Raw genomic sequence first — 229,902 nt, 5'->3', positions numbered from 1 at the left:
CGTCTTCAGAGCCGCCTTGCGCGCCGCCTCGGCCTCCTTGCGGGTCGGGGTCGGTCGACCCTTCCCGTCAGGCTTGGCCTCGGTCGCGGGCTGCGCGGCCGCGGGGGTCTCGGTCTGGTTCTTGCGTGTGAACACTGATGCCTCAGTCGTCAGGTGCGTGCCACGGGCGCAGGACGCGCACGAGCACGCCAGGTGCGGTCACGGGTGTAGTCGAGCCTACCTGCCTGCCGGCGGTGCCAGAAGACGGTGGCTGCCATAAGAACGTCGGTGCCCGTAAGGTGGTGGGAACAGCGATCTTGGTGAAGGGGACAGACTCCACGATGGGCATCATGAAGCGGATGGGCATGGTCTTCCGCAGCAAGGCCAATGCAGCGCTCGACAAGGCGGAGGATCCGCGCGAGACGCTCGACTACAGCTACCAGAAGCAGCTCGAGCTGCTTCAGAAGGTCCGCCGTGGGGTCGCCGACGTCGCGACCAGCCGCAAGCGGGTCGAGCTGCAGATCAACCAGCTGCAGCAGCAGTCGACCAAGCTGCAGGACCAGGCCAAGAAGGCACTTGCCGCGAACCGCGAGGACCTCGCCCGGGAGGCGCTGACGCGACGCTCGGGTCTCGATCAGCAGATCGCGGACCTCCAGTCGCAGCACGCGTCCCTGCAGGCCGAGGAGGAGAAGCTCACCCTCGCGTCCAAGCGGCTGCAGGCCAAGGTCGAGTCGTTCCGGACCCGCAAGGAGACGATCAAGGCGACCTACACGGCCGCCGAGGCCCAGACGCGCATCACCGAGGCGTTCTCGGGCATCTCCGAGGAGATGGGCGACGTCGGTCTCGCGGTGCAGCGTGCCGAGGACAAGACGGCGCAGATGCAGGCTCGTGCGGGAGCCGTCGACGAGCTGCTCGCCTCCGGCGCTCTCGACGACGTCACCGCCGGCCCGAACGACGACATCAGCCGCGAGCTCGACGCCCTCGCATCGGCGTCGACGGTCGACTCCGAGCTGGAGGCCATGAAGCGTTCGCTCGGCACGGGCGCCGACAAGCCGGCCCTCGGGGCGGGCGAGGCCGCGCCGGACGCCGTGGCCGAGGAGAAGCGAGAGGGGCAGGCGTGATCGTACGCATCATGGCCGAGGGCCAGTTCGAGGTCGCCGACGAGGCGCTCGACCAGCTCAACAGCCTCGATGACGCCGTCGAGAGCGCCGTCGCCAACCATGACGAGGAGGCGTTCGGCGATGCGCTGGCCAGCCTCCTCGACGCCGTGCGCCAGATCGGCAAGGAGGTGCCCGACGAGGAGCTCGTCGAGTCCGACCTCGTGCTGCCTCCCTCCGACGCGTCGCTCGCTGAGGTGGAGGACCTGCTCGGCGCCGACGGCTTCATCCCGGGCTGACACAGATCCACACCGTTCCCGCCGCCGGTCACCCGGCGGCGGGAACGTGCGAGCCCTCCCAGGCGTTGAACTCATTGGCGGCCGCCCACCTGCAGCTCGCGGCCGGAAAGAGGAAGCATGTCCAAGACCCGATTCCGCAGCGATGCGGGTCTGACGCGCCGGATCGGCGTGGTCAGCCTCGGTCTCGTGGCGCTCTACCTGGCGTTCGGCGCCGTGCTGATCACCGTGATGCCGAGCGCCCTGATGGCCGCCGTGGTGGTCGTGGCGCTGGCCTGGGGCCAGTGGTACTTCTCCGACAAGCTGGCGCTCGCGTCGATGCGAGCGCGGATCGTGACGCCGGAGCAGGCGCCGGAGCTGCACGCCATGATCGACCGGCTGTGCGCTCTCGCGGACATGCCCAAGCCGGCGGTGGCGATCGCCGACACCGACCTCCCCAACGCGTTCGCGACCGGGCGATCGCCGAGCCACTCGGCGGTCTGCGTCACGACGGGCATCCTCAAGCGGCTCGACGCCGAGGAGCTCGAGGGCGTCCTGAGCCACGAGCTCGCCCACGTCGCACACCGTGACGTCTCCGTCATGACGGTGGCGTCCTCCCTGGGCCTGCTGGCCGGCTTCCTGATCCGCTGGGCGCCGTTCCTGGGCAACAACCGCGACCGCAACAACAACGGCGCCCTGATGTTCCTCGTGGTGTGGATCGCCAGCATGGTCGCCTACTTCATCAGCTTCCTGCTGACCCGTGCGCTGTCGCGCTACCGCGAGCTCAGCGCCGACCGAGCCGGCGCCTACCTCACCGGCAAGCCGTCGGCGCTGGCGTCCGCCCTCATGAAGATCACCGGCGAGATGGGCCGCATCCCGAGCAAGGACCTGCGCGAGGTCGAAAACATGAGCGCGTTCTTCTTCGCCACGCCGGCCTTCTCCCGCGACTCCCTCGCCGGCCTGATGAGCTCTCACCCGCCGGTGGAGAAGCGCATCGACCAGCTCGCCCGGATCTCCGCCGATCTCGGCCGACCCCTCTGACCGCGATGGGATTCTGGGATGCCCTGATGGGCCGCTCGAAGCCGCCGCAGGCCGACCTCGACGCGTTGTTCGCACTGCCGTCGGCCGCGCTCACCCTGGAGGCCGCGGCGACGATCAAGCCGACCGGTGTCGGGGCCGTCTGCTACCGGCAGAGCGAGGGTGCGGCGTTCAGCACGATGCAGTCCGACGTCTCCGAGCTGCTCGACGCCGACGGCGGCCCGAAGGTCGAGCGCACCGTCGACCCGTACGGCTTCACGTGGCTGGTCGTCCAGCACGACCCCGAGGACGTCGGCGGGCTGGTGACCGACCTCCACGCCGTGAACAGCACGCTGGTCGACAACGGGTTCGGGCCTCACCTCCTCTGCTCCGTCGTGGACTTCGCGACCGCAGAGGGTCGTCCGCTCGGACTCGTCTACCTCTACAAGCGCGGCACCTTCTACCCGTTCGCCCCGGCCGGTGAGCCGCGACGCGACAACGGCCTCGAGCTCCAGGTGCGCGGCATCGTCGCCGACGAGCTGCCGATCGAGAAGGACCTGTCGCGCTGGCTCGCGATCTGGGGCGCTCCGGGGCTCGAGCGCGGCACTCGGTAGATTCGGCCATGGCGCCCGAGACGGCCCGGGCGCGTCGCCAGCCCCGCATCCCAAGGATCCCCATGAGCATCTCCACCCTGGATCGTGACGCCCTCGGTTCGCTGCTGTCGGAGCAGCGCGCCGCCTACGAGGACCTGCGTGCGCGCGGGCTGACGCTCGACCTGACGCGGGGCAAGCCGTCGCCCGAGCAGCTCGACCTCTCGCAGCGGCTCCTGGCGCTGCCGGGTGAGGGCGACTTCCGCGCCGCGGACGGCACCGACACACGCAACTACGGCGGGCTCGACGGCCTGGTCGAGCTCCGCGAGATCTTCTCCGAGCTGCTCGGCATCCCGGTGCCGCAGCTGCTCGCCCAGGGCAGCTCGAGCCTCACCCTCATGCACGAAACCCTGGTGTGGGCGATGCTGCACGGCTTCGCCTCGTCCCCGCGCCCGTGGGCCGCGGAGGAGACGGTGCGCTTCGTGTGCCCCGTCCCCGGGTACGACCGCCACTTCGCGCTGCTCGAGTCGCTCGGCATCGAGATGGTCCCCGTCGCGATGAACGCCGACGGCCCCGACGTCGAGGCGATCGCCGCGCTCGTCGCGGACGACCCGACGATCAAGGGCATGTGGCTGGTCCCGACCTACGCCAACCCGACCGGCGGCGTCACGTCGCCCGAGGTCGCCGCACGGCTGATGGCGATGCCGGCGGCCGCGCCGGACTTCCGGGTGTTCTGGGACAACGCGTACGCGGTGCACCACCTCACGACCGACGAGACGAAGAGCGCCGATGCGCTGTCGCTGGCGTCGGCCGGCGGCCACCCCGACCGGGTTCTGGTCTTCGCCTCGACCTCGAAGATCACCTTCGCGGGTGCGGGCGTCTCCTTCTTCGGCGGCTCGCCGGCCAACGTCGCGTGGTTCAAGGGCCACCTGAAGTTCGCGTCGATCGGCCCGGACAAGGTCAACCAGCTGCGCCACGTGCGCCTCTTCGGAGACGCGGACGGCGTGCGGTCGCTGATGCGCCAGCACCGGGAGCTCCTCGCGCCGAAGTTCGCGGTCGTCGAGGACGTGCTCGCCGCGAGGCTCGCCGCATTCGACGTGGCGACGTGGACGCAGCCCCAGGGCGGCTACTTCGTCAACCTCGACGTCGTCGACGGCACTGCCGCGCGCGTGGTCGAGCTGGCCAAGGCCGTCGGTGTCGCGCTCACCCCCGCCGGCTCCTCGTTCCCGTACGGGGCCGACCCGCGCGACCGCAACATCCGGATCGCGCCGTCGTTCCCGTCGCTGGACGATCTCAGGGCGGCCATGGACGCGCTGGCGACCTGCGTCCTGCTGGCAGCGGCCGAGAAGGCCCTGGCCTGACGATGCGGGTCCTCGTCGCGCCCGACAAGTTCGCGGGCACGTTGAGCGCGCCCGAGGCGGCCCGTGCCATCGCCGAGGGCTGGTCGCGTGTGGCTCCGGACGACACCACGGTGCTCGTCCCGATGTCGGACGGCGGTCCAGGCTTCGTGGACGGGCTGCACGCCAGCCTGGGCGGCGAGGTCCGGACTCTGCCCGGTGTGCGGGGCCCGCTCGGGGTGCCCGTCGACGCGCCCCTGCTGCTGGTCGACGGCCCCGGCGGCAGCCGTACGGCGTACGTCGAGTCCGCGACCGCCTGCGGGCTGCACGTGGAGCAGCGGCGCAGCCCCGAGGACGCCACGACCTACGGCGTCGGCGAGCTGGTCGCTGCGGCGCTGGACGCCGGAGCGACCTCGATCGTGGTCGGTCTCGGCGGCAGTGCCACCACCGACGGCGGCGCCGGCCTGCTTGCCGCCCTCGGCGCGCAGTCCGACGTCCCCCTCGACCGCGGGCCCGCCGGACTCGTCGGGGTCACCTCGGTCGACCTGTCGGCCGTCCGCGAGCGGCTGGGCAACGTGACCCTCGTGGCTGCCACCGACGTACGCAACCCGTTGCTCGGGCTCCTCGGGGCCGCGCGGACGTTCGGGCCGCAGAAGGGCCTCGACGACAGTGCCGTCCTCCGCGTCGACGGCATCCTGGACGCGTTCGTCGTCGCCGTGTGCGGGAGCGAGCCGGCCCGGCGCAAGGTTGCCGACCTGCCGGGCGCCGGCGCCGCCGGCGGGCTCGGGTTCGCCCTCCAGGTGCTCGGGGCGACCGTCCAGCCTGGGGTGTCGATGGTCGCCGACGCCGTCGGGCTCGGCGACCACGCACGCGCGTGCGACCTCGTGCTGACGGGGGAGGGGGCGTACGACGTGACCTCCCGCGAGGGAAAGGTCGTGTACGGCGTCGCCCAGGTCGCCGGAGCGGCGCTGCGGCCCTGCGTGGTGCTGGCCGGGAGGGTGCAGGTCGGGTCCCGCGAACGCCGTGCGATGGGCGTCGAAGCCGCGTACGCGATGGTCGACGTCGTCGGCGAGGACGTTTCGCTGGCCCGGCCGGAGGAGTCGCTGCGGCGCCTCGCCGAGAGGGTCGCTCGCACCTGGTCCGACCGGTGAGCGCCACGTAGGCTGTTCAGCGGGTACGGCAGTGCGCCACGGTCGGCGTATCGTGGTGCCGTACGGTGGAATGAGATCGCGAGACCGCGCGTTCGAGTTGTCAGTGCATGCCAACCGGGCGGCCCCGCACCAGAGAATTCGGGAGAACAGATGACCGTGCAGAGCACCGATGCCAACGAGACCCTCGCCGGTGTCAACCTCACCGACGGCGCTGCGGCCAAGGTGAAGAACCTCCTCGACCAGGAGGGCCGTGACGACCTCGCGCTCCGCATCGCCGTGCAGCCGGGCGGTTGTTCCGGGCTGCGCTACCAGCTCTTCTTCGACGAGCGCACGCTCGACGGCGACGAGACCCGCGAGTTCGACGGCGTCTCGCTGGTCGTGGACCGCATGAGCGTCCCTTACCTCCACGGCGCCACCATCGACTTCGTCGACTCGATCGAGAAGCAGGGCTTCACGATCGACAACCCCAACGCGACCGGTTCCTGCGCCTGCGGCGACTCGTTCCACTGAGCCCCACCAGGCGGCACCGCCGCTGACGTCACGACGGCCGTCCAGATCTCTGGACGGCCGTCGTCGTCCACCCCTAGGCTCTGCGCGTGCGTCCCCTCCGCTCCCGGGCACGCGGGCTGCAGCTCCTCACGGTTGCGCTCGGGCTCTCCCTCCTCGGCATCTTCGTCCCCGCCGACGCCGACGACCCCACTCCCGTCCCGCGGCGCCCTCCGGGGCCGACCCGCGTCATGCTCGCCGGCGACTCGATCACACAGGGCCGTGCCGGCGACTTCACCTACCGCTACTGGCTGTGGCGCGGGCTGCGCGACGCCGGTGCCGACATTGACCTGGTCGGTCCGCGCCAGGACCTGGCCCAGGGCAGCACGAGCTACCTCGACCCGGGGTTCGACCGGGACCATGCCGCGCTGTTCGGGTCGAAGACGGCATACCACCTCCTGCTGGTCACCGACGAGATCAGGACGTACCGCCCCGACGTCGTCGTCCTCATGATCGGCTTCAACGACCTCCGGGTCCGCTCGCCCGAGGAGACGGCGGCCAACGTCCGGACGTACGTCGAGCGCGTCCGCGCCGCCGACCCCGAGGTGGACCTCGTCATCGGCCAGGTCACCACCGGGATGTCGCTCAGCAGCGGCGTGGAGCTGCTCCCGAACGAGACCAGCACGCTCAACGCGCTGCTGGCCGAGGTCGTCGACGAGCTGACCACCTCGCGGTCGCAGGTCGTCCTCGCCCGGACCGCCGAAGGCTGGGAGCCGGGCATCCACACCTGGGACGGGGTCCACCCGACTCCCACCGGAGAGACGCGGATCGCGCAGCGCATGGGCGACGCCCTGGTGGACGTCGGAGCGGTCCCGGCGCACCCGGTGATCGACCGCGCCGTGCCCTGGCCAGCGACGTACGCGGTGAGCGGGGTCGGGCGCAACCGTCGGATCACGCTGTCGTGGGACGGGACGCTCGTCGACGGCTGGGCGGGCCGGGTCCGCTACCGCCTGGTCGCGCCGGAGGCGGGCCCCTGGAGGACGACGTCGTGGGCGGCTGGGAGCAGCCGCACGCTCCGGCACCTGCGGGCCGGGGGCACGTACGAGCTCCAGGTGCAGGCCCGTCGCCGCGCGATGATCGGAGGCTGGTCCGCGGCCGTCCGCGTGGAGGCCGAGGGCAGGGTGCCGCGCGCGGTCCGCCGTACGACGGTCGTCTGGCGGACGAAGCGGCTACGCGTCAGGTGGCGCGAAGCCGCCGCGGCGTCGACGTACACGGTCGCGTACCGGACCCGCACGCGCCGTGGGACGTGGACGGCCTGGCGGACCACCACCCGCGCGCGCAGCATCGCCCGGCTGGCGGTGCCGCGGCGGGCGGCACGCGTGCAGGTCCGGATCACCGGGCACAACGGCTACCTCGCCGGGAGGGCCCGCACCGTCCGTTCCGTGCGTCCACGCTGACGGCCTCTCTGGCCCGCACCCACCACCCCGACTATCGTGGGCGCGCACGCGTCCCCATTCGAGGAGCTCCGTTGAAGATCGCCGTTTCCGGTTCCATCGCGAACGACCACCTGATGACCTTCGCCGGGCGGTTCTCCGACTCGCTCGTCGTGGACCAGCTCGACAAGATCTCGCTGTCGTTCCTCGTCGAGGACCTCGAGGTGCGCCGCGGGGGCTGCGGCGCCAACATCGCGTTCGGCCTGGCAGCGCTCGGAGAGGAGCCGGTCCTGATCGGTGCGGTCGGCGAGGACTTCGACGACTACCGCTCGTGGCTGGAGCGCCACGGCGTCGACTGCTCCGGCGTGCACGTCTCCGAGAGCAAGCACACAGCCCGGTTCGTGTGCACGACCGACGCGTCACAGGCCCAGATCGCGACCTTCTACGCCGGCGCGATGGCCGAGGCCCGCGAGATCGAGCTCAAGCCGATCCACGACCGCGTGGGCGGCTGGGACATCGTCCTGATCGGCCCCGACGACCCCGAGGGCATGGTCCGGCACACCGAGGAGAGCCGCGCCCGCGGCTACCGGTTCGCCGCCGACCCCTCCCAGCAGCTGGCGTTCGCCGACGGTGCGCTGATCCGCAACCTCATCGACGGCGCCGCGTACCTCTTCAGCAACGAGTACGAAGCCGCCCTGACGGAGAAGAAGACCGGCTGGAGCGCCGCCGAGATCCAGGAGCGGGTGGGCACCCGCGTCGTCACGCGCGGCGCCGAGGGCGTGAGCATCTACGAGGCGGACGGCACCGTGGTCGACGTGCCCGCGCTCGCCGGCATCACCGCCGTCGACCCGACCGGCGTCGGAGACGCCTTCCGGGCAGGCTTCCTGGCCGGGCTCGGAGTCGACCTGCCGCACGAGCAGTGCGCCCAGCTGGGCTGCACGCTGGCCGCCAGCGTCGTGGAGACCACGGGGACCCAGGAGTACCGCCTGGACCGAGCCGGTCTTCTCGCTCGCCTCCGGGCCCAGTACGGCGATTCCGCGGCGAGCATCGTAGACGACCGCCTGCCGCGGTTCTGAGGGGACCTCCGCCGGTCCCGGCAGTCACTCTGGAGTAGGGTGCTTCTGTTCGCAGTGAGGACGCCTGCCGTCGCGTACGGCGACGCTCGCGCACTGCGGTTGAGTCGATTCGAGCCAGAAAGGCGCCTGGTGGGTCTGGAACTCTTCGCGCGCGGTGAGCGAGCACAAGACGAGCGTCGTCGACCGATTCGGTCGAAGGCGCTCGGGCTCGGATCCGCCGTCGCCGCGATCGTGCTGCTGAGTGGTTGTTCCGAGGATGCCGAGAGCCAGTGGGAGCGCCTTGCGCTCCCCATCGGCGCGAGCGACCGGACCGAGTCGATGTTCGTGCTCTGGGTCGCGGCCTGGATCGCGTGCGCCGTCGTCCTCGTGCTCGTCCTCGGACTCATGTTCTGGGCGATGGTGCGCTACCGCCGCCGGCCCGGCAACGAGGTGCCGACGCAGCTGCGCTACCACCTGCCGCTCGAGGTCCTGTACACGGTCGCTCCGGTCATCATCGTCGCGATCTTCTTCGCGCAGACCGTGATCGCCCAGAACGAGATGCTCGAGAAGGTCGACGACCCCGACCACACGATCACGGTCGTCGGCAGCAAGTGGCAGTTCACGTTCAACTACCTCGACGAGGAAGCCACCGGCGGCGAGGACGTCTTCGACTTCGGCGACACCTCCGACCCGACCGAGCTCTGGCTGCCGGTCGACGAGTCGGTCCGCTTCGACCTCGTCTCGCCCGACGTCATCCACTCGTTCTGGATCCCGGAGTTCTACTTCAAGCAGGACGTCATCCCCGGCAAGATCAACTCGTTCGACGTCACCCCGACGCGCGAGGGCGTGTTCACCGGGCGGTGCGCCGAGCTCTGCGGGCTCTACCACACGCGCATGATCTTCAAGGTGCACGTCGTCTCGCGTGACGAGTACGACGCCCACCTCCAGAAGCTGCAGGCCGCCGGACAGATCGGTCAGCCCGAGGGCGGCGCCGAGGCGTACCGCATCGCGGGTCTCGCCGAGGCGAAGAAGGCCGCAGCGCACGAAGAGAACGGAGAGGACGAGTGACCGCGGTCGCAGAGCCCCAGACCGGAGCGGCGCCGGAGACCCCGGCCCCGAAGCCCCTGGGCAAGCGCGTCGTCGCCCTGCTGACGACGACCGATCACAAGCAGATCGGCACGATGTACCTCGTGTCGTCGTTCGTGTTCTTCCTGATCGGCGGCATCCTCGCCCTGCTGATCCGCGGGGAGCTCGCGGCACCGGGCACGCAGATCGTCGACGAAGAGACCTACAACCAGCTCTTCACGATGCACGGCACGATCATGCTGCTGATGTTCGCGACACCGCTGTTCGTCGGGTTCGCCAACTGGATCATGCCTCTGCAGATCGGCTCGCCGGACGTCGCGTTCCCGCGACTCAACATGTTCAGCTTCTGGCTGTTCCTGTTCGGCAGCTCGATCGCCGTCGGCGGCTTCTTCGTCCCCGGCGGTGCCGCCAGCTTCGGCTGGTTCGCGTACGCCCCGCTGTCCGACGCCGTGAACTCTCCCGGCGTGGGCGGTGACATGTGGGTGCTCGGCCTCTACATGTCCGGTCTGGGCACCATCCTCGGTGCCGTGAACTTCGTGACCACGATCTTCACGATGCGCGCCCCGGGCATGACGATGTTCCGGATGCCGATCTTCACCTGGAACATCCTCGTCACGAGCCTCCTGGTGCTGATCGCCTTCCCGATCCTCGCCGCCGCGCTGCTTGCGCTCTTCGCCGACCGCCAGCTCGGTGCCCACGTCTTCGACGCGGCAACGGGAGGCCCGGTCCTCTGGCAGCACCTGTTCTGGTTCTTCGGGCATCCGGAGGTCTACATCATCGCCCTGCCATTCTTCGGCATCGTCAGCGAGATCCTGCCGGTCTTCAGCCGCAAGCCGATCTTCGGCTACATCGGCCTGGTCGCGGCGACCCTGACGATCGCGGCGCTGTCGGTGGCGGTGTGGGCGCACCACATGTTCGTGACCGGCTCGGTCGACCTCGCGTTCTTCTCCTTCATGACGTTCCTGATCGCCGTCCCGACCGGCGTGAAGTTCTTCAACTGGATCGGCACGCTGTGGGGCGGGTCCATCAGCTTCGACACGCCGCTGGTGTTCTCGTTGGGCTTCCTGACGACCTTCCTCTTCGGTGGTCTGACCGGCGTCATCCTGGCGTCGCCCGCGCTGGACTTCGCGCTCTCCGACTCCTACTTCGTCGTGGCTCACTTCCACTACGTGGTCTTCGGCACCGTCGTGTTCGCGATGTTCGCCGGTTTCTACTACTGGTGGCCGAAGTGGACCGGGCACATGCTCAACGAGCGTCTCGGCAAGATCCACTTCTGGCTGCTCTTCATCGGCTTCCACCTGACGTTCCTGGTCCAGCACTGGCTGGGCGTCGAGGGCATGCCGCGCCGCTACGCCGACTACTCGCCGGCCGACGGCTTCACGGTCCTCAACCAGGTGTCGACGATCGGCGCGATCGTGCTGGCCGTCTCGACGCTGCCGTTCTTCTACAACGTGTGGATCTCCCGGAACAACCCGCAGGTCGGCGTCGACGACCCGTGGGGCTGGGGACGCTCCCTCGAGTGGGCGACCTCCAGCCCGCCGCCGCGGCACAACTTCACGTCGCTGCCGCGCATCCGCTCCGAGAGCCCTGCGTTCGACCTCCACCACCCGGAGCTCTCGCTGCTGGAGCACGTCGACAACGACCTCGACTCCCCGCTGGCCGACGCCCCGAACCTGTCCGGTCACGAAGAGGCGCTGTCCGAGCAGATCACCAAGGATCAGGAAGGTGACAACCAGTGAAGGCAGAGGCGTGGATCATCGCGTCGGTCTCGGTCTTTCTCGTGATCGTGACGCCGATCTACTGGATCGCCTCCGGTGATCCGACCGGCACGACGGCACTGGTCATGGCGGCCCTCCTGGGTCTGCTTCTGACCTTCTTCCTCGCGGTGGTCGCGAAGCAGATCCCGGCTCGCCTCGAGGATCGCGACGACGCCGAGATCGCGGAGGGAGCCGGCGAGTATGGCTTCTACCCTCCGTGGAGCTGGTGGCCGCTGTGGGCGGCCCTGGCGTTCGGTGCGATGATCCTCGGTGCGATCTTCGGCTGGTGGCTCTTCGCCATCGCTACGCCGTTCGGCGCGATCGCGCTGTGCGGCTGGGTCTTCGAGTACTACCGCGGTCTCTACGCGCACTGATCCCCGGTACGACACGCCTACGGCCTCATTTGGGTGGCGATTGCTACCCTTTGAGGCCGTACGTGTGTTTCAAGGGGGATCATGAAGCTTCAGGGACGTCAGCTCGTGCTGCACGGAGGACGCCGGTGGGCCGGTGTCCTCGTCGTGGCCGCGCTCGTAGCGGGCTGCAGCGCCGCCGGCGCGGGCGGTTCGGATGACGACCCTTCCGGCTCCAACGACGGCGGAGGCTCGGCTGCCACGTCGGAGGCCCCGACTCCCAAGACCGTCGTCACGGTCAACGTCGACGACGGTGCGGTCGATGTCCCGGTCGACACCGCGGTGAGCGTTGGCGCGTCCGGCGGGACTATCACGGCGGTGAGCGCCCACTACGGCAAGAAGGCCACCCCCAAGAACGCCGTGAAGGGCGAGCTGGCGGCCGACGGCAACACCTGGGCAGCCACGGGACTCCTGGAGCCCGGCAAGCGCTACACGGTGGCTGTGAGCACGCGTGACGACGACGGCAGGACCCAGACCGTCACCCGGACCTTCCGCACGCAGGATCTGAGCCTGGACCAGCAGGCGTACGCCTCGATCGCTCCGACGGACGGCGCCACGGTCGGGGTCGCGATGCCGATCATCGTCCGGTTCGACATCCCGGTGACCCGCCGCGCGGACGTCGAGAGGCGCCTGACCGTCACCTCGACGCCCCAGGTCGAGGGCACGTGGAGCTGGGTCAGCGACTCGGAGGTCCACTACCGGCCCAAGAAGTACTGGCCCGCGGGGACGAAGGTGAAGGTCCACGCCGGCATCAACGGCGTACGCACCGCCAAGGGCACCTGGGGTCAGGAAGACCGGGATACGTCCTTCAAGGTCACCGATCGCGCCGTGACGACTGTCGTCGACGTCTCCCGGCACAAGGCGACCGTCCGGATCAACGGCAAGGTCGCGAGGGTGCTGCCGGCCACCACCGGCAAGTCCGGCTTCCAGACCCGCAACGGCACCAAGGTCATCATGGAGAAGTACCCGGTCAAGCGCATGGACGCTGCGACCACGGGGCTCTCCGAGGACGACCCCGAGTACTACAACATCGAGGACGTCCGCTGGGCGATGCGCGTCACGAACTCGGGCGAGTTCATCCACGCTGCTCCGTGGTCGGTCGGCTCCCAGGGGGCCGCCAACGTCAGCCACGGGTGCACCGGCCTGAGCACGAGCAACGCCGCGTGGCTCTACAGCGTCTCCCACATCGGCGATCCCGTGAAGTTCGTGAACTCCGCACGCAAGGTGCTCGAGCCCCAGAACGGCTGGACCGACTGGAACATCTCGTACGCCAAGTTCGCGAAGGGCTCCGCGCTCTCCTAACCGCGAGTCACCCTTCCCGGCTCGCGAGCCACCCTTTCCGGCTCGCGAGTCACCGATTCCGTGGCCGTGAACCACCGTTTGTGCGCGACGAGCCACCCTTTCCGTGACTCGCGGGCCCCAGACGGCGACTCGCGGGCCCCAGACGGTGACTCGCGGGCCCCAGACGGTGACTCGCGGGCCCCAGACGGTGGCTCGCGAGGGGGAGGCGGCGGCTCGCGGGCGAGGGGAGGGGACGGCGAAGGCCCCGCCCCCCGGTGGGGGAGCGGGGCCTTCGTGGAGCGTCGGCTCAGTGCTGCTTCGGGACGCCCGTCTCGCTGACGCCGGAGAAGTCGTCCGGGAAGTCGTGCGGCGGGTAGACGTCGTCGTGGAAGTGGTGAGCAGCGTCCTCCACCTCGAAGCGCGTCGGCTTGTCGACGTCGTGGGCGTAGAAGAACCGCTTCGCCCAGGCTCGCAGGCGTGCCTTGCGGCCGTCGGGGTTGGCGACCCCGTTCTCGTCCTCCGACACCGGTGCGGTGAGCTCGGGGACCCGCGGCCGTGCCGTGAGTGCGAAGGCCTTCTCCGGCGGCAGCGGCGCGTGCGCCTCTGCGTAGGAGCCCTCGGCAGAACGGACGATGATGCCGGTCTCGTAGCCGTGGAGGATCGCGTCGTTGTCCTTGCGCTGCAGGCTGATGCAGATGCGGCGCGTGACGATGAACGCGATCACCGGACCGACGAAGACCAGGACCCGTGCCATCCAGGTGATCGTGAAGATGTCCAGGTTGAACTTCAACGCGATGATGTCGTTTCCGCCGGCGATCCAGCAGACGCCGTAGAACGTCATGCCGGCGACGCCGAACGCCGTACGGGTCGGGGCGTTGCGCGGACGCTGGAGCAGGTGGTGCTCCTTCTTGTCGCCCGTCACCCACGACTCGAAGAACGGCCAGATCGCGAGCACCGTGAAGAGGATGCCCATCAGGAGAACAGCCGGGATGAAGACGTTCAGGGAGATCGTCTGTGGACCGATCGTGAACTCCCAGTTCGGCATGATGCGCACCGCACCCTCGACCCAGCCCATGTACCAGTCGGGCTGGGAGCCCGCCGTGACCTCAGAGGGGTTGTACGGGCCGTACGCCCAGATCGGGTTGATCTGGAGCGTCGCCGCCATCAGCGTCGTGAAGCCGAAGACGACGAAGAAGAAGCCGCCGGCCTTCGCCGCGTAGACGGGGAGCATCGGGTAGCCGACGACGTTCTTCTCGGTGCGTCCGGGCCCAGGCCACTGCGTGTGCTTGTGGTAGACGAGCAGCACCATGTGGGCAGCGATCAGCCCCAGGAGTAGGCCTGGCAGCAGGAAGATGTGCGCCATGTAGAGGCGCGCGATGATCAGCTCACCCGGGAACTCGCCGCCGAACACGAAGAACTCGATGTAGGTGCCGACGACCGGGATCGAGCGGATCAGGCCGTCGACGAAGCGAAGACCCGTGCCGGACAGGAGATCGTCCGGCAGCGAGTAGCCGGCGAAGCCCTCGATCAGACCGATCGCGAAGAGGCCGATGCCGATGAGCCAGTTGAGCTCGCGCGGCTTGCGGTATGCGCCGGTGAAGAACACGCGCAGCATGTGGGCGATGATCGCCGCCATGAAGAGCGCCGCGGCCCAGTGGTGGATCTGCCGGACCAGCAGGCCGCCCCGGATGTCGAACGAGATGTTGAGCGTCGATGCGTACGCCTGGGACATCTCGAGCCCGCGCAGCGGGTCGTACGACCCGTCGTAGGGCACCTCCGCCATGCTCGGCTGGAACCAGAACGTCAGGAACGTGCCGGTGAGCAGGAGCACGACGAAGCTCCAGAGGGCGATCTCGCCCAGCAGGAACGACCAGTGGTCGGGGAACACCTTGCGGATGTTCTTGCGCACCAGGCCGGCGAGGCCGATGCGGTCGTCGAGCCACTCGACGGGACCGGCGGCCTTCTTGCCGACGCCGGTGTCCTTGAGGGGCGTTGAGGTGGTGCTCATGGTGTCAGTCACGGTTCTGGTGCACCTCAGGGAAGCTCGGGCCGACCGGCTCACGGAAGTCACTGGTGGCGATCAGGTAACCATCCTCGTCCACCGCGAGCGGGAGCTGCGGCAGCGGACGGTGGCCGGGGCCGAAGATGACCTTGCCGCCGTCGGCGAGGTCGTACGTGGTCTGGTGGCACGGGCAGAGCAGGTGGTGGGTCTGCTGCTCCCAGAGGCTGATCGGGCAGCCGACGTGCGTGCAGATCTTGGAGTAGACCATGATCCCGTCGACATCCCAGTTGGACTGGCCCTTGCGGGGGGTGATGTCGTCGGGACGGATGCGGACCACGATGACCGAGGCCTTCGCCTTGGCCTGCAGGAGCTCGGTGCCGTGGAAGACCGCGTGGCCGTGGCTGTCGGTCTCGAAGAACACCGACGGCTGTGCGTTGACGAGCTGGCCGACCTCGATGTCACCGGGGCTCAGCGGCTCACCGGAGACGTCGTTGACGACACGCATCCCCTTGCGCCAGACCGTGTTGAACGGCTTGTCGCCGGGAAGCGGACCGAGGTCGCGCAGCATCACGATCGCCGGCAGACCCAGGAATGCGACGGCCCCGATGAGCGAGTTGCGGATCAGCGGGCGACGTCCGAAGCCGGACTCGTCGACACCCGCGTCGACGGCCTCGAGGGCGGCCTCGCGGTCCTCGTCGGACGAGCGCGCGGGGTGGCGCATCTCGATGACCTCGTGGTCGGCCATCAGCTTCTTGGCCCACTGGATGGCGCCGATGCCGATGAGGAACAGCGCGCCGCCGAGGGTGAGGCCGAGGGCGAGGTTCAGGGAGAACCAGCCGAAGATCTCGGCGTCCTTGGGGACGGTGAAGTAGGCGACGCAGAAGCCGACCGCCAGCACGATGGCGGCGGTGAACATGCCGGCGACCTGGCGCTCGGCGCGCTTCTCGAGCTTGGGATCCACGTCGGTCGGACGCGGAAGGTGCTCAGGCAGCCCCGGGTTGTCGATCGGCTCGGCCGGCTCGACGTCGTGACCCTCCCGCGCGACGATCTCGTCGTGCGTCGGGTGAGCGGCGTCGCGCGGCTGCTCGTCGTGGGATTCGGAGCTCATGACCTCTTCTTCTTCACCCGGGCGCCGTGCGCTGCAAGCCAGACGGCGACAGCGACGAGACCGCCGATTCCGATGATCCAGGCGAACATGCCGTCGACGACGGGGCCGAGGCCGCCGCCACCGAAGCCGGCCTGGGGCTGGTTCTGGACGTTCTTGATGTAGGCGATGATCGCCCGCTTGTCCTCGGGCGAGATGACGTCGTCGCTGAAGACGGGCATCTGCTGCGGACCGGTCAGCATGGCCTCGTAGAGGTGCTTCTCGCTCACGCCCTGCAGCGACGGCGCGAACCGGCCGCTCGGGAGGGCGCCACCGGCGCCGACCGAGTTGTGGCAGGCGGTGCAGTTCGTACGGAAGAACTCGCCGCCGCGGGTCAGCTCCTCCTGGGAGATCTCCGAGACGTCGGTGTACTCCTCGTCGGGGACCGCAGGACCGGGACCGAGGCTCGCGATGTACGCGGCGAGCGCGTCGGTCTCCTCGTCGGTGTAGACCGGCTCCTTGCGGATCGCCTGCGGCGCGGACTGCGCCATCGGCATGCGGCCGGTGCCGACCTGGAAGTCGACGGCAGCCGCGCCCACGCCGACGAGCGACGGACCGTAGTTGCCGCCCGCCACCGTCATGATGCCTTCGGCGTTCATGCCGTGGCAGCTCGCGCAGCCGACCAGGAAGAGCTCGCGGCCCTCCTCGATCTTGGCAGGATCGTTCGTCGCCGTGTCGGCGTCGGCCTTCCCCGGAGCGAAGGCGGCATACAGAGCGGCCGCCAGGAGCAGGCCGAAGAGCAGCACCGCGTAACCCGCGAGAGGGTGCCTTCGGTGGGTGGACAAGAACCGCACGGAGTGAACCTCGTTCCCCTTGCCAGCGACGCCCCAGCGGACGTCATCTCTCGATTAAAGCCTTGATTGCGATGTTCTGTTGGAAGCTCGTCGTCGCGCCGTCCCGGACGGGCGGTCGATCGAGCCCTACTGCAGGGCGTAGATCGTCAGGAACAGGCCGACCCAGACGATGTCGACGAAGTGCCAGTAGTACGACACCACGATCGCCGAGATGGCCTGCTCGTGCGTGAAGCGACGCGCCATGAAGGTGCGGCCGATCACGAGCAGGAAGGCGATCAGGCCTCCGATGACGTGGAGGCCGTGGAAGCCGGTCGCCAGGTAGAAGGTCGACCCGTAGCCGGAGGAGTCGAGCGTGATGCCGTGGTGGACCAGCTCGACGTACTCGAGGGCCTGGCCGGCGACGAAGATCGCGCCCATGACGTAGGTCAGGGCGAACCACTCGCGCAGGCCCCACTCGCGGAACTGCCAGATCTTGCCGCTGCGGCCGACCTTGCCCTTCTCGGCCGCGAACACGCCCCACTGGCACGTCACGGAGGAGAGCACGAGGATCGTGGTGTTGACCGTGGCGAAGGGGACGTTGAGCTTCGCGGTGTCCAGCGCCCACAGCTCGGGGCTGACCGCGCGGATGGTGAAGTACGCGGCGAAGAGGGCCGCGAAGAACATCAGCTCGCTCGACAGCCAGACAACGGTGCCGACCGTGACCTGAGAGGGTCGGTTCGGCTGCCCGTGCAGGCGGGATGCTGGGATCACAGATGTCGTCGCCACGGGTGTCATTATTAACCCCCGTCGCAGCCGGGGCATCCCCGACCCCTGCCTGTTGCACGATCGAGTCGCTACGATCACGCTGTGACCGATCCCAGCACCGCCGTCGCGCCCCTTGACCGTTCGCCGCTGCGCGTCCTCGTCTACTCCGACGATGCCGACACCCGCATGCAGGTGACGACCGCCCTCGGGCGCCGGATCCATCCGGACCTGCCGCCCGTGGAGTACGTCGAGTGTGCGACGTTCCCGGTCGTCCTGCAGCAGATGGACGCGGGCGGGATCGACCTGGCGATCCTCGACGGGGAGGCGACCCCGGCCGGCGGCATGGGCGTCGCACGCCAGCTCAAGGACGAGATCTTCCGCTGCCCGCCGCTGCTGGTCCTCACCGCCCGCGAGCAGGACGCCTGGCTCGCGACCTGGTCGAGGGCCGACGGGGTCTCGACCCACCCGATCGACCCGCTGAAGCTCGCCAACGCCGTCCTCGGCCTGCTGGCGCCCTCCTCCGCCGCCTCGGCATGACCGACGGGCCGCGCTGGCCCGAGATCCTCGGCCAGCTGATCGCGCACGAGGATCTCAGCAGCGAGCAGACCGCGTGGGCGATGGAGGAGATCCTCTCCGGCAACGCCACCTCGGCGCAGATCGCCGGGTTCGCGGTCGCGTTGCGCTCCAAGCGGGAGACCGTGGCGGAGGTCGAGGGACTGGCGTCCACGATGCTGGCACACGCCTCGCTGATCGAGGTGCCCGGCCGGACGGTCGACATCGTCGGCACCGGCGGTGACCGGGCGAAGACCGTGAACATCTCGACGATGTCCGCGGTCGCGATGCGCGGCGCGGGAGCACTGGTCGTCAAGCACGGCAACCGTGCCGCGTCGAGCGCGAGCGGCGCCGCCGACGTCCTCGAGAAGCTCGGCGTACGCCTCGACCTCACCCCGGCCCGCGTTGCCGCTCTGGCGAGCGAGGTCGGCATCACGTTCTGCTTCGCCCCCGTGTTCCACGCGTCGTTCCGGTTCACGGCCGCCCCCCGGCGCGAGCTCGGGATTCCCACGGCGTTCAACTTCCTGGGGCCGCTGACGAACCCGTCGAAGCCGGCGGCGATGGCAGTCGGCGTCGCGGATCCGCGGATGGCGGGCGTGGTTGCCGGCGTGTTCGCACGGCGGGGGCTCGACGCCCTGGTGTTCCGTGGTGACGACGGACTCGACGAGATCACGACCACCACGACCTCGACCGTCTGGGTCGTCGCCGGGCCGGAGGGTGAGAAGTCAGTCACAGAGCACACGTTCGACCCGCGCGCCCTGGGCATCGCCTACTCCCCGGCCGACGGTCTGCGCGGTGGCGACCCGGAGTTCAACGCCGACGTGTTCCTGCGGGTGCTGGAGGGTGAGCAGGGTCCGGTCCGTGACGCCGTGATCCTCAACACCGCTGCGGGCCTCTCCGCGTACGAGGGCGGCGAGGACGACCTGATGACGCGGATGGAGCGCAACGTCGCCAAGGCCGCACATGCGCTGGACTCCGGTGCGGCGCGTCAGGCGCTCGCCGACTGGGCCGAGGCTTCGCGCCGGGAGGTCTGAGCCGAGAGCGCTGCCCCGGCAGAGGTCGGACCTATTCGAAGTCGCCGCCGATGCTGAAGGCCGCCTCGAGGTCGTGCTGCGAGTAGGTGCGGAACGCGATGTGCGTCTCGGTCGACCGGACTCCGGGGACCTTGTTGACACGGTCGGCCACCACGTCGGCGATCTCGTCGGTACGGCGGACCCGCACGAGGGCGATCAGGTCGATGTGGCCGGTCACCGAGTAGACCTCGCTCACCCCGTCGAGCGCGGCGACCTCCTCGGCGACCTCGGGGATCCGGTCGACCTCGGCGTTGATGAACACGATCGCGGTGATCACAGGGCCTCCTGGCGGCAGCGGCGGGTACGGAGGGCAGCCTACTCGTCAGCGGCGTGGCCGGTGCTCGGTCCGCCAGCCCTCGCCCCGGGCCTCGTCGAAGGGCACAGCGACCTCTCGCGAGCGCTCGGCAGCCTCGATCAGCGGGAGGTGCCGGCGGGCGCCGCGAGAGGGGCTCGCCCACACCCCGGCGAGGTCGACGAGGCGGATGCCGTCGCTCTCCAGCCAGCGCAGGACGAGCTCCGACTCCGCCGCGGTCGCGGCGGGAGCGGTCTCGGGGACGACCGTCTCCGCGGTGGCGCGCAGCGCGTCGACCCAGGCGCCGGACGACGCGGACGACGGCATGACGCCCGACGCGACGAGACGCCCGTGACGGATCACGTGGACCTCCCACTCCTGCCACTGGACGTCGCAGGGGCGCGCCGCGACCACCTCGGCGCACGAGAGCAGCGCGGACAGGCGTTGGCTACGGTGGGTCGCCCGCAGCAGCGTGACCAGCCGGTCGCGCTCGCGTGCCGCGTCCTCGAAGCGTCCCTGGTCCGACAGGGTCCGCATGCGGTCGGTGGAGGCGTCGACGACGTCGACAGGGTCACGGACCAGGGCTTCGCGGACTCGGTCCACCTCAGCGGCGTACGCGTCGGGTGTCGCCGTGCCGTCGCACGGCGACAGGCAGCTGCCCATCTCGGCGAGCGCGCAGGCGCTGCGCGAGGGCCGACGGGGGAGCCGTCCGGAGCACTGGCGGATGCGGAAGGCCTCATACAGGGCAGCGGCGGCCGTCTCGGCGGTGGAGCGTCGCGTGAAGGGGCCGAGGTAGTCGGCGTCCTCGTCGGTGCTGCGGACGAACGACAGACGCGGCCACGGCTCGCGGGTGAGCTTGATCCAGGTGGCGCGCTCCGGGTGGCGCGAACGTCGGTTGTAGGGAGGTTTGTGGTGGGCGATGAGGCGCAGCTCGCGAACCTGCGCCTCGAGGGCCGTCGCGCACGTGATGCCCTCGACACGAGTCGCGAGCATCACCATCTCGCCCATCCGGGTGCGGGTCTCGCTCGAGGTGAAGTAGGACCGGACCCGCGCTCGGAGGTCCTTGGAGGTGCCGACGTACAGGATCTGGTCGTGGCGGTCGCGGAAGAGGTAGACGCCCGGGGCGTGCGGAAGGTGCTCGGCGAGGCGGCTCTTCTTGCGTTGGGCGGCGCTCACCCGGGAGCTGAAGGTCGCGAGCTCCTCCATCGTCGTGACGCCCATCGTGCCGAGGCGTTCGAGCAGCGCGTGCAGGACGTCGACGGTCGCGCGGGCGTCGGCCAGCGCGCGGTGGTTGGGGGTGGTGGTCGACCGGAAGTGGCGCGCGAGCGTGCCGAGCTTGCAGTTGGGGACCTCGTCGCGGAGCAGGACGCGACGTGCGATGCGGGCGGTGTCGAGGCTCTCGAACCCGGGCCAGGTGAGGTCGAGGTGCTGCGTGAAGTGCTTGAGGAACCCGACGTCGAAGGGCGCGTTGTGGGCGACGAGCACCGTGCCGCGGGCGAACTCGAGGAACGACGGCAGGGCCTCGCCGATGCGCGGGGCGGCCACGACCATGGCGTCGCTGATGCCGGTCAGGACGGTGATGAAGGTCGGGATGGGCCCCTCGGGGTCGACCAGGGTCTGGAACTCGCCGAGGATCTCTCCGCCGCGCACCTTGACCGCACCGATCTCCGTGATCATCGAGCCCGCGGCCGCCGAGCCGCCCGTCGTCTCGAGGTCCACGACGCAGAACGTGACGCCGGCCAGGTCGCGCCCCAGCTCGTCCAGCGTGCCCTGGACGCCCGTGATCGGACCGGACGACGGGGGAGCGGCGAGGGGGGCGGCGGTCATGACGACGACGTTAGGCGCGAGCGGTGACACGTCCGGTGCGCCCCGGCTCCCCGGCGTGTCGCGGCGAGGACAATCTGTCAGAGCGGCTGCGTAGCGTCGGTTGCATGAAGGAATCTCGTGTGCTCCAGCAGCAGCCGGGTCCGGCGACGGGTCACGGCGAGCTCTTGACGATCGACTGCAGCCGCTGCCTCGTACGCCCGGCTGCCTGCGCCGACTGCGTGGTGACCGCGCTCCTCGGTGCACCCGACGAGGGGGTCAGCCTGGATCCCGACGAGGGGGCGGCCCTCGAGGCGCTCAGCGCTGCCGGCCTCGTGCCGCCCTTGCGTCTCGTCACCCCGGTCGACGGGGAGGTCATCGAGGACGCCTGAGCGCCTTCGCCACCAGGATTTGTGCGAGCGTTCACACAATCTCCCGGGGCGCGTTGATTCCGCCCCCTGTTGGCGCATAAGGTGATGCTCGCGTGCCTGAGGAGTTCTCTACCCCGGAGAACGCAGGTGCGCCGCCTAGTTCGGCCGAGATCCCCCGATCGACGCTGGAGCCGGGGACCCAGGTTCCTGGGGTGAATCCGTCCACTTGGACGGTAGGGCACACGTTCTTGGCCCGAACCCGTCAGCTCACCCGGCAGGCGTCGAGAACGTGAGGAGTCCGTCCCTGTGCGGAATGGCCGAAAGCTGTCGATGAGGGCAGCCGTCGCCGCCGGATCCGGGTTGGTCCTCGCTGCCACGCTCACCGCGTCCCCGAGCGCAGCGGACCCCGAGACACCGAGCCTGTCCGAAGCCAAGCGTCAGGTCGAGAAGCTCAGCCACGAGGCGGAGCAGGCCAACGAGCGCTACCTCGACCTGCAGCACGAGGTCGACGGCGCCAGCAAGCAGATCAAGAAGCTCCGCGCCGACGTCCAGGCGCAGCAGGCGGAGGTCGACGAGGTGCGCAGCGCCTTCGCCAAGACCGTCACCGACCGCCTCGCGAGCTCGCCGATGGGCACGACCACGCAGCTCCTCGCGAGCGAGGACATCGACGACTTCCTCGAGGGCCTCACCGCGATCCAGTCGTACAACACGACGCAGGCCGACCGGCTCTCCGCGTACGAGGGCGAGGCCGCTGAGCTGAAGGTTCGCCGCAAGCAGCTCTCCGCGAAGCTCGAGCTCATCTCCGACGCCGAGAAGGCGATGAAGAAGGAGAAGGCCAAGCTCGACGAGAAGGTCAGCAAGGCCGAGGACCTCGTGGCCAGCCTCACGCCGGCCGAGCGCGAAGAGGTCTACAACAGCGACCACGGCGGCACCACCCGTGGAGACGACCGTCCGTCCACGAGCGCCCCGAAGGTCAACGCGTCGGGCCGCGCCAAGGTGGCCATCGACTTCGCGCTCGCGCAGCTCGGTGAGCCGTACTCGTACGGAGCAGCCGGCCCCGGCAGCTGGGACTGCTCCGGCCTCACGATGAAGGCGTTCGGTGCTGCCGGCGTCTCGCTTCCGCACTCCTCGTCCGCTCAGTCGGGCATGGGCTCGTCCGTGTCGCAGTCCTCGATGAGCCCGGGCGACCTGGTGTTCTACTACAGCCCGGTGAGCCACGTCGGCATCTACATCGGCAACGGCAAGCTCGTCCACGCCCCGCGTCCGGGTCGCAGCGTCGAGGTCGTGTCGGTCGACGTGATGCCGATCTCGGGGGTCCGTCGCGTCGGGTGACGCGCGTCGGGACAGCGTCGGGTGACGCGCGTCGGGACAGCGTCGGGTGACGCGCGTCGGGACAGCGTCGGGTGACGCGCGTCGGGACAGCGTCGGGTGACGCGCGTCGGGACAGCGTCGGGTGACGCCCCCGCACGAACGTCGAGAGCCCCGGTCCACCTCACGGTGGGCCGGGGCTCTTTCGCGTCTGCCGCCTGGAGCCGCTGACGGAGCGCGGGATACGAGGACGGAGCGACGGAGGGAACTGTCGCTGCGTCGTCCCGACCGGCGCTCGGTCGCGTCAGGCGGACGAATCAGACGCTCTCCGTCTGACCGTCCGCCCGGGCGTCAGAGGTAGAGCGCCTCGACGTCGTCGCGGTGCTCGCGCATCACGACGTTGCGCTTGAGCTTGAGGGTCGGCGTGACCTGGCCGCCCTCCTCCGTCCAGTCGATCGGGAGGATCCGGAACTTGCGGATCGACTCGGCGCGAGACACGTGCGAGTTGGCCTCGTCGATCGCCGCCTGGATGGCCGCGACCACGTCGTCGTCGTCGGCGAGCTGGGCGATGGGGGTGTCAGCCGCCTTGCCCCGCTGCTCGAGCCACGGCCCGATCGACTCCTGGTCCAGGGTGATGAGCGCTGCCACGAAGGGCTTGCCGTCGCCGACCACGACCGCCTGGCTGACCAGGACGTGCGCCCGGATGCTGTCCTCGAGGGCCGCGGGGACCACGTTCTTGCCACCGGCCGTGACGATGATCTCCTTCTTGCGGCCGGTGATCGTGATGAAGCCCTCGGCGTCGATCTCGCCGACGTCGCCGGTGTGGAACCAGCCGTCGGCGTCGAGCGCTGCGGCGGTGGCCTCCGGAGCGTTCCAGTAGCCGCGGAACACCTGGCCGCCGCGGAACAGGAGCTCGCCGTCGTCGGCGACACGGACCTCGGTGCCGGCGAACGGTCGCCCGACCGTGCCGATCTTGGAGTCTGCCGCGGTGTTGGCGGCGAGCGCCGCCGTCGTCTCGGTGAGCCCGTAGCCCTCGATGACCGGGATGCCGATCCCGGAGAAGAAGTGCGCGAGGCGCTCGCCGAGCGGCGCGCCGCCGGAGATGGCGTGCTCGACGCGGCCGCCCATCGCGGCGCGCAGCTTGGCGTAGACGAGCCTGTCGAAGAGGGCGTGCTTCGCCCTGAGCACGGGGCCGATGCGCTTGCCGGCCTCGCGGGCACGGCTGTACGCGATCGCGGTCGACGTCGCGACGTCGAAGATCTTGCCCTTGCCGGACGCGTGCGCGTTCTGGCTGGCGCCGTTGTAGACCTTCTCGAACACGCGCGGGACGGCGAGGATGAACGTCGGCTGGACCTCGGCGAGCTCCGGGAGCAGGTTCTTGACGTCGGGCGTGTGGGAGAGCGTGACACCGGCGCGGATCGAGCCGATCTCGATGATGCGGGCGAACACGTGCGCGAGCGGCAGGAAGAGCAGCGTCGCGGCGTCGTCGCGGTCGAAGAGCTCCGGCAGGAGGTCGATGGCGTCGCCCAGCTCGAACATGAAGTTGGAGTGGGTCAGCTCGGCGCCCTTGGGGCGGCCGGTCGTGCCGGAGGTGTAGATGATCGTGGCGAGGTCGTCGGGCGCGACAGCCTCGCGGCGGGCGTTCACGTCGTCGTCGCTCACGACCGCACCGGCCTCGACGAGCGCGTCGAGCCCGCCGTCGATGCACCAGACGTCCTTGAGGTGGGTCAGGTTCGGGCGGCACTCGTCGACGCGCCCGGCGTGGACGGTGCTCTCGACGACACAGCCGACGGCACCGGAGTCGGACAGGATCCAGGCGATCTGGTCGACCGCGGAGGACTCGTAGATCGGGACGGAGACGGCGCCGACCCACCACAGCGCGTAGTCGATCAGGGTCCACTCGTAGCGGGTCCGGGAGAGGATGCCCACCCGGTCGCCGGGCGTGACGCCTGCAGCCACGAAGCCCTTGGCCAGGGCGACGACCTCGTCACGGAACTGCGCGATGGTGACGTCGACCCACGCGTCGTCCACCTTGCGCTGGAATCCGATCCGATTGGGAACGGCGGCAGCACGGACGACGACGTCGTCAGTGATGCTGCCGGTGTCCGGAACCTGGTACCGAGCTGGAGTCGCGTAGGTTCGCACTCTGCCTCCGATCGAGCGATTGGTCTCGTCGCCATCGACGAAAACCCCCTGGGGCAGGCTACATTCATCGGTCGAGACACCTCGAAGGGAGACCACGATGCCGGTCGTCGATGTGATCGACCAGACGTACGTCGCGGTTCCTCCGCGTCAGCTGCTCGACGCGATGTGTGACGAGTCCGCCTGGTCCACCGTACTCCCGGGGGTCCGCCTGCGGTGTTTCGACGACCGCGGTGTCCTGGGGCGTCGGTGGCGCGTGAGCGGCGTGCTGGACGGTACGGCGGAGGTGTGGCTCGAGGAGATGGCCGAGGGCACGGTGGTGCACGTGTTCCTCCAGGCCGACCCCACCGACGGTTCGACGTCGGTGCGCGCGCGTCGTCGGGCGGGCCCGGCGTACCACGCGCGGCTGAAGCGGTGGGTCACGCACGTGCGTGACTCGCTCGACGTCGGACGTGCGGTCGGCGATCCGCCGGCAGGTGTCGGCGGACCTGACGCCGCGACGCCGGACGTCACCACGTCGCGGACTGCGCGATAGGGTCGGCGCAGCGGGCGCCAGCACGCAGAGCGAGGAGGCCTCGATGACCGACCAGACGACGAGCGACATCGTGGTCGACGCCGATCCGGGCGTGATCATGGCTGTCATCGCCGACTTCCCCTCGTACCCGTCGTGGGCCACGGGCGTCAAGGAGGCGAAGGTCGTCGAGCTCGACGAGTTCCGCGCACGTGCGGTGGAGGTGCAGTTCGTCCTCGACGCGTCCCCGATCCGGGACACCTACACCCTGGGCTACCGCTGGGACGGTGACCGAGCGGTCGAGTGGAACGTCACGCAGCCCGGTGCGATGGTCAAGGGCATCGACGGCGCGTACCTTCTCGAGCCGCTCGGCGACGGTCGTACGCGGGTGACCTACCGGCTCGCGGTGGACGTCTCGATCCCGCTTCTCGGCATGCTGCGCCGCAAGGCCGAGAAGGTCATCATCGAGACCGCCCTGAAGGGTCTGAAGAAGCGCGTCGAGTCGCCGTCCGCGTGAGCGGGGCCCGGCCCGCAGCCGGCGGACGCCGCTCTCGCTAGGATCGGACGACGCGCGTGCGCGGCCCCGAACGTTCCCGGTACGAGGAGAGGTATGGCGGTGCCACCCAGCGGTGATCCTGTCGGTTCCCTCGCGCAAGAGGCGATCAAGCTCGCACGCGCGCTCGCCGATCAGGCCGACGACGGCGCGCGTACGCACGGCGCTCACCCCGACCACGACGCACAGCGGCCGGAGTCGTGCGACTTCTGCCCGCTGTGCCAGCTCATCACCGTGGTGCGGAGCGCACGCCCGGAGGTCGCGGAGCACCTGACGGCCGCACTGGCGTCGCTCACCCTCGCCGCGCGTGGTGTGGTGGAGTCGTGGGGGCGCCAGGAGCCTCCGGACGGGCCTGGGCCGAGTGACGAGGGACTGCAGGACAACGACGTGAAGGATGGACCATGGGAGTGACGGTCGGGGTCGACATCGGCGGGACGAAGATCGCCGTCGCTGTCGTCGACGAGGTCGGCACGGTCATCGCCCAGGATCGGGTGAAGACGCCGGCGACGGACCCCACGCAGATCGGCGACGCGGTGGCCCGCTCGGTCAACGCGCTCAAGCAGGAGCACGACGTGGAGGCCGTCGGCGTCGGCGCTGCGGGCTTCGTCGACGCCGGTCGCAGGACGGTGCTGTTCGCCCCCAACATCAAGTGGGTCGACGAGCCGCTCGCGGACCGCATCGAGGCGCTCGTCGACCTTCCCGTCGTGATCGAGAACGACGCCAACGCCGCGGCGTGGGGCGAGTTCCGTTTCGGTGCGGGCGCCGACGTCGACGACATGCTGCTCGTCACGGTCGGTACGGGCATCGGTGGCGGCATCATCCAGGGTGGACGCCTCGACCGCGGAGCGTACGGCGTCGCCGGGGAGATCGGGCACCTGCGGATGGTGCCGGCGGGGATCCGCTGCGGGTGCGGTCAGTACGGCTGCTGGGAGCAGTACGCGTCGGGCCGGGCGCTCGTGCGGGAGACCCGCGACCGGATCGACGCGCAGATGGCACAGGCGGCACCGCTCGCGGCGCTGGTCGACGGCGACGTCTCCCAGATCACCGGGCAGATGGTGACCGAGCAGGCGCAGAAGGGCGACCCGCTGGCGATCGAGCTGATCGCCGACGTCGGCCGGTGGCTCGGTGAGGGCATCGCGACGCTCGCCTCGGTGATCGACCCGAGCGTCGTCGCGATCGGCGGAGGCGTGGCCAAGGCGGGCGACCTCCTCATGGCGCCGGCGAAGGCGGCGTTCGTCCGATCGCTGTCCGCGCCCATCTACCGTCCGCAGGCGATGCTGCGCGAAGCGAGCCTCGGCAACGACGCGGGCGTGATCGGCGCCGCGGACCTGGCCCGGACCCGCTGAGCAGGGGGAGCGATGGCTGAACGTCTCTCGATCGGGATCGACATCGGTGGCACCCGCGTCAAGGCGGGCGTCATCGACCTCGACGGACACGTCCTCGAGCGGCTCAGCCGGGACACGCCGACGACCAGCCCGGCTGCGGTCCTCGACGCCATCGCCGACATCGTCGCCACGCTCCGCAGGCACCACCTCGTCACGTCGGTCGGCATCGGCGCTGCAGGATTCGTCGACGCCACGCAGTCGACGGTCGTCTTCTCGCCGCACCTCGCCTGGCGCCACGAGCCGCTGCGTGACGCGGTGCGACGCCGTACGGGGTTGTCCGTCCTCGTCGACAACGACGCCAACGCCGCCGCGTGGGCGGAGTGGCGCTTCGGTGCCGCGCAGAACGAGGAGGACATGATCTGCCTGACCCTCGGCACCGGCATCGGTGGCGCGCTCGTGATCGACGGCCGGCCTCACCGGGGCAGGTTCGGGATCGCGGGCGAGTTCGGCCACATGATCGTGGTGCCGGACGGCCGGGCGTGCGAGTGCGGCAACAAGGGCTGTCTCGAGCAGTACGCCAGCGGCAACGCCCTCATCCGCGACGCGCGGGGAGCCGTCGAGCGCGGTGAGGACTACGGCAAGCGGCTCCTTGCCCGTGTCGACGGCGACATCGAGCAGGTCAACGGGATCGTCGTCTCCGAGCTCGCCCGCGAGGGTGACGAGGACGCGATCGCGTCCCTGCGCGACGTCGGCTCGTGGCTGGGGATCGGCATCGCCAACCTGGCGGCTGCGTTCGATCCGGGCCTGTTCGTGGTCGGCGGGGGAGTCTCGGACGCCGACGAGCTTCTCCTCGACCCTGCGCGCGACGCGTTCCGCCACACCCTGACCGGGCGCGGCTTCCGGCCGGAGGCGCTGATCGTCCGCGCGCACCTCGGCAACGACGCCGGCATGATCGGCGCCGCCGACATGGCCCGGACCCTACGGCGGCGCGCACGACGTGGCCGCAGCCGCGCCCGTCTGCCGCGTGCCGAGGGGTCGCTGGCACGCCTCAGCGGTCGACGAGGGTGAGCTCGAACGCGTAGCGGTCCGGCCGGTACGCGTGGACGCCGTACTCCACAGCACGCCCGGCGTCGTCGTACGCCGTGCGCTGCATCGTCAGCAGGGGAGCACCGCGTCGCTCGGCGAGCAGCCGTGCCTCGCGGGTGCCGACGCGTGAGGCGCCGATGCGTTGCTTGGCGACCCGCACCCAGATGCCCGCGCGGCGCATCGCCGCGTACAGGCCGATCTCCTCGAGGTCGATCGCCCCGAGGTCGATCAGGGCCGCCGGGATCACGTTGTGCATCAGAGCGAGCGGCTCGTCGCCGATGAAGCGGACCCGCTCGAGCGACCAGACGGGTGCACCGGGATCGAGCTGGAGCTCGCGAGCCTCGTCCTCGCCGGCCTCGATGCGCTCGAGGCTCAGGACCTCCGTCCGCGGGTCCTGGCCTGCGGCGGCGAGGTCGTCGTACAGGCTGGTGAGCTCGACGGACCGGCGGACCTTGCCGTGCACGACCTGGGTGCCCACGCCGCGCTTGCGGACGAGCATGCCCTTGTCGACCAGCACCTGGATGGCCTGGCGCACGGTGGGCCGGGACAGGCCGAGCTGGTCGGCGAGGGCGATCTCGTTGTCGATCTTGTCGCCCGGCGCGAGCGTGCCGTCGACGATCGCGGCCTCGAGCTGCTGGGCGATCTGGAAGTACAGCGGGACCGGCCCCGACCGGTCGAGCGTGATCCGTGCGCCTGCTTCCATGCGTCGCACGATAGACGGGGATACCTCATTACGTCTATATGTCCTGACATATGGTTGACATGCTGATGTGACGGCGGCCACACTGGCCGGGTCACGACGTTCAGCGACAAGGCAGGGGTGACATGGTGCGAAGCCGGATCGCTGGTGCTCCGATCTCGTGGGGAGTGTGCGAGGTCGCGGGATGGGGGTTCCAGATGGAGCGTGAGCGGGTGCTCGACGAGATGCGTGAGCTCGGCCTCGCGGCCACCGAGTTCGGCCCCGAGGGGTGGCTCCCCGAGGACCCGCAGGCCCGGGCGCAGGAGCTGCGCGCCCACGGGCTGCAGGCCGTCGGTGGATTCCTGCCGATCGTGCTGCACGACCCGACGAGCGACCCGACGCCGGACTTCGACGACTTCGCCGACGCGTGCGTCGCCGCAGGTGCGGAGGTGGTCGTGCTCGCCGCGGCGACCGGGGTGAACGGGTACGACGCCCGGCCCACCCTCAGCGAGTCCGAGTGGGCGACGCTGTGCGCGAACCTCGACGCGCTGCACGACCGTGCTCGCGCACGCGGCCTCCGCGCGGTGCTCCACCCGCACGTCGGCACGCTGGTCGAGGGCGCCGCGGACCTCGAGGTCGTGCTGACGCGATCACGCGTGGCGCTCTGCGTCGACACCGGGCACCTGATGGCCGCCGGCGTCGACCCCGTGCAGCTCACCAAGGACCACGTCGACCGTGTGGCGCACGTGCACCTCAAGGATGTCGACGCGGCGCTCGCGACCGAGGTCCACGCCGGGCGGGTCGCGTTCAGCGACGCCGTACGCGCCGGTCTGTTCCGTCCGTTGGGCACGGGTGACGTGGACGTCGCCGGGATGGTGACGCTGCTGGAGGGGCACGGCTACGACGGGTGGTACGTGCTCGAGCAGGACGTGATGCTCGACGGCGACCCGGCAGGACCGGGACCGGTCGGCGACGTGCGGGCCAGCCTCGCGTACCTCGAGGGCATCGCGTCGTGACAGCCTTCGACGTGCTGACGATGGGGCGTGTCGGCGTCGACGTCTACCCGGAGCAGGTGGGCGTCCCGCTCGACGAGGTGACGTCCTTCGGCAAGTTCCTCGGCGGCAGCCCGACGAACGTCGCGGTCGCGGCGGCGCGGCTGGGTCACCGCAGCGCGGTGATCACCCGGACGGGAGAGGACCCGTTCGGACGGTTCGTGCACCGTGCACTCACCGGACTCGGCGTCGACGACCGCTTCGTGAGCGCCGTCCCTGGGCTGCCGACACCGGTGACGTTCTGCGAGATCTTCCCGCCGGACGACTTTCCGCTGTACTTCTACCGCCTGCCGACCGCCCCGGACCTCCAGATCCGGGCCGACGAGCTCGACCTCGACGCCGTCCGCGACGCGGAGGTGTTCTGGGTGACGGTGACGGGGCTGTCCGAGGAGCCGAGCCGTGAGGCGACCCTCGCAGCGCTCGAGGCACGCGGAGGCCGGGGGAAGACCGTGCTCGACCTGGACTACCGGCCGATGTTCTGGTCCTCGCCCGAGGAGGCGACCGCGCAGGTGGCACGAGCGCTGCCGTACGTCACGGTGGCGGTCGGCAACCGCGAGGAGTGCGAGATCGCGGTCGGCGAGTCCGACCCCCACAGCGCCGCGAAGGCGCTGCGCGACGCCGGTGTCGGCCTCGCGGTCGTCAAGCAGGGGCCCGCAGGCGTCCTTGGCTCCGACGCGACGGGCGACGTCACCGTCTCGCCTGTCCCGGTCACCGTCGTCAACGGCCTTGGCGCGGGCGACGCGTTCGGTGGTGCACTGTGCCACGGGTTGCTGGCAGGTTGGGACCTGCGGCGCACGCTGTCTTTCGCCAACGCCGCAGGCGCGTACGTCGCGGGACAGCTCGCCTGCGCCGACGCGATGCCCGACGTGGACCAGGTGACCCGGATGCTCGGAGGTGGCGCATGAGCACGGGACTCAGCGGCTCGGCCGTGGCCGACCTCCTGCGGGTGCGCGTCGACGACCCGGAGCGCATCGGCCGGCTCGCGGCGGAGCGCCTGCAGCCCGCCGGGATGTCCGGCGCCACCGGGCGGCTGCTGCTGGTCGCGGCCGACCACCCCGCCCGTGGAGCGCTCCGAGCGGGCGACTCCGCACTGGCGATGGGGGACCGGGCAGCCCTCCTGGACCGCGTCGTCCGGGCGCTGGCCCGCCCGGGGGTCGACGGGTTCCTCGGGACGGCCGACCTCGTCGACGACCTCCTCCTGCTGGGGGCGCTCGAGGGCAAGGTGGTGTTCGGCTCGATGAACCGTGGCGGGCTGGCGGGCACGAGCTTCGAGATCGACGACCGCTTCACCGGGTACGACGCCGCGGCGATCAACCGGGCAGGGCTGCAGGGCGGCAAGATGCTCCTGCGCATCGACCCGTCCGACCCCGCGACCGTCCGGACGATGGAGTCGTGCGCGCGAGCGGTCGACGACCTCGCCGCGCACGGGCTGGCCGCGATGGTCGAGCCGTTCATCTCCCACCGTGACGAGCACGGCCGCGTACGCAACGACCTGACGCCGGCGGCCGTGGTGCGCTCGGCGACGGTGGCCGCTGGTCTCGGGGGCACGTCCGCGCGGACCTGGCTGAAGCTCCCGGTCGTCGACGACATGGAGACCGTCCTGGCCGCGACGACGCTGCCGGTCCTGCTGCTCGGGGGCGAAGTGTCCTCCGACCAGCGGGCACAGTTCGCGCAGTGGTCGCAGGCGCTGGCCAGTCCGAACGTCGCGGGCATGGTCGTGGGGCGCTCGCTGCTGTTCCCGCCCGACGGCGACGTGGAGTCCGCGGTCGACGCGACGGTGGAGATGGTCGCGCGATGAGCGGCGTGGTGAGGAGCGCGGCGGACGGCCAGGTCGCGGTCGACGTCACCCCGCAGAGCGCGGGCTGGGAGTTCAGCGGCCTGCAGGTCCTGCGTCTGGCCCCCGGCGAGTCGTACGCTCTCGCGACCGGCGGCACGGAAGCCCTGGTGCTCGCCCTCTCGGGGTCGTGCCGCGTTCGCTGCGGGTCCGAGGAGCTCGAGGTCGCCGGGCGCCCCGACGTCTTTGCGGGTCCGAGCGACTTCGTCTACGTGCCCCGCGACGCGCACGCCGAGGTGGTCAGCGACGACGGCGGACGCTTCGCGGTCGCGTCGGCCCGCTGCGGACGGACGCTGCCGTTCCGCCACCAGGCGGCGGTCGACGTCCCCGTCGAGCTGCGCGGAGCGGGCAGCGCGAGCCGGCAGGTGCACAACCTCTGCCTGCCGGGCACGTTCGAGGCCGACCGGCTCATCGTCTGCGAGGTCCTCACACCGGCCGGCAACTGGTCGTCGTACCCGCCGCACAAGCACGACGAGGAGCGCGAGGGCGAGTCCGTGCTGGAGGAGATCTACTACTTCGAGGTCGCTGACGGGCCCTCCGGCCCGGGCATCGGCTACCAGCGCGTGTACGGCCACGACGGGGCGGAGATCGACGAGCTCGCGGAGGTGCGTACGGGGGACGTCGTGCTGATCCCGCACGGCTGGCACGGACCGTCGATGGCTGCGCCCGGCTACGACCTCTACTACCTCAACGTGATGGCCGGGCCGGGCGCCGACCGGGCGTGGCTGATCAGCGACGACCCGCAGCACGCCTGGGTCCGCGACACGTGGGCGGCCCAGGCGGTCGACCCCCGGCTCCCGATGGGAGGATCCCGATGACCACGACACGACTGACCGTCGCCCAGGCCGTCGTCCGATTCCTGGAGGTGCAGCACGTCGAGCGGGACGGTGTCGAGAACGCCTTCTTCGCAGGGTGCTGGGGCATCTTCGGTCACGGCAACGTCGCGGGCGTCGGGCAGGCGCTGCTCGAGCGTGAGCATGCGGGTGACCCGTCGCACCTGCGCTACCTGCAGGGCCGCAACGAGCAGGCGATGGTCCACGCCGCCGTCGCCTACGCCCGTCAGCGCGACCGCCTGGCCGCGTTCGCTGTCACGGCCTCGGTCGGACCGGGCTCGACCAACATGGTCACCGGCGCCGCGCTCGCGACGATCAACCGCCTGCCCGTGCTGCTGCTTCCGGGCGACGTCTTCGCGACCCGCGTCGCGAACCCCGTGCTCCAGGAGCTCGAGGACCCGACCAGCATGAACGCGTCGGTCAACGACGCCTTCCGCCCGGTCTCGCGCTACTGGGACCGGGTCGAGCGACCGGAGCAGCTCCCGTCCGCGCTCCTCGCCGCGATGCGCGTGCTCACCGACCCCGCCGACACCGGCGCCGTCACGCTGTGCCTGCCGCAGGACGTGCAGGCCGAGGCGTACGACTGGCCGGACGCGCTGTTCGAGCGGCGCGTCTGGCACATCGCCCGTCCGGTGCCCGAGCCCGCACTCGTCGAGCGGGCCGCCGCGCTGGTCCGGTCAGCGCGTCGACCGCTGCTCGTCGCCGGCGGCGGCGTCATCTACTCCGGGGCCGACACGGCGCTGCGCGCGTTCGCCGAGCAGACCGGCATCCCGGTCGCGGAGACCCAGGCGGGCAAGGGCTCGCTCCCGTACGACCACCCGCAGGCCGTCGGCGCGATCGGGGCGACCGGGACGGCTGCGGCCGACGCGCTCGCGAACGAGGCCGACCTGGTGATCGGCGTCGGGACCCGCTGGAGCGACTTCACCACCGCCTCGCGCACCGTCTTCGCCGACCCCGGAGTCCGCTTCGTCAACCTCAACGTCGCCGCGGTCGACGTCCACAAGCAGTCCGGGCTCGCCCTGCTCGCCGACGCACGCAGCGGTCTCGAGGCGCTGACCGACGCGCTCGGCGGCTGGAGCGCACCCGCCGAGCACACCGCCGGCGCCACCGAGCGCGCCCGCGCCTGGGACGACGTCGTGTCCGCCGCGTACAGCGTCGAGCACGCGCCGCTGATGGCGCAGTCCGCCGTGATCGGTGTCGTCAACGAGAGCACCGACCCGCGCGACGTGGTCGTCTGCGCAGCGGGCTCGATGCCGGGAGACCTCCACAAGCTCTGGCGAACCCGCGACCGGAAGGGCTACCACGTCGAGTACGGCTACTCCTGCATGGGATACGAGATCGCCGGCGGGCTCGGCGTGAAGCTGGCCGCGCTCGACACCGACGACGACCGCGACGTCGTCGTCATGGTCGGCGACGGCTCGTACCTGATGATGGGGACCGAGCTCGTGACCGCGGTCGCCGAGCACGTCAAGATCATCGTCGTGCTCGTGCAGAACCACGGCTTCGCATCGATCGGCGCGCTGTCCGAGTCGCTCGGCTCGCAGCGCTTCGGGACCCGCTACCGTTACCGGACCGCCACCGGGCTCGACGGTGACCGGCTGCCGGTCGACCTGGCCGCCAACGCCGCCTCGCTCGGTGCCGACGTCATCTCTGCCAAGGGGATCGACGACCTGCGGGCCGCGCTCGTCAGCGCGAAGGCGTCCGACCGTACGACCGTCGTCCACGTGGAGACGGACCCCCTCGTACCCGCGCCGGACAGCCCCGCCTGGTGGGACGTCCCCGTGGCCGAGGTCTCAGAGCTCGCGTCGACGCGCGACGCCCGCGCGGCGTACGAGGGCCACAAGCTCAACCAGCGTCATCATCTCGATCACAACCGCACACAAGGAGATCGGCTGCCATGAAAACTCTCAGACTCGTCGGGGTCGTCGCGGCCTCGGCACTGGCCCTCACCGCATGCAGCGGGACGGGCCAGGACGACGACGGCGCGTCGGACAACAAAGAGGACTGGACCTACGCCGTGATCACGCACTCCAGCGCGGGCGACGCGTTCTGGGACCGGGTGAAGTCCGGTGCCGAGCAGGCGGGCGACGACTACGGGGTCACGGTGCAGTACGACAGCGACCCGGACCCGGCGGGCCAGTCGCAGAAGATCGACGGCGCGGTCGCCGACAAGGTCGACGGCATCGTCGTGTCGATGGCCAACCCCGACGGTCTCGAGACGAGCATCAAGGCCGCGGTCGCCGCGGGCATCCCCGTGGTGACGATCAACTCCGGCGTCGACCGCTTCAAGGAGTTCGGCGCGATCACGCACGTCGGGCAGAGCGAGACGATCGCCGGCGCGGCCGTCGGCGAGCGCCTGAAGGCCGAGGGGATGACGAACGTCGTCTGCGTCATCCAGGAGGCGGGCAACGTCGGCCTCGAGGAGCGCTGCAAGGCTGTCGGCGAGACCCTCGGCGGGACCGTCGAGAACCTCCAGGTCGACGGCACCGACGACGCCGCCGTCCAGGCGAGCATCACCTCGAAGCTGCAGGCCGACTCCTCGATCGACGGCGTCCTGACCCTCGGCGGACAGTACGCGATCGACGCCGTCGCGGCGGTCGAGCAGGCCGGCAGCGGGGCGAAGGTCGCCACGTTCGACCTCTCCGAGGACGTCATCACCAACATCCAGGACGGCAAGATCCTCTTCGCCGTCGACCAGCAGCCGTACGTCCAGGGATACCTCGGCGTCACGACGCTCTACCTGAAGGACCTCAACGGCAACGACGTGGGCGGCGGCCAGCCGGTCAACTCGGGCCCTGCGTTCGTCACGCAGGACAATGCCGACGACGTCCTCGAGTTCGCCAAGAACGGGACGCGCTGACGTACCCGGTGGGGCCTCGGTGACCGGGGCCCCACCACCACCCCCGAGCAGCCACCCCGACAGGAGATGACGATGGCAACGGCAACGGCACCACCAGACGAGCGCGTCGCGACGACGGGACCGGTCGCGCGGCTCCTGAAGCGCCCCGAGATCGGCGCGCTGATCGCCGCACTCGTGGTCTTCCTGTTCTTCGCGCTGACCACGGAGACGTTCGCCACGCCTGCCGGGGCGAGCACCTGGCTGCAGACGTCGTCGACGATCGGGATCATGGCGGTCGCCGTCGCGCTCCTGATGATCGGAGGAGAGTTCGACCTCTCGGCCGGCGTCATGACGGGATTTACGGGCCTGACCGTCGGCGTCCTCACCACGCACTGGGGGCTCAACATCTGGGTCGCGATCGTGGTGGCGCTGGCGCTGGCCCTCGCCGTCGGCGCTCTCAACGGCTTCATGGTGATGAAGACGGGTCTGCCGAGCTTCATCGTCACCCTCGGCACGTTCTTCGTGCTGCAGGGCATCGATCTCGCGCTGGTGAAGCTGATCATCGGCCAGGTCGCGATCCAGGGGATGTCGAACGTCCCGTACTACGACCAGCCGAAGAAGCTCTTCGGATCGACGTTCGAGGTCGGCGGCGCCACGATCCACGTGTCGGTGATCTGGTGGATCGCGGTCACGATCATCGCGTCGTGGATCCTCATGCGGACGCGCGCCGGCAACTGGATCTTCGCGGTCGGCGGCGCGCAGGGCGCGTCGCGCCAGGTCGGCGTACCCGTGTTCCGGACCAAGATCGGCCTGTTCATGACCACGGCCTTCGCGGGCTGGATCGTCGGCATGCTGGTGCTGTTCCGGACCTCGACGGTGCAGAGCAACACGGGCATCGGCCAGGAGTTCATCTACATCATCTGTGCGGTCGTCGGCGGGTGCCTGCTCACAGGCGGGTACGGCTCGGCCGTCGGCGCCGCGCTGGGTGCGCTGATCTACGGGATGGTCAACCAGGGCATCCCGTACTCCGGCTGGGACAGCAACTGGCTGAAGGCGGTCCTCGGCGTCATGCTCCTGGGGGCCTGCCTCATCAACAACTGGGTTCGCAAGAGGGCGGAGAACGCACGATGAGCGCTGCGCGCAAGGACGAGGCGGTCGAGGTCAGCACGAGCGCGCCGCCGCCTCCGGGGACGCCGATCATCGAGGTCCGCGACATCGGCAAGCGCTACGGCAACGTCATCGCGCTGAGCGACGTCACGACGACGGTGAAGGCCGGCGAGGTGACGTGCATCCTCGGCGACAACGGCGCCGGGAAGTCGACCTTCATCAAGATCCTCGCCGGGGCCCACGAGCACACCGACGGCACGCTGCTCATCGACGGCATCGCACGCCAGTTCTCGAGCCCGCGTGCCGCGCTCGGCCTGGGCATCGCGACGGTCTACCAGGACCTCGCGGTCGTGCCGTTGATGCCGGTGTGGCGCAACTTCTTCCTCGGGTCGGAGCCGACCAAGGGTGCGGGACCGCTGCGGCGGCTCGACATCGCGGCGATGAAGCGCATCACCAAGAGCGAGCTCGCCGACATGGGCATCGATCTTCGCGACGTCGACCAGCCGATCGGGACGCTGTCGGGCGGCGAGCGCCAGTGCGTCGCGATCGCCCGAGCGGTCTACTTCGGCGCGCGCGTGCTGATCCTCGACGAGCCCACCGCCGCGCTCGGGGTGAAGCAGTCCGGGGTGGTCCTCAAGTACATCGCGGCGGCGCGCGAGCGCGGCCTCGGCGTCGTCTTCATCACGCACAACCCGCACCACGCCTATCCCGTGGGCGACCGCTTCGTGCTGCTGCGCCGCGGTCGCAGCATGGGTGACTTCCCGAAGTCGGAGATGACCCTCGACGAGCTGACCGCGATGATGGCCGGCGGCGCCGAGCTGGAGGCACTGAGCCACGAGCTCAGCCGCGACCTCGGCGCCGACTCCGCGATCGCGCAGCAGATGGTCGCGGACGCGGCCGACGTCGAAGCTGCGATCGAGGCGACGCCACCCACGGACGGAGGGCCCCGCGGATGACGACCCGCACGCTCGGTGTCGGCGTGGTCGGCCTCGGGTGGATGGGGGAGGCCCACACCCGCGCGTACGCCCGCCTCCTCCACCACTACCCGGCCGCGCCGCTGCGCCCGGTCCTCGTCGCGGTCGCGGACCCGGCCGACGACGACCGGGTCGCCCGCGGTGCTGCCGCGTACGGGTTCGCCCACACCTACACCGACTGGCGCGACCTGCTGGCCCGTGACGACGTCGACGTCGTCTCGGTGACCGGCCCGAACTACGTCCACGCGGAGATCGGCACCGCGGTAGCCGAGGCCGGCAAGCACCTGTGGATCGAGAAGCCGGCCGGTCGCAGCGTGGCGGAGACCCGCGCCGTGGCCGCGGCGGTGGAGGCGGCCGGCGTGCAGTCGGCGGTCGGCTTCAACTATCGCAACGCGCCGGCCGTCGAGCGCGCCCGCGAGCTCGTCGGGAGCGGTCGGATCGGCACGGTCACGCACGTCGACGTCCGGTTCTGCTCCGACTACGCGGCCCACCCGCAGGGTGCGCTGTCGTGGCGGTTCCAGAACGCGTACGCCGGCTCGGGCGTGCTGGGCGACCTGGTCAGCCACGGGGTGGACCTCGCCCGGTACGTCGTCGGTGACATCGCCGAGCTGGTGGCCGACGACGCGCGGTTCGTGGCGCAGCGCCCTGCCGCCGTCGGCGCGGCGTCGCACTTCGCGCGCGGGGGCGACGGACCCCTGCTCGACGTGGAGAACGAGGACTACGTCGGTGCTCTGCTGCGCTTCGCCGGGGGAGCGCGAGGCACGTTGGTGTCCAGCCGCGCCTCGGTCGGGGAGCAGTGCACGTACGGCATCGAGGTGCACGGCACCACCGGCGCGCTGGCCTGGGACTTCCGCCGGATGGGGGAGCTGCGGGTCTGCCTGGACCAGGACTACCAGGACGCGTCGTACGCGACGTGGTTCGCGACCCCCCGCGACGGCGAGCTCGGCGCCTTCCAGCCGGGCACGGGCATCGCGATGGGATACGACGACCTCAAGGTGATCGAGGCCGAACGGCTCGTCCGCTCGATCGCCGAGGGCAAGCCGTACGGCGCGACCCTGCACGACGCGGTGGTGGCGGCGGAGGCCGTCGAGGCGCTCGCCCGATCTGTCGCCGAGCGCCGGTGGGTGAGCCTGTGAGCACCGTCCTGCGCGTCGGAGTCGTCGGCGCGGGCGCGATGGGCGCCGATCACGTCAGGACGCTCACGACCGCCGTCCCAGGCGTCGCCGTGACCGAGGTGTACGACCGCGACACCGAGCGGGCCACTCAGGTCGCTCAGGGGGCCGGTGGGTCCGTCGCGACGTCGGCGGAGGATCTGATCGGGTCCGACCAGGTCGATGCCGTGGTCATCGCGTCGCCGGACTCGACGCACGCCGACCTGGCGGTGGCCTGCATCGCCGCGGGCAAGCCGGCGCTGTGCGAGAAGCCGCTCGCGGTCACCGCGCAGGACGCGCTCCGGGTCGTGGAGGCCGAGGTCGCGCTCGGACGGAGGCTCGTCCAGGTCGGGTTCATGCGCCGGTACGACCCGGGCTACGCGCACCTCAAGGCAACCGTCGCCTCGGGTGCCCTGGGGGAGGTGCGCGTGGTGCACAACGTGCACCGCAACGCGTCGAGCACGACCAGCGCGACCGGGCCAGGCATCGTCACCGGATCGATGATCCACGAGCTGGACACGGTCGCGTGGCTGCTGGACGACGAGGTCGTCGGGATCAGGATCGAGTCGCCGGTGCGCGACGGGCTCCCCGACCCGCAGCTCGCGACGCTCGAGATGGCCGGGGGAGCGCTCGCGACGGTCGAGGTGTTCGTCAACGCCGGCTACGGGTACGACGTGCGCTGCGAGGTCGTCGGCACGGCCGGCACCGCCGCTCTCGCGCCCGCGCCCAGCGTCAGCACGAGGATCGCCGGCGTGGACGGCGTCGCGGTCGCGAGCGACTTCGTCGCCCACTTCGCCGACGCCTACCGGATCGAGCTCACGGCGTGGGCCAGGGCCGCGTCGGCCGGCGCGGTCGACGGACCGACCACCTGGGACGGCTACCGCGCGAACGTCGTCGCCGAAGCCGGGGTCGCCGCCCTCGTCGGCGGTGCCCGGCAACCGGTCCTCTCCGCGTCGCGCCCCGCCCTGTACGCCGTGGGTGCGCGATGAGCGCGGTGCGGATCGGTCTGGTCGGGGCAGGTCGCATCGGTGCCGCGCACGCACGGACCCTCGTCGAGCGGGTCCACGGCGCCGAGCTCGTCGCGGTCGCCGACCCGCGGCCGGGGGCGGCGGACGCGCTCGCCGTACCCCTCGGCGCTCGGGGCGAGACCTCGCCCGAGGCGATCCTGAGCGCGGACGACGTGGACGCGGTGGTCGTCGCGGCGTCGTCGACGTCGCACTCTGTGCTGGTGGTGGCCGCCGCCGAGGCGGGCAAGCACGTCTTCTGCGAGAAGCCGGCGGGCATGTCGCTGGCCGAGATCGACGCAGCACGCGATGCGACGTCCGCGGCGGGGGTCGTGTTCCAGGTCGGTTTCAACCGGCGGTTCGCCCGCGACTTCCGTGCCGCCAGGGACGCCATCGTGGACGGTGCGATCGGGTCCGTGCGCATGCTCCGCTCGCTCACCCGCGACCCCGGCGATGGTCCGGCCGATCCCGGGGCTGTACCGGAGTGGACGATCTTCACCCAGACCCTGATCCACGACTTCGACACCCTCAACTGGTTCAACCCCGGCGCCCGCGCCGTCGACGTCGTCGCGACCGCCGACGCGCTCGTGGCTCCCGACTTCAAGGCCGCCGGGCTGCTCGACTCGGCGGTCGTCGTGATCCGCTACGACAACGGGGCGATCGCGACCGCCGAGGCGAGCTTCGCCGCGGCGTACGGCTACGACGTACGCGGTGAGGTCCTGGGGTCCGCCGGCATGGTCACCGCCGGGGACGGTGCGAGCTCGTCGATGCGGCTCCACGACGCGTCGGGGCGGCTGGCGCGGACCAGCCACAGCGACGTCGCGCTGCTCGCCGACGCCTACGCCGCGGAGTTCCACGAGTTCGTCGACGCCGTGCGGGAGGGGCGTACGCCCGCCGTGACGGGCGACGACGCCCGCGCGGCGTTCGCGGTGGCGGAGGCCTGCATCGCGTCGGTGCAGAGCGGAGCGCGCGCTGCGGTCCACCCGTCGGACGCGGTGGTGTGACGCCGTGACCTTCACCCTCGCGGTGTGCTCCGAGATGGTCCACCTGGAGCTCCCGCACCTCGAGCGCGTCCGCCGGATCCACGAGGCAGGCTTCGCGGTCGAGATCTGGGACTGGACGGCCAAGGACGCCGACGCGCTGGCGGCGACCGGGGCGCGGTTCACGTCGATGACCGGCTACGTCACCGGCGACCTGATCACGCCCGACGGCGCGGACGACCTGCTGCGCACCGCTGCCGAGTCGATCGCCTTCGCCGCCCGGATCGCCTGCCCGTCGCTCAACGTCCACGGCACCGGGCTCGGCGAGGGCGGCATCCCGGTCCGACCGGTGGAGGTCGTGACGGGCGACATGTGGCTGGCGGCGGTGCGTACGCTCGAGCGCCTCGCTGCCCTGGCGGAGCAGGAGGGCGTGACCTACGTCCTCGAGAACCTCAACACCGCCGTCGACCACCCTGGCACGCCGTTCGGACGGGCCGCCGACACGCTCGCGCTCGTACGGGCGGTCGGCAGCCCGAACCTGCGGATGAACCTCGACCTGTACCACGCCCAGATCGGCGAGGGGAACCTCGCAGACCTGGTGCGGGACGCCGCGCCGTACCTCGGCGAGGTGCAGGTCGCCGACGTCCCCGGGAGGCGCGAGCCCGGCACGGGCGAGGTGCGCTGGCCGTACGTCGCCCGCGTCCTCGCCGATGTCGGCTATGCCGGGGTCGTGGCGATGGAGGCCTGGGCGTCCGGTGACTCCGACGTCGCGATGGAGCGGTTCCGGGAGGCGTTCACGCTCGACTAGCGTCCCCGGCCGACAGGACGTCGGTCGCTCGGTGAGGATGCGTCACGCCGTCGAACAACGCGATCGCTCCGGCGGAGTTGTTCGCACGGAGCGGCACGATCGCCTGGTACGCCTCGGACGCGTACCACTGCTCCGCGCCGCGCGGGTCGTCGAACTCGATGAGGATCAGCTGCCCGGGCCAGACGCCTTCGCGCTCGACAGGGGCAGCACCGTGGACGAGGAAACGTCCGCCGAACGGCTCGAGGGTCTGATCGATCCGTTCGAGGTACTCCTCGATCGCGGGGCCCAGGTCGACGTCGGTCAGCAGGGCGACGGCATAGCTCTTCGGCATCTCGAATCGCTCGGCGGGCTCAGGCATCGGCGGGCACATGTCACGCTCCTCGTCTCGCTCGGCGGCGGTTCCGCCGGCTGCTCGGTCGACCGTAGTCGAGTCGACGCGAGCTGACGATTACTTTCGAGGTCATGGCCCGTAGGTGGCCGGCACCGCCCTCAGAGCACCGCGCCGTGGTCCGGGTCCTCGCCCCGGTCGTGGTCGCCTCGGCGCACCAGCAGCACGACCAGGGCGACGACGAACCCGACGACCGCCAGCGCCGGCACGACCCCCGGGACAGGGGCGCCGCTGATCGCCAGCACGAACAGCAGCCCGGGCACGCCGAGCAGCGCTCCCCAGGCGAGACGGGTCAACCGGTCGCCGCGCGGGAGGGGACCAGGATCCGGTGGGACGAAGTCGTCGTCGCCCCACTCGTCCTCCTCCTCAGGCGGCACCGGGTCCGACCACCGGGGCTGGAACACGCCGTGCTGCGCGAGCAGGTCACCCGGGTCCGCAGCACCGGGTGTCTCGGCGGGCGGCTCACGGTCCGGAAGCGGCTCGGGCTCGGGGACCGACAGCTCCAGCCCGGCGACGATGCGCTCGAACTCCTCGTCGTCCGAGGACGATGTGCCACTCATCGGGCTGGATCGCCTTCCTTGCTCGAACCTGCGGTGTGCCGGGCGATGAACTCGGCCGACTCGGTCCAGATGCGCTCGGCGTCGTGGTCGATCGTCGCCACGTGGTAGCTGTCGTGCAGGATCGTCTCGATCGCGACCGCCGACGAGACCCCGGCCAGGATGATGCGCGCGGAGGACGGGTCGACCACGTGGTCGTCGGTCGACCGGAACAGCAGCAGCGGCTGCGAGACCCGGTGGAGGTTGGCGCGGACGTCGGCCCACAGACGCGTCTGCGACCACAGGGCGTGCAGCGGGGTCCGGTCGTACCCCGACTCCTCGACGCCCGGCTTCTTGATGTCGTTGCCGATGCCCGGCAGCGACGGCACGAGGTGGCGCAGCACAGGCAGGGCGGCGAGGCGGCGGTCGACCAGGTTCACGGCCGGGTTCACCAGAACCACGGCATCGACGTCGGCAGGGCGCTGCTCCGCGAGCCGCAACGTCAGCGCGCCACCCATCGACAGCCCGGCGACGGCGACGTGGTCGCAGCGCGACCGCAGCTCGGTCAGCGCACGGTCGGCCTCGGCGTACCAGTCCTCCCAGCGGGTGGCGTTCATCTCGCGCCAGGTCGTGCCGTGGCCGGGGAGACGGGGGACGCGGACGGTGTATCCCTGCTCGGCGAGGGCGGCGCCCCAGGGCGTCATCGAGGCCGGTGACCCGGTGAAGCCGTGGAGGAGCAAGACCCCTGTCGGTCCCCCGTCGGACGACATCGGGTGCGCGAGGGGGTGGATCTGGGCGGAGTCGGGCATGGCCCCATCTTCGCCCAGCGCGCGCCCGTCCGTACAGCACACGGCGCAAGGCGCTGTACGCTCATCCCTGATCGAGGAGGAGATCTCTTGCTCTACTGGCTGCTCAAGTTCGTGATCCTCGGCCCGGTGCTGAAGCTGATCTTCCGCCCCGAGGCCACGGGGACCGAGACCGTCCCCACCGACGGGCCGGTGATCCTCGCGAGCAACCACCTCTCGTACAGCGACTGGCTCTTCATGCCGCTGGTGGTCCCGAGGCGCGTCACCTTCGTCGCCAAGGCCGAGTACTTCACCACGCCCGGCATCAAGGGCTGGTTCCAGAAGAACTTCTTCTCCGGGACCGGCCAGGTGCCGATCGACCGGACCGGCGGGCGCGCCTCCGAGGGCGCGATCATGACCCAGCTCCGCCTGCTCAGGAAGGGCGAGGTCTGCGGGATCTACCCCGAGGGCACCCGCTCGCCGGACGGCCGCCTGTACCGAGGCCGTACGGGGGTGGCTCGGCTCGCGCTCGAGTCCGGCGTGACGGTGATCCCGGTCGCGGTGTCCGGGACCGACGTGGTCGCGCCGCCCGGGAAGATCTTCGGCCGGTTCACGCGGCCGTCGGTGCGCTTCGGCACGCCGCTCGACTTCAGCCGCTACGAGGGCATGGCCGACGACCGGTACGTCCTGCGGGCGATCACCGACGAGATCATGTACGAGATCATGCGCCTGTCAGGTCAGGAGTACGTCGACACGTACGCCTCGCGCTCCCGCAAGCCCGACCCCGAGAACCTGGCAGACCCTGAGGTCCGCGAGCTTCCCAAGGCCTCCTAGGACTCCGGACATGGACCGCGCCACGCGCGCCGCACAGCAGGTGGACGACCAGTTCTACCGTGTGCTGACGGTGCTGCGAGCCGTGACGCTGGTCTACGCCGTCGGCATCAACGCGGCTCGCTGGCGTGACTTCGAGCACCCGGGCGCGGCGTGGGTGCTGATCGGCGTCATGGTCGTCTGGTCGGGTGTCGTCACCTGGCTGTACGAGCCGCGCCACCGGGCGACGTGGGTGTTCATCGTCGACATGGCGATCACGCTGGCGCTGCTGCGATCGACCGAGTACACGCACACCGACGAGATGCTGGCCGCGCACACGTTCACCCTGACGACGTACTGGGTGACCACCGTGGTGCTCTGCTGGGCGGTGCGGTGGGGCGTCACCGGCGGCCTGCTCGCGACTGCGATCGTGCAGAGCGTCGACGTCACGATGCGTCCGTCGGTCAACTCGTCGACCGTCGGCAACATCTTCCTGATGGTGCTCGCCGCAATGCTCGTCGGCTACTGCGCGCACGCGCTGCGCGTCGCCGCCGTACGCCGGGTCGAGGCGGAGCGCCTCGCGGCGACCGCCGCCGAGCGTGAACGCCTCGCCCGTGCCGTCCACGACGGGGTTCTGCAGGTGCTGGCGCTCGTGCAGCGCCGCGGCGCCGAGATCGGGGGAGACGCCGCGGAGCTCGGCCGACTCGCAGGTGAGCAGGAGCTCGCGCTGCGGAGCCTCATCCAGTCGCGGGCACGCGGCGAGGTCGCCCTGGACGGCGAGCTCACCGACCTCGGGCAGGCGCTCGACCAGCTCGCGGGCCCGAAGGTCAGCGTCGCCACCCCGAGCCGTCCGCTGATGCTGCCGTCCGACGTCGCGGGGGAGATCGTGGACGCCGTGCGGGCGTGCCTGTCGAACTCGATCATCCACGGCGGCGTCGACACGTCGGCGTGGATCCTCCTCGAGACCGGCGACGGCCGGCTGGTCGTGAGCGTGCGCGACGACGGTCCGGGCATCCCGCCCGGGCGTCTCGAGCAGGCCGAGTCCGAGGGGCGGCTCGGCGTCGCCACGTCCATCAAGGGCCGTCTGCGGGACCTCGGGGGCACGGCCGAGCTGATCGACACGGCCGGCCAGGGCTGCGAGTGGGAGCTCTGCGTCCCGCTCGAGCAGATGCCTCCTGTCCCCCAGAAGCGATAGTGTTTCGCGCATGGTGCGCGTGATGGTCGTCGACGACCACCCGTTGTGGCGCGAAGGCGTCGCACGTGACTTGACCGAGGCCGGGCTCGAGGTCGTGGCGACCGCGGCCAACGGCACCGAGGCGATCAACCGGGTCCTCGCGACCCGGCCGGAGGTCCTTCTCCTGGACCTCAACATCCCGGCGCCCGACGGCGTCGAGGTGACGGCGACGCTCACCCAGCGCGGTCTCGACACGAAGGTCCTCGTCCTCAGCGCCTCCGGTGAGCAGCAGGACGTGCTCGACGCGGTGAAGGCCGGTGCCAGCGGCTACCTCGTCAAGAGCGCCTCCCGCGAGGCGCTGCTCGACGCCGTGCAGGCAGTGGCGCGCGGCGAGTCCGTCTTCACCCCGGGTCTCGCCGGTCTCGTCCTCGGCGAGTACCGCCGGCTCTCGGAGGCTCCGCCGACCGACGAGCCGGACGCCCCGCGGCTGACCGACCGCGAGACCGAGGTGCTGCGGCTGGTCGCCAAGGGCCTCACCTACAAGCAGATCGCCGAGCGGCTGGTGCTGAGCCACCGCACGGTCCAGAACCACGTCCAGAACACCCTGCGCAAGCTTCAGCTGCACAACCGGGTCGAGCTGGTGCGCTACGCCATCGAGCGCGGTCTCGACGACTAGCGTCCTCGATCGCCGGCCAGGGGTCAAAGCGAGCACGTCCCGCGCCACCGAGCGCCGGGGAGACGGAGGAACCCATGCGAGTCGGCGTCCTGACCGGCGGCGGTGACTGCCCCGGCCTCAATGCCGCGCTACGGGCCATCGTCCGCGCCGCAGCTCACGCCGAGCCCCTCGAGGTCATCGGCTTCCGCGACGGCTGGCGCGGCCCGCTCGACGGCGACACCCGGCCGCTCGGCGCGTCCGACGTGCTCGACGTGCTCGACCGTGGGGGCACCCTGCTCGGGTCCTCCCGCACGAACCCGATCAGCATGGACGACGGCATCGACCGGGTCCGGTCGGGGCTCGTCGCCGCCGGCTGCGACGCCCTGATCGCGATCGGCGGCGAGGACACCCTGGGTGTCGCCCACGCCCTCGCCGAGGCAGGTGTGGCTGTCGTCGGTGTCCCCAAGACCATCGACAACGACCTGTCGGCGACCGACGTGACGATCGGTCACGACACCGCCGTGGCGATCGCCACCGAGGCCGTCGACCGGGTCCGCACCACCGCCGAGTCTCACCACCGGGCGATCGTCGTCGAGGTGATGGGGCGCCACGCCGGCTGGATCGCGCTGCGCTCCGGCATCGCCGGGGGCGCCGACGCGATCTTGATCCCGGAGCAGCCGTTCGACATCGAGGAGGTCGTCGCCCGCTGTGCCCGCGTCACCGCCCGTGGCCGTGCACCCATCGTCGTGGTGGCGGAGGGAGCCGTCCCGCAGGGCGGTGAGGAGGTCCTCACGCGAGCCGGCACCGATGCGTTCGGGCACGTCCAGCTCGGCGGGGTCGGCGACCACGTCGCCGCAGAGATCGGCCGCGCGACCGGCGTGTCGACCCGCGCCGTCGTGCTCGGCCACCTGCAGCGCGGCGGCACGCCGACGGCGTACGACCGGGTGCTGGGGACGCGCTTCGGCCTGCACGCCGTCGACGCGGTCCGTGACGGCGCCTGGGGCTCGATGGTGGCGCTGCGGGGTGACGAGATCGTCCGCGCGCCGCTCGCCGACGGCGTGGGCAAGCTCAAGACGGTCCCGCCCGAGCAGTACGCCGAGGCACTGGCGCTGCTCGACTGAGCGGGCTGTCCGCCGAACGGGCACGGCGCGGGCGGCAGCAACCCCCGGCGTACCCTGGGACGGTGAGCATCCCGACCCTCGAGGAGCTGCGCGCGCTCGGTGCCGCGCAGCAGCCGACGTACACCAACCTTGCCGCGCGCGACGCCGCTGTGACGCGACTGCGCCAGATGCCGCCGCTCGTGTTCGCGGGGGAGGCCGACCAACTGCGCGAGAAGCTCGGCGCGGTGGCCCGGGGTGAGGCGTTCGTCCTCCAGGGCGGCGACTGCGCGGAGACGTTCGACGGCGTCAACGCCGACAACATCCGCAACAAGCTGCGCGTGCTGCTGTCGATGGCCGTCGTCCTGACCTACGCGGCCAGCGTGCCCGTCGTCAAGATCGGTCGCATCGCCGGCCAGTACGCGAAGCCGCGCTCCAGCGACACCGAGACGCGCGACGGCGTGACGCTCCCGGCGTACCGAGGCGACGCCGTCAACGGCTTCGACTTCACCCCTGAGTCCCGGGCGCACGACCCGCAGCGGCTGCTCGAGGTCTACCACGCGTCCGCGGCAACCCTGAACCTCGCGCGCGCCTTCACGCAGGGCGGCTACGCCGATCTCCGCAAGATGCACGCCTGGAACTCCGACTTCGTCCGCAACAGCCCGGTCGGCGCGCAGTACGAGTCGGTCGGCGCCGAGATCGACAAGGCGCTGGCGTTCATGGACGCGATCGGCATCGACCCCGACGAGTTCCACACCGTCGACTTCTACTCGTCGCACGAGGCACTGCTGCTCGAGTACGAGCAGGCGCTGACGCGCGTCGACTCGCGCACCGGCAGCCTGTACGACGTCTCCAGCCACTTCCTCTGGATCGGCGAGCGCACCCGGCAGCTCGGCGGCGCCCACGTGGAGCTGCTGAGCCGCATCGCGAACCCGGTCGGCATCAAGCTCGGTCCGACGACGACGCCCGACGACGCGCTGGCGTACGCCCGCAAGCTCAACCCGGACAACACCCCCGGCAAGCTGACGTTCGTGACGCGCTTCGGTGCTGACAAGATCCGCGACCTGCTGCCCGAGCTCGTCGAGAAGGTCACCGCGGCCGGCGTATCGGTCGCGTGGATCACCGATCCGATGCACGGCAACACGTTCGCGACCGACAACGGCTACAAGACGCGCGAGTTCGACGACGTCATCGACGAGGTTCGCGGCTTCTTCGAGGTGCACCGCTCGCTCGGCACGTGGCCGGGCGGCGTGCACGTCGAGCTGACCGGCGACGACGTCACCGAGTGCGTCGGCGGCGGCAGCAAGCTGTCGGCGGCGGACCTCGCGCACCGCTACGAGACGTTGTGCGACCCGCGCCTCAACCGCGCGCAGTCGCTGGAGCTCGCGTTCCTCGTCGCGGAGATGCTGCGCCAGCGCTAGTCGCCGGTCAGCCCGCGCGTCGAGCATTCAGCGCGGGCGGCGAGCGTTCAGCGCGGGCGGCGCAGGTCGACGCGGTGCTCGGGCCGGATCCCGAAGTACGCCGTCGGGCCGCCCCCGCGCAGCAGCGGTCGCGCCGCCGCGGTGTCGTACACGCCGTCGACCAGCAGGTCACGCGCGATGTGCACGCCGACGACCTCGCCGAGCGTGAGCCAGCTCTGTGCCGGCGTACCGTCGGCGGCGCTGAGGCGGATCACCTGCGACGTCCGGCACTCGAACGCGACCGGGCTCTCCGCGACGTACGGGACGTCCACGACGCGGCCCGGCACCGGCGTGAGGCCGCCGAGCTCGAACTCGTCGACGTCGGCGGGAACGACCGCGGAGGTGGCGTTCATGGCCTCGGCGAGGTCCTCGGTGACGAGGTTCCAGCAGAACGCGCCCGTCGACTCGGCGTTCGTGACGCTGTCCTTGGGGCTGGTGCTCGCGAACCCGATGATCGGCGGCGAGTAGGCGAAGGCGTTGAAGAAGCTGTACGGCGCCAGGTTCACGACCCCGTCGGCGCTGCGGGTCGAGACCCATCCGATCGGTCGGGGTGCGACGATCGCGTTGAACGGGTCGTGCGGCAGGTCGTGGCCCTCGCGGGGCTCGTAGAAGTGGCTGTCGGTGTCGGTCGGCACGTGGCGAACCTACGCGAGGTCGTACGCTGAGCAGCGTGCAGGTGCTCTCGATCCAGTCCTCCGTCGCGTACGGCCACGCCGGCAACAGCTCGGCCGTCTTCCCGCTCCAGCGCCTCGGCGTCGACACGTGGCCGGTGAACACGGTCGCGTTCTCGAACCACTCCGGGTACGGCGTGTGGCGCGGCACCGTCTTCGAGGCGGCGCAGGTGGCCGACGTCATCACGGGTGTGGGGGAGCGGGGCGTTTTCCCGAACCTCGACGCGGTGCTCTCCGGCTACCAGGGAGCGCCGGAGATCGCGGAGGTGATCCTGGACGCGGTCGCGAAGGTGAAGGCGTCGAACTCACGCGCGGTCTACTGCGCGGACCCGGTGATCGGCGACCGTGGCCGGGGTGTCTACGTGCGCCCCGGGATCGCGGAGCTCATGCGCGACCGCATCATCCCTGCCGCCGACATCACCACCCCCAACCAGTTCGAGCTCGAGCTGCTCACCGGATCGGCCGTCGGTTCGCTCGAGGAGCTGCTCGAGGCTGTCGACACGCTGCGGGCCCGCGGGCCGCGGATCGTCCTCGTGACGTCGGTCGAGGTGCTCGATCCGAGCGACGAGACCATCTCCATGGTCGCCGCCGACGACACCGGCGCGTACGTCGTGACGACACCGAAGCTCGAGATGAACGTGGTCGCCGGCTCCGGGGACGCGACCACCTCGATGTTCCTCGGCCGGCTGCTGCAGTCCGGGATGGACGTCCCCGATGCGCTGGCGAAGGTCGCGTCGTCGATCTTCGGGATCCTCGACCACACGCGCCGTACGGGTTCCGGCGAGATGGAGGTCGTCGCCGCGCAGGACGTCATCGCCAACCCTCCGCTCGAGTTCGCGGTCGACCGCCTCCGCTGATCCGGCGACCCAGGAGCCGGCCCGGCTACTGGGAGAGGTGCGGGACCTCGGCCTCGATGTGACGGCGCGGCGCCGCCTCGGCGAGGAGCATCGCGGCCAGCACCATCGTGCCGCCGACGAGCGTCCGCGTCGTCAGCGTCTCGTCGGTGAACCCGATCGCGAACGCGGCGGCGAACACCGGCTCCATCGACATGATGATCGCCGCTCGCGTCGCCGGCAGGTGCGCCTGCGCCCAGGTCTGGGCGAGCATCGCGAACGCGCCGGCGACGAGCGCCATGTAGATCATGCTGGTCCACTGCCCGCCGGTCTGCGGCAGCGTGAGCCCGTTCGGAGCGGTCAGCACGAGGCACATCAGCGAGATGACGGCCATCTGGACGACCGACAGCGCGTACGCCTCGCGGGCCGACGTCCACGCGCTGAGCATCACGATGTGCAGGGCGTAGAGGACCGCCGACAGCAGGGTGATGCCTTCGCCGAAGCCGATGGCGAGCCCGTCGAGCGACAGGAAGGCGAGGCCTACGGTCGCGACCGCCACCGCGATCCAGACCGGGGCTCCGATGCGTTGCCGGAGGACGAGCGCGGCGAGGATCGGGGTGAAGACGACGTACATCCCGGTGACGAACCCGGACACGCTCGCGTCGGTGTGGGCGAGGCCGACCGTCTGGAGGATCTGCGCTCCGCCGTACACGAGCCCGAGCACGGCTCCCCGGACGAGACTGGCCCTCGGGAGCGCGAGCACGGCCCGCGGGCGGATCAGGAACAGGGCCGCCGCCGCGATGGCGAACCGTACGGCGAGGAAGTCGAGCGGCGGCACGACGGCGACGAGGTCCTTGATGAGGAAGAACGTAGATCCCCAGGCCGCGGTGACGCTGAGGAGTGCCGCGGCGGCGAGCAGCCCGTACCGGCGGGTCGGGGCGGGCGTCTCGGTGCTCATGACACCGCCACGCGGTCCCGCAGGCTCGCCAGCAGCGTGATGTCCTCGGCCCACGCGTCGCTCGCGCCGGGTGTCTCGAGCACGAACGGCACCCCCACCGTCGCGGGATGCAGGAACATCGCCGCGAACGCCTCGACGCCGATGTGCCCGCGCCCGATCCGCTCGTGGCGGTCCTTGAAGCTGCCGCGCACGTCCTGGGAGTCGTTGGCGTGGACGAGCTGGAGCCGGTCCGGCCCGGCGACCTCGACGAGCCGGTCGAGGGTCGCGACGACGCCCTGCGGCTCGTCGAGCGGTTCGCCGGCGGCGAACGCGTGGCACGTGTCGAGGCAGATGCCGACCCGCGGGTGGTGGTCGAGCGCCTCGAGGTACGGGGCGAGGTCGTCGATGCGGGCGCACAGCGAGCGGCCCTGGCCTGCGGTCGGCTCGAGCAGGAGCGTCGGCGCGTCGTCGGGGAGCACGTCCAGCAGCGGGAGCAGCCCTTCGCGGACCTGCGCGAGCGCCTTGTCGTACGCGCCGTCGTCGACGCACGACCCGGTGTGCACCACGACGCCGCGGGCACCGATCGATGCGCCGCGGGCGAGGTTGTGGGCTACGGTCGCGACGGACTTCTCGTACGTCGTCGGGTTGGGGCTGCCGAGGTTCACGAGGTACGGCGTGTGGACGAACGCGGGGACCCCCTCGCTCTCGCACCGCTCACGGAACTGTGCGTCCTGGCGGGGGTCGCCGGCCGACGCCGCCCAGCCGCGAGGGTTTCCGACGAAGACCTGCAGGGTGTCGGCGCCGACGTGACGCATCGCCGGGAAGGCGCCGCGGGCGAGCCCGGGGCCGACCGGGACGTGCGACCCGATCGGGTTCCGGGCGTGCGTGACGGGAGCGGGCGCGGAGGGGGAGGGCACGACGCCATCCTACGGCGTACCGTCCGGACGGTATGAGGTCAGACGATGCGCAGCAGGATGGTGGTCCCCGGAGGAGCCTCGTCGCCCCCGCCGGGTGACTGGCGCGACACGAGGTTGCTGCCGAAGTGGATGCGTTCCTTCTCGACCTTGACCTTGAACCCGGCCGCCTCGAGGATCGCGCGCGCGTCATCGACGTTCTTGCCGACGACGCCGGGGACCTCGATCGGCTCCCGCCCGTCGGACACCGTGAGCGTGATGGTGTCGCCCTTGTACGCGGTGCCGCTCGCCGGGTCCTGCGCCATCACCTGGTCCTTGGGGACCTCGTCGTCGTACACCCGGTCGACCTCGACCTCGAAGCCGGCCTTGTCGAGCTTGGCCTGCGCCGTCTCGAGCGACTTGCCGGTGTAGTCCTTGACGGTCACGGGCTTGCGCCCCTTGCTGACGACCAGGTCCACCTCGGTGTCGGGCCTGATCATCCGGCCGACCGGCAGCGACGCCGAGATGACGTCGCCCGTGTCGACGGTGTCGCTGTACTCGCGCTCCACGTCGCCCACGATCGCCTTCACCTCGGCGAGAGCCGCCTCGGCCTCGTCCTCGGACATCCCCTCGACGTCCGGGGCGGCGTAGCGCTCCTTGCCCTTGGAGATCGTCAGGGCCATCGTGCCCTCGGGCAGGATCCGGCCTCCGGGCTCGGGTTCGGTCGACACGACCGAACCGCGTGGCACGGTCTCGCTGAACTCCTGGCCGGCGTCGTCGACGGAGTAGCCCGCGCGCTGACCCTCGGCACGGGCCTGGGCGACCGTCATCCCGAGCAGGTCGGGAGCGGAGTCGTAGCGGGCGACGCCGTACCACCAGCCGAAGGTCGCGGCGAGCACGGCGACGACGAGGACGGCGATCAGCATCCGCCGGCCCCGCCGGTGCTTGTCCTCGAACCGGGTGGACGCACGGTTGCCCGCGCGGGTGTGCTCGACCGGCGGGGCAGGGATGCCGGCCGCGTCACGGGTGACGGCGCGCGTCGCCTCGTAGCCGGTGGCGTACGCCTCGGGCGGGCCGGGGCGGTAGAGCGCGGTGGAGTCATCCGGGACCGTCTCGGTGTACGGGGCGGCCATCACGGCGGCCGCCGTGGGGGTGGCGTCGGCGTCGGGCCAGGACTCCGGCCAGCCCTCCGGCGCGGGCCAGCCGTCGGGCCCGGCCATCGACGCAGCGACGCGGTGAAGCTGCAGGTCCTGGGTGAGGTCGACGTCGTCGACGAGCTCAGCCTCGAGTGCGGACCGCACGCGGCGTACCTGGTGCAGGAGGACCCTGGCGTCGGCGGAGCGCTGGTCGCGGTCGCGGGCGGTCGCGCGGGCGACGAGCGCGTCGACGTAGGGCGGGATGCCGGTCACGAGCGTCGACGGCGCGGGCACGTCCGCGTGCACGTGCTGGTAGGCGACCTGGATCGGCGTCTCGCCCGTGTGGGGCTTCTGGCCGGTCAGCATCTCGAACATCACGGCACCGACCGCGTACACGTCGCAGCGCGCGTCCGCGCCCTCGTTGAGGACGAGCTCGGGCGCGAGGTACGAGACGGATCCGATGAGCACGCCGGTGGTGGCCTGGGTGTTCGGGGTGATCGCGCGGGCGAGACCGAAGTCGGCGACCTTCAGCTGGCCGCTCGGCGTGATGAGGACGTTCTCGGGCTTGATGTCGCGGTGGATGATCCGGGCGTCGTGCGCGGCGGAGAGGGCGACGAGCAGGGGGTCGATCAGCGACAGAACCCGGCGCGGCGGGAGAGGAGCCTCGCGGCTGATCACGTCGCGCAGGGTGTGGCCGGGGACGTACTCCATCACCAGGTAGAGGACCCCGGCGTCGTCACCCTGGTCGAACACCGCGACGACATTCGGGTGGCTGAGCCGTGCGGCGGCGCGTGCCTCGGAGCTCAGGCGCTCGCTGAAGTCGATGTCGGTGTCGCCGCCCTGCATGACCTTGACGGCGACCGTGCGATCGAGCCGGGTGTCGGTGGCGAGGAACACGGTGCCCATGCCGCCACGGGCCAGGATCTTGCGGAGGTAGTAGCGACCGTCGAGGACCCGCCCCACCAGATCGTCGTCGCGCGTCGTCACGGTCACCTCCTCGTACGTCGTCGGGGTCGGCGACCGTGCAGGCAGGCCAGCACGGGCGGAACGGCCCCGCATCAGTGTAGGTGAGCGTCCGTGCCGACCGAGGGAGGCGGAGCGGCGCGGCCGTGGGACTCTTGTCTCATGGCTGACGACACGGCACCGGCATCGACGACCCGAGCGCAGCTCGACGACCTCGTGGAGGAGTGGCTGTCGCTCGACGAGGCGGCGGAGCTGCTCGGCACGACCGTGAGCCGCGTGCGCCAGAAGGTGCGCGAGCGCGACCTGCTCGCCGTCAAGAGTGCGGCGTCATCGCAGCCTCGGGTGCCTGCGCTGCTGTTCGTCGACGGCCTGCCCGTCGACGGCCTGCGGGGGACGCTCGTCCTGCTGGGAGACGCGCGCTACACCGACGACGAGGCAGCCGTCTGGCTCTTCACCGCCGACGAGACGCTGCCGGGACGTCCCGTGGACGCGCTCCGCGAGGGGCGCGGGCGCGAGGTCCGGCGCCGCGCGCAGTCGCTGACGTTCTGACCCTCAGGCGTTGCGGCGTACAGCGCGGGCCGCGAGGTCGGAGAGCACCTCGACCCACGGGGCCAGCGGCGCGAGGGTGAGCGCGGCCGCGGCCTGGTCCTCCAGCGCCGCGATGTCGTCCTCGAGGTGCGCCAGGGCGCCAGTGTCACGGATCACGTCGCGGAGCCGGTCGACGGCCGCAGCCGTCAGGTCGGGGTCGCCGAGTCCGAGGTCGAGAGCAGCGCGCTGCTCGAGGTCGGCGCGTGAGTAGGCGTGCGCGACGAGGACGGTCCTCTTGCCCTCGCGCAGGTCGTCGCCGGCGGGCTTGCCGGTGACCGCCGGATCCCCGAAGACCCCCAGCACGTCGTCGCGCAGCTGGAACGCCTCGCCGACCGGGAGCGCGTACGCACTGAGTGCGTCGATGGTCTCCGGACCCGCGCCGGCGAGCGCAGCGCCGAGGTGGAGCGGGCGCTCGACGGTGTACTTCGCCGACTTGTAGCGGACGATCCGCATCGCCTCGTCGACGGAGGTCGCGCCGATCGCCTGGCCCACGAGGTCGAGGAACTGGCCGGAGACGACCTCGGTCTTGCAGGCGTCGAGGTAAGGGGTGGCACGCGCGACGACGTCAGGGGAGAAGCCCGACGTCCGGAACATCTCGTCCGACCACGACAGGAGCAGGTCGCCGAGGAGGATCGCCGCACCCACGCCGTACGCGTCGGGGTCACCCGACCAGCCCGCCTCCCGGTGGGCGATCGCGAACGCGGCGTGCGCGGCGGGCTTGCCGCGACGGGTCAGCGAGGCGTCGACCACGTCGTCGTGGACGAGCGCGCTCGCCTGCAGGAGCTCGAGTGCGGCGGACGCGCGGACCACGGCCGCGTCGTCTCCCGATCCGCCGCCGACGGTCCAGCCGGCGTGGCAGAACGCCGCGCGGAGCCGCTTGCCGCCGGTCGTCGCGGCCGTGGCGGCGTCCACGAACGGACCGAGACGGGGGCCGAGGGGAGCGAGTCGCTCGCGCTGCGCGGCCACGAATGCGTCGAGGTCGGCACCGACCCGGGTCGCGAAGTCCGAAGGGGCAGTCACGTCGTCACCCTACCGACGTCCCAGGAAGCGGCCGGCACCCCGGAGGGACCGCCCGGCATCGCTACAGTGGCCCCATGTCGACGCCACGCCGACTCAGCGAGGACATCGCCGCGCCTGCGCCGAGCTTCTCGTTCGAGTTCTTCCCCCCGAAGACCGATGCCGGTGAGCGCGCCCTCTGGACGGCGATCCGGCAGCTCGAGACCCTGCGTCCCACCTTCGTCTCGGTGACGTACGGCGCTGGTGGCTCGACGCGTGACCGGACGGTGCGCATCACCGAGCGGATCGCGACCGAGACCACACTGCGCCCGATGGGCCACCTCACGTGCGTCGGGCAGACCCGCGACGAGCTGCGGAACGTGCTCGGCCAGTACGCGGCCGCCGGTGTCCGCAACATCATGGCGCTGCGCGGCGACCCGGTCGGCGGGCCGGGCGCGCCCTGGACGCCCCACCCGGGTGGTCTCGACCACGGGGACGAGCTCGTCGCCCTGGTGTCGGGTCTCGGTTCCTTCTGCATCGGCGCGGCGGCCTACCCGAAGGGGCACCGCGAGGCACCCGACCTCGACGCCGATGCCGACGTGGTCGTGGCCAAGGCGAGAGCTGGCGCGGAGTTCGTCGTCACCGACTTCTTCTTCCTCGCCGAGGACTACTTCTCGCTCGTCGACCGGGTCCGTGCTCGTGGCTGCGACATCCCCGTCGTGCCCGGGATCATGCCGATCACCAACCTCGCTCAGATCAAGCGGATGGCCGAGCTGTCCGGCCACCCGGTCCCCGCGTCCGTGGTGTCGCGGCTCGAGCCGTGGGCCGACGACGCGGACGGCCTGCGCTCCGAGGGCACGCTGGTCGCGACCGAGCTGTGCGACGCGCTCCTCGAGGGCGGCGCGCCGGGCCTGCACTTCTACACGCTCAACCGGTCGAGCGCGACGCGCCACATCTACGAGAGCCTCGCTGTCGCCCGGGTGTGACGTACGACACGCCGGGTGAGACAACCTCCGGCGCATGACCCCGTCCGGTGCGATCCTGAAGAGGTGACTCGGGAGCAGCACCGCAAGCGGGGGATGCTGGTGCTCGGCGGACTGATCGGGGCCGCCGTGTTCGTCGGCTGCGCCTACCTGTACCTCACCGAGGGAGTCCGCGGGGACGCCCTCGTGGTCGTGTGGTGGGCGAGCGGCCTGGTCGCTGCGGCGTTCGGCGTGGCCGCGTGCACGGTCGAGGACGACGGCATCGAGCGCCCCCGCTACCTCCTGTCGATCCTGCGAGGGCTGCGGCAGGAGTGGTCCCACTCCGAGCCGCGACGTGGGAGCTCCGCCTCCCGCCCGCTGAACCACTGAGCCTGTCTCACGGACGCAAGGTCTCCGCGGCCGCAGCGGTTCCCATCGCCACCAGCTCCGTCGAGGGTCCCGGGTGGGCGTTGACGCCGACGCGCAGGAGCCCGGCCGGCCCTGTGCCGACGCCCGGCAGCGTGAACGCCGTGCGCCAGCCGGACCACTGCCAGCCGTCGCGCGCGCCGAACCGGCGCGCGGCGTCACCCGGCCCGAGGTCCTCGCGTCGCTCGACGTGGTCGCCGACGTCGATCCCGGCCCGCCGCATCGTCACGACCGGATCCTCTGCACCGGTGTGCTCGACGGTCCACGCCTGGCCCGGCCCGGTGTGCGTCGCGCTCGGCATGATGCGGACGGGAGTGCCGTGGACGACGGTCTGCTGCGCGAGCACCGGCGCGTACGGCCCGAGCCCGAGGTAGGTGCGCGCTGACGGGACACGGGGAAGCGCGTCGGTCTCCTCGTGCCCGCCGGGCCCGGTCGGTGCCGCCCACACGACGACGTCGGCAGGGACTGTCCCGGTGTCGGTCACCACGCCGGTGACGGCGCCGTCGGCGGCGACGACATCGCGTGCGCGGACGCCGAGCCGTACGTCGACACGGCGTTCGTCGAGCCTGCGCTCGAGCGCGGCGAGGAGCGCGGTCGTACCCCCTTCGATCCGCCAGCGGCCGAACGACCGCTCCACCAGGTCGTACGTGCCGAGGAACGCCGGCATCAGCCGCGGCTGCTGACCGTCGAGCAGGTGCCGGTCGAGCACCATGGAGCGAAGGTGGGGGTGGCGCAGCCCGCGGCGCGCTGACCGGTCGAGCGACGCGCGCGGCCGCAGCGTGCGCCACTGGTCGCGGTCGAAGGACGAGCGCCCGTCGAGACGACCGCCGAGCGCGGTACGACGCAGCACCTCCCACACGGGGTCGAACCCGTCGACCCACCGCGTCCAGCGCGCGCCGGTGCCGCTCCCGAGGACGGCGTCGATCGCGTCGGTCTGCGCGCCGCGGCTACCGGCCGGGAGGTCGAGGGCCAGGTCGCGGTCGAACACGTGACGGCGGGCGACGGGGAGCGAGGACAGCTCGAGCACGCGGTCGATCGGCCGGCCCGACTTCTTGAAGAGGTCGCGCACCGTCGCCGGCAGGGTCAGCTCGGACCAGCCGTGGTCGTACGACCAGCCGTCGACCTCGTACGGCCTGAGCTGGCCGCCGACGTGGTCGTCGGCCTCGAGCAGGACCACGCGGTGCCGCATCTTCGCGATCCGGACCGCCGCCGAGATGCCTGCGAAGCCGCCGCCGACCACCACCACATCGCTCACGCGGCCAGGCTAGCGACACCCCTGTCGGGAAGACGCAGGCGGCGGACGGCGTTGGCCCAGGTGTGAGCACCCCTGACCTGTCATCCCTGTCCGTCCTCGACCTGTCTCCGATCGGTTCCGGGCGCCCCGCGTCGTCCGCTCTCCACGAGTCCGTGGCGCTGGCGGTCGAGGCCGACCGGATCGGCTACCACCGGTACTGGCTGGCCGAGCACCACTCGATCCCGAGCGTCGCCAGCTCGGCGCCGCCGGTGATGATGGCCACGGTCGCGGCCGCCACCGAGCGGATCCGGGTCGGGTCCGGCGGCGTCATGCTGCCGAACTGGTCGCCGCTCGCGGTCGCGGAGTGGTTCCGCGTCCTGGAAGGCCTGCACCCCGGACGCATCGACCTGGGCCTCGGGCGCGCGCCCGGCACGGACCAGCTGACCGCGTACGCGTTGCGCCGCAGCGCCGAGGCAGTGACGTCCGACCAGTTCCCCGCGCTGTACGCCGAGCTCCGGGCGTACGCCGACGGCTTTCCCCCGGACCACCCGCTCGCGCCGGTGCACGCGATCCCGACCGACGTCGCCCTGCCGCCGGTGTGGATCCTCGGCTCGAGCCTGCACGGTGGTCCGGCGGCGGGGGCCCTCGGCACCGCGTACTCCTTCGCCGGGCACTTCGGCGCGGCCGACCCGGCCGAGGCCGTACGCCTCTACCGCGAGTCCTTCACGCCGTCCGCGCAGTGGCAGGAGCCGCGCGTGATGCTGGGCGTCGCCGCGATCGTCGCCGAGACCCGCGAACGTGCCGAGGCGCTCGCGCTGGCGGCGGAGCTCGTGATGGTGCGCCTCATGCAGAACCGGCCCGGGCCCGTCCCGACGCCGGAGGAGGCGGCGGCGTACCCGTGGACCGCTGCCGAGCGGCAGCTGGTCCAGCGGCGGCGTGCCATGACCAGCGTGGGGACGCCTGCGGAGGTGCGTGAGGACCTCGAGCGGCGCCGCAAGGAGGCCGACGCCGACGAGCTGATCGTGACCACGACCATCCACGACCCGGAGGAGCGGATCGCCTCCTACCGGCTCCTCGCCGACGCGTACGCCGGGGCGTGAGAGGCCGGTTCCGGTGGTCGGAACACTCAGCCAGAACTGAGTAGGAGCGCTCATGGCGCGTGCGCGCGCCGCAGGCCACACTGGAGGGGACGCTGCCCGTCCGGCTCGCGTCGGGGGTCGAGCCGGGCGGGCAGCCCTATGTCCTGGGTCAGGCGACCTCGGTCGGTGTGCCTCCCGTGAGGCTGACGAGCTGGGCGTACGACGTCGCGAAGACCGCGTGCGGGTGACCCGCGGCGGCCCACACCACCGCATGGGCGGCCAGGGCGACGTCGACGAACGTCCTCAAGGGTGTCGGATGGCCGACCGGAGCGACGCCGCCGATCACCTGACCGGTCGCCGCGCGCACCGTCTCGGGACGCGCACGCTCGAGCGGAGGCAACCCGTGCGCAGCAGCCAGTGCCTCGGTGTCCACGCGGTGCGCCCCGCTGGTCAGCACGAGCACCGGCTCGCCGCCGGCGTCGAAGACGAGGCTGTTGGCGATCGCGCCGACCTCGACACCGAGCGCGTCGGCAGCCTCACGAGCCGTCCGGGCGGAGTCCGGGAGGACACGGACGACCTCGTCGACGACCCCGTGCTCAGCGAGCGCGGAGACGACCTGCTGGATCCTCGGGTGGCTGGTGTCCACGTGCTGACCGTACTCGGCGGGGAGGTCAGTCCCAGGCGCCGTAGACCGTCACCTTGAGCGGCTTGCTCGCCGTGATCGCCCACAGCTGCTTGGCGTCGGGGATGTAGAAGTTCACGCACCCGTGGCTGTGGCCGACGAACGGGTCCATCATCAGGTACGAGGCGTGGAGCGCCTGGCCGCCGGAGAAGAACTGCGCGTACGGCATCTTCGCCTCGTAGATCGAGCTGACGTGGTTCTTGCTGCGGAAGAAGACCGAGAACTTGCCGGTGCGGGTCTTCGCGGAAGCGGCGCCACCGCGCACGAGCCACGTGTTCCAGAGGGTCCCGCTCTTGTAGAGGACCACCTGGTGGCGCGAGCGGTCGTAGCAGGCGTTCCAGCCCGAGGACTTGCAGCGCTTCGGCATCTTGGCCTTGCCGCGGACGGTCTTCGCGAGGAGGACCCTCCAGGTGGCCGAGGTCGCGACTCCGCTGCGCTTGAGGCCATGGCGCTTCTGGAACTTCTTGACGGCCTTCTTGGTCTGCGAGCCGTAGGTGCCGCTCACCGAACCCTTGAAGACGCCGGCCCACCGGAGGCGGTACTGGAGCTCGCGCACGTGCTTGATCGAGTGGACCGAGGTGTCGCGGTCGCCCGGTCGCGTCGGCGCCCGGTAGAGCCGCGAGGTCGTCTTCGCCGCAGCTGCCCGGGCGGAGTCGGCGGCTGCCGGGGCAGCGGCGACGGCCGTGGTCGGCACGGGCGCGGCCGATGCCGTCCCGCCCATCGCGACGACGCCAGCGAGGACGAGGCCTGCCGAGCTGGCGAGGGCAGTGAGGCGAAGCATCCGGGTCCTTCCGAGTAAGGAATCGGGGGCGTGCCGCCCCGTGCGGACAAACAATAGCCCGTGCTGTGGCGTACGCGAGTGCGCCTGCCTAGACTGGAGCCGAAGGTCCGGCACCAGCCGGTCGAGTTCAGGGAGGCCCGTCGTGCCGCTCTCAGAGGAAGAGCAGAGACTGCTTGAGCAGCTCGAGCAGGCTCTTGCTGCTGAAGACCCCCGTCTGGCATCGACCTTGCGGGGCTCCAAGCTCCGGGCTCGCGCCCGTCGCGTCATCGTCTTGGCCTGCGTCGGCTTCGTCGTCGGCCTGGCCATGCTCATGACCGGAGTGATCACTGCGACGACCCCGCTGGGCGTCGTCGGCTTCGCCTTCATGGTGGCCGGCACCTACTTCTTCCTCACCACGTGGCGCTCGCGCGACGCCGAGGGGCCCGCCGACCAGGCGCAGCGGCCACCGACGGCAGGTCCGCGACCGTCCAGCAGCCGCGGCGTCTCGTCCGACTCGTTCATGCACCGCATGGAAGAGCGCTGGAAGCGCCGTCGCGACTCAGGTTCCTGATCCGGCCTCTCCTCCGGGTCCGCCCCGCTCTGCGTGACATGACCGCGGGCCGGGCGGTCACTCCTGCAGCGTGAGGACCTGGTCCTCCTGCGCCGTCGTCCGGCGGTCGACGGGCACCAGCACCGATCGCGGCAGCGCCCACGCGGCGACTCGCCGGCGCCGTGAGGCCGTCGCGGCCATCGCGGTGCGAAGCCGGCCGACCACGGCCGACAGGTCCTCAGGCTCGTACGCCGGCGCGTAGCGGAGCAGCTCGACCGCGCTCACGAGGGTGTCGAGGTCGTCGACCGCGGACGCGTCGTCGGCGAGACGGGTCCGAAGCGGAGCGGTCGCCGACCGCGGCGATGCCCCTTCCGTCCAGCCGATCCCGAAGTCGGCGGCCGTGTCGCGGACCTCGGCCCACGCGTCCTCGACCGCGGCAGCGGGATCGTCGTGCCGCGCGGACCGCCCGCGCCGCCGCACGCCTCGGACCGTGCCCGGCACGACGAGGCCGATGAGCGTGAGGGCGGCGAGGACGAGAACGAGCGGGCGCCACGACCGCGTGCCGCCGGACTCGTCGGAGGCACTGGTGGAGTCCCCGCGCGCCTCGGAGCCCGCAGGGGACTCGGTCGCACGCGCGGTCGGCGCCGCCGTCGGGGACGGCACCGCTTCCTCCTCGGTGGTGCCTGCGGCGAACTGCGGGGGTGTGTACCCGTTCCCGCCGGGGGTGGGCTCGAAGCCGACCCATCCGATGCCGGCGAAGTAGATCTCGGGCCAGGCGTGCATGTCGGTCCCGCGGAACTGCCACGACCGGGGTGCTCGGCCGGGCTCGCCGGCCAGGAAGCCGATCGAGACGCGCGCCGGGATGCCGAGCGAGCGTGCCATCATGGCCATCGCGGTCGCGAACTGCTCGCAGTAGCCGACCCGGTCGTCGGTCAGGAAGCTCTCGATCGTCTCCATCCCCGAGCCGGAGCCCGCCTCGAGCGAGTACTCGAAGCCCCCGTCGCGCCGGAACCAGCGCTGGAGCGCCTCCACGCGGTCGAAGTCGTTCGTCGCTCCGGCCGTCACCTCCTCGGCACGCTCCTGCACCACGTCCGGCGTCGCCGCGGGAAGCTCGACGAACGCCGACATCGTCAGCGTCGACGCGGGGGCGATGCGCAGCTCGCTCTCGGTGGGCCTCACGATCTGTGCGTCGAACCCGTAGGTCTCGCCGGCGAACGAGCCGAGCCTCCCGGTCCGGGTGATGTCGAGCATGCTCCGGTTGATCTCGATGCCCTCGGGATCATCGACGCGGAGCGCTGTCGGTGCGTAGATGTGGGGGAGCCAGAACGAGTCGAAGCCGGGTGCGACCGCGGCCGCGTACCGGAGGGTGCTCGTCCGCACGCCCGGGTTCAGGCCGGGGATCGCCGGCAGGTCGTCGCCGAGCTGCTGGCCGGCGCCGACCCGGTCGCCGAGCGACCACCCGCGTTCTCCGACCGTCTGGAGCGTCGCCAGACGGAGGTAGCGCGGCGCCGGCGTCCCCGGCTCGGCCTGCACGGTCACCATCACGTCGTTGCTCTGCCCGCGGAGGTTGCGGCGCATGTCGAGGATCGGGTTGGCGAGACCGCTGCCGTTGCCGGACCCGCTGCCGTCGCCGCCACCGGAGAAGAGGTCCTGCGACGCCGCCGGCGCGAGCAGGGGGACCACCAGCGCGACCGCGATGGCGCCGAGCCCGATGCCGATCGCGGGGATCGCGCCACGGAGGTGGGCGACGGCCGTGTCGAGCGGGTCGGCGCTCCCGACGCCGACGCCGGGGACCTGTGGCCCCCACGAGCGCGCGTCGTCGTGCCGGGTGACGACGAGCAGCCCGGCGTACGCGGCGGCGCCGATGACGAAGACGCCCGGCCGTACGTCGCCGGCCAGCAACGTGGCCGGGATCATCATCACGGCCAGCACCACCAGGCCGAGCGAGGGTGTCCAGCGCAGCTCGACCGCCAGGACGTCGATCACGAGCGCCAGCACGACGACCAGGGTGGCGAGCGTCGCGGTCAGGGAGTCGAGGTCGGGCACCGGTGCCGCGTAGCGCTGCGCGTGCGTGTACGTCGCTGCGCCGATGGCCTGGGCGCGCTCGAGCGTCGCGGGCGTGGGGATCACCCCGGCGAGGCCGGTGCCGCCGCCGTAGGCGAAGGTCAGCCAGCAGACGGCGACGACGCCCTCGACGGTCGTCACGATCGTGCGCGACCCGCGGACGGCACGAGCGGACGCGCCGGCGGCCAGCACGACGGCGGCACCCAGGGCCCCCTCGGGCAGGAAGCCCGAGTCGACGGTCAGCGGGACGAACGTGGCGCCGACCGCGACGGCGAGCAGCCAGACCCAGGTGGCGACCCAGAAGGGATGGAGCATGCGGGCACTCATCCGACCGTGTCCTTCGTCGACTGCAGGGCCAGGGCCTGCCAGGCGCCGCTGACCGTCTCGCCGCCACCGACCGCGGTCGCCACCCACCCGCGTGCGCGTGCCGACGTGGCGAGTGCCAGAGCGCCGCCGGAGCCCGCGTGGTCGCCGTGCAGCCACCGGTCGTCGTCGAGCACGAGCGCGAGCCGCCGCCCCGCGGTCGTCGAGCACAGGTCGATCTGGTCGAGGCTCTCAGGGTCGGCGCCGGTCACGATGGCGACGACGATCCCGCGGGAGGTGAGGACGTCGGCAGGCACGTGCCCGCTGCTGCGGCGGATCGAGGGACCGACGGCGGCCAGCTCGTCGAGGATCAGGCCGAGCGAGTCCGGAGCCGAGTCGTGCGAGTCCGTCGCGTCGGTGACGAGACGGACGTCCCAGCCGTTGCCGGCGAAGTGTGCGGCGACCGAGGCTGCCGCCGACACCGCCCACTCGAACGTGCCGTCGAGGCCCCGGCGGTGGACGTCGCGCCGGGTGTCGAGGTAGACCGTCACGTCGGCGTGGCGGCCCTCCTCCTCGCGGCGCACCATCAGCTCGCCGGTGCGTGCCGTCGTACGCCAGTGGATCCGGCGGAGGTCGTCGCCGACGCGGTACTCGCGGACCGACGTGTCGTCGGCGCGGCCGGTGGACCCGAGGCGTACGAGGTGCTCGCCCGCCGTGCTGCCGACCCCGCCCGCCCACAGACGGCCGAGACGGTGGACGGTGGGCGTGACGACGAGCGGCGTCGTGCTGTGGAAGGTCTTGCGGACGGAGAGGAACCCGAACGGGTCCCCGATCCTGACCGAGAGCGGTCCGAGGGCGTAGATCCCGCGCCGGCGTGCGGTCAGCCGGTAGCGAGCCGAGCTGTGCCAACGGCGGCCCGTGGACTCGACGGCGAAGCGACGACCGCCGCCGAGGGCGTCCGGGAGCTGGTCCTCCAGCAGGAGCATGCCGCTGCCTCCGCGGCCGCTGCCGGTGACCTCGAGCGAGACCTCGGCCTCGCCGCCTGCGGACGTCCTCGACGGCGAGACGGTCCGGGTGGTGCTGACCTGGCTCCGGCCGTGCGCGACCACGAGGACGGCCAGCAGGGGGAGTGCGAGGGCGAACGCGCCCATCCGGACGAGGACGTCCAGGCCGAGGACCACGCCACCCAGCGTCACGGTCGCGCCCCCGGCGAGGAATCCCCGCCCTCGGGTGGTCAGGGAGCCCAGCGTGCCGCGCATGTCATCGTCCGGGCTCGGGCACGCGGACCTCGGCGAGGATCTCGCGTACGACGTCGTGCGCCTGCCACCCGGCGACGACGGCATCGGGCGACAGCAGCAGACGGTGGGTCAGCACGGACGGCGCGAGGGTGGCCACGTCGTCGGGCAGCACGTACGGCCGGCGTTCGAGCGCGGCACGGGCACGCGCCGCACGCACCAGGTGCAGGGTCGCGCGGGGCGAGGCGCCGAGGCGGACCCGCGCCGACGTCCGGGTCGCGGTCGCGATCGCCACGGCGTACTCCTCCACGGCCGGCGCCACGTAGATGGTGCGGACGGTGGCGACGAGGTCGGCGACCTGCTTCACGTCGGTGACCGGGAGGAGGTCGGCGAGCGGGTCGGAGCCGCCGTGCTCGCGCAGCATGGCCGCCTCGGCCTCGGCCGACGGGTAGCCCATCGCGACGCGTGCCATGAACCGGTCCCGCTGCGCCTCGGGCAGCGGGTAGGTGCCTTCCATCTCGAGCGGGTTCTGGGTGGCGACCACCATGAACGGGTCCTGCAGCGGGTACGAGGTGCCGTCGACGGTGACCTGACGCTCCTCCATGCACTCCAGGAGGGCGGACTGCGTCTTGGGCGAGGCTCGGTTGATCTCGTCTCCGACCACCACGTTGCCGAAGACGGCGCCCTCGCGGAACTCGAACGTGCGGGTCGCGGGATCCCACACCGAGGTGCCCGTGACGTCGCTCGGGAGCAGGTCCGGCGTGAACTGGATGCGGCGCATCGAGCCGTCGATCGAGCGGGCCAGGGCCTTGCTCAGCATGGTCTTGCCCACACCGGGGACGTCCTCGAGGAGGAGGTGGCCGCCTGCGAGGAGGACGACGACCGCCGTGCGTACGACGTCGGTCTTGCCGACGATCACCGTGCCGATGTTGTCGACGAGGCGCTGGGCCGCGACGACGAGCTCTTCGCTCTGGTCGGGCCCGGGCGGCGCCGCGGGCTCTCGGCGAGGTGTCGTCGTCACGGATACCTCCTGCAGTCTGCACGTCGGTGGGCGTCCGTCTCGCATGCCCCGTGGGTGCCGAGACTACCTGCGCGGTCCCAACGGGTGCGCCGGATCACGAGAGGGGTGCGCCGCTTCCCCCACCCACGCTCCACTCTTCACCATCTCGCGGTCGTGGGCGAGGCGAATGCCTCAGAACACAGGCATCGGCGCCTGGTGCGCCGGGAGCGGGATCGCCGGCGGTGGGGCGCGCAGGGGCGCGCGGTGGAGCGTTTCGGCTTGACGGTGGGGAGTCGTGGAGTAGAGTGGCGCAAAGTGGAGCAACCCACGGAAATCGTCGGCATCGGGGGCCGGCGGCGATGAGACGGGGGAGTTGACGTGCGATGTTCTTCGGCACCTACACCCCTCGCCTCGACGACAAGGGTCGGCTCTTCCTCCCCGCCAAGTTCCGCGACCGACTCACGGAGGGCCTCGTGCTGACGAAGGGGCAGGACCGCTGCATCTACGTCTGGCCGCAGGCGAGCTTCGCGGAGTTCAGCGACCGGATCAGCAAGACGCCGTTCACCAACAAGGCGACCCGTGACTTCGTCCGCGTGCTCTTCTCGGGCGCCTCGGACGAGGTCCCTGACAAGCAGGGACGCATCACGGTCCCCGCCCCGCTGCGCGAGTACGCCCGCCTCGACCGCGACTGCGTCGTAGTCGGAGCGATGGAGCGGGTCGAGATCTGGGACGCGACGCGCTGGTCGGAGTACTCCGACGCACAGGAAGAGAGCTTCGCCACCTTGTCGGAAGAGGTGATCGAAGGACTGCTCTGAGGCTCGTCCGTCGAGGCCTCTGGGCCGCTTGCTCCACCTCCTGGCTCCACTTCCCCGGTGCCAGAAGGTGACTTCCCAGGGCAAGCGGCCAGGGACCTGGCCGGACGAACCAGGCGATCGGTTCCCGCAACACGGGTAGCGGACCGAGGCGCAACACACGCTGAACCACACAGAACGAGGGGTCGAGATGGTGGTCGGACGTCCTGGGGGCAGGACGCATGAGTGAGTCCAAGCACGTTCCGGTGCTCCTGGAACGGACGGTCGAGCTCCTCGAGCCCGCCCTGGCCGGCAGCGACGCGATCCTGGTCGACGCGACGCTGGGCCTGGGCGGGCACACCGAGGCGGTGCTGAGCCGGTTCGAGGGCGTGCACGTCATCGGTATCGACCGTGACCCGGAGGCGCTGCGTCGCTCGCGTGAGCGACTGGCGCCGTTCGAAGGACGGGTCACGTTCTTCGAGGGCGTGTACGACCAGCTGGACGAGGCCATCGCCTCGGCCGGGCGGTCGCGGGTCGACGGCGTCCTGTTCGACCTCGGCGTCTCCTCCATGCAGCTCGACGTCGACGAGCGCGGCTTCTCGTACGCGCGACCCGCTCCGCTCGACATGCGGATGGGGCGCGAGGGACCGACGGCGGCGGAGATCCTGGCGACGTACGACCGGGACGAGCTGGTGCGGATCCTGCGGACCTACGGCGAGGAGAAGCACGCCAGCCGGATCGCCGACGCGGTCGTCCGCCGTCGCGCGACTGCGCCGCTGCGGACCAGCGACGAGCTGGTCGCCCTGGTGCGCGAGGCGCTGCCGGCGGCGGCGATGCGGACGGGCGGCAACCCGGCCAAGCGGACCTTCCAGGCCTTGCGCATCGAGGTCAACGACGAGCTCGGCGTGCTGCGCCGCGCGATCCCGGCGGCGCTCGAGGCCGTCGGGGTCGGTGGCCGGGTCGTGTCGATGGCCTACCACTCGCTGGAGGACCGGATCGTCAAGCAGGCCTTCGCCGGGGTGACCTCGACGGTCGACGTCCCGCCGGGGCTGCCCGTCGTCCCCGAGGAGATGCAGCCGCGGTTCCGGCTGGTGACCCGCGGCGCGGAGACCGCGTCGGATCAGGAGATCGAGGAGAACCCACGAGCGAAGCCGGTCCGGCTCCGCGTCGTCGAGCGAGTGAAGGCGCAGCGCATGAAGGAGGCCCGATGAGCATCGCCCACGGCACGCCCCGTCGCGCGACCGGACGTCCGCAGCCGTCCCCGCGGACTCCGCTGCGGGCCGTCCCCGCGCGCCGTCCGCGGACGCCGCGCGCCCCGTTCGTCCTGCTCGTCGTCACGGTTCTCGCCGGCGGGCTCGTCGGCCTGCTGCTGCTCAACACCTCGATGCAGAACGGCGCGTTCGAGCTGGCGGAGCTGGAGAAGAAGGCCCAGGAGCTGCAGAGCCGCCACGCCGAGCTGGCCCTCGAGGTCGAGCAGCGTTCGACCCCCGAGGCCGTCGCCGAGCGCGCCGCAGCGCTCGGGATGGTGCCGAACACCAACCCGGCGTTCCTGCGGCTGCCCGACGGCAAGATCGTCGGTGACCCCGAGCCCGCCACCCGCGACAGCGAGGCGGTCTCCGGTGTCGACGGACCGTCCCCGGTCACGGTGGGGGACCGCGGGTGAGCGCGCACCGCAACCGGGCGAGGTTCTGCTTCGTCGTGGTGGCGACGTTGCTGCTGGTCTTCGCGGGACGCCTGATCCAGATCCAGGGGGTCGACCCGAACGCGTACGCCGCCAAGGCGCTCGCGGCCTCGACCGAGCTCACGGTGCTCCACGCGGACCGCGGCCAGATCCTCGACCGCGACGGCGAGCCTCTCGCCACGTCGATGGACGCCCGCGCGATCATCGCCGACCCGAAGCAGACGGCCGAGAACGCGCCGGCGATCGCACGCATCCTCGCCTCCGAGCTGGACGTCGACTACTTCGACGCCGTGGACAAGCTGCGCCGTGAGGACTCGCGCTTCGTCTACGTCGCGCGCGAGGTGCCGTCGTACCAGGCGGACCGGGTCCTCGCGAAGCTCTCCGAGGCCGACATCCGGACCGGGGTGGACACCGAGCGCGACGCCGTACGCACCTACCCGGGCGGCACGCTCGGGGCGACGCTCATCGGCCTGGTCTCCGGCGAGACCGGCAAGGGCACCAGCGGCCTCGAGGGTGCCTTCGACGACGAGCTCAGCGGGGTCGACGGAGAGGCGTCGTACGGGGCGACGGTCAAGGGCGTGCGGATCCCGCTGGCGCGCCAGACGACCAAGGAGCCCGTCCCGGGCGCCGACGTCGTCACGACGATCGACCGCGACCTCCAGTGGTACGCCGACAAGCGGCTCGCCGCCGCGGTCCGCAAGAGCCGTTCCGACTGGGGGGTAGCGGTCACCGTGGACCTCCAGACGATGCAGGTGCTCCAGCTGTCGCAGCTGCCGACCTTCGACGCCCAGGACCGGTCGACGGTCACCCCGGCGGCGATGAACAACCGCGCCGTCCAGAACGTGTACGAGCCGGGGTCGGTGCAGAAGGTCGTCACGATGGCCGCTCTCGCCGACGCAGGTCTCGTGACGCCGACCACGCGGGTGAAGATCCCGAGCGAGCTCACGCTCGACGGGTTCACGATCAGCGACTGGTGGGACCACGGCCGGCTCCGGCTCACCGCGGCCGGCGTCATCGCCAAGTCGTCGAACCTCGGCACGATCGCGCTCGCCCAGCAGATGGACGATGACACCTTCCACGACTACCTGTCGAAGTTCGGGTTCGGGCAGCAGACCGGCGTGGGCCTGTCGTCGGAGTCACGCGGCATCCTGAGCCCGGCCGACCGTTGGTCGGCCGCCCAGAAGGCGACGATCTCCTTCGGGCAGGGCATCTCGGTCACCGCGCTGCAGGAGGTCGCGGCGGTCGCCGCGATCGCGAACGGCGGCCGGTACGAGGCGCCGCGCCTGGTGACCGAGGTCCGCCAGGCCGACGGTACGACCGAGCAGGTCGAGCCGGCGGCTACGCGCGAGGTCGTCTCACCCGAGGCGGCGAAGATGGTCACCACGATGATGGAGTCGGTCACGGACCCGGACGGCTCGGCGTACGGGGTGCGGATCCCGGGCTACCGCATCGCCGGCAAGACGGGCACGGCCTGGCGGGTGAACCCGGACACCGGACGCTACGTGCGGGGCGAGAACACCGTCTCGTTCATCGGCTTCGCGCCGGCGGAGAAGCCGCGGTTCCTGACGTACGTCGTGCTGGACAACCCGCGCGGCGGCGGCTCGGGCAGCGGGACTGCGGGGCCGGTGTTCCGCGACATCATGCAGCAGTCGCTGCAGCGCTACGGCATCGCACCGAGCGGGGCTCGCGCGCCCAGGACCCCGCTCGAGTGGTGAGTATCGATACGCTCGGCAGCGATGTCTTCTGAGCCCCAGCACCCGCTCGACACCCGGCCACCCTCGGTGGTCCCTGTCGCACTCGCCACCCTCGTCTCCACCGTCGGAGCGACGCTCGCTGCCGCTCCTGCCGGGGCGTCAGGGGCGTCGGTGACGGGGGTCACCCTCGCGTCGTCCGACGTGCGACCGGGCGACCTCTACGCCGCGCTGCCGGGGACACGGACCCACGGAGCGCGGTTCGCCGCCGACGCCGCACAGCGCGGCGCGGTGGCCGTCCTCACCGACGCCGCTGGCGCCGACCTGGTCGCCGAGGCTGGCGTGGAGCTGCCGGTCGTGGTGGTCGCCGACGCGCGCGCCGTGCTCGGGCAGGTGGCGTCCCAGGTGTACGCCGCGCCCTCCGAGGGACTCACGACGATCGGCATCACGGGCACGCAGGGCAAGACCACGAGCTCCTACCTCGCCGCGGCCGCTCTGCGCGCCTGCGGCGACCGGGTCGGCGCCATCGGCACGACCGGCGCGTTCCTCGACGGTCGCCCGCTCAGCTCCGCCCTGACGACGCCGGAAGCGCCGGCGCTGCACGCACTCTTCGGGGTGATGCGCGACCACGGCGCTGACGCCGTCGTCATGGAGGTCTCGAGCCACGCGCTCGCGCTGCACCGGGTCGACGGCGTCGTCTACGACGTGGCCGTGTTCCTCAACCTCGGGCGCGACCACCTCGACTTCCACCCCGACGTCGAGGACTACTTCGCCGCCAAGGCGTCCCTCTTCACGCCGGAGCGGGCGGGACACGCCGTCGTGGACATCGACGATCCGTACGGCCGCCGACTGGCGTCGTCGGTCACGATCCCGCTGACCACGGTCTCGCTCGAGGGCCGCGAGGAGGCCGACTGGCGCGTCGTCTCCGTCGAGTCCACCGCCACCGGATCGACCGCCCGCGTCGTCGGACCGGACGAGTCCGACCACACGCTGCTGGTCGGGCTCCCGGGCCGCTTCAACGTGGCGAACGCGCTGGCGGTACTGGCTGCCGTGACGGCGACGGGGCGCGCGGTCGAGGACGTGCTGGCCGGCATCGCCGGATGCACCGCGGTCCCGGGCCGGATGGAGTCCGTGGACGCGGGGCAGGACTTCACGGCGATCGTCGACTACGCGCACAAGCCTGACGCGCTGCGTGCCGTGCTGGCGTCGCTGCGTGGGCTCTCCGACGGGCGCCTGGTGGTGGTCGTCGGCGCCGGCGGGGACCGCGATCTCGGCAAGCGCCCGCTCATGGGCGCAGCGGCTGCGGAGCTGGCTGACGTCGTGGTGGTCACCGACGACAACCCCCGTACGGAGGATCCGGCGCAGGTCAGGGCAGCGATCATCGCCGGGGCGCGCTCGGCCCTGGTCCAAGGTGCGGCGGCGGAGCTGGTCGAGATCGGCGACCGCCGTGCCGCCATCGCGCACGCGGTCGGCGCCGCCCGTCCGGGCGACGTGGTCGTCGTCGCGGGCAAGGGGCACGAGCGGGGCCAGATCGTCGGTGACGTGGTTCACCCCTTCGACGACCGCGAGGTGCTCGTCGAGCTGCTGGGCGACGTACGGAGGGACCGGACGTGATCGCGACCTCGCTGTCCAGGATCGCCGAGGTCGTCGGTGGCACCCCGTACGCCGCCGGCGACGTGGTCGTCACCGCCCCCGCCACGCTGGACTCCCGGTCCGTCTCGACCGGCGGACTGTTCGTGGCCGTGCGCGGTGAGCACGTCGACGGTCACGACTACGTCGACGCGGCGATCCGGGCCGGTGCAGCGGGGGTTCTCGCCGAGCGTCGGGTCGACGCGCCCTGCGTGGTCGTCGACGACGTCGCGACGGCACTCGCACGCCTCGCCTCCGACGTCCGCTCGCGCCTCACGTGCACCGTCGTGGGCATCACCGGCTCCCAGGGCAAGACGAGCGTCAAGGACCTCGTGGCCCAGGTCCTGCTGAGAGCGGGGGAGACGGTCGCGACGGCGGGCAACTACAACAACGAGCTCGGTGTCCCGCTGACGGTCCTGCGCGCCGACGAGGACACGCGCCACCTGGTCGTCGAGATGGGGGCGCGCGCGCTCGGCAACATCGCCGAGCTGTGCGCCATCGCCCGGCCGCACATCGGGGCGGTGCTCAACGTCGGCACGGCCCACCTCGGCGAGTTCGGCTCCGTCGAGACGATCGAGCGGACCAAGGGTGAGCTCGTCGAGGCGCTCGGACCCGAGGGCGTCGCGATCCTCAACGCCGACGACCCCCGCACGGCGGCGATGCGCAGCCGCACGACGGCGCGCGTGGTGACGTACGGCGCCGCAGACGGAGCGGACGTCGGCGTGCGCAACCTCATGGTCGGGCGCGACGGCGAGCCGACGTTCACGCTCGTGAGCGGTCAGGAGCAGGTGGCGGTCCACGTGCCGTTGCTCGGTGCGCACCAGGCGTCCAACGCCGCCGCTGCCGCCGCCGTCGCGCTGGCGGTCGGCATCGACCTCCCCACGATCGCCGACGCGCTCGGATCGGTCGTCACGCGGTCGGCGTGGCGGATGGAGCGTCACGTCCGCGCCGACGGGCTCGTCGTGGTCAACGACGCGTACAACGCCAACCCGGAGTCGATGGCGGCCGCGCTGCGCGCGGTGACCGCGATGCGGGGAGACGGGCGCGTCATCGCGGTCGTCGGCGAGATGCTCGAGCTCGGCGGTGCGGCGCGACGCGCGCACTCCGACGTTGGTACTCTCGCCGCGGACCTCGGCGTCACCCAGGTGGTGGCCGTCGGACCCGGCTCACGCCCGGTCCACGACGCGGCAACCGCTGCCGGTGCGGCGTCCATCCACGTCGACGACGTGGAGGGCGCCGTGGCGTGGCTGCGGGACAACGCACGTCAGGGTGACATCGTGCTGGTGAAGGCATCTCGAGCGAGCGGCCTGGAACGGGTGGCGGCTGCGCTGCTGTCCGAGAGCGGCGCACGACGCGACGACGAAGGGAACGACGGTCGATGAGGGCCATTCTGATCGCCGGTGGTTTCGGTCTGATCGGCACGCTGCTCGGCACGCCGCTGGCGATCCGCCTGCTCGTCCGCAAGGGCTACGGGCAGCTGATCCGCGACGACGGCCCGACGTCGCACCACACCAAGCGCGGCACGCCGACGATGGGCGGCCTCGTCATCATCATCTCGGTCGTCGTCGCGTACGCGGCCGCCAAGCTCATCACCGGCAGCGCTCCGTCGGCGTCGGCGATGCTGCTTCTCTATCTCTTCGTCGGTCTGGGGCTCGTCGGCTTCCTCGACGACTACATCAAGGTCATCAAGCAGCGCAGCCTCGGCCTGCGCTCGAAGGCCAAGCTCGCGGGGCAGGCGATCGTGGCGCTCAGCTTCGCGCTCCTGGCCCTGCGGTTCCCCGACGACGACGGCCGCACGCCGATCTCCGAGGGCATCTCGTTCATCCGTGACATCCCCGGCTGGACCCTCCCGGCGGCGGTGATCGTCGTCTGGGTCCTCGTGATGATCTGGGGAACCAGCAACGCCGTGAACCTGACCGACGGCCTCGACGGCCTCGCGACCGGGGCGTCCGTGATGGTCTTCGGCGCCTACATGCTGATCAACCTCTGGCAGAGCAACCAGTCGTGCGCGATCAACCCGGGCGCCAAGTGCTACGACGTGCGCGACCCGCTGGACCTCGCCGTGGTCGCCGCCGCGCTGACCGGGGCGTGCTTCGGCTTCCTCTGGTGGAACGCGTCCCCCGCGAAGATCTTCATGGGCGACACCGGGTCCCTGTCCCTCGGCGGCGCGATGGCCGGGTTCGCGATCATGACGCGTACCGAGGTCCTCCTGCTGGTCCTCGGCGGGCTGTTCGTGATCATCACCTTGTCGGTGATCCTGCAGGTCGGCTGGTTCAAGATGTCCGGCGGCAAACGGCTCTTCAGGATGGCTCCGCTCCAGCACCACTTCGAGCTGATGGGGTGGGCGGAGATCACGATCGTCGTCCGCTTCTGGATCATCAGCGGCCTGTTCGTCGCCCTCGGCCTCGGCATCTTCTACTCCGAGTGGGTCAGCGGCCTGTGAGCGCTCCCGATCCCGGCACGCTGGGGCGGCTCGACTCGTGGGAGGGCGTGCACGCCGTCGTCGCCGGCCTCGGCGCGAGCGGGTACGCCGCCGCGGACGCGCTCATGCAGGTCGGCGCGCGGCTCACGATCCTCGACGACGGTGAAGGCGACCGCCTCCGTGAGCGGGCGGAGATCCTCGAGGTCCTCGGCGCCGACGTCCGGCTCGGCGCCGGAGCGACCGCTGCGCTGCCCGACGAGACGGCCGTCCTCGTCCCGTTCCCCGGGCTGCCTCCGACGACGCCGATCGTGGCCGAGGCACTGGCGCGCGACGTCCCCGTGTGGTCTGAGCCCGAGCTGGCCTGGCGGCTGCGGGCGCCCGGTGCGGCGCCGTGGATCGCGGTCACCGGCACGAACGGCAAGACGACGACGGTCGAGATGCTCGCCTCCATCCTGCGCGCGGCCGGGCTCCGTGCGCCCGCGGTCGGCAACATCGGCGTCCCCGTCACCGAGGCAGTGATGGACCCGACCGGCTACGACGTCCTGGCCGTGGAGCTGTCGAGCTTCCAGCTGCACTTCGCCGACCGGATCGCCTGCGAGGCGTCGGCCGTCCTCAACGTCGCTGCCGACCACCTCGACTGGCACGGCGGTGCCGCAGGCTACACCGCGGACAAGGGACGCATCTACGAGCACGTCGAGCGGGCCTGCGTCTACAACGTCGCCGACCCCGAGACCGAGCGCCTCGTCCGCGAGGCCGACGTGGCCGAGGGAGCCCGCGCGATCGGCTTCACGCTCGGCGTTCCGTCGATCGGCATGGTCGGCGTCGTCGACGACGTGCTCGCGGACCGTGCGTTCGTCCCCGAGCGGGCGACGAGCGCGGCCGAGCTGGCGACGCTCGGCGATCTCGCCGGACCCGCCGGCGAGCCGCCGGCACCGCACGTGGTGGCCAACGCGCTCGCCGCCGCCGCGCTGGCGCGTGCCCACGGCGTCGCGCCGGTCGCCGTGCGCGACGGCCTGCGCGCTCACGAGCCTGGCGCGCACCGGATCCAGCAGATCGCCGAGATCGAGGGTGTGACCTACGTCGACGACTCGAAGGCGACCAACCCGCACGCCGCGCTCGGCTCGCTCCGCGCGTACCCGTCGGTCGTGTGGGTCGCCGGCGGCCAGGCGAAGGGCACGACGTTCGACGACCTCGTCGAGCGCACCCGTGACCGCCTCCGCGCCGTCGTGCTGGTCGGCACCGACCGCGCTGTGATCCACGAGGCGTTGCGGCGACACGCGCCCGAGGTGCCCGTCGTCGAGGTCGACGCGGGGAAGGATGTGCTCATGGACCGCGTCGTGGACGCGGCGGCAGGTTTCGCCCGAGCGGGCGACACGGTGCTGCTCGCCCCGGGGTGCGCGTCCTTGGACCAGTTCACGAGCTACGCCGAGCGGGGCGACTCCTTCGCCGGAGCCGTGGCCAGGCACGCCGCGTCGCGAGGGTGATCTCCTCGCCGCCCGGCTCGACAGGATCGGGGAGGCGCACGGTGGCACGGACAGGGCGGCAGTCGTGGACGACGTCGGTCCGCGAGACGCTCGCGAAGCCGCTGACGTCGTACTACCTCGTGCTGGCCGTGTCGGGCCTCCTGATCGGCTTCGGCATGGTGATGGTGCTCAGCGCCAGCTCGGTGACCTCCCTCGAGCAGCTCGGCAGCTCGTACGCGATCGCGCTGCGCCAGGCCGGCTTCCTGCTCGTGGCGCTGGTGCTGGCGTTCGTCGCGTGGCGGATGCCGCTGAGGACGCTGCGCTGGTTCGTCTACCCGATGCTGCTCGTGGCGATCACGCTGCTCGTCCTGACCTTCACCCCGCTCGGGCAGGAGGTGAGCGGCAACCGCAACTGGCTGGACGTCGGCCTCCCGGTCCTGCTCCAGCCCTCGGAGCTCGCCAAGCTCGCCATCATCGTGTGGGTCGCCGACCTCTTCGCCCGCAAGCAGCGGCTCCTCCACCTCGACCGCCACATCGTGATCCCGATGCTCCCCGTGACGGGGTTCGTCGCCGCGCTCGTCGTGCTCCAGCGCGACCTCGGGACGGCGCTGGTGCTGTTCGCGATCATCCTCGGCATGCTCTTCGTGGCGGGGCTCTCCGGCAGGTCGTTCATCGTCATCGTGCTCAGCACCGCAGCGATCGCCGCCAGCGTCGCCAAGGCCAGCTCGGAGCGCGTCGGTCGCATCATGTCGTTCACCGACCCCTTCGCCGACCCGACGAACACCGGCTACCAGGCCGCCCACGGACTCATGGGACTGTCGACCGGTGAGCTGTCCGGCAGCGGCCTGGGCGCGGGCGTCCAGAAGTGGGGGACGCTCCCGGGCGCGCACACCGACTTCGTGTTCGCCGTCATCGGGGAGGAGCTCGGGCTCATCGGCACGCTGAGCGTGCTGGTGCTCTTCGGGCTGCTCGCCTACGTCGGCTTCCGGATCGCCCGGCGCGCACGTGACCCGTTCGCCCGGTACGCCGCGGCAGGGATCACGGTCTGGCTGATGGTCCAGACGCTGGTGAACATCGGCATGGTGCTGGGCATGCTGCCGGTGATCGGCATCCCGCTCCCGCTGATCTCCTACGGCGGCTCGGCCCTGGTCCCGACGGTCGTCGCGCTCGGGCTCCTCGCGAACTTCGCCCGTACGGAGCCGGGGGCGCAGGCCGCGCTGCGTGCGCACCGGTCCCGGCGGGCACGCCGTCGTACCCCGAGCGGTACGGTGCGGCAGAGCACGTTCCCGCCCGCCGCCGCGCGGCGCGAAGACCCCATCGCACGCCCTGCTCCACGACCCGTCGGACGCCCTGTCCGCGAGGAAGGATGATCGGTGACGCCACGCGTCCTGCTGGCCGGCGGAGGCACTGCCGGCCATACCTCACCCCTGCTGGCGACCGCTGCCGCGGTCCGCAGGCTCGAGCCCGAGGCCGAGATCACGGCGCTGGGCACACCGAAGGGGTTGGAGGTGACGCTGGTCCCGCAGGCGGGCTACCCGCTCGAGCTCGTGCCCGCCGTGCCGTTGCCGCGCAGCGTGAGCACGGAGCTGTTGCGGGTGCCGGGCCGGCTGGCCGGCACCGTCAAGGCGGCGGGTGAGGTCTTCGACCGCGTGCGGCCCGACGTCGTCGTCGGGTTCGGAGGGTACGTCTCCGTCCCCGCCTACCTCGTCGCGCGCAAGCGCAAGATCCCGATCGTCGTGCACGAGCAGAACGCCCTCCCGGGCATCGCGAACAAGCTGGGCGCCCGGTTCACGACACACGTCTTCACCAGCTTCCCGGAGACGCCGCTGCCCCACGCGCGCTACATCGGGCTGCCGATGCGCGAGCAGATCGCCCGCCTCGACCGTACGGCGGAGCGCGCCCAGGCTCGCGAGGCGTTCGGGCTCGACCCCGACCTGCCGACCCTGCTGGTCACGGGTGGCTCGCAGGGCGCACGACGCATCAACCAGGCGGTCTCCGGCGCTGCGGACGCGCTCGCGGCCGCAGGCGTCCAGGTGCTCCACGCAGCCGGACGCGTCGAGGAGGCACAGGTCGAGCGCACGGCGGGACAGGCGCCGTACGTCACCCTGCCCTTCATCGACCGCATCGACCTCGCGTACGCGGCTGCCGACGCGATCGTGTGCCGCTCCGGGGCGAACACCGTCGCCGAGGTCGCGGCCGTGGGGCTCCCCGCGGTCTTCGTCCCGCTCCCGATCGGCAACGGCGAGCAGGCGCTCAACGCGCACCCGGTCGTCGGTGCAGGCGGCGGCATCCTGGTGGAGGACGCCGCGCTGACCCCCGAGTGGGTGGCGACCGCCGTCGTGTCGCTGCTGCGCGACAGCGACCGGCTCTCGCGGATGTCGGCGGCGGCGTCCGACCTGATGCCGCGCGACGCCGACGACGTCCTGGCACGGATCGTCCTCGACGCGGCAGGGGCCGGGACGGACGACGCATGAGGATCGACGTCCCCGACCGGATCGAGGCGGCCGAGGACCTCGGCCGGGTCCACCTGATCGGCATCGGCGGCGCCGGGCTGTCGGCGATCGCACGCATCATGCTGGAGCGCGGCATCCCCGTCCAGGGCAGCGACGCGGCCGACTCGGCGCTGCTCAGGGCGCTCGAGGCGGACGGCGCCCGGGTCACGATCGGGCAGGCCGCCGAGAACCTCGGCGACGCCGACACCGTCGTGGCGACCACCGCGGTCCGCGAGGACAACCCCGAGATCGTCGCCGCGCAGGAGCGCGGCCTGCGCCTCTACCCGCGCTCGGCCGGCCTGCAGTCGGTGATGATCGGGCGCGACGTCGTCGCGGTCGCCGGCACCCACGGCAAGACCACCACGACCTCGATGCTCACCACGGCGCTCGTCCACGCGGGCGTCGACCCGTCGTACGCGATCGGTGCGCCGGTCGCCTCGCTCGGGACCAACGCCCACGCGGGCTCGAGCCGCTGGTTCGTCGCGGAGGCGGACGAGAGCGACGGTGCCTTCCTCGTCTACGAGCCCTACGGTGCCGTCGTCACCAACGTCGACGCCGACCACCTCGACGTGTGGGGGACCCCGGAGGCGTACGAGCAGGCGTTCGCGCAGTTCGTCGGCCGTCTGGATCCCCAGGGGTTCCTCGTGCTGTGCGTCGACGACGCGGGTGCCGCCGCGCTCGCGGACGTGGCTGCAGAGCAGGGGATCCGCGTCGTCCGAGCGGGTCTCGGCCCGCAGGTCGATCTCCGCGGCACCGACCTCGTCACCGAGGGCGGAGGCACGTCGTTCACCGTCCTGCGCGACGGGGAGACCCTGGGCAGGGTGAGACTGCAGGTGCCCGGCGAGCACTACGTCGTCGACGCCCTCGGGGCACTCGCTGCCGCCCTGGAGTGCGGCGCGTCCTTCGCCGATGCCGCCGCGGGCCTCGCGGCGTACGCCGGCGCGAGCCGTCGCATGGAGCTCATCGGCGAGGCCGACGGCGTCCGCGTCTACGACTCGTACGCCCACCACCCGGTCGAGATCGCCGGCGACCTCCAGGCTGCGCGTGCGCTCGCCGGCGGCTCGCGGGTCCTCGTCGCGTTCCAGCCGCACCTCGTCAGCCGTACCCGCATCTTCGGGACCGCGATGGGCGAGGCGCTGGGCGCGGCGGACGCCGTGGTGGTGACCGACATCTACCTCGCCCGCGAGGACGCCGATCCCGAGGTGACGTCGCAGCGGATCCTCGACGCCGTACGCCTCCCGGCCGACGCCGTCCACGCGGGGGCTCCGCTGGCCGAGCTCGACGACCAGCTCGCGGGACTCGCGCGCCCGGGCGACCTCGTGCTGCTGCTCGGGGCAGGTGACATCACCACCGTGGCTCCCCGCCTCGTCGCACGACTCGAGAAGCGGGCGCCAGGACCGTGACGGCCGACGACCGGTTCGTACGGCGGCGCTGGCAGGCGCGGCTGCAACGACTGCGCCCCTACCTGATCGCCGCAGCGGCGCTCGTGCTCGTCGGAGTGGGCGCGTGGGTCGTCCTCGAGACGTCGGTGCTGGGCGCGCGTACGGTCGACGTCCGTGGCGTCAGCACCGTGGCACCGGCCGTCGTGCGTGCGGAGGCCGACGTCGTGGAGGGCACGCCGCTGGCCCGGCTCGACGTCGCGTCGATCCAGGACCGGGTCGAGTCCATCCCGCAGGTCGAGTCGGTCGACGTACGCCGGCAGTGGCCGCGGACGGTCGTCGTGGAGGTCGTCGAGCGCACGCCGGTCGCACGGCTCGGCGGCTCGGACGACGGACGCCTGATCGACGCCGACGGCATCGTCTACCCGCCGGCCGGCAAGGCGCCGCGCCGGCTGCCCGAGGTCGTCCTCGCAGCGGGCTCCGGTCCTCGCGCGGCGGCGCTCCGCGAGGTCGCCGTGGCGGTCGGAGCGATGGACGCAGACCTCGCGCGACGCGTACGGGTCGTCAAGGTGACGAGCCGCGACGGGATCACGCTGGAGCTGCGCGACGGAGCCGACGTGGCGTGGGGGAGTGCCGAGCAGGCCGCCCTCAAGGCGCAGGTGCTGGCCGCGCTGCTCGAGCGGGAGGCGAGCGCGTACGACGTGAGCGTGCCCGAGCGGCCGACGATCCGTCCCTGAGCGCCGAGTCGCGGGTCGGTCGGAGCGGCAGTAGCGTCCGACCATGAGCACGAAGGCTCGGGCTCGGACCACCGGCGGTGCGGCGGCAGTCGGCATCGCCCAGTGCCTGGTGCTGACGCTCGGGTCGCTGGTGGTCGTCACCTGGTCGTTCCTGGAGGTCAGCGAGTCCCTCGTGACGTCGACCGCGCCGCTCACCGACAGCGGCATCGTCTTCTGGTCGCTCGTCGGCGGCATGGCCGTCCTGGTCCTGGCCTGCGTCGCCAGTCTGATGCTCTGGCGGGGGAGGGCGGCTGGGTTCACCGTCCTGGGCCTCGCGTGGCTGCCTGCGCTGCCGCTCGCGTGGGTCACCGTGACGTCGTACCTCGACCTTGTGGCCGACGACCGGATGCCCGGGCTGGTCGCGGTGTCGGTGGTCCTCTGCGTCGCGAACCTCGTGCTGGGCTGGGTCGTACGGATCAGCCCCGCGACGCGGCCGCCCGTCGCCGGCTGATCCTCCTCGCCGGGGCGCCCTCACTCCCTTCGCTGGTGCGGGCACGCTCCCCTCGCCGGTGCGGGCACGCTCCCTTCGCTGGCCGGGCGCCCACACTCCCTTCGCTGGGCGGGCGCCCACACTCCCTTCGCAGGGCGGGCGCCCTCACTCCCTTCGCTGGTCGGGCGCCCACACTCCCTTCGCTGGTCGAGGCGCGAAGCGATCGAGACCCCGGCGTGTCGGCGCACCGTGTCTGAGTCGACCACGTAAGTTCGTCACCAAGCACGAGGTTGACATAACTATAACCCTGAACTAGAGGGTTAGGGTTCGGCCACAGTCCGGATCCGCTGGCGCCGGCACTGGACTGCGGTGCCTCGTGATAACTCGGAACACACCAAGCACGTGAGGGGCACCATCGTGGCAGCTCAGAACTACCTGGCCGTGATCAAGGTGGTCGGCATCGGAGGAGGCGGCGTCAACGCCGTCAACCGGATGATCGAGGCCGGCCTCAAGGGAGTCGAGTTCATCGCGATCAACACCGACGCGCAGGCGCTGCTGATGAGCGACGCCGACGTCAAGCTCGACATCGGCCGGGAGCTCACCCGCGGTCTCGGTGCCGGAGCCAACCCCGACACCGGCCGTCAGGCCGCCGACGACCACGCCGACGACATCGAGGAGGTCCTCAAGGGGGCCGACATGGTGTTCGTCACGGCGGGCGAGGGCGGCGGCACCGGCACGGGAGGTGCTCCGGTCGTCGCGCGCATCGCCCGCTCGCTGGGTGCCCTGACGATCGGCGTCGTCACGCGCCCGTTCTCCTTCGAGGGACGGCGCCGCGCCAACCAGGCCGACGACGGCATCGAGGGGCTGCGGGAGGAGGTCGACACCCTGATCGTCATCCCGAACGACCGGCTGCTGTCGATCAGCGACCGCAACGTGACGATGATCGACGCGTTCAAGCAGGCCGACCAGGTCCTCCTGCAGGGCGTCTCGGGCATCACCGACCTGATCACGACGCCGGGTCTCATCAACCTCGACTTTGCCGACGTCAAGTCCGTGATGTCCGACGCCGGATCGGCCTTGATGGGCATCGGCTCGGCCCGGGGCGACGACCGGGCGGTGGCTGCCGCGGAGATGGCGGTGTCGAGCCCTCTGCTCGAGGCGTCGATCGACGGCGCGCACGGCGTGCTGCTGTCGATCGCCGGCGGGTCGGACCTCGGCCTCTTCGAGATCAACGAGGCCGCGGCGCTGGTCAGCGAGGCCGCGCACGCCGAGGCCAACATCATCTTCGGCGCCGTGATCGACGACGCCCTCGGTGACGAGGTGCGCGTGACCGTCATCGCGGCCGGGTTCGACGGCGGCACGCCCAAGCGGCGCGACGCCTCGCGTCCGGCGTTGCGGCGCGACACGGCACCCGCCCGTCCGGTCACGAAGGACGCCCCGGAGGCGCCCGCCGCCCGCGACACGGAGTCCCAGGGTCGCGTCCCCGTGGGCGTTCGTACGAGCAGTTCGGACGACAGCCGCGACGGACGGACGACCTCGAACGGCGCGAACGGCTCGAACGGGGTGGGCAACGGCTCCGGCAACGGTGTCGGCAACGGCTCCCGGCCGTCGGTGCCCAAGCGCCAGCCCGACCCCTTCGAGGACGACCTCGACATCCCGGACTTCCTCAAGTAGGTGTTCGCGTTCCACGAGTCGCTCGACCGCGTCGACCTCGCCTTCACCGACCGGCACGGAGGGGAGAGCACCGGACCCTGGTTCGCACTGAACCTCGGTGCGAGCAACGGAGACGACCCCGCCACCGTCGAGCGCAACCTGCGCGCGGCCGTCTCCGCGCTCGGCGGCGACCCGCGCCGTACGCACCTGGCCAACCAGGTCCACGGCCGTGACGTCCACCTCGTCACGGCCGAGACGGATCCGGCCGCACCGGCCCCCGAGGCCGACGCGCTGGTGACGGCCGAGCCCGGGGCCGTGCTGGTCGTACGCGTCGCCGACTGCGTGCCGATCGTGCTGGCCGACGACGACGCCGGTGTGGTCGGGGTCGTCCACGCCGGCCGCAAGGGGATGGTTCTCGACGTCGTCACGGCCGCTGTCGAGGCGATGCGGGCGCTCGGTGCCGAAGACCTCCGAGGCTGGATCGGGCCACGCGCGTGCGCGCGCTGCTACGAGGTGCCCGAGGACATGCGCGACGAGGTGGCCCGCGAGCTGCCGACCGCCTGGTCGACGACCTCGTGGGGGACCCCGTCGCTCGACCTCGCGTCCGGGGTCGCGAGCCAGCTGCGCGCGGCCGGTGTCGACGTCCTCGACCTCGCGGACGACCTCCACGTGTGCACGATCGAGGGCGAGGCCGACTACTTCTCCTACCGACGGCAGGGCGTCCGGTCCGGCCGCCTCGGCGCGCTCGTGCGCGTGCGAGGCTGACGCCGTGGAGACCAGCAGCGCCCGGCACGACGAGCTCGAGCACAACCTCGCCAAGGTGCGGCGGCGGATCGCCGACGCGGCGCGCGCGGCCGGCCGTACGCCCGAGGACGTGCACCTCGTCGTGGTCACCAAGACGTACCCCGCCTCCGACGTCGTCGCCCTGGCCGACCTCGGTGTCACCGACGTCGGCGAGAACCGGCATCCGGAGGCAGCCCGCAAGCGCGAGGAGAGCGGCGCCGCGGGTGCGGCGCTCACCTGGCACTTCGTCGGCGGACTGCAGACCAACAAGGCCGCCGCGGTCGCCCGGTACGCCGACGTCGTCCACTCGGTCGACCGGCCGCGTCTCGTCGACGCGCTCGACCGTGGCGCTCAGGCTGCCGGCCGCCGGCTCGGGGCGCTCGTGCAGGTCAACCTCGAGGGCCACGACGACGACCCTCAGGGGCGAGCGGGTGCGTCGGCGGAGGAGGTGCTCGCTCTCGCGGACCGCATCGACGCGACCGACGCGCTGACCCTGCAGGGTGTGATGGCCGTCGCCCCGCTCGGCGCGGACCCCGATGACGCCTTCGCCCGACTCGCGGAGATCGCAGCACAGGTCGCCGCCGCCCACCCCGGCGCCACGGCGATCTCGGCAGGGATGAGCGGCGACCTCGAGGCCGCCGTACGACACGGCGCGACACACGTGCGCATTGGGCGTTCGGTGCTCGGAGAGCGCCCTCTGCTCGGGTAGGTTGAGTGCGACGGCGACCCGCCGTCCACCGTTCGAAGATGCACCGTGGTTCCAGGGAGGTCAGGCGATGGCTGGCGCAATGCGCAAGATGGGGGAGTACCTCGGCCTCGTCGAGCAGTCGGGTGAGTTCGACGACTACGACGACTACGAGTCCGAGCCGGAGGCTGCCCGTCGCGCCGCACGACCCGCCGCGCGCGAGCCCGAGACGCGCTCCGTCGCGCGCATCGACGACCGCCGTCGTCCGTCCGCGGCCCCGATGGTCGCGTCGGTGCCGGTGAGCGAGCTCACCCGGATCACGACGCTCCACCCGCGGACCTACAACGAGGCCCGCACCATCGGCGAGCACTTCCGCGAAGGCACGCCGGTCATCATGAACCTCACGGAGATGGACGACAACGACGCCAAGCGTCTCGTCGACTTCGCCGCGGGCCTGATCTTCGCCGTGTACGGGTCGATCGAGCGGATCACCAACAAGGTGTTCCTGCTCTCGCCGCCGAACGTGACCGTCACTGCGGAGGACCGTCAGCGTCTTGCCCAGGGCGGGTTCTTCAACCAGAGCTGACTAGGACACACTGACGTACATGGTCCTCGCCGGTGAAATCATCAGCTTCGTCCTGTGGGTGTGCATCCTGCTCCTGATCGCGAGGTTCGTGATCGACTGGGTCCAGGTGCTGTCGCGGTCCTGGCAGCCGAAGGGCTTCATCCTCGTGATCTGCGAGGCCATCTACTCGGTCACCGATCCGCCGCTGCGGGCCGTCCGCAGGGTCATCCCGCCGGTGCGCTTCGGAGGGGTGGCGCTCGACCTGTCGCCGATGGTCCTGCTGATCGGTCTATACCTCCTGCAGATCGTCAACCAGCAGATCTTTTTCTGATCGTTGTAAGTCTTTAGCCTGCTCGTGACGCCCACTAGGGTGTGAGGAGTGACGGGGCGCCGAACGTGCGGTTTCCCCGACCGAGTACCGTTGTCAGGAATGTCCGATGAAACATGACCCCGAGGTGAGAGCATGCCGTTGACGCCAGAGGACGTGCGGAACAAGCGATTTACCCCGGTCCGCCTTCGCGAGGGCTACGACATGGGTGAGGTCGACCAGTTCCTCGACGAGGTCGAAGCCGAGCTCGAGCGTCTGACCCTGGAGAACGAGGACCTGCGCAGCAAGCTTGCCGCGGCCTCGTCCGGCTCGTCGACCTCGTCGTTCGACACGTTCCGCGCTCCGGCGCCCGCGCCGGTCGTGCAGCAGCCGCCGGCCCCGGTCGCGCCCCCCATGCCGGTTGCACCCGCGCCCGTGACCTCGTCCGTCGGTGACGCGTCCAGCGCCGCCGCGCGACTGCTCGAGATCGCCACGCACAACGCCGACGAGCTCGTCGACGCGGCGAAGAACGAGGCCGATCGCATCCTCGGTGAGGCCCGCACCAAGGCCGACCGGGTCGAGAACGAGGCCCGCGGCAAGGCCGAGCGCCTCGAGAGCGAGGCGCGGATGCGCGCCCAGAAGCTCGATGCCGAGACCGCAGAGCGTCGCCAGCAGGCGTTCGGCACGATCGAGAAGGAGCGTGACGACCTCAACCGCGAGGTCGAGCGTCTGCGCACCTTCGAGCGCGAGTACCGCAGCCGCCTGAAGAACTACTTCCAGGCGCAGCTGTCGCACCTCGAGGGCGAGCAGTCGGTCGCAGCCACGCTGCCGACCTCCTCGCCCGCCCCGGCCACCGTGCACAGCTCGGCACCGGAGCACGCGCCGCGTCGTCTCAAGTCGCTGTTCGGCGACGACGACGTGCGTTCCTGATCAACCCGTACGACGCAGAGGGCCCCGCCCCGACCGAGAGGTCGACGGCGGGGCCCTCTGCGTACGCCCGCACCACCTCCGCAGCGGCGCCAGCACCGCACCTCCGCGGCGGTGAGGGTGGTCCCACCGGTAGTGGTGCGGGTGGGACCACACTCACCGCGCGGGGTCGTCAAGGGCCGTGCGGGGTGCTGTGGCGCGGCGGGCGTCAGGCCTTCACGAGCGAGATCGTGACGCCGAGGTCCTCGTCGCTGGCCACGTAGCCCTCAGACTGCCCAGCCGACGCGGGTCGCGGCGCCGCTTCGCCGAGCTCGACCGCGAGCACCTCCTCGGAGATCGTCGCCGTGTGGGCACGGACGGCGTCGGCTGCCTGACCTGAAGCCGCCCAGGTCACGCGGATCCGGTCGGTGACCTCCAGGCCGGCGTTCTTGCGGGCCTCCTGCAGCATGCGGACGACCTCGCGGGCGATGCCGGCCTGCACGAGCGCCTCGTCGAGCTCCAGGTCGAGGGCGACGGTCTCACCCTGGTCGTTCACGACGGCCCAGCCCTCGCGCGGCCGCTCGGACACGATCACGTCGTCGGCCGACACCTCGACCGTCTCGCCCTCGACCACCACGGCGTACGAGCCACCGTCGGCGACCGCTGCGGCCAGCGCCGCGGCGTCGGCCTCGGCGACTGCGGCGGCGACCTTCGGGGTCTGCTTGCCGAACCGCTTGCCGAGGCTGCGGAAGTTGCCCTTGGCGGAGTACTCGACGAGATCGCCGGAGGCGCCGGCGAGCGACTCGAGCGCGCCGACGTTCAGCTCGTCCTCCACCTCGGTGCGCAGCTCGTCACCCAGCTGCTCCCACGCGCGGGAGGGAACGAGCGCGCGACGCAGGGGCTGGCGCGTCCGAGCCTTCGCCTCCGCGCGCGCGGCGCGGCCGAGCTCGGTGATCCGGCGGGCGAGCGCGACCTGGTCGTCGAGTCCGGCGACGATCAGCGTGTCGTCCGCGACCGGCCACGACGCGAGGTGCACGGACTCGGCGGCCTGCGGGTCGGTCGGGCGTACGACGTCCTGCCAGACCTGCTCGGTGATGAACGGGGTCAGGGGTGCCATCAGTCGGGTGACGACGTCCAGGGTGTCGTGCAGCGTCGCGAGCGCGGCGGGGTCGCCGTTCCAGAAGCGGCGGCGCGAGCGGCGGACGTACCAGTTGGACAGGTCGTCGACGAACTGCGCGAGCGACGCGCCCGCGCGCTGGGTGTCGAAGCGCTCGAGGCAGGCGGTCACCTCGGCGACGAGCTCCTGCGTGCGCGACGCCAGCCAGCGGTCGAGCACGGGGCGCTCCGCCACCGGCGGGGCGCCGTCGGCCGGGGACCAGCCGGCGGTACGGGCGTACAGGACGTGGAAGGCGACTGTGTTCCAGTACGTGAGGAGGACCTTGCGGACGATCTCCTGCAGAGCCTGGTGACCCACGCGGCGCGCCTGCCACGGCGAGCCGGAGCACGCCATGAACCAGCGGACCGCGTCCGCGCCGTGCTCGTCCATCAGCGGGACGGGCAGCAGGATGTTGCCGAGGTGCTTGGACATCTTGCGCCCGTCCTCGGCGAGGATGTGGCCGAGGCAGACGACGTTCTCGTACGAGTTCTTGTCGAAGACGAGCGTCGAGACCGCCATCAGCGAGTAGAACCAGCCGCGCGTCTGGTCGATCGCCTCGCAGATGTACTGCGCGGGAAACGCCTGCTCGAACTTCTCCGCCGAGCCCTCGACGTGCGGGTAGCCCCACTGCGCGAACGGCATCGAGCCGGAGTCGAACCACGCGTCGATGACCTCGGGGACGCGTCGGTACGTGCCGTCCTCGCCGTCACGTGTGAAGGTGACGTCGTCGATGTACGGGCGGTGCGGGTCGAGGCCGGACAGGTCGCGGCCGGTGAGCTCGGACAGCTCGGCCAACGAGCCGACGCACACGAGCTTGCTGGGATCGGCGTCGTTGCGCCAGATCGGCAGGGGAGTGCCCCAGAACCGGTTGCGGGACAAGGCCCAGTCGACGTTGTTGCGGAGCCAGTCGCCGTACCGGCCCCACTGGATCGTCTCGGGGTACCAGGCGGTGTTCTCGTTCTCGCGCAGCAGCGCGTCCTTCGCGACCGTCGTCCGGACGTACCACGCGGGGGAGGCGTAGTACATCAGCGCAGTGTGGCAGCGCCAGCAGTGCGGGTAGGCGTGCTCGTACGGCACGTGGCGGAACAGCAGCCCACGGCTGTCGAGGTCGGCGACCAGGGCTGCATCGGCCTTCTTGAAGAACGCGCCGCCGACCAGGTCGAGCCCCGCCTCGAAGTGGCCGCTGGAGTCGATGGGGTTGACCATCGCGATGCCGTTGCGGCGGCCGGACAGGAAGTCGTCCGCGCCGAACGCCGGCGCCTGGTGGACGAGACCCGAGCCGTCGTCGGTCGTGACGTAGTCCTCCGTCACGATGTAGTGGGCGTTGTCGTCGGGCCAGGTGACCAGCTCGAACGGCCGCTGGTACGCCCAGCCCTCGAGGTCGGAGCCCTCGAACCGCGCGTCGATCGTCCAACCCTCGCCGAGCGCCTTCTCGACCAGCGGCTCGGCCACGACCAGCGTCTCGGTGCCGTTGCTCGCCGCGACGTACGTGACGTCTGCCTTGGCGGCGACGAGCGCGTTGGAGACCAGCGTCCACGGCGTCGTCGTCCACACGAGCAGGGAGGCCTCACCGGCGAGCGGACCCGACGTCAGCGGGAAGCGGACGAACACCGACGGGTCGACGACCGTCTCGTACCCCTGGGCGACCTCGTGGTCGGAGAGTCCGGTGCCGCACCGTGGGCAGTACGGGGCGACGCGGTAGTCCTCGCTCAGCAGCCCCTTCTCGAAGATCTGCTGCAGCGCCCACCACACGCTCTCGACGTACGACGTGTCCATGGTGCGGTACGGGTCGTCGGTGTCGACCCAGTAGCCCATGCGCTCGGTCATCTCCTCGAAGAGACCGACGTTGCGGAGGACGGCCTCCCGGCACTTCGCGTTGAACTCGGCGATGCCGTACGCCTCGATGTCGGGCTTGCCGTTGAACCCGAGCTCCTTCTCGACGGCGATCTCGACCGGGAGCCCGTGGCAGTCCCAGCCGCCCTTGCGCTCGACGCGGTAGCCCTGCATGGTGCGGAAGCGCGGGAAGACGTCCTTGAAGACGCGGGCCTCCACGTGGTGCACGCCCGGCGTGCCGTTCGCGGTCGGCGGGCCCTCGTAGAACGTCCAGCGAGGAGCGCCCTCGCGCTGCTCAAGGGACTTGTCGAAGGTGCCCTGGCTCTCCCAGAGCGCGATCACGTCACGTTCCGTCGCGGGCAGGTCCACGTGGGCGGGAACGGGGCGGTACGAGGCGGTCACGGTCATCCTCCGACAAGTCACGAAGCTTCGGCTTGACGAAGGGACGAGGCGTCGTGCCCCGCGGTACCACCCTTCTTGGTGGACACAGCGTCCACCCACTCTTGTCCGCCGCGCGCGGGTCTACTGGTCGCGGGTGCGACGTTCTTCCGGCAGCTCCGGGGTGATTCGGCGTGCGCTGTGCTCCGGGCTCACACCGTCCCCGGATCGCTCCTCCACAGGATGTCGCGACGCCGCGCGTCCCCATCGACGCCTGCGGCTGCTGGCAAGTCTAGTCCAGGCCGGAAGATGGGGCGCACGCGGCGGGCTGCCGGTACGGAGGACGGGCCCCGATGTCGCGACACGCAACAAATCGGCTTGTGAAGCACCAGAAGCGCGCCTACAGTTCGGGCACGATGCCAACAACGAGGCGATCCCGGGTGATCGCCTCGCTGCGTGGCATTTCGTGCACATCGAGGGGGCTCAGAGATGGCGAGCACGACGAAGACACGCAAGGCGAGCGCTGTCACGCGTGGCGCTGCGGCCATCAAGGTCGCGGCACGCAAGGTCGGCAGCACGGCCAAGAAGGCCGCACCCGCCAAGAAGGCGGCGGCGAAGAAGGCGACGCCGGCTAAGAAGACGGCGGCGAAGAAGGCGACGCCGGCTAAGAAAGCCACGCCGGCGAAGAAGACGGTCGCGAAGAAGGCGACGCCGGCTAAGAAGACGGTCGCGAAGAAGGCGACGTCGGCTAAGAAGGCGGCGGCGAAGAAGGCGACGCCGGCTAAGAAGGCGGCGGCGAAGAAGGCGACGCCGGCTAAGAAGACGGTCGCGAAGAAGGCGACGCCGGCTAAGAAGGCGGCGGCGAAGAAGGCGACGCCCGCTAAGAAGACGGCGGCCAAGAAGGCGACGCCGGCTAAGAAGACGGTCGCCAAGAAGACGGTCGCGAAGAAGGCGACGTCGGCCAAGAAGACGGTCGCGAAGAAGGCGACGCCGGCCAAGAAGGCGGCGGCGAAGAAGGCGACGCCGGCTAAGAAGACAGTCGCGAAGAAGACCACACCAGCCAAGAAGACCGTCACCAAGAAGACGGTCGCGAAGAAGCCCCGAACGACAGGAGCGAAGAAAGCTGTGACGAATCCCACGACGACGGTCGACACGCTGGCCGTCAAGCCCGACGAGGACCCCTGGACGACCGCAGAGATCGCGGAGGTCCGCGCGGAGCTCACCGCAGACCGTACGCGCCTGCTCGACGAGATCGGCATCGCGGAGCGGGGGCTCGCCGACCTGCTCAGCGGCGGGGTCGACGGGGCCGGCAACGACCAGGCGGACGTGGGGTCCAACTCGCTCGAGCGCGACGCCGAGATGTCTCTGGCGGCGAACCACCGAGAGCTCCTCGTCCAGGTCGAGAAGGCGCTCTCGCGGATGGACGCGGGGACCTACGGCAACTGCGAGAACTGCGGGGAGCCGATCGGGAAGATGCGGCTGATGGCGTTCCCGCGTGCGACACTGTGCATGACATGCAAGCAACGCGAGGAACGTCGCTGACCCCCGACGACGACACCAACCCGCCGACGGCACGATCCCGACGGATCGTGCTGTTCGCCGTGGTGGCGGTTGTCGGCTACCTCACCGACCTCATCACCAAGATCCTGGCCGTCGCGCGTCTCGAGGATGCCGACCCGGTCGTCGTCATCCCGCACGTCCTGCACCTGACGTTCGTCCGCAACCCGGGCGCGGCGTTCGGGATGGCGACGGGCTTCACGATCGTGCTCACGGTGATCGCTGTCACCGTCTGCGTGGTCGTCATCCGGATGGCGCGCCAGCTCCGCGACCCCGTGTGGGCCGTGGGGCTCGGCATGCTGCTGGCCGGTGCGCTCGGCAACCTGACCGACCGGATCTTCCGCGAGCCGTCCTTCCTCCAGGGACACGTGGTCGACTTCCTCCAGTTCCCTGACTGGCCGCCCAACTGGCCGGTGTTCAACGTCGCCGACGTGATGATCAACCTGGCGGCTGCGATCATCGTGATCCAGACGGTCCGTGGGGTCGGGCTGGACGGCACGAAGGTGTCCAAGAAGTCGGCTGCCGACCCGGACGCCGCATGACGGCCACGCCCGCGGGCGCGGAGCACCGGACCTACTTCGTCCCTGACGGTCTGGCCGGTGAGCGGGTCGACGCCGCGCTGGCCCGCCTGCTCGGTCTCTCGCGCAGCCGGGTCGCCGACCTCGTCGCCGAGGGCTTCGTCACGGTCGACCACAGTCCGGCCAGCAAGTCGGACCGGGTCGAGGCCGGGGCGTTCCTCGAGGTGACGATCCCGCGGCAGCGCGACGCCACCGAGGTGGTCCCCGAGATCGTGGAGGACCTGCGGATCGTCCACGACGACGGGGAGATCGTCGTCGTCGACAAGCCTGCGGGCGTCGCAGCCCACCCGAGCGTCGGCTGGACCGGGCCCACGGTGGTCGGGCATCTCGCCGGCGCCGGTTTCCGGATCAGCACCTCGGGTGCTCCCGAGCGGCAGGGCATCGTCCAGCGCCTCGACGTCGGCACCAGCGGCCTCATGGTCGTGGCGAAGTCCGAGCACGCCTACACCGTGCTCAAGCGGGCGTTCCGCAACCGCGAGGTCGACAAGACCTACCACGCGTTGGTCCAGGGGCACCCGGATCCGCTGGAGGGCACCATCGACGCGCCCATCGGCCGGCACCCCAAGCACGACTGGAAGTTCGCGGTGATGGCTGACGGCCGCGCCAGCGTGACCCACTACTCGACGCTCGAGGCGCACCGCTTCGCCAGCCTGCTGGAAGTGAAGCTGGAGACCGGCCGGACCCACCAGATCAGGGTCCACATGGCCGCGCTGAAGCACCCCTGCGTCGGCGACCCGCTGTACGGCTCCGACCCGACGCTCACCAAGCGCATCGGTCTCGACCGGCAGTGGCTGCACGCTCACCGGCTCGGGTTCGAGCACCCGCGGTCGCGCGACTGGGTGACGTTCGAGTCGCCGTACCCCGATGATCTCCAGCACGCGCTGGACGTCATCCGGGCCGCCGACTGAGGACCGTCGGCGAGGGGTCGGTGAGCCTGTTTTTTGTGTGGGTCACCGTGATCTAATCTGAACTCCTCTTCCCCTCCCGTACGCGCGCCTGAGGAGGCCCCACCCCCATGTCGAGCGCCGACTCGTTCGTGCACCTCCACGTCCACACCGAGTACTCCATGCTCGACGGCGCGGCGAGACTGACGGAGATGTTCGCCCGTACGGCGGAGCTGGGGATGGACGCCATCGCCATGACCGACCACGGCAACGTGTTCGGCGCGTACGACTTCTACCGCAAGGCCAAGGCAGCGGGCGTCAAGCCGATCATCGGCATGGAGGCCTACCTCACGCCCGACACGCACCGCGGTGAGCGCAAGCGGGTCCAGTGGAACAAGGGCGGCGGCGACGACGTCTCGGGTGGCGGCGCGTTCACGCACATGACGCTGCTCGCCGAGAGCACCGAGGGCATGCACAACCTCTTCCGCCTGTCGTCGCGCTCGTCGCTCGAGGGGTTCTTCTACAAGCCGCGCGCCGACCGTGAGCTCCTCTCCGAGTACGCGAAGGGCATGATCGCGACGACGGGCTGCCCCTCGGGCGAGGTCCAGACGTGGCTCCGGATCGGCGACTACGCGCGAGCGCGGCAGTCGGCGGCGGAGTTCATGGACATCTTCGGACGCGACAGCTTCTTCGTGGAGCTGATGGACCACGGCCTGTCGATCGAGACTCGCGTCCGCGACGACCTGCTACGGCTCGCCAAGGACCTCGATCTGCGCCTGGTCGCCACCAACGACTCCCACTACACGCACCCGGACGACAGCACCGCCCACGAGGCGCTGCTGTGCGTGCAGTCGGGCAAGACCCTGGCCGACCCGACCCGGTTCAAGTTCGACGGCAACGGCTACTACATCAAGTCGCCTGCCGAGATGCGCCAGCTCTGGGAGCAGGACGCCGGCCTCGCAGAGGCGTGCGACACGACGCTCCTGATCGCCGAGCGGTGCGAGGTCGAGTTCACCGAGGGCAACGGCACGTTCATGCCGCGCTTCCCGGTCCCTGACGGCGAGTCCGAGGAGACCTGGTTGCTCAAGGAGGTCGACCGGGGCCTCGCCGAGCGCTACCCGGACGGCATCAGCGAGGACGTCCGCAAGCGCGCCGACTTCGAAGTCGACGTGATCCTCAAGATGGGGTTCGCCGGCTACTTCCTGGTCGTGGCCGACTTCATCAACTGGGCCAAGGAGAACGGCATCCGCGTCGGCCCCGGCCGCGGGTCCGGCGCGGGCTCGATGGTCGCGTACGCGATGCGCATCACCGACCTCGACCCGATCGTCCACGGCCTGATCTTCGAGCGGTTCCTCAACCCCGACCGCGTGTCGATGCCCGACTTCGATGTCGACTTCGACGAGCGCCGGCGCGGTGAGGTCATCCGCTACGTCACCGACAAGTACGGCGACGACCGGGTCTCGCAGATCGTCACCTACGGCACGATCAAGTCCAAGCAGGCCGTCAAGGACGCGTCCCGCGTGCTCGGCTACCCGTTCTCGATGGGGGAGCGGATCACCAAGGCGATGCCGCCGCTGGTGATGGGCAAGGACGTGCCCCTGAAGGAGATCTTCAACGCTGACCACGCCCGCTACAACGAGGGTGGCGAGTTCCGGGCGCTGTACGACACCGACCCCGACGCCAAGAAGGTCGTCGACACCGCGGTCGGCCTCGAGGGCCTGAAGCGCCAGTGGGGCGTCCACGCGGCCGGCGTGATCATGTCCAGCGAGCCTCTGCTCGACATCATCCCGGTGATGAAGCGCGAGCAGGACGGCGCGATCATCACCCAGTTCGACTACCCGACGTGCGAGTCGCTCGGGCTGATCAAGATGGACTTCCTGGGGCTGCGCAACCTCACGGTCCTCGACGACGCGCTCGACAACATCAAGAGCAACCGCGACGAGACCGTGGTGCTGGAGGACCTCGAGCTGTACGACGACGAGACGTTCGCGCTGCTGTCGCGCGGTGACACCCTCGGCGTGTTCCAGCTCGACGGCGGCCCGATGCGCGCACTCCTGCGCAGCATGCGGCCGGACAGCTTCGAGGACATCTCTGCCGTCGGTGCGCTCTACCGGCCGGGCCCGATGGGCGCGGACTCGCACAACAAGTACGCCCGCCGCAAGAACGCCCGCGAGAAGGTCGAGCCGATCCACCCGGACCTCGCCGAGGCCCTCGAGGACATCCTCGGTGAGACGTACGGCCTGATCGTCTACCAAGAGCAGGTCATGGCGATCGCCCAGCAGCTGGCCGGCTACTCGCTCGGACAAGCCGACCTGCTGCGGCGGGCGATGGGCAAGAAGAAGAAGTCCGAGCTGGACAAGCAGTACGAGACGTTCTCGGCCGGCATGAACGAGCGCGGGTTCTCCAGCGCCGCGGTCAAGACGCTGTGGGACATCCTGCTGCCGTTCTCCGACTACGCGTTCAACAAGGCGCACTCCGCCGCGTACGGGGTGGTCTCCTACTGGACCGCCTACCTCAAGGCGCACTTCCCCGCCGAGTACATGGCCGCCCTGCTCACGAGCGTGCGCGGCGACAAGGACAAGTCCGCGATCTACCTCAACGAGTGCCGCCGCATGGGCATCAAGGTGCTGCCGCCGGACGTGAACGAGTCGGAGGCCAACTTCACGGCGGTCGGTCCCGACATCCGCTTCGGCCTGTCGGCGGTGCGCAACGTCGGGCACAACGTCGTCGACGCCGTCGTCGAGGCGCGCACCGAGAAGGAGCCGTTCACCGACTTCGCCGACTTCATGGAGAAGGTCCCGCCGGTGGTGTGCAACAAGCGCGTCATCGAGTCCCTGATCAAGTCGGGCGCGTTCGACTCGCTGAAGCACCACCGCCGCGCGCTCGTCACGATCCACGAGGACGCGGTCGACCAGTACGTCGACCTCAAGCGCAACGAGGCCATCGGTCAGGACTCGCTGTTCGCCGGGCTCGACGACGGCGATGCGGGCTTCGCCGGCACCGCGGTCGTCGTGCCGGACCTCGACGAGTGGGACAAGACGACGCTGCTGGCGCACGAGCGGGAGATGCTCGGCCTGTACGTCTCCGACCATCCGCTCTTCGGGCTCGAGCACGTCCTGCGGGCGGCCAGCGACTGCACCATCGGTGACGTGATCGCCGACGAGGAGCGCCCGGACGGGTCCTCGATCACGGTGGCCGGGCTGGTGACGTCGATCCAGCGCAAGCTCACCAAGAAGGGCGACCCCTGGGCGATCGTGACCGTCGAGGACCTCGAGGGTGCGGTCAACGTGATGCTCTTCCCCTCGGTCTACACGCTGTCGGGCCACCTGCTGGTCGAGGACGCCGTCGTCGTGGTCAAGGGGCGCATCAAGCGCAAGGAGGACACTCCGGAGATCTCGGCGATGGAGCTGACCGCCGCGGATCTCTCCGTCGGCGACGACGGCCCGGTCGTGATCTCGATCCCGACCGCCCGGTGCACGCCGCCCACGCTCGACCAGCTTCGCGACGTCCTCAGCAGTCACCCGGGAGCCACCGAGGTGCACCTGCGGCTGGTCGGCAGCAAGAGCACCAAGCTCATGCGGCTCGATGCCCGGCTCCGGGTGAGCCCGTCCTCGTCGTTGATCGCCGACCTGAAGGCGCTGCTCGGACCGGGGGCGCTCGCGTCATGAGCACCGACGTCCTGCCCGAGCGGCGCACGGGCACCGTGCCACGTCGCGGCAGGCCCGCCATCGTCGTCGGCTTCCTCGTGGCGGGTGTGCTCGCGGGCCTGGCCTGGGCGTGGCTCGCCGACCCGATCCAGTACGTCGTGGTCCGCGTCGGCGACCAGTCCGGCCTGAGCGCCGGCGAGGAGGCGTCGACCGCTCAGTTCGGCGTGATCGTGACCTACACGTGGATCGGCGCGATCGCGGCGGCGCTGTGGGGAGCCGTCGCGACCTGGCGCTGGGGCCGCGACGGGACCACGGTCTCGATCGCGCTGACCGCGCTCGGGGCAGCACTGGGGGCCTTCGTCGCCTGGGGCGTCGGGGTCGTCGCCGGCCCACCGGAGCCCACCGTCGGCGAGCGCGAGGCAGGCGCACTGGTGTCGGCGCAGCTAGAGATCGACGCGTACGGGGTCCTCTTCGTCTGGCCCGTGGCAGCCCTGCTCGCCTTCCTGCTGGTGTGCTGGGCCGTGATGCCGCGCGAGCGCGCGGAGGACGCCGGCGCTGACGAGCACGCCGCGGTCACCGACCCGGCCGACGCCTGACAGCCCGCCGAGCGCCCCGGAGCGCTGCGGGGAGACATCGCAGTTGTCGGGTTCGTCCGGCTGGGGCAGGGTGGAGGCATACCGGGACCCCGCGGGGAAGCAGAGCGCCCGACGCTCGCCCCGTGGTGGCCGGAACACCCACCGTCGAGAGGGGTACGGATGCACTTCCAGTGGTTGACCGCGCAGCTTCCGACTGACGAGATGCTGGCGACCGTCGTCATGGACGCGAGTCGCGACACCGAGAGCGGAGACCGGGCCGTCGCGGCACGATGGTCTGAGCTGCGGCGGTCGCTCGATCGACAGGGCATCACACGCGAGATGGCCGCGGTGCTCGAGGAACAGGCGCTCAAACCGACGCGTGCGTCAGGCCCGCACGGACGACTCATCGTCGCGAGCGCAGAAGGCATCGTCATGGACCGTCTCCTGCTGTTCCCGCCGCGCAAGGACGAGGCCGTTCTGTCGGTCGGCCCCGACGTGTTCGCCCTGGCTCGCGAGGCCGACGACACCGTGCGCTACCTGCTCGCGGTCGTCGACCGTACGGGATCGGACATCACCCTGTACGACTCGACGTCCGGCGCCGTGGGAGGCCAGCCGCACCGCGAGAGCGTCGAGGGTGGCCACGACGTCCTCAACAAGATCCGCGGCGGCGGTCTGTCCCACAAGCGCATCGAGAGCCGCGTGGAGGACTCCTGGGAGCGCAACGCGGAAGCCGTCGCGGGGGAGCTCGACCGCATCGTCGGCGAGCGCAGGCCCGACCTGGTCGTCATCACGGGCGACCTGCGGGCCGTGGCGCTCGTCCAGGGCGCTCTCGGTGCGCAGGCGAAGGACATCACCGAGCACGTGTCCGGCGGCGCCCGCAACAACGGCGTCAACGGGTCGTTCGAGGCACGGGTCGACGACGCGGTCGAGGCCTTCCGGGTCAAGCGGCGCTCGACCGCGGTCGAGCGCTTCCAGCAGGAGCTCGGCCGTGGCGCGATGGCGGTGACCGGGATCGACCGCGTCATCGACGCGCTCCGCAAGTCGCAGGTCGAGGAGCTCGTGATCAGCGACGCGGTCGCCGGACCGGTGAGCTCGCTCGCCGAGACCAAGGTCTGGGTCGGTGACAAGCCGCTCGAGCTGTCGATGCACCGCGACGAGATCCGGAAGCTGTCGTCGGGCGACGCCCGTGCACGCCGCGCCGACCTCGCCCTCGGTACGGCGGCGGCTCAGCAGGACGCAGGCATCACGATCGTCTACGGGGACGCGGTCGACCTGACCGACGGGATCGGCGCTCTGCTGCGCTGGGACCCGGCGAAGCCCTCGGGAGTCGTCGACAACGGCTGACGAGCCTCAGCCTGACGGCGCGGTCGGCTTCTCGAACATCTGCAGGACACCGCCGATGACGAAGCCGACCGCGCCCGCGCAGGTGCCCCAGTTGACGAGGCCCGCGTTGATCTCGGCCGACGTCGTGGGTCGGACGAACGCTGCCAGGCCCGCGAGGAAGAAGAGGACCGATCCGAGCTGGTTGACCGCGACGATCCACCACCCGAGGTCGCCGGGACGCCAGGTCACCCGGCCGTGGCCGATCTCGAGCATCGCCAGGTGCCCGGAGACGAGGAAGCAGACGCACCCGACGATGTCGGGCAACCAGATCCAGCCGTCGGACTGGCGCGGCGTCAGGTCCTGAGCGAACGCGGCCAGCAGCGAGACTGCGAAGAACAGCGTGCCGACGAACAGCACCGCAGCGCTCGCCCAGCCGATGTCCCGGCCGCGCAGGAGCCACCATCTCCAGCCCGGTGAGCTCAGCGACCCGGTCTCGTCGATGACGGTGGGAGCGTTGGTCGCCTGCAGCACCGAGACGTACCCGCCGAGGCTGAAGAAGACCCCGCCGACCAGGTAGACGACGTCGACGGTCCGCGTCGACCCGATCCCGGCCTGCGCGAGGTAGGCACCGACGGCGAAGAGCGAGCCGCCGAGGACGAAGGACACGGCAGCCGTGAGGTTCAGGCGGATCAGCCGCCGGGCGGCGACGGGCTCGGCCTCGACCGCGCCGGCCGGTGCGCCTTCGGCGCTGTGCAGGTGGATGCGGCCGCGGCGCCGGGCCGTACGCGAGTCCCACCGGGCGGTCGTGCCGTCCTGCAGATCCCAGCGGACCTCGGTGGTGAACCAGCCCACCCGCCTGACATGGCGGACGACCCAAGGGCGTGGTCGACGGATCGCGGTGCCCGCCTCGGTCGTGTCCGACACGCGCGGACTCTATCAGCGCCGCAGTGTGTCCGCTGGGAAGCCGAGCGCCGGTCAGGAGCGTCGTACGGCGACCCTAGCGGCGGGCGATCGGGCCGATCGTCGCGCGGGTGAGGGCGACCAGGTCGGCAGGCGCCAGGCCGACGTCGAACCCGCGGCGCCCGCCCGACACGTACACGGTGGGGAGACCGACCGCGCTCTCGTCCACGACGGTCGGGAGGGCCCGCTTCTGGCCGAGCGGCGAGATCCCACCGACGACGTAGCCGGTGACGCGCTCGGCCTGCGCCGGGTCGGCCATCGTGGCCTTCTTCGCACCGGCCGCCTTGGCGAGCGCCTTGAGGTCGAGCTGCGTGTCGACCGGCACCACCCCGACCACGAGCGTCCCGTCGCAGTCGGCGAGCAGCGTCTTGAAGACCGTCTCCGGGCCGACGCCGAGCGCCTCCGCCGCCTCGAGCCCGTACGAGGCCGACCGCGGGTCGTGGGCGTACGGGTGGGCGGTCCACGGGACCCCCGCACGGTCGGCCGCCTGTGTGGCGGGCGTACCGGCGGACTGCTTCTTGGCCAAGGGTTCTCCGGCGGGCTAGTTCGGGGACCAGGACGTACGGGCGACGTCGACCGCGGGCAGGCTGGGCACCGCCCGCATCGCGGAGATCTCCTCGATCATCAGGTGGTGGTAGCGGCGCAGCCGCTCGGCCGCGTCGTCGGCCTCGAGGAGGTCCTGGCGGTCGGGGAGGGTGAGGACAGCGCTGGAGGCCAGCAGGTAGGACAGGTCGACGGGGTCGCCCGGCAGGTCGTCGACGCTTGCGTCCAGCCGGAACCGGTTCAGCTCGGTCCGGTAGACGTCGAACACCGCGTGCGCCTTGTCCGCGGCGACCGCAGCGCCGTCGCCGACGGGCTCGTCGAGGTCCTCGACGTGCCCCCACATGAAGGACCCGCCCGTCACGCTGGCGTCGAGCCGGATGCGGCCGATGGCGTCGACGGTGACGTCGTACTGGCCGTCGTCGTAGCCGGTGACGTCGGTGAGAGCGACCTCCACCCCGACGCGGTGGATCGACTGGACGCCGCTGTCGCCCACCTCGTACCCCTCGCGGATCGAGACGATGCCGAACCGGCGCTCGGTCTCCGGCAGCCCGAGGAGGTAGGCGACGAGATCGCGGTAGCGGTCCTCGAACACGTGCAGCGACACCGTCTGTCCTGGGAGGACGACGCTTCCGAGCGGGAACAACGGAATCTCGCGTGCCACGGCGTCAGCCTAGCCGCGGCGGGTGTCCGAGCCAGGTGCTCACCCGCCGAGCAGGGGGCGTGTCGGGTCGGCGTTCTCCGTAGACTTGCCCCATGATCCGTCGCACCGACCTGCGGGACACCCCCGCAGGGACCAGCCGTGCCCAGTACCGTGCGCTGCTCCCGCGCGCACCGTTCGACGTCGAGGCGGCCGTCGCGGTCGTCCGTCCGATCGTCGACGACGTGCGACACCGGGGTGCGGACGCGGTGCTGGATGCGACCGAGCGGTTCGACCAGGTCCGTCGCGACACCCTCGCGGTGACCGCCGACGAGATCTCCGCGGCCCTCGAGTCGCTGGCTCCCGACGTCCGGGAGGCGCTGGAGGAGTCCATCAGCCGGTTGCGGACGACCTGCGAGGCCGAGCTGGAGAGCGACGTCGTCACCGAGGTCGCGCCCGGGGCCCGGGTCGAGCGCCGGATCGTGCCGGTGGGTCGTGTCGGCCTCTACGTTCCCGGCGGGCTCGCGCCGCTGGTGTCGAGCGTCATCATGAACACCGTCCCGGCCCAGGTCGCCGGCGTGCGGTCGCTGGCGCTGGCGACGCCGCCGCAGCGCGAGTTCGGCGGTGCCCCGCACCCCACGGTCCTCGCCGCGTGCGCCCTGCTCGGGGTCGAGGAGGTGTACGCGGTCGGCGGCGCGCAGGCAATCGCGATGTTCGCCTACGGCGCGGGACCGTGCGAGCCGGTCGACCTCGTCACGGGCCCCGGCAACATCTACGTGGTCGCAGCGAAGCGGCTCGTCCAGAGCGTCACCGGCATCGACTCCGAGGCCGGCCCGACCGAGATCGCGATCCTCGCCGACGAGACCGCCGACCCGGCGTTCGTCGCCGCCGACCTCATCAGCCAGGCGGAGCACGACCCGCTGGCCGCGGCGGTGCTCGTCACGCCGAGCACCGCGCTCGCCGAGGCTGTCGACGCCGAGCTGGCCCGCCAGGTCCCGTCGGCCAAGCACGACGAGCGCATCGGCATCGCGCTGACCTCCGAGCAGTCGGCCACGGTCCTCGTCCGCGACGTCGAGCAGGGCCTCGACGTCGTCAACGCGTACGCCGCCGAGCACCTCGAGATCCACACCGCCGACGCCGCCGCGGTCGCGGCCCGGGTCGAGAACGCCGGCGCCGTGTTCGTCGGCAGCTGGGCGCCGGTCTCGCTCGGCGACTACACGGCGGGCTCCAACCACGTCCTCCCGACCGCAGGCTGTGCGTGCCACTCGTCGGGCCTGTCGGTGCGGTCGTTCTGCAAGAGCATGCAGGTCGTCACCTACGACGAGGCGGCGCTGCGCGAGGTCGGACCGAAGGTCGTGGTCCTCGCCGAGGCCGAGGACCTGCCGTCGCACGGCGCAGCGGTCTCGGTCCGTCTCGACACCCCCGAGGGGAGCCTCTCGTGACCCTTCCCGCCTGGGTGCCGATCCGCGACGACCTGCGCCCGTACGAGCCGTACGGCGCGCCGCAGCTCGACGTGCCGGTGCAGCTGAACGTCAACGAGAACCCGTACGGCCCCTCCAAGGCGACCGCGGACGACATCGCGGAGTCGCTGCGGATCGCCGCGACCGACCTCAACCGCTACCCCGACCGGGAGGCGTGGGCGCTGCGGACGGCGCTGGCGTCGTACCTCGGTCACGGCCTCGGACCCGACGCCGTCTGGCTCGCGAACGGCTCCAACGAGGTCATGCAGCAGATCCTGCAGGCCTTCGGCGGCCCCGGTCGTACGGCGGCGTCGTTCACGCCGACGTACTCGATGTACCCCGAGTATGCCCGCAACACGCACACCCGCTGGATCACCGGCCGGCGCGCCGACGACTTCACGTTCGACGTCGACGCGGCGCTGGCGCTGATCGCTGCGGAACAGCCTGACGTCGTCCTGCTGGCCTCCCCGAACAACCCGACGGGGGAGTCGCTGAGCCTCGAGTCCGTGCGCGCCGTGTGCGACGCGGCGCCGGGGATCGTGGTCCTCGACGAGGCGTACGCGGAGTTCCGTCGCCCCGGCACACCCACCGCGCTGTCGGTGCTGGAGGACTACCCGCGGCTGATCGTCACCCGCACGATGAGCAAGGCGTTCGCGTTCGCGGGGGGCCGTCTCGGCTACCTCGCTGCCGACCCGGCGATCGTGGACGCGCTGCGGATCGTCCGCCTCCCGTACCACGTCTCGACCGTCACCCAGACGGTCGCGCTGGCCGCGCTGCGCCACGCCGACGAGATGCTGGCCCGCGTCGCGGAGCTGCGCGCGACCCGCGACGAGACGGCGCAGTGGCTTCGCGAGCAGGGTTTCCAGGTGGTCGACTCCGACGCGAACTTCGTCCTGTTCGGCACGTTCGCCGACCGCCACGCGGTGTGGCAGGCGGTGCTCGACCACGGGGTGCTGATCCGTGAGACGGGGCCCGACGGTTGGCTGCGCGTGAGCGTGGGCACGCCCGAGGAGATGGGCGCGTTCCGTGACGCGCTCACCGCGGTCGTCGCGACCGCCCGACAGGCTCAGGACGGCGGCAGTGCGACCGAGCGTACGCCCAACGAGGAGGAGCAGGCATGACGACGATCGAGACCATCGGCCCGCGTCGCGCGCGCGTCGAGCGCAAGACGTCGGAGTCGCACGTACGCGTGGAGGTCGACCTCGACGGCACCGGCGCGCACGACATCTCCACCGGCGTCGGGTTCTACGACCACATGCTGACCGCGCTGTCGCGACACTCGCTGATCGACCTCACCGTCCGCTCCGAGGGTGACCTCCACATCGACGCGCACCACACCGTCGAGGACACGGCGATCTGCATCGGTGAGGCGATCCGGGCAGCGCTCGGCGACAAGGCAGGGATCCGGCGGTACGGCGATGCGCTGGTGCCGCTCGACGAGGCGCTCGCGCAGGCGGTCGTCGACGTGTCCGGCCGCCCGTACTTCGTCCACACCGGCGAGCCCGACTCGCAGGTGACGGTCGTGATCGGCGGCCAGTACAGCGGCTCCCTGACCCAGCACGTGCTCGAGTCGCTCGCGCACCACGCCGGGCTGACCATGCACGTCACGCTGCTGTCGGGGCGCGACCCGCACCACATCGCCGAGGCCCAGTACAAGGCCGTCGCGCGAGCGCTCCGCCAGGCGGTGGCCATCGACCCGCGCGAGACGGGCGTCCCGAGCACCAAGGGCGCGCTGTAGTGGCGCCGGGCGTCGCCGTCCTCGACTACGGGTCCGGCAACCTCCGCTCGGCCGTGCGCGCGCTGGAGCGGGCTGGTGCGGACGTGACGCTCACGTCGGACTTCGACACCGCCCTGGGGGCCGACGGGCTCGTCGTGCCCGGCGTCGGCGCGTACGCGGCGTGCATGCAGGGCCTGCGGTCGGTGCGCGGCGAGTGGGTGATCGGGCGTCGTCTCGCCGGTGGTCGTCCCGTGCTCGGGATCTGCGTGGGGATGCAGATCCTCTTCGAGACGGGCATCGAGCACGGCGTGACCACCCCGGGGTGCGGGGAGTGGCCGGGGACGGTCGAGCGCATCGAGGCCGACATCGTGCCTCACATGGGCTGGAACACCGTCGACGTCGCGGACGGCTCCACGCTGTTCGACGGGATCGATGACGAGCGCTTCTACTTCGTCCACTCTTACGGCGTACGCCGGTGGGAGCTCGAGGAGCCCAACCCGGCCATGCCGGCGCGGGTCACCTGGACGTCGTACGCCGGCGACCGCTTCGTCGCTGCGGTCGAGAACGGCCCGCTGTCGGCGACGCAGTTCCATCCGGAGAAGTCCGGGGACGCCGGCGCAGCGCTCCTGCGCAACTGGGTGACGTCGCTGTCCTGACGTTCCCCGAGCCGATGTGATCGGGATGCACGAAACCCTGTCGGGGCCTGCGTCCCGTCCGTAGCCTCGCGGGCATGTCGCCCGACTCGCCCCCGTCCTCGTACGCCCGCCGCGACGTCATCCGGCTCGGAGCCGGCGCGGCCGCCGCCCTTGTCGCTGCTCGCACGCTCGGCAGCACCGCGGCCGCGGCGCCGGTGCTCCCCGCGCCTCCCGTGGCGCCGGTAGCGACCGGCCCGATCCTGAAGGCGCTGCCGCCGGAGTGGTTCATCACGCACGGGACGAACGCCGAGATGCGGTGGGACTCGGTCGACCCGCGCCGCTACCTGACGGCGCCCGAGCGGCTGTTCGTCCGCAACCACACGACGACACCGACGATCGACCCCGCGACGTACACGCTGCGGGTCCACGGCGACGGCCTCGCCGATCCTCGTACGCCCGACCGAGCGCACGTCCTGACCTATCGCGACCTGCTTCGCCTCCCGTCTCGCACGGTCACGACCGTGCTGGAGTGCACGGGCAACGGCCGGAGCTTCTTCGCCAGCCAGCAGGGCACGCCGGCGAGCGGGACGCCGTGGCAGCTGGGTGCGGTGGGCACGGTGCGCTGGACCGGCGTCCCGCTCGCCACCGTGCTCCGCCGTCTCGGCGTGCGCCGCGATGCCGTCGACGTGCAGGCGGCCGGGCTGGACGCGTCGTTCGTCAGCGGGGGAGTCGACTACGGCCGTGTGCGCCGACCGTTCCCGATCTCGAAGGCGCTGGACGACGCCCTGCTCGTGTACGCGATGAACGGTCGCGCGCTGCTGCCCGACCACGGCTTCCCCGTGCGGCTCCTCCTGCCGGGGTGGGTCGGCATCGCCAACATCAAGTGGCTCGGTGAGCTCGAGGTCTCGCGAGGGCCGCTCACGTCGCCGTGGAACACGAAGTGGTACCGGTTCACCGGCCCCGCGTACCCAGCTGACTCGCCGCCGCTGACCGTCCTGCCGGTGAAGTCCGCGTTCGAGCTCGCCCGCGGTGCCGTGCTGCCGACGCGCCGCCGTACGGTCCTCACGGGCCGTTCCTGGTCGGGAGCCGCCCCGGTCGTGCGCGTCGATGTGAGCACCGACGGTGGAGCGTCGTGGGACCGGGCGCGGATCACCCGCCACGCCCGCGGCGGTGGCTGGGCGCAGTGGGCGTACCCGTGGCGTCCCCGGAGCTCGGGCGAGCACGTCCTTCTCGCTCGCGCCACGGACCGCGCAGGCCGTACGCAACCGGCGACCGTGCCGTTCAACGACAACGGCTACCTGTTCTCGGCGGTCGTCCAGCACCCGGTCTCCGTCGCGTAGCCGACCCGCCGCGACCCAGCGGGCGGGCCGCGGTCCGGGGTGTGGGCAGGCGGTCCGCTGTCGGCGGGGGTCAGTACGATCGAGGACGTGACCACGCTCGAGCTCCTCCCCGCCGTCGACGTCATCGAGGGACAGGCCGTCCAGCTCGTCCAGGGGGTGGCCGGCTCGGAGAAGACGTTCGGCGATGCCCTCGAGGCGGCGCTCCGATGGCAGGAGGGCGGCTCGGAGTGGCTGCACCTCGTGGACCTCGACGCGGCGTTCGGTCGCGGATCCAACGCCGAGCTCCTCGCGCAGATCGTGGCCTCCGTCGACATGAAGGTCGAGATGTCGGGCGGCATCCGTGACGACGCCTCTCTCGACCGCGCGATGGCCGCCGGCTGTCGCCGCGTCAACATCGGCACCGCCGCGCTGGAGAACCCCGACTGGTGCGCCAAGGCCATCGCGACGTACGGCGACCGGGTGGCCGTCGGCCTCGACGTCCGCGGCCGCACCCTCGCCGCGCGCGGGTGGACCCGCGAGGGCGGCGACCTGTACGAGGTGCTGGCGCGGCTCGACTCCGAGGGCTGCGCACGCTACGTCGTCACCGACGTCAACAAGGACGGCATGCTCCAAGGCCCGAACCTCGACCTGCTGCGCGAGGTGTGCGCCGCGACCGACCGTCCCGTCGTCGCTTCCGGCGGCGTCACGACGCTCGACGACCTGCGCGCGATCGCGGGGCTCGTCGACGCCGGCGTCGAGGGCGCCATCATCGGCACCGCCCTGTACGCCGGCAACTTCACGCTCCCGCAGGCCATCGCCGCGGTCGCCGAGGCAGCCGGGGGCAACGCCTCGTGACCCTGGCTGTCCGGGTCATCCCGTGCCTCGACGTCGACGCCGGTCGGGTCGTCAAGGGCGTCAACTTCGTCGACCTGCGTGACGCTGGCGACCCGGTCGAGATGGCGCGCGTGTACGACGCGGAGGGCGCCGACGAGCTGACCTTCCTCGACATCACCGCGTCGTCGGACGCGCGCGCCACGACGTACGACGTCGTCTCCACGACCGCCGAGCAGGTCTTCATCCCGCTCACCGTCGGTGGCGGCATCCGGACCGTCGACGACGTCGACCGCCTCCTGCGGGCCGGCGCCGACAAGGTCGGCGTCAACACGGCTGCGCTCCAGCGCCCGGAACTGATCGCGGAGATCGCGGAGCGCTTCGGCAACCAGGTCCTGGTGCTGAGCGTCGATGCCCGTCGCGCCGACGACCAGCCCTCTGGGTTCGAGGTGACCACCCACGGCGGGCGTCGATCCGCCGGTCGTGACGCCATCGCCTGGGTCCGCACCGCGACGGAGCTCGGCATCGGCGAGGTGCTCCTCAACTCGATGGACGCCGACGGCACGCGCGACGGCTTCGACCTCGCGATGATCCGGGCGGCTCGCGCGGTCACCCACGTGCCGCTGATCGCGAGCGGGGGCGCGGGCACGCCGCAGCACTTCTGCGACGCCGTCGACGCGGGCGCCGACGCGCTCCTCGCTGCGAGCGTCTTCCACTTCGGCGTCCTCACCGTCGGTGACGTGAAGGAGGCGCTGCGCGCCGCAGGGCACGTCGTGCGGGCGACGAGCGCACGGTGAGCGCGGTCCGTCCGACCCGCAGCATCACGCGTCGAGGCTTCGGCATCGTCGGCACGGGCGTCGCCCAGGAGAAGCGTCGCTTCACCCTGGCCGTGGTCGGCTCGATCGTCTACGGCGCGATGACCGTGGCAGACGCCTGGGTCCTCGGCTGGGCCACCGACCACGTCGTCGTCCCGTCGTTCCGTGACGGCGAGGTCGCCAAGGGTGCGGCCGTCGTCGCCTTCCTCCTCTTCATGTCGGTCGCCCTCCTGCGTGCGTGGGGCGTGATCGTGCGCCGCCTCATCGGCGGCATCGTCTACTACCGGCTCGTCGCGTCGTACCGCCGCCAGGTCACGCGCCGCTACCTCGCCCTGCCGATGCGGTGGCACTCCCAGCACCCGACCGGTCAGCTCCTCTCGAACGCGAACGCCGACGTCGAGGCCACCTGGTCGGTGATGATGCCGCTGCCGATGGCCGTCGGCGTGGTCGCGATGCTGGTGACTGCGGTGATCGCCATGCTCACCGCCGACGTCGTCCTGACCCTCGTCGGCCTCGTGGTGTTCCCGCTGCTCTTCGTGATCAACGTCGGCTACCAGCGGCTCCTCTCGCCCCGCGTCACCCGTGCCCAGGAGCTGCGCGGCCGCGTCAGCGCGGTCGCGCACGAGTCGTTCGACGGCGCGCTGGTCGTCAAGACCCTCGGTCGCGAGGAGGAGGAGACCGCCCGCTTCACTGCGGTGGCGGAGGAGCTGCGCGACGCGAACGTCGCTGCCGGCCGCGTCCGGTCGGTGTTCGACCCCATCATCGAGATGCTTCCCAACCTCGGTGTCCTCATCGTCGTCGTGCTGGGCGTCGAGCGCGCCCTGGCAGGCGACATCGACGCCGGGGCCGTGGTCCAGGTCGCCTACCTGTTCACCGTCGTCGGGTTCCCCGTGCGTGCGTTCGGGTGGGTGCTCGGCGAGCTCCCGCGCACGGTCGTCGGCTGGGACCGCATCCAGGCCGTGCTGACGGCGACCGGTGACATGCCGTACGGGCGCGAGTCCCTGCCGGGCGAGGGCGCGGTGCGCGTCGACGTGGAGGGCGTCGCGTACGCGTACGTGCCGGGCCGTCCGGTCCTCGACGACCTCGACTTCACGCTGCGGCCCGGGACCGTGACCGCCGTCGTCGGTCTCACCGGCTCCGGCAAGAGCACCCTCGCGTCGCTGCTCGACCGTCTCGTCGACCCGGACGCGGGCTCGATCCGCCTCGACGGGGTCGATGTCCGTTCGCTCGGGCACGAGGCGCTCGCCGACGTCGTCGCGCTGGTGCCGCAGCACACCTTCATCTTCGACGACACCGTCCGCGACAACATCACGCTCGGGGCCGACGTCGACGACGCCCGGTTGCGGCAGGTGCTCGACCTGACGCAGGCGAGCGGGTTCGTCGACGCGCTCCCGGACGGCACCTCGACGCAGCTGGGCGAGCGTGGCACGACCCTGTCGGGCGGCCAGCGTCAACGGCTCGCCCTCGCCCGTGCGCTGGTGCGCGACCCGCGGCTGCTGATCCTCGACGACGCCACGAGCGCCCTCGACCCCGACGTCGAGCGGCGCATCCTGACCGCGCTGGCGAGCTCGACCGCAGCGGGCGACGGGCCGACGGTGTTCGTCGTCGCGTACCGCAAGGCCACGATCGCGCTCGCTGACGAGGTGCTGTTCCTGCGGGGCGGCCGGATCGCCGACCGCGGCACGCACGCCGAGCTGGTGGAGCGGTCACCCGAGTACGCCGACATCGTGCAGGCCTACGACCGGACCCGGGAGGCGCCGTGAGCATCGGCCGATCGGCCCCCACGCCCCAGGCCGTGCCGGGTCTGGACGCTCCCCGCGAGGGCGGCATCGCCGTGCTCCGGCGCGGCTTTGCTCTGTCGCCCTCGCTGTCTCGCGGGCTCCCGCTGACGTTGCTGCTGGCGGCGCTGAGCACGGTCGGCAGCGCCGTCGTCCCGATCGTGGTCCAGGTGGCGATCGACCGCGGGCTGGCCGCCGACGGCGGACCGGACGAGGGCGTCGTCCTGCGGTGGAGCGGCGTCGCGGCGCTCGTCGTCCTGCTGACCGGGCTGTGCGCGTGGGCGATGAAGGTGCGGCTGTTCACCGCGAGCGAGCGAGGCCTCGCCGACCTGCGCGTCAAGGCCTTCCGTCATGTGCACGACCTGTCGGTCCTCACCCAGAACCGCGAGCGCCGCGGGGCGCTGGTCTCCCGCGTCACCTCCGACATCGACCAGGTCTCGCTGTTCCTCCAGTTCAACGGGATCACGTTCGTCACCAGCATCGGGCAGGTGCTGGTCGCGACCGTGGTCATGCTGTTCTACAGCTGGCAGCTCACCGTGGTGGTGTGGGTGTGCTTCCTGCCGCTGGTGATCACCCTGGTCGTCCTGCAGGGCCACATGTCGCGGGCGTACGACACGGTCCGCGCGACGGTCGGGGGCATGCTCGGCGTGATCGCCGAGCCGGTCGTGGGCGCCTCGGTCGTCCGCTCGTACGCCGTGGAGCACCGCACGCAGCGGCGCATCGACGACGCGATCGACGTCAACCTCCGGGCCAACGTCAAGGCGCAGCGCATCGTGGCAGGCACGTTCGCCTCGGCCGGTGTGGCCAGCGGCCTCGCGAACGCCGCCGTGATCGTGGTCGGGGTGATGCTCGGTGTCGCCGGCGACCTGACGCTCGGCGGCGTCGTCGCGTTCGCGTTCCTCGTGTCGCTCTTCGTCGGTCCTGTCCAGTCGGCGACGCAGGTCCTCACCGACGCCCAGAACGCGATCTCGTCGTGGCGCCGCGTGATCGAGATCCTCGACACGCCGGCCGACGTCCGTGACCCCGGCGCCGGGGCGGTGCCGCTCCCGAAGGGGGCGCTGGAGGTCGCGTTCGACCACGTCCGGTTCGCCTACCCGGGCGGGCCCGACGTCCTGCACGACGTCGACCTCACCATCCCGGCGCGCCAACGCGTCGCGGTGGTGGGGGAGACCGGGTCGGGCAAGAGCACGTTCGCCAAGCTCCTCACGCGGCTCTCCGATCCGAGCGCCGGCACGGTCGCCCTCGACGGGGTGGACCTGCGCGAGGTCGGGTTCGCCGATCTGCGCGCCCGGGTCGTGATGGTGCCGCAGGAGGGCTTCCTCTTCGACGCCTCGCTGGCCGACAACCTGCGCTACGGCGACCTGTCCGCCTCGCGCGACCAGATGCGGGCGGCGTTCACGGCGCTCGGGATCGACGACTGGTACGCAACCCTTCCGGACGGCCTCGACACCGAGGTCGGGCAGCGCGGCGAGTCCCTGTCCGCAGGGGAGCGGCAGCTGGTGTCGCTGGTGCGGGCCTATCTCGCGGACCCGGACCTGCTGGTCCTCGATGAGGCGACGAGCGCGGTCGACCCGCAGACCGAGATGCGCGCCTCGCGTGCGCTCGAGCACCTCCTCGCCGGGCGCACCTCCGTCGTCATCGCGCACCGTCTCTCCACCGCCGAGGGCGCCGACCGCGTCCTCGTCTTCGACACGGGCCGGCTCGTCGAGGACGGGCCGCACGAAGCGCTCGTGGCCCAGGACGGCGCGTACGCCCGCCTGCACGCGTCCTGGATCGCGCAGGCCCACCTGGGGATCGACGCCGCCCGTACGGTCGACGGTCTCGACGACGCGGCTGGCGTCGCCTGGGAGAATGAACGACGTGACTGACTCCGCACGCCTCGATCCCGCGATCGCGGCCCGCCTCAAGCGCGACGCCGACGGCCTCGTGCCCGCCGTCGTCCAGGAGGCCGACACGCACGAGGTGCTGATGGTCGGCTGGATGGACGACGAGGCGCTCCGCCGTACGCTCACCACGCGCCGCTCGACGTTCTGGAGCCGCAGCCGCCACGAGTACTGGGTCAAGGGCGTGACCTCGGGCAACGTCCAGCACGTCCGCGAAGTTCGCCTCGACTGCGACGGAGACACCCTGCTGGTCAAGGTCGCGCAGACCGGTCCTGCCTGTCACACGGGTGCTCGCACCTGCTTCGACGCCGACGTCCTGCTCGAGCCGGACCAGTGACCTCGCGCGGCTACGGCACGACGGTCCTGCTGGGTGTCGCCGGTGCAGGAGCGGCGTTCTTCGCTGCCTCGCAGCCGTGGGCGAGGGTCACCGTCGAGACGCAGGGGCTCGCTCGCGACGCCGTCGCAGTGAGCGGCAACGACGCTCTGCCGGTGGTCGGCGGGCTCGCGCTCGTCGCGCTCGCGGGCTCCGTCGCCGTCCTGGCGACCGCGGGCAGGATCCGGACCGCGGTCGGCGTGATCGTGACGCTCGCGTCGCTCGGCGCGATGATCGCCGTGCTGACCGGCTCCGACGCGCTGCACGACGCGCTCGTCGTGTCCCTCGCAGACTCGCCGGCGATGTCCGGCGACGCTGCCCTGCAGGAGTCGCTGGCCGACGACGCGACCGGGACGATGTGGCGATGGGCGACCCTCGTCGCGCTCGCGCTCCCGGCGCTCGCCGGGCTCGCCGTCGTCCGCTGGGGCCGCGAGTGGCCGTCGATGGGGCGGCGCTACGACTCGGTCGGTCAGCAGAAGGCCGAGACCGACGACGATCCGTGGAAGGCACTCGACCGCGGTGAGGACCCGACCGTCTAGGCTGGGCTCGTCCCCTCCCGCTCGTCCGCGAGCTCGCCTCGAGCACGCTCGCGCTTCGAGGCACGACACGCCCTAGAGAGGTTTGCACGATGCATGGTTCCTCCCCGGCCGCTTGGACGGCAGTCGTCATCTGCCTGATCGGCTTCACCGTCGGCGGTGTCGCGCTGCTGATGGGCCCCGCCTGGGTGCTGTTCTGGATCGGCGTCGCGCTCACCCTCGGCTCGGCCGTGGTCGCCAAGGTGATGTCGGCGGCGGGTCTCGGCGCCAAGGCGCACTGAATCCGTCAGACTGCGCTCCGTAGGCGTTGAACGCACTGCGCCCTCGGGCGTGGTGACGAAGGGAGCACACGATGTCCGACCAGCCGCCGTACCCGCCGCAGCAGCCGCAGCAGCCGCAGCAGCCGCCGTACGGTCAGCAGCCGCCGTACGGTCAGCAGCCGCCGCCGGGCTATGGCCAGCAGCCGCCGTACCCGCCGCAGCAGCCGCCGTACGGTCAGCCGCCGCAGTACGGCCAGTACGGCGGCGGCGGTTATGCCCCGATCCCGGAGTACCAGCCACCGACCCCGTACGCCGGCTGGTGGTCGCGTGTCGGCGCGCTCATCATCGACGGCCTGATCGGCACCCTCGTCGCGGTGATCCCGGCCATCATCGGGGCCGTCATGCTCGGCACCTCCGTCGAGACCCAGACGGACCCCTTCGGCACGTCCGAGAGCGAGGTCACCAACGAGGGCGTCTTCGCGTTCGGGATCATCCTCGTGATCCTCGCCGTGGTCGTCGCCCTCGCGTTCCAGATCTGGAACCAGGGCATCCGCCAGGGCAAGGGCGGTCAGAGCCTCGGCAAGCAGATCCTCGGGATCACGGTCATCGAGATGAGCACCGGCCAGCCGCAGGGCGCAGGCAAGGGCGTGCTGCGCTGGCTGCTCTACTACGTGCTCTCCAGCATCTGCTTCCTGGACCTGCTGTGGCCGCTGTGGGACAAGAAGCACCAGACGTGGCACGACATGCTCGTGTCCTCGGTGGTCGTGAAGGCGTGACTGCCACCGCCGGTCCCCGCTCGGCCACCTCGACGTGGCGCGCTCTCCGTGCGCCGCTCGCGGTGGGCGCGGCGGGGGTCGGTCTCGCGGCCTTGCTGCACTTCCGTGACCCGAACCTCTCCGGCAGCTACGGGCTCTGCCCGTTCGCCGCCCTCACCGGGCTCGACTGCCCCGGCTGCGGTGGGTTGCGCGCGGTGCACGCGCTCACCGACCTCCAGCTCGGCGTCGCCTTGTCGAGCAACGTGCTCGCGGTCGCGCTGGTCGCGGCGCTCGCCGTCGCGTACGTCGCCTGGATCCCGCGCAGGCTCGCCGATCCGCAGGCACGCATGATCGTGCTCTCCACCCGGACCGGCTTGGCGCTCCTTGCGGTCATGGGCGTGTTCTGGATCGTCCGCAACACTCCGTGGGGTGCCTGGCTCGGCTCATGAGCGGCCGCCGGCGCCAGCCGTCAGCTCTCGGCGAGCATGACCAGGACGGCGTAGCCGACGACGGCGAGAACGCTGAGGACGGCCGAGATGATGCCGAGGATGATCCCGGTCATGGCGAGTCCCTCGCCGCCGAGGCCGCCCTGGGAGGCGGCGATCTCCTTCTTGGCGAGGACACCCAGGAGGATGCCCACGATGCCGAACACTCCACAGCACGCCAGGCCGAGGATGCCGGTCACGAGCGCCCAGGTCGCCAGCGCCGAGGTGGGGGGCGGGGCGTACGGGTAGCCGTGCGGAGGATACGGCGAGTACGGCGGCTGTGGTGCGCCGTAGCCGTCGGACGGTTGTGAGGGGTCGAAGTCGTAGGGGCCAGGCGGCGGGGGAGTGCTCACAGCAGCCTCTCGGTCGGGGCGCCGCACGATGCCGCTGCCGCGCAGCGAGCATCCTGCCCTACCGCGAGGCCGATCAGGGGGCGGTGACCTCGCGCACAGCGGGCTGGATACTCTGGTGGGAAAGGTCGGTTACCTCGGGGATCATGCTCCGGCGACCACGGGTGGGAAGGTAGGTCCGGCGATGTCCGTTCTCGACGACATCATCGCGGGAGTCCTCGAGGACCTCGAGTCTCGGATGGCGACCGTGCCCTTGGCGGATCTCAAGGAGCGCGCAGGCCGGCAGGATCCCGCGCTCGACCCGATGCCGACCTTCCGTGCCGATGGTGTCTCGGTCATCGCCGAGGTCAAGCGTGCCAGCCCGTCCAAGGGATCGCTCGCGGCCATCAAGGACCCTGCCGCGCTGGCGGTCGACTACGCGGCAGGAGGTGCTGCGGCGATCTCGGTGCTCACCGAGCAGCGTCGGTTCTCCGGCAGCCTCGACGACCTCCGCGCCGTCCGCGGCCAGGTCGCCTGCCCCGTGCTCCGCAAGGACTTCATCACCACCTCCTACCAGCTGTGGGAGGCTCGCGCGGCCGGCGCCGACATGGCCCTCCTGATCGTCGCCGCGCTGGACCAGTCGGCGCTCGAGTCGCTGATCGAGCGGGCTCGCTCGATCGGTCTCACCCCGCTGGTCGAGGTGCACGACGAGGAGGAGGTCGAGCGTGCGGTCGCCGCCGGCGCCGACCTCGTCGGGGTCAACGCCCGCAACCTCAAGACGCTCGAGATCGACCGTACGACGTTCTCGCGGCTTGCTCCCCTCATCCCTGACACGGTCGTCAAGGTCGCCGAGTCCGGTGTGCGCGACACGAAGGACGTCATCGAGTACGCACGCTCCGGCGCCCAGGTCGTCCTGGTGGGGGAGACGCTCGTGACCGGAGGCAACCCCCGCTCGACGGTGGCCGACCTGGTCGCGGCGGGGTCGCACCCCGCTCTGCAGCACCGATGGTGACCGGACCCGCTCCGGCCCCCATCGCCCGTCGCACTGTGTGTTGACGCCACCTGCAAGGATCGACCCATGTTCAGCTCTGCCGCCTCGGCCGACCAGCAACGTACGACGCTCCCCGACGAGCACGGCCACTTCGGCCGTTTCGGCGGGCGATTCATGCCCGAGGCTCTGATCGCCCCGCTCGACGAGCTCGAGCGCGCGTGGCGTGAGGCCAAGCAGGACCCGACGTTCGTGAACGAGCTGGACCGCATGTTCCGCGAGTACGCGAACCTTCCCAGTCCGCTGTACGAGGCGTCGCGTCTGTCCGAACGCGTCGGCGCCCGCGTCCTGCTCAAGCGCGAGGACCTGAACCACACGGGCGCGCACAAGATCCGCAACGTCCTGGGCCAGGCGCTGCTGACCCGCCGGATGGGCAAGCGGCGGGTGATCGCCGAGACCGGTGCGGGCCAGCACGGTGTGGCCTCCGCGACGGCCTGCGCGTACCTCGACCTCGAGTGCGTCGTCTACATGGGCGAGGTCGACACCGAGCGGCAGGCGCTCAACGTCGCCCGCATGAAGATGCTCGGCGCGACGGTCATCCCGGTGACCACAGGCAGCCGCACCCTCAAGGACGCCATCAACGAGGCGCTGCGTGACTGGGTCAGCACCGTCGACGACACGCACTACCTGCTCGGTACGGCGGCAGGCGCGCACCCGTTCCCCGAGATCGTCCGCGACCTGACCCGTGGGATCGGCGACGAGGCGCGCGCACAGGTCCACGAGTTGACAGGCGCACTGCCGGACGCCGCGGCGGCGTGCGTCGGCGGCGGCTCCAACGCGATCGGCCTGTTCACGGCGTTCCTCGAGGACGCCGACGTGCGCCTGTACGGCTTCGAGGCGGGCGGTGACGGCTTCGACACCGGTCGTCACGCCGCGACGATCACCGCGGGTGACGTCGGCGTCCTCCACGGGACGCGCTCGTACCTCCTCCAGGACGAGGACGGGCAGACGATCGAGTCGCACTCGATCTCGGCAGGTCTGGACTACCCGGGTGTGGGCCCGGAGCACGCCTACCTCGCCGAGACGGGGCGCGTCTCGTACGAGCCGGTCACCGACGACGAGGCGATGGCCGCGTTCGACCTGCTCTGCAAGACCGAGGGCATCATCCCCGCGATCGAGTCCGCGCACGCCGTCGCGGGAGCGCTCCGGATCGTGCCGACCCTGACGGCGGAGCTCGGACGCACGCCGACGATCCTCGTCAACCTGTCCGGCCGCGGCGACAAGGACGCTCACACGGCAGCCACCTACTTCGGGCTGCTCTCCGAGGAGGACGCATGACCGCGCTGTCCGACACCCTGGCACGGGTCCGTGCCGAAGGGCGTCCCGCGCTGGTCGGCTACCTGCCGACCGGCTTCCCGGACAAGCAGACGGCGATCGACGCGATGGTGGCGATGGTCGAGGGCGGCGTCGACATCGTCGAGGTCGGCCTCCCGTACTCCGACCCGGTCATGGACGGGCCGACCATCCAGAAGGCCGCCGACGCTGCACTGCGCGCCGGCTTCCGGGTCGCCGACGTGTTCGACACGGTCGAGGCCGTGGCCGCGACCGGCGCGCCGACCCTCGTCATGACCTATTGGAACCCGGTCGAGCGGATGGGCGTGGACGGATTCGCCGCGCGTCTGGCCGCCGCCGGGGGAGCGGGCCTCATCACTCCGGACCTGATCCCCGACGAGGCGTCGGAGTGGATCGAGTCCTCTACGACGCACGGGCTCGACCGCGTCTTCCTCGTCGCGCCGTCGTCGACCGACGAGCGCATCGCGATGACCGCGCAGGCCTCGAGCGGCTTCCTGTACGCCACCTCGGTGATGGGCGTGACGGGGTCGCGGACGGCGACGAGCAGCGCTGCACCCACCCTCGTCGGCCGCGTCAAGCAGGTGAGCGACATCCCGGTCGGCGTCGGGCTCGGGGTGAGCAACGGCGACCAGGCTGCCGAGGTCGGTGCGTTCGCCGACGCCGTGATCGTCGGATCGGCGCTCGTGGCCCGGCTGCTCGAGGCCGGGTCCGACACCACGGCGGGCATCGCGTCCGTCCGTGCTCTCGCCGAGGACCTCCGGGCCGGCGTCGAGCGAGCCCGTACGGCACCCGACCAGACCAGCGCAGACAAGGGAGCACTCGCGTGATCCTCGCTTCCATCCCGAGCCCGTCGGAGTCGGTCTGGCACCTCGGGCCGTTCCCGATCCGTGCGTACGCGCTCTGCATCATCGCCGGGGTCGTCGCCGCGATCTGGGTCGGCGACAAGCGGTTCCAGGCGCGCGGCGGCAAGCCTGGTGCGGTCGCGGACGTGGCCATCTGGGCGATCCCGTTCGGACTCGTCGGCGCACGTCTGTACCACGTGGTCACCAACCCCGAGCTCTACTTCGCCGCCGGCCGCGACCCGGTCCGCGCCCTCTACATTTGGGAGGGCGGCCTCGGCATCTGGGGCGCCATCTCGCTCGGCGCCGTCGGCGCCTACATCGGCTGCCGCCGGTACGGCATCCGCTTCGCGCCGCTCGCCGACGCGCTCGCCCCCGGCGTCCTCCTCGGGCAGGCGATCGGCCGCTTCGGCAACTGGTTCAACCAGGAGTTGTTCGGCAGCCCGACGACGCTGCCGTGGGGCCTCGAGATCGACGCGGCGCACCGCCCCGCCGGCTACGAGCAGTACGAGACGTTCCATGCGACCTTCCTGTACGAGTCCCTCTGGAACCTCGCCGGCTTCTTCCTCCTGATCTGGGCCGACCGGCGCTTCCGGCTCGGTGGCGGCCGGGTCGTCGCGCTGTACGTCGCGATCTACACCGCCGGCCGATTCTGGATCGAAGGCCTGCGCATCGACACCGCGCACGAGCTCCTCGGGCTCCGCTTGAACCAGTGGACGTCGATCGTCCTCTTCGTGGCCGCGATCGCCCTCTTCGTCTGGCTGACGAAGTCCGGGCGCGGCGCACGGGAGGACGTCGTGCAGGTCGACAAGGATGCCGCCGCCGCGGATGGGGAGGCGGCCGACGACGACACGGCGCCCGCCGATGGCGACACCGCACCCGCCGCCGACGACGCGGAACCGCGGGCCGGCGACACGGCACCGGCCGCCGACGACACGGCTCCTGCGGGTGACGACGAGGCTCCGCGGTCGTAGATTCGAGGCATGACCGAGGCCCCGACGCCTGACGACGCGGCTCGTCCCGCGCCGTACCCCCTCCCCGACCCCGCGACGATCGGCGAGGAGCACCACGACGTCACCGGCGGCTGGCTCCGGCCAGCGGTGTTCGGCGCCTCGGACGGCCTGGTCTCCAACTTCGCCCTGATCATGGGCATGGCCGGGGGGACGAGCGACCCGACGCCGGTGATCGTGGCCGGTGTCGCGGGCCTGGCGGCGGGGGCGTTCTCGATGGCCGTCGGCGAGTACACGTCCGTCGCGAGCCAGGCGGAGCTCGCGCGCGCCGAGGTGTCGAGGGAGCGCCGCCAGATCCTCCGCGACGACGCGCAGGAGCAGGCCGAGCTGGCCTCGATGTTCGTGGCGAAGGGCGTGGACGAGGACGTTGCCCGCGAGGTCGCCGAGCAGATCCACTCCGACCCCGACAACGCCGTACGCGTCCATGCCCGGGAGGAGTTCGGCATCGACGTCACCGACCTGCCGTCCCCGATGCTTGCCGCGGTCTCGTCGTTCCTGTCGTTCGCGCTCGGAGCGTTGATCCCGCTCCTCCCGCTGATGCTCGGGATCACGTCTCTGGGCCCGACCGTCGCAGCGTCGCTCGTGGCGCTGTTCGGGACCGGAGCCCTCGTCACGGCGCTCACCGATCGTCCGTGGTGGTTCGGCGGGCTGCGTCAGCTCGTCCTCGGCAGTGCCGCGGCGGCGCTCACCTTCGGGATCGGCGGCCTCGTCGGCGGCATCACCGACTGACGTCGCCGTACGGCGTACCGAGCGGTCGCTGCCCGCAACAATCGTGTAACCTGGGCAAGCCATGTGAGGGCCAAGGTCGTCCCTTCGGTGTGGTTGTTCCCCCGCTGACGGACCGGCACCTCGTCTCTGTGCGAGCTCCCCCTGTTCGAAAGCGCCATAGCGAAGACGACGGGAGAAGAACGGCATGCGCGGGTTTCCCCCAGCTCAAGGTCTGTACTCCGGCGAGCACGAGCACGACGCCTGTGGTGTCGCGTTCGTCGCGACGCTGACCGGCCAGGCCAGCCACGAGATCGTTGCCCAGGGCCTGACCGCCCTGCGCAACCTGGACCACCGCGGCGCCGTGGGCGCCGAACCGGACTCCGGCGACGGCGCCGGCATCCTCCTCCAGGTGCCGGACGCGTTCCTCCGTGACGTGGTCGACTTCGCGCTTCCCGAGCAGGGACAGTACGCCGTCGGCACGGCGTTCCTGCCGGTCGAGGCCACCGACGCGGCGGGCGCCCGTACGGCGATCGAGGCCCTGGCGGCTGAGGAGGGCCTCGCGGTCCTCGGCTGGCGCGACGTGCCGACCAACCCCGACGTCCTCGGCTCGATGGCGCGTGGCGCGATGCCGTCGTTCGTGCAGCTGTTCGTCGCTGACTCCGAAGGCTCCCGGACCGGCATCGACCTGGACCGCGTGACCTTCGCGCTGCGCAAGCGCGCCGAGCACGAGCTCGACGTCTACTTCCCGTCGCTGTCGGCCCGCACCCTCGGCTATAAGGGCATGCTGACGACCGACCAGCTCGACCACTTCTTCCCCGACCTGACCGACGCCCGGATCGCGTCGGCGATGGCGGTCGTGCACAGCCGCTTCTCGACGAACACGTTCCCGAGCTGGCCGCTGGCTCACCCGTTCCGCTTCATCGCGCACAACGGCGAGATCAACACCGCCCGCGGCAACCGCAACTGGATGCGCGCCCGCGAGGCGCTGCTCGAGTCGGACCTGATCCCGGGCGACCTGAGCCGGCTCTTCCCGATCGTCGACCCGGAGGACTCCGACTCGGCGTCGTTCGACGAGGCGCTCGAGCTGCTGCACCTCGGCGGCCGCAGCCTCCCGCACGCGGTGATGATGATGATCCCCGAGGCGTGGGAGAACAACCCGGAGATGGACCCCGCGCAGCGGGCGTTCTACGAGTTCCACTCCACGATGATGGAGCCGTGGGACGGACCCGCGTGCGTCGTCTTCACCGACGGCACGCAGATCGGTGCGGTCCTCGACCGCAACGGGCTGCGCCCCGGGCGGTTCTGGCAGACCGAGGACGGCCTCGTCGTGCTGGCCTCCGAGGCGGGCGTCCTCGACCTCGACCCGGCGACCATCGTGCGCAAGGGGCGCCTCGAGCCGGGTCAGATGTTCCTGCTCGACCTCGACGAGCACCGCGTGATCCCCAACGAGGAGATCAAGGCGGAGCTCGCCGGCGCCCACCCGTACGAGGAGTGGCTGTACTCGGGCCTCGTGCGCTTCTCCGACCTTCCCGAGATCGAGCACGTCGTGCACACGCACGCGTCCGTGACGCGCCGTCAGCAGGTCTTCGGCTACACCGAGGAGGAGCTCCGCATCCTCGTCGCGCCGATGGCTCGTACGGGAGCCGAGCCGATCGGCTCGATGGGCACCGACACGCCGATCGCCGTGCTGTCGGACCGTTCGCGGCTGCTGTTCGACTACTTCAACCAGCTCTTCGCGCAGGTCACCAACCCGCCGCTGGACGCGATCCGCGAGGAGCTCGTGACCTCGCTGCTCAGCACGGTCGGCGCCGAGGGCAACCTGCTCGAGGCGACGCCGGCGTCGTGCCGCCAGCTGCAGATGTCGTTCCCGGTGATCACCAACGACGAGCTCGCCAAGATCAGGCACGTCAACCGTCACGGCAACATGCCCGGCCTCTCGACCTACGTCGTCCGTGGCCTGTACGACGTGGCCGGCGGCGCCGACTCGCTGCGCAAGCGCCTCGACGAGATGTGCACCGAGGTGTCTGCGGCGATCGCCGACGGTGCCCGCATCATCGTGTTGTCGGACCGCCACTCGAACCACGAGCTGGCCCCGATCCCGTCGCTGCTGATGACCGGCGCGCTGCACCACCACCTGGTGCGCGAGAAGACCCGGACCCGCGTCGGCCTCCTCGTCGAGACCGGCGACGTCCGCGAGGTGCACCACGTGGCGCTCCTGCTCGGGTACGGCGCATCCGCCGTCAACCCGTACCTCGCGCTGGAGACGGCCGAGGACCTCGCCCGCGAGGCGGTCTACGTCGAGGGTGTCGCGCCGGAGAAGGCGGTCGCCAACCTCCGCTACGCGCTCGGCAAGGGCGTGCTCAAGGTGATGTCCAAGATGGGCGTCTCGACCGTCGCCTCGTACACGGGTGCCCAGATCTTCGAGGCCGTCGGTCTCGCTCCGGAGCTCGTCGAGCGCTACTTCACCGGCACGACCTCGCGCCTGGGCGGCATCGATCTCGGCGTCGTCGCCGAGGAGGTCCGCATCCGGCACGCCAAGGCGTACCCGACGGCCGGCATCTCCGCCTCGCGTCGCCAGCTCGACACGGGCGGCGAGTACCAGTGGCGTCGTGACGGTGCACAGCACCTCTTCGACCCGGAGACGGTCTTCCGGCTCCAGCACTCGACGCGCGCAGGCCGCTACGACGTCTTCAAGCAGTACACGCAGCGCGTGGACGACCAGTCCGAGCGCCTGATGACCCTGCGTGGGCTCCTCAAGCTGAAGGAAGGCGTCCGTCCGGCCGTCCCGATCGAGGAGGTCGAGCCGGTCTCCGAGATCGTCAAGCGCTTCTCGACCGGTGCGATGTCGTACGGGTCGATCAGCCAGGAGGCGCACGAGACGCTCGCGATCGCGATGAACCGTCTCGGCGGCAAGTCCAACACCGGCGAGGGCGGCGAGGACCCGGAGCGCCTGTACGACCCGGAGCGTCGCAGCGCGATCAAGCAGGTCGCGTCCGGTCGCTTCGGCGTCACGTCGGAGTACCTCACGAACGCCGACGACATCCAGATCAAGATGGCGCAGGGCGCGAAGCCCGGCGAGGGCGGGCAGCTGCCTGGCCCGAAGGTCTACCCGTGGGTGGCGCGGACGCGGCACTCGACGCCGGGTGTCGGCCTGATCTCGCCGCCTCCGCACCACGACATCTACTCGATCGAGGACCTCAAGCAGCTGATCCACGACCTGAAGAACGCCAACCCGTCCGCGCGGGTGCACGTGAAGCTGGTCGCGGAGGTCGGCGTGGGCACGGTTGCAGCGGGCGTCTCCAAGGCGCACGCCGACGTCGTCCTGATCTCGGGCAATGACGGTGGCACCGGCGCGTCGCCGCTCACGTCGCTCAAGCACGCGGGTGGCCCCTGGGAGCTCGGCCTGGCCGAGACCCAGCAGACGCTGCTCCTCAACGGGCTGCGCGACCGCATCGTCGTCCAGGCCGACGGCCAGCTGAAGACGGGACGCGACGTCGTGGTCGCCGCTCTGCTCGGTGCGGAGGAGTTCGGGTTCGCGACGGCACCGCTCGTGGTGTCCGGCTGCATCATGATGCGCGTCTGCCACCTCGACACCTGCCCGGTCGGCGTGGCGACGCAGAACCGCGACCTGCGCAAGAAGTACTCCGGCAAGGCCGAGTACGTCGTGAACTTCTTCGAGTACATCGCCCAGGAGGTGCGCGAGTACCTCGCGGCGCTCGGCTTCCGCTCGATCGAGGAGGCCGTCGGGCACGCCGAGGTCCTCGACTCGCGCGAGGCGATCGCGCACTGGAAGGCGAGCGGGCTGGACCTGGCGCCGATCCTGCACGTCCCCGAGCTCCCCGAGGGGGCCGCGCTGCGCAACACGACGACGCAGAACCACGGCCTCGACCGGGCGCTGGACAACGAGCTGATCGCGCTGTCCACGGACGCGCTCGACCGTGGCGAGCCGGTCCGTGCGCAGCTGGAGATCCGCAACGTGAACCGTACCGTCGGCACGATGCTCGGCCACGAGGTCACCAAGCGCTACCGCGGGGCGGGCCTGCCGGACGACACGATCGACGTCACCTTCACGGGTTCGGCCGGTCAGTCGTTCGGCGCCTTCGTCCCGCGCGGCATCACGCTGCGCCTCGAGGGCGACGGCAACGACTACGTCGGCAAGGGCCTGTCCGGTGGGCGGCTCGTGATCCGGCCGCCGCGCGACGCGTCGTTCGTCGCCGAGGACCAGATCATCGCCGGCAACGTCATCGGGTACGGCGCGACGAGCGGTCAGATCTTCGTCCGCGGGCGCGCCGGTGAGCGCTTCTGCGTCCGCAACTCCGGCGCGACAGCCGTCGTCGAAGGGGTGGGGGACCACGCGCTCGAGTACATGACCGGCGGTCGCGTCGTGATCCTCGGCACCACCGGCCGCAACGTCGCGGCCGGTATGAGCGGCGGGGTCGCCTACGTGCTCGACCTGGACGACGATCTCGTCAACCGCGAGATGGTCGAGGTCCACGAGGTTGGCGAGCCCGACGCGCTCAAGGACCTCGTCACCCGGCACGCCGAGGAGACCGGCTCGGAGGTCGCCGCCAAGCTTCTGGCCGACTGGGAGACCTCGCTGACGCGGTTCTCCGAGATCATGCCGGTCGACTACCGCAGGGTGCTGAAGGCGCGTGCCGCAGCCGAGGAGGCCGGTCTCGGCGAGGACGAGACCACCGCAGCGATGATGGAGGCAGCGATCCGTGGCTGATCCGAAGGGTTTCATGAAGACGCCGCGCCAGGTGGCGCAGCGCCGTCCGGTCGGCGAGCGCATCCACGACTGGAACGAGGTGTACCCCGGTACGCCTGGTCGTGCGCTGCTGCCGATCATCACCGAGCAGGCCGGCCGCTGCATGGACTGCGGCATCCCGTTCTGCCACTCGGGCTGCCCGCTGGGCAACCTGATCCCGGAGTGGAACGACCTGGTGTGGCGTGACGACTGGGAGGAGGCGATGTCGCGGCTGCACGCGACGAACAACTTCCCGGAGTTCACGGGTCGCCTCTGCCCGGCGCCGTGCGAGACGGCCTGCGTCGTCGGCATCAACCGCGACGCGGTGACGATCAAGAACGTCGAGGTCTCGATCATCGACCGCGCCTGGGACGACGGCCGGGTCGTGCCGGAGCCCCCGGAGTGGCTGACGGGCAAGACCGTCGCGGTGATCGGCTCAGGCCCTGCGGGGCTCGCGGTCGCGCAGCAGCTGACGCGTGCAGGTCACACCGTCGCCGTCTACGAGCGTGACGACAAGCCGGGCGGGCTGCTGCGCTACGGCATCCCGGAGTTCAAGATGGAGAAGTCCGTCGTGGACCGCCGGATCGAGCAGATGACGGCCGAGGGCACGGTGTTCCGCAACGGCGTCTCCGTCGGCCTCGACATCACCGGCGAGGAGCTGCGGGACCGCTACGACGCCGTCGTGCTCGCGACCGGCGCCACGGTGCGTCGTGACCTGCCCGCTCCCGGGCGTGAGCTCGGCGGCATCCACCAGGCCATGGAGTACCTCCCGCAGGCCAACCGGGTCGCGCGCGGCGAGACGGTCGAGGGCCAGGTCGTGGCGACGGGCAAGGACGTCATCATCATCGGTGGCGGTGACACCGGCGCCGACTGCCTCGGCACCGCGATCCGTCAGCAGGCGCGCTCGATCACGCAGCTGGAGATCATGCCGCGTCCGACCGAGGAGCGTCCGGGCCACCAGCCGTGGCCGACGTACCCGATGCTGTACCGCGTCGCCTCGGCGCACGAGGAGGGCGGAGAGCGCGTCTACGCGGTCTCGACGCAGGAGTTCCTCGGCGACGAGGACGGCAACGTCCGTGCGCTGCGCCTGGTCGAGGTGGAGATGGTCGACGGGCGCTTCCAGGAGGTCGAGGGCAGCGCACGCGAGATCCCCGCACAGCTGGTGCTCCTTGCGATGGGCTTCACCGGGCCGGAGACCGACGGCGTCGTGTCGCAGCTCGGTGTCGGCCTCGACGAGCGCGGCAACGTCGCGCGCGACAACGCGTACATGACCGACGTCCCGGGTGTCTTCGTCGCCGGTGACGCCGGCCGTGGTCAGTCGCTGATCGTGTGGGCGCTCGCCGAGGGTCGCTCGTGCGCCGCCGGGGTCGACGCGTACCTCAACGGCTCGACGACCCTCCCGTCGCCGATCCTGCCGACGGAGCGCCCGCTGGTCGTCTGACCCCCGCCTCCGTCCCGTCACCGATTCGGGCAGTTCGGTGCGTTTCTGCTTCGCAGAACGGCACCGAACTGCCCGAATCGCGTTCGGGGGGCGGGACTGTTGGCGGTCGGTTCGTCTCACGTTTCGAGAGATTTCGCCTTTGAAACAACAAATATGGCGGGTCGGGTCGCGCAGCTCCCCTGGACCGATCTAGGGTTGGGGAGTGCGTAGAGCAAAGATCGTCTGCACCATCGGTCCCGCCGTCTGGTCAGAGGAGAAGATCCTCGAGCTGGCCAGAGCAGGCATGAACGTCGCCCGCCTCAACCTCAGTCACGGAGACCACGCGACCCACGAGAAGTCCTTCGCGTGGGCACGGAACGCCGCTGAGGTCACGGGGCAGCCGATCGCGATCCTGGCAGACCTCCAAGGGCCCAAGATCCGTCTCGGCAAGTTCGCGTCGGGGCCCGTGCCCCTCGCGGTGGGCGACACCTTCACCATCACCACCGACGACGTCGCCGGTGACGACAAGCGGTGCTCGACGACGTACGCCGGCCTTCCTGGCGACGTGTCGGTCGGCGACACGATCCTGATCGACGACGGCAAGGTGAAGCTGCGTGCCACCGAGGTCACCGACACGGACGTGACGGCCGTGTGCGAGGTGCCTGGTGTCCTGAGCAACAACAAGGGCATCAACCTGCCGGGAGTCACCGTGAGCGTCCCGGCTCTGTCGGACAAGGATCGTGACGACCTGCGCTGGTCGCTGCGGGCCGGCGTCGACTTCATCGCCCTGTCCTTCGTCCAACGGGGCGCCGACGTCGACGACGTGCGCGCGATCATGGAGGAGGAAGGCGTATTCCGTCCGGTGATCGCCAAGATCGAGAAGCCGCAGGCGGTCTCGAACCTCGACGAGATCATGGATGCGTTCGACGGCGTGATGGTCGCGCGCGGCGACCTCGGCGTGGAGCTGCCGCTGGAGGACGTCCCGATCGTCCAGAAGCTGATCGTCGAGAAGGCGCGCCGCAACGCCAAGCCGGTCGTCGTCGCGACGCAGATGCTGGAGTCGATGATCTCCGCACCGCGCCCGACGCGCGCCGAGGCCTCGGACGTCGCCAACGCCGTGCTCGACGGGGCGGACGCCGTCATGCTGTCGGGGGAGACCAGCGTCGGCGAGTTCCCCATGGAGACCGTGCGCACCATGGCGCGGATCGTCGAGAGCACCGAGGAGCACGGCCTGCCGCGGATGGCGGCCTACCACTGGGACCCGAAGACCCGGAGCGGTGTGATCGGCCGCGCGGCGTCGGGTGTGGCTCAGAGCGTCGGTGCGAAGTACGTCTGCGCGTTCACGACCTCCGGCGACAGCGCTCGGCGCATGACGCGATACCGCTCGACGGTGCCCGTCCTCGCGTTCACCCCGGACCCGGTGGTCCGGAACCAGCTCGCGATGTCGTGGGGGGTCCAGACCTTCCTGGTCCCCGAGGTCGAGCACACCGACATGATGGTGCTCCAGGTCGACCGGGCTCTGCTCGAGATCGGCCAGTGCTCCGAGGGCGACGAGGTCGTCATCGTGGCGGGGAGCCCGCCTGGCATCGCCGGGTCGACCAACGCGCTGCGCATCCACCGCATGGGTGACGCGATCAAGGGCGTGTCCCCGGCGTACACGACGCCGCTGGTCCGCGAGTAGCCCAAGCAGCGCGCCCAGGCTCGGACGCCTCCAGGTGTCCGTACAAGCAGAAGCCGGCCCCTCCCCGGCAGGGGGGAGAGGCCGGCTTCGGCGTCCGTGGCGTCAGGCGACGCCGAGGTACGCCTCCTTGACGGCCGGATCGGCCAGGAGTTCCGGGCCGGTGCCGGACCGCGTGATGCGGCCGGTCTCCAGCACGTACGCCCGGTCGGCCCTGCTCAGGGCCTGGTTGGCGTTCTGCTCCACGAGGAGCACTGTCATTCCTTGCGCGTTCACCTGCGAGATGATCGAGAAGATCTGCTTGATGAACTGCGGCGCGAGCCCCATGGACGGCTCGTCGAGCAGCAGCACCTTCGGGCGACCCATCAGGGCACGCCCGATCGCGAGCATCTGCTGCTCACCACCGGACAGCGTGCCGCCGGACTGCGCCTCGCGCTCCTTGAGGCGCGGGAACAGCTCGAAGACGCGGTCGTAGCTCTCGTCGACCGTGCTGCGTTCCTTGAGGGCGTACGTCCCCATCTCGAGGTTCTCGCGCACCGTCATGGCCGGGAAGATGCCGCGACCCTCGGGCGTGAGGGAGATGCCACGGACGACGCGCTTGTGGCCCGGGAGCTTGGAGATGTCCTCGCCCTCGAACGTCACGCTGCCCGACGACAGGTTCAGCAGCCCGGCGAGCGAGCGCATCGTGGTCGTCTTGCCGGCGCCGTTGGCGCCGATCAGCGTCACGATCTCACCCTCCTCCACGGAGATCGAGATGTCGTGGAGTGCCTGGATGCGTCCGTAGTGGACCGAGATGTTGTTGATCTCGAGGAGCGCCATGTCAGTCCTCCTCTCCGAGGTAGGCGGCGATGACCGTGGGGTCGTTGCGGATGTCGGCCGGGAGACCGTCGGCGATCTTCTTGCCGAACTCCAGCACGACGATCCGGTCGGTCACCCCCATCACGAGGCGCATGTCGTGCTCGATGAGCAGCACGGTGTAGCCGTCGTCACGGATCGTCCGGATGAGCGCCATGAGCTCTTCCTTCTCGGCCGGGTTGAAGCCGGCAGCCGGCTCGTCCAGGCAGAGGAGCTTCGGGTCCGTGGCGAGTGCGCGGGCGATCTCGAGACGGCGCTGGTAGCCGTACGGGAGGGCGCTCGCCTGGGCCATCGCCTTGTCGGCGATGCCCACGAACTCCAGCAGCGCCATGCCACGCTCGATGGCCTCCCGCTCCTCGCGGTAGAGCCGCGGAGTGCGGAAGAGCGAGCCCCAGACGCCAGTCTTGTGCCGGGCATCGAGTCCGACGACGACGTTCTCGAGGGCCGTCATCTCGCCGAAGAGACGGACGTTCTGGAACGTCCGGGCGATACCGAGGCGCGTGATCTTGTGCTGCTTGCGCCGCCCGATCGCCTCGTTCTCGAGCAGGACCTGACCCTCGGTCGGCCGGTAGACACCGGTCATCGCGTTGAAGCACGTGGTCTTGCCGGCACCGTTCGGGCCGATCAGACCGAGGATCTCGCCGCGCTTGATGTCGAAGCTGACGTCGTCGAGGGCGGTCAGTCCGCCGAACCGCATGGTGAGGTTCTGGATCTCGACGAGCTTGTCACCGACCTCGACCGCGATCTCGCGCTCGGCGGCAGCCAGCTGCGCGACCTCGGAGTCGAGCGGCGGCGGCGCGTCCGGCTTCGGTGTCGATGGCAGGGGAGTGGCGTTGTCCGTCACTGGCCGGCCTCCTTGGTCGTGCCTGCCGGGGCTGTTGAGACAGCCGGCGCGTTGGCCAGGTTGGCGATCCTCTTGTGCGCGCGCCGTTCGAACGTCAGCAGGTGCGGACGTTTCCCGAACAGGCCCTGCGGCCGGAAGATCATCAGGACCACGAGCACCGCACCGAAGATGAGGTACTTGAACTCGGCGATCCCCGTGAACCGTAGCGGGATGTACGCGACGATCGCGCCGCCGAGGATGGCCCCGAACTTGTTGCCCTGACCACCGAGGACGACGGCCACGAGGAACAGCACCGACATCTGGACGTCGAAGCGCTGGTTGTTGACGAACCCGATCTGGCCCGCTGCGATCGCCCCGGCCGAACCACCGAGAGCGGCGCCGATGCCGAACGCCCAGAGCTTGTAGCGGAAGGTCGGGACGCCCATGATCTCGGCAGCGTCCTCGTCCTCGCGCAGGGCGATCCAGTTGCGTCCGACCCGGCTGCGCTCGAGGTTGCCGAGCGCGATCATCACCAGGATGATCACCGTGATCGTCAGCCAGTACCACGGAGCACCGGCGCTGTTGGAGAAGATCGGGTTGCCCTCGGCGTTGGTGCCCGGCGGGTGACCGACCTCCTGGAAGCCCTGCTGACCGCGCAGGGCGGGGATGATCGTCGCGAGCAGACGGATGATCTCGCCGAAGCCGAGCGTCACGATCGCGAGGTAGTCGCCTCGGAGTCTCAGCGTCGGGATGCCGAGGAGCACGCCGAACACGACCGTGACCATCGCCGCCAGCGGCAGCGTGAGGAGGTACGGGATGTGGACGAGCGTGGAGTCGGGCGACGTCCACAGCGCTGCGACGTACGCGCCGACCGCGAAGAACCCGACGTATCCCAGGTCGAGCAGTCCCGCCTGGCCGACGACGACGTTCAGGCCGACGGCGACGAGCGCGTAGCGCGCCATCTCGGCGCACGCCAGCGGCCAGTCGTTGCTGGGCTCCGTCGTCAGCAGCGGGATGTTGACCAGCGGCAGCGCGAACGCGGCCGCGACGGCGATCAGCAGGAAGGCCCACTGGCTGAGGCGAGGGAGGTGGTTCCACCAGTCCGACAGACCGCGCAGGCGGGTCGGCTTGGTGGTCTCCTCCACGAGCTCGTCGGCACGGGCCTGGGACTCTGCGGCCCCGCCCATCGGGGTACCCGTACTCATGCCCTCACCTTCCCGAGGTTGCTACCGAGGATGCCCTCCGGGCGGACCATCAGCACGGCGATCAGGACGACGAAGCAGACCACGTCGTTCCACTGTGCACTGCCGAGGAGGATCTGGCCGTAGTTGCCGATCAGGCCCAGCAGGAGGCCGCCCAGCAGGGCGCCGCGCACGTTGCCGATGCCGCCGAGGACGGCTGCGGTGAACGCCTTGACACCGAGCAGGAAGCCGCCCAGGTAGAGCACGCCGGACGGCACCTTCATGACGTAGAAGAGAGCGGCCACGCCGGCGAGCAGACCGCCGAGGATGAACGTGCTCACGATGATGCGCTCACGGTTGACACCCATGAGGGTGGCCGTGTCGGGGTCCTGGGCGACGGCGCGGATGCCGCGACCGAGCTTCGAACGCCGGATGAACTGATCAACGACGACCATCATGATGATGGCCGCCGACACGATCAGGATCGAGTCGAAGTAGATGAGCGTCCCGCCGATGTCGAAGACCGGCTTGTTCTGGAACATGATCACCGCCGGCTCGGGGTTCGGCCCGCGCCACCAGAAGATCAGGTACTGGATGACGAAGGACATGCCGATCGCCGAGATGAGGAACACGAGGCGTGGCGCGCCTTTGGCGCGCAAGGGTTTGTACGCCACGCGTTCCACGATGAACGCTGTCACCGCCGAGGCGAGCATGCCGAACACCAGTGCCAGCAAGAGGTTGGCGGCGATCGCGTACCAGGCGAGGTTCGGGACGGAGGGACCGAAGCCGAGAGAGGTCAAGGTGAAGACGACGGCGTACGCGCCGACGATGAAGACCTCGGAGTGCGCGAAGTTGATGAGGTTGAGGACGCCGTACACGAGGGTGTAGCCGAGCGCGACGAGCGCGTAGATGCCGCCGAAGGTGAGGCCGTCGACGGTGGCGCTCCAGAAGTTCGCGCCCAGCGCTTCCCAGTCGAAGCTGATCCACTGGTCCACTTGGGCTCCTTTGAGGAGTGGGGTGTGCAGAGAAGGGGGTCCGTCTGGATCAGACGGACCCCCTCCGTTGACGAGCTGTCGCTACTGAGTTGCAGGCCTCTTAGAGACTGCCTCTCTCAGAGGACGCCGACCGAGACGATCTGGCCATCCTGCACCTTGTAGCCGTAGACAGCGAGTTCGGTGAGCTCGCCGGTCTCGTCCCACTTGAACTTCTTGCTGAGGCCCTGGGCGTCGTAGTTGGTCACCCAGTCCTTCAGCTTGGCGCGATCCTGGTTGCCCTCGTCGATGCCCGCGAGCAGCACGGTCGCCGCGTCGTAGCCCTCGACCGAGTAGGTGCCCGGCGCGTCGCCGCCCGAGACCTTCTTGTAGGCGTCGCTGAAGCTGGTGATCAGCTCACCCGGGATGCACGGGCAGGTGAAGTAGGCGTTCGCCGAGGCGTCACCGGCCTGGTTGATGAACTCCTGGTCCTTCACGCCGTCCGGGCCGATGAAGATGCCCTCGTAGCCCTTGGCGACGAGCTGCTGGTTGAACGGCGCACCCTCGGCGTAGTAGCCCGAGTAGAAGACCGCGTCGGGCTTCTCAGCAAGGATCTTGGAGATCGTCGCGGAGAAGTCCTTCTGGCCCGTCGTCACCTTGTCGGAGCCGACGACGTTGTCGCCGAGCGCCTCGGTGGCGGTGCCGGCGAGGCCGACGCCGTACTCGGAGTCGTCCTGGACCACGTAGACCGTCTTGGCATCGAGCTTCTCGGTGAGCTTCGGCACGGCCGGGCCCTGCACGTTGTCGTTGCCGAGCGCGCGGAAGAAGGTCGTCCAGCCGTTCTGCGTCAGCGCCGGGCCGGTGGCCGACGGCGTGATGTGGACGAGGCCGGCCTGCTCGAAGATCGTGCCGGTGGCCTTCGACTCGCCGGAGAACGGCAGGCCGACGACGCCGATGATGTTCTCGTCGTTGGTCGCCTGCGTCACCGGGCCGGTGGACTTGTTCGGGTCGCCCTCGGTGTCGAACGTCTGCAGCGTGACCTGGCAGTTGGCGTTGTTCGCGTTGTGCTCCTCGACCGCCAGCTTCACACCGTTGATGATGTTGATGCCGAGCTGGGCGTTGGCGCCGGTCTCGGCACCGATGTAGGCGATGGTGGTGGTCGCCGGGCACTCGGCCGATCCGTCGCCCGCAGGGCTGACAGCGTCGTCGGGTGCATCGATTGCAGTCTGGACGGTCAGCTCGGGAGTCGAGCTGTCCTCGTCTCCGCTGTCGCCGTCGTCGGTGTTGGCGCACGCAGCGAGCGTGAGCGCCAGCACTGCGGCAGCCGCGAGTGCCTTCGTGGAACGAGACACGGTGGTGTCCTCCGATTCGTTGGGGCCGGCCCCCGAGCGGGGCGGGGCGGACGTTGCGTCCCATGCAAGTAACTGCAACGTTCTAACACAGTGAGAGCGCCTCGACCGTGGATGAATCCAAGCCGTTATGAAACGGTGAAATCCGGTCAACCTTCGAAAGAAGTCTGTTGGCGCGTCTGGGGGCGTCACGAAAAGTAGCACCGCGCAACGGTCTCCGCAGCGTGAGATGTGCCGGGTGCGGGACTCGAACCCGCACATCCTTTCGGACAGTGGTGTTTGAGACCACCGCGTCTACCATTCCGCCAACCCGGCTGGCCCGTCGGTCGCCGGCGGGCGCGGGATAACCTTCTCACGTGACTTCTCCTGAGAGCACCCCCGGTACGCTCCCGCCCGTCCGCCGCGTCGTCATCGCCGAGGACGAGGCGCTGATCCGCCTCGACCTGGCCGAGATGCTCGCCGAGGAGGGCATCGAGGTGGTCGGTCAGGCGGCCGACGGTGAGCAGGCGGTCGCGCTCGCCGAGGAGCTGCGCCCCGACCTCGTCGTGATGGACGTGAAGATGCCGAAGCTCGACGGCATCTCCGCCGCGGAGAGGATCGCCTCGCAGCGCATCGCGCCGGTCGTGATGCTGACGGCCTTCAGCCAGCGCGAGCTCGTGGAGCGTGCGCGCGACGCGGGCGCGATGGCGTACCTCGTCAAGCCGTTCAGCAAGGCCGACCTCGTCCCGGCGATCGAGATGGCGGTCAGCCGCTTCTCCGAGATCGCCGCGCTCGAGGCCGAGGTGGCGAGCCTCGAGGACCGCTTGGAGACGCGTCGCGCCGTCGAGCGTGCGAAGGGCCTCCTGCAGGAGGCGCTGGGCATCACCGAGCCGCAGGCGTTCCGGTGGATCCAGAAGACGGCGATGGACCTGCGCCTGTCGATGCGTGCCGTGGCTGAGGGCGTCGTGGAGCACGGTCCCGCGCTCGGCGGCTCGAGCGGGTCCGAGTCGCCTGCGGACCCCGCGTAGCCCCCTCCCCGCGGCGGTGCCTCAGCGTCCACCGCCTCCGGCCGAGTGGACGCTGACGCACCGACAGCGGACGGGCATGGGGCGAGGACGACGTTGTCCGCAGGCGTCCCGTTGCCCTGGTCGTCCCCAGGGGGCCGGTGCCGCAGTGGTCACGGTGCCCGGTCCGCACGATGCTCGGCGGATGCCTGCCCCGCGCCCCGTCCCGCCGGAGCTCGGTGCGGGGCCTTTCACCGCGCGGTACGCCGCCGGCCTCGGCGTGTCGGAGAGGGTCCTGCGGGGCAAGCGCTTCCGCCGCGTGCACCCGCGGGTGTGGGTGCACGCAGCACATGCGATGACGTTCGCCGACGAGGTGGAGGCGGCCCGCCTCGCGCTCCCCGAGGGGAGCCACGTCGACGGCGAGACACGTCATCGCCTTCTCGGGTACGACGCAGGCTCCGCACGGCCGCTCGAGTTCGTGATCGACGAGGACCAGCATCGGGACCTGCTGGGGGTCTTCCTCCACCGCACGGTGTTGCTCCCGCCCCTGGACGGGACCGGCGTGACACCGGCCGCAGCCTTCATCCGCTGCTGTGAGCGCCAGCGGCTCATCGACCTCGTGAAGCGGGGCGACTGGCTCCTCCACCGCGGGCACATGACCCGGGAGGAGCTCGTCTCACTCGCCACCGCGCAGTCCTGGCGGCCGGGCGCGGCGCAGGCGCTGCGCGTCGCGGCGATGCTCGACGGGCGGGCCCGGTCGCCGAAGGAGTCCGAGCTCCGCGTGCTCGTGATCGGATGCGGCCTGCCGACACCGGAGGTCAACGTCGACCTCGTCGTACGCGGTAGGTGGCTGGGATGCGTCGATCTCCTCCTCCGTGCGTGGTTGCTCGTGCTCGAGTACGAAGGCCGACAGCACGCCGAGGACATGACGCAGTTCACCCGCGACATCGGGCGGTACGCCGGGCTCCGCGACCACGACGTGGAGTACCGGCAGATCACCGACGCGATGCTCGGCCGCCCCCGTGCGTTGATGCTGATGGTTCACGAGAAGCTGCGTGAACGTGGGTACGACGGTCCACCTCCCGACTTCGGTGCGTCGTGGCGGGCCCTGTTCGCCAGGGTTCCCGCCCCACGGCGCGTCGCGCGGAGCTGATCCGCCCCGTTCTCCAGGATCGGTGCCTCAGCGTCCACGTGCGCGCCCGTGGTGGACGCTGAGGCACCGACAGCGGAGACGGGGCAGCGGGGGAGAGAGACGGGAGGGCGTGACGGCGTTCAGCGCAGCCAGACGATGGACTGCACCAGGACCGGTGCGACCAGCAGCGCGGGGAGCATGTCGCCGACGGCCACCGGTCGGATGTTGAGCAGCCGCAGCGCGACGCCGACCAGCAGGACGCCGCCGGTCGCCGTCAGTGCGACGACGTGGGCCTCGGGAACGAACGAGCCCATCACCGCTCCCAGGACCGTCAGGCTTCCCTGGATGGCGGCGACCGCGATCGCGGACGCCATCACGCCGACCCCGAGCGAGGCCGCGAAGGCGATCGAGGCGAAACCGTCCAGCGCCGACTTGAGGAGGAGCTGTTCGGCGCCGCCGCCGAGCCCGTCGGTGATCGAGCCCAAGATGGCGAGGGGGCCGACGCAGAACACCAGGGATGCGGTGACGAAGCCTTCGACGAACTGCGCTCGCGCGCCCGCGTCACCGGAACCTCCGAGGCGGGCCTGGAGCCAGCTCCCGGAGCTCTCCAGCCGGTGCTCGATGCGCAGCAGCGAGCCGATCACGCCGCCGACGATCACCGCACCCAGGACGATCAGCACCGGCGCGCTCGGCCCGACGGCGTCGGAGAGCACCCGGTCGGTGACGGCGACGACGGACAGTCCGGCGATGAGGAGGGTGACGAGCCCGAGGCCGTCGGTCACGACCGCGCGCGTGCGCGCTGGGAGGCGGTTGCCGACGAGCAGGCCGATGCCCGACCCGGCGAGGATCGCGGCGACGTTCACGACCGTGCCTGCTCCGACGAACACGCTTCCTCCTCCGGACGAATCGTTCATCTCGCCACGTTGTCGACCACTGCACGAAACCGACCGCTCAGCCCGCTGACAGCCGAGCCCGCCACGGCGTAGTGTTTCACCCCGAGCCCGGCGCCCGGTCGCTCGGCTCTGGGAGGAGGGGTGGTGGGCCGTCTACCGCTGGAGATCCGTGAAGCCCATCCCGACGACGCCCGCGAGCTCATCGAGCTCTGGTCGCTGTGCGTCGCCGAAGGGCTGAGTGCCGAGACCGATCCTCTCAGCGTCGGCTGGGTGGTGCCCACCGAGGACGAGTCCCGGGCGGCGCTCGCCGACATCTCACGCCGTACGTCGCAGCGGTTGTGCGTGGCGGTCAGCGGTGAGCAGATCGTCGGTGTCATGAAGGCCGATCTCGCGGCCGCGACGCCGCTCCACCTGCGGTCGGTCGTGGTGGTGAGCGAGCTGCACGTCCACCCACGCCACCGACGCCGCGGCGTCGCGTGGTCGCTGATGAGCATCGCCGCCGACTGGGCCGACCAGGTCGGTTCGGCGGTGGTCTACGCGTGGGCGCCCGCACCGTCGCGCGACGCACACCGGTTCCTCACCCGCATCGGGTTCGGTCACTTCGCCACGGTCCGCGCGGCGCGGGTGCGGGTCCTGCAGGCGCGGCTGGCCGGACGCTCGGCGTCAGGACGCGGCACGGGCCGCCTTATCGCGGTGCGCCGGTCGCTCCGCCGTACGACCGAGGAGGCGGCGGCCGCGGGTGCCGCCGACTGACCGGGGTCAGCCCCCGGTGGGGTGTCGGTCGCGCCCGTTAGAGTCGGTTCGTGGACTCGCCCAGCACCGCTGACACTGCTCCCGCCGACGCCGGTCGGCTCCTCCTCATCGACGGCCACTCCGTCGCCTACCGTGCGTTCTTCGCGCTGCCCGTCGAGAACTTCTCCACGACGACCGGCCAGCACACGAACGCGGTGTACGGGTTCACCTCGATGCTGATCAATGTGCTGCGCGACGAGCAGCCGACCCACCTGGCGGTCGCGTTCGACGTGTCCCGCCAGACGTTCCGCAGCGCCGAGTACGCCGACTACAAGGCTAACCGGTCCAAGTCGCCCGAGGAGTTCTCCGGCCAGGTCGCTCTCGTCAAGGAGGTCCTGGACGCCCTCCACGTCACCTACCTCGAGCTCGACGGCTTCGAGGCGGACGACATCATCGGCACGCTGGCGACGCGGGCCGAGCAGGACGGCTTCGAGGTCCTCATCTGCACCGGCGACCGTGACGCGCTCCAGCTCGTCACCGATCGCACGACCGTCCTCTACCCGCGCAAGGGTGTCTCCGACCTCGCGCGGATGACGCCGCAGGCCGTGCAGGAGAAGTACGGCGTCGCGCCGGAGCGTTACCCCGACGTCGCCGCGCTGGTCGGCGAGACGAGCGACAACCTGCCCGGCGTCCCGGGTGTCGGTCCCAAGACGGCCGCCAAGTGGCTCGCCCAGTTCGACGGCCTCGAGGCCCTCGTCCGCGACGCCGACAAGGTGCCCGGCAAGGCGGGCCAGTCCTTCCGCGACCATCTCGGCGACGTCGTCCGCAACCGGCGGATCAACGCGCTCGTCCGCGACCTCGACCTGCCGGTGACGTCCGCTGACCTCGCCATCCAGCCGTGGGACCGCGACGCCGTCCACCGGGTCTTCGACGGCCTCGAGTTCCGGGTGCTGCGCGACCGGCTGTTCGAGACCCTGTCCACCGACGAGCCCGAGGCGGAGGAGGGGTTCGAGGTCGACGGCGCCGTGCTCGGCGAGGGCGAGGTCGCCGGCTGGTTGGCCACCCACGCTCCTGCCGGCGTCCGGACGGGCGTGCACGTGGTCGGGTCGTGGGGCCGGGGGACCGGCCGCGTCGACGCGATCGCGGTGGCCACCGCCGACGGCAGCGCGGCGGGGTGGTGGGACGTCGCGACGCTCTCGGCGGACGACGAGTCCGCCGTCGCCGCGTGGCTCGCCGATCCGGAGCGGCTCAAGGTCCTGCACGACGCGAAGGGGCCGATCCTCGCCCTCCGTGCCCAGGGCTGGTCGGTGGACGGGCTCGCCAGCGACACGGCGCTCGCCGCCTACCTCGCTCGACCGGACCAGCGCTCGTACGACCTCGAGGACCTCGCGCTGCGCTACCTCAAGCGCGAGCTGCGGGTGGAGGAGCACGGCGACCAGCTGACGCTCGACGTGGCGGACGATGCAGCCGCCCAGGACGCGATGCTCGCCGCGTCCGCGGTGGTCGAGCTCGGGTCGGCGCTCGACACCGAGCTGGACCAGCTCGGTGGCCGCACGCTCCTCGACACCGTCGAGCTCCCGCTGGTTCACGTCCTCGCCGACATGGAGGAGGTGGGCATCGCCGTCGACGGCGACGCCCTCGAGGCGCTGGAGGAAGAGTTCGCCACGCGTGTCCGCACGGCGGCCGACGAGGCGTACGCGGTGATCGGCAAGGAGATCAACCTCGGCTCGCCCAAGCAGCTCCAGGTGGTGCTGTTCGACGAGCTCGGCATGCCGAAGACCAAGCGCACCAAGACGGGCTACACGACCGACGCCGATGCGCTGCAGCAGCTCTACGTCAAGACCGAGCACCCGTTCCTGCTCCACATGCTGGAGCACCGTGATGCCACGCGGCTGCGCGTGACGGTCGAGGGCCTGCGCAAGACCGTCGCTCCGGACGGCCGCATCCACACCACCTACAACCAGACGATCGCGGCGACGGGGCGTCTGAGCTCGGCCGACCCGAACCTCCAGAACATCCCCATCCGCACCGCGGCGGGTCGCCGGATCCGCGAGGCGTTCGTGGTCGGCGAGGGCTTCGAGACGCTGCTGACGGCCGACTACAGCCAGATCGAGATGCGCATCATGGCCGACCTGTCGGAGGACCACGGCATCATCGAGGCGTTCAACTCCGGCGCCGACTTCCACACGATCACGGCATCGCGCGTGTTCCAGGTCGACCCGGAGGCCATCGATGTCGGCATGCGGTCACGGATCAAGGCGATGAACTACGGCCTCGCGTACGGTCTCTCGTCGTACGGCCTGAGCCAGCAGCTCGGCATCGAGACGCGCGAGGCGCAGGGGCTGATGGACGAATACTTCGCTCAGTTCGGCGGGGTGCGTGACTATCTGCGCGGCGTGGTCGACGAGGCACGCAGGACGGGTTTCACGGAGACGATCATGGGGCGTCGCCGCTACCTGCCCGACCTGACGAGCGACAACCGTCAGCGGCGCGAGATGGCCGAGCGCATGGCCCTGAACGCCCCCATCCAGGGGTCGGCGGCCGACATCATCAAGGTGGCGATGCTCGGTGTGCGTCGTGCGCTCGGCGAGTCGGGTCTCACGTCGCGCCTGCTGCTGCAGGTCCACGACGAGCTCGTGCTCGAGGTCGCGCCGGGCGAGCGAGAGGCGGTCGAGGCGCTGGTGCGCGCAGAGATGGCGTCCGCGGCCTCGTTGGCCGTGCCGCTCGACGTTTCCGTGGGTGTCGGACGCTCGTGGCACGAGGCCGGGCACTGACCCGGCACTGACCTGGCAAAGGCCAGGCACGAGGCCGGGCACTGACCCGGCAGCCAGCGGTCAGGCGGCCTGCGCGCCCGGCCCGACCGATGCGGGCTGCGCTTCGGGGGTCCGGCTCGACAGCCACCACGCGGCGGCGGCGACGACCGTGGCGGTCACGGTCATCGTGATGACGACGCCCTGCACGTGCAGCGGTGCGAGCAGGATGATCCCGCCGGCCACGGCAGCGGCGACCCACAGCAGCGTGACGATGCCGTGGGAGCGACGCGCGAGCGCATCGAACACGAGCAGCTGGACGATGGCGAGCATGGCGCCCTCGAGCGCGAACAGCCACAGCAGCGGCTTGACCTCGGCGTACTGGTCGCCGCCGACGAGGATCAGCGCCACGCCAGGCAGCAGCGCGGTCGCGACGGTCGCGGCGAGGCCGACGAGCGCCACCGCACCCGTGGCGAGCCGGCGTGCCCGCTCGGCCCGGGCGCGCGCGAGGCGCGGGAACGCGACGATGCTCACGAACTGCGGGAGGAACAGCGCCGACTTCGTGAGGATGAGGCCCGCCGCGTAGAGGCCGCTGTCGTGCGGCGAGAGCGCGACGCGCGCGAGCAGGGCGTCGAGGTTGCTCAGCACCAGGTAGGCGAGCATCGCGTGGGACCCGGCCAGCAGCTCCCAGACGTACGCCCGGGATCCGCCGAGCCCGCCGGGGCGGAGGTAGCGCAGACCCACGACGACGGGGAGCCAGGCGCCGACCATCACGCCGGCGATCGCCGCAGTCGGGGTGGGGCTGATCAGCATCGCCGCGGTGCCGAACACGACGCGCCCGACGCCGTTGGCGATGTACAGCACGGAGAGCACCGTCCACCGGTGCTGCCCCTGGGTGATCCCGGCCAGCGTCCCCATCAGGGTCAGCGGGACGACCGTGGCACCGCACAGCACGAGCGGCCACACGGAGTCGAGCTGGAGGATCGGGGCGAGGACGGGACTGAGCACCACGAGCCCGAGACCCACCACCACGCCCAGCGACACCGACACGGCGGTGGCGGTCGCGGCGATGCGGTCGGCGTGCTCGGGGGCGACGGCGATCCGGCGTGCGGTCGTCGTCTGCACAGCGAGCGAGGCGACGTTCGCGACGAGGAGCACACCGAGCAGCGCGGTCAGGGCACCGAACGACGCGGGGATCAGCAACCGGGCGGCGAGCAGCGTGAAGGCGTACGCGCCGACGTTCTGGAGCGTCATGGCCACGGCGATACGGCCTCCGGCGCTCACAGCGGCGGGTGCGCGCGTCGGTTCGGCAGGGGGCGTGGGCACGGACCCGATATAACCATGCGTGATGGACATACGTCGCTTGGGGCGCGCCTGGCCGTGGGTCATGGCGTTGCTGGTGTGCGCTCCGATGCTCGCGTGGGGTTACGTCCTGTCGTACGACATGGTGTTCGTGCCGCGCCTCGATGTGACCCGTGCGGACGTGTGGGGCCTCGGTTCGGCGATGCCGCGGGCGGTTCCGTCGGACGCTGTCGTTGCCGTCCTCAACCTGGCGATCCCCGGGTGGCTGCTGCAGAAGATCGTGCTCGTCGGCACCTTCGTGGTCGCCGGCGCGGGTGCGATGCGGATGCTCGAGCGGTTCGGCGTCGGCGCGCAGCTGGCCGGCACGACGTGGTTCGTCTGGAACCCGTACGTCGCGGAGCGGCTCGTGATCGGTCACTGGCCGTTGCTCGTCGCGTACGCGGCCCTGCCGTGGCTGGTCGTGGTGTGCCTGCGGGTCCGGGCGGGGGAGCAGGTCCGGTGGTGGCGGCTCGTGCTGCCGCTGGCTGCCACTGCGCTGACCCCTGCCTCGGGGGTGATCGGCGTGATCCTCGCGCTCTCCGTGTGCGGGTGGCGCCGTTGCGGCCGGGTCCTCGTGGTCGCGCTCGTGCTCAACCTGCCGTGGATCGTCGCGGGCTTCGCCCATCCGGCGGTCGGGAGGAGCGACCCGGCGGGAGTCGGGGCGTTCGCGCTGCAGCCGGAGGCGGGTCTCGGACGTCTCGGCGCGGCGCTCACCCTCGGCGGGATCTGGAACACCGACGTCGTCCCGGAGTCCCGCGACCTGGTGACGGCGACGGTCTTCTGCCTGATCCTCATCGCCGTCATGGCGCTCGGCGCGGTGGCGGCCTGGCGACGGCCAGGGCGTCGTACGACCGTGCTGGCGTTGGCGCCCGCGGCGGCGATCGGTCTCGCTGTCGCGCTGCTCGGTGCCATCGCCCCGAGCCTGCTCGAGTGGGTGGTGTCGACCGTGCCGGGCGGTGGGCTGCTGCGAGACGGCGCCCGTTACCTCGCGCTGATGGCGCCGCTGCAGGCGTACCTGGTCGCCGCCGGCGTCGGGGCGCTCGCCGGGCGCGTACGTGAGAAGTCGGCGCGGTGGGCACTCTTGGCGGTCGCGATCCTGCTGCCGGTGCTGGCCATGCCCGATCTCGCCTGGGGCGCCGCGGGGCGTCTGCAGCCGGTGGCCTACCCGGATGCGTGGGCACAAGCCCGTACGGCGATCGCCGAGTCCGACGTCGAGGGTGACCTCGTCGCGCTGCCCTTCAGCTCGTTCCGTGCTCCGGCATGGAACGACGGGCGGGTCGTCCTCGATCCTGCCGGCCGCTACTTCCCGCGCGAGACCGTCGTCAACGACGACCTGGTCGTCTCCGGCGAGGTGATCGCGGGGGAGGACGAGCGCGCCCAGGCGGTGGGGGAGGCCCTCGACTCGAGCGATCCCGTGGCGGGTCTGCGTGACGAGGGGATCGGGCTCGTGGTCGTGGAGCTCGACGCTCCCGGCGCCGACGACCTCGCCGACCTGCTCAGCGAGCTGGAGCCGGTGTTCAGCGAGGGCGACCTGGCCGTCTACGCCGTACCCGACTGACGTGCACGCCCGAGCGGCAGCGGGTCAGGCCGCGACGCCCAGCGCGAACGTGATCAGCCACGCTACGCCGATCGTCTGGAGCACCCGGTCGCGCAGCACGATGTCCTCCGGCTCCCCGGCGAGCCCTCGGTCGACGTCCACCGAGTAGCGGAGCACGCCGAGGACGAACGGTGCGATCGAGATCGCCTGCCACGGGGTGCCCGACTCCGGGGAGATCTCGAAGGCCCACAGGCTGTACGCGGTGATCGTCACACCGGCGGCAAGACCCCAGACGAATCGCAGGTACGACTCCGAGTAGAGCTCGAGCGAGCGGCGGGTCCCTGCCGCGCTCCCGAGCGCCTGCAGCTCCGAGTAGCGCTTGCCGGCCACCATGAACAGCGAGCCGAAGGCGGCCACGAGCAGGAACCACTGGGACAGGACCACACCCACGGCGACGCCGCCGCCGACCGCGCGCAGGACGAAGCCGGACGCGACGACGGCGAGGTCGATGACGGCCATGTGCTTGAGCCACAGGGCGTACGAGACCTGGAGGCCGAGATAGATCGCGAGGGTGAGGCCGAGCTCCCAGGCGAGGAGCGTGCCGGCTGTGATTCCGATCACAGCGAGCACGGTCGCCGCAGCCAGTGCCGTGGGCGGCGTGACGTCACCGGCGGCGATGGGACGCAGCGACTTGATCGGGTGCCGCCGGTCCTCCTCGGCGTCACAGACGTCGTTCACGAGGTACACCGCGGCGGACACCAGCGTGAACGTCGCGATCGCGACGACGACCCGCGCCAGGACGGGCGGATCGGTGAGGACGCCCGCTGCGAGCGGGGCGGTCGCCACGATGAGGTTCTTCAGCCACTGGCGTGGCCGCATCGAGACGACCAGACCGGCGACCGGGGAACGGCGTGTCAGGGATCTCATCGTGCGCCAAGCCTAGGGGATGGCGCTCTCAGGTCGCCCTCGTGATGGAATCGGTACGTTCTCCGAGAAGAGATGTTGGTCATTCGGCCTAACCGGCTGGTAACCTGGGCGCTCGGACTTCAGGAGGGAAGAATCTCGTGGGTGGTTTCCTTGGCGGCGTTGCTGCCATCGTCGTTGGTGCCGGTCTTGGTGCAGCCACGGTCGTCGGCGTCGTTCAGACGCAGGCGGCAGACAGCAGCCCGACCCAGCCGACGTCCCAGGTCGTCGATTACGGCTCCAACTGAGCCTTCGAAGACAGACTGAGCTTGAGAAGACGGACTGAGCTTTAGAAGACAGACTTACCGGGAGGGCTTCGCCAGCACGCTGGCGAAGCCCTCCCGCGTCTGTGCCCACGTGAACATCTGCGACTTCTCGAAGGCGCCCTTGCCGAGACGACGACGCTCCTCGTCGTCGGTGAGCACGTGACGGACCGCCGCCACGAACTCGGCGTGCTCGTCGACCAGCACGCCTGACGCGCCGTCGTCGATCGACTCGCGCGTCCCACCGGCCGAGCGGTACGCGATCGTGGGAGTGCCGTGAGAGCCAGCCTCTCCGACGACCAGCCCCCAGCCCTCCTTGAGGGACGGCAGCGCCATCACCCAGCTGCTCGCATAGATCTCGTGCTTGGTGCGCTCGTCCACGAACCCTGTGAAGTCGACCCGGTCGGCGACGCCGAGGCTGGCGGCGTACGCGCGAAGCTCCTCCTCCCACCAGCCGTCGCCGACGACGGTGAGCGTGAGGCCGGGGATCTCGACGAGCTGCGCCACGGTGTCGATGGCGTGCTCGACCTGCTTGTGCGGGACGAGGCGCCCGACGACGCACATCGAGGGCTGCTCGGTGCGCGTCACGTGCGTGACGGGGCTGGGCTCGGTGCCGTTGTGGACGATGGAGATGCGGTCGGCCTCCACACCGAGCGCGACGAGCTCGTCCCGGGTGGCGGTCGACACCGCGACGTAGCGGGAGTGCCGGTAGAGGCGGGGAGCCAGCCACGACTCCACCCACCAGCCGATGCGTCCGACGAGGCCGGGATAGACCACCGGCCACTGCTCGCGGTGCACGTGGTGCACGAGGACGACGACCGGCTTGCGCGTGGCGAGCCGCGTGAAGAAGGGGAGGCCGTTCTGGACGTCGACCACGAGGTCGACCCTGCCGAAACGGCGGAGCAGCAGGCCGAGGAACGCGAACGCGTAGACCGCCATCTTGTCCCCGCGCCGGACGAACCGGATGCCGTCGCGCACCTCGTCGCGAGGCGCGTTGTCGTGGGCCGCGCAGAACGCCGTCACGCGGTAGCCGCGGTCGACGAGACCGAGCGCGACCTCCTCCACGAACTTCTCGGAGCCGCCGCCCTCAGGATTGCGGGTGTCGCGCCAGTTGCAGATGAGCACGTGGCGCGGGCGTATCGGACGCAGCGACATAAGACTTGGTCTCCCTCCCAAGATCGCCAGGTTACCAGCGAGTTAGGCACGTCACGAAACGCTCGACCTGGTCGGATATCGTCGGGCGGGTGACCGATCCGTCCCTCGCCACGCCGACCTCCCGCCCGACGCTCGGTCGTTCTATCCGGCTCTTCCGTGCGCACCGCGTGGAGCAGACGGACCCGGACCACTTCTACGGCATGCTCGCGGCGGACTCGGTGGGGCAGCTCTCGCAGTACACCGACCTCTCCGGCAAGCACGTCCTCGACGTCGGCGGCGGTCCGGGCTACTTCGCGAGCGCGTTCCGGGCCGCGGGCGCCTCGTACACGCCGCTCGACTCCGACCTGGGCGAGCTGTCCGGTCTCGGCGACCCCGAGCCCGGCACGGTCATCGGCAGCGGCATGTCCCTGCCGTTCCGGGACGGCGCCTTCGACGTCACGTACTCCTCCAACGTCCTCGAGCACGTTCCCGAGCCCTGGACGATGGCCGACGAGATGCTCCGGGTCACGCGTCCCGGCGGGCTCGTCTTCCTGTCCTACACGTTGTGGTTCGGGCCGTGGGGCGGCCACGAGACAGCGCCGTGGCACTACCTCGGGGGCTACCGCGCCGCCGACCGGTACGCCCGTACGCACGGCAAGCGACCCAAGAACGACTTCGGCACCTCGCTGTTCGCGGTCACGGCGGGCGCGGGCATGCGGTGGGCCCGGACGCAGACGGACGCGGACGTGCTCGAGCTGATGCCGCGCTACCACCCGCGCTGGGCCTGGTGGACGCTGCACGTGCCGGTGCTGCGGGAGGTGACGACGTGGAACCTCGCGATCGTCCTTCGCAGGCGCTGACACCGCGACCCAGGCCCTCGCAAGCGTTGACCTGGCGGTTCAGGCTCGCCGCCGTCAGCCTGGTCCTCGTCGCGATCGCGTTCGTCCAGGCTCCGGGGCGCATGGTCGCCGACACCAAGCTCGACCTCGTCGTCGACCCGGCCGGCTTCCTGAGCCGCGCCCTGACGATGTGGGACCCGGTCGGAGCGTTCGGGCAGGTCCAGAACCAGGCGTACGGCTACCTCTTCCCGATGGGCCCGTTCTTCCTCCTCGGCAACCTCGCGGAGGTCGAGCCCTGGGTGATCCAGCGGCTGTGGTGGTCGCTCCTGCTCGTGACCGCCTTCCTGGGCATGGTGAAGCTCTCGGGGGCGCTGGGGATCGGTGCACCGTGGGCGCGCATCGTCGCAGGACTCGCGTACGCCCTCTCGCCCCGCATGCTGACCGTGCTCGGGCCGAGCTCGATCGAGGTCTGGCCCATGGCGCTGGCGCTCTGGGTCCTGGTCCCGCTCGTGATCGGGATGCGCCGCCACGACCCGCGCTGGATGGCAGCGCTGAGCGCGCTCGCGGTCGCCTGCGTGGGCGGCGTCAACGCGGTCGCGACGTTCGCGGTGATCCCGCTCGGGGCGCTCTGGCTGCTGCTGCAGCCCGCGTCCCCGCGGCGACGCTCGATGATGATCTGGTGGCCGGTGTTCGTGCTGCTCGGCACGCTCTGGTGGCTGGTCCCGCTGCTCATGCTCGGCACCTACAGCCCGCCGTTCCTCGACTACATCGAGAGTGCGTCGACGACGACCTTCGCGGCAACGCTGTTCGACGCGCTGCGGGGGACCACGAACTGGGTCCCGTACGTCGACGGCAACTCCGTGGCGGGCAACGACCTCCTGCGCTCGATCGGCCTGATCGTCAACGGCGCCGTCGTCGTCGCGCTGGGCATCGTCGGCATCGCGCGCCGCGGGACGCCGCAGCGACGCTTCCTGCTCGGCGGCCTGCTGATGGGCCTCCTGCTCGTCACCCTCGGCCACACCGGCGCGGTGCACGGTTGGGGCGCCGACTCGATCCAGCAGGCACTCGACGGTGTGCTCGCGCCGCTGCGCAACACGCACAAGTTCGATCTCGTCGTGCGGATCCCCCTCGTGCTCGGCTTCGCGCACGCGATCTCGAGCCTGGGGTCCGCCCTGCGGGAGTCCGACTCCGACCGGCTCCTGCGTCGTGGCATCGCCGTGCTCGGGGTGAGCGCGCTCCTCGGTGCGACCGTGCCGGCGTGGACCGGCGCGATCGCCAGCCGCGGGGCGTACGAGTCCGTCCCCGGCTACTGGCAGGAGACGGCTGACTGGCTCGCCCAGCACGACTCGGGGCAGCGGTCTCTGCTCGTCCCGGCCGCGTCGTTCGGGGACTACCTGTGGGGCAGGACGGCAGACGACGTCATCCAGCCGCTGGCCGAGGCGCCGTGGGCGACTCGCAACGCGATCCCGCTCGCCCCCGGGGGCAACATCCTGACCCTCGACGCGATCGAGCGCCGCCTGGCCTCGGGCGAGGGCTCGGACGGTCTTGCCGACTACCTCGAGCGCTCCGGCATCCGCTACCTCGTCGTGCGCAACGACCTCGCGCCCTCGAGCGAGCACACCGATCCCGAGCGCATCTACGCGACGCTCGCGAAGACCCCGGGAGTGACGTCGGTCGCGCAGTTCGGGCCCGGGGTCGGCAGCCCTCCCGTCCTCACCGGCGAGGACGGCGAGGAGGTCCTGATCAAGGGCGGGTGGCAGGCCTACCGCCCGGCCGTGGAGATCTTCGCGGTCGGCTCGTCCGGCCGAGGTCCGGCGAGCGTCCAGGACCTGGACGACACGCCCGTCGTCGCCGGCGGCCCGGACTCCTTGCTGGCGCTGGACGAGCTGGGCCTCGCTCCGGGAGCGGCGATCCTCGCCGACGACGTCGCCGACCGCAAGGAGCGGCCGCGTCACGTCGTGCTCACCGACGGCGCGAGGCGGCGCGAGGCGGCGTTCGGACGGGCCGACCAGAACCGTTCGGGGTCGATCGCCGACGACGAGTCGTACTCCCTCGACCGGCCGGTCCACGACTACCGCGTGAGCCCGACGACGGACTTCCTGTCCTCGCCGCAGATGATCGGCACGGCGGGGATCGAGGCGTCCTCGTCGCAGTCGCAGGCAGGCTCGCCCGGGCCCGCGGTGCCAGGGGCGCAGCCGTGGTCCGCCTTCGACGGAGATCCCCGTACGCACTGGAAGGCGGGCGGCGCGGACACCGGGACGTCCTGGATCGAGGTCCAGCTGGGCGGCCCGACCGACGTCGACGAGATCGTGATCACGCTCGCGCCGACCATGGAGCGCTCTCGCGCCCTCACGGTCACGACGGACCAGGGGAGTGTCGACGCGGTCGCCCAGCCCGGCCTGCCGGTCACGGTCGACCTGCCGCCCGGCGCGACGGACAGCATCCGGATCAGCGCTGCGGCGTCGGCCTTCGACCCGATCACGATCACCGAGGTCGAGGTGCCGGGCCTGGACCTCTCGCGTCCACTGGTGATGCCGGAGCTGCCGTCGTCGTGGGGAGCGCCGGACGACATCGTGATGACGGTCGACCAGACCTACCGCTCGGGCTGCCTCGACGTCGAGGGCACGACGCGCTGCGTCGCCAGTCAGGAGCAGTGGGGCGAGGACGGTCGTACGCTCGACCGCGAGCTCACGATGTCCACGTCCGCCACCTACACCCCCGCCCTCACCGTCGTCCCGATCGGTGGCGCCGCGCTCGACGCGGCCGCGCAGGCGGGTCGGCTGGCCGCGGTCGGCGCCAGCTCGTACCTCGTCGAGGACCCCCGCAACAGCGCGGTCCGCAGCATCGACGGCGACCCGGCGACGGGGTGGATCGCCGCCGACGACGACCCTGACCCCACGCTCACGCTGGCGTGGGTCGGCGAGCGGCGGATCCGTGGGTTGACGGTCGGGACCGACGACGACCTGGGCGCCTCGCCGCCGACGTCGGCGACGCTGCGCTTCGACGACGGATCGGTCCGCGAGGTCGAGCTCGATGAGGGCGTCGCCCGCTTCGCGCCGGTCGTCGCGTCCTCGGTCGAGGTCCACTTCGACTCGGTGGAGACCCGCGAGGGCGTCGACGCGTTCGGCGTGACCTCACCGCTCCCGGTGGGGGTCAGCGAGATCGACCTGCGGGGTCCGCGGCGCCTCTTCCCCCAGGTCCCGAGCAGCGCCTCGGTCCGCAGCCGTTGCGGGGTCGGACCGGCCGTCGAGATCGACGGGCGCCGCTATCGCACGCGTGTGACGACGTCGGAGCAGAGCACGCTTGCCGGCGAGTCTGCTCCAGCGCAGATCTGCGGACTCCCGGAGGTCGCCCTCGATGAGGGCACCCACCGGATCGAGGTGATCGGCAACGACGTCTATCGCCCTCAGTCGCTCGTGCTCGCCTCGCCGGAGAGCGGCTCGGCCGCCGAGCCGACCGTCGCCGCGACGCCGCGCTGGGGGAAGACCGAGCGCACGGTCTCGCTCGACGGCGGGTCGGCGACCGGCGACCGTCTCGTGACGGTCGCGGAGAACGTCAACGAGGGCTGGCGCGACGTCGCCGGTGCCCGCCGGGTCCAGGTCGACGGCTGGCAGCAGGGGTACGTCGTGCCCGCGTCGGCCGACGAGCTGCGGCTGGAGTTCGCTCCCGCAGCTCGCTACCGGTCCGCGCTGCTGGTGGGTGCCCTCGCGTTCGTCGCGCTCCTCGGGCTGACCATGCTGCGACGCCGTCGGCTCCGCGTGCCGGCCGAGGAAGAGCGTGAGTTCCGCGGGTCGGCGGTGGTCCTGGGGCTCGCCTTCGTGACCGCGGGCTTGCTCGCCGGGACCGCCGGGCTCGCCCTCGCGGTGGCGGGTTGGGCTCTCGGTCTGCTCGTGCGCCGGTTCTCGGCCGACGCCGTCGCCTGGCTCGCTGCCGTCCCGGTCCTCGTGGCCGCCGGCGCGTACGCCGTCCTACCGTGGGGCTCGGACGACGGCTGGGCGGGTGACCTCGTGTGGCCTCAGCTCGTGCTGGCGGTCTCGCTGGGGCTGCTGTCGGCCTCGGTGGTCGGCGGCGTGCGCCTGCGCCCGACGTTGCGCAGACGCATCGACGGCAGCTCCACCACGCGGTAGAGGACCTCGGAGACGAGGAGGCTCAGCCCGAGCGTGAGCGCGAGCAGCGTGAAGAACGGCGCACCGAACAGCGTGTAGTCGCGCCACTCGAACACCAGGTGGAGGACCACCAGGTGACAGCAGAAGAGGCTGTACGAGATGTGGCCGAGGTGCCGGAGGAACGGCACCGAGAGTGCCCGCTGGAAGCCGGTCGCGGGGTCGGTGAAGATGGCCGGGAGCACGAGCAGCGCGGCGGCGGCGGCGTACACGACGTTCTTGGTGACGGCCTCGGCAGGCGTGGGGGCCTCGAGGAGCAGCGGCCCGCCGAGAGGCGTGGCGATCACCGTGAGCAGCGCGCCGCCGGCGAGCCACGCCGTCCACGGCGCGGCGGCGAGACGTCGCAGGACCGGCGCGCTCTCGCGCTCGGCGATGGCGAACGCGATGCCGATCGCGAACCAGCTCAGGTAGGCAGGGAGCCACTGGCCGGGCGACGGCAGGTCGCCGAGGACGGGCGTGGCGGCGAGCCCGACCCACACCCAGCTGGCGATCGACGCGACCGCGAGGACGACGAGCAGCGCGACGGGGCGCCAGCGCGTACGGCACACCGTGCGCGCGAGCACCCACATCACGAGCGGGAGTGCGACGTAGAACGCGACCTCGGTCGAGAGGCTCCACATCTGGGTCAGACCGGCCGTGAGCTCGCCGTCGTAGAGGCGGACGAGCAGCAGGTTCTGGAGCCAGACCCGCGGGCCGGCCGTCTCGTTCTCCGGGAGGAGCGTCATCGCCGCCACGACGGCCACCCAGTAGACCGGCAGGATGCGCAGGGCGCGGTGCCACAGGTAGCGCCCGGTGCCCGGGGCACGTCGCTGCCCGGCGAGCGCCGCGAGGTACGGCTGACTCAGGAGGAACCCGGACAGCACGAAGAAGATGGCGACGCCGAAGTCCATCCGCGCCACGAGCGCGCCCGGGATCCCGTCGGTGTAGGTGCCGGCCCAGAAGCCCACGTGGGTCACCACGACCGCGATGGACGCGATCGCACGCATGGTGTCGAGCGCCGGGTAGATCCGCCGGTGCTCACGCTCGTCGGGGCGGTCCTTCATCGTGCCTCCAGGGTGCCGACCGTGATCGGGTCGACGCAGAGGTTCGCGCTGCCGTCGGAGCGGAGGAGGACGGAGTCGAACGCGCCCTCCGTCCGGACGAAGAGGGTGTGGAGACCCGCTCGGACGGGAGCGGTTTCACGCACGTCGCCCGCAGCGACCGTCAGCTCGCCGTCGGAGTCGGCAAGGTAGCCGATCGTCATCCAGAACGGGAAGTCGAACGTCTCCGCCTCCAGCGGGATGACGTTCGGAGTCCGTCGTACCGGGTGACCGCAGCCGTCGAGGGTGCCGGGGACGCTCCTCACGCCCGGGTAGACCACTGCCTGGGCGACCTCCCCGTCGGCGTCGAGCACCTGCAGGTCGTTGGCGACCGCCGGAGTCGTGAACCGGTCGCCGAGAGGGGCGAAGAAGACGGAGGTCAGGTTGTACGGGGCGTTCGCGTTCCACATGACCTCGTCGGGGACAGGCACGTCGGCCAGCGCGGGCCGGTCGGCGTCCTCGATCGACTCGATGGCGCGCAGACCGAAGTCCTTGGTCGCGTTGCCGTCGTGCCACGGCCGGGCGTACGTGATGGTCGAGTACGTGGAGGCGACGACGTACACGGCGAGACCCACCGCAAGGGTGCGGTGGGATAACCGGACCGTGAGGAGCGGCTCCGGGCGCCTCGCGGACGACTCGACCGCGCCCTTGAGATGCATGGTCGCCAGCGCCAGGACGAGCGCGAGGACCGCCGAGGTGTCGGAGAGGTAGCGGGCCTCGTTGCCGCTCACGGACCCGAACGAGCCGGACCTCCCGACGGCGATGATGCCGTAGCTGAGCAGGAGGTACGGAAGGAGGATCACGAGCGAGCGCAGCGCGCGCACCCGCGTCGCGTACAGGTAGAACCAGACGGCCGACACGATCACCCAGGAGACCGCGACCAGGACGGTCGACGGGTCGGTGGTCGACCGGGGGCCACCGTTGAGCAGGGCCCAGCTCCACGACAGCCCGGTCAGTCCGGTGCCGAGCGTGTCGAACAGCATCGCCTGGGCGAGGGCGAGGTAGTCGGTGCTGCCCTCCGCGGCCTCGCGGGGCATGTGGATCCAGTACATGACGAGGTACGCGGTGCCGACGACGGCGTAGGTGAGCCAACCCCAGAGATAGCGGCGCACGACGCTCAGGAACCGCCGGACGAGCGGGCCGCGTCCGAAGTAGAGGAGCGCCAGGAGACCGAAGACCATCGGGAGGGCGATCGCCTTGACGTAGAAGAGCAGTCCGACCGTCGTGATGAGCGAGGCGACGAGCACCCACCGGTAGCGCCGCGTGCGCAGGTAGGTCACGTGCGCGAGGACGCCGAGGAAGAGGCAGGTGTGCAGCGGCAGCTGGTTGATCATCGCCGCGTACCACGTCAGGGTCGGCACGCTGAAGATCGAGAACAGGTAGAACGTGAGCGGGACGAGGATCGCGGGCCGGTTCCCGAACAGCTTGCGGAGCATCCACCAGCAGCTGAGGCTCGCGGCGAGCTGCAGCAGGACCGTCTGGAGTGCTGCCAGCCACCACGCGAACGGCCCGCCCCAGGTCACGATCTTGACCAGGATGAAGCTCAGCGGCATGAAGTGGACGTTGTGAGGCCTGAGGTACCAGTCGAGGTCGTCGCGCCCGAGCGCGATGTCGGACAGGAACTGGAAGTCGTCCTCGAAGAACCAGCTGCCCTGGGTCACCCAGGCGCGCAGGGCAAGCTGCGCGACGATCAGCGAGATCGCCGCCGCGGTGACCATCTGGCCACGCGTCACGTCGGCGGGGACCCAACCGCGCGCGGCGCGGCGCGTGTCCGCGGCTAGAGAACTCACCCGGCGGAGTCTATCTGGCGGGGTCGCGGCGGGAGACGCGAACGGGCCTCCGATCGCTCGACTGGCGACCTATGCGGAATTGTTGTAGACCGAGACGCCGTCTCAGGGCTACTCACTGGTAGTGTCTCCCGCGTCTCAAACGACTGTGAGGGAGTTCACGTGGGCAAGAAGACAGGGTTCGCCGCCGTCATCATCGGCGCGTTCCTCTTGGTGCTGGCCGTCCTGGCCAAGACGTACGCGTACGACGAGCTGGCCGTCGTCCCGCTCGATCAGGAGACGACGACGGTCTCGAAGACGATGCCGGGTGAAGACGCCACCTACCTCAACGTCGCGGCCGAAGGCGGTCCCGCCATCGAGACCGGCCCGCTCGAGTCCCGGCGCAACGTCGTCGGCCAGGTCGAGGCGAGCAAGGACGCGAGCGACGAGCTCGACGAGAACATCGCCGTCTGGGAGACCTTCTCCTACACGGCCCCTCCGGGCACGCCCGCGGACCAGGCCCTCAGCGGCACCCGTGACGTCGTCCCGTTCGAGCGCACCACGGGCGACACGGTTCGCTGGCAGGGCGCCGAGACCGAGAGCAACGGCGTCGTCATCTCGCCGTTCAGCTTCTACGGCAACTACTTCAAGTTCCCGTTCAACACCCAGAAGGAGTCCGTCGACTTCTGGGACGACTCGCTCGGCAAGGGCGTCCCCGCCGAGTACGAGGGCACCGAGAAGATCGAGGGCCTCGAGGTCTACAAGTTCGTCCAGACCGTCGAGCCCACCAAGATCGCTGAGCAGCCCGTCCCGGGCTCGCTCGTCGGCATGCCCGACCAGGCCACGGTTGTCGCCGACCGCATGTACGCCAACGTCCGCACCCTGTGGGTCGAGCCGGAGACCGGCGTGATCATCAAGGGCCAGGAGGAGCAGCTGGCGACGCTCGACGTCGACGGCGAGCCGAAGGCCACGATCACCGAGGCCACGCTCGGCTACGACGACGAGACGGTGAAGGCGACCGTCGACGAGTACAAGACGAAGGCCATGCTGCTGGGCATGATCCGTACGACGATCCCGGTCGTCGGCGGCATCCTCGGTGGCCTGCTGGTCCTCGGCGGCGCGGTGCTGCTGCTCCGCTCCCGCAAGGGCGGCGACGGCGACGGCGACGCGCAGGACGCGCCGTCGGACGAGGGCTCGCCGGCAGAGGCGACTCCCGCCAAGGCCTGATCGCCGCGGAGACGCCACCGTCGGTCGGGCTGACTACGATGGCGTCGATGTCGACGCAGAGCACGACCCTCAGCCCACGTCACGAGCGCGCACAGGATCTGTGCGCGCTCGTCGACGTCTCACCGAGTCCCTTCCACCTGTGCGCGGAGGTGTCCCGGCGCCTCGGCGCAGCCGGGTTCACACCGGTGCAGGAGGCCGACCCGTGGCCGACGGAGCCGGGCCGCTACGTCCTCGTGCGCGGCGGGTCGCTGGTCGCGTGGAGCACCGAGGCGGCCACCGGCCCGCACTCGGCGTTCCGCATCGTCGGCGGGCACACCGACTCCCCGAACCTCCGCGTCAAGCAGCACCCCGACCGGACGAGCGCCGGCTGGGAGACCGTCGCACTCCAGCCGTACGGCGGGCCCCTCCTCAACTCCTGGCTCAACCGCGAGCTGGGTCTGTCGGGGCGGGTCACGGTCCGCCGCGAGGGTCGTGCCGTCCCGATGCTCCTGCGGATCGACGAGCCGGTGCTCACCGTCGCACAGCTCGCGATCCATCTCTCCGAGGACCGCAAGGGTGTGGCGCTCGACCCTCAGCGTCATCTCGACGGCGTGTACGGCGTGGGGGAGGGCGCCGACCTTCTCGGCGACGTGGCCGCCCGCCTCGACGTGGAGCCTGATGCGCTCCTCGGGTGGGAGCTCATGACGCACGACCTGGCGCCGAGCCGTGTGTTCGGACGGCAGCACGACCTGCTCGCCGCGCCGCGCCTCGACAACCAGACCACCTGCTGGGCCGGGACGACGGCGCTCCTCGCCGCGCTCGAGCAGCCCGCCGACGGCGTGGTCCCGCTCCTGGTGCTGTTCGACCACGAGGAGGTCGGGTCGACGTCCGACCGAGGCGCAGAGTCCGACCTGCTGATCACGGTCCTCGAGCGGATCGTCCTGGCTGCGGGAGGGACGCGCGACGACTACCACCGCGCAGTGGCGGCATCGGTGGTCGCGTCGGGCGACATGGCCCACGCCACCCACCCGAACTACGCCGACCGCCACGAGCCGTACCACCGCATCACCCCCAACGGCGGGCCTGTCCTCAAGGTCCACCCCAACCTGCGCTACGCCACCGATGCCGCCGGCACCGCCGAGATGGCCCTCGCGTGCGAGCAGGCGGGCGTCCCGCTGCAGCGCTACGAGCACCGTGCCGACCTGCCGTGCGGGTCGACCGTCGGGCCTATGACGGCTGCGCGGACGGGCATCACGACGGTCGACGTCGGCGCGCCACAGCTGGCGATGCACTCGGCCCGCGAGCTCATGGGAGCGGCTGATCCCGGCATGTACGCCGACGCGCTGACCGCATTCTTCGCCCCCGTCGCGTGAGCGCCCGACAGCGGTGTGATATCCCGCGTTGACCGTCCCGTGAGCGACCCCGTACCCTAGATGTGCGGTGTGGACTCGTGCGACCTCAGACCGAGCGGGTCGTGCTTGTGGCAAGCATGCCACCAGAGTCCACGTCGTCTCGGCACGACTTCTATCCACCCAGGACTCAATCCCATATGACGAGCAGCATCCAGGCAGCACCCGCGCCGCAGGTCGCGATCAACGACATCGGCAGCGAGGAGGACTTCCTCGCAGCGGTCGACAAGACCATCAAGTACTTCAACGACGGTGACATCGTCGACGGCACCATCGTCAAGGTCGACCGTGACGAGGTCCTCCTCGACATCGGCTACAAGACCGAAGGTGTCATCCCCTCGCGGGAGCTGTCCATCAAGCACGACGTCGACCCCCACGAGGTCGTCTCGGTCGGCGACGCCGTCGAGGCCCTCGTCCTCCAGAAGGAGGACAAGGAGGGACGTCTGATCCTCTCGAAGAAGCGGGCGCAGTACGAGCGCGCCTGGGGCGACATCGAGAAGATCAAGGAAGAGGACGGCGTCGTCGAGGGCACCGTCATCGAGGTCGTCAAGGGCGGCCTGATCCTCGACATCGGCCTCCGTGGCTTCCTGCCCGCCTCGCTCGTCGAGATGCGTCGCGTCCGTGACCTGGCCCCGTACGTCGGCCAGAAGCTCGAGGCGAAGATCATCGAGCTCGACAAGAACCGCAACAACGTGGTCCTGTCGCGTCGTGCGTGGCTCGAGCAGACCCAGTCCGAGGTCCGCCAGAACTTCCTCACGCAGCTCCAGAAGGGCCAGATCCGCAAGGGTGTCGTGTCCTCGATCGTCAACTTCGGCGCGTTCGTCGATCTCGGCGGCGTCGACGGCCTCGTGCACGTCTCGGAGCTGTCCTGGAAGCACATCGACCACCCGTCCGAGGTCGTCCAGGTGGGCGACGAGGTCACCGTCGAGGTGCTCGACGTCGACATGGACCGCGAGCGTGTCTCGCTGTCGCTGAAGGCGACCCAGGAGGATCCGTGGCAGCACTTCGCCCGGACCCACCAGATCGGTCAGATCGTCCCGGGCAAGGTCACCAAGCTCGTCCCGTTCGGTGCGTTCGTGCGCGTCGAGGAGGGCATCGAGGGCCTGGTGCACATCTCCGAGCTCGCTGAGCGTCACGTCGAGATCCCGGAGCAGGTCGTCCAGGTCGGCGATGCGGTGATGGTCAAGATCATCGACATCGATCTCGAGCGTCGTCGCATCTCGCTGTCGCTGAAGCAGGCCAACGAGACCGAGGTCGCGCAGGACGCCGACGACTTCGATCCGACGCTGTACGGCATGGCTTCCTCGTACGACGCCCAGGGCAACTACATCTACCCCGAGGGCTTCGATCCGGAGACCGGCGAGTGGCGTGAGGGCTTCGACGAGCAGCGGGAGACCTGGGAGCGGCAGTACGCCGAGGCCCACGCCCGCTGGGAGGCCCACAAGAAGCAGATCGCCGACGCCGAGGTCTCGGCGCGCGAGGCGGGCGAGGCCACCGGCGGGTCGTACTCGTCCGGCGGCGCCGCTACCTCGTCGTCCTCGACCACGTCGCAGGACGCCGCCCGTTCCACCGGCGGCGCACTCGCGTCGGACGAGGCTCTGCAGGCGCTGCGCGACAAGCTCACCGGCGGCGAGTGATCTCCCGCTCCCGCTGAAGCGCTGCACGAGGCCCCTGCCCACTCGGGCGGGGGCCTCGTCGCCTGTCGCGGTCGGTCGGTAGCCTTGCCTCGTGCGCTTCATCCTCGACCCCAAGCCGGTGGACTCCGATCCGGTCACCGACGTTGCGATCGCGCACGCGTTGCTCCGTCAGGCGGGCGAGGGCAAGATCGGCCCGACGGTCCGCATCAGCGTGCCGGGGGCACCGACCGCGGCGTTCGGGCGCTCTGACGTCAGGCGTCCCGGGTTCGGCTCCGCCGCCGAGGCGTGCCGTGCTCTGGGGTTCGCCCCGATCATCCGGGGCGCCGGTGGCCGGGTGGCCGCCTACACCGAGAAGTCGCTGGTCATCGACCACGTCAGCCCTGATCCCGACCCGGGCACGGGGATGCGCGACCGGTTCCGCGACTACGGCGTCCTGCTCACCGCGGTTCTCGGCGAGCTGGGCGTGGACGCCCGGGTGGGTGCCGTTCCCGGCGAGTACTGTCCTGGCGAATACAGCATCAACGCCCGCGGGCTCACCAAGCTGGTCGGCACCGCCCAGCGCGTCGTGCGTGGCGCATGGCTCTTCAGCGCCGTCGTCGTGCTCGGGGACGCGCCGATGCTCCGGGCAGCGCTGCCGGTCGTGCACAACCGGCTCGAGCTGCCGTTCCGGCGGCAGTCGGTCGGCTCCGTGTTCGAGGAAGTGTCGGGTGTCCAGGTCGACGACGTGGCCAGCACGTTGATGCGGCACTACGACCGGATGACCGAGGTCGAGATCGACGCGCTCGACGACGCGACGCGCGAGCGGGCAGAGCGGCTGCAGGCCGATCACTACGTCGGCCGCGACGGCGAAGTCCGACGGCCCGTATGACACGAGTCGGGCTGACCGGTGGCATCGGCGCCGGCAAGAGTGCGGTGACGTCACTCCTCCGTGACCACGGTGCGGTCGTGGTGGACGCCGACGTTCTGTCGCGTGAGGTCGTCGAGCCGGGCACGCCGGGGTTGGCGGCCGTCGTCGAGCGCTTCGGTGAGGGCATGCTTGATGCAGAGGGGCGACTCGATCGTCCGGCGCTCGGGGCTGTGGTCTTCGCCGACCCCGCCGCCCGGCGCGACCTGGAGGCGATCATCCACCCACGCGTCCGCGCGCGAGCTGTCGAGCTCGAGGCAGCCGCCGGTGAGGGCGCGGTCGTCGTCCACGACGTGCCGCTGCTCGTCGAGACCGGACAGGCGGCCTCGTACGACGTGGTGGTGGTCGTCGACGCGCCGGTCGAGACCCAGATCGACCGTCTGGTCCTGCATCGCGGCATGTCGCGTGAGGAGGCCGAGGGCAGGATCGCTGCTCAGGCGTCTCGGGAGCAGCGGCTGGCGGTCGCCGACGTCGTGATCGACAACACCGGGTCCCTCGAGGACCTCGGGGGCGCGGTCGACCGGCTGTGGTCCGCGCTGTCGCGCGGTGAGGGTGTCAGTCACCGGAGCTAGCGTGTGAGCGATGACGACCATCGCTGTCACGACACCGACCGGCCACGTGGGGTCGCGCGTGGTGCGCATCCTCGTTCAGGCCGGCGTACGCCCGGTCCTGCTGCTGCGGGACGCCGGTCGCCTCGACCCCGATCTGCTGCCGTACGTCGAGCCTCGGGAGGGCGACCTGCGCGACCCCGACTACGTCGTCGCAGCAACAGAGGGCGTCGACGCACTGTTCTGGGTGGACCCGACCGATCTGTCCGTCGACGATCCCAACGCCTCGACGCGCGCCCTCGCCGAGCACGCCGCAGCCGCGGTCCGGCAGCACGCGATCTCGCGGGTCGTGCTGCAGAGCAGCGGCGGGGCTGAGCTCCGCCAGGGGGCCGGTTTGATCGACGGTCTGGCTGCGGCGGAGGAGATTCTCGGTGCGACGGGCACCAACCTGCTGGCTCTGCGTTGCGGCTACTTCTTCTCCAACCTGCTCGATGACCTCGACTCGCTGCGTGCGGGCGTCCTGATGACGGCGATGACGCCGGATCGACGGCTCCCGTGGGTCGCTCCGCACGACGTCGCCGGCGTGGTGGCCGCCAACCTGCTGGCCGAGGCGTGGTCGGGGCTTCGGATCCAGGGTGTCCACGGTCCGGAGGACCTCTCGTTCGCCGACGTCGCCCGAACCATCACGGAGGTGACAGGTCATCCCGTCGCGGTGCACCAGATCGGAGACGACGAGCTCCTGGAGGCGCTCACCTCCCTGGGGATCCCCGAGGGTGCCGCACGGCAGGTCGTCGGCATGACGACGGGGGTCCGCGAGCTCGCGCGTGAGCAGGCGCGGGACGTGCTCACGACGACCCCGACGACGCTGTCGGCGTGGGCGTAGGACGTGCTGCGTCCTGCTCTCGCCGACCCGCAACGGTCCTGAGCGAGCCGGCCCTCCGTCCCGAGGGGCCTCATGGCGCCGATGGAGTGCTCGAGAACGCCCCCTGGTAGTCCTCCAACGCCGACGGGCCGGTGCCCTCGACCTCGTCGGTCGAAGGGCACCGGCCCGTTCGGGTCGTGCTGTGCGAGCCTGCGTCAGGCAGCCAGATCCGGATCCGCGATCTTGCGGAGACGCTGGATCGACTCGCGCTCGAGCTGGCGCACCCGCTCGGCGGAGATGCCGTGGCGCTTGCCGATGTCGGCGAGCTTGTGCTGGCGGCCGTCGAGAAGGCCGTACCGGCAGCGGATGATGTCTGCTTCGCGCTCGCCGAGGTGCTCGACGAGCCCCGACAGGCGGTCGCGCGACTCGGTGTCGAGAACCGCGTGGTCCGGGCCGGGCTGCGTCTCGCGGGCGACCAGGTCACCGAGCGACGTGTCGCCGTCCTCGTCCACGGGGGAGTCGAGGCTGACGTGGTCACGCCCCCACGAGATCAGGTCGAGCACGCGGTCGACCTCCATGCCGAGCTCCTCGGCGATCTCGGCCGGGTCGGGCTCGTAGCCGAGCTTGCGCTCCAGGTTGCGGCGGGCGGCGCCGACCTGGTTGAGCTCCTCGACGACGTGGACGGGGAGGCGTACGACGCGGCCCTGCTGGGCGATGCCGCGCGTGATGGCCTGGCGGACCCACCAGGTGGCGTACGTCGAGAACTTGAAGCCCTTGAGGTAGTCGAACTTCTCGACGGCACGGATGAGGCCGGTGTTGCCCTCCTGCACCAGGTCGAGAAGCGGCATCTGCGAGCGCCCGTACTTGCGGGCGATCGAGACGACCAGACGGAGGTTCGCGGTGATGAACTCGTCGATGGCGCGGTCAGCCTCGGCGACCATCCACTCGAGCTCCTCCTGGGTGGCGGACTTCGGGGCGCCACCCTTCTTGCGACCCACGCGGCCTTCCTCGAGGAGGTGCTTCGCGAGAAGACCGGCTTCGATGGTCTTGCTCAGCTCGACCTCGCGGGCGGCGTCGAGCAGCGGAGTGCGCGAGATCTCGTCGAGGTACATCCCGACGCTGTCTCGGCCATCGACGCGCTCTCGCACCTGAGTCGTTGCTGTCGTCACGCAGACCAGCTCCTTACTTCGTGTTCGGCTCGACCTGTACAACACGGTCGGCCGCCGGTCGATTCCGTCCGGCACTGGAAAAGACGAACGGAGCGTGCTAAAGGTGCCTGTCTCAGGGTTTTCTTAACTCAGATCACACTGATTGCGGGAAATCAGGGCTTCCGGACGTCGAAACGGGCCGTCACGAACGGATTGTCGTGACGCACCTCACGGAGGTCCAGATCGAGTCGGCGGGGGAGAAGCGGTGCGCCGGAGCCCAGCGTGACGGGTGCGTACGACACCTCGAGGACGTCGAGGAGGCCCGCGTCCGCGAGCTGGCCCGCGAGGTCTCCACCGCCGACGACCCAGACGTCCTTGTCACCGGCAGCGGCGACCATCGCGGCGTGCACGGTGGTCACGTCGTCCTGGGCGAACCGGATGTCTGCTCCGGGGACGGCCGGGAGGTCGCGGTGCGTCATCACCCAGGTCGGCGCCGGGTAGGCCCACTTGTCGGGGTGGGCCAGCAGGTCCTCGTGGTCGAGGAGCCACTGGTAGGTGCTGGAACCCATCAGCTGAGCACCGAACCGGCTCCCGAGCTCCTCCATCTCGCCCTGCATCTCCTCCGACACCGGCTGGGAGAGGAGCCACTCGAGCGAGTGGTCCTCGGTGGCGAGGAACCCGTCGAGGCTGGAAGCGGTGTAGTAGACCGTGCGTGTCATCTCGCCATCGTCGCGCACACCGCTGACATCTGTGGGATCAGCCGCCGGCGGGCTCGTGCGGAGCCCCGGACGTGTCGATGATCCAGGCCAGCTCGTACGCGCGCTCCTTCCAGGCCTCGTAGCGCCCGCTGACTCCGCCGTGCCCTGCACTCATCTCGGTCTTGAGCAGCACATCGGCGTCGGCGACCGCGCGCAGGCGGGCGACCCACTTAGCGGGCTCGACGTACAGGACGCGCGTGTCGTTGATGCTCGTGATCGCGAGGATCTTGGGGTACGGCTGGGCGGTGACGTTCTCGTAGGGGGAGTACGACTTCATGTAGGCGTAGACGTCGGCGTCGTGCAGCGGGTCGCCCCACTCGTCCCACTCGATCACCGTCAACGGCAGCGACGGGTCGAGGATCGACGTCAGCGCGTCCACGAACGGCACGACCGCGAGGACACCGGCGTAGTCCTGCGGAGCATCGTTGGCGACTGCGCCCATGAGGAGGCCACCAGCGGAGCCGCCTTCGGCGACGAGGCGGTCGTGGGAGGTCCAGCCCTCGGCGACGAGATGGCGGCCGCAGTCGACGAAGTCGGTGAAGGTGTTCTTCTTGTGGAGCATGCGGCCGTCCTCGTACCAGCCGCGGCCCATCTCTCCGCCGCCCCGCACGTGCGCGACGGCGAACACGATGCCGCGGTCGAGCAGCGGCAGGCGCGTCACCCGGAAGCTCGGGTCCATGCTGGCCTCGTACGCGCCGTACCCGTAGATCAGCGCGGGGGCCGTCCCGTCGAGCGCGACCCCCTTGCGGGCGACGACCGAGATGGGGATGCGTACGCCGTCGCGTGCGGTCGCCCACAGGCGGTGCTGCGTGTACGCGGTGGGGTCGTAGCCGCCAAGCACCGGCTGCTGCTTACGCAGCACCAGCTCGCCCGTCGCGACGACGTAGTCGTACACGGTCTCAGGGGTGACGAACGACGTGTATCCGAGGCGTACGAGGGGCTGCTCCCACTCCGGGTTCGAGCCGACCCCGCTGGTGTAGAGCGGCTCGTCGAACGGCACGGCGACCTGCTCACCGAGTGCTGCGCCGGGTGCCGCGTCGGGGTCGAGGCCGATGATCGCGACCTGGCTGAGAGCGTCGCGACGCAGACTGACGGCGACGAAGCCGGCGAAGGCGTCGACGTCCTCGAGCCGGGTGTCGTCGCGGTGCGCGATCTCGGGACGCCAGTGCTCGGGGCCGGGCGTCGCGACGGGTGCGCTCGCCAGCTCGAAGTTGACGGCGCCGTCGTTGTGGAGGATGAGGAAGCGGTCCTCGCCGCCGACGACGACGTGGTCGACGCTGTACTCGATGCCGTCGCGACGCGGTGCGACCACCCGGAACTCGCCGGTGGGGTCCGTGGCGTCGAGCACGCGGACCTCGGTCGTGATCTTCGAGCCGGACGCGATCACGAGGTAGCGGTCGCTGCGGGTGGACCCGACGCCGGTGAAGTAGCGCTCGTCGGTCTCGTGGAACACGAGCTCGTCGGCCTCCGACGGCGTACCAAGCTTGTGGCGCCACACCTTGTCGGGACGCCACGCGTCGTCGACGGTCGTGTAGTAGAGGTAGCCGGCGGAGAGGTGGCCGGCGTCGAACGACCAGGTGGCGCCGTACGAGACGTCAGTGATCTCGTCGTCACGCAGCTCGCCCGTGGTCAGGTCCTTCACGCGCAGCGTGAAGCGCTCGTCGCCCTCGGTGTCGACGGAGTACGCGAGGAGGGTGCCGTCGCGGCTCACGCTGAGGGCGCCGAGGGAGAAGTAGTCGTGGCCCTCGGCCTCCACGTTGCCGTCGAGGAGGATCTCCTCGCCGGCGACCGGGGTCGCCGAGTCGAGCTCCGGCGGCGTCCAGTCGTCGGCGCCCGCGATCGGGCAGCGGCAGTGGACGGCGTACTCGCGGCCCTCGAACGTGCGGGCGTAGTACCACCAGGCGCCACGACGGACCGGCACCGACAGGTCCGTCTCGAGCACGCGGGACTTGATCTCGTCGAACAGGCGGTCGCGCAGCGACGCCAGGTGGTCGGTGCGCTCGGCGGCGTACGCGTTCTCGGCCTCGAGGTAGGCGACGGTCTCCGGCGACTCCTTGTCGCGCAGCCACTCGTAGTCGTCGGTGACATCGTCGCCGTGGTGGGACCGGACCTGCGGGTGGCGCGGCGCGACGGGGGGCCGCGAGGCCGAAGACGTGCTCATGGCTCGACCGTACCGGGTCGCAACGACGCGTCGTCCGCGTCGAACGTACGGACAGGACCGGGGCCGGTGTGGCGGGTCTCGAAGCGTACGGTGACGCGTCCGAGGCCGGACCCCCACACCCATCCCGCCCCGTGCTCGGCGTGGACGACGTCGGCACCCGGCGCCCAGCGGGGGCGGCTGCGCAGCGTGGCGGGCGGCGTGCGAGTGGTCGCGTCGCGTGCCGCCTCGGGGAGGCCGCCGGTCTCTGGCCCGGCGTCTGCGTCAGGCAGCGGACCTCTGCCGTCAGGACCGTCGTCCGGGTCAGCCTCGTCGGAGCGCCCGTCGTCGGAGACCCGGTCGTCGGAGAGCCCCTCGTCCGGGGCGTCCTCGTCGGTGACGAACAGGTCGTCCTGCACCCAGTCGGCCATGCCGGACACCCCGACGCCGAGCAGCCGGATGCCGGACGAGGTGTCGATCTCGGCCAGGAGCCCGGTGGCGGTGCGAGCGATCACGCGCCCGTCGTCGGTCGGTCCGGCGAGCGTGGCCGACCGCGTGTGGGTCTCGAAGTCGTGGTGCCTGATCTTCAGCGTGACCGTGCGCCCGGACATGCCGTTGCCGCGCAGACGCTCGGACACACGTCGGCTCATCATCGTGGCCACGTCGGCGAGGACCCGCGGGTCGGTGATATCGGTCTCGAAGGTGTCCTCGACGCTGAGGGACTTCGTCTCCCGTTCGGCGACGACGGGCCGGTGGTCCTCGCCACGGGCGAGGGCGTGCAGCGACGTGCCGTACGCGGACCCGAGCAGCGAGGTCAGGTCGGGGAGGTCCACCCCGCGCAGGTCGGCGACGGTCTGGACGCCCAGCCGTCGCAGGCGCTCCGCCGTGACCGGTCCGACGCCGGGGATCGCTCGGACCTGGAGCGGCGCGAGGACGTCGAGCTCCGTGCCGGGCGTCACGACGTGCAGCCCGTCCGGCTTGGCGAGCTCGCTGGCGATCTTGGCGAGGAGCTTGGACGACGCGATCCCGACGGAGGCGGTGAGCCCGTCGGTGCGCTCGGCGACGTCGGCGCGGACCTGCTCGGCGAGCGCGCGCAAACCGTCCAGGTCGAGGTCGCGGGTGTCGTCGCCGGCCGCGAGGTCGACGAAGGCCTCGTCGAGCGACAACGGCTCGACCAGCGGCGAGATCTCCCGCAGACGGCCCATCACGATCCGGCTGGCCGCCCGGTACGCGTCGAAGCGTCCGGAGAGATAGGCCGCGTGCGGACAGCGAGCCCGCGCCTCCGCCGTACGCATGGCGGAACGGACGCCGTACGCGCGTGCCTCGTACGAGGCGGTCGACACGACTCCGCGGGCCCCGAGGCCGCCGACGACGACCGGCCTGCCCCGCAGAGACGGCTTGTCGCGCTGCTCGACGGCAGCGAAGAACGCGTCGAGGTCGAGGTGGAGGACGGTGGCCTGGCGGCGCATGGACCCATTCTGACTTCGTCCACAGACTGCGTTCTCCACAGGCACGGATTCGGCGCCTGCGCGCACAGCTCGCGAGGCACCACCGTGTCCCTCATGACCGAGATCCTGCGCGCTCGCACCCTCTCCGACCTGATCGGGGTCGTCCCCGCCCTGTTCGGGTTCCATCCCCAAGACTCGCTCGTCGCGATCTGCCTCGACGGCCCATCGGGTCAGGCCGGCTTCCGTCTCCGCTCCGACCTCCCGCCTGTCGCTCAAGCCCGTACGGCCGCGCGTGCCCTCGTCGGCTACCTCGCGGCCCAGGAGCCGGCGGGCGTCGTGCTCATCGCGTTCGCCACGGCGGACCGCGACGCGGAGGCGCGTGCCGTGGTCGACGCCATGACCGCCGCGCTGACCGCCAAGGAGGTCCGGGTGACCGATGCCGTCCGGTACGACGGCGACCGCTACTTCTCCTACTCGTGCGACGACCCGCGGTGCTGCCCGCCGGAGGGCGTCCCGTGCGCCGCAGACTCGTCCTTGATGCTCGCGGAGGCGGTGTACCGAGGGCTGGAGGTGCTGCCCAGCCGGGACGACCTCGTCCGGCGGTTCGCGCCGGTCGTGGGTCCCGCCCGCCGCAAGGCCGAGAAGGCCACGGCGCGGGAGGCCGCAGCGTTGGAGCGGAGGTGCCGCGCGAGTCGTCGCGCCCACGGTGCGCCCGGCCAGCGGGTGCCAGTCTCCGGTGTGCCAGTCGACGGTGTGCCAGTCGACGGTGCGCCTGGCCAGCGCGACCCAGAGGTGATACGGCACGCGCTCGACCGCGTGCTGCCGATCGTGGACCGGGTCCTGCTGCGCGCCGGTGACATCGCCACTGACGTCGGCGGCGCACCGTCGGACGCCGCGGGCGGGGCACTGTCCGTTGCTGACAAGGCAACGCTGTCCGTTGCTGACAAGGCGGCTCTGTCCGTGTGGACGTCGCTCACGGTCGTGCGCGACGTGCTCTGGTCACGCATCACCCACGACAACGCCGCGGCGAGCCTCGCGATGTGGCGAGAGGTGGGAGTGAGCGCGGTCGCGCCGTTCCAGGCGGCGCCGCTCACGCTCGCGGCATTCTCTGCCTGGCTCAGCGGAGACGGGGCTCAGGCGCAGTGCGCGCTCGACCGCGTCGAGGAGGTGTCACCGGCCTACTCGATGGCCGAGCTGATCCAGACGGCGCTGACGCGCTGCATCGATCCACGCGCCTGGCCAGGGCTTCCCGGCGACGACATCCTGCGCGTAGTGCCCGGACTCTCCTAGTCTGGAGTCGCCCGGGTCGGAGCTGCGCGGGCGGGAGGGGCTGACGATGGGGCAAGAGGTCGATCCGCAGATCTTCACCCGTGAGGACCGCACGGCGTTCCGCGCCAAGATCCGGCAGAGCCTGGACGTCTTCTCGCGGATGCTGCGCGACGCCACGTTCGACGCCGCTCGCCCGATGACCGGTGTCGAGATCGAGCTGAACCTGATCGACGTCGACGGGATGCCTGCCCTCCGCAACGAGGCCGTCCTCGAGGCGATCGCCGACGACGACTTCCAGACCGAGCTCGGGCAGTTCAACATCGAGATCAACATCGACCCGCGGGGGTTGGACGGCGACGGTCTGAGCCTCTACGAGAAGACGATCCGCGACGACCTCAACCATGCCGACGCGAGAGCGCAGTCGGTTGACGCGCACCTGCTGATGATCGGGATCCTTCCGACGCTGAAGCCCGGCCACATGACGCCGTCGACGATCTCCGCGAACCCACGCTATGCGTTGCTGTCCGAGCAGGTCCTCGCCGCTCGGGGAGAGGACATCGCGATCAGCATCTCCGGGGCCGAGCGGTTGTCGACGACCTCGGAGTCGATCATCCCCGAGGCGGCGTGCACCAGCGTGCAGCTCCACCTGCAGGTCAGCCCGTCGGACTTCGCCGCCTACTGGAACGCATCCCAGGCGATCGCCTCCACCCAGCTCGCGCTCGGCGCCAACTCGCCGTTCCTGCTGGGCAAGCAGCTGTGGCACGAGACTCGCATCCCGCTGTTCGAGCAGGCGACCGACACCCGTTCGGACGAGCTGAAGGCCCAAGGCGTCCGGCCCCGCGTGTGGTTCGGAGAGCGCTGGATCACGTCGATCTTCGACCTCTTCGAGGAGAACGTCCGCTACTTCCCAGCACTGCTCCCGGTGCTCGACGACGAGGATCCCGAGCAGGTCCTGGCTGCTGGCGACACGCCTTCGCTGTCGGAGCTGCGGCTGCACAACGGCACGATCTACCGGTGGAACCGGCCCATCTACGACGTGATCGGTGACCGGCCGCACGTGCGGGTCGAGAACCGCGTCCTGCCGGCGGGTCCCACGGTCATCGACACGGTGGCGAACGCCGCCTACTACTTCGGGCTGGTCAAGGCCATCGTCGAGGCCGATCGCCCGCTGTGGACGCAGATGTCGTTCAGCGCCGCCGAGGAGAACTTCACCGCAGCCGCCAAGGACGGGATCGGCTCGTCCATCTACTGGCCCGGCGTCGGGACCGTCGGCGTGACCGAGCTCGTGCTCCGCAAGCTCCTGCCGATGGCGGCCGACGGGCTCGACGCCCTCGGGGTCTCCAGCGCGGACCGCGACACCTACCTCGGCATCATCGAGCAGCGCTGCCTCACCGGTCGTAACGGCGCGACGTGGCAGATCGACCGGTTCCGGTCGCTGTACGAGCAGGCCGGCACCGACCGTGCTGATGCGCTGCGGGCGATGACGCTCGACTACCGCGAGCGCATGCACAGCAACGAGCCGGTGCACACCTGGGACTGAGGCGCTGGCCCGCGGCGCCGTCACGGTCACGACGGACTCGCTGCCGCCCTTGGACTCGCTGCCGCCCGTGGAGTCGCTGCCGACCGACGGACCCGCTGTCGCCCGCGTCCGCGATCGCCCTCGGGCACGAGCACCCAGCCCACCCGCGTCACGACGAGCAGCGTCGGCGCCGCACGGGCCGGGCCGTCCCCGTCGCGGCTGCTCGATCCGGCAGCGGCCGCTGCGGCGTACCAACGCAGGTCGTCCGGCCGGATCACCGGTCGCCCGCTGCGTCCCCACGCAAGCACGGTCCGGAGTGCCGGGGGACGGGCCACTGCGTGGTCCGTCGGCGGAGCGGCGGCGAGGCGCCGTACGAGCTCGAGGCGTGCCCAGGCGTCCAGACCGCGGGCTGTCCGCGCGGACGCCGACCACTCGCCGAGCATCCGTGCCGACACCGCGTCGTACGACCAGAGCGACAACCACGGGTCGGGGTCCGGCTCGGCGCCGCGTCCGACCCACCGTTCGACCAGAGAGTCCGCGAGGATCCGCACCTCGCGGGAGAGAGCAGTCGAAGGCCGTGGGCTCATGACTCCAGGGTGACGTCCTGGCGGTCGCGTAGGACCGCGTCGTCCACAGCCCGGCGGGCCGACGCACACGGACGTGGGCGCCGGGTATCGAGGACGCGCGAACAGGGATACTGTCGGATCACGTTGACGGATCACCGAACATTCTGGAGGTCGAGGATGGGCACCATCGTCGTGGGTTATGTCCCCAAGCCCGAGGGCCACGCCGCGCTCGCGCGCGCTGTGGAGGAGGCGAAGCTGAGGGGGGCACAGCTCGTCGTGGTGAACTCCCACCGCGGCGGACGCGACTTCGACGACGAGGATGCGGTCAAGACCGAGGAGCAGCTGGCGGAGGTCCGCAGCCGGCTCGCCGACTCGGGCGTCGAAGCCGAGGTGCGCCAGCTCGTACGCGGCATGGATCCCGCCGACGACCTCATCAAGGTCGCCGACGAGATCGGGGCCGAGTTCATCGTGATCGGGCTGCGACGCCGGTCTCCCGTCGGCAAGCTCATCCTCGGCAGCAACGCGCAGCGCGTGCTCCTCGATGCGACGTGCCCGGTGCTCGCGGTGAAGGCGGAAGGCTGACGACCTCGAGCAGGCGTAACCTGGGGTGCTGAGGGACAAAGGTCGCGTTTCGGTCACGGTCCGAACTCGTTGGCCGGGTGGTTCGTGGTTCGTCCCGCGTGCGTGGCACACTGGACGATGCCGCGGTTGACGGGAGGCCGGTGAACCGCGCCCTCGAACGCCTGCAGCGACCTTCTGGTCCAAGCACCCCAAGGGAGTCACCTCGTGGTTTCAGCGCCCGACAGTGGAGCACGTAAGACGGTCCTCGCGGAGGCAGCAGCCCCCCGAACCACGGTGAAGGCCTCGACCGCACAGGGCGCGGCGAAGAAGGCCACCGCCAAGGCCGCTCCTGCCAAGAAGGCAGCGGCTCCAGCGAAGAAGGCGGCAGCACCCGCCAAGAAGACCGCCGCCAAGAAGACGACGGCGAAGAAGGCAGCCGCCAAGGGCGCCGAGGTCGACGTCACCGCCGACGCGATCATCGTCGACGAGAACGGCAAGAAGATCTTGCCGGACATCTCGGACGAGGTCTTCGAGAAGGATCTCAAGACCGATCCGACGCTCAAGGAGGACGAGGCCAGCGGCTTCACGATCTCCGCGGCCGACGAGACCGACGAGCCGGCGCAGCAGGTCATGGTCGCCGGCGCGACGGCTGACCCGGTCAAGGACTACCTGAAGCAGATCGGCAAGGTCTCTCTGCTGAACGCCGGCCAGGAGGTCGAGCTCGCCAAGCGGATCGAGGCCGGCCTCTTCGCCGAGGAGCAGCTCGCCACCGCGAAGCGCCTCTCGGAGTCGATGCGCGAAGAGCTCGAGTGGATCGTCGAGGACGGCCGCCGCGCCAAGAACCACCTCCTCGAGGCCAACCTGCGACTGGTCGTCTCGCTCGCGAAGCGCTACACCGGTCGCGGCATGCTGTTCCTGGACCTCATCCAGGAGGGCAACCTCGGTCTGATCCGTGCGGTCGAGAAGTTCGACTACACCAAGGGCTTCAAGTTCTCGACCTACGCGACGTGGTGGATCCGCCAGGCGATCACTCGCGCGATGGCCGATCAGGCTCGCACCATCCGCATCCCGGTCCACATGGTCGAGGTCATCAACAAGCTCGCGCGTGTCCAGCGCCAGATGCTGCAGGACCTGGGCCGCGAGCCCACTCCGGAGGAGCTCGCCAAGGAGCTCGACATGACCCCGGAGAAGGTCGTCGAGGTGCAGAAGTACGGCCGTGAGCCGATCAGCCTCCGCACGCCGCTCGGTGAGGACGGCGACTCCGAGTTTGGTGACCTGATCGAGGACTCCGAGGCCATCGTCCCTGCGGACGCGGTGTCGTTCACGCTCCTCCAGGAGCAGCTCCACGCCGTTCTCGACACGCTCTCGGAGCGCGAGGCCGGCGTCGTGTCGATGCGTTTCGGCCTGACCGACGGTCAGCCCAAGACGCTCGACGAGATCGGCAAGGTCTACGGCGTGACGCGCGAGCGGATCCGTCAGATCGAGTCCAAGACGATGAGCAAGCTCCGTCACCCGTCGCGCTCGCAGGTGCTGCGCGATTATCTGGACTGAAGTCTAGCCGTCCCCGATACCGTTTCCGCAGGTCAGAGGCGGTATCGGGGCTTCGGATCGGGTCGCCCACGGGACGCACAGCGCTCTAGTCCAGGATATCGGACTAGACTGACGGCGTGTCAGCATCCCCCACAGCCCCCGAGTTCGGCCTGCTCGCCCAGTCGTGGCAGATCGCGCTGCGGGCCGAGCGCAAGTCGGCCCAGACCCTGAAGTCCTACGGCGACGGCGTCCGGTTCTACCTCGACTGGTGCACCGCGAACGGGGCCCCGCCGATGAGCCGCGCCTCGCTCAACCTCTGGGTCGCCGGGCTGCTGGACTCCGGCTCGGCCGCCGCGACCGCCCGGTCGCGCCAACTCGCCGTCCGTCGCTTCGCCGCCTGGCTCGCCGCAGAGGGCGAGATTCCCGGCGACCCGTTCCTCGGGGTCAAGTCGCCGAAGCTGGACGAGCGCGTGGTCGAGCCTTTGACCGACGACGAGCTGCGCGCCCTCGTCCGCGCCTGCCAGCCGCCCAAGGGCGCCACCCCCGCCGAGCAGTTGCGCCACCGCCGCGACGAGGCGATGATCCGGCTCATGCTCGAGACCGGAACCCGCGCGGGCGAGGTCGCCGCGATGAACCTCGAGGACATCGACCTCGACGAGGGCCGGGCCACGATCCGCCGCGGCAAGGGCGGCAAGGGACGCACCGTCCCGATCGGTCCACAGACCACGCGCGCGATGGACCGCTACCTACGCCTGCGGCGCCGCCACAGGCTGGCGGCGACGCCACGGCTGTGGGTCGGCGACCGCGGCAAGGGCTTCACCTACGACGCCCTGCACAAGACACTCGCCCAGCGCGCGGACACGGCCGGCATCACCGGGTTCCACCCCCACCGGCTGCGCCACACCGCGGCCCACCGCTGGCTCGCCGCCGGAGGCTCCGAGAGCGGCCTGATGGCCGTCGCAGGCTGGAGCAGAGTCGACATGATTGCGCGCTACTCCAAGGCACGGGCAGCAGACCGCGCCGCCGACGAGGCGCAGCAGCTCAACCTCGGAGACATCTAGCCGGGGAGGTGAGTTGTTGTAGCGTGTGGCGGCATGAGCCGGCGACGCCGCTCCATCCGCTCCGAGCACGAGCACCTGTTCGTCCGCCGGATCACCGTGGTGTGTCCGCTCAACGCTGTCCACAGGCTGGGCGAGGTCGTCGAGGACGCCAGCGGCATCCGCATCCACCGTCGCTCGCTGTCCGACCACCTCGACGCACGCCTGGACGATGACGGCCATGGCCTCCGTCGCGACGGTGAGAGGCTGCGGGCGTCGTGCGCCCGCTGCCTGCTCGCCGGTGAACGCGGAGACCACATCGTCGCCTGGCGTCTCGTCGTCGGTGTGCTGACCGACATGCGCGCTCACGGCCCCGCATCGCGGACGCTGCCGCTCGACGCGCGACGGTGGCGCGCGGAGCCCTGAGCGCTGTACATTCGGGGTACGAATAGCGGTTGCCGTGAGTGGTGACCGCCGGCCTTCCGGTACCGGGCCGTTCATCAGGTAACGGGAAGGGTCGCCTCAGCGGGCGGCCAGGTTCCCGACGCCTGGAGACGCCCATGGCCACCGAATCCGAGCAACGCCTGCTCGCCTCACTCGCCGCCCACATGAGCTGGGCGAACACCACCGACCGCAGCCTTCGCACAGCCCCGGCCCGCGCTGCCCTCGATCAGCGCTTCCTCGACGCCGCCGACGGCGACCCCGTCCGTGCCGCCCACCTCCGTAAGGCGCACTTCAAGCGGCTGGCACTCAAGTCCGCCCAGGCCCGACGCCGGCTGCGCGAAGCCACTGCGACGCTGGAGGCCGCGGAGACCGAGACGATTGAGCTGCTGACAAGCGGTGACGGTCCGGCCGGCGGCACCAGCCGAGGCGGTGCTTCCCGATGAGCGCGATCGAGAAGACCGTCCGTGCGCGCATGATCGTTGATGAGCTGCGTGGCGCTCCGATGGTCCGCCTGGTCGCCGAGCTGCCCGACGCGGCTCCAGTGGCGATCAAGGAAGGGCTTGCGCGGCGGGCGGCCGCGGAGCGCGATGGTCGCTGTGACTGCGGTGCGCCTCTCCAGACTCCGTTACGGCCTCGGCGGCGTGCGGCCCTCAAGCGCGGCCAATTGCTGCGAGGGCGGATAGACCACACCTCTGACTGCCCGGCCGCGACAGCCGCGCTCGAGGCCGCGATGATGGAGCACGGCTGGTCACTGTCCATCGACATGACCGGACTGCGTGGGTGGTCGCTGTGACTGACCGTCGATCACCGTTCTGGCCCACGAACTCGACGACATGCGGCGCCGCGAACATGTGCGCGGGCGGAGCCGACGCAGCGCGACACCTGAGTAGCTTGGGCGCTTGGTCGCCTCAGCAATGGCGCGACCTCCGACTTCCAAACCGCGTGCCGTGTACGGACTGCCCGATCCGGGTCGCGGTACTCGGTGAGCGATCACGCCGAGCCCGACGCGGGGTGGCGTCGTGACCGTCTATGGACCAAGTCCCGCAAAGAGGACGCGCCGCACGAAGGCAGAGATGGCAGCGCTCGACGAAGCGATCATCGACGCGGTCTCGAGCGAGAACCCAGTCACCGTGAGAGGGGCCTACTACCGGTTGGTCTCGATGGGGGCGATCGAGAAGACCGAGGCAGGTTACAAGACCGTGAGTAGACGGCTGGTCCTGCTCCGACAAGCGGGGCTGGTTCCGTATGAGTGGATCACCGACGGCACTCGCCTGATCCGGACGCCGCGAACCTTCTCCGGCCCCGGGGCGGCGCTCCGCCATGCTGCGGACTCGTACCGCAGGTCGATCTGGCAAGACGAGGACTCTGCGGTGATCGTCTGCATCGAGAAGGACGCCCTGACCGGAGTCATCTCGCCGGTGACCGATGGGTACGACGTCGAGCTAGCGACATTGCGTGGGTACTCCTCTGAAACCTTCGCGCATTCCCTCGCGAGGTCTGCCGCGGCACACGCAAGGCGTGGCAAGACGATCTTCCTCTATCAGCTTGGCGACCACGATCCCTCAGGTGTGGACGCATGGCGCGACATACGGAGGAAGGTCACGGCGTTCACGCCCGACAGCGCCATCGAGTTCTCTCGACTGGCCGTCAACACTGAGCAGATCGAGTCCTTCGCCCTACCGACGCGCCCGACCAAAACGACGGACTCTCGCTCCGCATCGTTCGTCGGTGAGTCCGTGGAGGTCGATGCTCTGCCGCCCACGATCCTGCGGGGCCTTGTCGAACGCGCCATCCTTCGGCATCTCGACCGCGACCGGCTCGACCGCGTTCTGAGGCAAGAGCGCGACGATCTGCGGAAGCTGCGGGAACTCGCTGACGACTGGGAAGCGGGTGAGCAATCTTGATGTACGTCAAGATCGTCTCGAAGAGCGCGGCGTTCGTCTCGGGTCCACTCGCGCGCACGCGGCTGGTCGAGTGTGGCGCGAAGTCGCCGATGTGGTTGCCGAACCGTCGCGTGTGGGCGACGAGCCCGCGGGTCGCGCGGGACTTGATCGCGCTGTGTGATGCCGAGCGGATTCCGGTCGAGTTCATCGACGTGAGCGACGACGCCGAGGCGGTGGGGTAGGCGATGCCCACCAAGCCGACACGGGAGCAGTGGCTACGGCATGTGCTGTCGAGCGCGACGCTGACCGACGCCATCAAGGTCACCGCGACCGAGCTGTTCTTGGAGATGCGTGCGAACCTGCACGTCTCGGTGCCGCGTGCCCTGCTCGCTCGACGTTTGGGAAGGTCCGAGCGGCAGGTGTCGCGCCGCATCCAGGTGCTCAAGGAGTCCGGCTTCCTGGACGTGATCGAGACGGGCTGGAAGGGCCGCACCGCCGTCTACGTCGGCATGTTCAAGTCCCGCGGCAGCGACGCCCAAAGGGTGACAGTTTCAAGCACCCTTTGCGAGGCCCCGAAACGTCACCCTTTGGAGAAGCCGGTTCCCGTCGTTGCAGGCCATAGGGTGACGCCCTGGGCGTCCCGCCATATAACCATCGGCCACCTCCGCCATGGTGTTTGCCGCAACGTCAGCACCGACGCGGACGCCTCGATGCTGGAGCATGTGCCGTCGCTCGACGGTCACGCGTGGCGGAGCCGAACGGCCGCGCGCCTGACGTTCTCCGCCCGCTCGGCGTGGCCCCTCCTGCGAGACACACACGCACGGCTCGCAGCTCACCTTCACCTTCGCCTTAGGCCGGTCGCAGCCCACCACTCGACCGCCGCGCGGAAGAGGACTACGCCATGACGACGGACAACACCGCCCCGGTCGTGTCGCTGCTCGAAGTCCGGTACCGGCGGCAGCGGACGCCCATGTACTTCCCGTCTCCGGTCGACGCGCTCGAGTACTGCTTCGACCGGCTCGAAGCGCTCGACGAGCAGATCAAAGCCGCAGGCACGACGAGCATCCCCACCAGAACCGCCAGCAACGCGTTCACCGAACTCGCTCTGATCCTCTCCGCGTGCCTCACGGCTCACGAGAACCCACACTCCAGCTCGTCCTGAACGGGCTGCCAGGAAAGGCCAACCCACGATGACTCTGCGACCTCGCCGCACGGCACCAGGAAGAGTGCTCGCCGCTCTCGACCGCAACCCCGAACCCGCCAGCCCTCTCGAGCTGCTGCTGGCACAGCCCGCAGACGACGCCGAAGAGCGCGAAGCCGCACAGCTCTTTGACGCCATGCGCGAGCACCCCGCCACTCACATCCTGTCCGTGCTCCAACCCGACGAGACCGACAGCACCAGCATCGACCCCGCCCGCCGTGATGCGCCGTTCGTGCCACGCGAAGGGACCGGCACCTACGACGCCGGACGTAACCACGACGAGCAGGAATCCCGCCGCACCGTCGCCGAACTGTTCGGCGCAGACCCCGACCACCTCTGACCGAAGGGACATCACCATGCCCAGCCCGAACACACTCCTCGCCGAACAGGTCCGCGCCGGCCTCCACGAGCACGGCGTCAAGGTCCCGGCGCTCACCCGTGCCGCCAAGCACCTGGCCGAGGTCCAAGCCTGGGGCCGCACCGGGCCCGCGGACCTGCCCGGCATCATCGACCACCAGCACCAGCCCGCCATGCTCGCCACTGCCGTGCGCGACGCACTCAGCCGCGGCGAAGACCCCACGCTCGATCCGACCGTGCGCCGCATCGTCATCGCGCAGGCCATCACTCCCAGCGTGTTCTTCGAGCGAGTGGCCAGCATCGCCGTGGACCGCTACGCAGCGACCATCACCACCAACGAGGACACCATCATCGCGAAGCTGACCCCAGCCTTCGACCAGCACGTGACTGCGCTCGCCGCAGCCGCTGAACGTCTCGGCCCAGACGTGAACCTGGACGACGACGCCGCAGTCCTCGAGCTGGACGTGCGTGACCTCGCGCTGCCCGCACGTGACGCGCGCAAGGCACTCAACCAGCTCGTCCGGCTGCTCCAGAGCATCGACCAGCTCACCACCGGCCGGCCACAGCCCGCAGCCCTCCACCTCGCGGCGCTCGACGCGGACGACTGGGACGTCCTCGGACTCACCGGCAGCCGACCCACCGACCCGCCCGACACGTACGCGATGGTCCAGCACGGCGTCCCCTGGAGCCTCGCCGGCACCACCGACACCCGTGCACGCGTCGACGCCCTCGCAGCCCAACGCCGTGACCGCGCCACCAACCTCACCCACGCACCGGAGACCCAGCGAGCATGACCACACACAGCCCACTCAGACGTGGGGAGGCAACCCCCACCCCCCACCCCAACCGCCGTACCGCGGCATACGGAACTTGCTCGCTCGGGAAAAACCCGAAAGCGGCCCGCTACTCCAGTAGGGTGCGGTCAGTCCTCTCCGTGAAGGTGGTCTCATCTTGCGAATACTTGCCCCGGAGGTACAGTCTTGACTGTACTCTTTCGCACATGCAAGTGTGGCAGGCCAGTCCTGGAGGTGGGGAGGAAGTACGAAGTCGAAGCGGCACTCGATGTTGACGGTAAGCCGCAGGCGTTGCTGTTCCTGCAGGAGCTGATGGGACGGCCGAAGTTTGCGGACAAGGTCGCGGATCTTCTCATCCGCCTCGAGCGGTTCGCCGAGCATGGCGTTCTGAAGCAACCCCAACAACTCAACCACCTCCGCGGAGAGCTGCATGAGTTGAAGGCCCACACCATTCGACTCCCGTTCTACTACCGCAAGACCGAGTCGTGCGGACATGTCCGCTTGACGCACGGCTTCCTTAAGCAAGGACTCAAGACTCCCCATCGCGAGATCGATCGGGGAATGGCGATCATGAGAGAGGATCAACGGCAATGAGCCTGTATGAGCAGTTCGAGGCGATCCCAGACAACGCGCGACGGCTCGCCGCGGCAAGACTGCGGTATCGGGCACTCGAAGTGCTTCACGAGGCACTTGAGCAGAGCGGCACCACAAAGGCTGCTCTCGCGAAGACTCTCGGGGTCGGAAAGTCCGCCGTTGGACAGACCCTGAACGGTGACGGGAACATCAGACTCAACACTCTTGCTGACTACCTCCACGCACTCGGACAGGAAGTGAGTCTTGACCTGGTGCCGGCAGGCACGGCGCGGCTCCAGGCCACGCGGCCCGCGTTCGACGTCGCCTGGAGCACTCCGATCGACGTTGTCACGACCGACTTCCACCGAGTCGACGCGGACCGCCCGTCGTTCCGAAGCGACTTCACCAAGGCAGCATGAGCGACGACACTGTTGAGGCCGCTAGGGCGATCATCGAGAAGGTCGAGCTGGACTCGGTCTACCTGATCGAGTTCAGTGCTCGGCGGTGGAGCAATGCGGATATCGACGGCTACGAGTTGAAGCTAGATACGCGCTACCGACTTGAGCCCGAGCAGATCGATTATCTATTCGACGCCCTCTGCGTAGTTAAGGACGAGGACGGTGACGACATCGCGGAGATAAAAGCGTCCGTCGTCACTGCCCATAGCGCTTCTGAGGATGCTCAGTACTTCCCGATCGACTCCATCACGGGGTTCGGGCAGGAGGTAGCTCTTTATGCCGCTTACCCGTACATCCGTGAGACCGTTCAGGCTGCCGCCTCCCGGCTCGGGCTCCCGAGTCTGACGCTCAAGATGCTGAAGCGTAACGGGCCGCCCCCGTTCACGCAGACCGAGGATGAGGAAGAAGAGCACGCCTAGGGCTCAACACTCTTCCACTCGTGGCGGACCGGTCTGGTGGTCACGTCACGGCACACAGGTGGACGGTTGTCCACAGCCTGGTGGCGAGACCCGGTCGCGGAGGGCGACGATGAGGCCATGCCCACGCGCCGTTACACGATCCCCGCTGACGTCGAGCAGCACATCCTCGACAACATCGCGCTCCGCCTGGCGGCCGCTCGCGCGACTGCGCAGGTGTACTTCACGATCGAGAACGACTACGTCCTAGAGGTCGACTACGCGCTCGGCACTGTGCAGCCCGCCGACCTCGACAACACCGTCCGCTCGGTTATCCCCGACGCCGAGGTCATCTGACCGATCGACGTGGCAGGCCGGACGTACCACTGCCCGGTCCGGCATTTCTCCACCGCAGCAGGTTCGTCCGACGCTATCGTCCCGAACATGTCGTTCCGCGTCCTGGGGGTCATGGTCTTCACCTGGCTCGGCGTGGTGACCGATCGGCGGATGTGGGTCGCGCCAGTAGCAGGTCTAGCGGCGAGTGTCGCCGCGGCGATACTGCTTGACGACCCGACGCTCGCGCGTGTGATCTGGGCCGTCATTGTGCTTGTCCTGTGCGCCCTCCCCGGCATCGCAGCCTCATGGTGGCGGAGGAAGGAAGAGGATCAGAACGGGAACGCGCTCGTTGACGCCTATCAGCAACTTCACGAGTCGTTGACGCCGCTTGCGACAGCAGGCGCAGAACTCACTCAGGGCGGCGCGGACGAGGCCGCGTTCGCCATGCTGTGTCAGCACGCCGCCTCATCATGCGCCCACTTTGTCTCAGCCGACAAAGTCCGCGCGATGGTGTTTGCCGTCGATGACGGCGGAGAGACCATGACATGCTTCGCGCGAGATGGGCGGTTGGGGAACTCCGAGGGCTTCGACCGCATCAGCAGACGCGGCAAGGCAGCCTTCAAGTCCCTAGAAGACGGCCATCGCATCTCCGTGACCAGCATCTCGGACGCCAAGGCCGCGAGACGTGGCGCGTGGTCAGGTACCGGCGAGGGCTACGAAGCGTTCATCACATCACCGATTGCTGTCGGCGCGACGGGCTACGGTCTTCTCACAGTAGACGCGCCCGACAAGCATGCGTTCACCTCGACAGACGAAGTCTATGTAGATTTGGTGGCAGCGATGCTGGGAACGGCGTTCGCGGCCCGGGAGCGATGGGCCGCAGGCCCGGAGAGGACCGGTCATGGGCAAGGTGACGTTGAAGAAGCCTCGAGTGACGGAGTACCCGAAGATCGCTGATCGCAAGGAAGCCAAGCGTCTCCGTCTAGAAGCCGAGCGACGCGTTCGAGCTGACATGAGGCGTCAGCTCAACAAGCAGGCGCGGTCCGCTGCGCTGGAGCGCACGTCGCAGTGAGCGCCTGCTCCCAACGATGCGCAAGTTAGCCATTGAGGTAGAGGGCGGCCCGAAGGTCCGGGCCGCCCCCGCCCACGGCCCAACTCAGCTTCGCAGCCAGTCCTCGACCTGATCGAGCATCAGGCCGCGCGGCCCGATGCTGTTCGTGGCGAGGTCGACCAGGGCATACGGCGCGTACTCGGCCGAGCCGTGGTCGTTCACACGAACCTTCCACAGGTGAAAGCCGCTCTGGCGTGCGAGTCGGCGGACCTTCTTCTCTTGGGTACTCATGGTGCTCTCCGTCCAGACGTTTACCGCCGAGCCGGATTGGCTCAGCGGGTACTGCCGACGGAGGCGACTGGGCCAAGCGTCCTGCGCACCAGCCGCGCTCACGGTGTTGCCACCACACCGTGCCTAACCACACCGCACCAGTGGACGCCTGTTGAGGCGACCGTAGCAGTGTGGAGGCGCAACGCGCGAGCCCCCCAAACCTGACTAGGTCCGCTGCACGTCGGTCGCCTCCACCCACACGTACGCGACCGGTAGCCGGTCGTCCGTCAGCATCACGCACACGTGCCGGCCATGCCACCGCACAGCCTGCGCCCGCAGCCAGCACACGCCGTCCCGCTCAAAGTCCAGCCACACCATCACCGGCACTGCCGGGCGGGTCGGGATGCCCCGCGCATGCCCGTTGCCGCCCTTGTCCGTGAGAGGCCAGCACTCATTGAGCACCCGCTGCCACAAGCGCCGCTCAGGCGGGTCAGGAGCGGAGTGGTTCGGAGCGACCCGGCTTTCCATCTTCCCATCCTTACTGGTGCGCCGTGCAGGGTTAGCGGGTGACGGCTACAGTCCGTCGTCAGGCGGTGATATTTCGCTGCATACCGCTACTTTGGACCGCGCAGAATCGCTGCGAAATCAGGCCTACTGCACAGCGTTGAGACGGGCATAATGCGCGACTACCTCGACTGAGCCGCACCGCTCCACACGCACGACGAGCGCCGCGTACGGAATTCCGTACGCGGCGCTCGTACGTCCGTCGTCGTTCAGCGCAGGGTGATCCTGCGGAGGTCGACGAACTTGAAGTTCGTGCTCGCGCGCACCTCGCCGTCGGCGTCGAGGACGTCAGGCCCGTTCTCGCCGTCGTGCGTGACGAGGAGCCCGCGCGGGTAGTCGCGGCCGAGCGGCGTCGTGACCACGGCTGCACCGTCGCTGTGCTGGACGCCGTCGCTGGCAGCTGAGTCCTCGACCTCGAAGGTGTCGAGGTACCGCCAGCCGCGCCCGATGCGGAACGTCGAGAAGGTGCTGTCGCCCTGGCTGGACGCGATCAGGGTCCGGTCGCCGTTGCGTGCGTACGCGATGGTCAGGCCCTCGGCGTCGGCCGTCAGGTGCTTGCCGCTGGCCGGCGAGGTGCCGGTGACCGTGCACTCCTCCGTCTCAGGGTCGTACGTCGCCGAAGCCCCGAACTCGCGAACCCGCTCGACGAGCACCGGCTTGCCGAGTCCCGTGCGGCCCAGAGGGACGCGCCAGACGCCGACGTCCTCCTGAGCGGCGTACAGGACGTCGCTCACGGTGTCGACGACCATGCCCTCGACCTGCGGGTCCTCGCCGGGCTCGCCGCACGGCACCCAGGAGCCTCCGCCGCTGAGCGGGAAGGCCGTCGGGAGCGCGACGGTGTCGACCGGCGTGTACGTCAGCCTTCCCTCCGAGGTCACCGCCAGTCGGAAGATGCCGACGGTGGTCCGGTGGCGCTGACTGACGACCACGTAGGGGAGACCGCCTGTCGGGTCAGGTCGTACGGCGAGGCCGTAACCGGTGGCCTGCTCCTCGACGGCTGCCTCGTCGGGCGAGAACAGGCGCGGCGCATCAGCCGCGGTGAGGTCGTGAAGAACCTTGCCGTAGCGCGCACCCGACCCGTCGATCGCGTAGAAGCGAAGGCGGTCGCGGCCGCGATCGGTGACGATGGCGAGGTCCCGCTTCTGCCCGGTGATGCGGACTCCGGTGGCGATGTCGACATTGTTGAAACGGCTGGACTCGAGATCCTCGCCCGGCGCAGCGGGGGCGTCGACGTGCTGGACGAGTCGCCCGCGAAGGTCGTACGCGTCGAGGCCGCCGTTCTTGAGGCTGCCGAGGACGAGGCTGTCGGAGCGGTTGCCCGGTGCGACCCAGATGGCGGGGTCGTCCGCGTCCGCGTTGTTCCCGGCCTCGTCGTCGAACACCGCGCGCGTCTCGACGGTCGCTGTCACGAGCGGAGCCTTCGGCGTACGGTCGGGCGACGCCACCGCCGGCAGCGTGCCTGCCAGGCAGAGTGCGCCGAGGACGGCGGCGGACGAGAGCGACGCCGTGAGAGTACGGCGGGAGTGCAGGCGGGCGAGCGGTCGGGCCACGGGAGCTCCTGAGTTCGGGGACATCGGCGGAACCACAGTGGTGGCGCCGGGCGACATCCCCGTGTCGGCGAGGTGGACGCGGGACGGCATCGACGTGACGTGTCGACGAGACTGACGTCGGATCACTCGGCGCGACAGTGACCTCCGCGGGGCTCGGCCGGCGGTACCCGACGCGGTTGACCGCCGTACGGAGGTTGCTCCACGCCGATACGCTGACGGCATGTCCTCGACGAGCACGCCCGTGCGTCGGTCGTACCTGGGTCCCGCCATACCGGTGCTGATCCTGCTCGGCGCCATGTGGCTGCTCGAGATCGTCGATGCGCTGCCCGGGGTCTTCCTCGACCAGCACGGCATCCGCCCTCGAGACGCCGACGGCTTGTACGGGATCGCCGCCGCGCCCTTCCTGCACGGCGGGTTCGACCACCTGATCGCCAACACGACGGCGTTCCTCGTGCTCGGGATCCTGCTGTCGTACACCGCGCCGTCGCGGTTCTGGCCCGCCACGCTCGGCATCGTCCTGATCGGTGGGCTCGGCACGTGGCTGATCGGAGCTCCGTACACGGTCCACATCGGTGCCAGCGGACTGGTCTACGGCTATGCGGCGTTCCTCGTGCTCTGGGGCATCGTGACGCGGCGCGTCATGTCGGTCCTGGTCGCCGTCGCCGTCGCCGTCATGTACGGCGGGATCGTCGGAGGTGTCCTCCCGGGCCAGGCCGGCGTCTCGTGGGAGGGGCACCTGATGGGGGCGCTCGCCGGTGTCGTGATGGCGTGGTGGCTGGGGCGGCGCGACAACCGCGAGCGGCGACGGAACCGTGCGCCGTCGTACTGAGCGTCAGCCCGCCTGCCGCTCCTGGTCGACCTGCCGCTCCTGGTCGATGAGCGTGAGGATGCGTGCCACGGTCTTGGTGGCATCGTCGATGACGTGCTCGCTGCCACGCGCCCACGCGTACATGAGCCCGGCGTCGATGACCTGGACGAGCAGGTCGAGGTCGTCCGCGCCGGGGGACCGGTGGCCGCTCCGAGTCAGGACGGTGGCGAGCGCCTCGAGCAGGCGGGGTCGTGACGCGGCCATCGTGGGGCGGAGGCGCTCGTTGCGCTGGGCCGCGAGCATCGGCTCGAGCCGGAGTGTGACGACGTCGTCGGCGACGTGCGGGGCGTACGTCACCTCGATGAGGAGTCGCGCGACCTCGTCGGCCGTCCGCGGCTGCGTGTCGAGCGATTCGGCGCGAGCCTGCGCGGCAGCCGTGCGCTGCTCCTCGGCGGCTTCAACTGCCGCTGCGTAGAGCTCGTCACGGTTCTCGAAGTAGTACGACGCCGAACCGGGAGAGAGGCCGGCGGCGACGGCGACCCCGCGATACGTCACGGCCTCCGGGCCCTGGTCGATGAGCAGGCGCCCGGCGGCCGCGCGCAGTGCGTCGAGCTTGTCGGCGCTGCGTGCCTGGCGGGGCGAGCGGGTGGCCATTGGAGCTCCCTCTGCGGTGCCTGTTGTCGGGGGCGGACGGGACACGCGGAATAGTAGGGGAGGCGGCGAAGTTGATACGAGTGTATCAATTCCTCCCCCGTGAAAGGGATGACGAAGATGGTCCTCGCAGAGGGTCTCAAGATCGACTGGGCGACGATGCCCACGTACAACACGATCATGGCCGTCGCCGTCGGCGCAGGCTTGATCGGACTGGTCTGGCTGGCTCGGGACTTCCTGAAGGATCCCTCCAGCATCAGTCCGTCGGGATGGGCACTCAACTTCGGTGTGCTGGGCACGATCCTGACGCTCACCGGTGCGCACATGACGCTGACCTGGCCGCTCGCGGCCGGCGGCTTCCCGTTCGACAACATCATCTTCGGTGAGACGAGCCTCGGCTTCGGTCTGCTCCTGCTGTTCGCGGCGTTCGGGCTCTGGCGCCGCGGCGACGCGATCCTGGCGGCGGAGAACCCGCGCGAGGCAGTGAAGGCGCTCGTCAAGCCGATCGGCGTGTTCGTCTTCGGTCTCGGACTCGGGCTGATCGCGATCGCGGTGGCCGGGATCAAGTACCAGCTGTTCGCTGCTCCGGCCGAAGAGCCGATCTCGGGCGCGTTCGCCGACTACCCGATGGTCGAGGCGACCTTCATGTCGGGTCTGATCGCTCTCGTGGGTGTCGGTGCCGTGCTTTTCCCGTTCGTGATCGACCGGTTGAGCCGGGGCGTCCGTGCCGGACGCGACTGGGTCGCCTCGATCACCGGCTGGGTGTGGGGCATCACGGGCGTGGCGTTCCTGCTGTTCGGCGCAATGAACTTCTTCACCCACATCGGGCTCATCGTCAACACGATGTGATCCGCGCCGTCACGATGTGATTCTCGCCGTCTAGCGAGTCCGCGAAGCGTCTGCCCGATGCCTGGGCAGACGCTTCGTGCCGCTCAGCGCCGGTCGGGCCGGTGCGTGCGGATGAAGTCGTGGAGGTGGATCTCGGCCGTGCTCAGCTCGGCCGGCGGCCGTCGACGCGCGATCAGGGTCGGGCCGCGCCCGTCGCGATGGCGGCGTACGGCGGTGTAGTCATGGCCGGTGGGCGTCGTCCACGTGACGCTGGAGGGGAGGCTCGTCGCGTCCGTGCCGACCATGGAGGCGCGAACCTTCCAACCGTGGCCTTCCTTCACGAGGTTGTCGTGGCGGCAGGCGCCCTGTGCGTTGACCCGTGTCGTCAGACCGCCGCGACTGTGCTGCTCGACGTGGTCGATCTCGCTGGTGTCACAGTCGCAGTACGGACGCAGGCACTGGCTGTCGGTTGCGCGGATGAGACGTGCGAGGCGAGCGGGGAACCGCCGTCGCCGCGCGTCGGAGTCACGCGGGTCGCCGTGGTCGTCGGTGAACAGGCGGCGAAGCCAGCTGGCCTCCCGCCCGGCGAGACGCCGGCACAACGCCGCCGGCACTGGCCCGTACCCGTCGAGGACGCCCGGGGTGTCCTCGACACCGAACAGCGTCTCAGGTCGCATCAGCAACCCGATCTCGGCCGGCAGGTGGGTCGAGGCCCCGTCGGACGTGTCGACGGCGACGCCGGTGAGCGCTTCGATCGCCACATCGGCGGCAATCTGGCGGGTTGTCCGTCCCGTGCTCGACGCCAGGGCGAACGCCTCCTTCTGGAGGCGGCGCCACGCTGCGATCACCTGCTCCGCCGGTGCGCGGACCGTCAGCTCGGCCATCGCGTCCGAGAGACGGCGTAGCCGGATGTGACGCGTCGCCCGGGCAGCCTCGGCGCGCGCGGCGGCGCCGTCCGCGTCGAGCGCCAGCGCGTGGCGCCTGGCGGCTGCAGAGGCCTCGCGCGCGGACATGCCGGGAAGGCTGGTTGCCACGAGCTCGTCGACCCGTCGCCTCAACCGGCGGTCGAGGGTCGCCGTCTCGGCGCACACGGCAGCAGCGACCGTCGAGCTGATCGCGCCGTCGCGGAGGAGCACGTGGGTGAACGGGTGCTCGCGCAGCGCGATCGCGACGTCCAAGGTGTGCTGGCCCGCGCCATTGCCGACGCCCCGCGCTAGGCCGACCTCGGCGCGCAGCGAGCGGGCACGACCCTGGTTGCCGCGCGAGCTGTGATCGCTGTCGGTGGCCGAGCGACGCTCCTCGAGCGCGGACACGGCGTCGTGCTGCAGGCCCTGCGCGATCCGGACGACGGTCTCGAACGTACTGATCGCCTCGACCTCGGCGGCACCCGCGGCGAGGTGCGACTCATGGGCCTCGGCGACGGCCACCCGTGCACGCGAGACGACCTCAGCCACCCGCGCCGACAATGCGTCGAGCAGCGCGTCGGCAACGGTGCCGTCCGCGCGTCCGTCAGGCGGCGTCGGGTCGGCGACGCTCGCACTGGTATCGATCATGTGTTCGATGGTAGCGACGACGGCTGACAGCCCGCGAACGCGTGACTCGCTGGCCTGCTGGGCTCAGACGAGCACGACGCCGACCACCCACAGAGTCGCCGACACCATCCCGCCCGCGAGCTCGATGAGGATCGAGAGGCCGGCGGCCTTCATCGCGTGCTTGGTCGACTCCCACGCCGCGGCGTGGGTGCGGTGGCGGCCGATCTCGAACACGTACACACCCAGCACGAACCCCACGAACAGGCCCACGAACGGGATCACGAAGAAGCCGACGATCCCGCACAGCCCACCGACGAGCATCGCGCGGCCGGGTACGCCGGCGCGGTTGAGGCGCTTGCCCGGGATCGCGTACTGGACGACCAGCGCCACGGCGTACACGAGCGTCGCCAGCCCGAGCACCACCCAGCCCGTCGGCTCGCCGACCGCGATCGCCCAGACGAGGATCGCGATCCAGATGAGGAGCGATCCCGGCAGGATCGGCACGATGATGCCGGCCAGCCCGACGAGGATCGCAAGGCCGACGAGGACGGTGCCGAGGGTTCCCATGGGGGAAGGGTGCCAGATGGTGTTGCGGTGCTTTCGAAACGCCGTTGCGGTGCGGTATAAAACATCACTGGTGTCACGCCCCTCGCGTGTCCATGAACGCAGGAGGACGCGTGGAAGCAGGACGACGGCAGCGGAGCGCTGCCGCGCTGGCTGCGGTGCTCGGCGGGATTCTGGTGGCCGGGATGCTGGCCGTGGGGTCGGCGAGCGGCGAAGTCGCGTCGCCGGTGCCGCAGGTCGACACCGGGACCGGGTGGGCCGTGACCAACTTGGCGGCGGGCAGCCCGCAAGGCAGCGCGACTCCGCAGATGTACGACCGCGTGCAGGTGGACGCGGAAGGCGCCGTCGTTGCCGTGCACTGGCGTCCGTGCAGCGGCGTGGAGGCATGCTCCCCGAGGAGCTACCTCAGGCTCTCGACCGACGCCGGACAGAGCTTCGGGGCTGCTCAGTCGGTCGACGACGCGGCCACGGCTCCGGTCGTGGCCGTCGCGGCCGGCCACGTGATCACCGCGGCCCCCGGGGACTCCGGTCCGTCGAAACCGGTCGTACGCATCAAGCGCTGGGGCTCCGCGCCAAGCACGGCGCCCGCTGTGCAGGAGATCGCGACCACCGAGCGGCCCACCGACATCCGGGTCGCCGCATCCGGCGAGCGAGGCCTTCTGCTCTACAGGGACGGCGACGACGTCACGCTCACGTCGACGGAGGACGCTGGCGCGACGTGGTCTGAGCCGGTCGTCCTCGGTCAGAGCTCCAGCGGGCAGGACGTCGACATCGTCGGCTCGCGAGCAGTGGTCGCGTACGGCGCTGGTGGCGGCGCCTGGTCGACGCGCGTGTCGGATGATGCTGGGGTGAGCTGGGCGGAGGCCCGCACGCTCGCCGCCGGCAGCGAGCCGGCTGCCGCGGTGCGCGTCGCGGTCACCCGCGGCGGCCGCGTCGCCCTCGCTGCATCGCACGCCGAGGCCGGGTCGCGACGAGGAGACGTCCGCACGTCCGTCGACGGAGTCACGTGGACGGCGCCGACCTCGCTCGCCTATCTCTCCGCACCGCAGGTCGTCGAGCTCGCGGTCCAGGGGGACGCGATCGTGGCCAGCGGAGACGGCCAGTCGGTTCGCCGGAGCACCGACGGCGAGACGTGGGCGGTGATCCGTGAGCACCGGCGTGTGGTCGATGCGCATTCGTCCCACCCGTTCTCGAGCCCGTGGCGGACCGACGTCGCCGTCAGCTCCGACGGACCTCTGACGATGCACGGCTCGACACTCCTGCGGTCCTTCCGTGACACCCGACCCCCGGCTGTCCGCTTCACGTCCGTCCCGCCGGCGGCCACCCGGGTCGCGAACCAGCGAGTGAGCTTCGTCGGCGGCGACCCCGACGCGTCGCGAGCATGGCTGCTTTACGAGTGCAGCTTCGGGAACAATCCCTGGTACGAGGAGTGCGCCAGCCCGCACAGCATCTCGCGGTGGTCGCCCGAGGTTGCCGGCCCGCGTCAGGTCCTTCGCGTCCGCGTGACCGATGCCGCCGGTCGCCGGTCACCCGTCGTCACGGCGCGGTGGACGCTCGACGAGAGACCCTCGTTGCTCGTGTGGTCGACGAGCGACGGGCCACCGATCACGCGTTCGCCGAGGGCCAGCATCCGCTGGGCGGCCGAGGACGCCGAGTCGGGCGCCGCAGCGTACGACGTCCGCTACTCCCTGACGTCGCAGACGGCGAAGCGGATGTCTCGACAATGGCGGACCACTCGAGCGCTCACGAGGACGAGGGCGACGTCCGCGAAGGTCGCGGTCCCGCACGGCAAGGTCGCCTGCGTCGACGTGCGGGCGTACGACCGAGCGGGCAACGTGTCCGCGTGGCATCGCGTCACCTGCGTCGCGCGGCCGTACGACGATCGCGCGTTGAAGCGCAGCGGATCAGCAAAGAAGGTGCGTGGCCAGCGCTACTACGGGGGCGTCGCGACCCGGTTGACGAAGGACGGGCGGCTCGTGCTGCGGGGCGTGGAGCGCGGATCGGCCGTCTACGTCCTCTACGAGCACGCGCCCAGGAAGGGCACGGGGACTCTACTGCTGCCCGGGCCCGACCAATCCTTCGGCGGGAGGGGCGACAAGCCGCTGCACAACCGCGTGTTCGCGAGCGAGACGGTCGGTCGGCCGGCGGGGTCCGTCGCGGTGAGGGCCGACGAAGGCTCGATCCTGATCGACGGGCTTGCTGTTCTGCCGCGATGGGCGAGGTGAGCGGCAGCTGAGTACGAGGACGGTGTCGGCAACCTGCGGCGAGGACGCATCCTGACGTCGTGACTCGCCCCACCCTGCTCCTGACAGCCCTGGCCGTCCTGCTCGCCGTCGCCGGCTGCGGGCACTCCTGGGACTGGAAGCAGGCCGATCTCGACCGCAATCGCCTCAACCTCGGGCTGTTCCGAGGCGCCGACACGGGGGAGAAGCTCGGCACCTGGGTCCGCCAGGGCGAGGTCGTCGCGACTGCTGGGGCGACCGGCAGCGACGAGATCGCGGTGGTGGTGCGGTACGAGCGCCAGGTCGACGAGCCGTTCGGCACCCCCACGGTGGAGACCGCCTGCTACCGGTTCACGCCGGACGAGGACGGGAGCAACGTCGACTTCGGGCGTACGGACTGCCCGTGAGCGTGAACGACGAGGGCCCCGCACCATCGGTGCGGGGCCCTCGTACGGGTTCGTGAAGAAGTCGATGTCCTGCCGGAGGTCAGTGCTCCTCGGCCGGCGCCGTCGGCCGGGTGGCCGTGAGGCGGTCGCTCTCGTCGTGGATGGTGGCGGCGACCTCACGAAGCTTCTCGTCGTGCGCACGGGCGTGGTGGGCGCAGAACAGGAGCTCGAAGCCGCTCGCGAGCTCGGCTCGTACGTAGGCCTGGGCTCCACAACGGTCGCAACGATCAGCGGCGCTGAGGGCAGCGGTGGGGGCGACAACAGTTGTCACGTCTGACCTCTTCTCTTGTTCCTGACGGTTCGGTCGGCGGCGGCTCATCGCCTCCACCTGGTGCAACATCCAACCACGAGTCGGTGTTCCCGCGCCGGTGAGTCCGGCGAGTCGCTGCCGACACCTCGAACGTACCCGGAGTCGGCAACCGAACCACGGCAGCGCCAGCGGTGTGGCGCACGACACGCCGCGGCGCTCCGGAGCGGCGTACGGCGGGTCCGTCGGACCGCCTCGGTAGATTGGCACCGTCGCGCGGGATCGTCCCGGGGCACGTGGACAAGGAGCCTGTCATCGACACCGAGTACAACGCCCGCAACCTGCTGGTCCTCGAAGGGCTGGAGGCCGTCCGCAAGCGACCCGGCATGTACATCGGCTCCACCGACACCCGCGGCCTCATGCACTGCCTGTGGGAGATCATCGACAACTCCGTCGACGAGGCGCTCGGCGGGTTCTGCGACCGCATCGAGGTCGTCCTGCACCCAGACGGATCGGTCGAGGTCCAGGACAACGGGCGCGGCATCCCGGTCGACACCGAGGTCAAGACGGGCCTGAGCGGCGTCGAGGTCGTCTTCACCAAGCTGCACGCCGGCGGCAAGTTCGGCGGCGGCTCGTACGTCGCGACCGGCGGTCTGCACGGCGTCGGCGCCTCGGTCGTCAACGCGTTGTCCGAGCGCCTGGACGTCGAGGTCGCCAAGGACGGCGCGCGCTGGGAGATGTCGTTCCGGCGCGGTGCCCCCGGCGCGTTCGCCGGTGAGGGACCCGACGCGAAATTCACTCCGGAGAGCGGCCTGCGCAAGCTCGGCCGCATCAAGAAGACGACCACCGGCACGCGGGTCCGATACTGGGCGGACCACCAGATCTTCATCAAGGGCGCCCAGTTCTCGTACGACGACCTCGTGGCACGCGCCCGCCAGACGTCGTTCCTCGTGCCCGGCCTCGAGATCGTCCTGAGCGACGAGCGCGGCGACGTCCCCCAGAAGGAGTCGTTCAAGCACGAGGGCGGCATCACGGAGTTCTGCGAGTTCCTCGCACCCGACCCTGCCGTCTCCGACGTGCTGCGGCTGACGGGCACCGGGCAATTCACCGAGACGGTCCCGCTGCTGGACGACCTGGGTCACATGACGCCGCAGGACGTCGAGCGCGACCTGGGGGTCGACGTCGCGCTGCGGTGGGGCACCGGCTACGAGACGGTCACCCGGTCGTACGTCAACATCATCGCGACGCCGAAGGGCGGCACGCACGTCTCGGGCTTCGACCGTGCGCTCACGAAGACGTTCAACGACGTGCTGCGCGCGAACCGCCAGCTCAAGGCGGGCGACAAGGACGTCATCAAGGACGACATCCTCGAGGGCCTGACCGCCGTCGTCACGGTCCGGCTGGCCGAGCCCCAGTTCGAGGGCCAGACCAAGGAGGTGCTGGGGACGCCGCCGGTGACGCGCATCGTCGCGAAGGTCGTGTCCGACCAGCTCAAGGAGTTCCTCACCTCCACCAAGACCGCTCACAAGGCGAAGGCCCGCGCGGTCATGGAGAAGGTCGTCGCCGCGGCGCGCACCCGCGAGATGGCCCGCCAGCAGCGCGAGACGCAGCGGCGCAAGAACGCGCTCGAGTCGAGCACGCTGCCGGCCAAGCTCGCCGACTGCCGCAGCAACGACAACGACCGCAGCGAGCTGTTCATCGTGGAGGGAGACTCCGCTCTCGGTACGGCGAAGGCCGCGCGCTCCGCCGAGTACCAAGCGCTGCTCCCGATCCGCGGCAAGATCCTCAACGTCCAGAAGTCGTCCGTCGCCGACATGCTCAAGAACACCGAGTGCTCGTCGATCATCCAGGTCGTCGGTGCAGGCTCGGGACGGACGTTCGACGTCGACCAGGCCCGCTACGGACGCATCATCTTCATGGCCGACGCCGACGCCGACGGCGCCCACATCCGCTGTCTGCTGGCGACGCTGTTCTTCCGCTACATGCGGCCGCTCGTCGAGGCCGGTCGTGTCTTCTCCGCGGTGCCGCCGCTGCACCGCATCGAGCTCACGAACCCGAAGAAGGGGATGGACAAGTACGTCTACACGTACTCCGATCCCGAGCTCCAGCGGAAGCTCGCCGAGCTGACCAAGAAGGGTCTCCGCTGGAAGGACCCCATCCAGCGCTACAAGGGTCTCGGCGAGATGGACGCGCACCAGCTCAAGGAGACGACGATGGATCCGCAGCACCGTACGCTGCGGCGTCTCACGGTCGACGACGCCGAGGAGGCGAGCGAGGTCTTCGAGCTGCTGATGGGCAACGAGGTCGCACCCCGCAAGGAGTTCATCGTGCAGGGCGCGTACGAGCTGGACGCCGACCGCATCGACGCCTGACGTCGGCGGCGGCGCTCGGCCGCAGCGTCAGACGACCTGCTCGAGCAGACCCGAGTCGACGTCGTACAGGAACCCGCCGGCCTTGACGTGCGACGGGATGAGCGGGTGCGAGTCGATCTTGTGCACCGACTCGACGAGCTCAGCGCGCTGGTCGTTGATCGCGCCGAGGAACATCCAGGTGGCGTCCGTGCCCGTCGCCTCACCGACGCGACGCTGCAGCTCCGACTCCGAGGCGCTCGCCATCGCGCAGCGCGTGTGCTCGACCACGAGCACACGGTCGACCTTGAGCAGGTTGGCGCCCAGCACGAGCGCGACGAGCACTTGCTCGGTCACGCGTCCGCCGGGGTTGCGGAGGATCTTGGCGTCGCCGGGCTCGAGCCCAACCATCCGCAGCGGGTCGATCCGCGAGTCCATGCAGGTCACGATCGCCACGCCCGCGCGTGCGACGCCGTCGAAGCCCGCGAGGTCGAACGTGTCGGCGTAGGTGCGGTTCGCGGCGAGGAGGTCGTCGAAGTTGCCGGAGGGGACGATGCTGCCGGCGGCGGAGCCTGAAGTCATGAGGGGAGCCTACGACGACTCGACGGCGCGCTCGCCACGACGTCCGGAGAGCAGTACGGCGGCCGCGACCGCGGCGATGCCGGCACAGACCGCAGCACCGGTGAACACCGTGCTGAGCTGGACGATCCCGGCGTCGATGAGCGCGCCGTTGTAGGCCTTGCAAGCCGTTGCCGAGTCCGGGCAGAGCTCGGACAGCGGCGGGATGTCCTCGACGGCTGCGTGGTACGCCCGCAGGCCCCACGAGGTCAGCGCCGAGATGCCGACGAGCATCCCGACCATGCGTGCGACGACGACGAGCGCCGACGCGATCCCATGGGTCGGTGGCGGAGTGGCGTCGAGAAGTGCCGCGTTGACCGGAGCGACCGCGAGGCCGAACCCGAAACCGGCGAGAGCGAGGGCGACGACCGACGACGGGTGGCTCAGCGCGTCACGCTCCCAGCCGGCCATGACCACGAAGCAGCCGCTGGCGAGCGCCATCCCACCAGCCGCGATCCAGCCAGGGCGGATCCAGCGGGTCGCGTAGCCGCCGACGACCGCCCCCACCGGGATCGCGATGAGGAACTCCACGAGCACCAGCGCCGCAGCGAGCTGCGAGTCGCGGTGCTCGGTGAGCCTGGCGAAGAAGGGCACGTCCACCAGCGCCGCGATGAGCGCTCCGCCGACGAAGAAGGAGACGACCAGCGCACCCCACGCCGGCCGCTCGCGCAGCGTCCCGCGCGGGATGAGCGGAGCCTTCGCGGTGCGCTGACGCAGCACGAACGCCACCGCTGCACCAGCGGCGACCGCCAGCAGCCACGGCGCCGCAGGGGAGACCACGCTGTGCTCCGGGTCGGCAGACGCGAAGGCCACGATCACGCAGCCCAGCACCACCGCGAGAAGCAGGGCGCCCGTCAGGTCGACGGCGCGGGCCGTCGCCGGCCAGGCTCGCATCGCGACCAGGGGCCGGCGCGCAGTGAGCTCGCGGGCGATGAACGCAGCGAACAGCGCGTACGTGATCAGGGCGATCGGCGTCGTCCACCGGAGCTCGCCGACCACGGGAAGGAACAGGGTGCCGATCTCGACGTCGTCGCGCAGGGGTGCAGGCTGCGCGATCGCGAGGGCGAGTGCGGTGACGGCGAGGACAGCGAGGAGGGCGCCCACGAGGTCGGGGGGAGGGGTTTCGACTCGCTTCGGGCTTCGAGACGTGCCTCGTTCCGCGGCCCTCCTCAACCCACGTCGCTCAACCGGCGGGGAGGAGGGCGTCTCGATCGCTTCGCGCCTCGACGAGCGGGTCGGGTGTGCCGACGAGCGGGTCGGGTGTGCCGACGAGCGGGGGCGGCCCGAGGCGGCGATCGCGGCGGCGAGGACCAGCCCAGCCGCGCAGTTGAGCCAGAAGATCGCCCGCCAGTCGGCGAAGGCGAGGACCGCAGCGCCGTACAGGGGTCCGACGACGCTTCCCAGCTCCTGCACCGCGCCGACGATGCCGAGCGGCACACCGCGCCGCCGAGGCGGCCACAGGTCGGCCACCAGCGCGAGCGTCGCAGGCACGAGGCCACCGCCACCCACCCCCTGCAGGAAGCGGCCGACGACCATGGGGCCGAGCCCGTCGGCAGCCGCGGTGACGACCGAGCCGACGGCGAACAGCACGAGCGACCCGACGAGGACCGGGCGCCGCCCTCGCAGGTCGGCGATCCGGCCGACGAGCGGCAGCACCGCGACGTACCCGAGGAGGAAGCCGGACACGATGGGCGCCGCGCGCTGGAGCTCGTCCAGGCCGAGCCCCGATGCCGTCATCATGTCCGGCAGCGCCAGCACGACGACGTACGTGTCGGCAGCCGCGAACGCCACCGCGACAGCGGCGAGCGTGAGCAGGATGCGCGCCGCCCGGTCGACGGGCGGCGTCGAACCGGTCGAGGGCGCGGCCTCCGTCACGGTGCGGTGATCTCGACGTCGTCGTCCGACGCGGTCACGGCGATCGTGTAGACGACGGGCTCGTCGGACTCGTAGAAGAGGCCCTTGAGCGTGACGTCGCGCAGGACGTCGTCCTCGGTGAGCCGGTAGGTCGCGTCGAACGTCGCATCGGCCTGTGCCGTCGGGATCAGCGCCCGGACGTCACGACCGGCGATCGTGCCCGTGATCGTGGTGAGGACGTCGCGGCCGTCGCGGCTCTCGCCACCGTCCTCGAGGTCGTCGGTCTCCTCGAGCAGCGACGAGATGCCGTCGTCGGCGGCCACCAGCGCCGCCGGATCCGGGGCGCCGATCGTCGCCGGGTCCAACGGCACGAAGTCGGGCGCGAAACCCGTCTTGGCGTAGACCTTGCCGTCGACCGAGACGACTTCGGCCTTCACCGGGACGCCCTTGAGGGACACGGTGACGTCCCCCTCGAACGCCGGGGCGTGCGTGCCGGTGCCCGCGGCGTCCAGCAGACCGGTGACACCGCTCGGGAGGGCCTTGGTGGCCAGGTCCAGCTCGAGGCTGGCCGCGTCGTCGAGCACCGTGCGGGCCGCACTCAGGCGTCCGCCCAGGTCCTCTGCACCCGCGCCGCCGTCGTCCTTGCCGCCGTCCTCGCCGGTGCAGCCCACGAGAGTGAGTGCAAGGGTGGGCAGGAGGACCGCAAGAGTGGCGCGCTTCGACATGGCGTCAGCATAGGGGGACGGTCGGCGCCCCCCGACGAAAGGACGGATCCCATGGACTGGAAGCTCGAGCTCGTGGTGCTGGGCGTCACCGACGTCGATCGCGCGAAGGCCTTCTACGAGAAGCTGGGCTTCCACCTGGACGTGGATCACCAGGTCGGCGACGCGTTCCGCGTCGTCCAGCTCACCCCGCCCGGGTCGTCGTGCTCGATCACGTTCGGCATCAACGTCGGCGGCGGCGAGCCGGGCGCGACGAAGGGGACGCACCTGGTCGTCGACGACATCGAGGCCGCCCACGCCCACCTCGAGGAGGCCGGCGTCGCCAACGGCGGGATCCAGCACTTCGAGGAGGGAGCGATGACCCCCGGGCCGGACCCGCAGCGCCAGGACTTCGGGTCGTACGTCTTCTTCGACGATCCCGACGGCAACTCCTGGGCGGTCCAGGAGGTGCACCACCGGGCTGGCGCGTGACGCCGGCTCGTCAATCGATCTGCGTCGCCACCGGGCTGCCCACCGCCATGAGCGGGTGCGGTGCCGGCGTGCCGGAACCGTCGCGACGCTCGTCGACCTCCGGGAGCGGCGCGGCGACCCCTCCCGACCCGGACGCCATGGCGGGCCCACGGCCCGCCCACGCGAGCAGCAGCCCGTCCTCGCCCTTGAGAAGGCGCTGACAGCGCACTCCGCCGGTCGCGCGCCCCTTGGCCGGATAGGCGGAGAACGGCGTCACCTTGGCGGATCCCGCCTCCGTGCCGGGCAGTGCGCCTGCGGAACCCGCCACCGTGACGACCTCGGCGTCCTCGGCGGCGTCGAACGCGCCGAAGAACCGCACGGAGGCGCCCGCCGCCAGCTTGATGCCGGCCATGCCGCCGCCCGTACGACCCTGGGGCCGCACGCTGCCGGCCGGGAACCGCAGCAGCTGGGCGTCGGTCGTGATGAAGCAGAGCTCCTCGTCACCGGTGCGGAGCTCACGGACGCCGACCACCACGTCGTCCTCGGCGAGCGCCACGACGTCCCACGAGTCCTTGCTCGGCAGGTATTCGGGCTTCACCCGCTTGACCACGCCCTGACGGGTGCCGAGCGCGAGGCCGGGGGAGTCCGGGCTGAACGTCGTCAGCGCCAGCGGGTGCTCGCCGGCCTCGAGCTCGAGGACCTCCGCGAGCGGCACACCGCCCTGCAACGACGGGGCGGCGGCCGTCGGCGGCAGACCCGGCAGCTCGAGCACGTCGAGCTTCAGGACCCGACCCGCCGACGTCAGCAGGCCGACCTCGCCGCGGGCGGTCGCTCGTACGGCGGAGGCCACGACGTCGTGAGGGTGCCGTCCGGACTGGATCTCGGGGACGGTGTCGTCGGCGGTCCGTGCGAGCAGGCCGGTCGCCGACAGCAGGACGAAGCACGGCTCGTCGGCGACCTCCAGCTGCACCGAGGCGGCGGACACCGTCTGACCGGCGCTCTCGAGGAGGACCGTACGGCGGGGGGTGCCGAACTGCTTGGCCACCTCGCCGAGCTCGTCGGAGACCAGACCTCGCAGCAGCAGGTCGTCGGCGAGGATCGCCTCGAGCTGCTCGATCGTCGCCCGGAGCTCGTCGGCCTCGCGCTCGAGCTCGATCCGCGACATGCGGGTGAGGCTGCCGAGCGGGATGCGGAGGATGTCCTCGGCCTGCACCTCCGAGAGGTCGAACACCTCGATCAGGCGGTCGTGCGCCTCGGAGCGGTTCTCGCTGGCGCGGATGAGCTGGATGACCTCGTCGATGTCGAGGATCGCGATGAGGCGCCCCTCGACGATGTGCAGGCGGTCCATCGCCTTGTCGCGCCGGAACTGCGTCCGGCGGCGCACGACGTCGAAGCGGTGGCCGAGGAAGACCTCGAGGAGCTCCTTGAGGCCCAGCGTGCGCGGCTGGCCGTCGACGAGGGCGACGTTGTTGATGCCGAAGGACTCCTCCAGCGGCGTCATCTTGTAGAGCTGCGCCAGGACGGCGTCGGGGTTGAAGCCGTTCTTGATCTCGATCACGAGGTTGATGTCGGCCTCGGAGAGGTTCTTGAGGTCCGAGATGCCCAGGAGCTTCTTGGACTGGACGAGCGTCTTGATGCGCTCGATGACCTTCTCGGGGCCGACGTTGTAGGGCAGCTCGGTGATCACGATGCCCTTGCGGCGGGACGTGATGCTCTCGACCCGGGCAGCGGCACGCATCATGAACTTGCCGCGACCGGTGGCGTACGCCTCGCGGATGCCGTCCAGCCCGACGATCTTGCCGCCGGTGGGCAGGTCGGGTCCCGGGATGAAGCGCATCAGGTCCTCGAGGGACGCGTCGGGCTTCTTGATCAGGTGCTTGAGCGCCTGCACGACCTCGACGAGGTTGTGCGGTGCCATGTTGGTGGCCATGCCGACGGCGATGCCCGCGGCGCCGTTGACGAGCAGGTTGGGGATGGCCGCCGGGAGCACGACCGGCTCCTGCTCGCGCCCGTCGTAGTTGGGGCGGAAGTCGACGGTGTTCTCGTCGATCGACTGCGTCATCGCGAGTGCGGGGTGGTCCATCCGGCACTCGGTGTAGCGCATCGCCGCCGGCCCGTCGTCGGGCGAGCCGAAGTTGCCGTGACCGTCGACGAACGGCAGCCGGAGCGACCACGGCTGCACCAGGCGTACGAGGGCGTCGTAGATCGCGCCGTCGCCGTGCGGGTGGAGCCGACCCATGACCTCGCCCACCACACGCGCGCTCTTGACGTGACCGCGGTCGGGCCGCAGGTTCATGTCGTCCATCGTGTAGAGGATCCGGCGCTGCACCGGCTTGAGACCGTCGCGCGCGTCGGGCAGCGCCCGCGAGTAGATCACGGAGTAGGCGTACTCGAGGAAGCTCGACCGCATCTCCTCCCGCACGTCCACGTCGAGGATGTGCTCCTCGATGTCGTCTGGAGGCGGGGCGCTCGGCGTACGGCGGGCCATGCACGTCCTTTCGGGCAGGTGGAGCGGGGCTCTCAGAACATTAGGCCATCGCACGGACGACCCTCGGCTGCGACGCCGCGACGGGTGGGACCAGACGGTAGATTCTGGGTGTGGCCGACGAACCTGCCCGATCCAGCGAGCACCAGCCCGACCAGCACCAGCCCGACCAGCGCCAGCCCGACGAACGTTATCCCGAGCACTGGGAGGCCGACGTCGTGCTCCGCGACGGCGGAGCCGCACACCTGCGTCCGATCATCCCCGACGACGCCGAGGAGCTCGTCGCGTTCTACTCCCGGGTGTCGGAGCAGTCGAAGTACTACCGGTTCTTCGCCCCGTACCCCACGTTGTCCAACCGCGACGTCAAGCGGTTCACCGAGGTCGACTACCGGTCGCGGGTGGCGTTCGTGGTGACGATCGGCGCGAGCATCCTCGCGGTCGGCCGCTACGACGCGGTGGCTCCGGGCGAGGCCGAGGTCGCGTTCCTGGTCGAGGACGACCAGCAGGGCCGTGGTCTCGCCCAGCTCCTCCTCGAGCACCTCGCGCAGGCAGGCCGCGAGATGGGCATCCACCGGTTCGTCGCCGACGTCCTCCCGGAGAACGTCCGCATGATCCAGGTCTTCCGGGACCAGGGCTACCAGGTCGAGCGCAGCGTCGAGGACGGCGTGATGCGCCTCGTCTTCCCGATCGACCCGACCGAGACCGCGATCGGCGTCATGCAGTCACGCGAGCACCGGGCCGAGGCGGCGTCGATCGAGCGCTTCTTCAACGCCCGCAGCGTCGCCGTCGTCGGGGCGAGCCGCCGCCAGGACACCATCGGCCAGGGCATGATCCGCAACCTCGTCCTGGGGGACTTCGCCGGCGCGGTCTACGCGGTGAACCCGCAGGCCGAGGCGGTCTCCGGGCTCCCGGCGTACAAGACGGTCCAGGACATCCCCGGCGACGTCGACCTCGCGGTCATCGCCGTGCCGGCGGAGTCGGTGCCCGAGGTCGTGCTCGACTGCGCCGCCAAGGGCGTGCACGGCCTGATCGTCATCTCGTCCGGCTTCGCCGAGATCGGCGACGAGGGGCGCCGGCGCCAGCGTCGCCTGGTCGGCCTCGCCCGGTCGTACGGCCTGCGCCTGGTCGGTCCCAACTGCCTCGGCGTCATCAACACGTCCTCCCAGGTGCGGCTGAACGCGTCGCTGTCACCGCTGATCCCGCCGCGCGGGCGTGTCGGGTTCTTCTGCCAGTCCGGTGCGCTCGGGCTCGCGATCCTCGAGAACGTCGACCGGCGCGGCCTCGGCCTCTCGACGTTCGTGTCCGCCGGCAACCGCGCCGACGTCTCCGGCAACGACCTCCTCCAGTACTGGGAGGAGGACGACGCGACCGAGGTCGTCCTGCTCTACCTGGAGTCCATCGGCAACCCGCGCAAGTTCTCGCGGATCGCCCGCCGCGTCGGGCGCAAGAAGCCCGTGGTCGCCGTGAAGTCGGGGCGCTCGACCCAGGGTGTCCCCGTCGGGCACGCCGTACGCAAGACCACGGCGCCGCAGTCGGCCGTCGACGCGATGTTCCACCAGGCGGGCGTGATCCAGGTCGACACGCTCGACGAGATGTTCGACGTGGCACAGCTTCTCGCGCACCAGCCGCTTCCGCGCGGGCCGCGGGTCGCGGTCGTCGGCAACTCCGACGCGCTCGCCCTGCTGGTCGCTGACGCCGCCACCGCGTCGGGGCTTAAGGTCGCCGACCCGGTCGCGCTCGGTGCGAACGCCAGCGCCGACGACTTCGAGAAGGCCCTCGACGCCGCGATCGACAACCCGGACGTCGACGCGATCGTCGCCGTCTTCATCCCGCCGGTGAACACCACCGGCGAGGACGTCGCCAACGTGCTCGCGGCGGTCGGGGAGCAGTCCGACAAGCCGATCGTGTCCACGTTCCTCGGGTCCGAGGGCGTGCCCGAGCTGCTCCGGGTCCCCGACGTCGAAGGGGCCGCGGGTCGCGGCTCCGTCCCGTCCTACTCGGCGCCTGAGTCGGCCGTACGCGCCCTGGCGCGGGTCGTCAGCTACGCCCAGTGGGCCGGCAGCGAGCAGGGCGACATCGCCCACTTCGACGACATCGACCGCGACGCGGCGAGCTCGCTCGTCCGCACAGCGCTCGCCCGCACGCCCGACGGCGGCTGGCTGACCGACGCCGACGTCCACGAGCTCCTGCGCCTCTACGGGATCGACCTGTGGGACTGGGAGCCGGTGCCGAGCCTGGACGCCGCGATCGCCGCGGGGGAGCAGCTCGGCTGGAACGTCGTCCTCAAGGCGACCGCCGACACCGTCCGGGCACGCCCCGACCTCACGCACGTGTGGCGCAACATCTCTGACGCCGACGACATGACCGAGGCCTGGGCGGCGATGACCGACTACATCGGCCCGCCGGAGCGGGCGATGTTCGTCGTCCAGAAGATGGCACCCCCCGGGGTCCCGATCTCGATCCGCACCGTCGAGGACCCGCTGTTCGGACCGCTGCTGTCCTTCGCGCTGTCGGGTGCGGCGAGCGACCTCCTGGAGGATCGCGCCTACCGGATCCCGCCCGTCACCGACGTCGACGTCGCGGCGATGATCCGCGAGCTGAAGTCTGCGCCGCTGCTCTTCGGCTACCGCGGTGGGCCGCGTGCCGACCTGGATGCCGTCGAAGACCTGCTCCAGCGCGTCGCGGCGCTGAAGGACGACCTGCCTGAGGTCTCCGAGCTCAACCTCGAGCCGGTGCTCGCCGGCCACGACGGTTACCGCGTCCTGAAGGCCCGGGCACGCGTCGCGCAGCCGATCGACAACCGTCGCGACTGGTACGTCCGCCGGCTCAGCTCGCCGGTCGGGCTCGGCGACACGATGGCGGACGCATGAGGTGGCCGACCCACCGGTCGAAGGGCCCGCACCTGGGGACGATTGACCCAGAGCTCGCGCGGGGTGGGAGACTGGAAGGTATGGCCAACCGACACCCGTCGCCCCAGCGCGCGGAGACCCCTGACCAGGCCCGCGACCGCACGGCCGAGCTGAGCGCCGACATCGAGACGACGGGCTACTACCCGCAGGTCGTCGCGGCCGGTCTCTCTGACGCGCTCGCCGACGAGCCGGTTCTCGCCTACGTCCTGCACCACGAGCCGACGTTCGACCGAGACGAGGTGCGTCGTCACATGACCGTGCTGACCCTCACCCCGACCCGTCTGGTCCTCGCGCACACCGACGAGCACCCGGCTGACGACGTGCTCCCGGAGCCGTACACGTCGACCACGACCGAGGCCGTGCCCCTGCGCACGGTCGACTCCGTGGTCGTCACCCGCACGGTCCCCGCGGCGACGGCGGTCGGCGACGTGACCTCCGAGGACGCTGCCGAGGCGCTCCTGACGATCGGCTGGGGTGCGGTGCGCCGCCTCGACCTGGAGCCGGCTGCGTGCTCCGACCCCAACTGCGAGGCCGACCACGGATACACCGGCTCGGCGACCGCCGACGACTTCTCGCTGCGCGTCAGCGCGGCCGCCGACGGCGGCAGCGCGGTGCAGCGGCTGCTCGGCTTTGCCCGCGAGCTGTCGGCCGTGACGAGCCGTCCCCGGTGACCGCAGCCGACATCGCGGAGCCGACGGTCGACTACCACGGACGAAGCCTCACGTCGCTCCTGCCGAGCATCGCCGCGGCGATGGGGGTTCCGAGCTGGTCGGACGTGCTGTCCCTGCCGCCTGCCGACCGGTACGTCGTGGTGCTGGTCGACGGTCTCGGGCACGACCTGCTCGCCGAGCACGCCGACGCCGCCCCGTACCTCGCCTCGCTCCTCGACCGCGAGCCGCTGCGCTCCGGTCTGCCGTCGACGACGGCGACCAGCCTCACGTCGCTCGGCACGGGGCTGCCGCCCGGACGCCACGGGGTCGTCGGCTACACCAGCCGGATCCCAGGCACCGATCGCGTGATGAACAGCCTTCGGTGGGACCCCGAGGTCGATCCGGCGCAGTGGCAGCCGCATCCGACGATGTTCGAGCGGATCGACGCCGCAGGCATCCCCACGTCGACGGTCAACAAGGCCGAGTTCGAAGGCACCGGACTGACGGTCTGCAGCCAGAGCGGGGTGCCGTTCCACCCGTTCGTGTCGGTCTACGAGCGGCTCGACGTGGTGGTCGAGGCGTCGGAAGCGACCCCGCGGTCGCTCGTCTACACGTACGAGTCGACGCTCGACCACACCGGCCACGAGCGCGGCTGCACGTCGCCGGAGTGGCGTGACCGTCTGCGCGGCATCAACGGTGACCTCGCCGACCTGCGTGATGCGTTGGCGCCCGGCACCGCCCTGGTCGTCACGGCCGACCACGGCATGCTCGACCTGCCCCCCGCGGGGCGCTTCGACGTCGAGGCCGAGCCCGGCATGCTCACCGATGTCACCGTGTTCGCCGGCGAGGCGCGGTTCCGGCACCTCTACACGCGCTCGGGCGCCGCGGAGGATGTCGCCGCGCGCTGGCGGGACCGCGTGGCCGGCCAGGCGCTGGTGCTGACCCGCGAGGAGGCGGAGGCGGCCGGCTGGTTCGGTCCGATCGACGACCGCGTGCGCCCGCGCATCGGCGACGTGGTCGTGGCGGCGCTCGGCGACTTCGGGGTGTTCTCGTCGCGGCACTTCGCGATCGAGCTGAAGATGGCCGGGTTCCACGGCTCGGTGACGCCGGCCGAGATGCGGGTGCCGCTGCTCGTCGACCTGTGACCGCACGATCGGCGGCCGCCGCGGGCTGACAATGTCGCCCCACCGCGGCCGTCTGCTCGCATACCTTTCCTGTATGGCGCGTGACGGTGGTGATGCCCGGCCGCTGCTCCTGGCGGTCGACCGGGATCCCGCGGTGCTCGAACGCATCGAGCGTGAGCTCTTCCGGGCGTTCGGGTCCGACTACCGGGTCCGCGGCGAGCTGACCTCGGCCGACGCCGTACGCGTCCTCGAGCAGTCCCACGACCACGCTGCGCCGGTGGCCGTGGTGCTGGTCGACCATGGGCTGGCACCCGAGGACAGGGTCGACGTCTTCGCCACCGCACGCACGCTCCATCCCGACGCGCGACGCGCGATGCTCGTCGAGTGGGGGTCGTGGGCGAGTCGCGACGTGGCGCAGAGCATCCTCGGCGCGGTCGCCGTCGGTGACGTCAGCTACTACGTGCTCAAACCCTGGACGAGCCGCGACGAGCTGTTTCACCGGACGGTCGCCGAGTTCGTGCAGGAGTGGTCGCGCGGGGACGTCAGCACCATGCGCGAGGTCGTCGTCGTCGCCGGGCGCAGCTCGGCCCGGGCGGCAGAGGTGCGGAGCATGCTGCTGCGCAACGGGCTGCCCCACGCCTTCCGTGAGCGCGGCACCCCGCTCGCCGACCGCGTCGAGCGCGCCGTACGCGGGCAGGGGCACGACCTGGACGGCGTCGACGTGCTCGTCTGGATGCCGGCGATCGACCGCCGGGTCCTGCTGGATCCCACCGACGTCGAGATCGCGGAGGCCTGGGGAGTCACGACGACGCTTGAGGGGGACCGCGCCTTCGACGTCGTGGTCGTCGGAGCGGGGCCTGCGGGCCTCGCGGCCGCGGTGTACGGGTCGTCGGAGGGGCTGCGCACGCTCGTCGTGGAGCGGGAGGCGATCGGCGGGCAGGCCGGGTCGAGCTCCCTGATCCGCAACTACCTCGGGTTCTCCCGCGGGATCAGCGGGGCCGAGCTCGCCCAGCGCGCGTACCAGCAGGCGTGGGTGTTCGGAGCCCACGTGCTGTTCATGCGGGAGGTCGTCTCCCTGCGCCACCAGGAGTCCGGTGGGTTCGCGGTCGAGATCGGCGACGTCGGCACGGTGACCGCGCGGGCGGTCGTGCTCGCGTCCGGCGTCTCGTACCGCAGGCTCGGTGTCCCCGCGCTGGAGGCGTTCAGCGGATCGGGCGTGTTCTACGGGGCGAGCGTGTCGGAGGCGCACGCGATGACCGGCCGGCGCGCGGTCGTCGTCGGAGGCGGCAACTCCGCCGGACAGGCGGTGCTGCACCTCGCCCGCTACTGCGCGCACGTGACCCTCGCGATCCGGGCCGACACGATCGAGGCGGGCATGTCCCAGTACCTCGTCGACGCGATCGCCGCGGCCGACAACATCACCGTGCGCACCGGCACGGAGGTCATCGGCGGCGGTGGGGAGGGCTGGCTCGAGAGCGTTGTGTTCCGAGACCGCGCCGCCGGCTTCGACGAGGTCGAGCAGGCGGACGGGCTGTTCGCGATGATCGGCGCCCAGCCCCGTACGGACTGGCTTCCCGAGTCGGTCGTGCGCGACCCGCGAGGGTTCGTGGTCGCGGGTGCGGACGCGGCGATCGACGGGGTCTGGCCGCGCACGCGCGCGCCAAGGCCGTACGAGACGACCCTGCCGGGGGTGTTCGCGGTGGGTGACCTGCGTGCGGGGTCCGTCAAGCGCGTCGCGTCGGCCGTCGGGGAGGGATCCGTGGTCGTCTCGCAGGTCCACGAGTGTCTGGCCGAGGGCGATGCCTGAGCACCGCGGAACCCGCGGCGGCGGTCGTGGAGGCGACCCGGCGTCGGCGGAGCGTACGGGGCTGGTGGTCCTCGCCGCCTGCCTCGCGCTGCCGCTGCTCGGGCTCGGCCTGCTCCTGTGGCGGCCGGAGATCGACGTCGCGTGGGAGGACCACCCCGCGCACTTCTGGCTGGTGCTCGCGGCGGCGGCGACCAGCGCCGTCCTCGCGTCGGTGATGGGGACCGCGGCCCGGCGCCGGGGCGACGCGCGCGTGCTCCTGGCGTCGTACGCGTTCCTCGTGACCGCCGCCTTCCTCGGGCTCCATGCGCTGGCGACGCCGAAGGTGCTCCTCGACACTCCGAACGCGGGCTTCGTGCTGGCCACCCCGGCGGGCCTGGCGCTGGGCGCGGTGTTCGCGGTGTGGTCCGGCAGCGACCTCAGCGGGGAGCGTGACGTCGCCGTCGTACGCCGTGCGCCGCTGCTGCAGGGGGCGATCATCGCGCTGGCCGTGGGGTGGGCGGTCTTCTCGCTCGCCCAGATCTGGCCGTTCGACGCCGGTGCCGTGCCCGAGCAGGTCGACGGGCTTCTCGCGGGGTTCGCGGGGGCGGCGGTCGTCGGGTACGCGGTGGCGGCGTGGCGCTACCTGCGCCTGTGGCGCGACCGCCGTACGGCGCTGCCGCTGGCCGTCGCGTCGGCGTTCGTGCTGCTCGCCGAGGCGTCGGTCGCGGTCGCCTTCTCCCGGAACTGGCACCTGTCGTGGTGGGAGTGGCACGTCCTGATGCTGGCGGCGGTGCTGCTGGTCGCGCTCGTGGCACGGTCGCAGTGGCACGAGGAGCGGTTCGCGGCGCTCTATCTCGACGACACGACCGAGGGGGAGCGCGACATGAGCATCCTCTTCGCCGACCTCCAGGGGTTCACCACCTTCTCCGAGGCGCACGAGCCCCGTGAGGTCACCCAGATGCTCAACACGTTCTTCGAGGTCGCGGTGCCGGCGGTCGCCGGACGGTACGGCGGCGACGTCGACCGGATCATCGGCGACGCGCTGATGGTCACGTTCAACCGCCGGGGCGACCAGCCGGACCACGCACGACGGGCGGTGCTCGCCGGGCTGGCGCTCCAGGAGGCGACCGCCGCCGTCCTGGCAGAGCATCCCGACTGGCCGACGTTCCGCGTCGGGATCAACTCCGGCCCGGTGTCGGTGAGCGTGCTCGGCACCGCGGGCGGCCGGACCCACACCGTCATCGGCGACACCGTCAACACGGCGAGCCGGATCGAGGGCAAGGCGCCGGCGGGCGGGGTCGCAGTCAGCGCGGCCACTCTGGCGCTGCTGCCGGACGCGCGGGCGGAGTCGCTCGGATTCCTGGAGCTGAAGGGAAAGGCGGAGCCGGTCGAGCTGTTCCAGGTCGACGGGCTGGGGGCCGGGTGACCTCAGCTGCCGAACGGCAGAGGGTCGTTGAGCGTGGTCACCGCGCGTGCCCGAGCCGTGGTCATCCGTCGGCGGTGATGCTGTCGGCAGAGCACCTCGTACCCGATGTTGGGCGTCGGGAAGCCGGGCTCGTCGACGTCGCCGACCACGATCTGGTCACCCTCGGTGACCATCACGCCGTTCTCGGTCCGCGCGTTGTGGGTGGCGCGCTTGCCGCACCAGCAGAGTGCCTCGACCTGGAGGGGCTGGATGCGGTCGGCGAGCTCGACGAGGCGTGCCGAGCCTTCGAAGAGCCGCGTGCGGAAGTCGGTGAGGATCCCGAACGCGAAGACGTCGATCTGGAGCTCGTCGGCGATCCGGGCGAGCGCCTCGACCTGGGCCGTGGTGTAGAACTGCGCCTCGTCCGCGATCACGTAGTCGATCCGGCCGCCCGCGGTCAGCGAGCTGACGACGTATTCCCAGAAGTCGAACGTCGGGTCGACCTCGATCGCCTCCGTCGACAGCCCGAGGCGGCTGGAGAGCCGACCGTCGCCGGCGCGGTCCTGGCTGGTGAAGATCCGGCCGACGCGGCCGCGCGCGGCATGGTTGTGGTTCGTCTGGAGCGCCAGCGTCGACTTGCCGCTGTCCATGGTCCCGGTGAAGAAGAGCAGGCTCGCCACGAGGCACGAGGCTACCGTGTCGGTGCGCGAGGCTACGGTGTCGGCATGGTGTCGGATCCCGTGATCACGGTGGCAGAGCTCGCTGACCTGCGCGCGAACGGCGAGGTGACGGTCCTCGATGTCCGCTACGTCCTGGGAGGCGCCCCAGGTCGCGACGCCTACGCCGCCGGGCACGTGCCCGGAGCGTCGTACGCCGACATGGACACCGAGCTCGCGGATCCCCCCGGCGACGGCCGACGGGGGCGGCATCCGCTGCCCGATCCCGGCCGGTTCGCGGCCGCGATGCGCGCCCACGGCGTACGGCGTGAGGTGCCCGTCGTCGTCTACGACGCCGCGGACGGGACGTCTGCCGCCCGCGCGTGGTGGTTGTTGACCTACCACGGGCACCCCGACGTACGCCTCCTCGACGGCGGGTACGCGGCGTGGGTGGCCGCGGGGCAGCCGACGTCGACAGGCGCGCCGTCGCCCGAGCCGGGGGACTTCGTCGCCGATCCGGGTCACCTGCCGGTGGTCGACGCCGAGGCGGCGGCGCGGGTGGCGCGCGAGGGCGTGCTCCTGGACGCCCGGGTGGCCGAGCGCTACCGCGGGGAGGTCGAGCCGATCGACCCCGTCGCCGGCCACGTGCCGGGCGCGGTGAGCGCGCCCACGTTCGACAACGTCGACGGGCAGGGCCGGTGGCGCTCCGCCGACGAGCTGGCGGCGCGGTTCGCGGCACTGGGCGTCTCCGGGGGAGTGGAGGTGGCCGCGTACTGCGGATCCGGCGTCACCGCTGCCCACGAGGTGCTCGCGCTGCGGCGCGCAGGGGTGGTCGCGGCGCTGTACGCCGGCTCGTGGAGCGAGTGGGTCAGCGACCCGGGCAGGCCCGTCGCGACCGGCGTGGAGTCTGTCTGAGCGTTGCGGCACGATGGAGGCATGTCTCGAGTTCGAGCACCCCTCGTGGGCCGCGCAGGTGAGCTCGGGATGCTCCGGGACGCTCTCGCAGACGTGCGATCCGGCGGCTCCCGGACGTACGTGGTGGCGGGCGAGGCCGGCATCGGCAAGACCCGGCTCCTGGACGAGCTGACGCAGTCGGTGCGCGATGACGGCGAGACGCTCGTCGTCCGCGGCGGTTGTGCGGGCTCGGGGTCAGGCCCCATCCCGTACGCCGCGCTCGAGGGCTTGCTGCGGGACGTCGTCGACGCGCTCGGGGTCGAGCAGACACTCGCCACCGCCGGGCCGGGCGCCGACGCGCTCGGGCTGATCGCGCCGCGGCTGATCGACGTCCGGGCCGACGTGATGCCGGGGCGGCTGCCCGACGTCGTGGCAGGGCTCCTGGTCGAGATCGCCCGCACTCGTCCGCTGGTCGTCGTCGTGGAAGACCTGCACTGGTCCGACGACACCACCCGCGCCGCGGTCGACCGACTCGCACGGACCGCCGCCGGGTCGTCGCTGCTGCTGGTCGCCACCTATCGCAGCGACGACGTCGGCCGAGGACACCCGCTGCGGGCGCTGCTCGCCGAGCTCGAGCGGTCGCGGCTGGTGACACGGATCGACCTGCGACGGCTCGACGAGGGCGAGGTCGCACAGCTGGCGTCCGCCCTGCTGGACGCGGACGATGCCGGCCTCGGGCTCGCCGATCTCATCGAGCGCAGCGACGGGGTGCCGTTCTACGTCGAGGAGCTGCTCGGATCCCTCGGGTCGTCGCTGCCCGAGTCGTTGCGTGATCTCCTGCTGCTCCGATATCGGCGGCTCACTCCCGCCGCGCAGGAGTTCTGCCGATGGGTGGCTGCTGCCGGGCAGCGTGCCCCGTACGACCTCTTGGCCGACGCGCTCGGCGCCGACGCCCTTGCCGCGACCGAGGGCGCCGCACGCGAGGCCGTCGAGGCGTCCGTGCTCGTCGGTGACGGCGACGCGTACGCCTTCCGGCACGCGCTCGTCCAGGAGGCCGTGGTCACCGAGCTGCTGCCGGGGGAGCGGCGCAGGCTGCACTCCGACTACGCGGCCGCACTCGCGACGTACCCCTCGACGGTGTCCCGGTTGTCCGAGATCGCCGATCACTGGTGGGGTGCGCGGGTGCTCGACCGAGCGCTGGAGACGGCCGTGACCGCGTTCGGTGCGGCCGGCGCCGCCGGGGCCTGGGTCACGGCAGCCGAGCTCGGAGAGCGTGCCCTTGAGGTGTGGCCGATGGTGCCGGACGCGGAGGCCGTCGCGGGCCTCCCGCACCACACGCTGCTGATCCGGGTCGCCGACGCCGTGCGCGCGACGACCCGGCTCGATCGGGCGGTGGCGCTCAGCCGGCAGGCGCTCGACGAGTGGCCCGAGGACGACCCGTACGGACTCGCCCTGGCGCTCGACGAGGCCGCGGTGATCACGGCGCAGTCCGGCAGCGAGGAGGGCCGTGTGCTTCTGGAGCGGGGGCTCGCGCTGGTGCCGCCCGGAGAGCGCGACGACGTCCGGGTGGCGCTGCTGGTCTCCAAGGCGCGCGACGCGATGATCGACGGACGGGCCGACGAGGCCATCGTCTATGCGACCGAGTGCTACGAGACCGCGATGGTCGTCGGAGCGAGCGCACAGGCGTCCCTCGCGCTCAACATGCGCGGAGTGAGCCGGGTGGTGGACCAGGGCGACGAGGGCGGCTTCGACGACCTGGAGCGGGCCCGCGAGCTGGCCGCGGACGACTGGATGCCGCTCGGCCGCTACTTCACGAACGCGTCCCACTGCTACTTCGTCCGTGGCCAGTACGCCCGCGCGCTGGCGGTCGCCGGCGAGGGCGCCCGCCGGTCGCACGCGCTCGGCGCGGGGTGGGGCAGCGCCGCGATGCTCGAGGGCAACATGGCCGAGAGCCTGATCGCGCTGGGGGAGTGGGACCGGGCCGCCGCCTGGTACGCCCGCTCGGTGCCGCTGGTGTCGTCCAGCATCTTCTCGGTCTACCTGCGCGAGCGTTGGGCCTGGCTGTTGATGTGGCGCGGCGACGTCGATGCCGCCGAGGCCGTGGTGCGCACCAGCAGCGACGACTGGGCCCGCGTAGGGCGGCTCGAGGCTCAGGTCCGCACCCGCGTCGCCGAGACCATGGCCGATCTGGCGCTGCTGCGCGACGAGCCGGACGTCGCGCTGCGGCTGCTGTCCGACGTGCTCCTGGCGCCGGGCCCGCCGCGCGACCCCGCGTACGAGCTGTCGATGCTGGGGGTCGTGGGGAGGGCGGTTGCCGCGCTCCGCCGTACGCCGGGGGCCGAGGCGCCGGACGTCACTCCGTACCGTGCTGTGCTCGCCGAGTGCGCCAGCGCGACCGACTTCGAGCTGTGGTCGGCCGTGTTCGCCGCAGAGCTGGGCGAGGGGCCGTGGTCGGCGGTGCTGGGCATCGACCGTGGTCCGGCCCACGTCCGCCCGTACGCGCTGCTGCGAGAGGGCGAGGCGCTCCTCGACGCGGGCGATCGGGCGACGGCGCGGGAGCGGCTGGCCGAGGCAGTGGCGGCCGCGCGGGCGATCAGCTGCGGTCTCGTCGCCGGCCAGGCCGAGGCGATGCTGGCGTCGATCGGGGCGCGGTCGACTCGGCGGGGCGACGGCGACGAGCTGACCGACCGCGAGCGGCAGGTGCTCGACCTGGTCGCCGACGGTCTCACCAACGGCCAGATCGCCGAGCGCCTGTTCATCAGCCCGAAGACGGCGTCGGTCCACGTGTCGGCGATCCTGCGCAAGCTCGGGGTCGCCAGCCGCACGGAGGCGGCCGTCATCGCGCGGGCGGGGGCGCGCGACGGCTGAGCGCGCGTGCGGCCTCAGCGTTCGGGGGCGAGGTGGCGGGTCGTGGGGTGCCAGCTCTGCGTCGGTGGCTCGGAACCCCACTTCCGGAGGCGCGCCCGCGGCCAGGCCGTCCCGTGCTGCGCATCGACCGCCATCACCCAGCCGCCGTCCTCGATGTCCCCTCGCAGGTCGAGCACGCCGCCGACGTACGGGACGCAGTCCTTCGGCAGGGTCGCGTCCCAGCTGTACTCGTCGTCGTTGACCCGGATACGGAGGGTGACGGCCTGGTTGGCGCGCTTGCGGGTGTGCATGATCGTGAGCACCTCCGCGGCGGCGCAGACACGCGGATGGCGCAGAGCGCGGTAGGCGCGCAGCGGGATCGACCCTGCCGCGCTGAAGATCAGCCTGAGGGCGAGGAAGGGCATGACGACGAGCGGGCCGAGGTCGAACAAGACGTAGCGGGCGTGATCGACGATTGATGCCTGCGCGTCGTCGACGCTGGCGGCCCAGGTCGGTTCCGCAGGATCGACCGCAACCTGGAGGCGCTCACCGTTGTCCGGTCCGCCGAAGAACAGCGAGAACAAACCGGTCTGCAGGGTCCACACCTCGGCGTACGAGCCATCGGGAAGCCGGACGACGACCTCGCGGTAGAAGTCGGTCGAGTCCAGGAGGTCTTCGTAGCCCACCACCCTGGCCGTCACGTGCGGCTGCGAGGCCACGACGTCGCGGGCGCGCATGACGTCGTGCGTTCCGCCGTACGGATCGTTGATGGACAGGTGGGCCAGGAACGCGAACCCGCCGCCTGCCACGACGACGCACACGACGATCCCGGTCAGCCGCTGGAGCAGCGCGCGGCGAACCGCGTCGTCCGGGCGCGTCGGCGGCGGGTTCATCTCAGGCCATCAGGCGCAGCCGCTTGAGCGGATACGCGGCGCCCCACGTCGGGTCGTACGCCAGGACCCACCCGCGGTCGCGCACGTCCCCGCGCAGCTCGAGAGTTCCGCCGACGTACGGGACGCAGCCCGAGGGGAGGGCCGCCTGCCAGGCGTAGTCGTGGTCGCCGATGCGGAGGTGGAAGCTGCTGGCCGGCCCGGGACGGTCCGCGGTCGTGGGTGTCGGCAGCACGGTGGCTCGGGTCACGACGCGCCGGCGGAGGAGTGGACGAACCGCCTGGATCGGGACGTGCGGCCCGATGAACGATCCGACGAGGGACATGACAATCAGCACGACGAGGGCAGCCGACGCGTACACGTTCGATCCCCCGAGGAGGATGGCGAACCCGACGATCGGGAGGGCGACGGCCAGGATGAGGTTCGCGACGAGCGCGGCGAACCGCCTGCGCAGCGCGCGGTCGGTCGCGTCACCCGCTGCGCCGAGCGCGGCGTGGTCACTTCCCACGCTCGGCCTCCCAGGTCTTCACGACCGTCTTCGGAGCCTGCGAACGCCACGCGTCCACGATGACCTCGGCCAGCTCGTCGCGCGTGAGCTCGCCGAGGTGGGCGAGGCGCAGCAGCACGGCGTTGTAGCCGTTGAAGTGGTCGGTCGTGAACCACGGCCCGTCGCCCTGGACCAGCGCGAGCTTGTCGCCCTCGTCCGGCACCCGGAACACGAGGACGTCGGTCAGCCGCTCGCCCGTCGCGGCATCGACGGCATCCGGGCGCGGGGAGCGGTAGCCGACGAAGAACTTCCTGCTCACCTGGTACGACGGCAGGCCGCCCCATCCGGGAACCTTGGAGACGCGCGGCAGGGCCAGCGCGATCTCGTCGATGTCGGACTCGCGGGCCTTGCGTGCCCTAGCCATGGCTGCAGCCTCAGCGCGCGGAGCGTACGGCGTCGGTCGGGGCGGGCTCAGCCGGCGCGGGTCGATCGGTTTCTGCGGCCGGCAGCGCGCGGCGTACAGCCTCGTGAGCGGTGGCGGTCATCGCCGCGAGCAGCAGGACCTCGCCGAGGTTGGTGATGATCGCGTTCGAGGCTGCGGCCCCGGCGGCGACGAACATCTGTGCGGCGCCGACGAGCACCCAGGGCCACCGGGCGTGGCGGAGCATCAGGGCGCCGATGACGAGGAGAGCGACGATGGTCGCGATCTCGGGGAACGGTGGCGCGCCGTCGAGGTGCTTGTAGCTGAGGACGCCGTCCGTGGTGACCGGCGTCAGGTGCATCCCGATCTCGCCGGACAGCGCGAGCGCGATGATCGCGACGGTGATGGCCGTCCAGATGGTCAGGCTGTTCCGGCCGCGGAATCCGCGGACGTCCCACCGGTGGGCGACGCGCGCCGCGAACACGACGAGGAGGGGAGTGAAGAGCGCGTGGAGGAGGTAGCGCGGGTACGAGGCGAGCTCCAGGGCGCGGCTCTCGCCCCACGAGGTGCCGAAGGTCAGCAGGAGGTTGTCGTACACCAGGCCCAGCGTCACCAGGAGCGGCAGCACACCGACGGTCACACCGACCGCGCGGCCGCGTCGGATCACGGACACGAGCACGACCGCGATAGCCAGCGACGCCAGCGTGTAGGCGAGCAGTGCCCAGTTGTGGGGCTCCATGACCATGAGTCACTCCGAGAGAGGATTGCGGGACGGTGGCACTGTTGCATGCGGGCCCGCGCGACGTACACGATATAGGCGAACTGTTGCGGAATCGTGCCGTACGGGCGTGGTGGTGGCCCTCGCCGACGGTGCGGCCCGCTCAGCGACGAGTCGACCAGGACGCCTAAGGCGTCAAACCAGCGCTGAGCCCGAAGGCAACGAGGGCGTCCGCGAGCGCGCGATCGGCACTGTCGTCTGGGCTGAGCCCGAAGTGGTCCACGCGTTCCCGCGCGATCCAACCGCGCAAGAACGTCGCATCAGCGCCGTCTCGAAGGTGGCAGAGAAGTGGGCCGATCATGCAGTCGTACTCGTCGTGGTGCTCGGTGGCGCCCGCGACGTCGAGGGCGTCCCATTCCCTGAGCAGCATGCGGACGTCCATCACCTGCCGCTTGACCTGCCGCTTGTCCACGCCGTCATTGTGGATGAACGGCGCAAGATCGGCAGCGAACCCCGTTAGTTGCCGGCGCCCAGGGCGCGTACGGCGTCGATCGTGTCGGCCTCCTCGGGCCGCTTGTCGTCGCGGTAGCGCAGCACGCGGGCGAATCGGAGCGCCACACCGCCGGGATACCTCGGCGACCGCTGCACCCCGTCGAACGCGATCTCCACCACCTGCTCCGGGCGGAGCGTCACGACGTGGGTGTCGGTCGAACCGTCGGCCAGCTCGCGGAACCGCTCCGTCTGCCACTGCAGCATCTCGTCGGTCATCCCCTTGAACGTCTTGCCGAGCATCACGAAGCCGCCCTCGGGATCGCGCGCGCCGAGGTGGATGTTGCTCAGCCAGCCCTTGCGGCGGCCGGACCCCCACTCGACGGCGAGCACGACGAGGTCGAGCGTGTGCCGGGGCTTGACCTTCACCCAGGCCGCGCCGCGCCGGCCCGCGTCGTACGGGGCGTCGAGCGACTTCACGACCACACCCTCGTAGCCGCCGGCGACCGCCTCCGCGAAGAACGCTTGCGCCTCGTCGGCGTCGGCCGTGCGAAGTCGCGGGACGCCGAGGCTCGGTGCGATCCGCCCGAGAACCTCGAGCCGGTCGCGCAACGGACGGTCGAGGAGGTCTTCGCCGTCAGCGTGCAGCACGTCGAAGAACACCGGTGACAGGACGCGTACGTCCTCGCCGGACCGCAGATCGGGCGCCGCGTCTCGCGGGTGCGTCGCACCGAGCGACGCGATGTCCTGGAACGGCGCCGGCCGCCCGTCGCGCTCGATCACCAGCGCCTCACCGTCCAGCACGAGGGGGTCGGCGGCGAGCGAACGGACGGTCTCGACGATCTGCGGCACCCGCTCGGTGATGTCGTCGAGGCTGCGCGTGAAGACCCGCACGTCGTCGCCGACACGGTGGACCTGGATGCGGATTCCGTCGAGCTTCGTATCGACCGAGGCGGTCACGCCGGCGCCGATCTTGTCGAGGGCTGCGGCGAGGTCGGGGGCCGACGACGCCAGCATTGGGCGTACGGCTCGGCCCGGCGCGAGCGCCGTGATGGCCGCCACCGCCTCGGTTCCGCCGGTCATCGCAGCGACGGCGACCGGGGGAGTGGCACCCTGGAGCATCGCGGCACGGCGGACGTCGGCCGCGGGGACGTCGGACGCCTCGGCGAGCGCGTCGAGCACCACCGAGTCGAGAGCGCCCTGGCGGACGTCGCCCGAGATCAGGCCGGCGAGGAACCGCTGCTCGTCGGCGGTCGCTGCACCGAACAGCGCCGCCGCAGCGTTGGAGCGCTCGCCCTGCGACCCCGGCCCGGACATCGCCGCCATCGCCGCGAAGGTCGCGTCGACCTCCTGGACCGTGAGGCTCGGCTCCGCCGCCGGTGACGGCAGGTCGCGCAACGACGCCCAGCCCAGGCCCGTACGGCGCTGGCGGAGCTCGCCGGCGAGGTAGGTGACGACGACCTCCAGATCGTCCACTTCCGTACGGCGGAGCAACTCGGCGATCGCGGACCGCTTGGCGAGGCGCGACCGCGTGCCGGCAACGGCCCGGGAGGTGGCGACGACGTCGGCGAGGAGCATGCGGCCCATTCTGCTGCGGGGCACCGACAGCGGCAGCGCAGAGCGGTGAGTGTGGTCCCACCTCGCACCAGCGGCGGTGAGCCTGGTCCCACGCGGGGTGCGGCTGGTGGGACCACACTCACCGCGAGTGGGCGGTGCGCGGTGCGGCTCGAGCTGCGGTGAGCCTGATCCCACGTGGGGTGCGGCCAGTGGGACCACACTCACCGCCACCGCCACCGCCACCGCTGCCGCCACCGCCACCGCCACCGCCTGCCGCCGCCACCGCGACCGCCGCCGGCACGCGGTCGTGGGGCGGCGGCTGTGCACGGGATGACAGAATCGGGCACGTGATCCCCGATCCCGCGACGAGCCTCCCCACCCGTACCGACGTCCTCGTCGTCGGTGCGGGCCCCGCAGGCTCAGCCGCCGCAGCATGGGCCGCCCGGCACGGGCTCGACGTCGTCATCGCCGACGCTGCCCGCTTCCCGCGGGACAAGACCTGCGGCGACGGCCTCACGCCGCGTGCCATCGCCGAGCTGGACCGCCTCGACCTCGGTCCCTGGGTCCGCCGCCACGGCACCAACCGTGGCCTCCGCGCGGCCGGGTTCGGCCAGACGCTCCTCCTCCCGTGGCCCGGCGGCTCGCTGCCCGACCACGGTTCTGCGGTCCCTCGTACCGAGCTCGACGCCCACATCCGTACGGCCGCCCTCGACGCCGGGGCCACCCCGCTGGATGCGGCACGCGCCGTCGACGTGGTCCGCGACGGCGACCGGGTGAGCGAGGTCGTCTTCAAGACCAGCCACGGCCCGCACCGCGTCGCCTGCGACCGCCTGGTGGTCGCCGACGGCGTACGCTCCCCGCTCGGGCGCGTCCTCGGCCGCGAGTGGCACCGCGACACCGCGTACGGCGTGGCAGGCCGGTCGTACGTGAAGTCCGCGCGCAGCGACGACTCTTGGATCTCCAGCCACCTCGAGCTGCGTGACGAGCAGGGCGACCTGCTGAGCGGGTACGGCTGGATCTTCCCGCTCGCCGACGGTGAGGTGAACCTCGGCGTCGGCACGCTCGCCACCTCCAAGCGTCCGGCCAACGTGCAGCTGCGCCCGTTGATGGAGCACTACGCCCGCCTGCGCCGTACGGAGTGGGAGCTGGCCGACGAGCTGCGTGCCCCGACCTCGGCGCTGCTGCCGATGGGCGGTGCCGTATCGGGCGTCGCCGGCCCGAACTGGGCGTTGATCGGCGACGCGGCGGGCTGCGTGAACCCGCTCAACGGCGAAGGCATCGACTACGGGCTCGAGACCGGACGTCTGGTCGCGGAGGAGCTCGCTGCCGGCGCGGACCTCGGCACTGCGTGGCCGGCGGTGCTGCGCGACCACTACGGCGAGGCGTTCTCGATCGCGCGGCGCCTTGCCGGCATCCTGACCGTGCCGGGAGTCGTCACCACCGCAGGCCCTGTCGGCATGAGGTCGTACGCGCTGATGACGATCGCCCTGCGCCTGATGGGGAACCTCGTGACCGACGAGGACCGCGACGCCGTCGCGCGCCTGTGGCGATGGGCCGGCCGGATGTCCTTGCGGCTCGACCAGCGCCGGCCGTTCGCATGAGCGAGGGTGCACGCAAGGGTGCGGGCGGGGTCGCCGCGCCGGAGGGCGCCGTACGCTACGCGTCGCGAGGATCGACGCACTTCGACATCATCCTCGCGATGTTCTGCGTCGTGCTGGTCGTCTCCAACATCGTCGCCACCAAGGGCATCGAGTTCGGATCGGGCAGCTGGTCGATCGGCAGCCTCCAGGTCTGGCCCGTCATCACCGACGGCGGGGCGTTCCTGTTCCCCCTCGCCTACATCCTGGGCGACGTGATCTCCGAGGTGTACGGCTTCGCGGCCGCGCGACGCGCGATCATCACCGGCTTCGCGATGGCGATCCTCGCGTCGGTGACGTTCCTCGTCGTGCAGGAGGCGCCGGGCGCGTCGTTCTACGAGAACCAGGCGGCGTACGAGGCGGTCCTCGGCTTCGTGCCGCAGATCGTGCTCGCGAGCCTGGCCGGATACGTCGTCGGTCAGCTCCTCAACAGTGTCGTGCTGGTGCGGATGAAGGCCCGTACGGCGGAGCGCGGGCTGTTCCTGCGTCTGATCACGTCCACGGGCGTCGGCGAGCTCGCGGACACCCTGATCTTCTGTGCGATCGCCGCCTCGGTCATCGGCATCACGACGATGGGGCAGTTCTGGAACTACGCGATCGTCGGCTTCGTGTACAAGGTCGGCGTCGAGCTGCTCGTGATGCCGGTGACGATGCTCGTGATCGGCTGGCTGAAGTCGCGCGAACCGACGTACTGACGCACGCGACCACGCGCCTCGTCCCCGATTTGTGGGAAAGGGCAAGGAATCTGCGCCCTTAAACCGTGCGCAATCCCACGAATCGGGGACGCGGCCTCAGGCGTAGTAGCGGCCGAGGAAGTCGGACTTCAGCTCGGCGTACGACCCGTCCGAGATCGACGCGCGGATCCGGTCGACGAGCCGCACGATGAACCGCTCGTTGTGGATGGTCACGAGCGTCCCGGCGTTGTACTCCTTGGCCTTGAACAGGTGGTGCAGGTACGCCTCGGTGTAGTGCGAGCAGGTGTAGCAGTCGCACTCCTCGTCGATCGGCGCGAACTTCCGCCGCGATGCTGCGACCAGCAGGTTGCGCTGTCCGTCGTGGGTGTAGACGCGGCTCGAACGAGCGACCCGCGACGGGCTCACGCAGTCGAACGTGTCGGCGCCGGCCTCGACGCCGGCGAAGAGGTCGTCCGGCTCGCCGATCCCGAGCAGGTGGCGCGGCTTGTCCTCGGGCAGCTCCTCACACACCCAGCCGACGATCGTGCCGAGCAGCTCCTTGTCGAGCGCCCCGCCGATGCCGAAGCCGTCGAACCCGAGCTCCACGAGCCCGCGCGCCGACTGCCGCCGCAGGTCCTCGTACTGCGCGCCCTGCACGACGCCGAACAGCGCCTGGTACGGCTTGCCGACCCGCGCCGTCGTCTGCGCGGCGTGCTCGGCGACGCAGCGTACGGCCCACGCCTGGGTCCGCTCGACCGACCGCTCCTGGTAGTCACGGGTGTTCATCAGCGTCGTGCACTCGTCGAACGCGAAGATGATGTCGGCGCCGAGCTGGTGCTGGATCTGCATCGACACCTCGGGCGTGAAGCGGTGCTTCGAGCCGTCGAGGTGGCTCTTGAACGTGACGCCCTCGTCGTCGATGTGGGCGAGCCGCTCCTTGCCCTCGGCGATCACGTCGTCCGCCGTACGGCCTGTGGTGTCCATCGCGAGCACCTTGCGGAACCCGGCACCGAGCGACAGGACCTGGAAGCCGCCGGAGTCGGTGAACGTCGGGCCCGGCCAGTTCATGAACGCCCCGAGCCCGCCCGCCTCGTCGACGATGTCGGGGCCGGGCTGGAGGTAGAGGTGGTACGCGTTCGCCAGCAGCGCCTGCGATCCCAGGTCTCCCATGGTCTCGGGCAGTACGGCCTTCACCGTGGCCTTGGTGCCGACGGGGACGAAGGCGGGGGTGGCGATGTCGCCGTGGGGCGTCGAGATCACACCGGTACGGCCCTGGGCGCCGTCGACGGAGTCGGCGAGGCGGTCGCCGACGGAGAAGGAGAACGTCACCGGTCCATCAAACCAGCGACTCAGCCCTCGACCGACGACGGCGTGGTCACGCCGTCGGACGGTGCGGGGGTGTTCTGCCCGAGCGAGGGGTCGCCCTCGTCGGTGCCCGAGCCACCGTTCTCCGTCGGCGCGGTCGTCGGCGGGGCCGTCTCCGTCGGCGCCGTGGTGGACGGCGAGCCGCTCGGCTCGGGCGCCGGAGGCTCCGCGTCGTCGGTCGCCGAGCTGCTCGGCGCGTCGGTCGGGTCTGCTTCGTCGGCGTCGTCGGTCGGAGCCGACTCCGTCGGGTTCTCAGGGTCCTTCTTGTCGTTGCGGTCGTCGCTCGTCGTGCCTACGTTGCTGAACGTCGTGCCGGACTTGCCACTCTCCCCGATGGGGTGGCCGACGATCGTCTCGTACGCCCAGATCCCGCCGAGCGCGAGGACGAGGCTGACCACCGCGGCTGCGAGGACGCCGCGCCAGGCGATGATGGGGTGCGCCTTCTCGTCGGCCGCGAGCTCCGCCTCGGCGTCGGCCAGCTGCTCGTCGGCCACCACCTCGGCGTCGACGACGTCCTCGACCCCGCCGTCGCCGGGCTGTCCTGCCGCGTCGAGCGCCTCCGGGACAGGGAGCACGGTCGTACTAGCAGGACCGGCGCTGCCCGCTCCCGCCGGGGCGCGCTTCGCGAGGGTGGCGAGGCTCGCCACGCGCGCGGCCTCGGCCAGACGATGGCTCTTGCGGATCGAGTTCGTGTAGATCGTGCCCGCGAGGGTGGCGACGACGGAGCCGACCGCGGCGCCGATGAGGGTGCCGGCCACGCCGAGCCACGACCCCGCGACAGCGGCGGTCACGGCCGCGAGCGCGCTGCCGGCGACCTGGCTCGTCGAGATGCCCGAGAGGACGCCGGTGGCGTCGTCGTCGTCGGTCTGATTGGCCGCCATGCGTCCCTTCCCGCGGTGCCCGCGTGATGTGTTTCCTCGACGTCGTCGTGCCGGTCGGAGGAGCTCGAGAGCGGACTCCGTGCGGAGAACGCCAAACTTCGACGGTAGCCAAGTCGGCCTGACCGGCCAAGTGAGGTCCGGCACACGCCGATCCGACTACGGTGACCCCATGACCCATGCTCCACTCGAACCCAGCACGACGCAGGCTCAACCTGTCGTGCTGGACGTCGACACCGGGGTCGACGACGCTCTCGCGCTGATGTTCGCGGTGCGGCACCCCGGTCTCGACGTGCGCGGCATCAGCTGTGTGGCCGGCAACGCCGACGTCGACCAGGTCGTCGCCAACACGCTGGCAGTGCTCGACGCGCTGGACGCCCCGGAGATCCCGGTCGCCCGCGGGGCGGAGCAGCCGCTCCTGGAGACCGCGCGCGACGCCCGTCACGTGCACGGTGCGGACGGGCTCGGCGACCAGGGCCTGCCGGCGTCGTCTCGCGCGACGTTCGGCGGCGGGGCGCTCGAGATGATGCGGATGGCGGTCCTGGACTCGCCCGAGCCGGTGACGCTGGTCCCGCTGGCGCCGATGACGAACGTCGCGCTGCTGCTGAGGGCGTACCCGGAGGTCAAGCAGAACATCGCCGGAATCGTCGCGATGGGCGGGGCCGTCACGGGCGGCAACGCGACGGCGTCCGCGGAGTTCAACGTGTGGCACGACCCGGAGGCGGCCGCGATCGTCCTCGGGGCCGGCCTGCCGGTGACGATGTACGGCCTGGACGTGTTCTCGCAGGTCGTGGTGGAGCAGGCGACGTACGAGGTGCTGCGCGACGACCCCGATCCCGCCGTTGCGCTGGCCGGGCGCCTCCTCGCCCACTCGCACGGCGTGATCCGCTCCGACCCGGCCGTCGGCCACGGCGGGCTGATCGGCGACGCGGGGGCCGTGTGCGCCGTCGCGCGACCGGAGCTGCTCACGACACACCGCTGGCCCGTGCACGTGGCGCTGGCACCTGGCCTGACGCGCGGGCAGACCGTCGTCGACCGCCGCTACGTCCTCGGCGAGGACAGCGTCCACGGGGTCGACTCGCTCGGGCACCTGGTCGACGTGGCGCTCGACGTGGACGCCGAGGGGACGCGAGACCTGTTCCTCACGACGATCGGGGCCCGGCCGCAGGTGTCGCACACCGAAGGCGCCGCCCGGACGGTCGAGCGGTGACGGTGGGCGAGGAGGTCGTCGCCGGACGCGTGGCGGTGGTCGGCTCGCTCAACGTCGACCTCGTGACGGGTGTGCACCGGCACCCCGCGCCGGGGGAGACGGTGCTGGGGGACGACCTCGTACGCCTGCGCGGCGGCAAGGGAGCCAACCAGGCGCTCGCCGCCGTACGCGCCGGGGCCGAGGTCACGATCATCGGCAGGGTCGGCGACGACGAGGACGGTCGCGCGTACCGGCAGCACCTCGCAGCGGCCGGGATCGACGTGACCCACCTGGTGGAGACGCCTGGGGTGCCGACAGGCACGGCGCTGATCGTCGTCGACGCCGCCGGGGAGAACACGATCGTCGTCGCCCCCGGCGCCAACGCGCGCCTCAGCGCGGCCGACGTACGCGCCGCGGCGGGCGCGATCACGGACGCGGACGTGCTGCTGGTCCAGCTGGAGATCGGGCAGGACGCCGTCGACGCCGCCGCAGACATCGCCCGCGCGGCAGGCACTCGGCTGGTGCTGAACGCCTCTCCCGTACGCCCGTTGCCGGCGTCGCTGCGCATGCTGGCGGATCCGCTGCTGGTGAACGAGCACGAGGCGGAGGCGTACGCGGCGGACGAGTCGCCGGAGGCGGACGGGTCGCCGGAGGCTGGCGGGTCGCCGGAGGCGGACGGGTCGCCGGAGGCTGGCTCTGCAGAGCGCGTCTGCGTCACGCTCGGGAGTCGAGGCGCCCAGTGGGGCAGTGCGTCGGCCGCGCCCCCGTCCGTCTCTCCTGTCGACACCACAGGAGCTGGGGATGCCTTCGCCGGCGCGCTCGCCGCGGCGCTGGCTGCGGGGCTCGGGCGCGAGGCGGCGCTCACCTCGGCGGTGGCCGCCGGCGCGGCGGCGACGCTGTGGGAGGGCGCGCAGCAGACCTCCGGAGGGTGACGACGTCCACAGCGACTGCTCGTCCCCAGGCTCGGCGCGCGTCCCGCAGAGTGTCCCTCGCGCTGACTAGGGTCGAGATCGAGCCTGCTCGGAGGCTCGTCCCGACCCCGGAGGTGTGCATGCGCTTCATCGCGACCGCCGACTGGCAGCTCGGCATGACCGCCCGGTTCCTCGGCGACGAGGCACGCGCGCGGTTCCACCAGGCCAGGCTCGACGCGGTCCGGCGGATCGGCGAGGTCGCGGTCGAGACCGAGGCGTCGTTCGTGGTCGTGTGCGGCGACGTCTTCGAGTCCAACCAGCTCGACCGGGCGATCATCGCCAAGACGTTCGAGGCGCTGCGGGCGTTCCCGGTGCCCGTGGTGCTGCTCCCCGGCAACCACGACCCGCTCGACGCCGCATCGATCTACGATGCGCGGGCGTTCCTCGATCGCGTGCCGGATCACGTGCACGTGCTGCGCGACGCCGCTCCGTTCACCGTGGTCGAAGGCGCCGAGATCGTGGGGGCACCCTGGTTCGGCAAGCATCCGACGCGCGACCTCGTGGCGGACGCCTGCTCAGGCCTCCTCCCGACGCCCGACGGGGTGGTGCGCGTCATCGCCGGCCACGGCGTCGCCAGCACGCTCAACCCCGACCGCGACGCGCTCGCTGCCATCGACGTCCCGACGTTGACGAAGGTCCTCGACGGCGGCTGCGCGCACGTCGCCGTCCTCGGCGACCGGCACTCGACGACCGAGATCGAGCCGCGCATCTGGTACGCCGGTGCACCCGAGGTGACGGCGAGGGTCGAGGACGATCCGGGCAACGTGCTCGTGGTCGACGTCGACCCCGGCAGTCGTGACGTGTCGGTGGTCCGGAGGCGGGTCGGTCGCTGGAGCTTCGACGTCGTCGAGGAGCGGCTCGACTCCCTCGAGGACGTCCACCGCCTCGCCGACCGGTTGCGCGCGATCCCTGACAAGGAGCGCCACGCGATCTGGCTCGCGCTGGTCGGCACCCTCTCGACCTCCTCCAAGGCGTCGCTCGACTCCGCGCTCGACGACGCCGGTGACCTCTTCGCCCACCTCGACCTGTGGGAGCGCCACACCGACCTCGCCGTGCTGCCCGACGACCACGACTTCGCCGACCTCGGGCTCAGCGGCTTCGCCCAGGCAGCGCTCGACGAGCTGACGGCCCAGGCACGGTCGGAGGCCGCGGCGCACGAGGTCTCGGGCGAGGCCGGGCCGGAGACGGTCGCCCAGGATGCGCTGAGCCTCCTCTACCGCCTTGCAGGGGCACGGCGATGAGGCTCGTCCGCGTGACGCTGCGCAACTTCCGCGGCGTGGAGGAGGCGACCGTCACGTTCGCCGAGGGCGTCACGGTCGTCGTCGGCCCCAACGAGACGGGCAAGTCGTCGATCGCCGAGGCGATCCGACTGCTCCGCACGACCAAGTCGAGCGCACGGAGCCAGGCGGTCCGCAACGTCCAACCGGTCGGGCGCGACGTCGGGCCCGAGGCCGAGATCGAGCTGCAGACCGGTCCGTACGACCTCGTCTACCGCAAGCGCTGGCTGAGCCGACCGATCGCCGAGCTCGACGTCCGCGCCCCGGTCCCGCAGCAGCTCAGCGGCGACGACGCTCACCAGCGCTTCGACGCGATCCTCGCCGAGACGGTCGACGTCGATCTCTGGAACGCGCTCGAGGTCATCCAGGGTCAGGCGCTCGACCAGCCGTCGCTGGCGCACATCTCCGCCCTGCAGCAGGCCCTCGACGACTCGGCCGGCGCGACCGGCGACCACGATGCACTGATGGCGGCCGTCGACACCGAGTACGAGCACTACTTCACCCCCGGGGGCAAGCCCCGCGGCGACTATGCGACCGCGGCGGCGACGATCGCCGAGCTCCAGGCGCGGGCAGCGGCGCTCCGCGCCCGGAGCGCCGAGATGGACCGCTACGTCGACGAGCACCACACCAACGAGCAGGAGTTCTCCCGTCTGTCCGCCCTCGAGGTCGAGACGCAGGCGCGGCTCGAGCGTTCCGAGAAGGCCGTCCGGGCTCTGGACTCGTTGCGCAGCGAGCTGACCCGGACGGAGGATGCCGTCCACACCGCGGAGACCGGACACCTGCAGGCTGTGCGGGACCTCTCCGCGCGCCAGTCCCTGGCAGACGATCTCCGTGGTCGTTCGGAGGCGGTGGAGAAGGCCCACGTGCGGCTCGAGGCGGCCACCACGGCGCACGATGCCGCAGGGCGCGCTGCCGAGGAGGCACGTTCCGCCGCGGCCACTGCCGCCGACCGGGCGACCGAGGCCAGACGTGCGAAGGACGACGCTGCTGAGCGCGTCGCCCGTCACCGCGACCTCGCCGAGCGCGACGCGCTCGCCCATCGGGTGCGCCGTGCCCGCGACGCCGGCACCGCGCAGGCACGCGCTCACGCCGAGTGCGCGTCGATCCCCGTCGACGACGCGGTGCTGGCGTCGTTGACCGAGCTGGCGACGACCTTGCGGGTCGCCGAGGGCGCGCGTGATGCCGCAGCTACCCGGCTGAGCATCCGTGCGCTCGGCCCGCAGCAGGTCCGGGTCGGTGACGAGGTGCTCTCCGAACAGCCCTACGTCGCGGCGGTGCTCGGCGAGACACGCGTCGTCGTCGAGGGAGTGATCGACGTCGTGGTGAGCCCTGGGACCCCGCCGGCCGACCTCGATCGCCGCGTCGACGACGCCCGCGAGGCGTTCGAGGCTGCGCTGCGCACGTCCGGCACGGAGTCGCTCGAGTCCGCTCGGGTCGCCCACGAACGCCGCCGTGCGGCAGCGGCCCGCCGAGACGCCGCACAGACCACCCTCGCCGACGCGCTCGATGGTGCGACGCTCGACGAGCTCGAGGTCCGACTCGCGAGCCTCGAGGTCCGACTCGCGAGCCTCGAGGTCCGACTCGCGAGCCTCGAGCAGCGGCTCAGTGCCCGTGAGCACCAGCCCGAGGCCTCCCCGGCGGTTGCGGGTGATCCAGGGCCGGAGGCGGCGGTTGCGGCGGCTGCTGCGGGTGATCCAGGGCCGGAGGCGGCGGCCACGGCTGATCCGAGGCCGGGTGCGGTGCCGTCTCGCGAGGACCTCGACCTCACCTACGCCGTCGCCCGCGAGGCCGCCGCCGAAGCCGACGCCGCCGCAGAGCGGGCCCGCACCGCCCACGAGGTCGCCCGCGACACGTTGGCGACCGCCGCTGAGACTGTGGTGCGTGCGCAGCAGGCCCTGGACGGCGCCGCGCACGAGCTCGAGGGCGCGACCGCACGGCTCGGCGCAGCCCGAGACGAGCGCAGCGACGACAGCCTGGAGGAAGCCGTCGCCGTGGCTTCCGCCTCCCGTGAGGCCTCGCAGACCGCCCGCCAGGCGGCGCGAGCAGCGTGGGAGGCCGCCTCGCCGGAGACTCTTGCCATGGAGCTCGACAACGCTCGCGCCCTCGTCGTACGCGTCGACGCCGAGCTCGACACCGCTGCTGCCCGCCGGGTCGAGCTCGCGACCCTGCTCGAGGACCGCGCCACGGAAGGCATCCACGACGCGCTGATCGAGGTCGAGGCCGCACTCGAGCGCGCCCAGACGACGTACGCCCGTACGCACCGCTCCGCCCAGGCGGTCCACCTTTTGCGTGCGACCCTCCGGAGCCACCGCGACGAGGCGCAGCGCCAGTACGTCGCCCCGTTCAAGGAGCGCATCGACCGCATGGGGCAGGTGGTCTTCGGAGCAGACTTCCAGGTGACGGTCGGGACCGACCTCGCCATCGAGTCGCGGACCCTCGGCGGCAGGACGGTTCCGTTCGGGTCGCTGTCCGGCGGTGCGCGCGAGCAGCTCGGAGTCCTCGGTCGTCTCGCGTGCGCGCAGCTCGTCGCCGCCGACAAGGGGGCGCCGGTGATCCTCGACGACACCATGGGGTTCGCCGACCCCGATCGGCTCGAGCAGCTCGCCGTCGTCCTCAACGACGTCGGACGGACGGCGCAGGTCGTGCTCCTCACCTGCCAACCGACCCGCTTCGCGAGCGTCGGCAACGCTCGCACGGCCCGGCTGGTGGCCTCGTGACACCGCGGCACTACTCGTTCGCGAGCCTGTGGCACGTGCCTGCACCGGTGGAGCGGGCGTTCGACACGGTCGCCGACCTCGAGCACTACGCCCGCTGGTGGCCCGACGTCCGCCACGTCGTCGGCATCGACGACGACACTGCCCGCGTGGCGATCAGGTCCTCGCTCCCGTACACCCTCCATCTCACCCTCCACCGCACCCGCGTCGACGCCGGAGCCCGACACCTGCTGGCCGAGATCGCCGGCGACCTCGAGGGCTGGGCGAGCTGGCGGCTGACCGCTGCGGCGGACGGCGCCACGACCCTCCGCTACTCCCAGGAGGTCGTCACCACCGAGCCGTGGATGAACGCTGCCGGGCACCTGCTCGCCCCTGCCTTCCGACTCAACCATCGGGCGATGATGCGACGGGGTCAGGCCGGCCTGGCACGTCACCTCGCGTTCGCCTGACGAGACCGTCGACCTAGAGTGGCCCGCGAGGCCCGCTCCACGACGGAAGGACCACTGTGCACCGCACACACGCAGGCTCGATGCTTGCCGGAGTCGCCCTGCTCGCCCTGACGCTCGCCGGATGCGGCTCCGCCTCCGACGTCGTCACCGCCTCCGCGGGCTCGACGGAGGCACCGGAGCCGGCCTCGCCCTCGCGTACGGCGACGCTCCCGCTCAAGAAGGTCGACACCGACCTTCCCAAGGTGGGGGAGGAGATGCCGGCGTTCCGCAGCCCGACCGGCAACATCGTGTGCCGGGTCGCGTCCGACGGGGCACGGTGCGCGATCACCGACTACTCGTTCACGCCGCCAGACCGACCTGACGGGTGCGAGGGCAGCTGGGGCGGGGAGCTCGTCCTGGACGAGTCCGGTGGCTACTTCGCCTGCGCCGTGCCGGAGATGTCCGGCAACTCGCCCGAGCTCGAGTACGGCAGCTCCACGGTCATCGGTGACTACGGCTGCACCAGCCAGCGCACCGGCGTGGTCTGCGTCCACACGGGATCGGGGCACGGGTTCATGGTGTCGCGCACCAAGACCGGCACGTTCTAGTCAGCGCAGGCAAGCACCCCGTCCGGGGCGACGGAACCCGCAGACGACGTCACCCGGCCGAGATCCAGGATCTCGGCCGGGTGACTGTCGTTCGGGACAGCAGGCTCAGGTCAGAGCGTGCCTGCCTCGCGTCCGCTCGCGGGGACCGTGGCGTACGGGTCGGCCGCAGCGACGCGATCCTCCTTCGAGCGCACCGGGAACTTCTCCTCCAGCAGGACCGCGATCGGCGAGGCCACGAGCACGGTGCCGACCGTGCCGAGGATCAGGCCGAGCAGCAGCGCGATCGCGAACGGCTGCAGCGAGGAACCACCGAAGATCGCCAGCGCGGCCAGGATGAAGATCGCACCCAGGCCCGTGTTGATCGTGCGGGGGATCGTCTGCATGATCGCGTCGTTGAAGACCCTGCGGAGGCTCTTGCTCCCGCGTTCTCGGAGATTCTCACGGACGCGGTCGAACACGACGATGGTGTCGTTCACGTCCAGGCCGATGATCGACAGGATCGCTGCGAGGAACACGCCGTCCACCGGTTCGCCGACCCAGGCGAAGATGCCGACCACCAGCGTCACCGTCGTGGCGAGCGCAAGGACGGCCGCTCCGGCGAAGGTCCACCGGAACCGGATCGCGAGATAGATCATCTGTGCACCGAGCGCGATGATGAAGGCGATGATCGCCTTGTTGCGCAGCTCGTCGCCGAGGCTCGGGCCGATCAGCTCGTCGCGCTCCTTCGTCGCCCCTCCGGCCGCGTCGCTGAGCGCCGCCTCGATCTGGGCGGCCTCGTCGTCGGTGATCTGGTCGGTCCGGACCGTGATGTTGGTCTGGTCGCCGGACTCGCCGCTCGACTCCTGGACCACCGCGTTCGGGAAGCCAGCGTCAGCGACCACCTCGCGAGCCTCGTCGGCCGAGATCGCCTTGCCGACCTGGTAGTCGAGGACACGCCCACCGGTGAACTCCACGCCGAGGTTCAGGCCTTGCGTGACCACACCAGTCACCGCGATCACGATCGCGACGATCGTGCCGATGATCAGCGTGCCGGCCTTGCCCATCACGAACGGCCCCTTGGTGACCAGCCACTCGCGGAACTTGCCCGTGCCCGAGAGGCCCGTGATCCCCGGGCGCTTCTTCACGAACGAGCGACGCACCGCCCAGTCGGTCAGCACACGCGCGATGACCAGTGCCGAGACCATGGAGGCGATCGTGCCGATGGTCAGCGTGACGCCGAAGCCCTTGACGGGGCCGCTCGCGAAGATGAACAGCAGGCCCGCGGCGATGACGGTGGTGACGTTGGAGTCGAGGATCGCCGACCAGGCCTTCTGGTAGCCGGTGTCGAGCGCTCGCGACAAGCCCTCACCGGTTCTCCGGGTGTATTCCTCTCGCGCTCGTTCGAAGACGAGCACGTTCGCGTCGATCGCGAGACCGATCGCCAGCACGAATCCGGCCAGGCCCGGGAGGGTCAGCGTCGCCCCGAGCCAGACGAGCATCGCGTACGAGAGGAGGGCATAGGTGCCGAGCGCGATGCTGGCGAGGAAGCCCATCAGGCGGTAGACGATGACGATGAACACCGCGGTCAGCGCCACACCGAGGAGAGCGGCCTCGACCGACGCCTCGATCGCGGCGTCGCCGAGCGTCGCACCGACCGTGCGCTGCTCGATGACCTCGACGGGCACCGGAAGGGCGCCGCCCTCGATCAGGACGGCGAGGTCCTTGGAGGAGTCGGCGGTGAAGTTACCGGTGATGCTGGTCGTCGAGCCGGCACCGGAGCAGAGGCTCGGCTGGACCTGCGGCGAGGAGATCACGCGCTGGTCGAGCATGATCGCGATGCGCTGGCCGCCCGCGGTGTTCGCGCAAGCCTCCTGGACGAGGCCCTGCCACCCCGGCGTGCCCTCGCCGTTGAACTTGACGTTGACCACCCACTGGAGGGACTGCGTCTCCTGCTCGGCGTCGGCACTGCTCACACCGTTGCCGTCGAGGGCGACCGGGCCGACGACGATCGAGTTGCCGTCCTCGTCCTCGACGACCGTCTGGCCCTCGGCAGGCTTGGTGGTCTCGTCGGCGGGGCCGACGACGTTGTGGAACGACAGCTGCGCCGTCTGCCCGATGACCTTCGCGGCCTCGCGGGGGTCCTGGACACCGGGGAGCTCGACGATGATGCGGGTGTCGCCTGCGCGGGCGAGCGTCGGCTCAGAGACTCCCAGGGAGTCGACGCGACCTCGGATGACCTCGAGCGCACGGTCGGTCGACTCGCTGTCGGCCTTGACGCGGTCGGTGGACTGGGTCTCGAGGACGATCTGCGTCCCGCCCTTGAGATCGAGGCCGAGACGGGGTGAGAAGTTCAGGGCGATGATCGCCGAGAGGACGAGGACGGCGAGTGCTGCCACGGCGCGCCACAGCGGCGCGCGGGACTTGGTACCTGACACGGGAAGGCTCCGGGCTTCTGACGATGATGACCGCACGGGGTGCGGAGGACTGACGGGGTAGATCCGTCAGCGAGGGGGAGCCCGCGTCTGCCTGGGGGGCGGTGCGCGACCCTGCGCGGGGTCGTGGTCCGCGGAGATCGCGTCGGTGACCAGGATGAGGCCGCGAACGTCGGCCCGTGGCGGGACGGTGCCGAGGTCGGGCCCCAGGGCGTGCTGGTCGGACTGGGTGCGAGCGCCGACGTCCACCTTGTGCAGCGTGCCCTTGGTATGGACGTCGATCCGGGTCGGAGAGGACCCCGCATCGGCTCCGGCGGGCGCCTTAGCGGTCACGCTGGCTGAGGCAGCAGTGCCGCCGATCGTCAGAAGGAGCGCCGCGAGGGCAGCCGCGAGCGTCGCAGCAGCCCATCGGGAGACGTTCCTCAGCACCGGAGCAGTCTAACCGGACACTCCCAGGCCGCCGGTGCGCGCGGTGACATCCGTCACCTCGGACCAGGCCGGGGCCGTGTCGGTCAGGAGAGGTCGGCGATCGCGGTGCCGATGGCCCGGTGGAACGTCGGGTACGCCCAGATCGTCTGCCGGAGCTCGTCGACAGGCACCTCGGCCTGGATGGCGACGGTCAGGGCTCCGAGGATCTCACCGCCTGCCGGGCCCGCCGACGTGGCTCCCACGAGGACCTGACGGTCGGAGTCCGCCACCACCTTGACGAACCCGGCGGCGCCCGGCCCGTACGTGGCGCCGCGCGAGGATGCCGCGAGGTCGGCGGTGCCGGTGAGCACGGCCAGGCCGGCGTCACGCGCCTGCTCCTCGGTGAGACCGACCGCGCCAACCTCGGGATCGGTGAAGGTCACCCGCGGGAGCGCGTGGTACGAAGCAGCCGGGCCGGAGCGGTCGAGGATCGTGGCGACGGCGATCTCCGCCTGATACATCGACACGTGGGTGAACCCTCCCTTGCCGGTCGCGTCCCCGATCGCCCACAGTCCGTCGACGACCTCGCCGGAGTCCTGGTCCGCCAGCACCCGCTGGTGCGGGTCCGTGGCGACGAACCCGCGCTGCGTGCGTACGCCGACGCTTTCGAGGCCGAGGCGGTCGGTGTTGGGCGTACGTCCCGACGCAACGAGGAGCCGCTGCGTGTCGAGCGTCGTGCCGTCCTCGAGGTCGAGGCTGAAGCGCTCGCCGTCGTGCGTGACGCCGACGACCGTGCTCGAGGCGCGGATCGTGACGCCGTCGGCCTCGAGCGCCTGCGCAACGAGGTCGCTCGACTCGGGCTCCTCGTGGGCAAGGAGGCGTGGGCCCGCCTCGACGACGGTCACCGCGACGCCGTACCGCGCGTACGCCTGCGCGAGCTCCACCCCGATCGCGCCCCCGCCGAGCACCAGCAACGACGTCGGGGGCTCGGCGCTGCGGAGGATGTCGCGGTTCGTCCAGTACGGCGTGGCCGCGAGGCCGTCGATCGGCGGTGCGGCGGGCCGGGTCCCGACGTCGAGCAGGATCCCGCGCCGTGCCGTCCACGAGCGACCGTCGACCGTGACCGTACGGGGGCCCGAGAGGGTGCCCGTACCCCTCACCAGCCGCGCGCCCGCGCGTTCCAGCCGCTCCACCGCAGCGGTGTCGTCCCAGTCGGCCGTGACCTCGACCACCCGGGCGTACGCGTCGGCGAAGTCGGGTTTGACGGTGACCGCGCCGGCGACACCGTCGGCCACGCGGGCGCCGGAGAGGAGGTCGGCCGAGCGGATGAGGGTCTTGGAGGGGATGCAGCCGTAGTACGGGCACTCGCCGCCGACCAGAGCAGCCTCGACGGCCACCACCGAGAGTCCGGCGCGGGCGAGCTCGCCCGTCGCGTACTCTCCGCCCGGCCCGGTCCCGATCACGATGACGTCGACAGTCTCGGCCTGAGCAGCATCCATGACGCCGAGCATGGCGTACGCAGAGGAATCGCGCAGTGCACGGGGGAGGCCGCAGGGAAGTCGAGGGCAAGCGGCGGACGGCTCGGGGCGGAAGCTGTGCGCCGGGCTGGGAAGCGCCTCACGGCGCATGGCCGCTCGTAGCGGCTAACTGTGGGACCCGGGGCTACCGCAGCCCGGCGCACGCACCAGCCTAGGGCACGCCTCCCAAACCCGCGTCCGGTCGCTGCTAGCCGAGGTCGCCCTGGCGCTCATGGGCTGCGGCTCGCTGAAGGGCTGCCGCGGTGTCGACGAGGCGGAGGGCGCTGAGGGCGTCGTCGCCCTCGTCCTCGTCGAGTGCAGCCCGCCCGATCCCGACGATCCGGGCAAACGCCGCCGCGCGGTCCAGCGTGTCGGCCAGGTCGTTCGTCACGACGCCGCGCACCACCGCGTCGACCAGAGCGACGACCTCCTGCGGCCCGGGCGGGTCGACCACGCCCGCGACGACCTCGTCGACCGGCGCGTGGCGTTTGCCGGCGTCGAACTCGCGTGCCGCGCGCACCGGGTCGCGACGCACCCAGGTCCTCAGGACGTACAGACGCCACAAGGCCCCCGCGAGGGAGTCGGCCGGCGCGGTCGCCCACAGCTCGGCCAGGAGGTCGAGCCCGTGCTCGTCGGCCAGCGCGAGAACCCGGTCGGTTGTCTCACGGTCGGAGGCATCCCGGGCACCGCGCACCAGGAGGTGCGCGACTCGGGCTCCCGCCTCGGCGCGCGTCAGCGGGTCGTCGTCGCCGGGAAGCGACGCGAACAGGTCCGGACCCGCGACGAGCGGCTTCTTGAACTCGGCCACCGGCCCAGCCTAGTGGGCTGCCCGGACGCGGTCAGAGACCGCCGTACGACGGGTTCTGAGACGGCCGCGCGACCCGGTCAGAGACCGCCGTACGACGGGGTCAGCGGCTGCTGCGGGCGGCGGCGAGCGCCGCCGCCGTGAGGGCCACCTGCCAGGGACGTGCGCCGCGGCTGGTGAGGAACTCCGCCACCGCGTCCTGGTCGCCGCCTGCGGGGTCGTCCCAGGCGAGGCGTCGGACGATCTCCGGCGTGAGGAGGTTCTCCGAGGGGAGGTCGTGGCGCTCGGCGATCGCGGTCAGCGCGGTGCGGTACGCGGCGAGCCGCGCGGCGGCCTCCGGGTTGCGATCGGGCCACGCGCGAGCCGGTGGTGGGCCGTCGGCATCGCTCGACGCCGCCGACGGCAGGTCGCGCTCGAGCACCTCACGTGCTTGCGTCACCGCGGTGTCCCACGTGTCGAGGTAGCGGCGCGCCCCGCGACTGCGCATCACGTCGAGGTCGCGGAGCTCCTGACGGCTGGCGGGGTTCGCACGGGCGATCGCCACGATCACGGCGTCGTTGAGCACCCGGCCGGGGGTGATGTCGCGCTCGCGGGCGATGGCGTCGCGCGCCTCCCACAGGGAGCGGACGAGGGCGAGCCGGCGGGCACCACGGACCTTGTGGATGCCGGACGTACGGCGCCAGGGCTCGGCTCGCGGCGGGGGACCGGTGAACGACAGCAGGGCCGAGAACTCCTCTTGCGCCCACTCCAGCTTGCCGGCCTCGTCGAGCCGCCGCTCGAGCTCGTCGCGCAGCCCGACGAGGGGCTCGACGTCGAGCGCCGCGTACAGGAGCCACGGCTCGGGCAGCGGACGGGTGGACCAGTCGGCGGCAGAGTGCTCCTTGGCGAGGCTCATCCCGAAGACCTCCTGCACGAGCGCCGCGAGGCCGACCCGGGGAAGGTTGAGCAGCCGGCCTGCCAGCTCCGTGTCGAACAGCGTGCGCGGGCGCAGCCCCACCTCGGCGAGCGACGGCAGGTCCTGCGTCGCGGCGTGCAGGATCCACTCCGTCGGCGCCAGCACCTCGTCGAGCGCTCTGAGGTCGTCGAACGCCACCGGGTCGATCAGCGACGTGCCGGCGCCTTCTCGGCGCAGCTGGATGAGGTAGGCGCGCTGGGAGTAGCGGTAGCCCGACGCCCGCTCGGCGTCGATCGCGACCGGCCCGGTGCCTGCCCGCAGCTGATCGAGCACAGCGGCGAGCATGTCGGGGTCGTCGACAACACCAGGCAGCGGCTCGTGCAGCTCCAACGGCGGCAGCACCACCGGTTCGGGCGGCTCCTCGGCGGCCGCCTCCGCCGGATCCTCGGCGGGGGGCTCGATGGTGTCGGTCACCGCCGCGGCCGTCCCTCGCGCCCACGGCGGGGCAGGGTCAGCACACCGGGGGCCAGCGGCGGGAGCCCGGCGACGTTGCAGAGCAGCTCGCTCCACGCG

General features: G+C 71.0%; 216 protein-coding genes, 1 tRNA gene and 1 riboswitch (2 of these 218 running past the window's edge). Of the genes, 146 read left to right on the top strand and 71 right to left on the bottom strand.

Translation table 11 applies throughout. The features are described 5' to 3' along the window. Positions 1-135, bottom strand: partial view of a DUF3043 domain-containing protein gene (locus tag GH747_RS08045; protein WP_149769061.1) — the 5' portion only. The gene continues 444 nt to the left of window position 1, outside the view; 135 of the gene's 579 nt are visible here — the first part of the coding sequence; it begins with the start codon at positions 133-135; the stop codon falls past the left edge of the window. A gap of 185 nt (positions 136-320) precedes the next feature. Here GH747_RS08045 and GH747_RS08040 point away from each other — a divergent pair, with 185 nt between their 5' ends. The 13 genes from GH747_RS08040 (at position 321) to GH747_RS07980 (ending at position 12,975) form a co-directional block, all read left to right on the top strand. Further along, positions 321-1,100, top strand: a complete 780-nt coding sequence (locus GH747_RS08040; RefSeq protein ID WP_205602845.1) for a PspA/IM30 family protein — start codon at positions 321-323, stop codon at positions 1,098-1,100. Further along, the gene (gene pspAA, locus GH747_RS08035; RefSeq protein ID WP_149769059.1) at positions 1,097-1,375 is read left to right on the top strand and encodes a PspA-associated protein PspAA; all 279 of its coding nucleotides are present in this window, start codon (positions 1,097-1,099) and stop codon (positions 1,373-1,375) included. Before GH747_RS08040 ends, pspAA begins: the two co-directional genes overlap by 4 nt. A 117-nt stretch (positions 1,376-1,492) precedes the next feature. Next, a complete protein-coding gene (gene htpX, locus GH747_RS08030; RefSeq protein WP_149769058.1) occupies positions 1,493-2,392 on the top strand; it encodes a zinc metalloprotease HtpX in 900 nt (299 codons plus the stop codon). 5 nt (positions 2,393-2,397) lie between these two features. Beyond that, positions 2,398-2,982 (top strand): PspA-associated protein PspAB, encoded by a 585-nt coding sequence (pspAB, locus tag GH747_RS08025; RefSeq protein ID WP_149769057.1) that lies wholly within the window; start codon positions 2,398-2,400, stop codon positions 2,980-2,982. A 62-nt stretch (positions 2,983-3,044) separates the two neighbouring features. After that, positions 3,045-4,319 (top strand): aspartate aminotransferase type Ic, encoded by a 1,275-nt coding sequence (locus GH747_RS08020; protein WP_149769056.1) that lies wholly within the window; start codon positions 3,045-3,047, stop codon positions 4,317-4,319. Positions 4,320-4,321: 2 nt separating this feature from the next. After that, the gene (locus GH747_RS08015; RefSeq protein ID WP_149769055.1) at positions 4,322-5,446 is read left to right on the top strand and encodes a glycerate kinase family protein; all 1,125 of its coding nucleotides are present in this window, start codon (positions 4,322-4,324) and stop codon (positions 5,444-5,446) included. Positions 5,447-5,596: 150 nt separating this feature from the next. Further along, positions 5,597-5,956: an iron-sulfur cluster insertion protein ErpA gene (erpA, locus tag GH747_RS08010; protein WP_149769054.1), complete on the top strand. Its 360-nt coding sequence runs from the start codon at positions 5,597-5,599 to the stop codon at positions 5,954-5,956. An 86-nt stretch (positions 5,957-6,042) separates the two neighbouring features. Beyond that, the gene (locus tag GH747_RS08005) at positions 6,043-7,389 is read left to right on the top strand and encodes a GDSL-type esterase/lipase family protein (RefSeq protein ID WP_149769053.1); all 1,347 of its coding nucleotides are present in this window, start codon (positions 6,043-6,045) and stop codon (positions 7,387-7,389) included. Between the two features lie 71 nt (positions 7,390-7,460). Continuing rightward, positions 7,461-8,441 carry a carbohydrate kinase family protein gene (locus GH747_RS08000; protein WP_149769052.1) on the top strand — a complete coding sequence of 327 codons (981 nt, stop codon included), beginning with the start codon at positions 7,461-7,463 and terminating at the stop codon, positions 8,439-8,441. Between the two features lie 129 nt (positions 8,442-8,570). Next, positions 8,571-9,488, top strand: a complete 918-nt coding sequence (gene ctaC / locus GH747_RS07995; RefSeq protein WP_228552829.1) for an aa3-type cytochrome oxidase subunit II — start codon at positions 8,571-8,573, stop codon at positions 9,486-9,488. Continuing rightward, positions 9,485-11,245 (top strand): aa3-type cytochrome oxidase subunit I, encoded by a 1,761-nt coding sequence (ctaD, locus tag GH747_RS07990; RefSeq protein WP_149769051.1) that lies wholly within the window; start codon positions 9,485-9,487, stop codon positions 11,243-11,245. Before ctaC ends, ctaD begins: the two co-directional genes overlap by 4 nt. Beyond that, positions 11,242-11,637 (top strand): cytochrome c oxidase subunit 4, encoded by a 396-nt coding sequence (locus tag GH747_RS07985; protein WP_149769050.1) that lies wholly within the window; start codon positions 11,242-11,244, stop codon positions 11,635-11,637. Before ctaD ends, GH747_RS07985 begins: the two co-directional genes overlap by 4 nt. A gap of 81 nt (positions 11,638-11,718) precedes the next feature. Continuing rightward, positions 11,719-12,975, top strand: a complete 1,257-nt coding sequence (locus tag GH747_RS07980; protein ID WP_149769049.1) for a L,D-transpeptidase — start codon at positions 11,719-11,721, stop codon at positions 12,973-12,975. 286 nt (positions 12,976-13,261) lie between these two features. On the opposite strand, the gene qcrB is transcribed toward GH747_RS07980, so the two are convergent. From qcrB to ctaE, 4 genes are all read right to left on the bottom strand, one after another. Then, complete coding sequence (gene qcrB / locus GH747_RS07975; RefSeq protein ID WP_149769048.1) at positions 13,262-14,962, bottom strand: cytochrome bc1 complex cytochrome b subunit; 1,701 nt, start codon at positions 14,960-14,962, stop codon at positions 13,262-13,264. Positions 14,963-14,966: 4 nt separating this feature from the next. Beyond that, entirely contained in the window at positions 14,967-16,064 is a 1,098-nt protein-coding gene (gene qcrA / locus GH747_RS07970) for a cytochrome bc1 complex Rieske iron-sulfur subunit (protein ID WP_149769047.1), read from the bottom strand. Beyond that, positions 16,061-16,894, bottom strand: a complete 834-nt coding sequence (gene qcrC, locus GH747_RS07965; RefSeq protein WP_149769046.1) for a cytochrome bc1 complex diheme cytochrome c subunit — start codon at positions 16,892-16,894, stop codon at positions 16,061-16,063. The genes qcrA and qcrC overlap by 4 nt, the downstream gene beginning before the upstream one ends. A 126-nt stretch (positions 16,895-17,020) precedes the next feature. Next, complete coding sequence (gene ctaE, locus GH747_RS07960) at positions 17,021-17,668, bottom strand: aa3-type cytochrome oxidase subunit III (protein ID WP_149769045.1); 648 nt, start codon at positions 17,666-17,668, stop codon at positions 17,021-17,023. Between the two features lie 156 nt (positions 17,669-17,824). On the opposite strand from ctaE, the gene GH747_RS07955 reads away from it, so the two are divergent. Together GH747_RS07955 and trpD are read left to right on the top strand one after the other, a co-directional pair. Continuing rightward, entirely contained in the window at positions 17,825-18,175 is a 351-nt protein-coding gene (locus tag GH747_RS07955) for a hypothetical protein (protein WP_149769495.1), read from the top strand. Continuing rightward, the gene (trpD, locus tag GH747_RS07950; protein ID WP_149769044.1) at positions 18,172-19,224 is read left to right on the top strand and encodes an anthranilate phosphoribosyltransferase; all 1,053 of its coding nucleotides are present in this window, start codon (positions 18,172-18,174) and stop codon (positions 19,222-19,224) included. The genes GH747_RS07955 and trpD overlap by 4 nt, the downstream gene beginning before the upstream one ends. 31 nt (positions 19,225-19,255) lie before the next feature. Here the strand turns inward: trpD and GH747_RS07945 are convergent, their stop codons facing one another. Then, positions 19,256-19,540: an Lrp/AsnC family transcriptional regulator gene (locus GH747_RS07945; RefSeq protein WP_149769043.1), complete on the bottom strand. Its 285-nt coding sequence runs from the start codon at positions 19,538-19,540 to the stop codon at positions 19,256-19,258. A gap of 45 nt (positions 19,541-19,585) precedes the next feature. Next, positions 19,586-21,382, bottom strand: coding sequence for a DEDD exonuclease domain-containing protein (locus GH747_RS07940; protein WP_149769042.1), 1,797 nt, complete (start codon positions 21,380-21,382; stop codon positions 19,586-19,588). A gap of 104 nt (positions 21,383-21,486) precedes the next feature. On the opposite strand from GH747_RS07940, the gene GH747_RS07935 reads away from it, so the two are divergent. Beyond that, on the top strand, positions 21,487-21,750 hold the full coding sequence (locus GH747_RS07935) for a hypothetical protein (protein ID WP_149769041.1): 264 nt from the start codon (positions 21,487-21,489) through the stop codon (positions 21,748-21,750). A gap of 132 nt (positions 21,751-21,882) precedes the next feature. Next, positions 21,883-22,024, top strand: a riboswitch (cyclic di-AMP (ydaO/yuaA leader). A 35-nt stretch (positions 22,025-22,059) separates the two neighbouring features. Then, complete coding sequence (locus GH747_RS07930; protein ID WP_149769040.1) at positions 22,060-23,061, top strand: C40 family peptidase; 1,002 nt, start codon at positions 22,060-22,062, stop codon at positions 23,059-23,061. 327 nt (positions 23,062-23,388) lie between these two features. On the opposite strand, the gene GH747_RS07925 is transcribed toward GH747_RS07930, so the two are convergent. After that, complete coding sequence (locus GH747_RS07925; protein WP_149769039.1) at positions 23,389-25,182, bottom strand: AMP-dependent synthetase/ligase; 1,794 nt, start codon at positions 25,180-25,182, stop codon at positions 23,389-23,391. Positions 25,183-25,279: 97 nt separating this feature from the next. On the opposite strand from GH747_RS07925, the gene GH747_RS07920 reads away from it, so the two are divergent. The 5 genes from GH747_RS07920 (at position 25,280) to GH747_RS07900 (ending at position 28,636) form a co-directional block, all read left to right on the top strand. Further along, positions 25,280-25,714 carry a polyketide cyclase / dehydrase and lipid transport gene (locus GH747_RS07920; protein WP_149769038.1) on the top strand — a complete coding sequence of 145 codons (435 nt, stop codon included), beginning with the start codon at positions 25,280-25,282 and terminating at the stop codon, positions 25,712-25,714. Between the two features lie 43 nt (positions 25,715-25,757). Continuing rightward, the gene (locus GH747_RS07915; RefSeq protein WP_149769037.1) at positions 25,758-26,207 is read left to right on the top strand and encodes an SRPBCC family protein; all 450 of its coding nucleotides are present in this window, start codon (positions 25,758-25,760) and stop codon (positions 26,205-26,207) included. Positions 26,208-26,300: 93 nt separating this feature from the next. After that, positions 26,301-26,654, top strand: a complete 354-nt coding sequence (locus GH747_RS07910; RefSeq protein WP_149769036.1) for a hypothetical protein — start codon at positions 26,301-26,303, stop codon at positions 26,652-26,654. After that, the gene (locus tag GH747_RS07905) at positions 26,645-27,589 is read left to right on the top strand and encodes an ROK family glucokinase (RefSeq protein ID WP_149769035.1); all 945 of its coding nucleotides are present in this window, start codon (positions 26,645-26,647) and stop codon (positions 27,587-27,589) included. Before GH747_RS07910 ends, GH747_RS07905 begins: the two co-directional genes overlap by 10 nt. Positions 27,590-27,601: 12 nt before the next feature. Next, a complete protein-coding gene (locus tag GH747_RS07900) occupies positions 27,602-28,636 on the top strand; it encodes an ROK family glucokinase (protein WP_149769034.1) in 1,035 nt (344 codons plus the stop codon). Here GH747_RS07900 and GH747_RS07895 read toward each other — a convergent pair. Beyond that, the gene (locus GH747_RS07895) at positions 28,617-29,357 is read right to left on the bottom strand and encodes a GntR family transcriptional regulator (protein ID WP_149769033.1); all 741 of its coding nucleotides are present in this window, start codon (positions 29,355-29,357) and stop codon (positions 28,617-28,619) included. The genes GH747_RS07900 and GH747_RS07895 overlap by 20 nt on opposite strands. A gap of 122 nt (positions 29,358-29,479) precedes the next feature. Here GH747_RS07895 and GH747_RS07890 point away from each other — a divergent pair, with 122 nt between their 5' ends. The 12 genes from GH747_RS07890 (at position 29,480) to GH747_RS07835 (ending at position 41,915) form a co-directional block, all read left to right on the top strand. Then, positions 29,480-30,349 (top strand): TIM barrel protein, encoded by an 870-nt coding sequence (locus GH747_RS07890; RefSeq protein ID WP_149769032.1) that lies wholly within the window; start codon positions 29,480-29,482, stop codon positions 30,347-30,349. Continuing rightward, the gene (iolC, locus tag GH747_RS07885; protein ID WP_267236162.1) at positions 30,346-31,290 is read left to right on the top strand and encodes a 5-dehydro-2-deoxygluconokinase; all 945 of its coding nucleotides are present in this window, start codon (positions 30,346-30,348) and stop codon (positions 31,288-31,290) included. Before GH747_RS07890 ends, iolC begins: the two co-directional genes overlap by 4 nt. Next, positions 31,287-32,183 carry a Cgl0159 family (beta/alpha)8-fold protein gene (locus GH747_RS07880; RefSeq protein ID WP_149769031.1) on the top strand — a complete coding sequence of 299 codons (897 nt, stop codon included), beginning with the start codon at positions 31,287-31,289 and terminating at the stop codon, positions 32,181-32,183. The genes iolC and GH747_RS07880 overlap by 4 nt, the downstream gene beginning before the upstream one ends. Beyond that, positions 32,180-33,037, top strand: a complete 858-nt coding sequence (iolB, locus tag GH747_RS07875) for a 5-deoxy-glucuronate isomerase (protein WP_149769030.1) — start codon at positions 32,180-32,182, stop codon at positions 33,035-33,037. Before GH747_RS07880 ends, iolB begins: the two co-directional genes overlap by 4 nt. Further along, positions 33,034-34,953 carry a 3D-(3,5/4)-trihydroxycyclohexane-1,2-dione acylhydrolase (decyclizing) gene (gene iolD, locus GH747_RS07870; RefSeq protein ID WP_149769029.1) on the top strand — a complete coding sequence of 640 codons (1,920 nt, stop codon included), beginning with the start codon at positions 33,034-33,036 and terminating at the stop codon, positions 34,951-34,953. The genes iolB and iolD overlap by 4 nt, the downstream gene beginning before the upstream one ends. Then, positions 34,950-35,912, top strand: a complete 963-nt coding sequence (locus GH747_RS07865; protein ID WP_149769028.1) for a sugar ABC transporter substrate-binding protein — start codon at positions 34,950-34,952, stop codon at positions 35,910-35,912. The genes iolD and GH747_RS07865 overlap by 4 nt, the downstream gene beginning before the upstream one ends. A 72-nt stretch (positions 35,913-35,984) precedes the next feature. Then, the gene (locus tag GH747_RS07860; RefSeq protein ID WP_194842895.1) at positions 35,985-37,022 is read left to right on the top strand and encodes an ABC transporter permease; all 1,038 of its coding nucleotides are present in this window, start codon (positions 35,985-35,987) and stop codon (positions 37,020-37,022) included. After that, entirely contained in the window at positions 37,019-37,954 is a 936-nt protein-coding gene (locus GH747_RS07855; protein WP_149769026.1) for an ATP-binding cassette domain-containing protein, read from the top strand. Before GH747_RS07860 ends, GH747_RS07855 begins: the two co-directional genes overlap by 4 nt. Further along, positions 37,951-39,108: a Gfo/Idh/MocA family protein gene (locus GH747_RS07850; protein WP_149769025.1), complete on the top strand. Its 1,158-nt coding sequence runs from the start codon at positions 37,951-37,953 to the stop codon at positions 39,106-39,108. Before GH747_RS07855 ends, GH747_RS07850 begins: the two co-directional genes overlap by 4 nt. Next, positions 39,105-40,112, top strand: coding sequence for a Gfo/Idh/MocA family protein (locus GH747_RS07845; protein ID WP_228552828.1), 1,008 nt, complete (start codon positions 39,105-39,107; stop codon positions 40,110-40,112). The genes GH747_RS07850 and GH747_RS07845 overlap by 4 nt, the downstream gene beginning before the upstream one ends. Continuing rightward, on the top strand, positions 40,109-41,131 hold the full coding sequence (locus GH747_RS07840) for a Gfo/Idh/MocA family oxidoreductase (protein WP_149769024.1): 1,023 nt from the start codon (positions 40,109-40,111) through the stop codon (positions 41,129-41,131). Before GH747_RS07845 ends, GH747_RS07840 begins: the two co-directional genes overlap by 4 nt. Before the next feature lie 4 nt (positions 41,132-41,135). Next, entirely contained in the window at positions 41,136-41,915 is a 780-nt protein-coding gene (locus tag GH747_RS07835) for a TIM barrel protein (protein WP_228552827.1), read from the top strand. Here the strand turns inward: GH747_RS07835 and GH747_RS07830 are convergent. The 3 genes from GH747_RS07830 to GH747_RS07820 form a co-directional block, all read right to left on the bottom strand. Then, on the bottom strand, positions 41,902-42,285 hold the full coding sequence (locus GH747_RS07830) for a DUF1330 domain-containing protein (RefSeq protein WP_228552826.1): 384 nt from the start codon (positions 42,283-42,285) through the stop codon (positions 41,902-41,904). The two genes, GH747_RS07835 and GH747_RS07830, sit on opposite strands and share 14 nt — an antisense overlap. A gap of 119 nt (positions 42,286-42,404) precedes the next feature. Continuing rightward, the gene (locus tag GH747_RS07825; protein ID WP_149769023.1) at positions 42,405-42,863 is read right to left on the bottom strand and encodes a hypothetical protein; all 459 of its coding nucleotides are present in this window, start codon (positions 42,861-42,863) and stop codon (positions 42,405-42,407) included. Next, entirely contained in the window at positions 42,860-43,648 is a 789-nt protein-coding gene (locus GH747_RS07820) for an alpha/beta hydrolase (RefSeq protein ID WP_149769022.1), read from the bottom strand. Before GH747_RS07820 ends, GH747_RS07825 begins: the two co-directional genes overlap by 4 nt. A gap of 87 nt (positions 43,649-43,735) precedes the next feature. On the opposite strand from GH747_RS07820, the gene GH747_RS07815 reads away from it, so the two are divergent. From GH747_RS07815 to GH747_RS07795, 5 genes are all read left to right on the top strand, one after another. Beyond that, on the top strand, positions 43,736-44,458 hold the full coding sequence (locus GH747_RS07815) for a lysophospholipid acyltransferase family protein (RefSeq protein WP_149769021.1): 723 nt from the start codon (positions 43,736-43,738) through the stop codon (positions 44,456-44,458). Between the two features lie 10 nt (positions 44,459-44,468). Continuing rightward, positions 44,469-45,629 carry a MacS family sensor histidine kinase gene (macS, locus tag GH747_RS07810; RefSeq protein ID WP_149769020.1) on the top strand — a complete coding sequence of 387 codons (1,161 nt, stop codon included), beginning with the start codon at positions 44,469-44,471 and terminating at the stop codon, positions 45,627-45,629. A gap of 10 nt (positions 45,630-45,639) precedes the next feature. Then, positions 45,640-46,284, top strand: a complete 645-nt coding sequence (locus GH747_RS07805) for a response regulator (RefSeq protein WP_149769019.1) — start codon at positions 45,640-45,642, stop codon at positions 46,282-46,284. Positions 46,285-46,358: 74 nt separating this feature from the next. Continuing rightward, the gene (locus GH747_RS07800) at positions 46,359-47,384 is read left to right on the top strand and encodes an ATP-dependent 6-phosphofructokinase (RefSeq protein ID WP_149769018.1); all 1,026 of its coding nucleotides are present in this window, start codon (positions 46,359-46,361) and stop codon (positions 47,382-47,384) included. A 62-nt stretch (positions 47,385-47,446) separates the two neighbouring features. After that, the gene (locus GH747_RS07795; RefSeq protein WP_149769017.1) at positions 47,447-48,781 is read left to right on the top strand and encodes a class II 3-deoxy-7-phosphoheptulonate synthase; all 1,335 of its coding nucleotides are present in this window, start codon (positions 47,447-47,449) and stop codon (positions 48,779-48,781) included. A gap of 47 nt (positions 48,782-48,828) precedes the next feature. Here GH747_RS07795 and GH747_RS07790 read toward each other — a convergent pair whose 3' ends face one another. Further along, positions 48,829-49,455: a flavin reductase family protein gene (locus tag GH747_RS07790; protein WP_149769016.1), complete on the bottom strand. Its 627-nt coding sequence runs from the start codon at positions 49,453-49,455 to the stop codon at positions 48,829-48,831. Between the two features lie 35 nt (positions 49,456-49,490). On the opposite strand from GH747_RS07790, the gene pdxY reads away from it, so the two are divergent. After that, positions 49,491-50,348, top strand: coding sequence for a pyridoxal kinase PdxY (gene pdxY, locus GH747_RS07785; protein ID WP_149769015.1), 858 nt, complete (start codon positions 49,491-49,493; stop codon positions 50,346-50,348). A 25-nt stretch (positions 50,349-50,373) separates the two neighbouring features. Here pdxY and GH747_RS07780 read toward each other — a convergent pair whose 3' ends face one another. From GH747_RS07780 to GH747_RS07770, 3 genes are read right to left on the bottom strand one after another with little or no spacing between them, the layout of a single operon-like run. Continuing rightward, positions 50,374-51,282, bottom strand: coding sequence for a DMT family transporter (locus tag GH747_RS07780; RefSeq protein ID WP_149769014.1), 909 nt, complete (start codon positions 51,280-51,282; stop codon positions 50,374-50,376). Continuing rightward, positions 51,279-52,178 (bottom strand): deoxyribonuclease IV, encoded by a 900-nt coding sequence (locus GH747_RS07775; protein ID WP_149769013.1) that lies wholly within the window; start codon positions 52,176-52,178, stop codon positions 51,279-51,281. The genes GH747_RS07780 and GH747_RS07775 overlap by 4 nt, the downstream gene beginning before the upstream one ends. 38 nt (positions 52,179-52,216) lie before the next feature. Continuing rightward, positions 52,217-54,277, bottom strand: a complete 2,061-nt coding sequence (locus GH747_RS07770) for a Stk1 family PASTA domain-containing Ser/Thr kinase (RefSeq protein ID WP_228552825.1) — start codon at positions 54,275-54,277, stop codon at positions 52,217-52,219. 138 nt (positions 54,278-54,415) lie between these two features. On the opposite strand from GH747_RS07770, the gene GH747_RS07765 reads away from it, so the two are divergent. Then, a complete protein-coding gene (locus tag GH747_RS07765) occupies positions 54,416-54,802 on the top strand; it encodes an Rv2175c family DNA-binding protein (protein WP_149769011.1) in 387 nt (128 codons plus the stop codon). A gap of 3 nt (positions 54,803-54,805) precedes the next feature. Here the strand turns inward: GH747_RS07765 and GH747_RS07760 are convergent, their stop codons facing one another. Further along, entirely contained in the window at positions 54,806-55,861 is a 1,056-nt protein-coding gene (locus tag GH747_RS07760) for a polyprenyl synthetase family protein (protein ID WP_149769010.1), read from the bottom strand. Positions 55,862-55,935: 74 nt separating this feature from the next. On the opposite strand from GH747_RS07760, the gene metF reads away from it, so the two are divergent. After that, the gene (gene metF / locus GH747_RS07755) at positions 55,936-56,823 is read left to right on the top strand and encodes a methylenetetrahydrofolate reductase [NAD(P)H] (protein WP_149769009.1); all 888 of its coding nucleotides are present in this window, start codon (positions 55,936-55,938) and stop codon (positions 56,821-56,823) included. A gap of 63 nt (positions 56,824-56,886) precedes the next feature. Further along, entirely contained in the window at positions 56,887-57,189 is a 303-nt protein-coding gene (locus tag GH747_RS07750) for a hypothetical protein (RefSeq protein ID WP_149769008.1), read from the top strand. 7 nt (positions 57,190-57,196) lie between these two features. Here GH747_RS07750 and GH747_RS07745 read toward each other — a convergent pair whose 3' ends face one another. Further along, a complete protein-coding gene (locus GH747_RS07745; RefSeq protein WP_149769007.1) occupies positions 57,197-58,480 on the bottom strand; it encodes a phytoene desaturase family protein in 1,284 nt (427 codons plus the stop codon). Between the two features lie 62 nt (positions 58,481-58,542). Between GH747_RS07745 and GH747_RS07740 the strand changes: the two genes are divergently transcribed. Next, on the top strand, positions 58,543-59,559 hold the full coding sequence (locus GH747_RS07740) for an LLM class flavin-dependent oxidoreductase (protein WP_228552824.1): 1,017 nt from the start codon (positions 58,543-58,545) through the stop codon (positions 59,557-59,559). Between the two features lie 148 nt (positions 59,560-59,707). Here the strand turns inward: GH747_RS07740 and GH747_RS07735 are convergent, their stop codons facing one another. Both GH747_RS07735 and GH747_RS07730 read right to left on the bottom strand, forming a co-directional pair. Beyond that, positions 59,708-60,184 (bottom strand): YbaK/EbsC family protein, encoded by a 477-nt coding sequence (locus GH747_RS07735; RefSeq protein WP_149769006.1) that lies wholly within the window; start codon positions 60,182-60,184, stop codon positions 59,708-59,710. A 25-nt stretch (positions 60,185-60,209) separates the two neighbouring features. After that, the gene (locus GH747_RS07730) at positions 60,210-61,001 is read right to left on the bottom strand and encodes a L,D-transpeptidase family protein (protein WP_163695392.1); all 792 of its coding nucleotides are present in this window, start codon (positions 60,999-61,001) and stop codon (positions 60,210-60,212) included. A 142-nt stretch (positions 61,002-61,143) separates the two neighbouring features. On the opposite strand from GH747_RS07730, the gene GH747_RS07725 reads away from it, so the two are divergent. Beyond that, positions 61,144-61,551 (top strand): DUF3040 domain-containing protein, encoded by a 408-nt coding sequence (locus GH747_RS07725; protein WP_163695389.1) that lies wholly within the window; start codon positions 61,144-61,146, stop codon positions 61,549-61,551. A gap of 57 nt (positions 61,552-61,608) precedes the next feature. Here the strand turns inward: GH747_RS07725 and GH747_RS07720 are convergent, their stop codons facing one another. Genes GH747_RS07720 through GH747_RS07710 form a run of 3 tightly spaced genes read right to left on the bottom strand, consistent with a single transcriptional unit; the run spans position 61,609 to position 66,153 of the window. Next, entirely contained in the window at positions 61,609-63,909 is a 2,301-nt protein-coding gene (locus GH747_RS07720) for a transglutaminaseTgpA domain-containing protein (RefSeq protein WP_163695386.1), read from the bottom strand. 8 nt (positions 63,910-63,917) lie between these two features. Beyond that, complete coding sequence (locus tag GH747_RS07715) at positions 63,918-65,156, bottom strand: DUF58 domain-containing protein (protein WP_163695384.1); 1,239 nt, start codon at positions 65,154-65,156, stop codon at positions 63,918-63,920. A gap of 1 nt (position 65,157) precedes the next feature. Beyond that, positions 65,158-66,153: an AAA family ATPase gene (locus GH747_RS07710; RefSeq protein WP_377036012.1), complete on the bottom strand. Its 996-nt coding sequence runs from the start codon at positions 66,151-66,153 to the stop codon at positions 65,158-65,160. Positions 66,154-66,515: 362 nt separating this feature from the next. Here GH747_RS07710 and mraZ point away from each other — a divergent pair, with 362 nt between their 5' ends. The 19 genes from mraZ to GH747_RS07615 all read left to right on the top strand — a co-directional run bounded on the left by mraZ (position 66,516) and on the right by GH747_RS07615 (position 85,809). After that, entirely contained in the window at positions 66,516-66,947 is a 432-nt protein-coding gene (mraZ, locus tag GH747_RS07705) for a division/cell wall cluster transcriptional repressor MraZ (RefSeq protein ID WP_149769000.1), read from the top strand. Positions 66,948-67,165: 218 nt separating this feature from the next. Further along, entirely contained in the window at positions 67,166-68,134 is a 969-nt protein-coding gene (gene rsmH / locus GH747_RS07700) for a 16S rRNA (cytosine(1402)-N(4))-methyltransferase RsmH (RefSeq protein ID WP_149768999.1), read from the top strand. Then, positions 68,131-68,586, top strand: a complete 456-nt coding sequence (gene ftsL, locus GH747_RS07695; RefSeq protein ID WP_149768998.1) for a cell division protein FtsL — start codon at positions 68,131-68,133, stop codon at positions 68,584-68,586. The genes rsmH and ftsL overlap by 4 nt, the downstream gene beginning before the upstream one ends. Continuing rightward, a complete protein-coding gene (locus GH747_RS07690; RefSeq protein ID WP_149768997.1) occupies positions 68,583-70,319 on the top strand; it encodes a peptidoglycan D,D-transpeptidase FtsI family protein in 1,737 nt (578 codons plus the stop codon). The genes ftsL and GH747_RS07690 overlap by 4 nt, the downstream gene beginning before the upstream one ends. Before the next feature lie 21 nt (positions 70,320-70,340). Continuing rightward, positions 70,341-71,909: a UDP-N-acetylmuramoyl-L-alanyl-D-glutamate--2,6-diaminopimelate ligase gene (locus GH747_RS07685; RefSeq protein ID WP_149768996.1), complete on the top strand. Its 1,569-nt coding sequence runs from the start codon at positions 70,341-70,343 to the stop codon at positions 71,907-71,909. Further along, positions 71,906-73,306: a UDP-N-acetylmuramoyl-tripeptide--D-alanyl-D-alanine ligase gene (locus GH747_RS07680; protein WP_149768995.1), complete on the top strand. Its 1,401-nt coding sequence runs from the start codon at positions 71,906-71,908 to the stop codon at positions 73,304-73,306. Before GH747_RS07685 ends, GH747_RS07680 begins: the two co-directional genes overlap by 4 nt. Then, positions 73,303-74,367 (top strand): phospho-N-acetylmuramoyl-pentapeptide-transferase, encoded by a 1,065-nt coding sequence (gene mraY / locus GH747_RS07675; RefSeq protein WP_149768994.1) that lies wholly within the window; start codon positions 73,303-73,305, stop codon positions 74,365-74,367. The genes GH747_RS07680 and mraY overlap by 4 nt, the downstream gene beginning before the upstream one ends. Beyond that, entirely contained in the window at positions 74,364-75,830 is a 1,467-nt protein-coding gene (gene murD / locus GH747_RS07670) for a UDP-N-acetylmuramoyl-L-alanine--D-glutamate ligase (RefSeq protein WP_149768993.1), read from the top strand. The genes mraY and murD overlap by 4 nt, the downstream gene beginning before the upstream one ends. 41 nt (positions 75,831-75,871) lie before the next feature. Then, complete coding sequence (gene ftsW / locus GH747_RS07665; protein ID WP_228552823.1) at positions 75,872-77,179, top strand: putative lipid II flippase FtsW; 1,308 nt, start codon at positions 75,872-75,874, stop codon at positions 77,177-77,179. A gap of 3 nt (positions 77,180-77,182) precedes the next feature. Further along, positions 77,183-78,283: an undecaprenyldiphospho-muramoylpentapeptide beta-N-acetylglucosaminyltransferase gene (gene murG / locus GH747_RS07660; RefSeq protein ID WP_149768992.1), complete on the top strand. Its 1,101-nt coding sequence runs from the start codon at positions 77,183-77,185 to the stop codon at positions 78,281-78,283. Continuing rightward, positions 78,280-79,704, top strand: coding sequence for a UDP-N-acetylmuramate--L-alanine ligase (gene murC, locus GH747_RS07655; protein ID WP_149768991.1), 1,425 nt, complete (start codon positions 78,280-78,282; stop codon positions 79,702-79,704). Before murG ends, murC begins: the two co-directional genes overlap by 4 nt. Next, a complete protein-coding gene (locus GH747_RS07650) occupies positions 79,701-80,417 on the top strand; it encodes a cell division protein FtsQ/DivIB (RefSeq protein ID WP_149768990.1) in 717 nt (238 codons plus the stop codon). Before murC ends, GH747_RS07650 begins: the two co-directional genes overlap by 4 nt. Positions 80,418-80,460: 43 nt before the next feature. Beyond that, positions 80,461-80,907 carry a hypothetical protein gene (locus GH747_RS07645; protein WP_149768989.1) on the top strand — a complete coding sequence of 149 codons (447 nt, stop codon included), beginning with the start codon at positions 80,461-80,463 and terminating at the stop codon, positions 80,905-80,907. A 393-nt stretch (positions 80,908-81,300) separates the two neighbouring features. Next, positions 81,301-82,560 carry a cell division protein FtsZ gene (gene ftsZ, locus GH747_RS07640; RefSeq protein ID WP_149769488.1) on the top strand — a complete coding sequence of 420 codons (1,260 nt, stop codon included), beginning with the start codon at positions 81,301-81,303 and terminating at the stop codon, positions 82,558-82,560. Further along, positions 82,561-83,304: a peptidoglycan editing factor PgeF gene (gene pgeF / locus GH747_RS07635; RefSeq protein ID WP_149768988.1), complete on the top strand. Its 744-nt coding sequence runs from the start codon at positions 82,561-82,563 to the stop codon at positions 83,302-83,304. Between the two features lie 4 nt (positions 83,305-83,308). Next, positions 83,309-84,031, top strand: coding sequence for a YggS family pyridoxal phosphate-dependent enzyme (locus GH747_RS07630; protein ID WP_149768987.1), 723 nt, complete (start codon positions 83,309-83,311; stop codon positions 84,029-84,031). Between the two features lie 67 nt (positions 84,032-84,098). Next, positions 84,099-84,593, top strand: coding sequence for a cell division protein SepF (locus GH747_RS07625; protein ID WP_149768986.1), 495 nt, complete (start codon positions 84,099-84,101; stop codon positions 84,591-84,593). Positions 84,594-84,612: 19 nt separating this feature from the next. Beyond that, the gene (locus tag GH747_RS07620; protein ID WP_149768985.1) at positions 84,613-84,903 is read left to right on the top strand and encodes a YggT family protein; all 291 of its coding nucleotides are present in this window, start codon (positions 84,613-84,615) and stop codon (positions 84,901-84,903) included. A gap of 132 nt (positions 84,904-85,035) precedes the next feature. Next, positions 85,036-85,809 (top strand): DivIVA domain-containing protein, encoded by a 774-nt coding sequence (locus GH747_RS07615; protein ID WP_149768984.1) that lies wholly within the window; start codon positions 85,036-85,038, stop codon positions 85,807-85,809. A 205-nt stretch (positions 85,810-86,014) separates the two neighbouring features. Here the strand turns inward: GH747_RS07615 and ileS are convergent, their stop codons facing one another. Further along, positions 86,015-89,182: an isoleucine--tRNA ligase gene (ileS, locus tag GH747_RS07610; protein ID WP_149768983.1), complete on the bottom strand. Its 3,168-nt coding sequence runs from the start codon at positions 89,180-89,182 to the stop codon at positions 86,015-86,017. Between the two features lie 459 nt (positions 89,183-89,641). On the opposite strand from ileS, the gene GH747_RS22415 reads away from it, so the two are divergent. The 6 genes from GH747_RS22415 to GH747_RS07580 all read left to right on the top strand — a co-directional run bounded on the left by GH747_RS22415 (position 89,642) and on the right by GH747_RS07580 (position 97,737). Next, positions 89,642-90,694 (top strand): TraR/DksA family transcriptional regulator, encoded by a 1,053-nt coding sequence (locus GH747_RS22415; RefSeq protein ID WP_149768982.1) that lies wholly within the window; start codon positions 89,642-89,644, stop codon positions 90,692-90,694. After that, entirely contained in the window at positions 90,667-91,251 is a 585-nt protein-coding gene (gene lspA, locus GH747_RS07600; protein ID WP_149768981.1) for a signal peptidase II, read from the top strand. The genes GH747_RS22415 and lspA overlap by 28 nt, the downstream gene beginning before the upstream one ends. Continuing rightward, the gene (locus GH747_RS07595) at positions 91,248-92,195 is read left to right on the top strand and encodes an RluA family pseudouridine synthase (protein WP_149768980.1); all 948 of its coding nucleotides are present in this window, start codon (positions 91,248-91,250) and stop codon (positions 92,193-92,195) included. The genes lspA and GH747_RS07595 overlap by 4 nt, the downstream gene beginning before the upstream one ends. Before the next feature lie 107 nt (positions 92,196-92,302). Beyond that, on the top strand, positions 92,303-95,839 hold the full coding sequence (gene dnaE, locus GH747_RS07590) for a DNA polymerase III subunit alpha (RefSeq protein ID WP_149768979.1): 3,537 nt from the start codon (positions 92,303-92,305) through the stop codon (positions 95,837-95,839). Continuing rightward, positions 95,836-96,414 carry a hypothetical protein gene (locus GH747_RS07585; RefSeq protein ID WP_149768978.1) on the top strand — a complete coding sequence of 193 codons (579 nt, stop codon included), beginning with the start codon at positions 95,836-95,838 and terminating at the stop codon, positions 96,412-96,414. The genes dnaE and GH747_RS07585 overlap by 4 nt, the downstream gene beginning before the upstream one ends. Before the next feature lie 159 nt (positions 96,415-96,573). Beyond that, on the top strand, positions 96,574-97,737 hold the full coding sequence (locus tag GH747_RS07580; protein WP_149768977.1) for a baeRF2 domain-containing protein: 1,164 nt from the start codon (positions 96,574-96,576) through the stop codon (positions 97,735-97,737). A gap of 6 nt (positions 97,738-97,743) precedes the next feature. Here the strand turns inward: GH747_RS07580 and GH747_RS07575 are convergent, their stop codons facing one another. The 3 genes from GH747_RS07575 to GH747_RS07565 all read right to left on the bottom strand — a co-directional run bounded on the left by GH747_RS07575 (position 97,744) and on the right by GH747_RS07565 (position 99,880). After that, complete coding sequence (locus GH747_RS07575) at positions 97,744-98,640, bottom strand: hypothetical protein (protein ID WP_205602844.1); 897 nt, start codon at positions 98,638-98,640, stop codon at positions 97,744-97,746. Positions 98,641-98,713: 73 nt separating this feature from the next. Beyond that, positions 98,714-99,202, bottom strand: a complete 489-nt coding sequence (ybaK, locus tag GH747_RS07570) for a Cys-tRNA(Pro) deacylase (RefSeq protein WP_149768976.1) — start codon at positions 99,200-99,202, stop codon at positions 98,714-98,716. A 15-nt stretch (positions 99,203-99,217) separates the two neighbouring features. Then, entirely contained in the window at positions 99,218-99,880 is a 663-nt protein-coding gene (locus GH747_RS07565; RefSeq protein ID WP_149768975.1) for an LON peptidase substrate-binding domain-containing protein, read from the bottom strand. Between the two features lie 92 nt (positions 99,881-99,972). Between GH747_RS07565 and hisD the strand changes: the two genes are divergently transcribed. The 14 genes from hisD (at position 99,973) to GH747_RS07495 (ending at position 112,667) form a co-directional block, all read left to right on the top strand. Then, positions 99,973-101,298 (top strand): histidinol dehydrogenase, encoded by a 1,326-nt coding sequence (gene hisD / locus GH747_RS07560; protein ID WP_149768974.1) that lies wholly within the window; start codon positions 99,973-99,975, stop codon positions 101,296-101,298. Continuing rightward, positions 101,295-102,437 carry a histidinol-phosphate transaminase gene (locus GH747_RS07555; RefSeq protein WP_228552822.1) on the top strand — a complete coding sequence of 381 codons (1,143 nt, stop codon included), beginning with the start codon at positions 101,295-101,297 and terminating at the stop codon, positions 102,435-102,437. Before hisD ends, GH747_RS07555 begins: the two co-directional genes overlap by 4 nt. Beyond that, positions 102,434-103,054: an imidazoleglycerol-phosphate dehydratase HisB gene (hisB, locus tag GH747_RS07550; protein ID WP_149768973.1), complete on the top strand. Its 621-nt coding sequence runs from the start codon at positions 102,434-102,436 to the stop codon at positions 103,052-103,054. Before GH747_RS07555 ends, hisB begins: the two co-directional genes overlap by 4 nt. Continuing rightward, complete coding sequence (gene hisH / locus GH747_RS07545) at positions 103,054-103,689, top strand: imidazole glycerol phosphate synthase subunit HisH (RefSeq protein WP_149768972.1); 636 nt, start codon at positions 103,054-103,056, stop codon at positions 103,687-103,689. The genes hisB and hisH overlap by 1 nt, the downstream gene beginning before the upstream one ends. Before the next feature lie 74 nt (positions 103,690-103,763). Further along, a complete protein-coding gene (locus GH747_RS07540; protein ID WP_149768971.1) occupies positions 103,764-105,008 on the top strand; it encodes a sulfite oxidase in 1,245 nt (414 codons plus the stop codon). Positions 105,009-105,095: 87 nt separating this feature from the next. Beyond that, a complete protein-coding gene (priA, locus tag GH747_RS07535) occupies positions 105,096-105,842 on the top strand; it encodes a bifunctional 1-(5-phosphoribosyl)-5-((5-phosphoribosylamino)methylideneamino)imidazole-4-carboxamide isomerase/phosphoribosylanthranilate isomerase PriA (RefSeq protein WP_149768970.1) in 747 nt (248 codons plus the stop codon). Then, positions 105,839-106,615: an imidazole glycerol phosphate synthase subunit HisF gene (gene hisF / locus GH747_RS07530; protein WP_149768969.1), complete on the top strand. Its 777-nt coding sequence runs from the start codon at positions 105,839-105,841 to the stop codon at positions 106,613-106,615. The genes priA and hisF overlap by 4 nt, the downstream gene beginning before the upstream one ends. Continuing rightward, the gene (locus tag GH747_RS07525) at positions 106,612-108,396 is read left to right on the top strand and encodes an ABC transporter ATP-binding protein (RefSeq protein WP_149768968.1); all 1,785 of its coding nucleotides are present in this window, start codon (positions 106,612-106,614) and stop codon (positions 108,394-108,396) included. Before hisF ends, GH747_RS07525 begins: the two co-directional genes overlap by 4 nt. Then, positions 108,393-110,279, top strand: coding sequence for an ABC transporter ATP-binding protein (locus GH747_RS07520; RefSeq protein ID WP_323740627.1), 1,887 nt, complete (start codon positions 108,393-108,395; stop codon positions 110,277-110,279). The genes GH747_RS07525 and GH747_RS07520 overlap by 4 nt, the downstream gene beginning before the upstream one ends. Beyond that, complete coding sequence (hisI, locus tag GH747_RS07515; RefSeq protein ID WP_149768967.1) at positions 110,263-110,631, top strand: phosphoribosyl-AMP cyclohydrolase; 369 nt, start codon at positions 110,263-110,265, stop codon at positions 110,629-110,631. Before GH747_RS07520 ends, hisI begins: the two co-directional genes overlap by 17 nt. Continuing rightward, positions 110,628-111,206, top strand: coding sequence for a Trp biosynthesis-associated membrane protein (locus GH747_RS07510; protein ID WP_163695381.1), 579 nt, complete (start codon positions 110,628-110,630; stop codon positions 111,204-111,206). The genes hisI and GH747_RS07510 overlap by 4 nt, the downstream gene beginning before the upstream one ends. Positions 111,207-111,295: 89 nt before the next feature. Further along, the gene (locus GH747_RS07505; protein ID WP_149768965.1) at positions 111,296-111,484 is read left to right on the top strand and encodes an HGxxPAAW family protein; all 189 of its coding nucleotides are present in this window, start codon (positions 111,296-111,298) and stop codon (positions 111,482-111,484) included. A gap of 71 nt (positions 111,485-111,555) precedes the next feature. Beyond that, on the top strand, positions 111,556-112,239 hold the full coding sequence (locus GH747_RS07500) for an RDD family protein (protein WP_149768964.1): 684 nt from the start codon (positions 111,556-111,558) through the stop codon (positions 112,237-112,239). Then, positions 112,236-112,667 (top strand): DUF2752 domain-containing protein, encoded by a 432-nt coding sequence (locus tag GH747_RS07495; RefSeq protein ID WP_149768963.1) that lies wholly within the window; start codon positions 112,236-112,238, stop codon positions 112,665-112,667. The genes GH747_RS07500 and GH747_RS07495 overlap by 4 nt, the downstream gene beginning before the upstream one ends. A 20-nt stretch (positions 112,668-112,687) precedes the next feature. Here the strand turns inward: GH747_RS07495 and GH747_RS07490 are convergent, their stop codons facing one another. Then, complete coding sequence (locus GH747_RS07490) at positions 112,688-113,056, bottom strand: DUF4190 domain-containing protein (RefSeq protein WP_163695378.1); 369 nt, start codon at positions 113,054-113,056, stop codon at positions 112,688-112,690. Between the two features lie 181 nt (positions 113,057-113,237). Between GH747_RS07490 and trpC the strand changes: the two genes are divergently transcribed. The 8 genes from trpC to pyk all read left to right on the top strand — a co-directional run bounded on the left by trpC (position 113,238) and on the right by pyk (position 125,778). After that, positions 113,238-114,044: an indole-3-glycerol phosphate synthase TrpC gene (gene trpC, locus GH747_RS07485; RefSeq protein WP_149768961.1), complete on the top strand. Its 807-nt coding sequence runs from the start codon at positions 113,238-113,240 to the stop codon at positions 114,042-114,044. A 66-nt stretch (positions 114,045-114,110) separates the two neighbouring features. Continuing rightward, positions 114,111-115,358, top strand: coding sequence for a tryptophan synthase subunit beta (gene trpB, locus GH747_RS07480; RefSeq protein WP_149768960.1), 1,248 nt, complete (start codon positions 114,111-114,113; stop codon positions 115,356-115,358). Further along, positions 115,355-116,200 (top strand): tryptophan synthase subunit alpha, encoded by an 846-nt coding sequence (gene trpA / locus GH747_RS07475; protein WP_149768959.1) that lies wholly within the window; start codon positions 115,355-115,357, stop codon positions 116,198-116,200. The genes trpB and trpA overlap by 4 nt, the downstream gene beginning before the upstream one ends. Further along, entirely contained in the window at positions 116,197-117,186 is a 990-nt protein-coding gene (gene lgt / locus GH747_RS07470; protein ID WP_149768958.1) for a prolipoprotein diacylglyceryl transferase, read from the top strand. Before trpA ends, lgt begins: the two co-directional genes overlap by 4 nt. 9 nt (positions 117,187-117,195) lie before the next feature. Further along, on the top strand, positions 117,196-117,951 hold the full coding sequence (locus tag GH747_RS07465; RefSeq protein WP_149768957.1) for a VIT1/CCC1 transporter family protein: 756 nt from the start codon (positions 117,196-117,198) through the stop codon (positions 117,949-117,951). Between the two features lie 184 nt (positions 117,952-118,135). Next, positions 118,136-122,659, top strand: coding sequence for a glutamate synthase large subunit (gene gltB, locus GH747_RS07460; RefSeq protein WP_149768956.1), 4,524 nt, complete (start codon positions 118,136-118,138; stop codon positions 122,657-122,659). Continuing rightward, the gene (locus GH747_RS07455) at positions 122,652-124,118 is read left to right on the top strand and encodes a glutamate synthase subunit beta (RefSeq protein ID WP_149768955.1); all 1,467 of its coding nucleotides are present in this window, start codon (positions 122,652-122,654) and stop codon (positions 124,116-124,118) included. The genes gltB and GH747_RS07455 overlap by 8 nt, the downstream gene beginning before the upstream one ends. Positions 124,119-124,320: 202 nt before the next feature. Continuing rightward, positions 124,321-125,778, top strand: a complete 1,458-nt coding sequence (pyk, locus tag GH747_RS07450; RefSeq protein WP_149768954.1) for a pyruvate kinase — start codon at positions 124,321-124,323, stop codon at positions 125,776-125,778. 102 nt (positions 125,779-125,880) lie between these two features. Here the strand turns inward: pyk and GH747_RS07445 are convergent, their stop codons facing one another. The 6 genes from GH747_RS07445 to GH747_RS07420 all read right to left on the bottom strand — a co-directional run bounded on the left by GH747_RS07445 (position 125,881) and on the right by GH747_RS07420 (position 131,269). Next, the gene (locus tag GH747_RS07445; RefSeq protein WP_149768953.1) at positions 125,881-126,594 is read right to left on the bottom strand and encodes an ABC transporter ATP-binding protein; all 714 of its coding nucleotides are present in this window, start codon (positions 126,592-126,594) and stop codon (positions 125,881-125,883) included. A 1-nt stretch (position 126,595) separates the two neighbouring features. Next, positions 126,596-127,474, bottom strand: coding sequence for an ABC transporter ATP-binding protein (locus GH747_RS07440; RefSeq protein WP_267236161.1), 879 nt, complete (start codon positions 127,472-127,474; stop codon positions 126,596-126,598). Further along, positions 127,471-128,658, bottom strand: coding sequence for a branched-chain amino acid ABC transporter permease (locus GH747_RS07435; protein WP_149768952.1), 1,188 nt, complete (start codon positions 128,656-128,658; stop codon positions 127,471-127,473). Before GH747_RS07435 ends, GH747_RS07440 begins: the two co-directional genes overlap by 4 nt. Beyond that, positions 128,655-129,629, bottom strand: coding sequence for a branched-chain amino acid ABC transporter permease (locus GH747_RS07430; RefSeq protein WP_205602843.1), 975 nt, complete (start codon positions 129,627-129,629; stop codon positions 128,655-128,657). The genes GH747_RS07435 and GH747_RS07430 overlap by 4 nt, the downstream gene beginning before the upstream one ends. 116 nt (positions 129,630-129,745) lie before the next feature. Further along, on the bottom strand, positions 129,746-130,957 hold the full coding sequence (locus tag GH747_RS07425; RefSeq protein ID WP_228552821.1) for a branched-chain amino acid ABC transporter substrate-binding protein: 1,212 nt from the start codon (positions 130,955-130,957) through the stop codon (positions 129,746-129,748). A gap of 229 nt (positions 130,958-131,186) precedes the next feature. Continuing rightward, positions 131,187-131,269: transfer RNA gene (locus tag GH747_RS07420), tRNA-Leu, on the bottom strand. Positions 131,270-131,310: 41 nt separating this feature from the next. On the opposite strand from GH747_RS07420, the gene GH747_RS07415 reads away from it, so the two are divergent. Further along, on the top strand, positions 131,311-131,961 hold the full coding sequence (locus GH747_RS07415; protein WP_228552820.1) for an ANTAR domain-containing response regulator: 651 nt from the start codon (positions 131,311-131,313) through the stop codon (positions 131,959-131,961). A 181-nt stretch (positions 131,962-132,142) separates the two neighbouring features. Next, positions 132,143-133,090, top strand: coding sequence for a hypothetical protein (locus GH747_RS07410; protein WP_149768949.1), 948 nt, complete (start codon positions 132,143-132,145; stop codon positions 133,088-133,090). Positions 133,091-133,209: 119 nt separating this feature from the next. Here the strand turns inward: GH747_RS07410 and GH747_RS07405 are convergent, their stop codons facing one another. Beyond that, complete coding sequence (locus tag GH747_RS07405; protein WP_205602842.1) at positions 133,210-133,956, bottom strand: DUF554 domain-containing protein; 747 nt, start codon at positions 133,954-133,956, stop codon at positions 133,210-133,212. A 150-nt stretch (positions 133,957-134,106) separates the two neighbouring features. Between GH747_RS07405 and GH747_RS07400 the strand changes: the two genes are divergently transcribed. Together GH747_RS07400 and polA are read left to right on the top strand one after the other, a co-directional pair. Further along, positions 134,107-134,715: a GNAT family N-acetyltransferase gene (locus tag GH747_RS07400; RefSeq protein ID WP_163695375.1), complete on the top strand. Its 609-nt coding sequence runs from the start codon at positions 134,107-134,109 to the stop codon at positions 134,713-134,715. 50 nt (positions 134,716-134,765) lie between these two features. Continuing rightward, on the top strand, positions 134,766-137,468 hold the full coding sequence (gene polA, locus GH747_RS07395) for a DNA polymerase I (RefSeq protein ID WP_149768946.1): 2,703 nt from the start codon (positions 134,766-134,768) through the stop codon (positions 137,466-137,468). Between the two features lie 60 nt (positions 137,469-137,528). On the opposite strand, the gene GH747_RS07390 is transcribed toward polA, so the two are convergent. After that, the gene (locus tag GH747_RS07390; protein ID WP_163695372.1) at positions 137,529-138,698 is read right to left on the bottom strand and encodes an MATE family efflux transporter; all 1,170 of its coding nucleotides are present in this window, start codon (positions 138,696-138,698) and stop codon (positions 137,529-137,531) included. 94 nt (positions 138,699-138,792) lie between these two features. On the opposite strand from GH747_RS07390, the gene GH747_RS07385 reads away from it, so the two are divergent. Next, positions 138,793-140,343, top strand: a complete 1,551-nt coding sequence (locus GH747_RS07385; protein WP_149768944.1) for an MmpA family trehalose lipid delivery protein — start codon at positions 138,793-138,795, stop codon at positions 140,341-140,343. 24 nt (positions 140,344-140,367) lie between these two features. Here the strand turns inward: GH747_RS07385 and GH747_RS07380 are convergent, their stop codons facing one another. Beyond that, positions 140,368-141,249: a decaprenyl-phosphate phosphoribosyltransferase gene (locus GH747_RS07380; protein ID WP_149768943.1), complete on the bottom strand. Its 882-nt coding sequence runs from the start codon at positions 141,247-141,249 to the stop codon at positions 140,368-140,370. A gap of 137 nt (positions 141,250-141,386) precedes the next feature. Here GH747_RS07380 and GH747_RS22525 point away from each other — a divergent pair, with 137 nt between their 5' ends. Next, positions 141,387-141,533, top strand: a complete 147-nt coding sequence (locus GH747_RS22525; protein ID WP_465263343.1) for a DUF2613 family protein — start codon at positions 141,387-141,389, stop codon at positions 141,531-141,533. A gap of 54 nt (positions 141,534-141,587) precedes the next feature. On the opposite strand, the gene GH747_RS07375 is transcribed toward GH747_RS22525, so the two are convergent. Next, positions 141,588-142,703, bottom strand: coding sequence for a glycosyltransferase family 4 protein (locus GH747_RS07375; RefSeq protein ID WP_149768942.1), 1,116 nt, complete (start codon positions 142,701-142,703; stop codon positions 141,588-141,590). Positions 142,704-142,792: 89 nt separating this feature from the next. Between GH747_RS07375 and GH747_RS07370 the strand changes: the two genes are divergently transcribed. Together GH747_RS07370 and GH747_RS07365 are read left to right on the top strand one after the other, a co-directional pair. Beyond that, positions 142,793-143,542, top strand: a complete 750-nt coding sequence (locus tag GH747_RS07370) for a class I SAM-dependent methyltransferase (protein ID WP_228552819.1) — start codon at positions 142,793-142,795, stop codon at positions 143,540-143,542. Positions 143,543-143,568: 26 nt separating this feature from the next. After that, entirely contained in the window at positions 143,569-147,648 is a 4,080-nt protein-coding gene (locus GH747_RS07365; protein ID WP_149768941.1) for an alpha-(1->3)-arabinofuranosyltransferase, read from the top strand. Here the strand turns inward: GH747_RS07365 and GH747_RS07360 are convergent. Together GH747_RS07360 and GH747_RS07355 are read right to left on the bottom strand one after the other, a co-directional pair. Beyond that, positions 147,537-148,727 (bottom strand): acyltransferase family protein, encoded by a 1,191-nt coding sequence (locus tag GH747_RS07360; RefSeq protein ID WP_149768940.1) that lies wholly within the window; start codon positions 148,725-148,727, stop codon positions 147,537-147,539. The genes GH747_RS07365 and GH747_RS07360 overlap by 112 nt on opposite strands. After that, the gene (locus tag GH747_RS07355) at positions 148,724-150,553 is read right to left on the bottom strand and encodes an ArnT family glycosyltransferase (RefSeq protein WP_149768939.1); all 1,830 of its coding nucleotides are present in this window, start codon (positions 150,551-150,553) and stop codon (positions 148,724-148,726) included. The genes GH747_RS07360 and GH747_RS07355 overlap by 4 nt, the downstream gene beginning before the upstream one ends. 159 nt (positions 150,554-150,712) lie before the next feature. Between GH747_RS07355 and pgfA the strand changes: the two genes are divergently transcribed. From pgfA to GH747_RS07325, 6 genes are all read left to right on the top strand, one after another. Further along, positions 150,713-151,756, top strand: a complete 1,044-nt coding sequence (pgfA, locus tag GH747_RS07350; protein WP_163695369.1) for a cell envelope lipid trafficking protein PgfA — start codon at positions 150,713-150,715, stop codon at positions 151,754-151,756. A gap of 47 nt (positions 151,757-151,803) precedes the next feature. Then, on the top strand, positions 151,804-153,108 hold the full coding sequence (locus tag GH747_RS07345) for a M18 family aminopeptidase (RefSeq protein WP_149768937.1): 1,305 nt from the start codon (positions 151,804-151,806) through the stop codon (positions 153,106-153,108). 176 nt (positions 153,109-153,284) lie between these two features. After that, positions 153,285-154,781, top strand: a complete 1,497-nt coding sequence (gene rpsA / locus GH747_RS07340; protein ID WP_149768936.1) for a 30S ribosomal protein S1 — start codon at positions 153,285-153,287, stop codon at positions 154,779-154,781. A gap of 91 nt (positions 154,782-154,872) precedes the next feature. Beyond that, positions 154,873-155,649, top strand: coding sequence for a lipoate--protein ligase family protein (locus GH747_RS07335; protein WP_194842894.1), 777 nt, complete (start codon positions 154,873-154,875; stop codon positions 155,647-155,649). Further along, entirely contained in the window at positions 155,646-156,257 is a 612-nt protein-coding gene (coaE, locus tag GH747_RS07330; RefSeq protein ID WP_149768935.1) for a dephospho-CoA kinase, read from the top strand. Before GH747_RS07335 ends, coaE begins: the two co-directional genes overlap by 4 nt. A gap of 10 nt (positions 156,258-156,267) precedes the next feature. Next, positions 156,268-157,116, top strand: coding sequence for an NAD(P)H-binding protein (locus GH747_RS07325; protein WP_149768934.1), 849 nt, complete (start codon positions 156,268-156,270; stop codon positions 157,114-157,116). Between the two features lie 194 nt (positions 157,117-157,310). Here GH747_RS07325 and GH747_RS07320 read toward each other — a convergent pair whose 3' ends face one another. The 4 genes from GH747_RS07320 to GH747_RS07305 all read right to left on the bottom strand — a co-directional run bounded on the left by GH747_RS07320 (position 157,311) and on the right by GH747_RS07305 (position 162,607). Next, positions 157,311-158,207 (bottom strand): sigma-70 family RNA polymerase sigma factor, encoded by an 897-nt coding sequence (locus GH747_RS07320; protein WP_149769482.1) that lies wholly within the window; start codon positions 158,205-158,207, stop codon positions 157,311-157,313. Positions 158,208-158,416: 209 nt separating this feature from the next. Continuing rightward, the gene (locus tag GH747_RS07315; protein ID WP_149768933.1) at positions 158,417-158,962 is read right to left on the bottom strand and encodes a dihydrofolate reductase family protein; all 546 of its coding nucleotides are present in this window, start codon (positions 158,960-158,962) and stop codon (positions 158,417-158,419) included. Between the two features lie 37 nt (positions 158,963-158,999). Further along, complete coding sequence (locus GH747_RS07310; RefSeq protein WP_149768932.1) at positions 159,000-161,162, bottom strand: S9 family peptidase; 2,163 nt, start codon at positions 161,160-161,162, stop codon at positions 159,000-159,002. Continuing rightward, the gene (locus GH747_RS07305; protein ID WP_149768931.1) at positions 161,159-162,607 is read right to left on the bottom strand and encodes a DNA polymerase IV; all 1,449 of its coding nucleotides are present in this window, start codon (positions 162,605-162,607) and stop codon (positions 161,159-161,161) included. The genes GH747_RS07310 and GH747_RS07305 overlap by 4 nt, the downstream gene beginning before the upstream one ends. A 93-nt stretch (positions 162,608-162,700) precedes the next feature. On the opposite strand from GH747_RS07305, the gene GH747_RS07300 reads away from it, so the two are divergent. After that, positions 162,701-163,876 (top strand): DUF4192 domain-containing protein, encoded by a 1,176-nt coding sequence (locus GH747_RS07300; protein WP_149768930.1) that lies wholly within the window; start codon positions 162,701-162,703, stop codon positions 163,874-163,876. Positions 163,877-163,922: 46 nt separating this feature from the next. Next, on the top strand, positions 163,923-165,395 hold the full coding sequence (locus GH747_RS07295) for a glutamate-cysteine ligase family protein (RefSeq protein ID WP_149768929.1): 1,473 nt from the start codon (positions 163,923-163,925) through the stop codon (positions 165,393-165,395). A gap of 26 nt (positions 165,396-165,421) precedes the next feature. Here the strand turns inward: GH747_RS07295 and GH747_RS07290 are convergent, their stop codons facing one another. Then, positions 165,422-165,961, bottom strand: a complete 540-nt coding sequence (locus tag GH747_RS07290) for a hypothetical protein (protein ID WP_149768928.1) — start codon at positions 165,959-165,961, stop codon at positions 165,422-165,424. Positions 165,962-166,117: 156 nt separating this feature from the next. On the opposite strand from GH747_RS07290, the gene GH747_RS07285 reads away from it, so the two are divergent. The 17 genes from GH747_RS07285 (at position 166,118) to GH747_RS07205 (ending at position 176,466) form a co-directional block, all read left to right on the top strand. After that, entirely contained in the window at positions 166,118-166,522 is a 405-nt protein-coding gene (locus GH747_RS07285; RefSeq protein WP_149768927.1) for a universal stress protein, read from the top strand. A 204-nt stretch (positions 166,523-166,726) separates the two neighbouring features. Further along, positions 166,727-168,052, top strand: a complete 1,326-nt coding sequence (locus tag GH747_RS07280; RefSeq protein ID WP_194842893.1) for an RNA polymerase sigma factor — start codon at positions 166,727-166,729, stop codon at positions 168,050-168,052. Between the two features lie 116 nt (positions 168,053-168,168). Beyond that, complete coding sequence (locus GH747_RS07275) at positions 168,169-169,092, top strand: tyrosine-type recombinase/integrase (RefSeq protein WP_149768925.1); 924 nt, start codon at positions 168,169-168,171, stop codon at positions 169,090-169,092. A gap of 33 nt (positions 169,093-169,125) precedes the next feature. Further along, positions 169,126-169,494, top strand: coding sequence for a hypothetical protein (locus GH747_RS07270; RefSeq protein ID WP_149768924.1), 369 nt, complete (start codon positions 169,126-169,128; stop codon positions 169,492-169,494). A gap of 134 nt (positions 169,495-169,628) precedes the next feature. After that, entirely contained in the window at positions 169,629-169,955 is a 327-nt protein-coding gene (locus GH747_RS07265; protein WP_205602840.1) for a hypothetical protein, read from the top strand. After that, the gene (locus GH747_RS07260) at positions 169,952-170,305 is read left to right on the top strand and encodes a hypothetical protein (protein ID WP_149768923.1); all 354 of its coding nucleotides are present in this window, start codon (positions 169,952-169,954) and stop codon (positions 170,303-170,305) included. Before GH747_RS07265 ends, GH747_RS07260 begins: the two co-directional genes overlap by 4 nt. A 280-nt stretch (positions 170,306-170,585) precedes the next feature. Further along, entirely contained in the window at positions 170,586-171,416 is an 831-nt protein-coding gene (locus GH747_RS07255) for a hypothetical protein (RefSeq protein ID WP_149768922.1), read from the top strand. After that, a complete protein-coding gene (locus tag GH747_RS07250; protein WP_149768921.1) occupies positions 171,416-171,637 on the top strand; it encodes a hypothetical protein in 222 nt (73 codons plus the stop codon). Before GH747_RS07255 ends, GH747_RS07250 begins: the two co-directional genes overlap by 1 nt. A gap of 3 nt (positions 171,638-171,640) precedes the next feature. Continuing rightward, a complete protein-coding gene (locus tag GH747_RS07245) occupies positions 171,641-172,300 on the top strand; it encodes a hypothetical protein (RefSeq protein ID WP_149768920.1) in 660 nt (219 codons plus the stop codon). After that, positions 172,297-172,557: a hypothetical protein gene (locus GH747_RS07240; RefSeq protein WP_149768919.1), complete on the top strand. Its 261-nt coding sequence runs from the start codon at positions 172,297-172,299 to the stop codon at positions 172,555-172,557. The genes GH747_RS07245 and GH747_RS07240 overlap by 4 nt, the downstream gene beginning before the upstream one ends. A gap of 64 nt (positions 172,558-172,621) precedes the next feature. After that, on the top strand, positions 172,622-172,936 hold the full coding sequence (locus GH747_RS07235) for a hypothetical protein (protein WP_149768918.1): 315 nt from the start codon (positions 172,622-172,624) through the stop codon (positions 172,934-172,936). 16 nt (positions 172,937-172,952) lie between these two features. Further along, positions 172,953-173,747, top strand: a complete 795-nt coding sequence (locus GH747_RS07230) for a hypothetical protein (RefSeq protein WP_149768917.1) — start codon at positions 172,953-172,955, stop codon at positions 173,745-173,747. Between the two features lie 234 nt (positions 173,748-173,981). Further along, entirely contained in the window at positions 173,982-174,341 is a 360-nt protein-coding gene (locus GH747_RS07225) for a type II toxin-antitoxin system RelE/ParE family toxin (RefSeq protein WP_149768916.1), read from the top strand. Continuing rightward, positions 174,338-174,739, top strand: a complete 402-nt coding sequence (locus GH747_RS07220) for a helix-turn-helix domain-containing protein (protein ID WP_149768915.1) — start codon at positions 174,338-174,340, stop codon at positions 174,737-174,739. Before GH747_RS07225 ends, GH747_RS07220 begins: the two co-directional genes overlap by 4 nt. After that, entirely contained in the window at positions 174,736-175,197 is a 462-nt protein-coding gene (locus tag GH747_RS07215) for a hypothetical protein (RefSeq protein ID WP_149768914.1), read from the top strand. The genes GH747_RS07220 and GH747_RS07215 overlap by 4 nt, the downstream gene beginning before the upstream one ends. Positions 175,198-175,314: 117 nt before the next feature. Then, on the top strand, positions 175,315-175,530 hold the full coding sequence (locus tag GH747_RS07210) for a hypothetical protein (RefSeq protein ID WP_149768913.1): 216 nt from the start codon (positions 175,315-175,317) through the stop codon (positions 175,528-175,530). Positions 175,531-175,617: 87 nt separating this feature from the next. Continuing rightward, positions 175,618-176,466: a hypothetical protein gene (locus GH747_RS07205; protein ID WP_149768912.1), complete on the top strand. Its 849-nt coding sequence runs from the start codon at positions 175,618-175,620 to the stop codon at positions 176,464-176,466. A 199-nt stretch (positions 176,467-176,665) separates the two neighbouring features. Here the strand turns inward: GH747_RS07205 and GH747_RS07200 are convergent, their stop codons facing one another. The 3 genes from GH747_RS07200 to GH747_RS07190 all read right to left on the bottom strand — a co-directional run bounded on the left by GH747_RS07200 (position 176,666) and on the right by GH747_RS07190 (position 178,944). Beyond that, entirely contained in the window at positions 176,666-176,851 is a 186-nt protein-coding gene (locus GH747_RS07200) for a hypothetical protein (protein WP_149768911.1), read from the bottom strand. Between the two features lie 204 nt (positions 176,852-177,055). Further along, complete coding sequence (locus GH747_RS07195; protein WP_149768910.1) at positions 177,056-177,358, bottom strand: hypothetical protein; 303 nt, start codon at positions 177,356-177,358, stop codon at positions 177,056-177,058. A 245-nt stretch (positions 177,359-177,603) separates the two neighbouring features. Further along, entirely contained in the window at positions 177,604-178,944 is a 1,341-nt protein-coding gene (locus GH747_RS07190; RefSeq protein ID WP_205602839.1) for a phytase, read from the bottom strand. A gap of 220 nt (positions 178,945-179,164) precedes the next feature. Between GH747_RS07190 and GH747_RS07185 the strand changes: the two genes are divergently transcribed. Further along, on the top strand, positions 179,165-179,773 hold the full coding sequence (locus GH747_RS07185; RefSeq protein WP_149768908.1) for a rhomboid family intramembrane serine protease: 609 nt from the start codon (positions 179,165-179,167) through the stop codon (positions 179,771-179,773). A 3-nt stretch (positions 179,774-179,776) separates the two neighbouring features. Here the strand turns inward: GH747_RS07185 and GH747_RS07180 are convergent, their stop codons facing one another. Further along, positions 179,777-180,406 (bottom strand): TetR/AcrR family transcriptional regulator, encoded by a 630-nt coding sequence (locus tag GH747_RS07180; RefSeq protein WP_149768907.1) that lies wholly within the window; start codon positions 180,404-180,406, stop codon positions 179,777-179,779. A gap of 108 nt (positions 180,407-180,514) precedes the next feature. On the opposite strand from GH747_RS07180, the gene GH747_RS07175 reads away from it, so the two are divergent. Next, positions 180,515-181,252, top strand: coding sequence for a DUF981 family protein (locus GH747_RS07175; RefSeq protein ID WP_205602838.1), 738 nt, complete (start codon positions 180,515-180,517; stop codon positions 181,250-181,252). Between the two features lie 83 nt (positions 181,253-181,335). Here GH747_RS07175 and GH747_RS07170 read toward each other — a convergent pair whose 3' ends face one another. Further along, on the bottom strand, positions 181,336-182,784 hold the full coding sequence (locus tag GH747_RS07170; RefSeq protein WP_149768906.1) for an HNH endonuclease signature motif containing protein: 1,449 nt from the start codon (positions 182,782-182,784) through the stop codon (positions 181,336-181,338). 63 nt (positions 182,785-182,847) lie between these two features. Beyond that, positions 182,848-183,330 (bottom strand): DUF456 domain-containing protein, encoded by a 483-nt coding sequence (locus GH747_RS07165; RefSeq protein WP_149768905.1) that lies wholly within the window; start codon positions 183,328-183,330, stop codon positions 182,848-182,850. A 110-nt stretch (positions 183,331-183,440) separates the two neighbouring features. Between GH747_RS07165 and GH747_RS07160 the strand changes: the two genes are divergently transcribed. Continuing rightward, positions 183,441-185,552 (top strand): sialidase family protein, encoded by a 2,112-nt coding sequence (locus GH747_RS07160; RefSeq protein WP_149768904.1) that lies wholly within the window; start codon positions 183,441-183,443, stop codon positions 185,550-185,552. Positions 185,553-185,611: 59 nt separating this feature from the next. Beyond that, the gene (locus GH747_RS07155; protein WP_149768903.1) at positions 185,612-185,956 is read left to right on the top strand and encodes a hypothetical protein; all 345 of its coding nucleotides are present in this window, start codon (positions 185,612-185,614) and stop codon (positions 185,954-185,956) included. Positions 185,957-186,035: 79 nt separating this feature from the next. Here the strand turns inward: GH747_RS07155 and GH747_RS07150 are convergent, their stop codons facing one another. Continuing rightward, entirely contained in the window at positions 186,036-186,314 is a 279-nt protein-coding gene (locus tag GH747_RS07150) for a DUF7455 domain-containing protein (protein WP_377036040.1), read from the bottom strand. Positions 186,315-186,538: 224 nt separating this feature from the next. Here GH747_RS07150 and GH747_RS07145 point away from each other — a divergent pair, with 224 nt between their 5' ends. Then, a complete protein-coding gene (locus GH747_RS07145) occupies positions 186,539-188,614 on the top strand; it encodes a DNA gyrase/topoisomerase IV subunit B (protein WP_228552818.1) in 2,076 nt (691 codons plus the stop codon). A gap of 27 nt (positions 188,615-188,641) precedes the next feature. On the opposite strand, the gene GH747_RS07140 is transcribed toward GH747_RS07145, so the two are convergent. From GH747_RS07140 to GH747_RS07130, 3 genes are read right to left on the bottom strand one after another with little or no spacing between them, the layout of a single operon-like run. After that, complete coding sequence (locus GH747_RS07140) at positions 188,642-189,172, bottom strand: beta-class carbonic anhydrase (protein WP_149768900.1); 531 nt, start codon at positions 189,170-189,172, stop codon at positions 188,642-188,644. A 9-nt stretch (positions 189,173-189,181) separates the two neighbouring features. Next, positions 189,182-191,083: an MFS transporter gene (locus tag GH747_RS07135; protein ID WP_228552817.1), complete on the bottom strand. Its 1,902-nt coding sequence runs from the start codon at positions 191,081-191,083 to the stop codon at positions 189,182-189,184. Beyond that, on the bottom strand, positions 191,080-191,787 hold the full coding sequence (locus tag GH747_RS07130) for an LppX_LprAFG lipoprotein (protein ID WP_149768899.1): 708 nt from the start codon (positions 191,785-191,787) through the stop codon (positions 191,080-191,082). The genes GH747_RS07135 and GH747_RS07130 overlap by 4 nt, the downstream gene beginning before the upstream one ends. A 51-nt stretch (positions 191,788-191,838) precedes the next feature. On the opposite strand from GH747_RS07130, the gene GH747_RS07125 reads away from it, so the two are divergent. Beyond that, positions 191,839-192,255, top strand: coding sequence for a VOC family protein (locus tag GH747_RS07125; protein WP_149768898.1), 417 nt, complete (start codon positions 191,839-191,841; stop codon positions 192,253-192,255). 10 nt (positions 192,256-192,265) lie between these two features. Here GH747_RS07125 and GH747_RS07120 read toward each other — a convergent pair whose 3' ends face one another. Then, on the bottom strand, positions 192,266-194,722 hold the full coding sequence (locus tag GH747_RS07120; protein ID WP_149768897.1) for a DNA gyrase/topoisomerase IV subunit A: 2,457 nt from the start codon (positions 194,720-194,722) through the stop codon (positions 192,266-192,268). A 110-nt stretch (positions 194,723-194,832) separates the two neighbouring features. On the opposite strand from GH747_RS07120, the gene GH747_RS07115 reads away from it, so the two are divergent. The 5 genes from GH747_RS07115 (at position 194,833) to GH747_RS07095 (ending at position 202,614) form a co-directional block, all read left to right on the top strand. Then, positions 194,833-197,589, top strand: a complete 2,757-nt coding sequence (locus GH747_RS07115; RefSeq protein ID WP_149768896.1) for a bifunctional acetate--CoA ligase family protein/GNAT family N-acetyltransferase — start codon at positions 194,833-194,835, stop codon at positions 197,587-197,589. 80 nt (positions 197,590-197,669) lie between these two features. Continuing rightward, positions 197,670-198,299: a DUF5998 family protein gene (locus GH747_RS07110; RefSeq protein WP_149768895.1), complete on the top strand. Its 630-nt coding sequence runs from the start codon at positions 197,670-197,672 to the stop codon at positions 198,297-198,299. Further along, complete coding sequence (locus GH747_RS07105; protein ID WP_228552816.1) at positions 198,296-199,423, top strand: alkaline phosphatase family protein; 1,128 nt, start codon at positions 198,296-198,298, stop codon at positions 199,421-199,423. The genes GH747_RS07110 and GH747_RS07105 overlap by 4 nt, the downstream gene beginning before the upstream one ends. 73 nt (positions 199,424-199,496) lie before the next feature. Next, positions 199,497-201,209: an NAD(P)/FAD-dependent oxidoreductase gene (locus tag GH747_RS07100; RefSeq protein WP_149768894.1), complete on the top strand. Its 1,713-nt coding sequence runs from the start codon at positions 199,497-199,499 to the stop codon at positions 201,207-201,209. Beyond that, positions 201,202-202,614: an adenylate/guanylate cyclase domain-containing protein gene (locus GH747_RS07095; RefSeq protein ID WP_149768893.1), complete on the top strand. Its 1,413-nt coding sequence runs from the start codon at positions 201,202-201,204 to the stop codon at positions 202,612-202,614. Before GH747_RS07100 ends, GH747_RS07095 begins: the two co-directional genes overlap by 8 nt. 2 nt (positions 202,615-202,616) lie before the next feature. Here GH747_RS07095 and GH747_RS07090 read toward each other — a convergent pair whose 3' ends face one another. Beyond that, entirely contained in the window at positions 202,617-203,273 is a 657-nt protein-coding gene (locus tag GH747_RS07090; protein ID WP_149768892.1) for a thymidine kinase, read from the bottom strand. A 45-nt stretch (positions 203,274-203,318) separates the two neighbouring features. On the opposite strand from GH747_RS07090, the gene GH747_RS07085 reads away from it, so the two are divergent. Further along, positions 203,319-204,164: a sulfurtransferase gene (locus GH747_RS07085; protein ID WP_149768891.1), complete on the top strand. Its 846-nt coding sequence runs from the start codon at positions 203,319-203,321 to the stop codon at positions 204,162-204,164. Between the two features lie 21 nt (positions 204,165-204,185). Next, a complete protein-coding gene (locus GH747_RS07080; protein ID WP_149768890.1) occupies positions 204,186-207,011 on the top strand; it encodes a helix-turn-helix transcriptional regulator in 2,826 nt (941 codons plus the stop codon). Between the two features lie 14 nt (positions 207,012-207,025). Here the strand turns inward: GH747_RS07080 and GH747_RS07075 are convergent, their stop codons facing one another. From GH747_RS07075 to GH747_RS07050, 6 genes are all read right to left on the bottom strand, one after another. Continuing rightward, positions 207,026-207,883 carry a hypothetical protein gene (locus GH747_RS07075; protein WP_149768889.1) on the bottom strand — a complete coding sequence of 286 codons (858 nt, stop codon included), beginning with the start codon at positions 207,881-207,883 and terminating at the stop codon, positions 207,026-207,028. 1 nt (position 207,884) lies between these two features. Then, positions 207,885-208,388 (bottom strand): hypothetical protein, encoded by a 504-nt coding sequence (locus GH747_RS07070; RefSeq protein ID WP_149768888.1) that lies wholly within the window; start codon positions 208,386-208,388, stop codon positions 207,885-207,887. Next, positions 208,378-208,791 (bottom strand): MmcQ/YjbR family DNA-binding protein, encoded by a 414-nt coding sequence (locus GH747_RS07065; protein ID WP_149768887.1) that lies wholly within the window; start codon positions 208,789-208,791, stop codon positions 208,378-208,380. The genes GH747_RS07070 and GH747_RS07065 overlap by 11 nt, the downstream gene beginning before the upstream one ends. Before the next feature lie 10 nt (positions 208,792-208,801). Further along, positions 208,802-209,533: a hypothetical protein gene (locus tag GH747_RS07060; RefSeq protein WP_149768886.1), complete on the bottom strand. Its 732-nt coding sequence runs from the start codon at positions 209,531-209,533 to the stop codon at positions 208,802-208,804. A 160-nt stretch (positions 209,534-209,693) separates the two neighbouring features. Beyond that, complete coding sequence (locus tag GH747_RS07055; protein WP_149768885.1) at positions 209,694-209,978, bottom strand: hypothetical protein; 285 nt, start codon at positions 209,976-209,978, stop codon at positions 209,694-209,696. 44 nt (positions 209,979-210,022) lie between these two features. Further along, complete coding sequence (locus GH747_RS07050) at positions 210,023-211,573, bottom strand: ATP-dependent DNA ligase (protein ID WP_149768884.1); 1,551 nt, start codon at positions 211,571-211,573, stop codon at positions 210,023-210,025. A gap of 326 nt (positions 211,574-211,899) precedes the next feature. Here GH747_RS07050 and GH747_RS07045 point away from each other — a divergent pair, with 326 nt between their 5' ends. Next, positions 211,900-213,153, top strand: coding sequence for a geranylgeranyl reductase family protein (locus GH747_RS07045; protein WP_149768883.1), 1,254 nt, complete (start codon positions 211,900-211,902; stop codon positions 213,151-213,153). Next, positions 213,150-213,884: a queuosine precursor transporter gene (locus tag GH747_RS07040; protein ID WP_149768882.1), complete on the top strand. Its 735-nt coding sequence runs from the start codon at positions 213,150-213,152 to the stop codon at positions 213,882-213,884. Before GH747_RS07045 ends, GH747_RS07040 begins: the two co-directional genes overlap by 4 nt. A 96-nt stretch (positions 213,885-213,980) precedes the next feature. Here the strand turns inward: GH747_RS07040 and tgt are convergent, their stop codons facing one another. After that, positions 213,981-215,192 (bottom strand): tRNA guanosine(34) transglycosylase Tgt, encoded by a 1,212-nt coding sequence (gene tgt, locus GH747_RS07035; RefSeq protein WP_149768881.1) that lies wholly within the window; start codon positions 215,190-215,192, stop codon positions 213,981-213,983. 20 nt (positions 215,193-215,212) lie between these two features. Next, on the bottom strand, positions 215,213-216,109 hold the full coding sequence (locus GH747_RS07030; protein ID WP_149768880.1) for a hypothetical protein: 897 nt from the start codon (positions 216,107-216,109) through the stop codon (positions 215,213-215,215). Between the two features lie 169 nt (positions 216,110-216,278). On the opposite strand from GH747_RS07030, the gene GH747_RS07025 reads away from it, so the two are divergent. From GH747_RS07025 to GH747_RS07000, 6 genes are all read left to right on the top strand, one after another. After that, positions 216,279-217,316, top strand: coding sequence for a nucleoside hydrolase (locus tag GH747_RS07025; RefSeq protein ID WP_149768879.1), 1,038 nt, complete (start codon positions 216,279-216,281; stop codon positions 217,314-217,316). Continuing rightward, positions 217,313-218,227 (top strand): ribokinase, encoded by a 915-nt coding sequence (locus GH747_RS07020; protein ID WP_205602837.1) that lies wholly within the window; start codon positions 217,313-217,315, stop codon positions 218,225-218,227. The genes GH747_RS07025 and GH747_RS07020 overlap by 4 nt, the downstream gene beginning before the upstream one ends. A gap of 119 nt (positions 218,228-218,346) precedes the next feature. Continuing rightward, on the top strand, positions 218,347-219,507 hold the full coding sequence (locus tag GH747_RS07015) for a metallophosphoesterase family protein (protein ID WP_149768878.1): 1,161 nt from the start codon (positions 218,347-218,349) through the stop codon (positions 219,505-219,507). Beyond that, positions 219,504-222,260 (top strand): AAA family ATPase, encoded by a 2,757-nt coding sequence (locus tag GH747_RS07010; RefSeq protein ID WP_149768877.1) that lies wholly within the window; start codon positions 219,504-219,506, stop codon positions 222,258-222,260. The genes GH747_RS07015 and GH747_RS07010 overlap by 4 nt, the downstream gene beginning before the upstream one ends. A 35-nt stretch (positions 222,261-222,295) precedes the next feature. Then, entirely contained in the window at positions 222,296-222,706 is a 411-nt protein-coding gene (locus GH747_RS07005) for an SRPBCC family protein (protein WP_163695366.1), read from the top strand. 56 nt (positions 222,707-222,762) lie between these two features. After that, positions 222,763-223,293, top strand: a complete 531-nt coding sequence (locus GH747_RS07000; RefSeq protein WP_149768876.1) for a DUF6636 domain-containing protein — start codon at positions 222,763-222,765, stop codon at positions 223,291-223,293. A gap of 110 nt (positions 223,294-223,403) precedes the next feature. On the opposite strand, the gene secD is transcribed toward GH747_RS07000, so the two are convergent. The 6 genes from secD to GH747_RS06970 form a co-directional block, all read right to left on the bottom strand. After that, the gene (secD, locus tag GH747_RS06995; protein ID WP_149768875.1) at positions 223,404-225,707 is read right to left on the bottom strand and encodes a protein translocase subunit SecD; all 2,304 of its coding nucleotides are present in this window, start codon (positions 225,705-225,707) and stop codon (positions 223,404-223,406) included. Between the two features lie 66 nt (positions 225,708-225,773). Next, positions 225,774-226,133, bottom strand: coding sequence for a hypothetical protein (locus GH747_RS06990; RefSeq protein WP_149768874.1), 360 nt, complete (start codon positions 226,131-226,133; stop codon positions 225,774-225,776). A gap of 83 nt (positions 226,134-226,216) precedes the next feature. Continuing rightward, complete coding sequence (locus GH747_RS06985) at positions 226,217-227,611, bottom strand: dihydrolipoyl dehydrogenase family protein (RefSeq protein WP_149768873.1); 1,395 nt, start codon at positions 227,609-227,611, stop codon at positions 226,217-226,219. Positions 227,612-227,837: 226 nt separating this feature from the next. Then, on the bottom strand, positions 227,838-228,437 hold the full coding sequence (locus tag GH747_RS06980) for a hypothetical protein (protein ID WP_149768872.1): 600 nt from the start codon (positions 228,435-228,437) through the stop codon (positions 227,838-227,840). 100 nt (positions 228,438-228,537) lie between these two features. Continuing rightward, positions 228,538-229,803 carry an HRDC domain-containing protein gene (locus GH747_RS06975; protein ID WP_228552814.1) on the bottom strand — a complete coding sequence of 422 codons (1,266 nt, stop codon included), beginning with the start codon at positions 229,801-229,803 and terminating at the stop codon, positions 228,538-228,540. Further along, positions 229,800-229,902 carry the 3' portion of a DUF3000 domain-containing protein gene (locus GH747_RS06970; protein WP_149768871.1) on the bottom strand. Its footprint extends 500 nt past the window's final position, so 103 of the gene's 603 nt are visible here — the last part of the coding sequence; the start codon falls outside the window, past its right edge; its stop codon occupies positions 229,800-229,802. Before GH747_RS06970 ends, GH747_RS06975 begins: the two co-directional genes overlap by 4 nt.

Origin of the sequence: Mumia xiangluensis, from assembly GCF_010994095.1 — a bacterium.
In the GTDB taxonomy this organism is placed as follows: Bacteria; Actinomycetota; Actinomycetes; order Propionibacteriales; family Nocardioidaceae; genus Mumia; species Mumia xiangluensis.
This window is presented reverse-complemented; position numbering and strand designations above follow the sequence as displayed.

Bases quoted from the DNA above. Each gene is read 5' to 3' on its own strand.
- GH747_RS08040 (WP_205602845.1), top strand. From the start codon at position 321: ATGGGCATCATGAAGCGGATGGGCATGGTCTTCCGCAGCAAGGCCAAT.
- htpX (WP_149769058.1), top strand. From the start codon at position 1,493: ATGTCCAAGACCCGATTCCGCAGCGATGCGGGTCTGACGCGCCGGATC.
- pspAB (WP_149769057.1), top strand. From the start codon at position 2,398: ATGGGATTCTGGGATGCCCTGATGGGCCGCTCGAAGCCGCCGCAGGCC.
- GH747_RS08020 (WP_149769056.1), top strand. From the start codon at position 3,045: ATGAGCATCTCCACCCTGGATCGTGACGCCCTCGGTTCGCTGCTGTCG.
- GH747_RS08015 (WP_149769055.1), top strand. From the start codon at position 4,322: ATGCGGGTCCTCGTCGCGCCCGACAAGTTCGCGGGCACGTTGAGCGCG.
- erpA (WP_149769054.1), top strand. From the start codon at position 5,597: ATGACCGTGCAGAGCACCGATGCCAACGAGACCCTCGCCGGTGTCAAC.
- GH747_RS07980 (WP_149769049.1), top strand. From the start codon at position 11,719: ATGAAGCTTCAGGGACGTCAGCTCGTGCTGCACGGAGGACGCCGGTGG.
- qcrB (WP_149769048.1), bottom strand. From the start codon at position 14,962: ATGAGCACCACCTCAACGCCCCTCAAGGACACCGGCGTCGGCAAGAAG.
- qcrA (WP_149769047.1), bottom strand. From the start codon at position 16,064: ATGAGCTCCGAATCCCACGACGAGCAGCCGCGCGACGCCGCTCACCCG.
- ctaE (WP_149769045.1), bottom strand. From the start codon at position 17,668: ATGACACCCGTGGCGACGACATCTGTGATCCCAGCATCCCGCCTGCAC.
- GH747_RS07955 (WP_149769495.1), top strand. From the start codon at position 17,825: ATGCAGGTGACGACCGCCCTCGGGCGCCGGATCCATCCGGACCTGCCG.
- trpD (WP_149769044.1), top strand. From the start codon at position 18,172: ATGACCGACGGGCCGCGCTGGCCCGAGATCCTCGGCCAGCTGATCGCG.
- GH747_RS07940 (WP_149769042.1), bottom strand. From the start codon at position 21,382: ATGACCGCCGCCCCCCTCGCCGCTCCCCCGTCGTCCGGTCCGATCACG.
- GH747_RS07935 (WP_149769041.1), top strand. From the start codon at position 21,487: ATGAAGGAATCTCGTGTGCTCCAGCAGCAGCCGGGTCCGGCGACGGGT.
- GH747_RS07930 (WP_149769040.1), top strand. From the start codon at position 22,060: ATGAGGGCAGCCGTCGCCGCCGGATCCGGGTTGGTCCTCGCTGCCACG.
- GH747_RS07920 (WP_149769038.1), top strand. From the start codon at position 25,280: ATGCCGGTCGTCGATGTGATCGACCAGACGTACGTCGCGGTTCCTCCG.
- GH747_RS07915 (WP_149769037.1), top strand. From the start codon at position 25,758: ATGACCGACCAGACGACGAGCGACATCGTGGTCGACGCCGATCCGGGC.
- GH747_RS07910 (WP_149769036.1), top strand. From the start codon at position 26,301: ATGGCGGTGCCACCCAGCGGTGATCCTGTCGGTTCCCTCGCGCAAGAG.
- GH747_RS07905 (WP_149769035.1), top strand. From the start codon at position 26,645: ATGGGAGTGACGGTCGGGGTCGACATCGGCGGGACGAAGATCGCCGTC.
- GH747_RS07900 (WP_149769034.1), top strand. From the start codon at position 27,602: ATGGCTGAACGTCTCTCGATCGGGATCGACATCGGTGGCACCCGCGTC.
- GH747_RS07895 (WP_149769033.1), bottom strand. From the start codon at position 29,357: ATGGAAGCAGGCGCACGGATCACGCTCGACCGGTCGGGGCCGGTCCCG.
- GH747_RS07890 (WP_149769032.1), top strand. From the start codon at position 29,480: ATGGTGCGAAGCCGGATCGCTGGTGCTCCGATCTCGTGGGGAGTGTGC.
- GH747_RS07880 (WP_149769031.1), top strand. From the start codon at position 31,287: ATGAGCACGGGACTCAGCGGCTCGGCCGTGGCCGACCTCCTGCGGGTG.
- iolB (WP_149769030.1), top strand. From the start codon at position 32,180: ATGAGCGGCGTGGTGAGGAGCGCGGCGGACGGCCAGGTCGCGGTCGAC.
- iolD (WP_149769029.1), top strand. From the start codon at position 33,034: ATGACCACGACACGACTGACCGTCGCCCAGGCCGTCGTCCGATTCCTG.
- GH747_RS07865 (WP_149769028.1), top strand. From the start codon at position 34,950: ATGAAAACTCTCAGACTCGTCGGGGTCGTCGCGGCCTCGGCACTGGCC.
- GH747_RS07860 (WP_194842895.1), top strand. From the start codon at position 35,985: ATGGCAACGGCAACGGCACCACCAGACGAGCGCGTCGCGACGACGGGA.
- GH747_RS07855 (WP_149769026.1), top strand. From the start codon at position 37,019: ATGAGCGCTGCGCGCAAGGACGAGGCGGTCGAGGTCAGCACGAGCGCG.
- GH747_RS07850 (WP_149769025.1), top strand. From the start codon at position 37,951: ATGACGACCCGCACGCTCGGTGTCGGCGTGGTCGGCCTCGGGTGGATG.
- GH747_RS07840 (WP_149769024.1), top strand. From the start codon at position 40,109: ATGAGCGCGGTGCGGATCGGTCTGGTCGGGGCAGGTCGCATCGGTGCC.
- GH747_RS07830 (WP_228552826.1), bottom strand. From the start codon at position 42,285: ATGTGCCCGCCGATGCCTGAGCCCGCCGAGCGATTCGAGATGCCGAAG.
- GH747_RS07825 (WP_149769023.1), bottom strand. From the start codon at position 42,863: ATGAGTGGCACATCGTCCTCGGACGACGAGGAGTTCGAGCGCATCGTC.
- GH747_RS07820 (WP_149769022.1), bottom strand. From the start codon at position 43,648: ATGCCCGACTCCGCCCAGATCCACCCCCTCGCGCACCCGATGTCGTCC.
- macS (WP_149769020.1), top strand. From the start codon at position 44,469: ATGGACCGCGCCACGCGCGCCGCACAGCAGGTGGACGACCAGTTCTAC.
- GH747_RS07805 (WP_149769019.1), top strand. From the start codon at position 45,640: ATGGTGCGCGTGATGGTCGTCGACGACCACCCGTTGTGGCGCGAAGGC.
- GH747_RS07800 (WP_149769018.1), top strand. From the start codon at position 46,359: ATGCGAGTCGGCGTCCTGACCGGCGGCGGTGACTGCCCCGGCCTCAAT.
- GH747_RS07780 (WP_149769014.1), bottom strand. From the start codon at position 51,282: ATGAGCACCGAGACGCCCGCCCCGACCCGCCGGTACGGGCTGCTCGCC.
- GH747_RS07765 (WP_149769011.1), top strand. From the start codon at position 54,416: ATGGCTGACGACACGGCACCGGCATCGACGACCCGAGCGCAGCTCGAC.
- metF (WP_149769009.1), top strand. From the start codon at position 55,936: ATGTCGACGCCACGCCGACTCAGCGAGGACATCGCCGCGCCTGCGCCG.
- GH747_RS07730 (WP_163695392.1), bottom strand. From the start codon at position 61,001: ATGCTTCGCCTCACTGCCCTCGCCAGCTCGGCAGGCCTCGTCCTCGCT.
- GH747_RS07720 (WP_163695386.1), bottom strand. From the start codon at position 63,909: ATGCTCCATCCCTTCTGGGTCGCCACCTGGGTCTGGCTGCTCGCCGTC.
- GH747_RS07715 (WP_163695384.1), bottom strand. From the start codon at position 65,156: ATGCGCGGCACGCTGGGCTCCCTGACCACCCGAGGGCGGGGATTCCTC.
- mraZ (WP_149769000.1), top strand. From the start codon at position 66,516: ATGTTCTTCGGCACCTACACCCCTCGCCTCGACGACAAGGGTCGGCTC.
- rsmH (WP_149768999.1), top strand. From the start codon at position 67,166: ATGAGTGAGTCCAAGCACGTTCCGGTGCTCCTGGAACGGACGGTCGAG.
- ftsL (WP_149768998.1), top strand. From the start codon at position 68,131: ATGAGCATCGCCCACGGCACGCCCCGTCGCGCGACCGGACGTCCGCAG.
- GH747_RS07685 (WP_149768996.1), top strand. From the start codon at position 70,341: ATGTCTTCTGAGCCCCAGCACCCGCTCGACACCCGGCCACCCTCGGTG.
- mraY (WP_149768994.1), top strand. From the start codon at position 73,303: ATGAGGGCCATTCTGATCGCCGGTGGTTTCGGTCTGATCGGCACGCTG.
- murC (WP_149768991.1), top strand. From the start codon at position 78,280: ATGAGGATCGACGTCCCCGACCGGATCGAGGCGGCCGAGGACCTCGGC.
- GH747_RS07645 (WP_149768989.1), top strand. From the start codon at position 80,461: ATGAGCACGAAGGCTCGGGCTCGGACCACCGGCGGTGCGGCGGCAGTC.
- GH747_RS07625 (WP_149768986.1), top strand. From the start codon at position 84,099: ATGGCTGGCGCAATGCGCAAGATGGGGGAGTACCTCGGCCTCGTCGAG.
- GH747_RS07620 (WP_149768985.1), top strand. From the start codon at position 84,613: ATGGTCCTCGCCGGTGAAATCATCAGCTTCGTCCTGTGGGTGTGCATC.
- GH747_RS07615 (WP_149768984.1), top strand. From the start codon at position 85,036: ATGCCGTTGACGCCAGAGGACGTGCGGAACAAGCGATTTACCCCGGTC.
- ileS (WP_149768983.1), bottom strand. From the start codon at position 89,182: ATGACCGTGACCGCCTCGTACCGCCCCGTTCCCGCCCACGTGGACCTG.
- GH747_RS22415 (WP_149768982.1), top strand. From the start codon at position 89,642: ATGGCGAGCACGACGAAGACACGCAAGGCGAGCGCTGTCACGCGTGGC.
- lspA (WP_149768981.1), top strand. From the start codon at position 90,667: ATGCAAGCAACGCGAGGAACGTCGCTGACCCCCGACGACGACACCAAC.
- GH747_RS07595 (WP_149768980.1), top strand. From the start codon at position 91,248: ATGACGGCCACGCCCGCGGGCGCGGAGCACCGGACCTACTTCGTCCCT.
- dnaE (WP_149768979.1), top strand. From the start codon at position 92,303: ATGTCGAGCGCCGACTCGTTCGTGCACCTCCACGTCCACACCGAGTAC.
- GH747_RS07585 (WP_149768978.1), top strand. From the start codon at position 95,836: ATGAGCACCGACGTCCTGCCCGAGCGGCGCACGGGCACCGTGCCACGT.
- GH747_RS07580 (WP_149768977.1), top strand. From the start codon at position 96,574: ATGCACTTCCAGTGGTTGACCGCGCAGCTTCCGACTGACGAGATGCTG.
- hisD (WP_149768974.1), top strand. From the start codon at position 99,973: ATGATCCGTCGCACCGACCTGCGGGACACCCCCGCAGGGACCAGCCGT.
- hisB (WP_149768973.1), top strand. From the start codon at position 102,434: ATGACGACGATCGAGACCATCGGCCCGCGTCGCGCGCGCGTCGAGCGC.
- GH747_RS07540 (WP_149768971.1), top strand. From the start codon at position 103,764: ATGTCGCCCGACTCGCCCCCGTCCTCGTACGCCCGCCGCGACGTCATC.
- hisI (WP_149768967.1), top strand. From the start codon at position 110,263: ATGAACGACGTGACTGACTCCGCACGCCTCGATCCCGCGATCGCGGCC.
- GH747_RS07505 (WP_149768965.1), top strand. From the start codon at position 111,296: ATGCATGGTTCCTCCCCGGCCGCTTGGACGGCAGTCGTCATCTGCCTG.
- GH747_RS07500 (WP_149768964.1), top strand. From the start codon at position 111,556: ATGTCCGACCAGCCGCCGTACCCGCCGCAGCAGCCGCAGCAGCCGCAG.
- trpC (WP_149768961.1), top strand. From the start codon at position 113,238: ATGTCCGTTCTCGACGACATCATCGCGGGAGTCCTCGAGGACCTCGAG.
- trpB (WP_149768960.1), top strand. From the start codon at position 114,111: ATGTTCAGCTCTGCCGCCTCGGCCGACCAGCAACGTACGACGCTCCCC.
- trpA (WP_149768959.1), top strand. From the start codon at position 115,355: ATGACCGCGCTGTCCGACACCCTGGCACGGGTCCGTGCCGAAGGGCGT.
- GH747_RS07465 (WP_149768957.1), top strand. From the start codon at position 117,196: ATGACCGAGGCCCCGACGCCTGACGACGCGGCTCGTCCCGCGCCGTAC.
- gltB (WP_149768956.1), top strand. From the start codon at position 118,136: ATGCGCGGGTTTCCCCCAGCTCAAGGTCTGTACTCCGGCGAGCACGAG.
- GH747_RS07445 (WP_149768953.1), bottom strand. From the start codon at position 126,594: ATGGCGCTCCTCGAGATCAACAACATCTCGGTCCACTACGGACGCATC.
- GH747_RS07435 (WP_149768952.1), bottom strand. From the start codon at position 128,658: ATGAGTACGGGTACCCCGATGGGCGGGGCCGCAGAGTCCCAGGCCCGT.
- GH747_RS07410 (WP_149768949.1), top strand. From the start codon at position 132,143: ATGCCTGCCCCGCGCCCCGTCCCGCCGGAGCTCGGTGCGGGGCCTTTC.
- GH747_RS07390 (WP_163695372.1), bottom strand. From the start codon at position 138,698: ATGACGCTCCAGAACGTCGGCGCGTACGCCTTCACGCTGCTCGCCGCC.
- GH747_RS07385 (WP_149768944.1), top strand. From the start codon at position 138,793: ATGGACATACGTCGCTTGGGGCGCGCCTGGCCGTGGGTCATGGCGTTG.
- GH747_RS07380 (WP_149768943.1), bottom strand. From the start codon at position 141,249: ATGAGATCCCTGACACGCCGTTCCCCGGTCGCCGGTCTGGTCGTCTCG.
- GH747_RS07375 (WP_149768942.1), bottom strand. From the start codon at position 142,703: ATGTCGCTGCGTCCGATACGCCCGCGCCACGTGCTCATCTGCAACTGG.
- GH747_RS07360 (WP_149768940.1), bottom strand. From the start codon at position 148,727: ATGAAGGACCGCCCCGACGAGCGTGAGCACCGGCGGATCTACCCGGCG.
- GH747_RS07345 (WP_149768937.1), top strand. From the start codon at position 151,804: ATGTCGACGCAGAGCACGACCCTCAGCCCACGTCACGAGCGCGCACAG.
- rpsA (WP_149768936.1), top strand. From the start codon at position 153,285: ATGACGAGCAGCATCCAGGCAGCACCCGCGCCGCAGGTCGCGATCAAC.
- coaE (WP_149768935.1), top strand. From the start codon at position 155,646: ATGACACGAGTCGGGCTGACCGGTGGCATCGGCGCCGGCAAGAGTGCG.
- GH747_RS07325 (WP_149768934.1), top strand. From the start codon at position 156,268: ATGACGACCATCGCTGTCACGACACCGACCGGCCACGTGGGGTCGCGC.
- GH747_RS07320 (WP_149769482.1), bottom strand. From the start codon at position 158,207: ATGTACCTCGACGAGATCTCGCGCACTCCGCTGCTCGACGCCGCCCGC.
- GH747_RS07315 (WP_149768933.1), bottom strand. From the start codon at position 158,962: ATGACACGCACGGTCTACTACACCGCTTCCAGCCTCGACGGGTTCCTC.
- GH747_RS07310 (WP_149768932.1), bottom strand. From the start codon at position 161,162: ATGAGCACGTCTTCGGCCTCGCGGCCCCCCGTCGCGCCGCGCCACCCG.
- GH747_RS07305 (WP_149768931.1), bottom strand. From the start codon at position 162,607: ATGCGCCGCCAGGCCACCGTCCTCCACCTCGACCTCGACGCGTTCTTC.
- GH747_RS07300 (WP_149768930.1), top strand. From the start codon at position 162,701: ATGACCGAGATCCTGCGCGCTCGCACCCTCTCCGACCTGATCGGGGTC.
- GH747_RS07295 (WP_149768929.1), top strand. From the start codon at position 163,923: ATGGGGCAAGAGGTCGATCCGCAGATCTTCACCCGTGAGGACCGCACG.
- GH747_RS07290 (WP_149768928.1), bottom strand. From the start codon at position 165,961: ATGAGCCCACGGCCTTCGACTGCTCTCTCCCGCGAGGTGCGGATCCTC.
- GH747_RS07285 (WP_149768927.1), top strand. From the start codon at position 166,118: ATGGGCACCATCGTCGTGGGTTATGTCCCCAAGCCCGAGGGCCACGCC.
- GH747_RS07270 (WP_149768924.1), top strand. From the start codon at position 169,126: ATGAGCCGGCGACGCCGCTCCATCCGCTCCGAGCACGAGCACCTGTTC.
- GH747_RS07265 (WP_205602840.1), top strand. From the start codon at position 169,629: ATGGCCACCGAATCCGAGCAACGCCTGCTCGCCTCACTCGCCGCCCAC.
- GH747_RS07260 (WP_149768923.1), top strand. From the start codon at position 169,952: ATGAGCGCGATCGAGAAGACCGTCCGTGCGCGCATGATCGTTGATGAG.
- GH747_RS07255 (WP_149768922.1), top strand. From the start codon at position 170,586: ATGGCAGCGCTCGACGAAGCGATCATCGACGCGGTCTCGAGCGAGAAC.
- GH747_RS07250 (WP_149768921.1), top strand. From the start codon at position 171,416: ATGTACGTCAAGATCGTCTCGAAGAGCGCGGCGTTCGTCTCGGGTCCA.
- GH747_RS07245 (WP_149768920.1), top strand. From the start codon at position 171,641: ATGCCCACCAAGCCGACACGGGAGCAGTGGCTACGGCATGTGCTGTCG.
- GH747_RS07240 (WP_149768919.1), top strand. From the start codon at position 172,297: ATGACGACGGACAACACCGCCCCGGTCGTGTCGCTGCTCGAAGTCCGG.
- GH747_RS07230 (WP_149768917.1), top strand. From the start codon at position 172,953: ATGCCCAGCCCGAACACACTCCTCGCCGAACAGGTCCGCGCCGGCCTC.
- GH747_RS07220 (WP_149768915.1), top strand. From the start codon at position 174,338: ATGAGCCTGTATGAGCAGTTCGAGGCGATCCCAGACAACGCGCGACGG.
- GH747_RS07215 (WP_149768914.1), top strand. From the start codon at position 174,736: ATGAGCGACGACACTGTTGAGGCCGCTAGGGCGATCATCGAGAAGGTC.
- GH747_RS07210 (WP_149768913.1), top strand. From the start codon at position 175,315: ATGCCCACGCGCCGTTACACGATCCCCGCTGACGTCGAGCAGCACATC.
- GH747_RS07205 (WP_149768912.1), top strand. From the start codon at position 175,618: ATGTCGTTCCGCGTCCTGGGGGTCATGGTCTTCACCTGGCTCGGCGTG.
- GH747_RS07200 (WP_149768911.1), bottom strand. From the start codon at position 176,851: ATGAGTACCCAAGAGAAGAAGGTCCGCCGACTCGCACGCCAGAGCGGC.
- GH747_RS07195 (WP_149768910.1), bottom strand. From the start codon at position 177,358: ATGGAAAGCCGGGTCGCTCCGAACCACTCCGCTCCTGACCCGCCTGAG.
- GH747_RS07185 (WP_149768908.1), top strand. From the start codon at position 179,165: ATGTCCTCGACGAGCACGCCCGTGCGTCGGTCGTACCTGGGTCCCGCC.
- GH747_RS07180 (WP_149768907.1), bottom strand. From the start codon at position 180,406: ATGGCCACCCGCTCGCCCCGCCAGGCACGCAGCGCCGACAAGCTCGAC.
- GH747_RS07175 (WP_205602838.1), top strand. From the start codon at position 180,515: ATGACGAAGATGGTCCTCGCAGAGGGTCTCAAGATCGACTGGGCGACG.
- GH747_RS07170 (WP_149768906.1), bottom strand. From the start codon at position 182,784: ATGATCGATACCAGTGCGAGCGTCGCCGACCCGACGCCGCCTGACGGA.
- GH747_RS07165 (WP_149768905.1), bottom strand. From the start codon at position 183,330: ATGGGAACCCTCGGCACCGTCCTCGTCGGCCTTGCGATCCTCGTCGGG.
- GH747_RS07150 (WP_377036040.1), bottom strand. From the start codon at position 186,314: ATGAGCCGCCGCCGACCGAACCGTCAGGAACAAGAGAAGAGGTCAGAC.
- GH747_RS07140 (WP_149768900.1), bottom strand. From the start codon at position 189,172: ATGACTTCAGGCTCCGCCGCCGGCAGCATCGTCCCCTCCGGCAACTTC.
- GH747_RS07130 (WP_149768899.1), bottom strand. From the start codon at position 191,787: ATGTCGAAGCGCGCCACTCTTGCGGTCCTCCTGCCCACCCTTGCACTC.
- GH747_RS07125 (WP_149768898.1), top strand. From the start codon at position 191,839: ATGGACTGGAAGCTCGAGCTCGTGGTGCTGGGCGTCACCGACGTCGAT.
- GH747_RS07120 (WP_149768897.1), bottom strand. From the start codon at position 194,722: ATGGCCCGCCGTACGCCGAGCGCCCCGCCTCCAGACGACATCGAGGAG.
- GH747_RS07110 (WP_149768895.1), top strand. From the start codon at position 197,670: ATGGCCAACCGACACCCGTCGCCCCAGCGCGCGGAGACCCCTGACCAG.
- GH747_RS07100 (WP_149768894.1), top strand. From the start codon at position 199,497: ATGGCGCGTGACGGTGGTGATGCCCGGCCGCTGCTCCTGGCGGTCGAC.
- GH747_RS07095 (WP_149768893.1), top strand. From the start codon at position 201,202: ATGCCTGAGCACCGCGGAACCCGCGGCGGCGGTCGTGGAGGCGACCCG.
- GH747_RS07085 (WP_149768891.1), top strand. From the start codon at position 203,319: ATGGTGTCGGATCCCGTGATCACGGTGGCAGAGCTCGCTGACCTGCGC.
- GH747_RS07080 (WP_149768890.1), top strand. From the start codon at position 204,186: ATGTCTCGAGTTCGAGCACCCCTCGTGGGCCGCGCAGGTGAGCTCGGG.
- GH747_RS07075 (WP_149768889.1), bottom strand. From the start codon at position 207,883: ATGAACCCGCCGCCGACGCGCCCGGACGACGCGGTTCGCCGCGCGCTG.
- GH747_RS07065 (WP_149768887.1), bottom strand. From the start codon at position 208,791: ATGGCTAGGGCACGCAAGGCCCGCGAGTCCGACATCGACGAGATCGCG.
- GH747_RS07060 (WP_149768886.1), bottom strand. From the start codon at position 209,533: ATGGTCATGGAGCCCCACAACTGGGCACTGCTCGCCTACACGCTGGCG.
- GH747_RS07050 (WP_149768884.1), bottom strand. From the start codon at position 211,573: ATGCTCCTCGCCGACGTCGTCGCCACCTCCCGGGCCGTTGCCGGCACG.
- GH747_RS07040 (WP_149768882.1), top strand. From the start codon at position 213,150: ATGAGCGAGGGTGCACGCAAGGGTGCGGGCGGGGTCGCCGCGCCGGAG.
- GH747_RS07030 (WP_149768880.1), bottom strand. From the start codon at position 216,109: ATGGCGGCCAATCAGACCGACGACGACGACGCCACCGGCGTCCTCTCG.
- GH747_RS07025 (WP_149768879.1), top strand. From the start codon at position 216,279: ATGACCCATGCTCCACTCGAACCCAGCACGACGCAGGCTCAACCTGTC.
- GH747_RS07015 (WP_149768878.1), top strand. From the start codon at position 218,347: ATGCGCTTCATCGCGACCGCCGACTGGCAGCTCGGCATGACCGCCCGG.
- GH747_RS07010 (WP_149768877.1), top strand. From the start codon at position 219,504: ATGAGGCTCGTCCGCGTGACGCTGCGCAACTTCCGCGGCGTGGAGGAG.
- GH747_RS06985 (WP_149768873.1), bottom strand. From the start codon at position 227,611: ATGGATGCTGCTCAGGCCGAGACTGTCGACGTCATCGTGATCGGGACC.